162 protein-coding genes and 2 tRNA genes (1 of these 164 only partly in view) are annotated in these 163,027 nt (G+C 62.9%); 109 read left to right on the top strand and 55 right to left on the bottom strand.

Annotated elements, in window-relative coordinates; genetic code table 11:
- Positions 1 to 568, bottom strand: a 568-nt coding sequence (locus ACUY1T_RS02895; RefSeq protein WP_446020209.1) for a hypothetical protein, incomplete at its 3' end; no start/stop codon positions are given.
- A 949-nt stretch (positions 569 to 1,517) separates the two neighbouring features.
- On the opposite strand from ACUY1T_RS02895, the gene ACUY1T_RS02890 reads away from it, so the two are divergent.
- Entirely contained in the window at positions 1,518 to 2,066 is a 549-nt protein-coding gene (locus tag ACUY1T_RS02890) for an RNA polymerase sigma factor (protein ID WP_446020208.1), read from the top strand.
- Between the two features lie 189 nt (positions 2,067 to 2,255).
- On the opposite strand, the gene ACUY1T_RS02885 is transcribed toward ACUY1T_RS02890, so the two are convergent.
- The 5 genes from ACUY1T_RS02885 to ACUY1T_RS02865 form a co-directional block, all read right to left on the bottom strand.
- Positions 2,256 to 3,137 (bottom strand): LysR family transcriptional regulator, encoded by an 882-nt coding sequence (locus ACUY1T_RS02885; RefSeq protein ID WP_446020207.1) that lies wholly within the window; start codon positions 3,135 to 3,137, stop codon positions 2,256 to 2,258.
- A gap of 283 nt (positions 3,138 to 3,420) precedes the next feature.
- Positions 3,421 to 4,713, bottom strand: coding sequence for an NAD(P)-binding domain-containing protein (locus ACUY1T_RS02880; protein ID WP_446020206.1), 1,293 nt, complete (start codon positions 4,711 to 4,713; stop codon positions 3,421 to 3,423).
- On the bottom strand, positions 4,710 to 5,270 hold the full coding sequence (locus ACUY1T_RS02875) for an OsmC family protein (protein ID WP_446020205.1): 561 nt from the start codon (positions 5,268 to 5,270) through the stop codon (positions 4,710 to 4,712). Before ACUY1T_RS02875 ends, ACUY1T_RS02880 begins: the two co-directional genes overlap by 4 nt.
- A gap of 387 nt (positions 5,271 to 5,657) precedes the next feature.
- On the bottom strand, positions 5,658 to 6,209 hold the full coding sequence (locus ACUY1T_RS02870) for a DUF4242 domain-containing protein (protein WP_446020204.1): 552 nt from the start codon (positions 6,207 to 6,209) through the stop codon (positions 5,658 to 5,660).
- Positions 6,206 to 8,464, bottom strand: coding sequence for a hypothetical protein (locus ACUY1T_RS02865; protein ID WP_446020203.1), 2,259 nt, complete (start codon positions 8,462 to 8,464; stop codon positions 6,206 to 6,208). The genes ACUY1T_RS02870 and ACUY1T_RS02865 overlap by 4 nt, the downstream gene beginning before the upstream one ends.
- Before the next feature lie 161 nt (positions 8,465 to 8,625).
- Between ACUY1T_RS02865 and cysK the strand changes: the two genes are divergently transcribed.
- The 4 genes from cysK (at position 8,626) to ACUY1T_RS02845 (ending at position 11,912) form a co-directional block, all read left to right on the top strand.
- Positions 8,626 to 10,182 (top strand): cysteine synthase A, encoded by a 1,557-nt coding sequence (gene cysK, locus ACUY1T_RS02860; RefSeq protein ID WP_446020202.1) that lies wholly within the window; start codon positions 8,626 to 8,628, stop codon positions 10,180 to 10,182.
- A 16-nt stretch (positions 10,183 to 10,198) separates the two neighbouring features.
- Positions 10,199 to 10,795, top strand: coding sequence for a carboxymuconolactone decarboxylase family protein (locus ACUY1T_RS02855; protein ID WP_446020201.1), 597 nt, complete (start codon positions 10,199 to 10,201; stop codon positions 10,793 to 10,795).
- A gap of 40 nt (positions 10,796 to 10,835) precedes the next feature.
- Positions 10,836 to 11,411 (top strand): TetR family transcriptional regulator C-terminal domain-containing protein, encoded by a 576-nt coding sequence (locus ACUY1T_RS02850; RefSeq protein ID WP_446020200.1) that lies wholly within the window; start codon positions 10,836 to 10,838, stop codon positions 11,409 to 11,411.
- Positions 11,412 to 11,534: 123 nt separating this feature from the next.
- Positions 11,535 to 11,912, top strand: coding sequence for a group I truncated hemoglobin (locus ACUY1T_RS02845; RefSeq protein ID WP_446020199.1), 378 nt, complete (start codon positions 11,535 to 11,537; stop codon positions 11,910 to 11,912).
- Positions 11,913 to 11,998: 86 nt separating this feature from the next.
- Here the strand turns inward: ACUY1T_RS02845 and ACUY1T_RS02840 are convergent, their stop codons facing one another.
- On the bottom strand, positions 11,999 to 12,829 hold the full coding sequence (locus ACUY1T_RS02840; RefSeq protein WP_446020198.1) for an MBL fold metallo-hydrolase: 831 nt from the start codon (positions 12,827 to 12,829) through the stop codon (positions 11,999 to 12,001).
- Positions 12,830 to 12,926: 97 nt separating this feature from the next.
- Here ACUY1T_RS02840 and ACUY1T_RS02835 point away from each other — a divergent pair, with 97 nt between their 5' ends.
- Positions 12,927 to 13,529: a TetR/AcrR family transcriptional regulator gene (locus ACUY1T_RS02835; RefSeq protein WP_446020197.1), complete on the top strand. Its 603-nt coding sequence runs from the start codon at positions 12,927 to 12,929 to the stop codon at positions 13,527 to 13,529.
- Between the two features lie 114 nt (positions 13,530 to 13,643).
- Here ACUY1T_RS02835 and ACUY1T_RS02830 read toward each other — a convergent pair whose 3' ends face one another.
- Positions 13,644 to 14,048 carry a VOC family protein gene (locus tag ACUY1T_RS02830; RefSeq protein ID WP_446020196.1) on the bottom strand — a complete coding sequence of 135 codons (405 nt, stop codon included), beginning with the start codon at positions 14,046 to 14,048 and terminating at the stop codon, positions 13,644 to 13,646.
- Between the two features lie 24 nt (positions 14,049 to 14,072).
- A complete protein-coding gene (locus ACUY1T_RS02825) occupies positions 14,073 to 14,288 on the bottom strand; it encodes a hypothetical protein (protein WP_446020195.1) in 216 nt (71 codons plus the stop codon).
- Positions 14,289 to 14,474: 186 nt separating this feature from the next.
- On the opposite strand from ACUY1T_RS02825, the gene corA reads away from it, so the two are divergent.
- From corA to yddG, 3 genes are read left to right on the top strand one after another with little or no spacing between them, the layout of a single operon-like run.
- Complete coding sequence (corA, locus tag ACUY1T_RS02820) at positions 14,475 to 15,560, top strand: magnesium/cobalt transporter CorA (RefSeq protein WP_434227232.1); 1,086 nt, start codon at positions 14,475 to 14,477, stop codon at positions 15,558 to 15,560.
- Position 15,561: 1 nt separating this feature from the next.
- Positions 15,562 to 16,332 (top strand): helix-turn-helix domain-containing protein, encoded by a 771-nt coding sequence (locus ACUY1T_RS02815; protein ID WP_446020194.1) that lies wholly within the window; start codon positions 15,562 to 15,564, stop codon positions 16,330 to 16,332.
- Between the two features lie 41 nt (positions 16,333 to 16,373).
- A complete protein-coding gene (gene yddG, locus ACUY1T_RS02810) occupies positions 16,374 to 17,276 on the top strand; it encodes an aromatic amino acid exporter YddG (RefSeq protein WP_446020193.1) in 903 nt (300 codons plus the stop codon).
- Positions 17,277 to 17,305: 29 nt separating this feature from the next.
- On the opposite strand, the gene ACUY1T_RS02805 is transcribed toward yddG, so the two are convergent.
- The 6 genes from ACUY1T_RS02805 to ACUY1T_RS02780 all read right to left on the bottom strand — a co-directional run bounded on the left by ACUY1T_RS02805 (position 17,306) and on the right by ACUY1T_RS02780 (position 22,398).
- Positions 17,306 to 18,376 carry a patatin-like phospholipase family protein gene (locus ACUY1T_RS02805; RefSeq protein WP_446020192.1) on the bottom strand — a complete coding sequence of 357 codons (1,071 nt, stop codon included), beginning with the start codon at positions 18,374 to 18,376 and terminating at the stop codon, positions 17,306 to 17,308.
- A gap of 109 nt (positions 18,377 to 18,485) precedes the next feature.
- On the bottom strand, positions 18,486 to 19,094 hold the full coding sequence (locus tag ACUY1T_RS02800; protein ID WP_446020191.1) for an NADPH-dependent FMN reductase: 609 nt from the start codon (positions 19,092 to 19,094) through the stop codon (positions 18,486 to 18,488).
- Between the two features lie 48 nt (positions 19,095 to 19,142).
- A complete protein-coding gene (locus ACUY1T_RS02795; protein WP_446020190.1) occupies positions 19,143 to 20,084 on the bottom strand; it encodes a pirin family protein in 942 nt (313 codons plus the stop codon).
- A 96-nt stretch (positions 20,085 to 20,180) separates the two neighbouring features.
- Positions 20,181 to 20,756, bottom strand: a complete 576-nt coding sequence (locus ACUY1T_RS02790; protein ID WP_446020189.1) for an antibiotic biosynthesis monooxygenase — start codon at positions 20,754 to 20,756, stop codon at positions 20,181 to 20,183.
- Positions 20,757 to 20,822: 66 nt separating this feature from the next.
- Positions 20,823 to 21,455 (bottom strand): isochorismate family cysteine hydrolase YcaC, encoded by a 633-nt coding sequence (gene ycaC / locus ACUY1T_RS02785; protein WP_446020188.1) that lies wholly within the window; start codon positions 21,453 to 21,455, stop codon positions 20,823 to 20,825.
- 73 nt (positions 21,456 to 21,528) lie between these two features.
- Positions 21,529 to 22,398, bottom strand: coding sequence for a pirin family protein (locus ACUY1T_RS02780; RefSeq protein ID WP_446020187.1), 870 nt, complete (start codon positions 22,396 to 22,398; stop codon positions 21,529 to 21,531).
- 126 nt (positions 22,399 to 22,524) lie between these two features.
- Between ACUY1T_RS02780 and ACUY1T_RS02775 the strand changes: the two genes are divergently transcribed.
- Positions 22,525 to 23,472: a LysR substrate-binding domain-containing protein gene (locus ACUY1T_RS02775; RefSeq protein ID WP_446020186.1), complete on the top strand. Its 948-nt coding sequence runs from the start codon at positions 22,525 to 22,527 to the stop codon at positions 23,470 to 23,472.
- Between the two features lie 12 nt (positions 23,473 to 23,484).
- Here ACUY1T_RS02775 and ACUY1T_RS02770 read toward each other — a convergent pair whose 3' ends face one another.
- Entirely contained in the window at positions 23,485 to 23,610 is a 126-nt protein-coding gene (locus ACUY1T_RS02770) for a hypothetical protein (protein ID WP_446020185.1), read from the bottom strand.
- The gene (locus tag ACUY1T_RS02765) at positions 23,607 to 24,815 is read right to left on the bottom strand and encodes an MFS transporter (RefSeq protein ID WP_446020184.1); all 1,209 of its coding nucleotides are present in this window, start codon (positions 24,813 to 24,815) and stop codon (positions 23,607 to 23,609) included. The genes ACUY1T_RS02770 and ACUY1T_RS02765 overlap by 4 nt, the downstream gene beginning before the upstream one ends.
- 163 nt (positions 24,816 to 24,978) lie before the next feature.
- Between ACUY1T_RS02765 and ACUY1T_RS02760 the strand changes: the two genes are divergently transcribed.
- The 9 genes from ACUY1T_RS02760 (at position 24,979) to ACUY1T_RS02720 (ending at position 32,218) form a co-directional block, all read left to right on the top strand.
- Positions 24,979 to 25,158 (top strand): hypothetical protein, encoded by a 180-nt coding sequence (locus ACUY1T_RS02760; protein ID WP_446020183.1) that lies wholly within the window; start codon positions 24,979 to 24,981, stop codon positions 25,156 to 25,158.
- A 109-nt stretch (positions 25,159 to 25,267) separates the two neighbouring features.
- Positions 25,268 to 25,558 carry a hypothetical protein gene (locus ACUY1T_RS02755; protein WP_446020182.1) on the top strand — a complete coding sequence of 97 codons (291 nt, stop codon included), beginning with the start codon at positions 25,268 to 25,270 and terminating at the stop codon, positions 25,556 to 25,558.
- 82 nt (positions 25,559 to 25,640) lie between these two features.
- Positions 25,641 to 26,492, top strand: a complete 852-nt coding sequence (locus ACUY1T_RS02750; RefSeq protein ID WP_446020181.1) for a helix-turn-helix domain-containing protein — start codon at positions 25,641 to 25,643, stop codon at positions 26,490 to 26,492.
- 91 nt (positions 26,493 to 26,583) lie between these two features.
- Positions 26,584 to 27,618, top strand: coding sequence for a histone deacetylase family protein (locus ACUY1T_RS02745; RefSeq protein ID WP_446020180.1), 1,035 nt, complete (start codon positions 26,584 to 26,586; stop codon positions 27,616 to 27,618).
- 73 nt (positions 27,619 to 27,691) lie between these two features.
- Positions 27,692 to 28,048: a RidA family protein gene (locus tag ACUY1T_RS02740; protein ID WP_446020179.1), complete on the top strand. Its 357-nt coding sequence runs from the start codon at positions 27,692 to 27,694 to the stop codon at positions 28,046 to 28,048.
- A 1-nt stretch (position 28,049) separates the two neighbouring features.
- A complete protein-coding gene (locus ACUY1T_RS02735) occupies positions 28,050 to 28,991 on the top strand; it encodes an ornithine cyclodeaminase family protein (protein WP_446020178.1) in 942 nt (313 codons plus the stop codon).
- Positions 28,988 to 30,106, top strand: a complete 1,119-nt coding sequence (locus ACUY1T_RS02730) for a class II histone deacetylase (protein WP_446020177.1) — start codon at positions 28,988 to 28,990, stop codon at positions 30,104 to 30,106. Before ACUY1T_RS02735 ends, ACUY1T_RS02730 begins: the two co-directional genes overlap by 4 nt.
- Before the next feature lie 29 nt (positions 30,107 to 30,135).
- Complete coding sequence (locus tag ACUY1T_RS02725) at positions 30,136 to 31,104, top strand: branched-chain amino acid transaminase (protein ID WP_446020176.1); 969 nt, start codon at positions 30,136 to 30,138, stop codon at positions 31,102 to 31,104.
- A 118-nt stretch (positions 31,105 to 31,222) separates the two neighbouring features.
- Positions 31,223 to 32,218, top strand: coding sequence for an Lnb N-terminal periplasmic domain-containing protein (locus tag ACUY1T_RS02720; protein ID WP_446020175.1), 996 nt, complete (start codon positions 31,223 to 31,225; stop codon positions 32,216 to 32,218).
- A 228-nt stretch (positions 32,219 to 32,446) separates the two neighbouring features.
- Here ACUY1T_RS02720 and ACUY1T_RS02715 read toward each other — a convergent pair whose 3' ends face one another.
- Positions 32,447 to 33,181 (bottom strand): RNA methyltransferase, encoded by a 735-nt coding sequence (locus ACUY1T_RS02715; protein ID WP_446020174.1) that lies wholly within the window; start codon positions 33,179 to 33,181, stop codon positions 32,447 to 32,449.
- Between the two features lie 334 nt (positions 33,182 to 33,515).
- Between ACUY1T_RS02715 and ACUY1T_RS02710 the strand changes: the two genes are divergently transcribed.
- The 4 genes from ACUY1T_RS02710 to ACUY1T_RS02695 all read left to right on the top strand — a co-directional run bounded on the left by ACUY1T_RS02710 (position 33,516) and on the right by ACUY1T_RS02695 (position 37,753).
- Positions 33,516 to 34,850, top strand: coding sequence for a tyrosine-type recombinase/integrase (locus ACUY1T_RS02710; RefSeq protein ID WP_446020173.1), 1,335 nt, complete (start codon positions 33,516 to 33,518; stop codon positions 34,848 to 34,850).
- Positions 34,851 to 35,458: 608 nt separating this feature from the next.
- Positions 35,459 to 35,929: a ribonuclease HI gene (gene rnhA / locus ACUY1T_RS02705; RefSeq protein WP_446020172.1), complete on the top strand. Its 471-nt coding sequence runs from the start codon at positions 35,459 to 35,461 to the stop codon at positions 35,927 to 35,929.
- Positions 35,930 to 36,142: 213 nt separating this feature from the next.
- Positions 36,143 to 36,397: a hypothetical protein gene (locus ACUY1T_RS02700; RefSeq protein WP_446020171.1), complete on the top strand. Its 255-nt coding sequence runs from the start codon at positions 36,143 to 36,145 to the stop codon at positions 36,395 to 36,397.
- Between the two features lie 783 nt (positions 36,398 to 37,180).
- Complete coding sequence (locus ACUY1T_RS02695; protein ID WP_446020170.1) at positions 37,181 to 37,753, top strand: recombinase family protein; 573 nt, start codon at positions 37,181 to 37,183, stop codon at positions 37,751 to 37,753.
- Between the two features lie 556 nt (positions 37,754 to 38,309).
- Here the strand turns inward: ACUY1T_RS02695 and ACUY1T_RS02690 are convergent.
- Positions 38,310 to 38,924 (bottom strand): hypothetical protein, encoded by a 615-nt coding sequence (locus tag ACUY1T_RS02690; protein WP_446020169.1) that lies wholly within the window; start codon positions 38,922 to 38,924, stop codon positions 38,310 to 38,312.
- A 144-nt stretch (positions 38,925 to 39,068) separates the two neighbouring features.
- Between ACUY1T_RS02690 and ACUY1T_RS02685 the strand changes: the two genes are divergently transcribed.
- Complete coding sequence (locus ACUY1T_RS02685) at positions 39,069 to 39,353, top strand: recombinase family protein (RefSeq protein WP_446020168.1); 285 nt, start codon at positions 39,069 to 39,071, stop codon at positions 39,351 to 39,353.
- Positions 39,354 to 39,716: 363 nt separating this feature from the next.
- Here the strand turns inward: ACUY1T_RS02685 and ACUY1T_RS02680 are convergent, their stop codons facing one another.
- From ACUY1T_RS02680 to ACUY1T_RS02660, 5 genes are all read right to left on the bottom strand, one after another.
- On the bottom strand, positions 39,717 to 40,880 hold the full coding sequence (locus ACUY1T_RS02680; protein ID WP_446020167.1) for a hypothetical protein: 1,164 nt from the start codon (positions 40,878 to 40,880) through the stop codon (positions 39,717 to 39,719).
- A gap of 7 nt (positions 40,881 to 40,887) precedes the next feature.
- The gene (locus ACUY1T_RS02675) at positions 40,888 to 42,168 is read right to left on the bottom strand and encodes a DNA cytosine methyltransferase (protein ID WP_446020166.1); all 1,281 of its coding nucleotides are present in this window, start codon (positions 42,166 to 42,168) and stop codon (positions 40,888 to 40,890) included.
- 336 nt (positions 42,169 to 42,504) lie between these two features.
- Complete coding sequence (groL, locus tag ACUY1T_RS02670; RefSeq protein WP_263583659.1) at positions 42,505 to 44,148, bottom strand: chaperonin GroEL; 1,644 nt, start codon at positions 44,146 to 44,148, stop codon at positions 42,505 to 42,507.
- A gap of 59 nt (positions 44,149 to 44,207) precedes the next feature.
- A complete protein-coding gene (locus ACUY1T_RS02665) occupies positions 44,208 to 44,501 on the bottom strand; it encodes a co-chaperone GroES (RefSeq protein WP_104204123.1) in 294 nt (97 codons plus the stop codon).
- 221 nt (positions 44,502 to 44,722) lie between these two features.
- A complete protein-coding gene (locus tag ACUY1T_RS02660; protein ID WP_446020165.1) occupies positions 44,723 to 45,241 on the bottom strand; it encodes an FxsA family protein in 519 nt (172 codons plus the stop codon).
- A gap of 252 nt (positions 45,242 to 45,493) precedes the next feature.
- Between ACUY1T_RS02660 and ACUY1T_RS02655 the strand changes: the two genes are divergently transcribed.
- The gene (locus tag ACUY1T_RS02655) at positions 45,494 to 46,255 is read left to right on the top strand and encodes an SDR family oxidoreductase (protein ID WP_446020164.1); all 762 of its coding nucleotides are present in this window, start codon (positions 45,494 to 45,496) and stop codon (positions 46,253 to 46,255) included.
- A gap of 94 nt (positions 46,256 to 46,349) precedes the next feature.
- On the opposite strand, the gene ACUY1T_RS02650 is transcribed toward ACUY1T_RS02655, so the two are convergent.
- The 3 genes from ACUY1T_RS02650 to phhA all read right to left on the bottom strand — a co-directional run bounded on the left by ACUY1T_RS02650 (position 46,350) and on the right by phhA (position 48,098).
- Positions 46,350 to 46,616 carry a ComEA family DNA-binding protein gene (locus ACUY1T_RS02650; RefSeq protein ID WP_446020163.1) on the bottom strand — a complete coding sequence of 89 codons (267 nt, stop codon included), beginning with the start codon at positions 46,614 to 46,616 and terminating at the stop codon, positions 46,350 to 46,352.
- 253 nt (positions 46,617 to 46,869) lie between these two features.
- Positions 46,870 to 47,214 carry a 4a-hydroxytetrahydrobiopterin dehydratase gene (locus ACUY1T_RS02645; protein ID WP_446020162.1) on the bottom strand — a complete coding sequence of 115 codons (345 nt, stop codon included), beginning with the start codon at positions 47,212 to 47,214 and terminating at the stop codon, positions 46,870 to 46,872.
- A gap of 53 nt (positions 47,215 to 47,267) precedes the next feature.
- A complete protein-coding gene (gene phhA / locus ACUY1T_RS02640) occupies positions 47,268 to 48,098 on the bottom strand; it encodes a phenylalanine 4-monooxygenase (protein WP_446020161.1) in 831 nt (276 codons plus the stop codon).
- Positions 48,099 to 48,403: 305 nt separating this feature from the next.
- Here phhA and ACUY1T_RS02635 point away from each other — a divergent pair, with 305 nt between their 5' ends.
- Complete coding sequence (locus ACUY1T_RS02635; RefSeq protein ID WP_446020160.1) at positions 48,404 to 49,966, top strand: sigma-54-dependent transcriptional regulator; 1,563 nt, start codon at positions 48,404 to 48,406, stop codon at positions 49,964 to 49,966.
- Here the strand turns inward: ACUY1T_RS02635 and ACUY1T_RS02630 are convergent.
- Positions 49,939 to 51,945, bottom strand: coding sequence for a RecQ family ATP-dependent DNA helicase (locus tag ACUY1T_RS02630; protein WP_446020159.1), 2,007 nt, complete (start codon positions 51,943 to 51,945; stop codon positions 49,939 to 49,941). The two genes, ACUY1T_RS02635 and ACUY1T_RS02630, sit on opposite strands and share 28 nt — an antisense overlap.
- Positions 51,946 to 52,005: 60 nt before the next feature.
- Here ACUY1T_RS02630 and ACUY1T_RS02625 point away from each other — a divergent pair, with 60 nt between their 5' ends.
- From ACUY1T_RS02625 to ACUY1T_RS02600, 6 genes are all read left to right on the top strand, one after another.
- Positions 52,006 to 52,587 (top strand): endonuclease dU, encoded by a 582-nt coding sequence (locus tag ACUY1T_RS02625; protein WP_446020158.1) that lies wholly within the window; start codon positions 52,006 to 52,008, stop codon positions 52,585 to 52,587.
- Positions 52,588 to 52,683: 96 nt separating this feature from the next.
- Positions 52,684 to 54,096, top strand: coding sequence for a hypothetical protein (locus tag ACUY1T_RS02620; protein WP_446020157.1), 1,413 nt, complete (start codon positions 52,684 to 52,686; stop codon positions 54,094 to 54,096).
- Positions 54,093 to 54,929 (top strand): hypothetical protein, encoded by an 837-nt coding sequence (locus ACUY1T_RS02615; RefSeq protein ID WP_263583669.1) that lies wholly within the window; start codon positions 54,093 to 54,095, stop codon positions 54,927 to 54,929. Before ACUY1T_RS02620 ends, ACUY1T_RS02615 begins: the two co-directional genes overlap by 4 nt.
- Positions 54,926 to 59,842 (top strand): hypothetical protein, encoded by a 4,917-nt coding sequence (locus tag ACUY1T_RS02610; RefSeq protein WP_446020156.1) that lies wholly within the window; start codon positions 54,926 to 54,928, stop codon positions 59,840 to 59,842. The genes ACUY1T_RS02615 and ACUY1T_RS02610 overlap by 4 nt, the downstream gene beginning before the upstream one ends.
- Before the next feature lie 267 nt (positions 59,843 to 60,109).
- Positions 60,110 to 60,952 carry a Wadjet anti-phage system protein JetD domain-containing protein gene (locus tag ACUY1T_RS02605; RefSeq protein WP_446020155.1) on the top strand — a complete coding sequence of 281 codons (843 nt, stop codon included), beginning with the start codon at positions 60,110 to 60,112 and terminating at the stop codon, positions 60,950 to 60,952.
- Between the two features lie 68 nt (positions 60,953 to 61,020).
- Positions 61,021 to 61,566, top strand: coding sequence for a L,D-transpeptidase family protein (locus ACUY1T_RS02600; protein WP_446020154.1), 546 nt, complete (start codon positions 61,021 to 61,023; stop codon positions 61,564 to 61,566).
- A gap of 43 nt (positions 61,567 to 61,609) precedes the next feature.
- Here the strand turns inward: ACUY1T_RS02600 and ACUY1T_RS02595 are convergent, their stop codons facing one another.
- Positions 61,610 to 62,449, bottom strand: coding sequence for a hypothetical protein (locus ACUY1T_RS02595; protein ID WP_446020153.1), 840 nt, complete (start codon positions 62,447 to 62,449; stop codon positions 61,610 to 61,612).
- Between the two features lie 350 nt (positions 62,450 to 62,799).
- Here ACUY1T_RS02595 and ACUY1T_RS02590 point away from each other — a divergent pair, with 350 nt between their 5' ends.
- The 12 genes from ACUY1T_RS02590 to ACUY1T_RS02535 all read left to right on the top strand — a co-directional run bounded on the left by ACUY1T_RS02590 (position 62,800) and on the right by ACUY1T_RS02535 (position 74,267).
- Positions 62,800 to 64,908 (top strand): type VI secretion system Vgr family protein, encoded by a 2,109-nt coding sequence (locus tag ACUY1T_RS02590; RefSeq protein ID WP_446020152.1) that lies wholly within the window; start codon positions 62,800 to 62,802, stop codon positions 64,906 to 64,908.
- A 19-nt stretch (positions 64,909 to 64,927) separates the two neighbouring features.
- Positions 64,928 to 65,188, top strand: a complete 261-nt coding sequence (locus ACUY1T_RS02585) for a PAAR domain-containing protein (RefSeq protein ID WP_446020151.1) — start codon at positions 64,928 to 64,930, stop codon at positions 65,186 to 65,188.
- Positions 65,185 to 66,549 carry a DUF4123 domain-containing protein gene (locus ACUY1T_RS02580; RefSeq protein WP_446020150.1) on the top strand — a complete coding sequence of 455 codons (1,365 nt, stop codon included), beginning with the start codon at positions 65,185 to 65,187 and terminating at the stop codon, positions 66,547 to 66,549. The genes ACUY1T_RS02585 and ACUY1T_RS02580 overlap by 4 nt, the downstream gene beginning before the upstream one ends.
- Before the next feature lies 1 nt (position 66,550).
- Entirely contained in the window at positions 66,551 to 67,177 is a 627-nt protein-coding gene (locus ACUY1T_RS02575) for a hypothetical protein (protein ID WP_446020149.1), read from the top strand.
- Complete coding sequence (locus ACUY1T_RS02570) at positions 67,177 to 67,809, top strand: hypothetical protein (RefSeq protein ID WP_446020148.1); 633 nt, start codon at positions 67,177 to 67,179, stop codon at positions 67,807 to 67,809. Before ACUY1T_RS02575 ends, ACUY1T_RS02570 begins: the two co-directional genes overlap by 1 nt.
- A gap of 11 nt (positions 67,810 to 67,820) precedes the next feature.
- Complete coding sequence (locus ACUY1T_RS02565) at positions 67,821 to 68,444, top strand: hypothetical protein (protein WP_446020147.1); 624 nt, start codon at positions 67,821 to 67,823, stop codon at positions 68,442 to 68,444.
- 11 nt (positions 68,445 to 68,455) lie between these two features.
- The gene (locus ACUY1T_RS02560) at positions 68,456 to 69,892 is read left to right on the top strand and encodes a DUF4123 domain-containing protein (RefSeq protein WP_446020146.1); all 1,437 of its coding nucleotides are present in this window, start codon (positions 68,456 to 68,458) and stop codon (positions 69,890 to 69,892) included.
- A complete protein-coding gene (locus ACUY1T_RS02555) occupies positions 69,885 to 71,255 on the top strand; it encodes a hypothetical protein (RefSeq protein ID WP_446020145.1) in 1,371 nt (456 codons plus the stop codon). Before ACUY1T_RS02560 ends, ACUY1T_RS02555 begins: the two co-directional genes overlap by 8 nt.
- Positions 71,256 to 71,281: 26 nt before the next feature.
- Positions 71,282 to 72,055 carry a hypothetical protein gene (locus tag ACUY1T_RS02550; RefSeq protein ID WP_446020144.1) on the top strand — a complete coding sequence of 258 codons (774 nt, stop codon included), beginning with the start codon at positions 71,282 to 71,284 and terminating at the stop codon, positions 72,053 to 72,055.
- A gap of 199 nt (positions 72,056 to 72,254) precedes the next feature.
- Entirely contained in the window at positions 72,255 to 73,040 is a 786-nt protein-coding gene (locus tag ACUY1T_RS02545) for a hypothetical protein (RefSeq protein WP_446020143.1), read from the top strand.
- Positions 73,041 to 73,055: 15 nt separating this feature from the next.
- Complete coding sequence (locus ACUY1T_RS02540) at positions 73,056 to 73,829, top strand: hypothetical protein (RefSeq protein WP_446020142.1); 774 nt, start codon at positions 73,056 to 73,058, stop codon at positions 73,827 to 73,829.
- Positions 73,830 to 73,961: 132 nt separating this feature from the next.
- Positions 73,962 to 74,267, top strand: coding sequence for an MTH1187 family thiamine-binding protein (locus ACUY1T_RS02535; RefSeq protein ID WP_446020141.1), 306 nt, complete (start codon positions 73,962 to 73,964; stop codon positions 74,265 to 74,267).
- A 21-nt stretch (positions 74,268 to 74,288) separates the two neighbouring features.
- On the opposite strand, the gene ACUY1T_RS02530 is transcribed toward ACUY1T_RS02535, so the two are convergent.
- Positions 74,289 to 75,221 carry a LysR family transcriptional regulator ArgP gene (locus ACUY1T_RS02530; RefSeq protein WP_446020140.1) on the bottom strand — a complete coding sequence of 311 codons (933 nt, stop codon included), beginning with the start codon at positions 75,219 to 75,221 and terminating at the stop codon, positions 74,289 to 74,291.
- Between the two features lie 94 nt (positions 75,222 to 75,315).
- On the opposite strand from ACUY1T_RS02530, the gene ACUY1T_RS02525 reads away from it, so the two are divergent.
- From ACUY1T_RS02525 to ACUY1T_RS02410, 24 genes are all read left to right on the top strand, one after another.
- Positions 75,316 to 75,924 carry a LysE/ArgO family amino acid transporter gene (locus ACUY1T_RS02525; protein WP_446020139.1) on the top strand — a complete coding sequence of 203 codons (609 nt, stop codon included), beginning with the start codon at positions 75,316 to 75,318 and terminating at the stop codon, positions 75,922 to 75,924.
- Positions 75,925 to 76,184: 260 nt separating this feature from the next.
- Positions 76,185 to 77,285 carry a 4-hydroxyphenylpyruvate dioxygenase gene (gene hppD / locus ACUY1T_RS02520; protein WP_446020138.1) on the top strand — a complete coding sequence of 367 codons (1,101 nt, stop codon included), beginning with the start codon at positions 76,185 to 76,187 and terminating at the stop codon, positions 77,283 to 77,285.
- Positions 77,286 to 77,443: 158 nt separating this feature from the next.
- Positions 77,444 to 78,904 (top strand): sodium-dependent transporter, encoded by a 1,461-nt coding sequence (locus tag ACUY1T_RS02515; RefSeq protein WP_446020137.1) that lies wholly within the window; start codon positions 77,444 to 77,446, stop codon positions 78,902 to 78,904.
- Between the two features lie 78 nt (positions 78,905 to 78,982).
- Entirely contained in the window at positions 78,983 to 79,420 is a 438-nt protein-coding gene (locus ACUY1T_RS02510; protein WP_446020136.1) for a septal ring lytic transglycosylase RlpA family protein, read from the top strand.
- 80 nt (positions 79,421 to 79,500) lie between these two features.
- On the top strand, positions 79,501 to 81,192 hold the full coding sequence (locus ACUY1T_RS02505; RefSeq protein WP_446020135.1) for an ATP-binding protein: 1,692 nt from the start codon (positions 79,501 to 79,503) through the stop codon (positions 81,190 to 81,192).
- Between the two features lie 31 nt (positions 81,193 to 81,223).
- Positions 81,224 to 81,970: a response regulator gene (locus ACUY1T_RS02500; protein ID WP_446020227.1), complete on the top strand. Its 747-nt coding sequence runs from the start codon at positions 81,224 to 81,226 to the stop codon at positions 81,968 to 81,970.
- Positions 81,971 to 82,144: 174 nt separating this feature from the next.
- Positions 82,145 to 83,143: a tripartite tricarboxylate transporter substrate binding protein gene (locus ACUY1T_RS02495; RefSeq protein ID WP_446020134.1), complete on the top strand. Its 999-nt coding sequence runs from the start codon at positions 82,145 to 82,147 to the stop codon at positions 83,141 to 83,143.
- 91 nt (positions 83,144 to 83,234) lie between these two features.
- Complete coding sequence (locus ACUY1T_RS02490) at positions 83,235 to 83,738, top strand: tripartite tricarboxylate transporter TctB family protein (RefSeq protein ID WP_446020133.1); 504 nt, start codon at positions 83,235 to 83,237, stop codon at positions 83,736 to 83,738.
- A 17-nt stretch (positions 83,739 to 83,755) separates the two neighbouring features.
- On the top strand, positions 83,756 to 85,264 hold the full coding sequence (locus tag ACUY1T_RS02485; protein WP_446020132.1) for a tripartite tricarboxylate transporter permease: 1,509 nt from the start codon (positions 83,756 to 83,758) through the stop codon (positions 85,262 to 85,264).
- 382 nt (positions 85,265 to 85,646) lie between these two features.
- Entirely contained in the window at positions 85,647 to 86,972 is a 1,326-nt protein-coding gene (urtA, locus tag ACUY1T_RS02480; RefSeq protein WP_446020226.1) for an urea ABC transporter substrate-binding protein, read from the top strand.
- Entirely contained in the window at positions 86,969 to 87,112 is a 144-nt protein-coding gene (locus ACUY1T_RS02475) for a hypothetical protein (protein WP_446020131.1), read from the top strand. The genes urtA and ACUY1T_RS02475 overlap by 4 nt, the downstream gene beginning before the upstream one ends.
- Before the next feature lie 31 nt (positions 87,113 to 87,143).
- On the top strand, positions 87,144 to 88,748 hold the full coding sequence (urtB, locus tag ACUY1T_RS02470) for an urea ABC transporter permease subunit UrtB (RefSeq protein WP_446020130.1): 1,605 nt from the start codon (positions 87,144 to 87,146) through the stop codon (positions 88,746 to 88,748).
- A 3-nt stretch (positions 88,749 to 88,751) separates the two neighbouring features.
- The gene (gene urtC, locus ACUY1T_RS02465; protein WP_446020129.1) at positions 88,752 to 89,894 is read left to right on the top strand and encodes an urea ABC transporter permease subunit UrtC; all 1,143 of its coding nucleotides are present in this window, start codon (positions 88,752 to 88,754) and stop codon (positions 89,892 to 89,894) included.
- Positions 89,891 to 90,730 carry an urea ABC transporter ATP-binding protein UrtD gene (urtD, locus tag ACUY1T_RS02460; protein ID WP_446020128.1) on the top strand — a complete coding sequence of 280 codons (840 nt, stop codon included), beginning with the start codon at positions 89,891 to 89,893 and terminating at the stop codon, positions 90,728 to 90,730. The genes urtC and urtD overlap by 4 nt, the downstream gene beginning before the upstream one ends.
- Positions 90,730 to 91,428, top strand: a complete 699-nt coding sequence (gene urtE, locus ACUY1T_RS02455) for an urea ABC transporter ATP-binding subunit UrtE (protein ID WP_446020127.1) — start codon at positions 90,730 to 90,732, stop codon at positions 91,426 to 91,428. Before urtD ends, urtE begins: the two co-directional genes overlap by 1 nt.
- A 260-nt stretch (positions 91,429 to 91,688) precedes the next feature.
- Positions 91,689 to 92,582 carry an urease accessory protein UreD gene (locus ACUY1T_RS02450; RefSeq protein ID WP_446020126.1) on the top strand — a complete coding sequence of 298 codons (894 nt, stop codon included), beginning with the start codon at positions 91,689 to 91,691 and terminating at the stop codon, positions 92,580 to 92,582.
- A gap of 17 nt (positions 92,583 to 92,599) precedes the next feature.
- Positions 92,600 to 92,902: an urease subunit gamma gene (gene ureA / locus ACUY1T_RS02445; RefSeq protein ID WP_159551673.1), complete on the top strand. Its 303-nt coding sequence runs from the start codon at positions 92,600 to 92,602 to the stop codon at positions 92,900 to 92,902.
- Positions 92,903 to 93,058: 156 nt separating this feature from the next.
- Entirely contained in the window at positions 93,059 to 93,379 is a 321-nt protein-coding gene (locus tag ACUY1T_RS02440; protein ID WP_446020125.1) for an urease subunit beta, read from the top strand.
- Positions 93,376 to 95,085: an urease subunit alpha gene (gene ureC, locus ACUY1T_RS02435; RefSeq protein WP_446020124.1), complete on the top strand. Its 1,710-nt coding sequence runs from the start codon at positions 93,376 to 93,378 to the stop codon at positions 95,083 to 95,085. Before ACUY1T_RS02440 ends, ureC begins: the two co-directional genes overlap by 4 nt.
- Positions 95,086 to 95,308: 223 nt before the next feature.
- On the top strand, positions 95,309 to 95,854 hold the full coding sequence (gene ureE, locus ACUY1T_RS02430; protein WP_446020123.1) for an urease accessory protein UreE: 546 nt from the start codon (positions 95,309 to 95,311) through the stop codon (positions 95,852 to 95,854).
- Positions 95,844 to 96,551, top strand: a complete 708-nt coding sequence (locus ACUY1T_RS02425) for an urease accessory protein UreF (RefSeq protein ID WP_446020225.1) — start codon at positions 95,844 to 95,846, stop codon at positions 96,549 to 96,551. Before ureE ends, ACUY1T_RS02425 begins: the two co-directional genes overlap by 11 nt.
- A 23-nt stretch (positions 96,552 to 96,574) precedes the next feature.
- The gene (gene ureG / locus ACUY1T_RS02420; RefSeq protein WP_263583693.1) at positions 96,575 to 97,213 is read left to right on the top strand and encodes an urease accessory protein UreG; all 639 of its coding nucleotides are present in this window, start codon (positions 96,575 to 96,577) and stop codon (positions 97,211 to 97,213) included.
- Between the two features lie 41 nt (positions 97,214 to 97,254).
- On the top strand, positions 97,255 to 97,857 hold the full coding sequence (locus tag ACUY1T_RS02415) for a HupE/UreJ family protein (RefSeq protein WP_446020122.1): 603 nt from the start codon (positions 97,255 to 97,257) through the stop codon (positions 97,855 to 97,857).
- Positions 97,858 to 97,976: 119 nt separating this feature from the next.
- Positions 97,977 to 98,195, top strand: coding sequence for a lipopolysaccharide assembly protein LapA domain-containing protein (locus tag ACUY1T_RS02410; protein WP_446020121.1), 219 nt, complete (start codon positions 97,977 to 97,979; stop codon positions 98,193 to 98,195).
- Positions 98,196 to 98,197: 2 nt separating this feature from the next.
- Here the strand turns inward: ACUY1T_RS02410 and ACUY1T_RS02405 are convergent, their stop codons facing one another.
- Both ACUY1T_RS02405 and ACUY1T_RS02400 read right to left on the bottom strand, forming a co-directional pair.
- Positions 98,198 to 99,121, bottom strand: coding sequence for a YihY/virulence factor BrkB family protein (locus tag ACUY1T_RS02405; protein WP_446020120.1), 924 nt, complete (start codon positions 99,119 to 99,121; stop codon positions 98,198 to 98,200).
- Positions 99,122 to 99,443: 322 nt separating this feature from the next.
- Complete coding sequence (locus tag ACUY1T_RS02400) at positions 99,444 to 100,523, bottom strand: serine hydrolase domain-containing protein (RefSeq protein ID WP_446020119.1); 1,080 nt, start codon at positions 100,521 to 100,523, stop codon at positions 99,444 to 99,446.
- A gap of 105 nt (positions 100,524 to 100,628) precedes the next feature.
- Between ACUY1T_RS02400 and ACUY1T_RS02395 the strand changes: the two genes are divergently transcribed.
- The 4 genes from ACUY1T_RS02395 to dcd all read left to right on the top strand — a co-directional run bounded on the left by ACUY1T_RS02395 (position 100,629) and on the right by dcd (position 104,263).
- Positions 100,629 to 101,228, top strand: coding sequence for a hypothetical protein (locus ACUY1T_RS02395; RefSeq protein ID WP_446020118.1), 600 nt, complete (start codon positions 100,629 to 100,631; stop codon positions 101,226 to 101,228).
- 141 nt (positions 101,229 to 101,369) lie between these two features.
- Positions 101,370 to 102,473, top strand: coding sequence for a hypothetical protein (locus ACUY1T_RS02390; protein WP_446020117.1), 1,104 nt, complete (start codon positions 101,370 to 101,372; stop codon positions 102,471 to 102,473).
- A gap of 167 nt (positions 102,474 to 102,640) precedes the next feature.
- Entirely contained in the window at positions 102,641 to 103,444 is an 804-nt protein-coding gene (apbC, locus tag ACUY1T_RS02385) for an iron-sulfur cluster carrier protein ApbC (protein ID WP_446020224.1), read from the top strand.
- 252 nt (positions 103,445 to 103,696) lie between these two features.
- The gene (dcd, locus tag ACUY1T_RS02380; protein ID WP_446020116.1) at positions 103,697 to 104,263 is read left to right on the top strand and encodes a dCTP deaminase; all 567 of its coding nucleotides are present in this window, start codon (positions 103,697 to 103,699) and stop codon (positions 104,261 to 104,263) included.
- 276 nt (positions 104,264 to 104,539) lie between these two features.
- On the opposite strand, the gene purN is transcribed toward dcd, so the two are convergent.
- Both purN and purM read right to left on the bottom strand, forming a co-directional pair.
- The gene (gene purN, locus ACUY1T_RS02375) at positions 104,540 to 105,268 is read right to left on the bottom strand and encodes a phosphoribosylglycinamide formyltransferase (RefSeq protein WP_446020115.1); all 729 of its coding nucleotides are present in this window, start codon (positions 105,266 to 105,268) and stop codon (positions 104,540 to 104,542) included.
- Complete coding sequence (gene purM / locus ACUY1T_RS02370; protein WP_446020114.1) at positions 105,265 to 106,341, bottom strand: phosphoribosylformylglycinamidine cyclo-ligase; 1,077 nt, start codon at positions 106,339 to 106,341, stop codon at positions 105,265 to 105,267. Before purM ends, purN begins: the two co-directional genes overlap by 4 nt.
- Positions 106,342 to 106,500: 159 nt before the next feature.
- On the opposite strand from purM, the gene ACUY1T_RS02365 reads away from it, so the two are divergent.
- Both ACUY1T_RS02365 and hda read left to right on the top strand, forming a co-directional pair.
- Positions 106,501 to 107,577 (top strand): AI-2E family transporter, encoded by a 1,077-nt coding sequence (locus tag ACUY1T_RS02365; protein WP_446020113.1) that lies wholly within the window; start codon positions 106,501 to 106,503, stop codon positions 107,575 to 107,577.
- Positions 107,574 to 108,275 carry a DnaA regulatory inactivator Hda gene (gene hda, locus ACUY1T_RS02360; RefSeq protein ID WP_446020112.1) on the top strand — a complete coding sequence of 234 codons (702 nt, stop codon included), beginning with the start codon at positions 107,574 to 107,576 and terminating at the stop codon, positions 108,273 to 108,275. Before ACUY1T_RS02365 ends, hda begins: the two co-directional genes overlap by 4 nt.
- A 7-nt stretch (positions 108,276 to 108,282) precedes the next feature.
- Here the strand turns inward: hda and ACUY1T_RS02355 are convergent, their stop codons facing one another.
- The 3 genes from ACUY1T_RS02355 to ACUY1T_RS02345 all read right to left on the bottom strand — a co-directional run bounded on the left by ACUY1T_RS02355 (position 108,283) and on the right by ACUY1T_RS02345 (position 110,457).
- Positions 108,283 to 108,834 (bottom strand): hypothetical protein, encoded by a 552-nt coding sequence (locus ACUY1T_RS02355; protein WP_446020111.1) that lies wholly within the window; start codon positions 108,832 to 108,834, stop codon positions 108,283 to 108,285.
- Between the two features lie 137 nt (positions 108,835 to 108,971).
- A complete protein-coding gene (locus ACUY1T_RS02350; RefSeq protein WP_446020110.1) occupies positions 108,972 to 109,334 on the bottom strand; it encodes a phasin family protein in 363 nt (120 codons plus the stop codon).
- A 121-nt stretch (positions 109,335 to 109,455) separates the two neighbouring features.
- Positions 109,456 to 110,457: a diguanylate cyclase gene (locus ACUY1T_RS02345; protein WP_446020109.1), complete on the bottom strand. Its 1,002-nt coding sequence runs from the start codon at positions 110,455 to 110,457 to the stop codon at positions 109,456 to 109,458.
- Positions 110,458 to 110,689: 232 nt separating this feature from the next.
- Here ACUY1T_RS02345 and ACUY1T_RS02340 point away from each other — a divergent pair, with 232 nt between their 5' ends.
- Entirely contained in the window at positions 110,690 to 111,469 is a 780-nt protein-coding gene (locus ACUY1T_RS02340; protein WP_446020108.1) for a helix-turn-helix domain-containing protein, read from the top strand.
- Here the strand turns inward: ACUY1T_RS02340 and ACUY1T_RS02335 are convergent.
- Positions 111,457 to 111,948, bottom strand: a complete 492-nt coding sequence (locus ACUY1T_RS02335) for a hypothetical protein (protein WP_446020107.1) — start codon at positions 111,946 to 111,948, stop codon at positions 111,457 to 111,459. The genes ACUY1T_RS02340 and ACUY1T_RS02335 overlap by 13 nt on opposite strands.
- A 290-nt stretch (positions 111,949 to 112,238) precedes the next feature.
- On the opposite strand from ACUY1T_RS02335, the gene ACUY1T_RS02330 reads away from it, so the two are divergent.
- Positions 112,239 to 113,618, top strand: a complete 1,380-nt coding sequence (locus tag ACUY1T_RS02330) for a class II fumarate hydratase (protein WP_446020106.1) — start codon at positions 112,239 to 112,241, stop codon at positions 113,616 to 113,618.
- 9 nt (positions 113,619 to 113,627) lie between these two features.
- Here ACUY1T_RS02330 and ACUY1T_RS02325 read toward each other — a convergent pair whose 3' ends face one another.
- From ACUY1T_RS02325 to ACUY1T_RS02315, 3 genes are all read right to left on the bottom strand, one after another.
- Positions 113,628 to 114,692, bottom strand: coding sequence for an endonuclease/exonuclease/phosphatase family protein (locus ACUY1T_RS02325; RefSeq protein WP_446020223.1), 1,065 nt, complete (start codon positions 114,690 to 114,692; stop codon positions 113,628 to 113,630).
- Between the two features lie 72 nt (positions 114,693 to 114,764).
- The gene (gene glpD, locus ACUY1T_RS02320; RefSeq protein ID WP_446020105.1) at positions 114,765 to 116,267 is read right to left on the bottom strand and encodes a glycerol-3-phosphate dehydrogenase; all 1,503 of its coding nucleotides are present in this window, start codon (positions 116,265 to 116,267) and stop codon (positions 114,765 to 114,767) included.
- A gap of 163 nt (positions 116,268 to 116,430) precedes the next feature.
- Complete coding sequence (locus tag ACUY1T_RS02315) at positions 116,431 to 117,189, bottom strand: DeoR/GlpR family transcriptional regulator (protein WP_446020104.1); 759 nt, start codon at positions 117,187 to 117,189, stop codon at positions 116,431 to 116,433.
- 150 nt (positions 117,190 to 117,339) lie between these two features.
- Here ACUY1T_RS02315 and glpK point away from each other — a divergent pair, with 150 nt between their 5' ends.
- From glpK to ACUY1T_RS02295, 4 genes are all read left to right on the top strand, one after another.
- A complete protein-coding gene (glpK, locus tag ACUY1T_RS02310; protein WP_446020103.1) occupies positions 117,340 to 118,827 on the top strand; it encodes a glycerol kinase GlpK in 1,488 nt (495 codons plus the stop codon).
- 130 nt (positions 118,828 to 118,957) lie between these two features.
- Positions 118,958 to 119,034, top strand: a tRNA-Val gene (locus ACUY1T_RS02305).
- Positions 119,035 to 119,052: 18 nt separating this feature from the next.
- Positions 119,053 to 119,129 (top strand) — tRNA-Val (locus ACUY1T_RS02300).
- A gap of 149 nt (positions 119,130 to 119,278) precedes the next feature.
- Positions 119,279 to 119,578 (top strand): MTH1187 family thiamine-binding protein, encoded by a 300-nt coding sequence (locus tag ACUY1T_RS02295; RefSeq protein ID WP_446020102.1) that lies wholly within the window; start codon positions 119,279 to 119,281, stop codon positions 119,576 to 119,578.
- Between the two features lie 77 nt (positions 119,579 to 119,655).
- Here the strand turns inward: ACUY1T_RS02295 and ACUY1T_RS02290 are convergent, their stop codons facing one another.
- The 3 genes from ACUY1T_RS02290 to ACUY1T_RS02280 are packed head-to-tail and all read right to left on the bottom strand — an operon-like array spanning position 119,656 to position 122,234.
- On the bottom strand, positions 119,656 to 120,483 hold the full coding sequence (locus tag ACUY1T_RS02290) for a MetQ/NlpA family ABC transporter substrate-binding protein (RefSeq protein WP_446020100.1): 828 nt from the start codon (positions 120,481 to 120,483) through the stop codon (positions 119,656 to 119,658).
- 25 nt (positions 120,484 to 120,508) lie between these two features.
- Positions 120,509 to 121,162, bottom strand: a complete 654-nt coding sequence (locus tag ACUY1T_RS02285) for a methionine ABC transporter permease (protein WP_446020098.1) — start codon at positions 121,160 to 121,162, stop codon at positions 120,509 to 120,511.
- Entirely contained in the window at positions 121,143 to 122,234 is a 1,092-nt protein-coding gene (locus ACUY1T_RS02280) for a methionine ABC transporter ATP-binding protein (protein WP_446020097.1), read from the bottom strand. Before ACUY1T_RS02280 ends, ACUY1T_RS02285 begins: the two co-directional genes overlap by 20 nt.
- A gap of 435 nt (positions 122,235 to 122,669) precedes the next feature.
- On the opposite strand from ACUY1T_RS02280, the gene ACUY1T_RS02275 reads away from it, so the two are divergent.
- The 7 genes from ACUY1T_RS02275 to ACUY1T_RS02245 all read left to right on the top strand — a co-directional run bounded on the left by ACUY1T_RS02275 (position 122,670) and on the right by ACUY1T_RS02245 (position 128,651).
- The gene (locus ACUY1T_RS02275) at positions 122,670 to 123,299 is read left to right on the top strand and encodes a riboflavin synthase subunit alpha (protein ID WP_446020095.1); all 630 of its coding nucleotides are present in this window, start codon (positions 122,670 to 122,672) and stop codon (positions 123,297 to 123,299) included.
- Between the two features lie 202 nt (positions 123,300 to 123,501).
- The gene (locus ACUY1T_RS02270; RefSeq protein ID WP_446020094.1) at positions 123,502 to 124,803 is read left to right on the top strand and encodes an NCS2 family permease; all 1,302 of its coding nucleotides are present in this window, start codon (positions 123,502 to 123,504) and stop codon (positions 124,801 to 124,803) included.
- Positions 124,804 to 124,825: 22 nt separating this feature from the next.
- Positions 124,826 to 125,371 carry an adenine phosphoribosyltransferase gene (locus ACUY1T_RS02265; protein ID WP_411796564.1) on the top strand — a complete coding sequence of 182 codons (546 nt, stop codon included), beginning with the start codon at positions 124,826 to 124,828 and terminating at the stop codon, positions 125,369 to 125,371.
- A 7-nt stretch (positions 125,372 to 125,378) separates the two neighbouring features.
- The gene (gene gpt / locus ACUY1T_RS02260) at positions 125,379 to 125,858 is read left to right on the top strand and encodes a xanthine phosphoribosyltransferase (protein WP_167114490.1); all 480 of its coding nucleotides are present in this window, start codon (positions 125,379 to 125,381) and stop codon (positions 125,856 to 125,858) included.
- A gap of 16 nt (positions 125,859 to 125,874) precedes the next feature.
- On the top strand, positions 125,875 to 126,558 hold the full coding sequence (ung, locus tag ACUY1T_RS02255; RefSeq protein ID WP_446020093.1) for a uracil-DNA glycosylase: 684 nt from the start codon (positions 125,875 to 125,877) through the stop codon (positions 126,556 to 126,558).
- A gap of 116 nt (positions 126,559 to 126,674) precedes the next feature.
- Positions 126,675 to 127,304, top strand: a complete 630-nt coding sequence (upp, locus tag ACUY1T_RS02250) for a uracil phosphoribosyltransferase (protein WP_411796561.1) — start codon at positions 126,675 to 126,677, stop codon at positions 127,302 to 127,304.
- Between the two features lie 105 nt (positions 127,305 to 127,409).
- Positions 127,410 to 128,651, top strand: coding sequence for a uracil-xanthine permease family protein (locus tag ACUY1T_RS02245; protein ID WP_446020091.1), 1,242 nt, complete (start codon positions 127,410 to 127,412; stop codon positions 128,649 to 128,651).
- A 152-nt stretch (positions 128,652 to 128,803) separates the two neighbouring features.
- Here the strand turns inward: ACUY1T_RS02245 and ACUY1T_RS02240 are convergent, their stop codons facing one another.
- Positions 128,804 to 129,385 carry a cupin domain-containing protein gene (locus ACUY1T_RS02240; RefSeq protein WP_446020090.1) on the bottom strand — a complete coding sequence of 194 codons (582 nt, stop codon included), beginning with the start codon at positions 129,383 to 129,385 and terminating at the stop codon, positions 128,804 to 128,806.
- A gap of 143 nt (positions 129,386 to 129,528) precedes the next feature.
- On the opposite strand from ACUY1T_RS02240, the gene mobA reads away from it, so the two are divergent.
- From mobA to ACUY1T_RS02210, 6 genes are all read left to right on the top strand, one after another.
- Positions 129,529 to 130,158: a molybdenum cofactor guanylyltransferase MobA gene (gene mobA / locus ACUY1T_RS02235; RefSeq protein ID WP_446020088.1), complete on the top strand. Its 630-nt coding sequence runs from the start codon at positions 129,529 to 129,531 to the stop codon at positions 130,156 to 130,158.
- Complete coding sequence (gene mobB / locus ACUY1T_RS02230) at positions 130,155 to 130,736, top strand: molybdopterin-guanine dinucleotide biosynthesis protein B (RefSeq protein WP_446020087.1); 582 nt, start codon at positions 130,155 to 130,157, stop codon at positions 130,734 to 130,736. Before mobA ends, mobB begins: the two co-directional genes overlap by 4 nt.
- 59 nt (positions 130,737 to 130,795) lie before the next feature.
- Complete coding sequence (gene moaC, locus ACUY1T_RS02225) at positions 130,796 to 131,605, top strand: cyclic pyranopterin monophosphate synthase MoaC (RefSeq protein WP_446020086.1); 810 nt, start codon at positions 130,796 to 130,798, stop codon at positions 131,603 to 131,605.
- 5 nt (positions 131,606 to 131,610) lie between these two features.
- Positions 131,611 to 132,078 carry a molybdopterin synthase catalytic subunit MoaE gene (gene moaE, locus ACUY1T_RS02220; protein ID WP_446020085.1) on the top strand — a complete coding sequence of 156 codons (468 nt, stop codon included), beginning with the start codon at positions 131,611 to 131,613 and terminating at the stop codon, positions 132,076 to 132,078.
- Positions 132,062 to 133,075 carry a GTP 3',8-cyclase MoaA gene (gene moaA / locus ACUY1T_RS02215; RefSeq protein ID WP_446020084.1) on the top strand — a complete coding sequence of 338 codons (1,014 nt, stop codon included), beginning with the start codon at positions 132,062 to 132,064 and terminating at the stop codon, positions 133,073 to 133,075. Before moaE ends, moaA begins: the two co-directional genes overlap by 17 nt.
- A gap of 153 nt (positions 133,076 to 133,228) precedes the next feature.
- Complete coding sequence (locus tag ACUY1T_RS02210) at positions 133,229 to 133,519, top strand: H-NS family histone-like protein (RefSeq protein WP_111412080.1); 291 nt, start codon at positions 133,229 to 133,231, stop codon at positions 133,517 to 133,519.
- 120 nt (positions 133,520 to 133,639) lie between these two features.
- On the opposite strand, the gene ACUY1T_RS02205 is transcribed toward ACUY1T_RS02210, so the two are convergent.
- A complete protein-coding gene (locus ACUY1T_RS02205; protein WP_446020222.1) occupies positions 133,640 to 135,223 on the bottom strand; it encodes a ribonuclease J in 1,584 nt (527 codons plus the stop codon).
- A 244-nt stretch (positions 135,224 to 135,467) separates the two neighbouring features.
- Between ACUY1T_RS02205 and purU the strand changes: the two genes are divergently transcribed.
- Both purU and ACUY1T_RS02195 read left to right on the top strand, forming a co-directional pair.
- Positions 135,468 to 136,322 (top strand): formyltetrahydrofolate deformylase, encoded by an 855-nt coding sequence (gene purU / locus ACUY1T_RS02200; RefSeq protein ID WP_446020083.1) that lies wholly within the window; start codon positions 135,468 to 135,470, stop codon positions 136,320 to 136,322.
- 21 nt (positions 136,323 to 136,343) lie between these two features.
- On the top strand, positions 136,344 to 137,015 hold the full coding sequence (locus ACUY1T_RS02195; RefSeq protein WP_446020082.1) for an energy-coupling factor ABC transporter permease: 672 nt from the start codon (positions 136,344 to 136,346) through the stop codon (positions 137,013 to 137,015).
- A 2-nt stretch (positions 137,016 to 137,017) separates the two neighbouring features.
- Here the strand turns inward: ACUY1T_RS02195 and dinB are convergent, their stop codons facing one another.
- A complete protein-coding gene (gene dinB, locus ACUY1T_RS02190; protein ID WP_446020080.1) occupies positions 137,018 to 138,067 on the bottom strand; it encodes a DNA polymerase IV in 1,050 nt (349 codons plus the stop codon).
- 136 nt (positions 138,068 to 138,203) lie between these two features.
- Positions 138,204 to 138,851, bottom strand: coding sequence for a transcriptional repressor LexA (gene lexA, locus ACUY1T_RS02185; RefSeq protein ID WP_446020079.1), 648 nt, complete (start codon positions 138,849 to 138,851; stop codon positions 138,204 to 138,206).
- Positions 138,852 to 139,049: 198 nt separating this feature from the next.
- Between lexA and ACUY1T_RS02180 the strand changes: the two genes are divergently transcribed.
- The 6 genes from ACUY1T_RS02180 (at position 139,050) to hglS (ending at position 144,800) form a co-directional block, all read left to right on the top strand.
- Positions 139,050 to 139,718, top strand: a complete 669-nt coding sequence (locus ACUY1T_RS02180) for a TetR/AcrR family transcriptional regulator (protein ID WP_446020078.1) — start codon at positions 139,050 to 139,052, stop codon at positions 139,716 to 139,718.
- A gap of 1 nt (position 139,719) precedes the next feature.
- Complete coding sequence (locus ACUY1T_RS02175; RefSeq protein ID WP_446020077.1) at positions 139,720 to 140,238, top strand: L,D-transpeptidase family protein; 519 nt, start codon at positions 139,720 to 139,722, stop codon at positions 140,236 to 140,238.
- Positions 140,239 to 140,333: 95 nt separating this feature from the next.
- Positions 140,334 to 141,347 carry a beta-N-acetylhexosaminidase gene (gene nagZ, locus ACUY1T_RS02170; RefSeq protein ID WP_446020076.1) on the top strand — a complete coding sequence of 338 codons (1,014 nt, stop codon included), beginning with the start codon at positions 140,334 to 140,336 and terminating at the stop codon, positions 141,345 to 141,347.
- Between the two features lie 50 nt (positions 141,348 to 141,397).
- Positions 141,398 to 141,976, top strand: coding sequence for a hypoxanthine-guanine phosphoribosyltransferase (locus tag ACUY1T_RS02165; RefSeq protein ID WP_446020075.1), 579 nt, complete (start codon positions 141,398 to 141,400; stop codon positions 141,974 to 141,976).
- Between the two features lie 188 nt (positions 141,977 to 142,164).
- Positions 142,165 to 143,436, top strand: a complete 1,272-nt coding sequence (locus ACUY1T_RS02160; protein WP_446020074.1) for a 2-aminoadipate transaminase — start codon at positions 142,165 to 142,167, stop codon at positions 143,434 to 143,436.
- 2 nt (positions 143,437 to 143,438) lie between these two features.
- A complete protein-coding gene (gene hglS, locus ACUY1T_RS02155; RefSeq protein ID WP_446020073.1) occupies positions 143,439 to 144,800 on the top strand; it encodes a 2-oxoadipate dioxygenase/decarboxylase HglS in 1,362 nt (453 codons plus the stop codon).
- Between the two features lie 89 nt (positions 144,801 to 144,889).
- Here the strand turns inward: hglS and ACUY1T_RS02150 are convergent, their stop codons facing one another.
- On the bottom strand, positions 144,890 to 146,380 hold the full coding sequence (locus tag ACUY1T_RS02150; protein WP_263583740.1) for a CoA-acylating methylmalonate-semialdehyde dehydrogenase: 1,491 nt from the start codon (positions 146,378 to 146,380) through the stop codon (positions 144,890 to 144,892).
- 36 nt (positions 146,381 to 146,416) lie between these two features.
- Positions 146,417 to 147,757, bottom strand: coding sequence for an aminotransferase class III-fold pyridoxal phosphate-dependent enzyme (locus ACUY1T_RS02145; RefSeq protein ID WP_446020071.1), 1,341 nt, complete (start codon positions 147,755 to 147,757; stop codon positions 146,417 to 146,419).
- A gap of 169 nt (positions 147,758 to 147,926) precedes the next feature.
- Between ACUY1T_RS02145 and ACUY1T_RS02140 the strand changes: the two genes are divergently transcribed.
- Positions 147,927 to 148,847, top strand: a complete 921-nt coding sequence (locus ACUY1T_RS02140; protein WP_446020070.1) for a LysR family transcriptional regulator — start codon at positions 147,927 to 147,929, stop codon at positions 148,845 to 148,847.
- A gap of 93 nt (positions 148,848 to 148,940) precedes the next feature.
- Here ACUY1T_RS02140 and nhaC read toward each other — a convergent pair whose 3' ends face one another.
- Positions 148,941 to 150,464, bottom strand: coding sequence for a Na+/H+ antiporter NhaC (gene nhaC / locus ACUY1T_RS02135; protein ID WP_446020069.1), 1,524 nt, complete (start codon positions 150,462 to 150,464; stop codon positions 148,941 to 148,943).
- Positions 150,465 to 150,746: 282 nt separating this feature from the next.
- On the opposite strand from nhaC, the gene ACUY1T_RS02130 reads away from it, so the two are divergent.
- Complete coding sequence (locus ACUY1T_RS02130) at positions 150,747 to 151,229, top strand: Lrp/AsnC family transcriptional regulator (RefSeq protein WP_446020068.1); 483 nt, start codon at positions 150,747 to 150,749, stop codon at positions 151,227 to 151,229.
- 67 nt (positions 151,230 to 151,296) lie between these two features.
- Here the strand turns inward: ACUY1T_RS02130 and amaA are convergent, their stop codons facing one another.
- Positions 151,297 to 152,577: an L-pipecolate oxidase gene (gene amaA, locus ACUY1T_RS02125; RefSeq protein ID WP_446020067.1), complete on the bottom strand. Its 1,281-nt coding sequence runs from the start codon at positions 152,575 to 152,577 to the stop codon at positions 151,297 to 151,299.
- 75 nt (positions 152,578 to 152,652) lie between these two features.
- Positions 152,653 to 154,146: an L-piperidine-6-carboxylate dehydrogenase gene (amaB, locus tag ACUY1T_RS02120; RefSeq protein WP_446020066.1), complete on the bottom strand. Its 1,494-nt coding sequence runs from the start codon at positions 154,144 to 154,146 to the stop codon at positions 152,653 to 152,655.
- A gap of 121 nt (positions 154,147 to 154,267) precedes the next feature.
- Between amaB and gcvA the strand changes: the two genes are divergently transcribed.
- A complete protein-coding gene (gcvA, locus tag ACUY1T_RS02115; protein ID WP_446020065.1) occupies positions 154,268 to 155,155 on the top strand; it encodes a transcriptional regulator GcvA in 888 nt (295 codons plus the stop codon).
- A gap of 74 nt (positions 155,156 to 155,229) precedes the next feature.
- Here the strand turns inward: gcvA and ACUY1T_RS02110 are convergent, their stop codons facing one another.
- Positions 155,230 to 156,933, bottom strand: a complete 1,704-nt coding sequence (locus ACUY1T_RS02110) for an AMP-binding protein (protein ID WP_446020064.1) — start codon at positions 156,931 to 156,933, stop codon at positions 155,230 to 155,232.
- A 98-nt stretch (positions 156,934 to 157,031) separates the two neighbouring features.
- A complete protein-coding gene (locus tag ACUY1T_RS02105; RefSeq protein WP_446020063.1) occupies positions 157,032 to 157,472 on the bottom strand; it encodes a MerR family transcriptional regulator in 441 nt (146 codons plus the stop codon).
- A gap of 226 nt (positions 157,473 to 157,698) precedes the next feature.
- On the opposite strand from ACUY1T_RS02105, the gene ACUY1T_RS02100 reads away from it, so the two are divergent.
- The 5 genes from ACUY1T_RS02100 to ACUY1T_RS02080 form a co-directional block, all read left to right on the top strand.
- The gene (locus ACUY1T_RS02100) at positions 157,699 to 158,865 is read left to right on the top strand and encodes an acyl-CoA dehydrogenase family protein (protein WP_446020062.1); all 1,167 of its coding nucleotides are present in this window, start codon (positions 157,699 to 157,701) and stop codon (positions 158,863 to 158,865) included.
- 19 nt (positions 158,866 to 158,884) lie between these two features.
- Positions 158,885 to 160,039: an enoyl-CoA hydratase/isomerase family protein gene (locus ACUY1T_RS02095; protein WP_446020061.1), complete on the top strand. Its 1,155-nt coding sequence runs from the start codon at positions 158,885 to 158,887 to the stop codon at positions 160,037 to 160,039.
- Between the two features lie 52 nt (positions 160,040 to 160,091).
- The gene (gene mmsB, locus ACUY1T_RS02090) at positions 160,092 to 160,994 is read left to right on the top strand and encodes a 3-hydroxyisobutyrate dehydrogenase (RefSeq protein WP_446020060.1); all 903 of its coding nucleotides are present in this window, start codon (positions 160,092 to 160,094) and stop codon (positions 160,992 to 160,994) included.
- A 66-nt stretch (positions 160,995 to 161,060) separates the two neighbouring features.
- Positions 161,061 to 162,458, top strand: a complete 1,398-nt coding sequence (locus ACUY1T_RS02085) for an MATE family efflux transporter (protein WP_446020058.1) — start codon at positions 161,061 to 161,063, stop codon at positions 162,456 to 162,458.
- Between the two features lie 99 nt (positions 162,459 to 162,557).
- Positions 162,558 to 163,027, top strand: the beginning of a protein-coding gene (locus ACUY1T_RS02080) for an acyl-CoA dehydrogenase (RefSeq protein WP_446020057.1). Its footprint extends 712 nt past the window's final position; only the first 470 of its 1,182 coding nucleotides appear in the window; its start codon is at positions 162,558 to 162,560; its stop codon lies beyond the right edge, outside the window.

The raw sequence follows: 163,027 nt of genomic DNA, 5'->3' as shown, positions 1-163,027 counted from the left end.
GGCGCGGTGGGGGGAAGGGCGAGGCGCCACGCCGGCGCATGGTCTCGATCGCTTCGGCGGCAGATAGCCCTGCCGCCTCATCGCCCTCGGGGATGGTCTCCAGGGATGGCGACACCGAGGCGGCCTGGCGCGGTGGGGGGAAGGGCGAGGCGCCACGCCGGCGCATGGTCTCGATCGCTTCGGCGGCAGATAGCCCTGCCGCCTCATCGCCCTCGGGGATGGTCTCCAGGGATGGCGGCACCGAGGCGGCCTGGCGCGGTGGGGGGAAGGGCGAGGCGCCACGCCGGCGCATGGTCTCGATCGCTTCGGCGGCAGATAGCCCTGCCGCCTCATCGCCCTCGGGAAGTGGCCTGTGGGGCGGCGGGCGCTGCGACTCCGGAGTACTCGATGAGGAGCCGGTCGACGCAGTGCTTCCAGACGAGTTGCCCTGGGTCGCTTTATGTTGCTTCAGTCCCAACTGGTGCATCAGCCGTGATGCCAGGGGCCGGCTGCGAGTCCTTTCACGGGACGCAGCCCCCTGGTCACGAGAGAAGGTGTCGGCGGGCAGGTTGGCATCGGCGCCGATCAAATGCGGGCCGTTCCCGGGGGATTGTCGCTGGCCAGGGTTTGGATGCGAGGGAGAGGTGGCCTTGTTCCTGCCCAGCATTCCAAACAGGTTTTTCAGGGTGCGGGACTTTTTCTTGTGCTTGCCGACTGCTTGTCCGCCCGCGTCGGTGGCGCGTTGCGTCACCGCATCAGGCAGGGGAAGCTCGCGACCATCGCTCGCCAGACTCTGCACGCGGCCCACTCTCTGATCGGCGTGGCCCTGTTGAATGCTCTGTGCTGTGGTTTGATTCGAGCTTACCTGAACGGTATGAGTTGGCTGGAGGGAACTTCCAGAAATCGTTGTCATGTTAGGCACTCGTGGCGTTCATCTCGTTAAGAGCCGTGTCTTTGGCTCAACATCCTTGTCGTCTCTGGTCCTGGATGCAGAAAGGGGCCTTCTGGCGTTCCAATTGGGCATCGTATTCGAAGATTGAGTGTCTAGTGAGTGTCCCGTCAGGTTTGGTAGTTCCGCCTTGGTTGTGGGGATCCCTTCGGGCGCGGTAGTTCTACCTTGGTCGTGGGTGTCCAGGGTGGCGCATGTTTTTTGGGCTTTCTGGTTGCTGAATAAAGGATTAATGGCTTGTAAGTAAATTCCTACAGGCCATGTATTCATTTATTTAAATGCCTTGTGGGTTTGTGTTTGTATGTGCGGGTTAAAAGAGAGTTTCCAAATTAGAATCAATGTTGTGTGAAGGCTGTTGGGTGATGTTTTTTAGTTATAAATATCTGAATATAAAGGCTTTTTCAGAATTTTTGTTGGAGCGGTTTCTCCGCAAGAGGGTTATATTTGCCAATTGACACTAATTAAACTGTGTTGATATACATCTTCTCGCCCAGGTGGTTGAACGATGCTGCCTGGGTCCTTGCCAAGGCATTTGCCGTTGGTGAAACAGGAAATTAACGCTTGATTTTGCTTGTGTAGGGGAGTAAGTATGCGGAGCATAAGGACGCGATCTGTTGATGCCTCAAGTAAACAGGGGGCCGTTAATGTCGATATGCTGTATCGGACACAGAATGAACGCCTCAAGCGATTTATCCAGAAAAAAATATGGTGCAAGGAGGATGCGGAGGATGTTCTCCAATTGACCTACCTGGAAGCCATGCGGAGTCAGGAAAATTTCAAAGGAGGCTCAAAGCCAGAAACGTGGCTATTCGGCATTGCTGTAAATCTGACCCGTAATTATTTCAAACGACATTATAGCCAGCCCCCATTGGATGAGATGACGGATACCATGTTGTCGGAGTTGCAGGGGGAAGTGGAAAACGATCCCGAGGTGTTGGCCGAACACGAGTTCACTCTTAGCCAAGCTACCGAGGCGATAAGTGCTTTGCCGGAGGATATCCAGTTCATGTTTGCAATGATCGTCGACTCGGAGTGTAGCTATCAGGACGCTGCCGACCGCATGGGAGTGCCTATCGGTACCATCCGTTCGCGCTTGTCGCGCGCGCGCAAGGCGCTCAAGCATCACCTAGAGGTATAGTGTCAGGAAGATAGTGTCAGGCAGACCGTCAGCAGGCTTTGTCCGAAAGGCTGCACCGGTTAGGTAATTTTCGGACAAAGCCTCAGGTGGTTCTATGCATCTACTCATTTACGCTATGTCAACTCCCACGCGAGCCCGGCCCGCCTTCACGCTTACTTTTGCCTTGTCTGGCCATTGCTCGCCGACTTTTTAGGCATGGCCTAGACAGGTCTCGCTGCGAAAGTGATCGACCAGAAATTCGACGAATTGGATGATCTTGCAGGGTGCGTATGTGTGGTGCAGATAGACGACATGTATCCCTATGTCCGGGCGGCGATGCTGCTTGAGAATTTCCACCAGGGAGCCATCCCGTAGGTAAGGTCGGGCGAGAAAGCTGGGCTTGTTTATGATTCCCGCTCCGTTAACGGCAGCTTCACATAAAGCACGACCGTTGTTGCAGGAAAGAGTCCAGTGGCATTTTTGCAGCGGACTGGAAAATTCCCGACCATTGACAACGTATCTGAGAGCCCGGTGTTCTGCCAGTTCCTCCAAGCTTTGAGGTTCCCCATATTGTTGCAGATATTCCCGAGAGGCATAGTAGCCGAGATAGTCCGTAGCCAGCCGACGGGCAACCAAGGTGGAATCCGGTAGTTCGCCGATACGGATGGCAACATCCAGGCCTTCTTCGATAAGGTTGGCATAGTGGTTGTCTAGGCTGATATCCAATTGAATTTTCGGATGCGACTGCTGGAAAGAATTGAATACATCCATCAGATACATGGTGGAGAAGTCGATAGGGGCGCTAATCTTCAGTATACCTTGGGGTTCCTTGCCCTGCTGTTCGATAAAGGCTTCCAGTTCAGTGAGTTCAGCCAGAATGGTCTGGCATTTCTCGTAGTAGAGAAGACCGATGTCTGATGGGCTGACCTTGCGTGTGGTGCGGTTGAGCAAGCGGACCTTGAGGTGCGCTTCCAGGGCAGTGATCTGCTTGCTTATCTGGGCCGAGGAGACGCCAAGGTCCAAGGCAGCATGGGCAAAGCTTCCCAGCTCGACGATTCTGCAAAAATACTGCATTGCGTTCAATGTGTTCATGAAGTAAGGGTTTTGTATGAGGTTGTTTTATTCATTCTACAGTCGAAGAATGAATAGCATTTTCTGCTTGGGGGCAGGTAAGTGAGCTTGTAGTAAGGAAATGGGGTTAAGTTTTATTGGTTGTGGCTGGCTGTAAGAAAATAGTTGCGGGGATGTTAATCAGGGTCGTTTGTCTTGGCAAGGATAAGCTTCATTGCTCGGTGTGTTGAATCTCAGCAGTTTTGACAGGCGAGACCTAGCCAGCCCAGGGTGGCTAGCTGGGTCCCGAGCCTCTACACATTCATCAGGCGAAGGAGTCGTGACGCCGTCCTGCCGTGGCCAGCCAGCCTGAGAGGTGGTGGCTGAGATCGCGGGCGTCATCGTCGGCGCCGTGGATGGCGCCCGACTTGCGCCTGCGCATGAAGGGCAGGCCCATGGCGTAGAGGCCTGGTGCCACCACGCCGCCCTCGTGCCGCAGGCGCCCGCGGGCGTCGAATACCGGCGCGTCCAGCCAGCTGAAGTCGGGTCGGAAGCCGGTGGCCCAGAGCACTGTGCGGATTTCGCCACTGGCGAGATCGAGCCCGAGGCAGGGCCGCTGCGGTACCCGAGTAGGCGGCAGGTGCTCCGGGGCAGGCAGGGCGTCGTGCCAGCCGTGGGCAATGGCCCAGGCATCCAGGTTCTCGAGTAGCCGCACCAGTTTGAGGTCCGCCGCCGTGGCATGCATGGCAAGCGAGCCCGAGAACTGCAGCCGGGTGCCGGCCAGGCCCGCCAGGCGGCCGACCAGGCGTACGCCGCGCTCGCTCAGGGTGTTGAGGTCCAGGTCCTGTGGCTCGTCACTGCCCAGCAACTGGGGGGAGGGTTGGCGCCGGGCGCGGGCCAGGTCCTCCACCTCGTCGAAGCGCTGGTCGAGCATTCCCGCGTGCTCCAGCCACCACTGGATGTCGCGGCCGCGGTAGCGTCGCGGCAGTCGCAGGTGCTGCCCCACGGCAAGCGTCACGGGGCGGCCGCTGCGCTGGATTTCGTCGGCCAGTTGCGCGCCGGTGGCCGAGGCGCCCACCACCAGCACGCCGCCCGGCGGCAACTGCTCCGGGCGACGGTACTTGTGGGGCGTGAGGCTTTCGATCCAGGGCGGCAGGGCTGCGGCCATGGCGGGCACGACGGGAAGCTGGCAGGCGCCGGTGGCGATCACCACCGCCCGGCAGCGCCAGTCGCCCCGATTCGTGACTACCCGGTAGCCGCCGTCCGCCGGCCATACCGTTTTCACCTCGGTGCCGGTATGCAGCGGGGCCGAGAGGCCGCGTGCGTAGCGGTCGAGCAAGGCGACCAGTTCCGTCACGCTCATGAAGCCTTCCGGTTCCGTCCCGCTGTAGGCTTGCCCGGGCAGTCGTGTCTGCCAGTTGGGTGTGAGCAGGCGCAGCGAGTCCCAGCGTTCTTTGCGCCAGGCATTGGCCACCTCGCCGCGCTCCAGGATCACATGTTCGATGCCGCGCCGCGCCAGATGGTGGCTCATGGCGAGCCCGGCGTGTCCCGCGCCGATGACCACGGTGGTCACGGCGCGGGCCGGGCGGTGCAGCGGGCGTTGAAGCCCTGCGGTCATTTCACACCGACCTTCACGTGAGTGGGGTTGGTCAGCAGGTCGTAGACCGCCGAGCGCTTCTGCGACTGGGCCACCAGCGCCTCGATGTCGGAACGGCTGGCGTCGGCATCGATCTCGAACGTCACACGGATGTCGTCGAAGCCGTTGCGGACGTCGGGGTCCATGCCGAGGATGCCCTGGATGTCCATGTCCCCTTCCACCGTGGCCTTGACCGAGCGCAGCTGGATGCCGCGATGCTGGGCCACGGCGGCGACACCGGCGGTGAGGCAGGCGGCCAGGCCGACCAGCACGTATTCCACCGGGGTGGGGCCGTGATCTTCGGCGGCGAAGACCTCGGGGTGGTCTGCCTCGAAGGTGAAGCGTGAGCGGTGCTGCTGCGCTTCGCCGAGGCCATGGAAGTCCTCGACGACGATCCGGCTGTGGGTGCCACGAACCCAGTCGCAGTGAGCGCGCCAGGTGAAGCGGGCGGCCTGGGGGGCCTGGGACAGCGCTTCGCGGGCGCCCAGCAAGGCGGTGACGTTGACGCCGTTGTCGATCTGTTGGGTGGCGGTAGACATCTAGACTCTCCTCGTATTGTTTTGGAAACACAGCACAAATGCCTGCGCGAGCGAATCGCTGCGTTGCGCGGTGCTGGTGCGCCAGCCCGGTCGGAATCCTCACCTATACCCCATAGGCTCCGGTTGACTCGCAGCCTTCGGCTTCTCGCCCCTTTGGGGCCAGCCTACGGCTGTTTGTCTCTTCGCTCGGTTCTGTGCTCCGTGCGCCTTGCGACCCACAGGGATGTGGGAAGTGCGTTGGTTCGTCGGGAACGAACCTAGCCGCTTCATCTCGCTCGGCAATTTGTTCAGCGTTTCCTTTTGTCTCGTCATGGGTTGACCGTCAGCGGTCAACAGCGAGATTCGGCGGGCTAGGTGTGAGCCAGCGTGGGAGAGGGCGTGGTTTTTTCAGAGGGGTTGCGTGGAATCCATCACGGGTGCGATGCGCTGGAAGGCCCAGACGTGGGTGACCGGCATGCCGGCCTGATGCTGGGCCAGACGTACCGATTCGGCATCCGGTGCGTGGTAGAGGCAGAGCATGCGCTGCCGGTCGAGCGAGAAGAGCGTACGCAGGAAGCGCACCTGATGATTGTCCAGGCACGCTGATCCGGCGTCTTCCAGGGCCTGGATCGCCTCGAAGGTCACCGCCGCGGCGAAGCGGCGCTCCACCATGACGTTGGCGGCTATCAGGTCCGTGGCCTTCAGGCCGGGGGCATCGTGCACGCTGCCGCCCCACAGCGAGCTGATGTCGGCGCCGGCATGGCGCAGGCCGATACGTGCCGATTCCACGTCGGGGGCCAGGAAATGGCAGACCAGGCGGCGTCCATCCCGGGCCAGCAGACTCTCCTGCCATTGAATCCGGTGCAGGTCGAAGCACGGTTGGGCCGCCTCGGTCAGCGAGCGCACCAGTTGCGATGCGAGAGGGCGGTCGAAGCCGCGCTCCAGGATGACATCGATCATGCTTCGTCCTCGGCTTCGGGGTGGGCCAGTAGCGCTTGCCAGCGCCGACGGGCCCAGCCGGCGACGGGCCCACTTGCCAGCGCTTCGGCGGCCTGGGCGTGCTGGTGCCAGCCGGCCGTGTCGCCAAGGCGCCGGGCGCATTCGGCCAGCAGGGTGTGGGCCAGCAACCGCTCGCTGGGGCGTTCGAGCACTAGGGCGTGTTCCAGGGCCTCGCCGGCGCGGTGCCTGGCGCTTTCGGCTCGCATGCGGGCGAGATCGAGCCGTGCCGCCTGCAGCAGCAGAACGGCCAGGCGATGACGCGCGTCGGCATGGCGCAACGTGACGAGTGCGACACCGAAGGGGTCGGGGTCGTCCTCCAGGGCGTAGTGGCACAAGGCTTCGGCTGCTGCTGCATAGGGTGCCTCGCTGCCATCGCGCAGACGTTTGCCGAGTTCGCGCAGCTGGGCACAGCGCTCCCGGGCCTGTGCGTAATCGTCCCGCTCGAAGTCCATCAGCAACAGCGTCTCCTGGGCCTGGAACTCGCCCAGCCTGTCACCCATGGCCTTGCACAGGGTGCGGGCTTCCTTGAAGTAGCTCTCCGCTTTATCGAAACGATCCTCGTGCAGGCTGAGCAGGCCCTGGGCCAGCGGAATGGCGGGATGGCCGATATTCTGCTGGATGGCCAGTTCGCGTGCCTGGGCGAGCAGGTCGGCGGCCTGGTGCAGGTCGCGCTCCAGCATGGCCAGGCAGCGGGCGGTTTCGGCCATGGCGATGACCTGCTCGCGGCCTTCGCCGCAGCGGGTCGCGCGTTCCGCCTGCAGTGTCTGCTCATGGGCGTCGCTCCACTGGCCGTGGGCCCAGCGGATATGGCTGGCCAACTGGTAGCCGAGCCGTGCATGGGCCAGGGCACCGTGTTCCAGGGCCTGCTCGGCGAGCGCGACCACCTCGCCGGCGCCGGCCTCCCAATCCGCCAGGGGGGCGGCACTGTAGAGAAGATCGTGAAGTTCGAGGGCCAGGCAGACACGCCGCATGCCGGTCATGTCGTCGGTCAGTGCCAGCCCCCGCTGGGCAAAGCGCTGGGCTTCCTCGTTGGCGAAGATGCGCAGGCAGAAGCGGCCGGCTTCGATCATTGCCCGGGCAGCCAGCTCGAGGTCGCCGCTGGCGTGGGCGTGGTGGGCCAGGCTGTTGGCCTGGCGCATGTCGTTCAGGGGGCCGTCGGTCAGCCATTCGGCAACGCGCCGATGCATGGCCTGGCGGCGGGCCGGGGAAATTGCTTGGTACAGCTCGGTGGCCACCTCGCTGCGTGTGAAGCGCAGCAGCCCCTGGGGGCCGGTGGAGAGCCACTGGTGCCGTTCGGCCATCTCCAGGGCCATGCCGATACGGTTGGTGTCGAGCCCCGAGACCTGGCCCAGGGTGGCAGGGTCGGGATCGGGAGCCAGCAGCGCTGCCCAACGCATCACTTCGAGGTTATCGCCCTCCAAGGCCGAGAGGCCATCGTCGGTAGCAGGACGCGGCGGTATCGTCGTGTCGGTACTTATCGCCTGTGGGCCTTGGGCAAGCTTGGTCTCTCGCCAGGCACGCAGCAACTGGCCGTTGAGCGGCAGGCCCGCCTCGCGGAGGAGTCGCGTACCCAACTGCAACTGTCGTTCGGCTTCGCGTGGCTGGTGCAGGGCCAGCAGCAGGCGCACCAACCAGGCGCGTGCCGCCTCGTCGAAAGGGGCGAGGCGCACCCAGGCATGGGCGTGGGGCAAGGCGCGTTCCGGGGTATCGGCGAGCCGCCCGACCAGCGTCGTCAGCAGGGTCGTCTGGGCACGCATGGCGGCTTCCCGCTCGGCCAGGCACCAGGCGTGGAAGTCGGGAAACCGGTCCAGCTCCAGGCCTTCCAGGAAAGGGCCGCGGTAGCGGCTCGCGGTTTGTGCGAGCACTTCGATGTCGGCCGTCGCCAAGCCGTCGTGGCATAGCGCATGCAGGCCGGCCACGTCGATGTCGATGTCCGTGGTATCCAGGCTCACGCCCAACCGGTCCGCCTTGAGCCGGTTCCTGTCGGAATCGTCCACCAGGCGGCGCAGCTTGGACAGGCTCCAGCGCAGCGAGCCCCGCGGGTCGTCGGGCAGTTCCCACAGCAGGTCGCAAAGGTGTTCGCGGCTCAGGGGGCGGGAGTGTCGGGCCAGGTAGGCGAGCAGCGCACGGGTTTTCCTGGAGGGGGGCAGCGCCAATACCTGCCCGTCCCGAATCACTTCGAGATCGCCGAGCAAGTTGAGGGTCAGCGCGTTCATGTCAGGACCCGATGCAGGGAAACTATTGGAGTATAGTCCGTGCGGCCGCAGCGTCTGACGCTTCCTGACTCTCGGGGCTGGCAAAAAACCACGCTGTCTTCCACGCCCGCTTCCTCGGCACGGGTCAACCCTGTTGGCCTACCCACCCGAGGAGACTCACCATGACCCGCTACGCCAGCATATTGGAAACCATCGGCCGCACGCCGCTGGTGCGGCTTGCCCGGCTCGCACCGCCGGACGTCAACGTGTACGTGAAGGTAGAGGCCTTCAACCCCATGGGCTCGGTCAAGGATCGTATGGCGCTGGCGGTGATCGAGGCTGCCGAACGCAGCGGCGCCTTGCGCCCGGGCCAGACGGTGATCGAGGCCACCAGCGGCAATACCGGTATCGGCCTGGCCATGGTGTGCGCGCGCAAGGGCTACCCGCTGGTGGTGACCATGGCCGAGAGCTTCAGCCTGGAGCGGCGCCGGCTGTTGCGCTTCCTGGGCGCGCGGGTGGTACTCACGCCCGCTTCCGAGAAGGGCAGCGGCATGCTGGCCAAGGCGATCGAACTGGCCGAGACCCATGGCTACTTCCTGTGCCGCCAGTTCGAGAACGAGGCCAATGCCGAGGTGCACAGCCGTACCACGGCACGGGAAATTCTCGACGACATGCAGGGTGAACCGATCCATGCCTGGGTGACCGGCTTCGGCACCGGCGGCACGCTCAAGGGCGTCTCTCGGGTGCTAAAAGCCGCCGATCCGGCGACCCGCGTGGTGGTCGCCGAGCCCGACAATGCCCCGCTGCTGGGCAGCGGCGAGGCGCAGCCACAAGGCAGGAGCCACCCGCGTTTTCGCCCGCACCTGATGCAGGGTTGGAGCCCCGATTTCATCTCGTCGCTGACCCAGCAGACGGTGGCTGCCGGCATGGTGGACGAGGTGGTGCCGGTGGCGGGTGAGGACGCACTGCGCCTGGCCCGCGAGCTGGCCCGCAAGGAGGGTATCTTCGTTGGCACTTCCGCCGGCGCGACCCTGGCCGCGGCCTTGCAGGTGGCCCGGCGGGCGCCGGCCGGCAGCCATGTGGTCTGCATGCTGCCCGACACCGGTGAGCGCTACCAGTCCACGCCGCTTTTCGAGGGCATCGAGGACGAGATGAACGAGGAGGAACTGGCGCTGTCGCGCTCGACGTCCGGTTTTCGCTTCGACACGCCCGCGGTTGCGCCGGCTCCCCAGCCGCCCGCCGCGCCCGTGGCGCAAGATGCCACAGGGCAGGTAGCGACCAGCGATGAGGAAACGTCCAGTGATGAGAAAACGTCCAGTGATGAGAAAGCGCCAAGCGATATGGAGGCCGAACGGCAACTCGACGACTACCTGGCTCAGGCGCCGGTGGTCATGTTCGCCCTGGCCTGGTGCGAGTTCTGCTGGGCCGCACGCAAGCTGTTCGACCGCCTGGGTGTCGACTTCGTGAGCGTGGAGCTCGATGCCCCGGCCTGCCAGGCCGACGACATGGGCATGCGCCTGCGACCGGTGCTGGCGCGGCGCACCGGGGCGCCGACCATTCCGCAGATATTCATCGACGGCGAGCCGCTCGGCGGCTGCGGTGAGCTGTTCGAGGCCTGGGCCGACGGTAGCCTCGGCGAACGCCTGGCAGCGTGCGGCGTCGCTTACGACAGCGAGGCGAGGGTCGACCCCGAACTCCTGTTGCCGACCTGGCTGCACCCACGCTCCACCACGGCCTGATACGGAGGAAACCAACATGAGCTACATCGAAACGATTGACCCGGAACTGGCCGAGGGCGAGGTCAAGGAGATGTACCAGCGCCAAGCGGCCCACTTCGGATTCTTGCCCAACTATGCCCGCGTATTTTGTCATCGCCCGGAGGTCATGAAGTGCTGGGCGGCGCTGATCGCAACGATCCGCCGCCCGATGGAGCCGCGCCGGTACGAGCTGGTGACGCTGGCTGCCGCTCGTGCCTTGGGCAACACCTACTGCTCGCTCGCGCATGCCAAGGTCCTGTCGGGTCTGCTGGGCATGGAAGAGACCCAGGCCATGGTGGCGGGCAAAGTGGGGCCGCTCAGTGAGGCCGAGCGTGCGATGATGACCTTCGCCGCCAAGGTGGCCTGCCGCGCCCAGGAAATCGGCGTCGAGGATATCGAAGCGCTGCGGGCTCACGGCTTCGCCGATGACGAGATCTTCGACATCGTTGCCGTAGTGGCGGGGCGCGCCTTCTTCACCCGTATTCTCGACGGCCTCGGGGCCGAGGCCGACGCCGCCTTCCGCGAGCTCCCGCCCGGGCTGGTGGAACCGCTCAGCGTGGGCAGGCCGATAGCACTTGACGAAGCGCAGCCTTGAGCCAAACTGCTAGTAGACCAGTCGGTCTAAAGGAAGGCAAATGACGCATGTAACGAAGGAGCGGTTGCTCGAGGCAGGACTCGCCATGCTGCTGAAGCAGGGGTATAGCGACCTTGGCATCCAGGCCTTGCTGGAGGCAACGCATACGCCCAAGGGGTCTTTCTATCACCACTTCAGCAGCAAGGAGGATTTTGCTCTTCAGGTCGTCGATCGCTACATGGTGGAGGTGCATTACGGCCTGGACCTGAGCCTGGGCAATACCTCGCTGGCTCCCCTGGAGCGAGTTCGACGGTTCTTCGAACTCTCCTGGGAGAAGTACCGCCAGGAAGGCTACCTCGGTTGCCTGCTTGGTGGCTTGGGCCAGGAACTCTCCGGTATCAGCCCGGTGTTTCGCGACAAGATAGAGAGCTGCTTTGCCGTGATCGCCGAGCATATTGCCGGATGCCTGGAGGAAGCACAGAAACGGGGTGATCTACCGCCTGACAGCGATCCCCGGGAAATGGCGGACCTGCTGGTGGATTGCTGGGAGGGGGCGGCGCTACGCAGCCGCTTGCGTCGCAATCCCGGCCCGCTCGAGCGCATGCTCGACTTCTACTTTTCGGCTGCGGCGCGATAGGTTTCGTTCGAGCCGAGAGGTTTGAGCGAAAAGTGTACCGACTGGTCTATTCATGGGTGGTCACTCCGACTGCCCACAACCAGCGGTGAGGGTTGGCGATCCGGCCAGCCCGGGAGGTACAAGATGACAACTACCAGCCTCTATGAACGCCTTGGCGGTGAGCGGGGCATTGCCTCGCTGGTCGATGATATCGTCGAGGCGCATATGCAGAACCCGAAAATCCAGGCGCGATTCCTGCCCTACCGGGACGACCTGGAGTACCTGGAGACAGTCAAGGGCCACCTGCGGCAGTTTCTTACCTTCGGCGGCGGGGGGCCGGGTGAATACCACGGCAAGAGCATGCTGGAGGCACATCGCGGCATGAACATCAGCGAGGCGGAGTACATGGCCGCCATCGACGACATCCTGGCGGTGCTCGACCGCCACGAGATCGATCCGCAGACGCGCCAGGAGATGCTCGGCATCGCCTATTCGCTCAAGGACGAGATCATGCACGTCTGAAGGCGTCCCTGCGACGGACAGGCCCGGCGTCTCACGGCGTCGGGCCTTTTTCGTCATGTGGAAGTGCCGAGCATGGCTGACTACTTTCATGCCTCCTGCCGGATTTCCATGCCGCTATCCAATAGCGCTGCCACGGCCTCGATCGTCTGTGGGTCAGCCTCGGTGGCAGGGGCCAGGCACCAAGCTTCGTGCACCAGGGCCGTGAGCGTCGAGAGGTTTCCTTCGGCAAGCGGTAGGTGGCCGGAGAGCACCGTGGTCGGCGCCAGGCGCTCCAGGGCATGCAGTGATCGGCCCAAGGCTGCTCGGTCGACCGTGGCCAGCCAGGGGGCGTCGATCGCTGACCAGGTCACCATCCCGGCACGCAGGGTCTGCGCCTCGATTTCCGCTACGTTTTCCGCCGGTTGGGGAAGCAGGGCACCAAAGCTGTCGGCGGCGAACAGGGTGCGCGAGCGGGTATCGAGGAAGCCGAGTGTCTCCGGTGCGTCGTAGTAAGGCGGGCGCAGCGGCACCAGCTCGCGGTCCCCAAGCGTGAGCCGTGCACCTGGCTCCAGCAGCTGTACGCGGCTGACGTCGAGGCCGAGCAGGCCCATCTTGCCCATGCCGAGGAAGCTGGTCACGACCCTTGCCCTGGGGGCGCGTTCCAGGATCCGGGCCAGGTTGCCGATATGGTCGGCATCGGTGTGGCTCAGCCAGATCCAGCGCAGGTCGGTGAGGTCGATTTCCGCCTCGAGAGCTTCGAGGAACGCGTCGCCGAGCGCGGCCAGGCCGGTGTCGACCAGGACCGGCTCTTGGCCCTTGTGCAGGAAGGCGTTGACCGCCAGGCCGCCCATGCCGGGCAACGGCAGGAAGGCGGGTAGCACACACCAGTCGTTTCCGGTCTCCCGGGTGGTCAGCATTACAGGATTATTGTCGGTCATCGTCGGGCTCCGGGGTCTTGATCTATTTTCAGTGAACACCATTGTTCACGCCGCAAGTGAAAACCCAGGGACGGCGCTTGTCAAGAGTTGAGTGAACATGTATGTTCACTTAATGACCGAGACACGACGTTATACCCAACGTAAGCGCGCCGCCGACCGCGAAGAGACCCGCCTGCGTATCGTCGAGGCGACCATGGCGCTGCATGAGGAGATCGGCCCGAGTGCCACCACCATCAGTGCCATCGCCCAACGGGCCGGCGTGCAGCGCCTGACCGTCTATCGTCACTTTCCTGACGAAACTGCGGTCTTCGCGGCCTGTACCCGTCACTGGCTCGAGCTCAACCCGCCGCCGGACCCTGCCGCCTGGGCCTCCCATGAGGCGGGGCAGAGCCAGGCCCGCGCCGCGCTGGTGGCCTTCTATCGCTACTATCGTGATACCCAGCGCATGTGGCGGGCCGCTATTCGCGACGAGCCCAAGGTGCCGGCGCTTCAGGGACCCATGGAGAGTTTCCGCGGCCAGTTGAATGCGCTGGGCGAGACGATAGGTAAGGGCTTCGGGGAGGCGGCGGATTCGCTCCCAACCACCACGCTGCGTCATGCCCTGGCGTTTACCACCTGGGCATCGCTGGAGGCGCAGGGGTTCGGCGACGAGGCCATGGCGGACCTCGTGATGGCGTGGCTGCAGGGAGTGAGGAGCTGACGTGCTGTTCCTTCAAACCTGATAACGCCGGTAGTGCGACGCTCTACAGTTTCTTGTGCACTCTGATGATTTCTGTACATCAAAACGACGGCGCGACAAGGGCGATGCTGACGCTCAGGCGGGCGGCCCCTTGAGTTCGATGGTATTGCCTTCGGGGTCTTCGAGATAGATTGAGGGGCCCGGGCCTTCGGCGCCGTAGCGTTGCTTGAGTTCACCGACCTCGATGCCATGGGTGGCAAGGTATCGGCGAATCGCCCCTTCGTCGAAAGGTTCCACGCGCAGGCAGAAGTGATCGAGATTGCACCCCTCGCTTCCGGGGGCTGCGCCACCACGCTGCCCCAGCGGGCCTTCCACGGGTACCAGGTCGATCAGGCTGTGTCCGGCGCGTAGTTGTATCAGGCCAATCTCTTCCTGATGCTTTTCCACGGTGCAGCCCAACACCTCGCAGTAGAAGGCGAGCATGGCATCGGTGTCGCGGATGCGCAGTACCAGATGATCGATCCCTTGGATGGGCAGCATGGCGTTCCGAGTTCGTTCTGGGGCCTAACCGACACTATGGCCCAAGCGGCTGGCAGGCACCAGAGTACTCGCCGTCACCACCTGCCACGCCCTCGCTCCGGCACCATGTGGCCGAAATAGATCAGCCCGAAGGCCAGCCAGGCCACGGTGAGTATCAGGCGACAGAACGGCATTGCTCGCCAGCAATGCCAGTGAGATCAGCATCAGCGCAACGAACAGCTCGCCTACGGAAAGCGACATGACCGGCTCCTTCCTTGGGCTGTCCGGGTGCCACTCGGGGCAACTCGTCTCAGCGTAGACGAATCCCGCCCTTGTCCCGAGCAGCGCCGAAGCAACGATGGCCATGGCGGGCGCGAGAGGCGGATGCGCAGCATGGCCCGAACATGCCAGTATTGGAGCTGGCCGTTCTTGCCAAGGAAGCCATTCATGACCCGACTGTTCCAGAAGCACTATCACCCGGCCGGCACGGCGCCCGGCACGCTGCGCGACCTGTCGCTCGAACAAGTCGCCCTGCAGGGGCCGGCGACGTTCCTGCTGGCACGACGCGAAGGCGGCCGCTGGGGCGAGATGCACGAGATCGTGTCCGAGGCGATTCCCGAGGTGTCGGAGGAGGGGGTGCTGTGCTGGCTGGACGTGCAGGGCATGCCGACGTCCGAGGAGCTCGAGCTGCTCGGCGAGCGGGTGGGGCTGCATCCGTTGGCCCAGGAGGACATCCTCAACGGCGGCCAGCGGCCCAAGGTCGAGCGCTTCGAGGAATCGCTGGTGGTCACCCTCGGCATCCCCGAAGTGGACGACGAAGGTAACCTGCACCTCTACCAGTTGACCCTGTTCATGGCCGGTAACATCGTCGCCAGCGTCATGGCCGAGACGCTGGATCCGTTCGTCGAGGTGCGGCGCCGGCTCAAGGAGCGTGGTGGGCGCGCCCTGGGGGAGCCGGACGACCTGCTCTATGGTCTGCTCGATGCCGCCGTGGACCACGCCTTCCCGGTGCTGGATGGAGTGGGCGAGCGCATCGAGGAGCTCGAGATGGAGATCCTCAATCAACCCGACAGCTCGACGCTGGAGCGCCTGCACGGGCTGAAGCGCGAACTGATCATGCTGCGCCGCTACCTGTGGCCCACCCGCGAGGTGATCAACCAGTTGCTGCGCGACCATGACGACCTGTTCACGCCCGACACGCGCTTGTGGATGCGAGACGTCTACGACCACACCGTACAGGTGCTGGACCTGGTGGAAAGCTATCGCGACATGACGGCGAGCCTGCTCGACATCTATCTTTCGAGCATGAGCCATCGGCTCAACGAGAGCATGCGTAAGCTCACCATCGTCGCCACCGTGTTCATGCCCCTGACCTTCATTGCCGGCGTGTACGGCATGAATTTCGCCCACCCCACCAGCCCCTTCGCCATGCCCGAGCTAAGCTGGTACTGGGGCTATCCTATGGTATGGGGTTTGATGGTCGCCGTTGCCATCGGCATGGTGGTGTGGTTCAAGCGCAAGCACTGGTTCTAGCATGTCCGACACACTGGAACGTCCGGTCATCGAGGCGCGATGCTATCCCGATCGCGTGCTGAGCGACCGTCATGGCTACCACCAGCTGCTGCTGGGGCTCGATGGTGCGCTGGAGCTCGAGTCGGCAGGCCGGCTCACGCATGTGACCCGCGGCATGTTGGCCCCGGTGGCGAGCGGTGACGTGCACCACTACCTGGCACCGGGCGATAACCGCGTGCTGGTACTCGACCTGCCCGAGGCATGGTGCGAGGCGCTGGCCTTCGAGGGGCTACTGCAAGGCCAGGTTCGGCGTCTGCCCGAAGCGCTGGTGGCCTGCGGCGAAAGGCTGGATGGAACGGACCAGTCCCTGGGGCGCTGGCTTGAACTGGCATTAGCAGCCGGGGGCCGGCGCGCCGTACCGCCGCGGCTGAAGCTGCTCGAGCTGCTGCCCGCCGTACGCGCCGACCTGGCGCATCCATGGCGTGTTGCCGACATGGCAGTGCGCTGCCACCTGGCCGAGGCCGTCTTCGCCCGTCAGTTCCGCGCGTTGACCGGCCTGTCGCCCCACGAGTGGCTGGTACGGCAGAGGTTGGCTCACGCCTGCGAGTTGCTCCGGGTCGGTGGTGCCTCGCTCACCGAGGTGGCCCTGGCCTGCGGCTTTGCCGACAGCGCCCATTTCTCACACAGCTTTCGCCGGCGGCATGGTGTCTCGCCGAGTGAGTGGCGGCGGCTGATGGCCGCGGGCGGCGCCTCGGAAAGAGGTCAGGATTCGACAAGCCGCGTCCCTACGTAAAGCACATGCTGTGACCTCGACAATGCTGACGAGGTCTCATCATGTCCGCTCTGACCCGACGCCAGGCCACGGCCATCGGGGCCACCACCATTCTCAACTGGGCGCTGCTCGCCACCCTGACCCAGCTCTCGGGCCCGGTGCCACCGTTTCTGCTCACCGGCCTGGCATTCGGCATCGCCTTCCTCTGCTTTCTCGCCTGGGCCCTGGGGCGGGGCGAGTCGTTCATCGCGCCGCTGCGTCAGGCTCCTTCGGTCTGGGCGCTGGGCGTTGGTGGGCTGTTCGGCTATCACGCGCTCTACTTCGTCGCCCAGCAGAATGCACCGCCGGCCAACGCGGGACTGATCAGCTACTTGTGGCCGCTGTTGATCGTGCTGTTCGTCGGCCTGTTGCCGGGAGAGCGCCTGCTACCAAGGCATGTGGTCGGTGGGCTGCTGGGCTTCGCCGGGGCGGCACTGCTGATCGGTGGCGACCTGGGCGGCGGAGGCAGTGCGCTGGGGTACGGCGCCGCCTTCGCCTGCGCCCTGGTGTGGAGCGGCTACTCGGTGTTGTCGCGAGCCAAGAAGGCGGTGCCAACCAGCGCCGTGGGCGGCTTCTGCCTGGCCACGGCGCTACTGGCCTTCGCCTGCCATGGGCTGTTCGAAGCGACGCGCTGGCCCCAGGGCCTCCAGTGGCTGGGCGTGATCGGTCTGGGCCTGGGACCGGTGGGCAGCGCCTTCTTCACCTGGGACATCGGCGTCAAGCACGGTGACCTGCACCTGCTTGGGTTACTGGCCTACGCCACGCCGCTGCTCTCCACGGTGGTACTGATCGTGGCCGGCTATGCCGAGGCCACGCCGCTGCTGGCGCTGGCAGCCGGCGTGATCACCCTGGGCATGCTGTTCGGCAGCGGTGCGCTGGCGCCACGCAGGAAGCGGGAGACACCGGCACGTCCCGATGCCGCGTGAGACGGATGCCGTCACAGGTCAGGGTGCGGTCATGTATCGCCCGGCCGATCGGCGGAGCGTGAAACGGGGCGGAAGGTGTCGCTGAACACGGCGTTGAGGTCGAAGGTGGAGCACTGACCGAGGGAATCGAAGTTCCGCTCGAGCCATAGATCGGCCCAGCCACGGCCTTGACGGTACAGGCGCGAGACGAAGTCCCACCGGGCGTTGAGCTTGCTCGAGGCGCTGAGCTTTTCCACTTCCTTTTCGGCGTGGATCAAGTGCAGGCGCATGGAGCGGTAGCGTTCCACCTCGAGGCCTTCGGCATCGATCAATTGCTGTAGCAACTGAATGCTGCGCAGCTCCTTGATCAAGCTGGTATTGAAGGTGATTTCGTTGATGCGGTTGATGATGTCCCGCGCGCTGTCCGGTAGGTGCTGACGCACAAGAGGGTTGACCTGCACTACCACCAGATCCTGGCAATCCATGTCGTCCACCAATGGGAATAGCGCCGGGTTGCCGCTGTAGCCGCCGTCCCAGTAGGCCTCTCCGTCGATTTCCACCGCCGGGAACATGAACGGCAGGCAGGCTGAAGCCATCACCGTATCCACCGTGATCTCAGGTTGGCGAAACACCTTGGCGCGCCCAGTCCTGACGTTGGTGGCGGTGACGTAGATCTTGGCCTTGCGGCAGGCGTTGACCCGCTCGAAGTCGACCAGCTTGCACACCAGGTCCCGTAGCGGATTGATCTTCAGCGGATTGAGCTTGGCCGGGGCGATGAGCTGGGTCAGGCTCTCGAACATCAGGTAGCTGGGTGAGTGGTCGAGGCTGCCGGTGCCGGTCAGCCAGTCCCAGGGCGTCGGCTGGATGGGCGAGAAGCGCGCCGCATCGCTGACCCCGCGCCAGAAGTCGTGAAGTGCCTCGCGCGCTCCCTCGCGGCCGCCGCGGTGCAGGCCGTCGGCCAGTACCACGGCGTTCATCGCACCGGCGCTGGTGCCGCTCACGCCGTCGATTTCCAGGCGCTCATCCTCCAACAACCTGTCGAGTACGCCCCAGGTCAGCGCACCGTGGGAGCCGCCGCCCTGCAGGGCGAGGTCGATGTGCTTGCGTGTTTCCTTGGGCATGCCACCTCCTGTGTCATTCATGCTGCAACGCAGTGTAGACCTCTTGTGGGCGGACCTGATACAGGCGCCTTCGTTATCTGCGTTACAGAGTGCCCTGCCACTTACCCGTTCATGAGCCGCCCGTGGGTTCGTCAGCTTGCAGTTTGGCCAGGGTCGTCACCAGCCGCCGGCAGAGCGCGTCGAGCCGCTGCCGCTGGCTTTCGTCCTCCAGTTCGCCGGTCTCGCTGAAGGCTTGGGCCGCGCGGGGGACAGCCAGTGGGTTGGGCAGTACGGTCACCCCGAGATTGCTCAGAAGTTGGCGAATCAGCGCCAGGCTGCGCATGCCGCCCAGCGCGCCTGGTGAAGCGGAAACCACCGCCGCCACCTGATCGGCGAACAGGGCCAGGCCGCTGCGCTCGCCGTCCGAGCGCGACATCCAGTCCAGCGTGTTCTTCATCAGTGGCGTGATGAAACCGTTGTATTCCGGCGAGGCCAGCATCAGGCCCTGATGCTCGTCCAGCAACTCCTGGAGGCGGCGGGCATTGGCGGGCAGGCCCTCGCGGTTTTCCAGGTCGCCATCGTAGAGCGGCAGGGGATAGTCACGCAGGTCGATGAAGGTCGCCTGGCCGCCGGCATGCTCGACCCGTTCGGCGGCCAGGCGGGCAAGGCGCTTGTTGAAGGATTTCTCTCTGGCGCTGCCGGCGAAGACCAGGATGCGCGGAGGGTTGGAAGTCGTCATGGGCAAAGCGTTCCTCTTGCCGGTTGTCGTCGGTGCTTCTCGGGGTGGTCATTCCTGCCAGGGCAGGGGGGGCGGCTCCAGGCGCTTGCCGTCGAACTGGGGAATGCTGCCGAAGCGTTGGCTGCCGGCTTCCCAGTCGCGCTGGGCCTCGATGATCTCGGCCTTGCTGTGGCCGACGAAGTTCCACCAGATCAGGATTTCCTCGCCCAGCGGTTCGCCGCCGACCAGGATCGCGCGTCCGCCTGGCGGTAGCGCGAGAGCGACCTGGCTGCGCCCACGGCCCAGATAGGCCAGCTCGTTGGTAGCGAAGCGTTCGCCTTCGATGACGAGCTCGCCTTCCAGCGGCAGCAGGCCGTATTCGAAGTCCTCGCGCAGCGGCAGTTCCAGTGAGCCGCCAGAGGACGCCGCCAGGTCCAGGCCCACCAGTGGCGAGAAAGCCAACGTTGGTGCCCGCTGGCCGCCGAACTCGCCGGTCAGCAGGGTCAGCTCGAAGCCCCCTTCGTGCCACTGGGGTAACTGCGGGTAGTGATCGAAGCGTGGCTCGGTCTGACGGTGGGCTTCGGGCAGGGCGATCCATAGCTGGGCGGCATGCAGGTGTGACTCGCCGGGTACCGACTCTTCGGTATGGCTGATCCCGCGACCGGCCGTCATCAGGTTGACCTGGCCGGGGCGGATCACCTGCTCGTTGCCCAGACTGTCGCGATGCAGGACTTCTCCCTCGATCATCCAGGTGAAGGTCTGCAGGCCGATGTGCGGGTGGGGGCCGACGCGCAGGCCTCGCGAGTCGCCCTTGAATACCGCCGGGCCGGCATGATCGAGGAAGCACCAGGCGCCAATCAGGCGTCGCTGGCGCGACGGCAGCACACGGTTGACGGGAATGCCGCCGACGTCGGCCGTGCGCGGTGCGACATGCTGCACTTGGCGCTTGCCATCGACGATGGGGCAGTCCAGGGAGGAGGAGAGATCGGCTTCGTTGACGAGGTTGCTCATTGTCGTTTTTCCAGGCAGAACGAAGTGGGTGGGCGGTCAGGCTTGTTTCAGCATAGGTTCTCGCTTGCCGCACTGCCCGTCGGGGGTGGCCATGCCTCAACGGAACAGCCAGGGCGCCACCAGTTTCACCACCCGCGGCATGACGACGTAGACCACCAGGCCCACGATGGTGGCGGCGATCAGGCCGTGACGGATGCCCCAGGTGTTCAGCGCCGGCAGCAGGCCGAAGAGCGGCAGCCACAGCAGCGGCACGATCATGGTCAGCGGCCAGATCACCGCCGTGGTTACCAGCCACTGTTTCCAGCGCGTCGGCTGCCTGCTGGCGGGCGTAGGCGGGGTGAACCAGTAGTCGATGCCGCTGACGATCTCCACCCGCTCGGCCTGTTGCAGGTCGGCCTGGATGGTCCCCATCAGCTCGCGGCGCTCGGGGGACTCCCGCCAACGCCGGGCGTCGGCGTCGCTGGCGAAGCGCACGGCGATCTCGTAGTCATGATGATCTTCGGGAGGACGCAGGATATGCACTCCCTGATGGCCGGGAAAGCGGCCGGCCGCCTCGATGATCTGGCGCAGCCAGGTTTCGTAGCGATCCCTGGCCTCGGGCCTGACCCGATGGTGGATCTGGATGGTTGCCCCCTCGCAGTGAGCCGAGGGGGCGGGGTCGGAGACGGACATGGGGAGCCTCCATGGCGGTTGGGTGGCCAGCAGGGTAGAGCCCGGCAGAAGCCGGGCCCTGTTACCTCAACGCTTGTGCGCCAGGCTCTGCTGCTCGTAGCTCTGGATCAGGTTGGCGTAGGCGGGCAGGTGGCCGGCCAGCAGGCCGCCGAAGCCCTCGATGTCGTTGCGCCAGTCGCGGTGCAGTTCGCAACCCACCCCGAACCAGGTCATCAGCTGGGCACCGGCCTGCGACATGCGATCCCAGGCCGCCTCACGGGTGGTCTGGTTGAAGGTGCCGGAAGCATCGGTGACCACGAACACCTCGAAACCTTCCTCCAGCGCCGAGAGCACCGGGAAGGCAACGCACACCTCGGTGACCACCCCAGCGATCAGCAGCTGCTTCTTGCCGGTGGCCTTGACCGCTGCCACGAACTCCTCGTTGTCCCAGGCGTTGATCTGCCCGGGGCGGGCGAAGTAGGGGGCGTCGGGAAAGGCTGCCTTGAGTTCGGGCACCATCGGACCGTTAGGGCCGTCCTCGAAGCTGGTGGTGAGGATGGTGGGGATCTCGAAGAACTTGGCGATGTCGGCCAGGGCCAGCACGTTGTTCTTGAAGTCGTCGGGGCTGAAGTCCCGCACCAGCGAGAGCAGGCCGGACTGATGATCGACCATCAGCAGGGCGACATCGTCCTTGTTCAGGCGGTTGTAGGTATGGGGCATCTCGTTTCTCCTTGGCTTTCTCGAGTGAAGCGCCCGGCAGCGAGACCGGGCGCGGTTGGCTGCGGCAGGGCCGCTAGCCCTCCAGACGGCCGAACTTGCCGGCCTGGAATTCGGCAAAGGCCTGGTGAATCTCCGTCTCGCTGTTCATCACGAAGGGGCCGTAGCCCACCACCGGCTCGGCGATCGGCTCTCCGCCAAGCAGCAGCAGCTTGGCGTCGCTGTTGGCCTCTAGACGTATCTCGTCGCCCTGGCGCTGGAAGGCCACCACTGCTTCTTCACGGACGACAGCGTCGCCGTTGACCTGCACGGTCCCTTCGAGCACCACCAGTAGCGTGGTGTGACCCTCGGGAACTCTCAGGGTGGTCTCGGTGCCCGGTTCCAGCCGCAGATCCCAGACCTCGATCGGAGTGAAGGTATGAGCCGGGCCTCGGTGCCCGCGATACTCACCGGCAATCACCCGCAGCTCCCCGGCCCGCTGCGGAAGCGCGACCCGCGGGATATCGGCATCGAGCAGCGTCTGGTAGGCCGCCGGCGCCGACTTGTGCTTGGCCGGCAGGTTGACCCACAGCTGCACCATTTCCAGGGTGCCGCCCTGCTGCGTGAAGTTGCCGGAATGAAACTCCTCGTGGACGATGCCCGCCCCGGCGGTCATCCACTGGACGTCCCCTTCGCCGATACGCCCGCCGCTACCGGTGGAGTCGCGATGCTCCAGCTCGCCCTTGTAGACCAGGGTCACGGTCTCGAAGCCGCGGTGAGGGTGGGCACCGACGCCTCGTGGACGGCTTGCCGGGGCGAAGTCATGGGGGCCGGCATGGTCGAGCAGCAGGAAGGGGCTGAGGTGATCGGCACCCAGACGGTCATAAGAGAACAGGGAGCGGACGGGGAAGCCGTCGCCGACCCAGTGGCCGCGGGGGGCGCCATAGATGCCGTGGATCTTCTTCATGGTCTAGCTCCTGCTTGAACTGGGCTTTAGCCCGATACAGGAAGCTTATGCAGGGAACGAACATGGCAGTAGAGGGTATAATTCACACTCTGCGTTCTATAAACAGGACAATAAGGGCGAAGTGATATGCAGGATCTCAACGATCTCTACTACTTCGTGCAGGTAGTGGATCATGGCGGTTTCGCCCCGGCCGGACGCGCCCTGGGCATTCCCAAGTCGAAGCTGAGCCGGCGCATCGCCAAGCTGGAGGAGCGGTTGGGCACGCGGCTGATTCATCGCTCGACGCGCCATCTGTCGGTTACCGAGCTGGGCCAGGCCTACTACCGCCACTGCGTGGCAATGCTGGTAGAGGCGGAGGCCGCCGAGGAACTGATCCAGCGCAACCTGGCACTACCGCGGGGCACGGTGCGGCTGAGCTGCCCGCCGAGCCTGCTGCACTATCTGATCACCCCGCTGCTGGTGCGCTTCATGGCGCAGTGCCCCGACGTGGAGGTGCAGGTGGAGGCCACCAGCCGCCGGGTGGACGTGATCAGGGAAGGCTTCGACATGGCCATCCGCGTGCGTTTTCCGCCGCTCGAGGACAGCGACCTCTCGATGAAGGTGTTGTCGCGCAGCCCCCAGCGTCTGATGGCCGCGCCAACGCTATTCGCGGATCGACCAAGGCTGCGGGTACCGGGTGATCTGGTGGGATTGCCCAGCCTCGATTTCGACCAGATCGACAGGCAGCACCTTTGGGTACTCGATGGGCCGGATGGCGCGACAGCTCGGATTCGTCACCAGCCACGGCTGGTCACCGACAATGCCGAGACGCTGCATCAGGCTGCGCTTGCGGGCCTGGGTGTGGTCAAGCTGGCGCTGCTGGTGGCAGGACAAGACCTGCAGGCGGGGCGTCTCATCGACGTGCTGCCCGGCTGGGAGCCGCGAGGAGGGATCCTGCATGCCGTCTTTCCGTCGCGTCGCGGCGTACTTCCCGGGGTGCGGGCATTGCTCGACTTCCTGGCCGAGAATATCGCCGAGATCGACTTTACCAGCCAAACCGCCCTGGCCGTGGCGATGAATGAAGAAGGGGCATGATGCTACGCTCGCTCAGCACAGCCGCGTGCCAAGCAGCAGCAGCGAGGCGTCGGCAGTTTGCCAGCCCCACCACACCAGGGCGAGGGCGACACCGAGTGCCAGCAGGGCGGCAAGTTTCACCAATGGGTAATGCATCATGCCTGGGCCTCTCGGGGTACAGGGCGCTTGATCGGTGCCTCGCTGATGAACCAGTGCAGCAGCGCCGCCGCCACCGAAAGCAGGATGGCGAGTTTCCATACCACATCATAGTCGCCGTGAAGGTCGTAGAGCATGCCGCCCAGCCACACGCCGGTGAACGAGCCGACCTGATGGAACAGGAAGACGATGCCGCCGAGCATTGAGAGGTGGCGCACGCCGAACACCGCGGCCACGATACCGTTGGTCAGCGGCACCGTGGAGAGCCACAGCAGGCCGATGGCGATGCCGAACAGGTAGGCGCTGGCCGGGCTCAGCGGCAGGAACACGAAGGCCGCGATCACTGCGCCGCGAGCGAGATAGAGCCAGCTGAGCAGGCGCGGCTTGGAGTAGATGCCCCCCAGCCAGCCGGCGGCGTAGGTGCCGAAGATGTTGAACAGGCCCACCAGGGCCAGGGTAGTGCTGCCGACTTGCACTGCCAGCCCGTTGTCGAACAGGTAGCCGGGCAGGTGCACGCCGATGAACACCACCTGGAAGCCGCACACGAAGAAACCCAGGCACAGCAGCCAGAAGCCGCGATGGCCGGCGGCCTCGTCCAGCGCCCCGCGCAGCGAGAGATCGCTGGCCTGGCGGGCCGAGGGGCGGTCCTTCAGCATGGCGCCGAGCGGTACCATCATGGCCGCCAGGGCGCCCATCGCCAGCAGCGCGGCCGACCAGCCGAGCCAGCCGAGCAGGCCCAGGGTGCCCGGCAGCATGGCGAACTGGCCGAACGAGCCCGCCGCACTCACGATGCCCATGGCCATGCTGCGCTTTTCCGGTGCCACGGCGCGGCCCACGGCGCCGAGGATTACCGAGAAGGTGGTACCCGAGAGCCCCAACCCGATCAACAGCCCGGCCGAGAGCGACATGCCCAGCGCCGATTCGGAAAGCCCCATGAACAGTAGGCCCAAGGCGTAGAGCACGCCGCCGGCCGCGACCACCCGTGCGGCACCGAAGCGGTCGGCCAACGCCCCGGTGAAGGGCTGGGCGAACCCCCAGATGAGGTTCTGCAATGCCAGGGCGAAAGCGAACACTTCGCGTCCCCAGCCCAGCTCGCTGCTCATCGGCTCGAGGAACAGGCCAAAGCCATGGCGCAGCCCCATGGCCAGGGAGATGACCAGGCTGCCGAGCAATATCAGCAGCAGCGTGTGGCGGCGAAGGGCGTCCATGGCGATTATTCCCGTTTGCAGGCTAACGAGCATGCACTATCGCGCTTTATTCCTGGGCTGGCAATGTCGTCGATTGGCGACTTCTTTGTAGCCGCTGCGCCACATGTGTAAAGGCGCTGTGATTCGCTATCATGAACACTGTTCGACAACCTGGAGATACACCATGTCACGGCGCCTGTCGTTTGCGTTTCTCGTCGTCCTGTCCGCCATGCTGGTGGCAGGCTGCAGCTACCAGCCGGCACGTATCAAGTCCGAGCCGTTGATCGTCATCGACGATGGCCGTAGCGGCGGCCACCATGGCAGATTCTGTCCGCCAGGGCAGGCAAAGAAAGGACGCTGCTGAGTTAAGCGCTCCCTAAAGGCGCGCTAGACTGACTAGAGTCGTAGCCATAACGACTGCGAATGGGAACCGGAAGGGGCGTCTGGAGTTCTTGCTCTGCGAGGTACATGCCATGAAAACGTCCCTGCACTTGCTCACCCTGGCCATATTGCCCCTCATGCTGGCCCTGGTCGGCTGCAGCTATTCACCGGCCCGCATTACACCCGAACCCTTGGTGGTGGTCGACGGTTCGCATCGTCACTATCACGGCGACAAGCATCGCCACCGCCACCGCGATCGCTACGTGGAACGCCATTACTATTACGACGATCGCCGCTATTACGATGATCGTCGTTATCGGGACCGTCATCGCCATCGCGGCGGTTTCTGCCCGCCCGGCCTGAGCATGCAGGGTCGCTGCTGAGCGGTGACGATACGGTTTCACGATGCCGCTCGGCAGGGTAGTGTAGGAGCATCCCTGACCGAGCGGACCTCAAGAAACCGTCATGTCTCAACTCGACCTGCGTGCCTGCAACCTGGGGCAGGAACACGTTGCCCATGACCATACGCATCATCAACTGATCCTGGCGACCTGCGGCAGTACCGAACTCGAGGTCGAGGGCGTTGGCGATCGTGTCACTGGCATACGCGGTTGCCTGATCCCTTGTTCCCATCACCACGAATACGAGGGAGATGGGCGCAACCGCACGTTGGTACTCGACATTCCCTTGCCTGCACTGGGAGAAATGCGCGACGGTGAAGGCCTGCAGCGGCTGTTCGAACGTCCCCGCTTCTTCCCCGTGCCGACGCGTCTCAACCGACTTGCCGCTACGCTGATGGTCCAGCTCGAGCAGTTCCCGGCCCTGCACAGCGAGATCGCAGCACTGCTGCTACGCGCGCTCTACCTGCATCTTCACGAGCAATTGCCCGACTACTCGTCTCCCATTCCACCGGCCCAGCGCTCCGCCGAGCGAATCGATATCGAGCGCCTGAATGTCTGGATCGATCGGCATCTCGCCGATGACATTCGGATCGAACGGTTGGCGGCACTGTGCGCCCTCAGCGCCGGGCATTTCCATGCCCTGTTTCGCGAACTGACCGGAGTCACGCCGTTGGTTCACGTTCAGCAGCGCAGGCTGGCTCATGCCCGGGCGCTGGTTTGCCACGGAGACCTCAGCCTGGGGCACATTGCGGCGCTGATCGGTTATCGCGACCAGGGCAGCTTCAGTCGCGCCTATCGGCGCCAGTTCGATACGACTCCCTCCGCCGAGCGGCGTCGCGCCGAGGCAACTGCCGAGCCTGGGGCAAGCCCACCTGAGTTGCGGGCAAGCACCTCTTGCTCCCGCGTTCTAACCTGAGGGTAATGCAACTGCCTTGCCGCGGCCCGTGCGAACCTCGGGAGCGTGGCGTATGTGCGGTAATTCATCGTCGCTTCGCCAAGGACCCGAGATGAAGCTCTTCTACCATTCTGACCAGGAGTACCACGCGCCTGCCAGCTTTCTGGTGCGTGGCCAGCTCACTGCCTCCCCGGAGGGGCCGGTGCGAGCCGAGATGCTGTCCCAGGGGTTGGCCGCGGCGGGCTTTTCGTTGAGCGAGCCGGAGGAGGTCGACACCCCACGCCTGCGTAGCCGACTGGCCAAGATCCACACGCCGCGCTACCTGGACTTCCTCGAGACCATCCATGCCCGCTGGCGCGAGCTGCCCGGGGCATCCGAACTGGTGATGCCCAACATCCACCCGTGCGGCGGCGGCCACCATTATCCGCGCCATCCGGTGGGGCAGGCGGGCTGGCACCTGCACGACATGGCTTGCCCCATCGGCGCCAACAGCTTCCGCGGCATCCTGGCCAGTGCGGCCACGGCCCAGGCGGCGGCCGAGGCGCTGCTCGGCGGCCACGGCACCACCTACGCGATGTGCCGACCGCCGGGCCATCATGCCGGGCCGGACCGGGCCGGGGGCTTCTGCTTCCTCAACAACTCGGCACTGGCGGCCACGGTGCTGCGCGAGCAGTTCTCGCGGGTCGCCATCCTTGACGTCGACCTGCACCACGGTAACGGCACCCAGGACATCTTCTACTACCGGGGCGATGTCTGGACGGGGTCACTGCACGTTGACCCTTCCGACTTCTATCCCTTCTTCTGGGGCGGTGCCAACGAGGAGGGCATGGGCGAGGGGCTCGGCGCCAACGTCAACTTGCCGCTGCCGCTGGGCAGCGACGGTGCCGCCTTCCTCGAAGCGCTGGAAATGCTGATCGAACGCATGCAAGCTTTCCGCCCCGAGGCACTGGTGATCGCCTTGGGGCTGGATGCCCACCGCGACGATCCGCTGGCCGGCATGACGCTCGAGACCGAGGATTTCGCCATGGTTGGCCAGCGCCTGCGCCGGTTGGGCTTGCCCGCCGTGCTGGTGCAGGAGGGGGGCTATCCGACGGAGCATCTCGGCAACAACTTGGCCGCCTTCATGGATGGCTTCACCCATTCCTGAAGCGCGATGCCGAACACCATCACCAAGCAAACTCATCAAGCAAACCACACAGCACCATTATGGAGAGTCAGGCATGACGATTGAGTATCAGGACAGCAACGCCCGCATGAGCCAGGTGGCCATCCACAACGGTACGGTCTACCTGGCCGGCCAGGTACCGAGCGATGCCAGCGCCGACATGCGCGGCCAGACCGAACAGGTGCTGGCGCGCATCGACGAGCTGCTGGCTCAGGCCGGAACTTCCAAGCAGAACCTGATCTCGGCTCAGGTCTGGGTGACCGACATGGCCGAGTTCGGGCAGATGAACGAAGCCTGGGAGGCGTGGGTAGTACCCGGCCGCCCACCGGTACGCGCCGCGCTCGAAGCCAAGCTGGCCAAGCCCGAGTGGAAGGTCGAGATCATGGTGGTCGCGGCCCTGCCGGAGGCCTGAGATGCGCATCGTCACAGCCGAGGAAGTCGCCGGCGCGCTGCCTTGGCCGGCGCTGGTCGAACGCTTGGCACTGACGTTCCGTGAGGGCGTGGAGTCGCCGCCGCGCCATCACCACGCCATGCATCGACCGGATGGTGAGGCCACCATGCTGCTGATGCCGGCCTGGGAGCGGGCCGGCTACATCGGCGTGAAGATGGTCAATGTCTTCCCGCAGAATGCCGATCACGGCCTGCCTGCCATCTCCGGTGTCTACCTGCTCAGCGAGGGCGCCCACGGGCGCCCATTGGCCTGTCTCGACGGCAGTGAGCTGACCCGGCGACGTACCGCGGCCGCCTCCGCCCTGGCAGCCCGTGGGTTGGCCAGGGACGATGCACAGTCGCTGCTCGTGGTGGGTACCGGCAAGCTGGCGCCCATGGTGATCGAGGCTCATGCCGCGGTGCGGCCCATCAAGCGGGTTCGGGTCTGGGGACGCAACCCGGAGAAGGCACGACAGGTGGCCGCCGGGTATGCCGACCGCTTCGATTGTGCGGCGGCCGAGGACCTCGAGGCGGCAGTCCGCGAAGCCGATGTGATCAGCTGCGTGACGCTTTCCACCGAGCCGCTGATTCGCGGCGAGTGGCTTTCTCCGGGCGCTCATCTCGACCTGATTGGGGCGTTTCGCCCCAGCATGCGCGAAACCGACGCCGAGTGTCTGCGCCGTGGCGAGGTGTTCGTCGATACCTACGCCGGCGCCCGGGGCGAGGCGGGCGACATCCTGCAGGCCATCGAGGAAGGGGTATTCGCCTTCGATGACATCGCCGCCGAGCTGGCGGAGCTCCTCAGAGGAGAGAAGGCCGGTCGTTCGTCACCCGAGGCGATCACTGTATTCAAGTCGGTGGGGGCTTCGCTGGAGGATCTGGCGGCCGCCATCGAGGTATGGGAACAGCTGGAGAAGCGTTCATGAAGGAGAGTGGCAGGACCGGGTTCTTCTGGCATGAGCGCTGCTTCTGGCATGATCCCGGTGCCATTGGGGTGTTTTCGGCGCCGGGAGAGTTCCTCCAGCCCCAGCCCGCTTCGGAGAGCCCCGAAAGCAAGCGCCGACTCAAGAACCTGCTCGAGGTCTCGGGGTTGATCGACGAACTCGAGGTGCGCAAGGCGCCACCGGCCAGCCGCGAGGACCTGGCGCGCTTCCATACCGGGCGTTATCTCGACGAGCTGGAGGAGGGCGACATGGCCCGCGGCGGCGATGCCGGCGAGTGCGCGCCCTTCACGCCGGGCAGCCTGGCGGCAGCCAAGCAGTCGGCGGGCCTGGCGATTGCCGCGGTGGAAGCGGTGGCCACCGGCGAGTTGGCCAACGCCTATGCCTTGTGCCGCCCCCCGGGGCACCATGCCGAGGCCGATCGCGGCCGAGGGTTCTGCCTGCTCGGCAACATCCCGGTGGCCGTGATGCGGGCGCGGGCGCTGGGGCAGGCCAGGCGCGTGGCGATACTCGACTGGGACGTGCACCACGGCAACGGCCAGCAGGCGGCGTTCTACGACGATCCCGACGTGCTGACCGTATCGATACACCAAGCCGGCAACTACCCGCTCGATAGCGGCGACTTCGACGAGCTGGGCGAGGGAGCAGGGTACGGCGCCAACCTCAACCTGCCGCTGCCACCTGGCAGCGGTATCGGTGCCTACCGCTATGCCATGCAGGAGCTGGTGCTGCCCGCCATCGGCGGCTTCGCCCCCGACCTGATCGTCGTGGCCTGCGGCTATGACGCCTGCGCCAAGGACCCGCTGGGCAAGATGATGCTCAACAGTGCCGCCTTCGCCGACATGGCCCAGCAGCTCAAGGCCCTGGCCGAGCGTACCAGCAATGGCAAGCTGGTGATGATCCACGAAGGCGGCTACTCCGAAGGCTACGTGCCGCTGTGCGGCCATGCGGTGATCCAGGCGCTGTCGGGCAGCCGCACCGCGGTACCTGATCCGCAGAATGACGAGATTGCCGCCTGGGCCTACCAGTCGCTGCAGCCCCATCAGCGCGCCTTGATCGACAGCTGGTGTGACGCATGGCGGCGCCTTGCACCGTTGTGAATGCACCTTTGTGAACCGACGAGGACGATATGACTCCGCTCTACGATAGAGATGGCTGGATATGGCTGGATGGTGAGTGGCTGCCATGGCGCGAGGCCCAGACCCACTTGCTGACCCATACACTGCACTACGGTATGGGCTGCTTCGAGGGCGTACGGGCCTATGCGGGTGAGCGAGGCGCGCATCTGTTCCGCGTCGCCGAGCATACCCGGCGCCTGCTCGACAGTGCCCATGCCCTGGACATACCGGTTGCCTTCGACGAGGCGGAGCTGATCGAGGCCCAGCGCCAGTGCCTGGTGCGTAACGAGCTGAGCAACGCCTACCTCAAGCCGACCATCTTCTTCGGTGCGGAAGGGCTTGGCCTGCGTGCCAAGGGCCTCAGCGTGCACGTGATGATCGCCGCCTGGGATCTGGGCGACTACATCTCGACCGAGGCCGCTTCATTGGGCCTGCGAGCGCTGACCTCCTCCTGGGCACGGCACCACGTCAACATCAGCCTGTGCCGGGCCAAGACCAACGGCCATTACGTCAACTCCATGCTGGCACTCAATACCGCCGTCAAGGCGGGCTTCGACGAGACCATCATGCTCGATCCCGAGGGCTACGTGGCCGAGGCCTCTGCCGCCAACGTCTTCCTGCTGCGCGATGGCGTATTGCATACTCCAGAGGTCACCTCTTGCCTGCAGGGCATCACCCGCGACAGCGTGATTCAGCTGGCACGCAGCGTGCTCGATGTCGAGGTGCGAGAGCGGCGCATCACCCGGGATGAGTTGTATACCGCAGACGAAGCCTTCATCACCGGCACCGCTGCCGAGATTTTGCCGCTGCGCGAACTCGACGGGCGTCATATCGGCGCACGTGCCGGCGCGCCGAACCCGGGGCAGCCGATCGCCGAGGACTCCGTGACGGCTCAATTGCAACGCCTCTATCGCCGGCTTACGCGCGGGGAGCCGGGCGAGGATTTGACTGCCTTCCACGACTGGCTGACTCCGATCTAAGCCGTTCGTCTGAGCGGGCTTACTGCTTCGAGACGCGCATCGCCATATACGGGCTGCTAATATGGCCGCATCTCGAAGACAGTGGGGCGCAATGACTCAGGCGATCATAGATTTCTTGGTGAGTGGTTTGCTGGCCGTGGTCATGGCATGGGGGGCTGCCGCGCTGTGGTTTCGCCTGCCTGTGTCACGAACCCGACGACGCTTTGCCGTGACCGGCTGGGGCGTGGTGGCCCTGGTGCTGTTGTTGCTGGGCGTGCGCGGACAGTGGTTGGCGAACGTGGTCCAGCTGTTGCTGCTGACGGCGCTGTTCACCTGGTGGTTTCGGCTGCAGCCGACCCATGACCGGCCCTGGTCCGACGACGTGGCCTACCTGGCCACCGGCGAGGTGCAGGGCAACCGGCTGACGCTGCATCACGTGCGCGATTTCGACTGGCGGACCCGCGACGATGCCGCCGTGCACTGGGAACCGCGCAGCTACGATCTGGACCGGCTCGATTCGGTCGACATGATCGTCTCGAGCTGGGGGCGACCGGGAGTCGCCCACGTGATGGTATCGTTCGGCTTCGAGGGCGAGAGTTTCGTGGTCTTCTCGGTGGAGGTGCGGCGTCTCAAGGGCACGCGTTTCTCCGAGATCGGCGGCTTCTTCCGCCAATACGAGCTTGCCATCGTGGCCGCCGACGAGCGTGATGCGGTGGGTCTGCGTACCAAGGTGCGCGGTGAGCGGGTTTCGCTGTTCCGGCTGCGCATGTCGCGCAATGCCATGCGTTCGCTGCTGCTGGCCTATGTCGACGAGGCCAATGCACTGGCCGAGTCGCCGCGCTTCTACAACACCATCACTGCCAACTGCACTACCTTGATCTTCGCCATGGCGCGTGGCATCGGGGCGCGCCTGCCCTTCGACTATCGCCTGCTGGTGACCGACAGGCTGCCGGGCTATGCCTTCAAGGTCGGTGGGCTGTGGCCCGGGCATACCCTGCCTGAGCTGGAAGAGAGCGGGCGAATCGACGAGCAGGCGCGTCGGGTGCATCGCGCTGCCGATTTCTCGCAGCGCATCCGCCAGGGAGTGCCGGGCTGGGAAGCGCTGGCCAGGGCGTCGCAGGCGCCAGCAGAGTAGCGGGCAACAAAGAGCGCCACGGGCGTGAAGCCACGTGGCGCATGTCTCCCTGGGCATGATCCTTCATGCCGACATTCCTGCACCGGCTTCCTGCCCGGTCGCATCCGTGTCGCAGCACGACAGTATCCCTTGTCTTCTCCCCTGAGGGGCATGACCCTTTATCCCATCAACAGGTGACATTGCCGTGACGGCGTGGTGAAAAACGGTCGGATAAAGGCAATTCCAAGATTAGTCGCCCTTCGCTGACTCTTCCAGTGAGCGAAGCAGGCCGCGCAACAACGAGAGTTCCTTGCGGCTGGGTCGTGCCCGGGCGAACAGCGCCTGCAACTGGGCTTCGGTGCGGGCATGGGGCTGGGTCAGAAAGCCGCTGGCCTGCATCACGCGGCCAAGGTGGGCGTGGAAATGATCGAGCTGCTCGCGGGCCGGCTGGCGCTCCTCGACGGGGCGTGGCTGGCGATATAGGCTCTCGGGGCGCTGGCGCCACGCCTTGAACGTCTCGTAGGCCAATACCTGCACCGCCTGGGAGAGATTGAGAATGCCATAGTCCGGGTTGGCCGGAATGCTGACCTGATGGCTGCAGCAGCGGATCTCGTCGTTGGTCAGGCCGAAGCGCTCGCGGCCGAATACCAGCGCCACCGGGTCGTCTGCGGCATTGGTGACCAGCTCGCGGGCCATTGCCTCGGGCTCGTCGAAGTGGGGCAGGGGCAGGCTGCGCAGCCGGGCACTGGCGCCCACCACCTGCACGCAGTCGGACACCGCCTCTTCCAGCGATTCGACCACGCGGGCGCCGTCGATCACATCTTCGGCGCCTGCTGCCAGGCGCGAGGCCTCGCTATCGGGAAAGCAGCGGGGGTTGACCAGCACCAGGTCGGTCAGGCCCATGGTCTTCATGGCCCGCGCCGAGGCGCCGATATTGCCGGGGTGGTAGGTCTGGACGAGGACGATACGTATGTTCGATAGCATCTGGACGTTCTGTGCCGGAAAACGGTGGGTAGTGTACTTTGGGCTACGGGCTACGGGCTACGGGCTACGGGCTACGGGCTACGGGCTACGGGCTACGGGCGGCAGCAGGAAGCGTAAGCCGCAGGGTGCGGAAATCGCAAGGTAAGGTACCCTCCGGCCAAACAAAACCCCTGCCGGTTTCCCGGCAGGGGTTGAGTCAGGCGGGTGCCTGGAGTTGGCCAGGGGGCGTTTACATCATGCCGTTTAAGAGGGTTGTAACCCGATGTAATCCTTGACGTTCAGTAGGTTGCGCATACAATGCTTCCTACATTCCTTCCTACACGACATGCCGCCCATGCCTTCTGCCGACCGTAAGCACCTCAAGCTACGGCACAACACCTGGTACTTCCAGAAACGTGTGCCGAAGGCTCTCAAGGGCCTCTATCCAGATCATGACATGATCGAGGAGTCTTTGGGGACGGGGGATATCAGGGAGGCGCGGGAGAAGCGCGACATCTTGCTAGGCCAGCTGCGCCAGCGAGAGCGGCTGTTGAAGTCGCAGAACCAGCCACGGCAGCGATTCCTACAGTACGTGGAGGATCTCAGAAGAATTGCGGTGGAAGAGCCCTTCATCGGGCCTGATATGGAATGGCATGAAATCCTTGACCCCGAGACAGCCAAAAAAACGAATGACCCCGAATACATCGAAGCCTTCAGGACCGTCATGCAGGGCAAGACGCAGAGTGAGAGGTATGGAGTCACGCTGAATGAGGTGCTGGAGCACTTCATCAGGGCCAGCGAACGTGAGGGGCTGCATACTGAGGGTACCAGGACGAGGTTCAAGAAGACTGTCCAGGGCTTTCTCCAGTACCTCATGACCGATGATGTTCAAGTGAAGGACATTGAGCGGTCCAAGGTGTTTGATTACATCGACCATTGCCGAGAGACCCAGTCCGGCTCCACCGTCCAAGGGACTATCTCTCGACTGAAGAACCTATGGGATTATGCCTATTCGCGAGCCTGGGTGACCGGTCACAATCCCTTCGAGAAGCACAAGATCAACACCACGAAGGGGCGGCAGAAGAAACAGCCGTTCACGGGCAAGGAACTGAAGAAGCTGTTCGAGGTGCTGGAAGGGGAGCCGCGCTCGATGCAACTGCTGGCAAGGATGGGGCTGTACACTGGCGCCAGGATCAGCGAGCTGGTCTCCCTGCGGCGGGATCATCTGAAGGATGATGAAGGTGTGCTGCTGATGGGGATCGCTCAGCAGGAGTCGGGCAAGACCGATGCGGCGACTCGATGGACTCCCGTTCCGGCGAAGTGCAAGGCACTGGTCAAGGAGCTTGCCGAGGAAGCGGCGAAGGCCGAGTCCGAGTTCCTGTTCCATGATCTGGTCAGCATTCGACCGGACGGTCGATACGCCTACGCTGCCACCAAGCGGTTCGGCGAGGTCAAGCGGGAGCATGTCACCGACATGCACGAGAAGGGGTTTCATTCCTTCCGGGTGATGATGGCCACCGCCCTGCAGCAAGCCAACGTGTCCGAGCTGGAGGCCGCGTACCTGCTTGGTCACAGCCGGAAGGGGCTGACCATGAGCTATGGTTACTACAGCAAGGGATATGACCCAAAGCGCCTGTTTGAAGCCCAGAGTCGGGCAGGGAAAGTGATTGACAAGCTGTTCGGGGCCTGACGACAGCCAGCAAGGCATCTCTGTGGAGAAGCAGCCCCGCGTTCTGCACAGGGCCATAAACTACAGCGCGTAACCGACTAGATCGCAGCAAGATGGCCGACGTTCGATTAACCCTCCCTTATGGAGAAAGAGCGACAAAATATGCTCCTTCTCAGCAGAGTCTTTGCGCTTCAGGACAGCCCGCCCTCTCACCCACAATGGGTCACGGCAGCGGTTGGAATCTGACGATGCTGGCTGGGAGGTGATGGCACCCAGTCGAGGCAGGCGACCCACTGACACACAGCCCATGGGGGCAGTGTCGTTAATGGGGTGACGCTGCTGGATGGCGAAGCCTCTTTAAGATGTTCTTGAAGTGCTTCTTCATCTTCCTTTCCTTCCTTGTCCTTTCCTTTCCTAAGCCCTCTCTTGAAGACTCACTGACAGTCTGGCTATGAGTCAGTCTGTAATGTCAGACCTGATTCAGGAAAGGGACCGGAATAGGGATGTGTGTCGGCAATGAAAGCCCACCACCTACGGACCACCATCGACCCCAGCAAGGCCGACTCAAAGAGCCCCAGCAAGAGGGCTTCATCTCACCCCGTACCGCCCTGTAGGCAGGAACCGAACACATGACACGTACCGTACGCATCTATACTGATGGCGCTTGTAGCAACAACGGTCGAGCCAACCCTTCCGGGGGATGGGCTGCGATCCTGGTCAACGAAGACGGGCAGCGCCTGACACTCGCCCACAAGCTGGCCGGTGACACGATCACCAACAACAGAGCCGAGCTGACCGCCGTCATCGAGGGCTTGTCGGCCCTCAAGCGCCCCGCTCAAGTGGAGCTAACTACCGACAGCGAGTATGTGGCCAAGGGGGCCATGGAGTGGCTTGAAGGCTGGAAGCGCCGGGGCTGGCTCTCTGCGAGCAAGGAGCCGGTCAAGAACGCCGACCTTTGGCAACGCCTTGATGCCCTGCTCCAGATTCACGCCGTCACCTTCCATTGGGTCCGTGGCCATAGCGGCCACCCCGAGAACGAACTTGCTGACACGCTCGCCCGCCACGCCTGTGATGGGAAAGCGGTCAGGGAGTACGGGTAACGCTTGGGGGCGACTCGCCTCGCCCTCTTTCTTGTCCGTCTCTCCTCATTGCCTAGCTTCTCCAGACGCGCCCAGAGGCTCGCCGCGACACACACCAAGCACCCCTGGCTATCGCCGGTAGAACCGTCCCGGTCTGGTGCTTGGTTTTTTTCTTGTCGGTTCAGCGTGGTCAGGATATATCAGCGGAATCACAACAACATGGGACGAGCGGGGATGAAGTTGCACAAGGCGCGAGCTTACTGGGGAGTAGGCCTGAAGATCCTGCTATTTGCCGCTATCGGCTACGCAATGGGATTGTTCGCTGTGACCGGCCTGGAGATGCTGATATCAGCCCTCATGGGGCGTGGCGCGGAGCTTCTCTTGGCGGAGCGTGACGGCCGCTTGCTGGCGGCTCTGGTCTTCGTGCCTTACTGGTTGGCGGTCGGGGCAAAAGGAGTGAGGGAAGAGCTGGACGCCCTGCCACGCTGAGGCGGCATTCACGGGGTCACAGCAACGAGAGGGGCCGAAAAATTCACGGCAAATTTTCGAGCTCCTACCCCTAGCAGCGGCACCCGCTGGACTCCCCCATGCCCCGGCCCTCTACTGCTGGGGCTTAGTTTGACGCGACTCCACCCACCGCCCACTGCCCCCAGCGAGACACGTAGAGCCCCGCTCCCGGCTTATCCCTAGTGATCCCTATAGGCTCGCTGGCAGGGGGCTCCTAGACGCTTCTGGGCGGTTCTGGATCAGCTTAGCGGATCGACTCCGCCGCCTGTTCGATGCCATCTACTGGCTCAAGCTTCCCCGCCCTGTCGATGTAGAGCCCTGACCGGTTCTACGCCAGCGAGCCAAGCCCCGGCACCGACACGAAGACATCCCCCAGGAACAGCTCCACTACCACACCACCCACCGCAACACCTACGCCCCAGCGATCAACTGTGACTTTCATTCTGTGCGTCTCTCAAGTAGTACCGGCGAACGTACCGGTAAGAGGATGATAGGCTGGTCAGGACTCTATTATAAACCATTTAATACCAATGTCTTATATCGACATCTGCATATAAATGAGAAGTGATTAGCTGACTTCGGCAAGGCCTTTCAGCGTCAGTCAGGCGACCAGTGTCATGGGGAGTCGAGTGGATCAAAAGGTATGCCCTGTGAGCCAGGCGGGACGATGTCACCACGCTATGGATCAAAGCTGTTGCTTTACTCTGAGCCACCCTGTAGTTTGTGAGCCATGACCTATGAGCCACAAGCAGGGAGAAGCCAGCCATGTCAGCCACCATCGCCTATGTCCGTGTCAGCACTGATGACCAGACCACCAACGCCCAGCGTCACGCCATCGAGAACCGCTACAGGGTGGCCCGCTGGTTTAGCGACGAGGCGACCTCAGGAGCCATTAAGGCCAAGGATAGGGCTGGATTCAGCCAGTTCCTGAACTACGTCAGGGAAGGCGATACTGTGGTGGTCTATGCCATCGACCGTCTGGGAAGGAACACCATCGATGTGCTGGAGACGGTCGAGGCACTCAAGGCCAAGGGAGTGGCGGTACTCTCGATCCGTGAAGGCTTTGACCTCTCCACTCCCATGGGCAAAGCCATGCTGACCATGCTCGCCGCCATGGCTGAGCTAGAGCGGTCGAACATCAAGGAGCGGCAACTGGTAGGGCTTGAGCGAGCCAGGGCAGAAGGGAAGAACCTGGGCAGGGAGAAGGTCATCGATGATGGAGCCGTAGCCCAGTGGCGTCAGGAGAACAGTGCCAGCATCAAGGGAACGGCTGACCATTTTGGAATTTCCGCAGCGTCAGTGAAGCGAGCCTGTCGGACCTTTCGGATCATGAGCTAACGATGGGCAGCGAGTGGGCAGTCAGAGCGTAGCTTTGCTATGCTTTGTGTTACATAAAGACACAACACAGGCTTGCACCCATGCATGGAGAAAACCTCAGAAAACTCCAAGCCCTGAAAGATGGTATGGGGAAAGAAAGGCTGGAAGCGAACTCTGTCCCCAAGAACCTAACTGCAGATGACTTTGAGCTATTGGCTAGCACTCTTCGTCTACCAGGCTTCAAGAAAACAAAAACAACCCCAAGGAACGAGGCGACCCATTCAAGCGCATCGGCTGAAAATGAAGCAAGGCAACCACGTCGTAGTGACTGGATCTCCGCAAAATGCCGGTTCTGCACAGCTACCTTTTCCTATCTCCCCGAGTGGAATCCAAGGCCGATTATGTGCCAGCAGTGCAGAAACGAGAGGAAGAATAAATATCAGACACGGCGAGAAAAGCATTCATCGCTGTCCAACGATTTCTCAAGCACAACAGTATACCAAGGAGGTGCCCCAGGCTTGGGTAAGCGAAGCTAATGATGCTGCATCTACATCGCCTGGGGCATCTTTATTTTTACCTAGCTACTGACACCTGAAGCCATGGCGGTAAGAACAGGGATAAACGGTCCAATTATCCCCATCACGTTGGCTCCGGTAGCTACGAACTGACCAAGCTTTTGTGCCATGGTGGGGCCATCGCTACGAGCTTTCTGCATCTCATCCACCAAAGTGGAAAGCTCAGACAACAGCTCCGCATCATCAAGCTTGGAAGTCAGTTCCGCCCGCAGGTCATCAAATACACCATCAGCCGCCTCGATGGTGATATTTACCGAATGGTCAGTGCTATTTTGGTTGAAACGGGCATGAGCACCGTAAAAATTGTAGGTTATCGAAGAGGGGACCGGCATGGCAGGTTGGCCATTGGCCCGGTGAAGCTTGGCCTCGCGGGTAACTTCTGCTTGGTAATGAGCGGGTATACCATGAAAGGCTTGGTAATAGTTCGGCTCGTTAACTACATAACGCTCCGGGTCACCGAAGGGCATCTCTCGGACCAGAACATCTCCTGGCTCAAGAGGATGTAGTGCTTGAAGATGAATTTTTCCCTTCTGAACTGAAGCCTTAATTGGCCCAAGAGTTTGCCCATCCGGTTTTTCGATGTGGATCATGTCACGGTAGAGCGAATCGAGCCCCATGCTTCCTCCATACATCTAGAATCCTTATTTAACAGTTACACTATAGCACTAGGAGGCTACCTAGCAGCAAGAAGCATCAACGCAGCCGATTGCTCCGAGGGACGAGACCAATGCCAAATCGCACCAGCATGACGCAGAAGGCGGATGCAATGCTTCTTTCCCTCGACAGCTACGGGAAAGATGATCCTGACCATGCTGGCGAGATTCGCCGAACTGGAGCGGTCGAACATCAAGGAGAGCCAACTGGCAGGGCTGGAGCGAGCTAGGGCAGAAGGCATGAACCTCGGACGGAAGAAGGTCATTGATGATGACGCGGTCGCTCAGTGGCGTCAGATCAACAGCGCCAGCATTAAGGCTACGGCTGACCACTTCGGCATCTCTTCGGCCTCAGTGAAGCGGGCCTGTCGCAACCTCAAGAAGGCAAGCTAAGTGGGCTCCCTTGCCTTGGTCGTTTCTTTCTGTTGGGGTCTGTTGGGGTGTTTGTTTTTTCGTTCGATTGAGGACTACTGGCACTCAAAATCTCTTTCCAGACCCACAGCAAGTTTCCATAAGCCGGTTACTGCAAGCATTAATACCTACGCTTACAATTAGATGAAGCGGGCCCTGTTCGGCTTACAGAAACTTTTCCTGTGATGTCGCATTCTACCTAGACAGCGATGAAAGAGGTGAATGCAGACAGTGGGGAGTCATCGAACAGGTCCGAAACATGATCCACCAGTAATAAAGCTTCAATCCGTTTCTGGGATCAGACAATACTATAAACCAAGGGCGACCTTGGGTCGCCCTTTTTGCTCACGAGCGTCGGCGCCTTCCACCAGCAAAAAATCGACTGTCCTGTTGACTTCTATCACCGTTGGTCACATCAGAAAGGATGCTCTCCAAGAAGCCTTCACCTTGCTCCTCTGCTCTCTCTTGGAATGTCAAAACAATAGTTTCAGCCATTAAGTCAATTCGGTAACCCGTTTTCTCGGCGGCGGCCTGGAATGCGCTTTGGTATACACGCAATAACAGCTCCGGACCTTGTGAGCTGCCCGTTAATTCCTCAAAGGATGCTTGACCGACAAGAACAACCACTTCTGGTGCAGCTTTTTTTACACCCGCCATAGAGCGGTGGCCTCGGAGGGTATTGCCAATTAAAGCATGGTAATAAATGCCACCACCATACCTTTCCTGAAGCAACTGAAGCTGCTGCCCTAACCGTTTTCCATCTCCACCTTTAGCAGATCCTGTTTTGCTCTTTATCTGATGAAACCGTATTGGTCGATCCTCACTCCATGGTGGTTGTACAAGATCGGCACCTGGAAAAGGATTTGACTCGTAGTTAAGTATTTCCTGCTCTCTTCCCCGAGGTTCAGGAGCCCTGACATTGCCTCGCATTAGCCCAAGCATGTCTTCGTGAAGGTGCCCCATGAGACCCTCAATCATCATTAAAGCTTTATGACCAACAGTCTGCTCTATTGCCTTCTCAATGCTGCCCCCCGAAAGTAGATACTGAGTAGCAGCTAGTATATAGGGGTCAAGTACATCGCCGGGGTTCCTGCCTACTTCAATATGCCTGGCCTCACGGGGGAACCCCCCAACAACAGATTCTACCTTTTCTTCAGCAGCGGTTACAGCGGCTTCAGGATCCGAAAAAGCTATGGTCAGTTGTATTTGCTGGGCGATGTTAGCTGTATGATAAGCTAGGCTTTGAGCAGGGAGACCCGCTGAAATAAGTAAGTCTTTGGAAAATCCCAGAATGTCTGAAAACGGCAGAGACACCAGCCAATCAATAGGCTTGTCATATAGACTTTGAGGGGGAGTTACATCTAATTTCAGATCATCTAAAGCCTTCTCAAATATATCCCCAGATGACTTGAAGTTCCTCTCTAACAAGTCATCTTGAGCAGATTCCATCTTGGCTAGCAAATCCGGATTAATTTGGTACACCGGATTTGTATGCTCGATATATTTCATAGTTCCCCTATGATGCGAAAAGATCGGTTTGTGCCGCTTTCGCCTTTATGTTCGCCTTCGTTTTTTTATTCCTTGCCCTGGACCTTAAGGCATACTGTGCGTCTTGAAGCATCTCTTTATAATCTCGCTGTTCGCTATGACGCCCATTAAAGTGCGCTAATATTGCATCGCCCACGGCTTTTCCTAATGCAGTGGGTACAGCATTTCCGACTTGGAGATATTGGCTGCTCATTGAGCCTGAGAACTTCCAGTTATCAGGGAACCCTTGCAAGCGGGAGCATTCTTTTACAGAAAGAGGACGTACTTGCTCTGGGTGGCACATGGCGCTTCCTTTGCGGTTCGGTCTCCCGGTAACGGTTGGCGAAGGGCTATCCCAAGGCAACCGACGGAAGAAGCCTGTTTTTCCACCACCCGCCGCATATGAACCACCCAGTGCTTCTTTCTGCAATTCTATAGGTAGGTTACGCCAATTACCGCCAGCAGGTACAAGCTCAAAGAAACGTGCAACTTCTGGGGTATATCGTGAGTGGTCCCCAGGGTTATCCTTAATATCTTGGATGGCTTCTCTAACTGTTCTGAAGGGTAACAGGCCCGACTCCGCATCACCGTGAGAGGGCAGCGGCATTTCAGGAGCACCGCCATTCCTTGCTCCGATCATTATGAATCTCAATCGGTGTTGTGGAGCCCCGTGATCAGCCGCATCTAACACACCAAAACTGACTGAATAACCCAGTTTTTCAACATCTTCTAATATTGCGGTTACAGCGGAGCCGGGCATCTCATCCCACTCTAATTGCTTCGTTCCGCAATCAGTTATAACTTTGCCCTCTTGATATTTCTTGAGACTCCAATGTTTACCAGGGCGATCTTCAATCTTTCTGTGGCGCAGCGCTGCTGTGACCAGATTGGCAACGTTTTCTAAGACAAAATATTCGGGCCTAACTTCCTTTATCAGAGACAAATATTCGTATATGAGGTTGCCCCTAGGATCACCTAGGGCTGCACGTTTACCACCTGAAGAAAAGCTCTGACAGGGAGGTCCGCCGACCATCAAGAATACGTCTGAAGTTTCGCAGCCACGGAGTCCGCGCAACTCCTTCACGCTGATGTGTGACACATCGCCGTTTTCTGGCTGCGTGATCTGAGGCCGGTTTTGGGCTATTACCTTCCTACAAGCCCGATCATTTTCGACAGCGAGCGTCGTCTCTAATCCGGCCCTTTCAAGACCAATATCAAGGCCCATCGCACCTGTAAAAAATGACCACACTTCCAAGAGAAAATACCTCACACTGGATACAACGGGAGCTGCCCGCCAGCACTTACCAAAGCCTTGCATTCTATCACGAGAGAGTAGTAGCGGCAGCATTGCATTCCATGCGGCAGGGAGGGAGGGGCTAGGCTAGTCTCACCAAAGAAAAACCCCCGGTGTCAGGGAGTAGGCTTCCTACATTCCTATCGACCGGGGGTTCGTTTGGCAGAGCAGGAAGCTTGGTAGAAGGGGACTGGTGGCCCTCAGGGCCGTCTCCAGACCTTCCTACATTCTTCCTACATTCCTTCCTACATCGCTGCCTACATTTCTTCGTAAGACATTGATTTTAAAAGGATGCTAGGGGTGGTTGGCAGATTACATCATGCCGCCCATGCCACCCATTCCACCCATGCCGCCCATGTCCGGGCCGCCTTCCTTCTCTTCCGGATCGTCGGCGATCATGCACTCGGTGGTGATCATGAGGCCAGCCACGGAACCGGCGGACTGCAGCGCAGTACGGGTCACCTTGGCCGGATCCAGCACACCCATTTCGAACAGGTCGCCGAACTCGCCGGTCTGGGCGTTGTAGCCGAAGTTTCCTTCGCCTGCCTTCACCTCGTTGCAGATCACGGAAGCTTCCTGACCGGCGTTGGTGACGATCTGGCGCAGCGGAGATTCCATGGCGCGCAGGGCAATGGCGATACCGTGGGTCTGGTCTTCGTTCTCGCCCTTGAGGTCCTTGATCTTGGTAAGTACGCGCACCAGGGCGGTACCGCCACCAGGCACCACGCCTTCCTCGACCGCGGCGCGAGTGGAGTGCAGGGCGTCCTCGACGCGAGCCTTCTTCTCCTTCATCTCCACTTCGGTGGCGGCACCGACGCGGATCACGGCAACACCGCCGGCCAGCTTGGCAACGCGCTCCTGCAGCTTCTCGCGATCGTAGTCGGAGGAGGTTTCCTCGATCTGCGCGCGGATCTGGTTGACGCGGGCTTCGATGTCGCCCTCGTTACCGGCGCCGTCGATGATGGTGGTGTTCTCCTTGGACATGGTGATGCGCTTGGCGCTGCCCAGGTGATCCAGGTTGGCCTGCTCCAGGGTCAGACCCACTTCCTCGGAGATCACGGTGCCGTTGGTCAGGATGGCGATATCCTGCAGCATGGCCTTGCGACGGTCGCCGAAGCCGGGCGCCTTGGCAGCCGCTACCTTGACGATACCGCGCATGTTGTTGACCACCAGGGTGGCCAGCGCTTCGCCTTCGATGTCCTCGGCGATGATTGCCAGCGGCTTGCCGGACTTGGCGACGGCTTCCAGCACCGGCAGCAGTTCGCGGATGTTGGAGATCTTCTTGTCGACCAGCAGCAGGTAGGGGTCTTCCAGCTCGACCGCCATGGTGTCCTGGTTGGTCACGAAGTAGGGCGACAGGTAGCCGCGGTCGAACTGCATGCCCTCGACGACTTCCAGCTCGTCCTCGAAGCCACGGCCTTCGTCGACGGTGATGACGCCTTCCTTGCCGACTTTCTCCATCGCTTCGGCGATGATTTCACCGATGCGCTTGTCGCCGTTGGCGGAGATGGTGCCGACCTGGGCGATGGCCTTGGAATCGGTGCAGGGCACGGCCAGGGCTTCGATTTCCTTGACCGCGGCGATGACGGCCTGGTCGATGCCGCGCTTCAGGTCCATCGGGTTCATGCCGGCGGTCACGCCCTTCATGCCCTCGGTGACGATGGACTGGGCCAGGACGGTAGCGGTGGTGGTGCCGTCACCGGCAACGTCGGAAGTCTTGGAGGCAACTTCCTTGACCATCTGCGCGCCCATGTTCTCGAACTTGTCTTTCAGTTCGATTTCCTTGGCGACGGAGACGCCGTCCTTGGTCACGGTCGGCGCGCCGAAGGACTTCTCCAGCACCACGTTGCGGCCTTTCGGACCCAGGGTGGCCTTGACGGCGTTGGCCAGAACGTCAACACCACGGGCCATGCGCTTGCGGGCGTCATCGGAGAATTTGACTTGTTTCGCTGCCATTTTTCGTTACTTCCTGTCAGTTCGTGAACGTCTTATGGGAACGGAGTAGGCGTGTCGGCTCAGCCTTCGACCACGGCGAGGATATCGGACTCGCTCATGATCAGGACTTCCTCGCCATCGATCTTCTGCTTCTCGACGCCGAAGCCTTCCTTGAAAATCACGGTGTCGCCGACCTTGACGTCCAGCGGGCGAACGTCACCGTTGTCGAGAATCCGGCCGTTACCGACGGCGAGCACTTCGCCACGAGTCGGCTTTTCCTGGGCGTTGCCCGGAAGCACGATGCCGCCAGCGGTCTTTTGCTCTTCTTCAACGCGACGGACGACGACGCGATCGTGCAAGGGACGGATGTTCATTGCTCACGTTCTCCTGATGGTCAGTTGTGCCATGCATGGCATGGCGGTTCATCACTGCCTTCCAGCGACCCGGAAGGTGGAGGCGAGGACGCCTTCCTTGTTAAAGATGCCGAGTGCCACTCGGCACCATAGCCTTGTGCTGACCGAGAAATGGGGCCGGGTAAATCCCTTTCAAGGGCCAGCGGTAAAATTTTTTTGCCTTGGCGATTCCCCAGTGCGAACTAGCGGCGCGGCTCGTTGCGACTGATGAAATCGCCTTCCAGCGGCTGGCTGCTATCTCCGCCCGGTCGCTCTTGATTCGTACTGCGCATGTGTGGATCGCTCTCGGGACGCTGCCAGTCGCCGTTGTGTCTCGTGTCGCCTGGCGAGCTGCGATGGGCCACGCCAAGCAGGCGCAGGTTGATCAGCGCCAGCAGGCGGGCGAGCAGGCGACGTGCGCCGGGCAGGACGCAGATCAGGCCGAGCGCATCGGAAAGGAAGCCAGGGGCGAGCATCAATGCACCACCAAAGATCAGCGCCGCCCCGGCCAATAGCTCGCTGGAGGGTAGCTCCCCTTGTGCCATGCGCTGGCGAGCGCGAGCGAGGGTGGCGGTACCCTGCTGGCGAATCAGGTGGAGCCCGATGAAGCCGGTAGCGAGTACCAGTGCCAGGGTGGGCAAGAGGCCGATGCGGCTGCCCACGGAGAACAGCACGATGAAGTCGAGCAGGGTGAACAGCGTAAAGATGATCAGTAACGGCATGTCGTCTCCGGGGGTGAGGATTTGCTGATCATGGGGGCGGGTAGTGAAAATTCAAGCGCATTGGTTGGCTGACGTGAGTTCATGATATTCTTGTGTTGCATTGCACAAAAAAACCGTCTTGCTCTCAAGTCAAGCGAGCTTTCTGCCGAAATGACAGCATGAAGATACGTTCAGGACGAGACCGCGGGACGGATGGCCTGCTCTTGAGCCGAGCAGGCATCGAACCGGCTCACTACTTACTGGGGACAGCGAATGAAACTGGACAAGACCGTGATTGCCATTACCGGCGGCGCTCGAGGCCTTGGCTTTGCCATGGCGCGTCGCTTGGGTCGCCAGGGCGCCACGCTGGCGCTGCTGGACATGGACGGCGATGCTCTGGACAAGGCCGTATCCGTGCTTCTTGCGGAAGGTATCGAGGCAGGGGCCTTTCGCGTGAACGTGGCGGACGAGGTATCGGTGAAACAGGCCTTCGGCGATGTGGCGGCCACACTGGGGCCTGTCAGCGGCCTGGTCAACAACGCCGGTATCCTGCGTGATGCCCTGCTGGTCAAGGCGAAGGACGGCAAGGTCGAGAAGACCATGTCGCTGGAGCAGTGGCAGTCCGTCATCGACGTCAACCTCACCGGCGTGTTCCTGTGTGGCCGTGAGGCTGCCAGCCAGATGGTCGAGGCCGGTCATGGCGGGGTGATCGTCAACATCTCGAGCATCTCGCGGGCCGGCAACATGGGCCAGAGCAACTACGCGGCTGCCAAGGCTGCCGTGGTGGCGCTGACCACGACCTGGGCCAAGGAGCTGGCGCGCTACGGGATTCGCGTGGGGGCGGTGGCACCGGGCTTCATCGAGACCGACATGACCGCTTCCATGCGCGAGGACATGCTCGACAAGCTGACCGCCGGCGTGCCGCTCAGGCGGCTCGGTGACCCCGATCATATCGCCCAGAGCGTGGCCTTCATCATCGAGAACGACTATTTCACCGGCCGTGTGATCGAGTGCGACGGTGGCCTGCGTTTATAACAGTCAAGAAGAAAGCCCAAGAAAACCCCTACCCAGAACGACAGCGAGGCCGGCATGTGATGCCGGCCTCGCTGCGTTTCACTACTACGCCACTCTAGAAAGCGACCTGGTCGCGGAATCCGTCCACAGTGGCTGATCCGATACCGCTGACCCGGGTCAGGTCGTCGGCACTTTCGAAGTTCCCGTTGGCTTCGCGGTCCTCGATGATTGCTTGGGCACGGCTCGGCCCGATGCCTGGCAGCTCGGCGAGCAATTCCGCATCAGCGGTATTGACGTTGATCGGTGCCACGTCCTGAGCCATGGCCAGCGAGGCAAAGCTCAGTGTCAGCGCCAGAAAGGCAGCTTGAATGACTCCCTTCATCTCTTGTTTTCCTCGTTTGTGGAAGTTTTCTACTTGAATTGCGCGAGACGCGGTTAGGTCTCGCCCTTCAAGCTAAACGAGTCAGGCAGGGAAAAAGAGTGGTATATCGCCATTCGCTATGTAAGAAAAAGCCGATAATGTTTGGGAGAAATTGCCCAATCCCGTTGTGAGATTTCTTACATGAAAGCGGTGGAGCTTGCGCTGAAGCGGCTACGCCCGATGCCCACGGCATCGGGCGAGGTCAGAGAAATCATCAGCCCTCTGCGGCGGCCTTGTCGGTACGGGCGGCGAGAATGAAGTCGTTCTTGTGCAGTCCCTTCATCTCGTGGGACCACCAGGTCACGGTGACCTTGCCCCATTCGGTGAGCAGGGCGGGATGGTGACCCACCTCCTCGGCGATCTCGCCGACCCGATTGGTAAAGGCCAGGGCCTGCTTGAAGTTGCGGAACTTGAACACGCGCTCGAGCTGCTTGATGCCGTCGCGCTCCACCATCTTCCACTCGGGGATGTCGCGCTTGAGCGTCTCGAGTTCGTCGTCGGTGACATGGGGTGCGTCCCAGCTGCACGCTTCGCACTGCTGTTCGGAAAGTTGGGTCATGGTCGCTCCTCGTCGGGGTTTGTTGGTATGGGTGTCGTCGCTTGCGTTCAGGCTTACGCCTTGGCTGCCTTCGGGGCCGGCTCGAAGCGCGGTTCGTGCAGGCCCAGCTCCATGGCCCGGTGCACCATGGCCATGATGTCCTGCTGGGAAAGCTCGTGCAGGGTCGAGAGATCGTCCAGCACATAGTAGAGCGGCTGCAGGATATCGATGCGGTAAGGCGTGCGCAGCGCCTCTACGGGGTCGAACGGCTGATGCACCGGCGTATCCGACAGCGCGTGCAGGGTCTCCTTCGGCGAGGAGATGATGCCGCCGCCGTAGATGCGCCGGCCTTCAGGTGTGTCCACCAGGCCGAACTCCACCGTCATCCAGTACAGGCGGGCCAGGTAGACCCTCTCCTTGGGCTCCGCGGCGAGGCCGAGGCGGCCATAGGTGGCGGTGAACTCGGCGAAAGCCGGGTTGGTGAGCATTGGGCAATGGCCGAAGATCTCGTGGAAGATGTCCGGCTCCTTGAGATAATCGAGCTCCTCCGGCGTGCGAATGAAGGTGGCCACCGGGAAGCGCCGGTTGGCCAGCAGCTCGAAGAAGGTATCGAACGGAATCAGCGCCGGTACGTGGGCGGTCTGCCAGCCGGTACTGGCCTCGAGCACGCGGTCGATATCGGCGAGTTGGGGAATCCGGTCCTCGGGCAGGGCGAGCCGCTCCAGGCCGTGGAGGTACTCCTGGCAGACGCGACCCTCGAGCATGCCGAGCTGGCGCTGCATCAGGGTCTGCCAGGTGGCGTTGTCCTGTTCGGGCCAGTCGATGAAGCCGTTGTCGTCGGGCAGACGCGCACGATAGCCGGTCTTGCTGGTGACATCGCTGAGATGCGGGTTGGATGACGTCATGGGCCACTCCGGTCGGCTGGTCTTGTGTTTGTCTTGCGAACCTTTTGACCCGAGTCTAGAGCCGATGCGCCCTGGGTTTCCCTGCATTGAGGTGGCATTGTGGTACGTAGAAAAGGCGCCAGCGTAAAGAAATCCTGACGACTCGTGTCGTGGTAAGTCCGATATCTCGAAGCTCGGGCTCTCTTCAGGTTTGTACCGCCCTGGGTGTCACGTTATCTTTACAGGCGAGGCACGTCGGCTTGACGTACTTTTCCTGGCTTTGCCTTGGGTGAGCCGATTCCCACCACTTCAGAGGCTCATGCTTCATGAGATTGAGGTTTCACTGCCAGAACCGTATCGGCATCCTGCGTGACATCGTCTCGCATTTCGTCGACTACGGCCTCAACGTCGCACGCGGTGAAGTCGGGGGTGAGCATGGCAACGCCATCTATCTCCATATACCCAATCTGCTCAACGCCCAACTGGCCACGCTCAAGCCGGAGCTCGAGGCGGTGCCCGGCGTGTTCGGCGTGCGCCGGGTCAGTCTGATGCCGAGCGAGCGACGCCACCTGGAGCTCGATGCGCTGCTGTCCTCCCTTTCCGACCCGGTGATGTCCATCGACATGGAGGGGCACATCGTCGCCGCCAACCGTGCCGCCGGCCAACTGCTTGGGGTGCGCATCGACGAGGTGCCGGGGCTTTCGCTCAACCGCTACCTGCCCGATGTGGATCTCCCGGCGCTGATTCGGCGCAACAATGCGCGGGTCAACGGCCTGCGCATCAAGCTGCGCGACGCCACCTTCCTGGCCGACATCGCCCCGCTGCATCGAGAACATCACGACGACGTGGCCTCACTGGCCGGCGCCGTGGTAACCCTGCACAGTGCCGATCGTATCGGCGAGCGTATCTACCAGGTCCAGCGCCAGGAGCTGCGCGGCTTCGATGCGCTGTTCCAGGCGAGCCCCCGGTTGGCCGCTCTGATTCGCGAGGCCCGGCGCATGGCGCCGCTGGATGCGCCGCTGTTGATTCATGGCGAGACCGGTACCGGCAAGGAGTTGCTGGCAAGGGCTTGCCACCTGGCCAGCTCTCGCGGGCAGGCGCCCTTCATGGCGCTCAACTGCGCCGGGCTGCCGGAGTCGATGGCCGAGACGGAGCTGTTCGGCTATGCGCCGGGCGCCTTCGAGGGCGCGCGCCCCGAGGGCAAGCTCGGCCTGCTGGAGCTGACTGCGGGCGGCACCATCTTCCTCGATGAAGTGGGGGAGATGAGCCCTCGCCTGCAGGTCAAGCTGCTGCGCTTCCTGCAGGACGGCGGCTTTCGCCGGGTGGGCAGCGACGAGGAGACCTACCTCGACGTGCGAGTGGTCTGCGCCACCCAGCAGGACCTGCCCAAGCTTTGCGCCGAGGGCCACTTTCGCCACGATCTCTATCACCGCCTCAACGTGCTGTCGCTGGCGGTGCCGCCGCTGCGCGATTGCCTCGACGGCATCGAGGCCATGGCGCTTCACTTCATCGACCGTGCCGCGCGCCAGATCGGTTGCCGCATGCCCGGTCTGTCGCCGGCCGCGCTGGCGCGGCTCTCCACCTACCATTGGCCGGGCAACGTTCGCCAACTGGAGAATGTGCTGTTCCAGGCAGTGTCGCTGTGCGAGGGCGATGCCATCGAGCCGGCCCACCTGCGCCTGCCGGACGTGGGCGCGGCGCCGGGCCTCTCCGGCATCGATCTGGATGGCAGCCTGGCCGGCATCATGAGTGACGTGGAGCGTCGCGTGCTCGCCGCCCTCTATCCGCAGTACCCCTCCAGCCGGCAACTGGCCAAGCGCCTCGGGGTGTCGCACACCACCATCGCCAACAAGCTGCGCAGCTACGGCATCGGTTCCGCCGACTCCTGACCGTTGATCGGCGTGGTACGGGCGGCAAGGTCACGCACCTCCGCGTAGCGATAGGCCTCCAATGCGCCGAAGCCAGGCAGGCGCCTTGCCTTGAGGCGGGTCAGCAGGGGGCCGGTCAGGCCACACAGGAAGCGCGCCAGCAGGTCGGGCGTGACGGGGTGGGCTTCGCCGTTGCCGGTCAGTTGCTGGACCAGCTCGCCCGCCAGCCGCTCGATGGTCTCGCCCTGAAGCGGTTCGAGTGGCTCGGGGTCGGGCAGGCGGGCAACCTGGCCGCGGCAGGCCGAGCAGTGGCCGCAGTGCTGTGGTACCCGGTCATCGCCGAACCATTCGGCCAGCCGTCGGCTCAGGCAGGCCTCGCTCTCGAACAGGGCCAGCATTGCATGAAGGCGCTCGACCTCGGCGCGCTCCTTGTCGCGGAAATAGGCGTACAGCTCCTCGGTCAGGGCGGCGGGATCGAGGTCGTCGCGCAGCACATCGAAGACCTCGGTCATCTGCTTGCTCTCGAGCACCATCCAGCCCTGGGCGACGAAGTAGTCCAGGGCGGTGAGCACACGGGCACGCTCGACGTTGAGGCCGCGTTCGCCGCCCAGGCCCTCGAGTTCCGCGAAGTCGAGGTTGAACCAGGTCCGCGCGCGCTGCGAGGCGTCGAGGATCGCCTGGACGAAGGCGCCACGTTCGCCCTCGAAGCGGGCGACCAGAACCTCGGGCTCCTCGTGCAGGCGGAAGCGGTACTCGGCGAAGTAGCTGTAGCGCGGCGCGATGATGCCGCGCAGTTCGAGCTGCACCAGCAGCGTCTTGAGCGGCAGCGGGCGGATGTTGCTGTGCTGGGAGAGCGAGTTGAGCACCAGCTCCCATTGGCGCGTGGTGCCGCCTCGGGCAGCTTCGATCAGTTCGTCGATCACGCGGCGAATGCCATCGGGCTCCGGGGTGTCGCCGTAGACGAAGTTCTCCAGCACGTTGACGTGATCGCGCCCGGCCAGCATCAGGCAGTCGGAGGTCTGGCCGTCGCGGCCGGCGCGGCCGATCTCCTGGCTGTAGTTCTCGACCGACTTGGGCAGGTCGAAGTGGACCACGTTGCGGATGTCGGACTTGTCGATGCCCATGCCGAAGGCGATGGTAGCCACGATGCAGGGCGTATGGCCGGCCATGAAGTCGCGCTGGATGCGCTCGCGCGTCTCGCCGTCGAGCCCGGCGTGGTAGGCGATGGCACCCATGCCCGCCTTGCTCAGGTAGGCCGCCAGGCGCTCGGCGGTCTGCTGCAGGGTGACATAGACGATGGTGGGCTCGGGCGGCTCTCCGCCGAGCTTGGGTCGCAGCCAATCCACCAGCCGGCGTGGACGCATCTCGGCCGGTACCGGCGACACCTCCAGGTTGAGATTAGGGCGATAGAAGCCGGTGGCGGTCACGTCGCCTTCGGCGATGTCGAAACGCTCGCGCATGTCGGCGATCACCCGCGGCGTGGCCGTGGCGGTCAGCAGCAGCACCTGGGGAATGCCGAACTCGCGGCGATACTGGGGCAGCTTGAGGTAATCCGGCCGGAAGTTGTGGCCCCACTCCGAGATGCAGTGGGCCTCGTCGACCACCAGCAGCGAGATCGGTACGCGGCGGATGAAGGCGCGGAAGCGCTCGTTCTTGAGCCTCTCCACCGAGATCATCAGGATACGGATCGCGCCGCGCTTGACGCCTTCCATGACCGCGGCCGCTTCCTCGCGGCTCTGGCTCGAGTCGATGCTGGCGGCGGCGATGCCGTGGCGCGCAAGGAAGGCGAGCTGATCCTGCATCAGTGCCAGCAGGGGAGAGATGACCAGGGTGAGATGGGGCAGGTGCAGGGCGGGCAGCTGGTAGCACAGCGACTTGCCCGAGCCGGTGGGGAAGATCGCCGCCGCCGAGCGGCCCGCCGTGATCGCTTCGATGACCGGGCGCTGCCCGAGGCGGAAGTCGTCATAGCCGAAGACCCGCTGTAACGTCTGATCGATCATGTAGGCACTCCCTGCACTGTTGTTCTAAACGCTGAATTCTATCGACTTGAGGCGGAGGCCATGGCAACCACCAGGCGTGAGCGCACATTCTCGCATATCGTCGGCTTCGACGATTGTCCGTTCCCGCGCGGGCACCGCGGCGACGTGGCCATCGTCGGCGCGGTGTTCTCCGGGCTGCGCCTGGAAGGCGTGCTCTCCGGCAAGGTACGCCGGGATGGCGTCAACAGCACCCGCGAGTTGATTCGCCTCGTCGGCAGCTCGCGTTTCGCCGCGCATCTTCAGCTCATCATGTTGCAGGGCGTGGCACTTGCCGGTTTCAACGTGGTGGACGCAGCGCGCCTGCACGCCGAGCTGGGCCTGCCGGTGCTGGTAGTGGCGCGCCGTGCACCGCGCCGGGGGGCCATGCGCCGGGCATTGCTCGAACGGATTCCCGGCGGTGCGCGCAAGTGGTCACTGGTAGAGAGGCTGGGGGAGATGGAGCCGCTCGAAGGTGTCTACGTGCAGCGCGTGGGGCTGAGCGCGGAGGAGGCGGCAGCCGCGATACGCGCCACCACACCCCACGGCAGCGTGCCCGAGCCGCTGCGCGTGGCGCACCTGATTGCCGGCGGGGTGGCCACGGGGGAGAGCAGCGGACGCGTGTAGCCTCTGCGTGTAAGAAACCAATGCCTTGGTGCCATGACCCGAGAGGCCGAGCTTGGCATAATGCCCCCTCTATTCTTCGCCCGCAGGGAAGACCTCATGACCGCCTGGAGCAAGTTGCTGATCGCCACGACGCGGCTGATCGACCTGCACGATAGCGCCCATGAACCCGGCTCGCCCTTCGTGCAGGTCAGCCAGGAGCAGCGTCGCGGCCTGCGCGACGGCTACTGGCTCGACCTTGGCTGCCTACTGCTCGACTACCTGCTCGACGAGGACTTCGCCACCAACAGCGCCTTCGTCTCGCAGACCCGCTGCCTTAATCACCTGCGCGAAATTTATCCGCAGTTGCCGCATGACGACCTGAGCTTCGTCATCAACCTGCTGGCCACGCCTAGCGAGATTCACTTTCGGCAGTCGTCCCCGGCCGCGCGCCAGGCGACCCCGAGCGCGGATGCGAGCGTGATGGGGGAGAGTCGCGCCCGGCGCAGCACCAAGCGTACGGCGCTGGTCGAGAAGCAGGGCCAGACTGGCCAGGTGCGGCTCACGCCGAGCGGCCGCCAGGCGGTGACGTTGGCCAGCCAGGTCGAAGACCTGCTCTATTCCGAGTACGACGCCGCCAAGGTGCTGGCCGCGCTGGCGCGGGGCGATTTTGCCCGCATTCCCGACATCACCAACCAGATCCTGCTGGCGATTCGGGCCCTGACCCAGGAGCTGCGCCGGGTGCGCGAGAACCCCACCCGCGAGGGCAAGCTGGCTGCGCTGCTCGACAACGAGCGGCACTATCACAACGCGCTGACCAACATCCAGCAGACGCTGCTCGATGCCCGCGCCCAGCTCGCCACCCCGCGGCTGATGGAGCGCTTCGAGAACTGGCGCGAAGCGCAGGAGGAGGAGTGGGACCTGCGCGTGCTCTCCAGCGCCCTCGGCCGGGTACTCAACGCCATCGAGAACCTTTCGCGGCGGCTCTCGGAGCTGCTTGCCGACATCGCCGAGGGGCGCATCCAGGCCATGGGCGTGGTCGATTTCCAGGACATGGCGCGCCAACTGCTCGAAGCGCCGCCCGCGGCTGCGCTTCGCGATGCCGTGGTGGCGCGCATGATGCCACTGCACGTACAGGCCACTTTTCCGCGCCTGGCACCCCTGGTGCCGCTGCTCGAGAGCCGCCGCGCCGAAGCCAGTGCCTCGGCGCTGGTGTTCGACGAAGCCGGAGACGCCGCCCCCGAGGATCCGCTGCTGGCGCGTTTCCTCGAGGCGCGCGGCCCGGCGCTGCGGAAGCGCATCCAGCAGGCGCCGCTGTCGTTGCCCGAGGCATTGGCCGAGGGCTGGCACCGCTTCGAGGAGGGCGACTGCCTGGCCCAGTTGCTCAACACCTTCGTCGACACCGAGCTGCTCGACCCGGGGCTGACGGTGGGTATCGAGGCCACGCCGTTCGAGCTCCGGCTCGACGATGGCCGTCGCATCGAAGGGGTCGTGACCCCGTCCCTCGGCTTTTTTAAGGAAGAACTTGTATGAACATGACCGAGATGGGCGAGGTGGTCGCCTACCTGCTGCGCTATCGCAGCGCCGAACGCACCCCGGGCGGCGGGCGCAAGCGCCGTGCTGCCCGCGAAGGCCAGCTCTCCGAGCGTGACGTCTGCGCCTTGATCGACGACGCCAGCGAGGCCGAGCGCGAGGCGCTGCGCGACTTCCTGGGCGGACAAGGGCTGAGGCTCAAGGCCTTCGAGGCAGGCGACTATCCGGGTATCGCGCCGGGCTCGCGCTACTACGCGCTGCTGCCCGACCCGGAGCTGGAGCAGCCGCCGCTCTACACCCGTGAGCCGGTGTTCGAGGCGCTCAAGTTGCGTCAGGAGAGCCGTGCCGAGCTAGCCCAGTGGTACCTGCAGCTGTGGCTGCTGATGCACACGCTGCTCTATACACGCTACAACCGCGCGCTCTCAGACGTCAGTCGCTATCAGGAGGCCACCTTCGCCGGGGCCGAGCTGGTCGAGCTGATGCGTGATCAGCTCGAGTCATTGCGTGCGCTGGGCGAGGAGGCGCCGGAGGCCAGCCGGGCACTGCTCGAAGAGCGCGGCGAGGACATCAGCCGCCGGGTGCGCGCCTTCATCGACCTGCAGGTGCGTGCCGGCCTGCTCGAAGGTTTGCGCGAGGCCGATTCCGCAACGGCCAGCGAAGAGGGCGGCGGCGAGGTCTGGCAGCAGACCCTGCTCGGGGCGCTGGAGAGTGAGCAGATCGGCATCCACCAGCTCGCCCACCTGCATGCGCTGGCCCAGGGCCGCGTGGCGAGCCGGCATGCCGAAGAGAAAGATGAAGCGCCCATCGACGAGCGCGAGGAGACCCAGGCATGAGCGTGATCCACCGTATCGAGGTTGCCAACCTGCTCAACAAGCACGGTGACGTCGCCTCGCCCTGGGACGCCAAGATGCGCCACGTACTGCTCGACCTGCGTGGCCAGTCCAGCGCCATCAGCATGGAAAACGGCTTCGGCAAGACCACGCTGGCCGAGGCGTTGATCGGCCTGCTGTCGCGCGACCGCACGCTGCTCTCGCGCACCCGTCGCAAGTGCTCGCCCTCGTCGGTGGGCGGCGAAGGGCGTAGCTGGAGCCACCTGCGCGTGGAGTTCCGTTCGCGCAGCGGGCTCGAGCGCCAGGACGACATGCTGGCGGTGGCCGGAGAGGAAGTGGCCGGCGAAACCTTCGTGTTCGGCTTCTATGGCTACAGCGACGGCAGCGGGCTCTCCTTCTACCACTACAGCGGACGTCTCGAGGACGTGCCGGTGCATCACCTCACCCTCGACGGCAAGCTGGCGCTGTATGCCAACCGCGACGTCAAGGCCGTCATGGCCGAGCGCGGGGTGCGCCTGACCCACAACCGCGAGGAGTGGCTCGAGGCGGTGGGCGCCCACGTGTCACGCCGTGAGCTGGCCCAGCTCGCGGCCTTCCAGAAGGAGGGCGGCGCCGACAAGAGCCAGATCTTCAACGCCATCAAGCCTCGCGCCGGCGAGAAGGCCGACCAGGCCTTCTTCTTCGAGGTGCTGGCGCCCGAGATCCTCTCCGGCGCTACCCGCGGCGAGACCGACGAGAGCGAGGAACTGATCGAGGAGGTCATCCTCAACTCCGGCACCAACATCACCGAGTTGCGCCATCGCCTGGAGGAGGCCGAGAGCGACCAGCGCCGCGCCAGTGACAAGGTGGTGCGGCTGGCCGAGCTGCGCGAGCAGGGCGAGACCCTGCGCGATGCGCGTTCTCGCCTGGAGGAACTCGACCAGGGGCTGGCAGCCAGCGAAGCACTGCTGGGTGGCCAGGCGCTGCTGGGCCTGCCCGGGCTGCCCCGCGCCGCTTCTGAGGGGGACGCCGAGGATGACGCCGAAGAGCGCGGGGCCGCCCCGTTGGATGGCTTTGCCTGGATCGCCGGCGATACGTCGCGCCCCCGGGTCTCCACCTCATTACTGGCCACCCTCTCCGGCCTCTCCGAGCGGGCGGTGCGCCAGGCGCTCTCCGAGCGCGGCGCCCGGGTCGACGTGCATCGGCGCCTGATCCACCTGCCCGAGGCGGCATGGCCGCTCAACCGCGATGTGGGTCACGTCAGCTTCAAGGCCGCCCGCGAGTGGCTAGCCGAAAGCCACGCCCTGGCCGACGATGCGGCTCGCGACCGGGCACTTTCCGCCCTGGACGAGGGGGCCGACGCCTTCGAGGCGGCCGACGGCAACCGCTTCCGCGAGGAGGTGATCGGCGACGGCGTCTATCTCGAGGAACTGACCCGCGACCTGACGGCCCTCGACGAGCGCCGCGACGATATGGAGCAGGAGCGCGAGCGGCTCGAATCCCAGCAGCGCGACTTCGTCGACAACCAGAGTTTCTACACCCAGGCCCTCTCCGAGGGGCTGTTCAGTGAAGCCGAGCTGGAAACCCCGGAGGCCAGCGCCGAGGCGGCCAAGGCCGAGGCCGCCGACGCTCGCCGCGCCCTCAACGCGCACCTGGGCCGCGTCGGCGAGCTCAAGCAGGTCGCCGCCTGGCACGATGCTTTCCGCCGTGAGTGCCCCGGCACGGCACCGGCCGAGCGGCTGGAGGAGAAACTCGATCGTGAGGCCGAGCTGGCCGAGGCGCTCGATGAGCTGACGCTTCGTCGCGACGAGGTGGCCACCGCCTTCGAGACCGCGCGCGCAGAGCGTGAGCGACTCAACGGCGAGCGCGAACGTCTGACCGGCGAACAGGGCCTGCTGGCCCGTGGCCAGGCGCCATGGCGCGCCTTCGTCGAGGGTTGGCCGGGCGAGGAAGTCGGCGGCTTCTGGTCGCGGCGCAAGACGGCGCTGGCCGAGCTGGAGACGAACTCGCGCGAGGCCGAACAGCGCCGCCAGGATGCCGAGCGCATCCTGGCACGGCTGGCACCGCTGGCCGAAGCGGCACGCCGCTATGGCGAGCTGCACGGCGACGACGAACCGGTGCATCTGCGCGCACGACTGCGCGAGCGCGAACGCGAACTGGCCGACGAGCGCCAGCGGCTGACGGAGGAAGAGAGCCGCCTGCGCACGCTGCACCGGGCGCGGCTCGACTTCGCCGAGCGCAGCGAGCTGGCGCCCGAGAAGTGGCTCACCGATGCCCGGCGCCGCTACCCGCGGCTGTTGCGGGAAGCGGAGACGCTGGAAGCCGATATCGCCGCCCGCGAACGCTACCTGGAGAGCCTCTCCGGCGACCCGCTGGAGCGGCGCGTGGTGGAGGCCGAGGCCCATCGCCACCTGGACGATACCGGCATCGCCTGGCAGCCGCTGCATGCGGTACTCAACGTCGAGACGCATACCCCCGAGCAGCGCCGCGAATGGCTGGTGCAGGCCGCCGGTGTGCTGTTCGCGCCGGTGGTGGCCGGGCGCGAGGCGGCTGAGTCCGCCGCCGCCGCGCTGATAGAGGCAGGCCTGGCGGTACCGGTGTTCGAGGCTGAGGCGCTTGCCGGCTTGCTGGCCCGGGGCGAGCCGCCGCTGGGCGCCGTGGCCGGGGTGGAAACCCTGGCGGTGAAAGCCGCGCTGGACCCGAGCTATCTCGAGGCGCTGCGCGAGGCCACCGAGAAGCGGCTGGCCGCCGACCGCGAGCGGCAGAAGGCGCTGGCCATCGAGTGCGAGCGGCTCGATCCCCATGGTGAGACATTCGCCTTGGCGCTGCGTGCCCGCGAAGCCGACGAAGCGGAGGTCGAGGTGGCGCTGGAGGCAGTGGCTGAGCAACTAGTGGCGCTGGCCGAACGTGAGGCCGAGCTGGCCCCGCGGCTGAGCGACACCGCGCTGGCCTGTATCGACGACTATCAGCGCTACCTGCAGGAGGGCGGCGAGATCGCCCAGCAGGAAGCCGCCGAGGCGCGGCTCGAGGCCGAGACGGCACTGGCCGAGCTTACGCCCCAGCGCGAGCGGGCCGCCCGCGAGCTGGAGGCGCACGGGCCGACCTGGCTTGCCGCCGAGCAGTTCAGCGACGCCGGCGGTGTCGAGCGGCTCCAGGCGTTGGAGACGCGCCTCGCCGAACTCGAGCGTCACCTGGCCGAGGCCGCGGCCAGGCTGGCCAGCGCGGAGGAAGAGAAAGAGGCGCTTGCACGGAAAGTCGTCGAGACCGAGGCCCAACTGCGCGGCATCTTCAGCGACGGTGAGCGCGATCGGCTGCGTGCCCTGGCGCGCTTCGAGGCCGATGGAGGCGTCGACTTCATGGCCAGCGCAGGTGAGGTGCAGGCCGAACTGGAAGCGTCGCAGTCGCGGGCGACCCGGCGCGCCGACTTCGATTTCACGCGTATTCGCGCCTATCTGGAAGTGCGCGACGCCGGCGGAGGCAGCCAGAAGCTCGAGCGCGAGATCGCCCGGGTCAAGCGTGAACTGGGTGAGCTGCGCGACAAGCGCAAGACGCTTTCGGCAGAGCGGGATGTGCTGGAGGCGCGCCTGGCCGAGCAGCGCCGCGCGCTGGCCTGCGTCGACCAACTGGCCGTGGAGTGGCTGCGGGTACTGCGCGAGCTGCCCGAGGGCTGGCCGCGACGCCTGGCGGCGCTGGTCGATCTCGATGAGGCCAGCTGCTGGCCCGGCGACACGGCTGAGCTCGAGGTGCGCAATGAAGCGCTTGACGCCTGGCGTGCCATGGTCGGTGGGAGGAACGAACAGGGTGAGCTCGACATCGAAGCTCTGGAAACCTGCCAGCAGACCCTGGTCGATGCCTTGGGCGAGCTCAACCTGGGCGAGCGGGCGCGCAACCGCGAGCGTCAGGCGCGCCAGGTCGAGGCCGGCGAGCGCAAGCTGGCCGAGGCACTCGCCGAGGCGGCGCACAGTCGGCTGTTCAGCGACACCGAGCGTGCTCGATTGGCAGGCCTGACGCACGCCAGCGCCGAGGCCCTGGACGACCTCTCGCGGCTGCACGACCAGCTCGCCGGCCAGCTCGACGAGCATCGCGTGCGGGTCGAGCGGCTGCATGCCTCCCGCGAGCAGATCGAGGGCACCCTGGTGGAGCGTCTCAGTTCGATCATCTCGGACGCCGCCGGCAATCTCGACATCCTCAAGCGCGTGGCCAAGAGCAGCGGCGAAGGCGGCGCCTTCTTCGAGGTCAAGGCCTCGCTGATCGGCCCCGACCAGTTGCGCGACCTGATCGCCACGCTGCTGGCCGACATCGACGAGCACCAGGCGGCCATGCGCCGCCGCGCCGAGCGTGACGGCGGCATGATCGACGGCGAGGCGCGCAGGCGCGACGACGACCTGCTGCGCCAGATTCGCCGGCGCATCTATCGCGGCCTGTTCCACGATGTGGCGATCCGCCTCAAGCACGACGCCATTCGCCCGCATGGGCGGCTGTTCTCGCTCAACGAGGAGATGTCGGAAGGGCAGCGCGAGGCGGTGTCGCTGATGTGGCTGGTCAAGCTCTCGGAGTTTGCCATCGAACGCGAGCTGCGCGAACTGCCGGGGCATCATCGTCGCCGTGCACGCACCAGCCGCGAGAGCGTGATCCTGCTCGACGGCCTGTTCTCCAAGCTCTCGCATCGCCGCCTGATCCAGGACTCACTGGAGTCGCTGCGCAACACCCGTGGGCGCTTCCAGATGATCGGCCTGATCCACAACCCCAACTACGAGAACGACCCCGATATCTTCCCCACCTACCTGGTGGGCAGCGTGATCGGCGGCGCCCAGGGGCAGGGCGGCCACGTGATGGTGCGCGACGGGCGCATCGCTGCGCCGGAATCGCTCGGCCGCAGCGCCGGCGAGGCCAGCCTGTTCGGCATTCACGTCAGCGAGCCGGTGACCCAGGAGTAAGCGATGCGCGATGCCACTCTGATGCTCAACGAGGCGGCCAGGAAAGTCCTGGCCCAGCTAGAGAGAGAGTGGCAGCGAGTCTATGCGAATGGTAGTAAGGGGAAAGGCTGGCAAGCCGAACCCCTTGTCAGATCCCTCAAGCGGAAGGGAATCTGCGAGACGGAGCATCAGGCTTGGGAGGTTCTTGAAAAACTGCTGGATGCAGGTGCTATCTCACTGAGACAGGGCGGAAGAATTTCCCCGCATCAACGATGGAACGCCACGATATTGCTCGCTGAGGCTCGTATAGAGCAGCTCAAGGCCGATCTGCCTGATGTCGATAATCGGCTTGGCTTGAGCGCTGCGCAGGAACAGGCCTGGAGGCGAGCATTAGAATCTCAGCTGCGTGAATGGAGCATCGAGGACCAACTGGCACTGGCCGAGGGCCTCAGGCGGTTGGCCAACGATCTGCCGGGGGTCTACCAACTGAGCCCTTACGTGGCCAGTGCGCGCTATCTGCTGGGAAGCAGCAAGCTGCTTGAGGCGCTGCCCACCGAGCTGGTGCGCGCGTTCGATATCGAGCCGACCCGCTTCCAACCCGCCGAGACCTGGCTGCTGGCCAGCGTGCCCGAACAGCCCGAGGGGCTCTTGCTGATCGAGAACGCGCAGAGTTTCAGTCAGGCCTGCCGTGTGGGGTGTGACAAGCGCCTGGCCTTGATCTGCACGTTCGGCTATGGCCTCTCGCTGGCCAACGCCTTGGAAAGTGGAGACCGGGTGCGCCTGGTCGGCCAGGGTGCAGCCGGCGTCCCCCTGCCGGACCTACTGGCTCTACCCAGCTCCACCTACTGGGGTGATCTCGACCCCGAAGGGCTGCGCATCTACAAGAGGTTGAACCACTTCCTGCCCGCGCTAGCACTTTCCGCCCTGTTCGGTCCCATGCTCGCTGCCTTCGAGTCAGGCACAGGTCATCCTCTCGATGCACTAAGCGGCAAGGCAGGGCAGCGAGCTGCCGGCAATTGGCAGCGCGGGCTCGACCAGGAGTGGCTGGCCGATGACCAGGTTCAGAAGTTGGCAGGTAGAGCGCTCGATCCGTCTGTTCAGAGTGGGTTCATGGAGCGCATTTTACAGTGAACGGATGGCGTTCCTTGTGCCGTCTGGCAACATGGTGAGCCGGGTTCTGCTTAATATAGGGAAATATAATGCTGCGCACCTTGCTGTATGTCGGCGGCCTACTCGCCGTCCTATTCTTTGGCTTCAGCCTGTATGGCAAGGCAGCGCCGCGGTTTTTCCCGCCAACCGTGCCTGAGATGGCACCACCCAGCCAGCGTGCGGACGCTGTCCAGGTCATCAAGTCTGAGCGTGTCATGCGGTTGCTGCGAGAAGGCGAGGTCATAGCGGAATACCGCATTGCGCTTGGCGGTAGCCCGGAAGGACACAAGCAGCAAGAGGGCGATCAACGCACGCCAGAAGGCGAATACATCATCGACTGGCGCAACCCACGCTCGATTGGACACCTCTCACTGCATGTCTCCTATCCCAATGAAGATGACCGAGCGGTAGCGCGTGAGCTTGGTGTCGATCCCGGAGGCAACATCATGATCCACGGCATACTGAACGGCTGGGGCTGGCTTGGAAGACTGCATCGATCTTGGGATTGGACGGATGGCTGCATAGCCGTTACCAATCAGGAAATGCGTGAAATTTGGTCTCTTGTTCCCAATGGTACTCCGATAACCATCAAGTAAAGTGCCCAGCTGGGGGCAACTGCAAGCGCACTTGGTTCGACTTCTAACTCTCGCCTGGCGACGGGTGCTTGACCAATTCCGGTGGCACCCAGACGGAGATGAGGAAGCCCTCAGCCGGATCGAAATGGGCAGGGTCAAGCAGGGCGTTGCCGTGCTCATGCATGAACCATTCGGTGACAGCAGGTGAATAAAGCTGGTCGATTCGTGTGGTGATCTTTTTCCGTGCTTTGGTGAGCATTGCTTCTAACGACTGCTTTCCCTGATAAGCCGTAGTCAGCTTACGTCGCGCTGGGTAGCCGGCATCGGAAACATAGACGGCATAACTATCGGACTCAGGCCCGTAGCGACGGACCCGCACTTTTAGCTTTGGAGGGCGGAGGGCGTCGAAGCGCGCATTGATCTCGGCGAGTTTTGCCTTGATTTCCTCGTCGGATAAAGGAGGGGCATGCGGTAGCACATCGGGAACTTCATCAAGTAACTCGGGGTGGAGCTGCCGCGACACGGTGTCGGCGTAATCATGAAAGGTCAGGAACTTGGCTGGCAATTCGGACAGCCATTTCTCACGAAGGGCCAGGGCTTCCACCTTGGCTCCCTCTTCGCCGTACTTCCGAACCGAGAAACGGCGACGCTTCAAGCGTCCTTGGGTGCACAAGTAGACATGCCACTCACCGGCGGCGCCGGTATCCGTGCGGTACACTCCCGAAATGCCGCTCTTGTTGTTCTTGCGTAGTCGGGTGGCCTTCTCCCGGTTGATGGTCGGGGGGAATGCGGCAGTGATTGCATCCCGATAGGCACGCGCCATGGCTTCGGCGGCATCAGCTGAGCCATACACTTGATCCTTGAACAATCGATTGATGCGATGTGTGTGGCGCCGGATGTCCACGCACCACCCTCCTAGACGGTGTCCCTTGGGTTCTTCGCGCCTCAAGGCGTAGTCGGAAGCACTGACGGCCTTGGCCCGTTCCGCTGGAAGGAAAGCCGCGGCAGGGAGAGTGAGTAAAGAGGATGGGTCGTTCATGATGTTCATTGAACCAATTTCACTCTATGGGGGCAACACAGAAGTATATTTAAGATAAGTGGGGTTGGATGGGAAGGTTCTGATGGAGTGTGAGATATGGCTTACAAATAGTCGGGGAGTTGGCTTACGCATGCCGCGTTGAGTTGCCGATTGGGCTTCGCTATCGTTGAGACCTCTTTTTCAAGAACAATACTCTGCCGCAGGGAGGCTGACGTATGGCGGACGCCACGGGGTTGCAGTTCACCCTTCATTTGTTGGGGGGCGATGAGCTGGACTTGGCCGTCACCTCCTTCAAGCACCACGAACACCTCTCGAGGCCCTTTTGCCTGGAGGTCAAGTTCGCCAGCCGGCACGGCGACCTGTCGCCTCTCGACTGGCTGGATCGCAATGCCAGCCTGCGTATCTATCAGGACGGTCAGGAATTGCGCCGTATCAACGGTATCGTGGCGGCTTTCCACCGTGGCGACCGGGGCCATCGGCGCACCTACTACGAAGCCACGATTCGTCCTGCGTTATGGCGGTTGTTCCTGCAGCAAAACTGTCGCATTTTCCAGCATGTCACGCCCCAGCAGATCATTCAGACGCTGTGTGAGGAGAGTGGTATACAGGAAGTTGCCTTCGCGCTGACTCGCGACTGGCAGGAGCGAGAGTTTTGCGTGCAATATCGCGAGGATTCGCTGAGCTTCATCGAACGCCTGGCAGCTGAAGAAGGCGCGGTGTACTTTCACGAGATGGAAGGAGACATCCACCGGGTAGTCTTCTGTGACGATCCTCAGTTGCTCGCCCAGCTGGGAGAGCGCACCTATCATGCGCGTTCAGGAGGAAATGCCCCCCAGCGCCATCTCCGCAAGCTGATCCAGGCCTCTCAAATCAAACCATCGAGTGCAACCCTGGAAGACCTGACCTTCAAGCAGCCTGGCTATGAACAGATCCATCGCTACGATGACCCGAAGCTGTCCGCCCATGGCCAGCGGGATGGCTACGAATATTACGATTATCCCGGGCGCTTCAAGCGGGATGCATCAGGCGTCCCCTATACCCGTATCCGCCTGGAACACCTGCGCAACGAAGCCTACTTGGCCAAGGCGGAAAGCGATCTTCCCGAGCTATGCCCAGGGACACGCTTCAAGCTCGATGCCCACGATATCAACGAGTTCAACTGCGATTGGCAAGTCGTTGGTGTCGTGCACACGGGCACCCAGCCTCAAGCCGTGGCCGAGGAGTCGGTGGGCATCACCAATGCCGACCGCTCCGGTATGGCTGATGCTACCCATTACGAGAACGACCTGATCCTGATTCCCGGCGACCGGGCCTGGCGGCCTGCTCCCAACCCCAAACCGCGTGTCGAAGGGCCGCAGATTGCCACGGTAGTGGGTCCCAAGTCGGAAGAAATCTACACAGACGAGTATGGACGAGTGAAGCTGCGCTTCCATTGGGATCGTGACGGCACACCGGATGAGCAAGCCAGTGCCTGGGTCCGCGTTTCTCAAGGCTGGGCGGGTGGTAGCTATGGGATGCTGGCGCTACCCCGCATAGGGCACTCCGTCGTCGTCGATTGGCTGGAGGCCGACCCCGACCAGCCGCTGATTACCGGTCGCGTCTACGATGCGCAGAATCTCACGCCCTATCCGTTGCCGCAGCACAAGACCCGCACCACGATCCGTACTCAGACCCACAAGGGCGTTGGCTTCAATGAACTTAGGTTTGAAGACGAAAAAGAGCGTGAAGAGATCTACCTGCATGCTCAGCGGGACCACAATACTGTTATCCAGAACGACGAAACGCACAGCATCGGCAATAACCGTAGCAAATCGGTGGGCGTGGACCAGTCCGAAAACATCGGCCAGGACAAGAGTTCCCGTGTAGGTCGCGATCACACGGAAAGCATCGCTCAAGACGTCAAGAAAGATGTTGGGCGGGACGTCTACTACAGCGTTGGCCAGAGCCAGAAAGAGCGCTATGGCAAAGATGTGCTCCAAAAGATTGGCAACACCCTGAAGCAGGACATTCACGCCGATCATTTGGTGAACGTCGGCCGCAACGTCAATGAAAGGGTGCAGGGACAATACGTATTGGAAGTCACCGACTCCATTACCAACAACACGCGCCACCACAAGCTCATGGCCTTCGAGCGCTTCGAAATACGCGGCCCAGGCGGCAAGATCACCCTGGATGCCTCCGGTATTACCCTCGAAGCGCCCAACGTGCGCATCAAGGGTAATCTCACCACCGGAGGCTCCGGTTCTTCCAGCGTGCCGACGCTCTCGGGAGCGGCCAATGAAGCGCTGCCGCTTTGCGAAGAGTGCGAAAAGCTGAAGACATAGGCTGATTAGGAGAGCCAGGATGGCACAGCCCATTGCGCGTCTCGGTGACAAGGTGGTCTGCCCTCAGCACGGCCAGGGAGAAATCGTACAGGGCGGGCAGAGCCGGGTCGATGGCCGACCGGTCGCCCGGCTGGGCGACCCATGCTCCTGTGGCGGGACCATCGTTCAAGGCTCGTCCCAGGCCACTGATAACGGCCGCGCCATCGCTTATCTTGGCTGCAAGATCAGCTGCGGTGGCAGCATCGTCAGCGGCTCGCCCACGGCCAAGGTAATGCCATGAGCGAGCATGGCCCCTGCGAGTTTGGCCCCTGGATAGGGCGCTGCTACTTCCGCGAGTGGCTGGGGCGGCCAAAGGACGATCCTTTCGTCGAATCTCGCTTCAAGGATTACGCCTGCTTTGCCGCCGTGTGGACGGACTCTCAGGCCGGTTTCCTCGATACCGTCACACGCCACCTCGAAGCCCAAGGTTACGCTTTCACCTGGGCTGAAGACATTCTGCCGATCATCGCGTGGATGACACGGCACGGCTATCACGCGGAAGTCGAGTCGCTGTCGCCGCGCGTGAATGCCGAGCATCGCATCGAACTGGGTGCCATGACCCGTACTGGCGAAGATGGCCGACCGTTGCCCACGGTCGAACCGCTGGTCATTACTCGTCATGAGATACCCACTCTGCCGGATCAGTCGGACGTGCCGTTCTGGGAGAGAGCGTGGATCGCCCCGGAACTCCAAGAGCTATTGTTCGGCCAGCCCGATGGTCTGGAGGCGCCCCTCAACACCTACTTCCTGGTCGACGCGGCGCTGCGCAAGAACATCGTCGGTACCTTCGACCTGGAAGCCGTCGACGTCCCGGTCAAGTGTCTGTTCGAAGGCGAAGGCAGCGAGGCGCAAAAGGCTTCCGCCCCCTACCTGATTGACTTGACGTTGCCGGACGCCGCCGATGGCGATGCGGACCTCGTACCTCGTTTCCACAAGGACCTATTCGCACGCCACTGGGCGCAGGAGACCGGCATCGTGATTCGCACCACGGCCTCTTTCAATGCGACCTGGCGGCATTGCCAAGCGCACCTGAAGGTGCCGGTGGAAGGGGAGACGCGCCAACTCTTCCTGCGCTACTGGCATCCCGAAACCCTGGACACGCTACTGCCGGTGCTGGAGCGAGGCGATGCCTATCAGCTACTCCGGGATACTCATCTGATCTACCCTCGTGAGAGTGAGGTCATTCATGCCCATCTCAATCCGGAGCTGGAGCTCGAGGCTTTCGTCGAGAAGCAGCCTTTTACCTTGAAGGCGGCCTATTTAGAGGCCTTCCAACGCCTCATAGAAAGGCGGTTCATTGCGGGGGTCGAGAAAAAGCTGCTCAGCGCGTTGCCACACACCGACCAAGAGGTGCGCCAACGTGTTAGTGATACCGTACCAAGCATGCTGCGCTACATTCGCGAGCGCTCCGGTGGGGCACCTGTCGCCTTTGGGGGATGCTTCGAACTCTCTCTTCTTGTGCTACTTCTCGGTCCGGCGGCGCAGGAGTTATTGGCAGCGCCGCTCCTCAATGAGCGACTCGTACCTGTAGAGCAGCGGATCGCCCTTGCTCGTGAGTGGTACTTGGAAACGCTGATCTATCATATGGAAAAGGGGGCATGATATGGCTGCACCGGTAGCAGCAGCACCAGCAGCAGGTGTTTATATTGCGGGAGCGGCCTTGCTGGCTGGTGCCGCCTATTTAATGACTCCGGCGGGGCAGCGCACCACGGCTTCCTTGGGGGAGGCTGTGGCCGACGGTGCCGGTAATGCTATTGATAGTATCGTGAATTTGTTTTCAGGCAATGATGCAGAAGAGCAAAGCGAGTCAGTGCCTGTTGCTGGTACGACTACCACGACAAGACCATGTGATGGCCCTCATCGTGGGAGGCTGCAAGTACAGGGCTATGCGCCACGTATCGACCCTCATCCATTGGAGCTATCCTGGCCATGGAATCGGGATTGCATTCCACCACTGAGGCCGGAAGGGTTGAGTGCGCTGTCAGCTAATCTACTTCCTCAAACTGCGGCAATCTCCTATGAATCTGCTGGTTACCGTGGGCCGGCCTTTTCAAGGATGAGTCAGTATATAGAATCTTCTCCACCTATTGGGTTTACGCCCATGCAGAGCGGTGGTTGGTCGATAGATGCGCGTGGACAGGCTGTCAGAAACTTCAAGAGAGGAGTTTCTCGAAATGCGCCGCGCATTGACATGGAGGTGCATGCCGGCCGAGCCTTTGGAGATTATTAATGAACATTGATCGCTACAAAACCATTCCCGGATTTCCGTTTGACAATTATTTTGATAATTCGGATCAGTATATTCATGCTCAGTCGTATTGGCTGAGTGTTTTAAGAAGTGCCAAAGGATTTGACGATAGAGAGTGGGTGTCTAAGCTGTCTCAAGTGGATGTTCGTGATGAAATGTATGTTGGGCGTGTGTGCTATATTATCGCCCTGGAAAAAAGAAAGGAGTTGATGCTTAACACGGCTAGTATTTTGGGAGAGGCCAACATGCTCTTCAGAGAAAATCAGGGGATTTCTGATGAAGAGTACGCTGCGCAGAAAAAAATGTTTGGTCAAGAGTTTGAGTTGGACCGGGAATTTTTGAATGGCATCACCTATAAGGAGGCTTTTCTTCAAGCTCAGGAGGATGCAAGGAAGTCACCCTTAACGACGTGGGTGGAGAAGGCGACTCACTGGCAATCTGATATGACATATTCTGAACGAGGATATGAAGTAGAGGTTGAGCGCCTTGTCTTAACCTCAGAAATTTCCGAGCGCGCGGAACCGCTTGCTATCCAGGCTTTAGAGTTGTTTTTGCAGAATGGTCCTGCTATGGAGCGCGTAAATAGTGTGTTTTCTCCGGACCCGCAAGCTTAGGGTGTTTTATAATGGAAAATATAATAAAGCAATTGAAGGCTGGTGGAGGTTCGTTTGATAAATATTTTATTGATACGGGGTGTTACGTATCTGCTCAAAAGTACTGGCTGCTTCTTCTGAGATCGCTTCCTCACTACAGCGAAGGCGAATGGGTTCCTGTGATGCGCCCTGTTGATGTGAAGGATGATCAGATTTCTGGGCTTGTCTTTTGGATAAGGAATGCGGCGGATAAGAAAGAGATCATTCTTCATACGGGCAGCTTCGAAGGATTTGTTCATCAGTATATGGTCGATAATGGCGGGTATACAGACGAGGAAGTGGAGCAGTTTTCCAAAGACTTTGATTATCATCCAAGCGAAGCAGAAAAACGTGGCCTAACGTGGGATGAGGCAGAAAAAGATGCTCGGTTAATGTATGAAGAATTCCTTGCTTGGGTCGAAAATGCGATTTACTTTCACCATGATCCTAGCTATCCAGATGGGGGAGTTGAAGTGTCGATCGAACGTCTGATCTTGACCTCGGAAATCTCTGAACGTACGGAACCGCTTGCCATCCAGGCCTTGGAGCTATTCCTCCGGGAGGGGCCGGCAATGGATCGGGTAAACCGAGTCTTTGCTCCTGATCCTCAGGCTTGAATATATTACTGATGGAACATGCGATCTGGGGCCATGAGGCGACCCCACGAGGTGGCGCCACAAGCGAGTATGGCCCCTGGATGGGGCGCTGCTTCTTTCGTCGGTGGTTGAAGAAAGCCTCTGGGGGCGATCCCTTTACTGAACCCAGCTTTAAGGATTATTCCTGCTATGCCGCCGTGTGGACCAATTCACGGGCGGGCTTCCTCGACGTGGTGACGCGCTATCTCGAGGCGCAGGACTATGTCCTTACCTGGGACGAGGACGTATTGCCGGTCGTGCAGTGGATGACCCAGTATGGCTACCATGCCGACGCGCTGACGCTACCACCCCGAGTCGGCCCTGAGCATCTCCTGGAGATGGGAGATTTCACACGTACCGATGAATACGGCATGCCCATCCAGGAAACCTGGCTGGGCATTGAAGACATTGCCGAGGTGGAGCCCTTGGATGCCCAGTTTGGCGTCCACCCCATGAGGCATGTACCAGACACGCTTCGTGAGCCACTGTTCGGCCAGCCGGTACCGGCCGATGCGGAAGTCGAGCTGGCGGGTGGCGATACCACCAGGGTGTCGCCAGTCAGAACGTTCGCTCTTCTCGACGCGGCAAAGGGACAGTGGTTGCAGGAGCGTATCGAGGAGTCCGGGCTCCCATTCCGCTGCCTATTCACGGGTAAGGCCGAGGAGGAACTCAAGGCGGTGGCGCCTTATCTCGTCGAACTGGCCGAAGAGCACGATTTTACCCGCCAGCTCTTCACCCGTTCGGGCTTTCCCTCTGACCTGTGGGACAGTGAGCCTGGCATTTTCATCCGCTCACGCGGCACGCTGGAAGCGCTGTGGAAGCATTGCCGCAAGTTTACTCGGGTGCGTGACGCCCAAGGCAGATGGTTTCATTTCCGCTTCTGGGAGAGCCGCTACGCCGTGGCCTACTACCAAGCCATCGTGCATGACCGCGAACGCGTCCAGCATTGGTTCCTGTGTGGCGGTGTGGCTCCACTCTCCATCCTGGCGGTTTGTACGCGGCGCAGGTGCGCCTGGGTGTTCGCTCCCAGCGAAGAACTCCCGGCCCAGCGGCCACGAGCCCCTTTCCTGTACGCCGAGCAGGAGCGAGAGGCATTCGTCCAGGTCAGAAAACAAGACTTCGCCTGGAAGCTGGATAAATACCTGGGCGAACGATTTTCGGACTTCTCCGCCAAGCACGATGAAGAGCGGCAGGGAATCGCTATCTCCTTGATCGACGAAGCGCAGCGCTTCGGTATGGAGGTCGAGCGTGCCGTCGCCGATTTTGCCTTGGCCAGTGTGATGCTGGGTCGACCACTTGCCGATGAACCGGCCCTGAAGCACCTGCTGGGCGCTAACATGAACGCACTGAACAAAGGCCAGTTGCTGCTGCGTTCCGTGCAGGAATTGAACAACGAAGGACGAAAAACGATAAGGAGCCATGATGGCTGAGTTTTCGACGACTCAGAGAGTCTGCGACCCCGTGTTGCCCTGCCAGCGCGGCAATCTCTTCCTCAACGCGCTGCCGCTCGAAGCGGACAGCCCGGTGTTGATGTGCACGGTCAACGGCAACGATACCGGTCCTTTGCCGAATGGGCTGATGTACCGTCTGCCCAATAGTCTGGAGGGCACTGCCAACTCGCTCACACTCTCGACTGGCAGCAGGGACTTTACGCTGTTCGAAAACCTCGATGGTTTCCTGCGTACCCGGCCTGAGGATGTTGGCGTCTACATAGGACCCATGGAGCCCATGGACGCGGCGTCGCCGCCCCCGCCAGGCCCATCCCGAACCGAGCGGGCGTTGTATCTGCTGCGAACCTACGACATGCCTAGGGCGCTGACTCATCGCCAGGAGATCGAGACGCTCCAGCAGCGAGTGGACTTGGGCATCGCTGACAACGACACTCATGCGGCGCTGGATACCCTGCTGCGCCAAGTCGAAGATACTGCCCGGGAGCTGGGCTATGTCGATCCTCCCATCGGGCAAGAGGATCTCTACGTTTTTGCCTTACCAAACAATTTCGCGATTCGCTTCACCGAGGGGGAGTACGACCTGGATGCTCTCCCCGAGCAACACCTGCAAAAATTCGTCATTGCCATCGCCCATGGCTTGCAGCTCATCGACGAGGCATCGGGACTTCAAGCGCTCAGGGATGGAACGGATGGTGCGGTCGACTTTACCCTGACAGGTACCAATCTGGCGCCGCTAGCCCTGGAACTGACCGATATGTTGCGGCGGGGGGAGAATCGCGCCTTCATACGAGAGGTGGCCAGGCTTGGCGGAAACGGGCGTATCGGTAAGGTATGGCGCAACGCCCAGGGCACGATGATGCTCTCTTTCCGGGGATACGCTGGTTTGCGTCAGTTCCTGACAGCCACGGCATATGGGGTGGCGAACCCGCGGGTCGCGGTTATCAGTACCGCCGTACAGAACTCGCAGGGCTGGGCGGGTACGCTGCGCTCCGTCGGTGGGCGCATTCCAGTGATCTCTTATATCATTATTGGCACCATTGATGTCGTCGAATGGTTGGCCGCTCCGGCAACCGAGCGCGAGTTGGCCGACTTGGTTGGTACGCTGATCGTCGATATTGCTAAGGTAGCTGCTGCGACTATAGCAGCAACAGTAACTGCGGCAGCGCTGGTACTCTTTGGGGCACCACTTTTTTTAATAGTCTCTGCAGGCATCGGTGCTGGTCTGGTTGTAGGAATGGCATTAGACGGTCTTGATGGTCTATTTGGTTTTACGAGCAAGGTTCAGGAACTTGCAAGGGAAACTGAGGCTGGTCTCGAAGAGTTTTTAAGATACCGTGAATAGCGATTAATGAATTGTCGGGAAGTGAGATGACTGCTTTTGATGGTGCTTATATTTACTTGGATAATGACTTTTCCAATAAGGGGAAGGCAGGGTTTTCTGGTGCATTGAATGTGTGCTGGATAGCGCTGGTCATGTGCATTTTGGCTCCTCTCTTTGTAATTGTATGGCAAGGTTTTTCCAGTGACTATCTTCTCAGCCTTCGGATTCCGTGGTGGGTTTTTTATGTTGAGGTGATTCTATGTATTAGCTGCGTAGTGTTTATGAGAATACATTTCTTCCGGACGCGGCATCCTATGACTTACCACTGGGGGCAAATGTTGTTTTGTTCATTCAGAATATACTACATGGGCGCATTGTTATGGTTATCCTTGACTGGCATCTCTGTGTGGGTTTATTTTCTTGTTATTGCACTATGGGGAGGGGCAGAGCTAAAGAATTATTACGAAGTCCGGCGTGTCAGTGATGAAGAGATCATCTGCGCCTTCCGTAAGCGTTTCAAAAAGCATCCAAATGGGTACTGGCTGTATGATCCCTTGGTCAATATTAAGAATGTGCATAGGCGTAATCGTAAAGTCGGAGAAAAGTGGAGAGGTCGGATTGAGGCATTGGGGGCCGGGGTTCTTGTCATCATTGGACCTGCGTTAATTATCCGAAGTCAACTTTATCGAGATAACTTCGAGCCTAGATACATGATTGTGGCGGGGGTGCTCCTGATCAGTGCCATTGCAGCACATCGTATGACGACGGAATTTGATATTGTTCGACGGGCAATGAAGCTGAAGCGGAAAGGAAGTTTCTGACGAGAGTTTTTTATGGGGCTGGCTAGATGAATTTATAGATGCCGCATAACGTTCGCCCTATGTAGAGTTTTTGAGTTGCTCAGGCACGTTGTTGTTTGCTAGTCAAGATGCTATGGGTCTGGGTTAGGGTTCGAAATTTTTTCTTGGGGTGTCGTGGGGTGGGTGAACTAAGGTGTTAGCTATCAGGAATATAGGAGGCGTGATAAAGACTGATGATGGTACAGTCATCTATTTGGATAACGCTTTTGAATCGAATGGGAAGTCCGGGTTGTCTGGTGCTTTAAATGTCAGCTGGATTACTATGGCATTGTTTTTAATGGTTCCTATTCAAATTCTTATATGGAGTGGGAAGTTGGCGAGTGTTGCGTTTTTAAATGTAGAAATTCAGTTATGGTCGTTAATGACGATGGTGGCTATTTGTGTTGCATGTGTGATTTTTTTTCGTGTTTGCTTTTTTAGATTGAGGCACCCTATGGCATACCATTGGGTTCAAATTTCTGGTTTGTCATTTAGAATGTTTTATGTTAGCTCGTTGATGTGGTTATTGCTAAGCAATGTTTCTTGGTTGGCTTATTTTTGTGTAGTGTTGCTTTGGGTTTTTTCTGAAGTTAATAATGCCTATGAGGTGAGGCGCGTCAGTGATGAAGAGATAAACAAGGCGTTTCGTAAGCGCTTCAGATTTCATTCTGAGGGAGATGTTCTTTACAATCCACTGGTTAGCGTAAAGGAGCTTTGTAACACCGGACGTAAATCTTGGGTCAAATGGAGAGATCGCTTCGAAACCTTCGGGGCGGTGGTTCTAGTGATAATTGGTCCTGCTCTTTTTGTTCGCAGTCAATTATATCGTGATAATTTTGAGCCGAGATTTTTAATCATAGCATGTGTCGCGCTGGTCTTGGCTCTGGCTGTACGAAGTATGACGACAGAAGTTGCTATCGCACGCCGGGCACTGAAGCTGAAGCAACAAGAAAGGTTGACTAGCTAAAGGAATATAGGTGGCGTGATAAAGACTAACGATGGCACAACCATCTATTTGGATAACGATTTTGAGGTAAACGGAAGGCCTGGTGTTTCATGGGTGATTAACGTTTGCTGGATGTTCTTGGCTGTTTTTGTGATGGGGCCGCTCCAGATGCTTGTTGTAGAAAGGTTCTCTGGATTGTTCTTGTTTGGCGTAGGGGTCGGGTGGTGGTCGTTTCTTATGATGGTTATTGTTTGTTTAGGTTGTGTGGTGCTCTTGCGTATTGGCTTGTTTAGAGTCCGCCATCCTATGGCCTATCATTGGCTTCAAATATTGGGTGGTTCATTTAGGATTTTCTATGTTAGTGCGTTTCTATGGGTGTCTCTTAGTAGCATGGGGTGGTGGGCTTATCTGGTTGTTATTATGCTGTGGATATTCTCGGAGTTAACGAATTGCTATGAAATTCGGCGTGTTAGCGACGATGAGATTTCCAAGGCATTCCGGAAGCGCTTCAAAATTCATCCGGTGGGTTTCCTGTTATATAACCCTATTGCCAATGTCAAGGATTTGCATAGCTGGGGTCGTGCACCTTGGGTCAAGTGGCGTGATAGATTTGAAACCTTTGGTGCTGCAATCGGAGTAATCATCGGTCCGGCGCTATTCATTCGCAGCCAGCTATACCGGGACAACTTCGAACCAAGATTCATGATCATGACTGGTGTCGCACTAGCTATGGCTATGGCTTTGCGTCATATGACAACAGAAGTTGCCATCGCTCGCCGGGCGCTGAAGTTGAAGCAACAAGAAGGGTGAGTGGGTATATCCTGAATTGACCTGGCGAGCTGGCCACAGGAAGTTACCCAGCTGCGCCCCTGTTGATCAGCGTGTCCTGCGTTACCATGGGGTGTCGCTTTGTCGGATATTGTCGAAGGGAGGATAACCATCATGCACGTTATCATCGATCTCTGCGTCGTCCCGCTTGGGGTGGGCGTGTCGGTCTCGCCGCAGATCGCCGCCTGCCAGCGGGTGATCGAGGCTTCGGGCCTAACCCACCACATGCATGCCTACGGCACCAATATCGAGGGGCCGTGGGACGAGGTGATGGCGGTGGTCAAGCGCTGCCACGAGGTGGTGCACGAGATGGGCGCACCGCGCATCACCACCACCATCAAGCTGGGTACGCGCACTGACCGCGAGCAGTCCATGGCCGACAAGGTGTCGAGCGTCGAGAACAAACTGCGCAACTCTTGAGCCGTCATCACGCAACATCGTTCAGGTCGGCAGCGGCGCCAGCCAGGCGTCGCCCAGGCGCAGCAGGTGGTCGGTAAGGGCGTCGAGTATCTTGCCGCCCTGGCGCCAGTGGTGCCAGTAGAGCGGTACGTCGATCACATGGCCCGGCGACAGGTCGATCAGTCGGCCGTCGGCAAGGTAGGGGCCGGGATCGATCTCCTGCAGTCGCCCTTCGCTGAGTTCGCGCTCGGCCTGGCGCTCCGGCACCATGCCGTAGCCGAGTCCTGCCAGGGCCAGGCCGACGAAGCCTTCCGACGAAGGGCACAGGTGGTGGGGGAAGGGGGGCTCCACGCCATACATGGCCAGGAAGCGATGCTGCAACCGGTCGTCGGGGCCGAACACGATGGCCGGTGCCTGGCGCAACGCTTCCGGCGTCACGCCTTCGGCGAAATAGCGAGCCATGAAGGCGGGGCTGGCAAGGGCGCGATAGCGCATGCTGCCCAGGCCGTGGCTGCGCGCCCCTTGTACCGGCGTCGGTGAATCGCAGATGCAACCGGCCACGTCACCGTCGCGCATGCGCTTCAGCGCCACCTCCTGATCCTCCACCACCAGTTCGAACAGTACGGGGTACTGCTCGCAGAAGCGGCCGATGGCCTCCGGCCACCAGGTCGCCAGGCTGTCGGCATTGATCGCCAGGCGCAGGCGCTGCTCGCTGCCGCCTAGTGCGGGCACCTCGCCGAGCAGGTCGCTCTCCAGCAGGCGTACCTGCTGGGCGTGGTTGAGCAGGCGCCGGCCCAGTGTCGTGGGGGCGAGACGAGGGCTGCGTACCAGCACCGGTTGACCCAGGCGCGCCTCAAGCAGCTTGATGCGCTGCGATACCGCCGACTGCGTGAGGCCCAGATGGCGGGCGCCACGTTCGAAGCCGCCCTGGTCGACCACCGCCACCAGCGCTTCGAGCAGCTTGTAATCGAGCATCAGTATTTCTTATCCCCCAGTCGGTTTATTCATTTCATTAATTAATTGCTTGAGCTTAGCCTTGGCGACAGCGTCTCGCCAAGGAGAAAGTCACATGTGGTTGTCATGGCTCAATGGGTTACTGATTTGCGCCGGTCTGATCGTTGCCATCGGTGCTCAGAACGCCTTCGTACTGCAGCAGAGCCTGCGCCGTCAGCATGCCTGGCTGGTGGCCGGGATCTGCGCACTGTGCGATTGGTTGCTGGTGGGCATCGGCGTGCTTGGCCTGGGTGTGCTGATTGCCCAGCAGGAAGAGCTGATGGAGGCGGCACGCTGGGCTGGGGCCGCCTTCCTGGCCTGGCAGGCGTGGCTGGCGTTCCGGCGGGCCTTCGCCGGGCAGGCGTTGGCCGCAGGAGGCGGTAGGGTACAGTCGTGGCAGGCTGCCCTGGCCGCGACGCTGGCCGTGACCCTGCTCAATCCCCAGGTCTACCTTGAAACCGTGGTGCTGCTGGGTGCCATTGGCGCGGTGCAGCCGAGCCCGCTGGGCTTCTTCATCGGTGCGGCCATGGCTTCGTTCGGCTGGTTCTTCGGCCTGGCGGCCGCGGCCGGCTGGCTGGCCCCGCGGCTGGCCAACCCGCGGGTGTGGCGGGCTATCGATTTGGCGATCGGCCTCATCCTGGCTTGGGTGGCGTGGAGGTTGGCGAGTGGCGCCATGATGCCTTAAGGAATCGATGTCGGTTGTAAACCTACCTTTACGGCGTGTCACGCTGACGAACCACTGGGAAGTCCGACTCCAAGCGATCTGCGCAGCTGTAAGGTTTTCCTTACGAAAAGGGCAGAGGCAGGTGCCTCGTGTCCTTACTCGAGGCCACAAAGGAGCGTTCCGGCGGGCGAGAGAGGGCACTAGTCTGGAGGCACGCAATTGGCTCCGCGAGTTCGGAAGCCAAGCTTTCATAACAAGGCCAATGAGCCCCTGGAGGAACCATGAACGCACCTGCCAAGACCGTATCACCGATCAGCCAAGAGAATCCCATCGGTACCAACGGCTTTGAGTTCGTCGAGTACAGCGCACCTACCGCCGAAGGCATCGAGGAGTTGCGCGCGCTGTTCAACCGCATGGGGTTCACCGAAACCCGCAAGCACCGCTCCAAGCAGGTCTTCCTGTTCCAGCAGGAGAACGTCAATTTCGTGCTCAACGCCGAGCCGAACAGCCATGCCGCCGAGTTCGCCCGTGTACACGGCCCCAGCGCCTGTGCCATGGCGTGGAAGGTAGCCGACGCCAAGCAGGCCTTCGACTACGCCGTGGCCCACGGCGCCGAGCCGATGGAGAGCCCGGTTGGCCCCGGTGAGGTGGGCATTCCCGCCGTACGCGGCATCGGCGGCTCGCTGCTCTACTTCGTCGACAACAAGGTCGACAACGAAGGGCGCACCATCTACGACATCGACTTCGAGGCGATTCCTGGCCGCGCACGCAACGACAACAGCGTGGGGCTGAAGGTGCTCGATCATCTGACCCACAACGTCGACCGGGGTCAGATGGATGTCTGGGCCGATTTCTATACCGAGATTGCCAACTTCCGCGAGAATCGCTACTTCGACATCAAGGGCAAGAAGACCGGCCTGCACTCCCGGGCCATGACCGGGCCCTGCGGCAAGATGCACATTCCCATCAACGAGTCGGCCGACGATACCTCGCAGATCGCCGAATTCCTGCGCGAGTACAACGGCGAGGGCATCCAGCACCTGGCGATGGCAACAGACGACATCTACGCCACGGTACGTGCGTTGCGCAGCAACGGTGTCACTTTCCTCTCCACACCGGACACCTACTACGAGAAGGTCGATTCACGCGTCCCAAACCATCAGGAGAAAGTCGAGGATCTGCGTGAACTCAGCCTGCTGATCGATGGTGGCGAAGGCGAGGGTGTGCTGCTGCAGATCTTCACCGAGACCGTGATCGGCCCGATCTTTTTCGAGATCATCCAGCGCAAGGGCAACGACGGCTTCGGCGAGGGCAACTTCAAGGCCCTGTTCGAGTCGATCGAGGAGGATCAGATCCGTCGAGGGGTACTCAAGGCGGATTGATTGCCGGCGGCCTCATCCTCAAGGGTGAGGCCGTTTTTTCTATGGCAGGATCAAACCCTGCTCAAGTGAACTAGTACAAGAAATTGTCGTTGCATTGTCGGTATTGTGCCGGGCATATTGCTGCGTCAGTTCATAACAACGACTTTCCTGGTGACGTAATGACGACCGAGCAACAACCTCGCGCTCAGTGGCTAGGCCGCTGGGGCTTCGTGCTGGCGGCGACGGGTTCCGCCGTCGGCCTGGGCAATATCTGGAAGTTTCCCTACATGACCGGCGAGCACGGCGGCGGCGCCTTCGTGCTGGTCTACCTGGCTTGTATCCTGGCAGTGGGCGTGCCGGTGATGATGACCGAAATCGCCTTCGGGCGGCGCGGTCGCGGCAGCCCCATCGACGCGGTGCGCCGGGTGGTGACCGAGTCCGGGCGCTCCTCGGCTTGGTCGCTGCTCGGCTGGATGGCGATGCTGGCAGGTTTCATGATCCTGTCGTTCTATGTGGTGGTGGCCGGCTGGTCGTTCTCCTACCTGTGGAAGATGCTGAGCGGCGGGCTGGCGGGCACCGGCGTCGACGACATGGTGGCCATCTTCGTCGCCAATAACGAGAACCCGCTCAACCTGGGCTTCTGGAGCACCCTGGTGACGCTGGCAACCATGCTGATCGTAGGGAAGGGCGTGCAGGCAGGCATCGAGAAGAGTGTGAGCTGGATGATGCCGGGCATGGTCGTCATGCTGCTGATCCTGATCGGCTACGGCGTGTTCTCTGGCGGCTTCGGCGAGGCATGGCGCTTCCTGTTCTCGTTCAAGACCGGCAGCCTGTCGAGCGAGGGCATGCTGGCTGCGCTGGGGCATGCGTTCTTCACCCTGTCGCTGGCCTCGGGCGCTATCCTGACATACGGCAGCTACCTGCCGGCGCGGGCCTCCATCGTTCGTACCACCTTCACCGTAGCGGTGGCCGATACCCTGGTGGCGTTGATGGCCGGCCTGGCGATCTTCCCCATCATCTTCGCCAATGGCATGAGCCCCGAGGGCGGGCCCGGGCTGCTGTTCATGAGTCTGCCGCTGGCCTTCCAGGCGATGCCGCTGGGCACCTTGTTCGGCATCCTGTTCTTCGTCATGCTCTCGATGGCGGCGTTGACCTCGTCGATCTCCATGGTCGAAGCCACCGTCTCCTGGCTGGTGGACAACAAGGGCATCAGCCGCCGCACCGCGGCCTGGGGCACCGGCATCGTACTGTGGCTGGTGAGTACCCTGGCGATGCTGTCGTTCAACCTGGGCGCCGATTGGACGTTGGCCGGTCGTCACTTCTTCGACTGGCTCGACTACCTCACCTCGCGCTGGATGATGCCGCTGGGCGGCCTGGGCATGGCCTTGCTGGCCGGCTTCGTATTGAAGAGCGAGAGCTTTCGCGAGGAGCTGGGTCTGGCGCCGCACTGGCATGCGCTGTGGCTGTTCATGGTGCGCTACGTGAGTCCGCTGGGCATCCTGGTGATCTTCGTCGATGCGCTGGGTATCGCGCGCGTGGAGTTCGGCGCGCACTGGCCCTGGCTGCTCGGCGTGTTGGCATTGGTCACGCTGGTTGGGGAGTGGGCGAGCCCCAGGCTGCGGCGTACGCTGGCTGGCTGAGCGATCGGCTTGCCCAGGCTGGGGCAAGCCGTTAATGTCGGGTCGGGTCCGCTTGGGACGTTTCATCGAGACGACAGGATGATCTCACACAAGGTTTACGATGCCGGCCCGGTTGCGCCTCGTGTGCTGCGAGGCGCATTGACGCTTCTGGTATTGCTCTTGATTGCCGGCTGCGCCGGACGCGACGGGGGCCGCGGCGGCGAGCGGGTATCGGCCCCTTCGGGCTGGAACGGCGAGCAGGGGCAGGCCTCCTTCTATGCCGATCGCTATCATGGCCGCCGTACCGCCAGTGGCGAAGCGCATGACCGCAATGCGCTTACGGCGGCTCATCGCAGCCTGCCATTCGGAACCCGGGTGCGTGTCACCCGGCTGGACAACGGCCGCGAGACGGTGGTGCGCGTCAACGATCGTGGCCCCTTCATTCGCGGCCGTGTCATCGATCTCTCGCGGCGTGCCGCCGAAGAGCTCGACATGGTCGGGCAGGGCGTGGTGAACGTGCGGCTAACGCCTGAATGAGGCAGCTGGCCGTGCCTCATGCGTGTCTACGACTGCCAGCCATGCGACAATGAGGCATCGCCAGCGCCGAGCGTAAGCCCATGTCTTCCCCCCGCAGCGAATCCATTGCCGAGCTTCAGCGCCTGCGCCGCGGTCGTTCGCGGCGCGGTTGGCTCACGCGCAGCTTCCGCCTGCAGGTGATGCTGCTGGTCGGCCTGCTGCTGGCCGGCATGTTGTTGGCCCAGGGCGCCTACCTCAATCATCGCAAGGCCGAGATCATCAGCCATCAGATGGGGGAGCGGGCGCTGGCCGTGGCACTCAGCGTGGCCAGCATCCCGGAACTGATTGCGGCCTTCGACGACCCCGACCCCAGCGCCACGATCCAGCCCATTGCCGAGCGCATTCGCCGCGAGACGGGGGCGCGCTACGTGGTGGTCGGCAATACCGAGAGCCTGCGCTATTCCCACCCGCTGCCGGAACGGCTGGGCAAGCCGATGGTCGGCGGCGATAACGAGCGGGCGCTGCTGCATGGCGAATCCTACGTTTCCGAGGCCACTGGCTCGCTGGGCGAGGCGGTGCGCGGCAAGACCCCGGTATTCGACGCCGAGGGCAACGTCATCGGCATCGTCTCGGTGGGCTTCATGCTCGACCGGGTGGCGCTGGACGTGATCGAGCACACCAGCCTGGGCTGGTGGCTGGTGGCGCTGATGATCGTGCTCGGCTTCGCCGGGGCCTATTTGCTCTCGCGCCATCTGAAGAAGGTGATCCTCGGCCTCGAGCCCTACGAGATCGCGCGTCTGGCGATGGAGAAGGAGGCCATCCTGCAGTCGATCCACGAGGGTATTCTGGCGGTGAATCGCGAGGGGCTGATCACGCTGGTCAACCAGCAGGCGCGACGCTTCCTTGGCCTGCCGCCGGCCGAGGAGGTGCTGGGGCGGCCGATCCAGGAAGTCGTGCCCAACTCGCGCCTGTTCGAAGTGCTCGAGCGTGGTGAACGCCAGTTCGATCAGGAAATGTGGCTCGGCGACCATCCCATCGTCGTCAATCGTGTGCCTATTCTCGATGCCGGCACGATAGAGGGTGCGGTTGCAACGTTTCGCAGCCGTCGGGAAATCGTCGATCTGTCCAACGCCCTGAGTGCCGCCAGCCGCGACGTGGACATGCTGCGCGCCCAGGCCCACGAGTACTCCAACAAGCTCTATACCATCTCGGGAATGCTCCAGCTCGACAGGATCGAGGATGCCTTGGCCTTGATCCACCAGGAGAGCGAGCGCCAGCAGGCGCAGATGACGTTCCTGATGAAGCACGTGGTCGACCCCGTGGTCAGTGGCACGCTACTCGGCAAGCTGACCCGGGCGCGAGAACTCAACGTGAATCTCGAGATCGACGAGCAGAGTTCTCTCTCTTCGCCGCTGACCCTGGCCGGCCAGGAGGTCGTGATGACGGTGCTCGGCAACCTGATCGACAATGCCTGCCATGCGGTGCGAGAACGGGGGGAAAAAGGGCAGGTTCGCCTGTTCTTCACCGATCTTGGCGAGCAGCTGTTGATCGAGGTGGAGGACAATGGTCCTGGTGTGCCGCCGGAGAATGTCGGGGCGATCTTCGATGAGGGCTTCTCGACCAAGCCCGGCAAGCATCGCGGTATCGGCCTGGCGCTGGTCAGTCGGCTGTGCCGTGAGCACGGTGGAGCCATCACCCTCGAGGAGAGTGAACTGGGCGGCGCCTGCTTCACGGTGGTGCTCGACCGCTCGCTGTGCCGCGAGAGTCAGTCGGTCGAAAGCGGTGAAACATAACGACAATACCAATACGCCATGAGGGAAAGTGATGTACGAACCAGGCCAGATGCCTGACGAGTACGGCATCCTGATCGTCGAGGACGACTTTCGGATTGCCGAGATCCACCGCGCCTTCATCGAGCAAAGCCAGGGGTTTCGGGTGGTGGGCATGGCCCGCAACGGCGCCGAGGCGCGCGAGCTGATGGTGCGCCATGCCAACGACGTCCATATGGTGCTGCTTGACGCCTATCTGCCGGATGTCGAGGGCCTCGAGCTGCTGTGGGCGCTGCGCCGCGATCACGTCCACGTCGATATCGTCATGATCACGGCGGCGCGCGAGGTGGATACCATTTCCGAGGCGCTGCGCGGCGGTATCTTCGATTACCTGATCAAGCCCGTCGAGGCCGCCCGAATGGCTCAGATGCTGGCGCGTTTCCGGCGAGAACGCGTAGCGCTGGCAGCGCGCAGCGAACTCAACCAGGAGGAACTCGACCGGGTACTGGCCCGGCTGCGACCGGAAGCTGGGGCGAGTAGCGGTGCGCGCAGCCTGCCCAAGGGCATCGATCGTTTGACGCTGCGTGCGGTGGTGGCGGCATTGGACAGCGCCGGAAAGCCCTTGGCGGCCATGGAGGTCGCTCGTGCCATGGGGGCCAGTCGCTCGACCGCGCGGCGTTACCTGGAGTTCCTGGTCTCGGTGCAGGTCGTGGGCGCCGAGCTGGGCTATGGTGACGTCGGGCGGCCCGAACGGCGCTACCGGCTGGCGGGAGACGCGTCGCCCTGGTGCGAAGAGGGGTGAGAGAGGAGGGCTGAGAGTTGCAAAACGGCCGTGAGCACAATGGACAAAATGCTCACAAAGAACACTTTGTCGTTTATGTTCAGAAACTTGTCTATGTTGTGAAGACTCCTCTAACGTTCGAGGTGTACGCCCTCGGGCGGTGACACAATAATTATCCGACAACCGGAGAACGCCATGACTGCCAAGTTTCCCGTCAAGCACCTGACCCTGCTGGCCCTGCCGTTGGCTGCTGCCAGCCTGGCCACCCTGGCTCAGGCCCAGGACTGGACGCCCACCCGTTCCATCGAGTTCATTGCCCCGGCCAACCCGGGCGGCGGCTGGGACACCCTGGTGCGCACGACCTCCCGCGTCATCCAGGAGGAAGGGCTGGCTGACCAGAACTTCGCCGCCATCAACGTGCCGGGCGGCGGCGGTGCCGTGGCTTGGGCGCAGATCGCTCGCGACAGCGGCAACCCGCACAAGCTGTTCGCGACCAGCCCGCCGATCATCCTGGTGCCGCTGGCGGGTACTTCGCGTCACGACCACACCGACTTCACGCCGATCGCGCGCCTGATCACCGATTATTCCATCGTGCTGGTACGCGACGACTCCCCCTACAGCGATCTCAACGAACTCTTCGCCGCCATCGAGGAGAGGCCCAATCTCAGCATCGGCGGCGGCAGTGCGCCCGGCTCCATGGATCACATCTCCATCGCCGGCTTGGCGTCGGCAGCCGGGCTGAATGCGTCGGAAGTCAACTACGTGCCGTTCTCCGGCGGCGGCGAGGCAATGACCAGCCTGATGGGCGGCCATGTCGAGGCAGTGATCACCGGTGCCGGTGAAGCCTCCGGCCAGCTCGGCGAAGGCAGCCAGGTCCGCGCCCTGGGTGTTTCCGCCCCCGAGCGCATGGGCGGTGTCCTGGCCGAGGTACCCACCTACCAGGAGCAGGGTATCGACTACACCTTCGACATCTGGCGTGGCGTGATGGGTGCACCGGACATGCCCGCCGAGGCCGTGGCCTACTACGAGGAGCTGTTCGCCCAGATGCTCGAGACGGATGGCTGGCAGCAGGCTCGCGATCAGCTTGGTTGGCTCGACGCCTATCAGGACAGCGAGGAGTTCGGTGATTTCCTCGATGCACAGAAGGTGCAGTTCAGCGAAGTGCTGGGCGACCTCGGCCTGCTCGGCCAGTAAGCGCACGCAAGAGCGTCGGCAAGGGGCCTGCAACGGGACCCTTGCCGGTTCATCATGCATTACCTGAGCCGTTCGGCTCGAGGTTTACCCCATGACACGACTCAATACCAACCAGTGGCTGGCTCTGATCCTGGCCGTATTCGCTGTCGTCTACCTGTGGATGGCGTGGCAGATCCCTTCGTTCCCGCTGCCGCGCCCGGTGGACTCCGATCTCTTTCCCAAGGTGCTGGGTTTCACTCTGTTGGGACTGGCCGCCTTGCTGTTCTTCGAGCGCCCGGCTGCAGCAGTCAGCGATGACGAAGTGGCCGATGCCGCGGCGGAATCGGCACAGGTGAGCGATGGCCAGCCTCTGCTGCTGCGCCCTTGGTCACGCGTCGTCGTGACGTCGCTGGCCATCGTCGCCTATGCCTTCCTGCTGGTGCCTCTTGGCTTCGTACTGGCCTCCACCGGGCTTGGCTTCGGCCTGAGCTGGTATTACGGCTATAAGCGTCATGTCGTCAACCTGGCGGTTGCGCTGGGCGTGGTGCTGACCTTGTACCTGACCTTAACCCGTGCCATGGGCGTCTATCTGCCCACCGGCCTGCTGCCAATCTGACTGGCCCGGAGACCGCCATGGAGTCCTTGAACAATCTGATGTACGGCTTCGGCATCGCGCTGGAGCCGATGAACATTGCCTACGTCTTTTTTGGCGTGTTCGCCGGTACCATCATCGGCATGCTGCCCGGTCTCGGGCCGATCAGCGCCCTGGCGCTGATGATCCCGATTACCTTCGCCATGGATCCCTCTTCCGGCCTGATTCTGATGGCCGGGGTCTACTATGGCGCCATCTTCGGTGGCTCCACCTCGTCGATCCTGCTCAATGCACCCGGCGTGGCAGGCACCGTAGCCACCTCGTTCGATGGCTATCCGATGGCCAAGCAGGGCATGGCGGGCAAGGCGCTCGCCATTGCTGCCTACGCTTCCTTCATCGGTGGCACCATCTCCATCGTGTTCCTGATGATGGTGGCCCCGCTGCTGGGCAAGGTGGCGGTGAGCTTCGGCCCGGCCGAATACTTCTCGCTGATGGTGCTGGGCCTGACGGCCGTGGTGTCGCTTTCCGACAAGTCGCTGGTCAAGGGCCTGGTTGCCGCCGTGCTCGGGGTGATGATATCGATCATGGGTATCGACCTGCAGACCGGCACCGAGCGCTACACCTTCGGCTCTGCCCACCTGCTCGACGGTATCGACTTCCTGGTGGTGGCATTGGGCATCTTCGCCCTGGCCGAGGTGTTCTACATCCTGCTGCGCGGCGGTGGCGGCAAGGAACCGCCGCGCCGTGCCATCGGCTCGCTCAAGCTCACCCGGCAGGAGGTGCGCGAGATCGCTCCGCCCATCGCGCGTAGCTCGCTGCTGGGTTTCTTCACCGGTGTATTGCCGGGGGCCGGTGCAACCATCGGTTCGTTCCTCGGCTACAGCATGGAGAAGCGCCTGGCGAAGGACGGCGATACCTTCGGCAAGGGCAACATCAAGGGTGTGGCCGCCCCGGAAGCGGCCAACAATGCCGCCTGTACCGGCTCCTTCGTACCGTTGTTGACGCTTGGCGTGCCGGGCTCAGGCACCACCGCGGTGCTGCTTGGGGCGCTGCTGATCATGGGCGTGTCACCTGGGCCGATGATGCTCGAACAGCGCCCGGACGTGTTCTGGGGCGTGATCGCCAGCATGTACATCGGCAACATCTTCCTGCTGGTCCTCAACCTGCCGCTGATTCCGCTGATCGCCAAGATCCTCGACATGCCAAGGCCGATGCTGCTGTCGCTGATCCTGATCTTCTGCATGGTGGGGGTCTACGGCATGAGCTTCAGCGTCTTCGACCTGATGTTGCTGTTGGGTTTCGGCCTGCTGGGGCTTGGCATGCGGCTGTTCGGCTTCCCCACGGCGCCGCTGATCCTGGCGCTGATCCTGGGGGCGATCATGGAGGAGTCGATGCGGCGTGCCTTGCAGATCTCCGGCGGTGACTGGATGATCTTCGTCGACAAGCCGATTTCCATGTGGCTGCTGATCATTGCAGCGCTGTCGTTGCTGTTGCCGTTTGCCAAGCGCGGGCTGACCAAGCGTCGTAGGTTGACCAAGCTGAGCGGCTGAGCCTCTCCTTCATCCATCGGTTTGCAGGGGCGTCGAGCGATCGACGCCCCTGCTCGCGTTTGTAGGCATGGTAGGACGCACCGGCATGGTGCGACCTGGTGGCGCAGGCGGTCTTTTCCGGCGCAAGCTGCGCTTTTTATTTGCACGGCAGCAGTGCACCAGGATGCATGTTGCTGCTGGTAAATTTACCGTAATCGATTGTATGTAAAGAGTTCTTCGGATTTCGCCGCATGATGGCGCAAGCTTTGCAGCGTCAGGGAGCCTAGTGCTGCGCGGCCAAGTCGGTCGTGCATGACCTTCACAACAAGTCCCTCCCGCAGGAGGGCGCAAGGAGGTTCGAGTGAACGCTTCCCGTCGCATCATGCCTTTTCCGCTTCGTCCCATGTCTTCTCCGCTTCGCTCCGGGGCCGCCGCGCTGATCTCGGCGGTCGCCCTCGGTGCGGCCAGCCAGGCGCTGGCCCAGGAAGACCCCATCAAGGTCGGTATCCTGCATTCTCTCTCCGGCACCATGGCGATCAGCGAATCCACCCTCAAGGACACCGTGGAGATGCTCATCGAGCAGCAGAACGAGCAGGGCGGCCTGCTTGGGCGTCAGCTCGAGGCGGTAGTGGTGGATCCGGCCTCCAACTGGCCGCTGTTCGCCGAACGTGCCCGTGAGCTGCTCGAGCAGCATGAGGTGGACGTGGTCTTCGGCAACTGGACCTCGGTGTCGCGCAAGGCGGTGCTGCCGGTATTCGAAGAGCTCAACGGCCTGCTGTTCTACCCGGTGCAGTACGAGGGTGAGGAGTCCTCCGAGAACGTCTTCTATACCGGTGCCGCGCCCAACCAGCAAGCAATCCCGGCGGTGGAATACCTGATCAACGAGGTGGGCGTGGAGCGCTTCGCGCTGCTCGGCACCGACTATGTCTACCCACGTACCACCAACCGCATCCTCGAAGCCTTCCTCAAGGAAGAGCACGGCCTCGCCGACGACGACATCCTGATCAACTACACGCCGTTCGGTCACTCCGACTGGCAGAACATCGTCGCCGAGGTGCGCCGCTTCGGCAGTGAAGGCAAGAAGACGGCAGTGGTCTCGACCATCAACGGCGACGCCAACGTGCCGTTCTATCGTGAACTGGCCAACCAGGGCATCGATGCCGCCGACATCCCGGTCATCGCCTTCTCGGTGGGTGAGCAGGAACTCTCCGGTATCGACACCGGCCCGCTGGTCGGCCACCTGGCGGCGTGGAACTACTTCATGAGCGTCGACACCGACGCCAACTACGACTTCATCGATGCCTGGATCGACTATACCGGCGACGAGGAGTCGGTGACCAACGACCCCATGGAAGCCCATTACATTGGCTTCAACATGTGGGCCGAGGCGGTGCGCAAGGCCGGTACCACCGAGGTCGATGCGGTCAAGGACGCCATCATCGGCGTGACCGTGCCCAACCTGAGCGGTGGTTATGCGGCGATGATGCCCAACCACCACATCACCAAGCCGGTGCTGATCGGCGAGGTACAGGACAACGGCCAGTTCGACATCGTGTGGCAGACGCCTTCCACCGTGGCCGGCGATGCGTGGTCCGACTACCTGCCGGGCTCGCGTGACCTGATCGCTGACTGGCGCAAGCCCATGGGGTGCGGCAACTTCAACGTGGCCAACGGCCGCTGCGGTGGCAGTACCGCCGCGGAAGAGGCCGAAGCGGCACTGGCCGAGTGAGACCCATCCCCCGCTGCCATGAGGCGGCGGGGGAGCACGCCTTCTCTACCGATACCGAGGAACGCTCCGATGAGATATCCCCCCATGCCCGGGCCAGCGGCGGCCAGGGCGAGGGCCGGCAGCGCTGCCCCCAATGGTGACCGTGCGTCCACGACGATAGGCGCGTGGTTGATGGTTCTCTTTCTTGCCCTTACGCTCGCGCTCGGCCTCACGCTGGCCACTCCCGCTTCAGCCCAGGATGCAGGGACATCCAACGACGATAGCGCGGCAATGGCGCTGCTCGAAGCCTTGGACGTATCGTCCTTTCCCGCCAAGGGCGAGGCCATCGAGGCGATCGTGCGCAGCGACGACCCTCGCGCCCGCGACTGGCTCCAGGCGTTGCTCGACGGGCGCCTGCAGCGCACCGATGATGGCCGCTTCGTGGTAGTGCTCGATAATTCAGGCCGCCAATGGCCGGTCGAGAACGCCCTGACCGGCGAGGCGCTGGGCGAGATGTCGCGCCGCGAGCTGGGCCGCATCGGCATCAACAATGCCCTGCGCAACCAGCTGCGCAGTGCCATCGCCGTGGTCGATCTGTATGCCGCCGACGTCGGGCTGCGGCGGGCCTCCGCCGAGCGGCTGCTGGGTGAAGTCGATGCCGACCTGGCCGGACCGCTGGCCGAGGTGATCGAGGAAGAGCAGGATGCGAGGGTGCGCGAGCGCCTGGTCCAGGCTCTTGCCATTCATCGGCTCGAGCAGGGTGAGGTCGAAGCGGTCGAGGAATTGCGCGGCAGCCTGCACCCCCGGGTGCGGGTCGCTCTCAATCGGGTACTCAACAGCGACGATCCCGTGCTGGGCGATGCGGCCAGAGACGCCTTGAACGGCATCGAGCAGATGCTGAAAGTCAACCGCGCGGTCGAGACGCTCTATTTCGGCCTGTCGCTGGGCTCGGTGCTGGTGCTGGCGGCTATCGGCCTGGCCATCACCTTCGGTGTGATGGGGGTGATCAACATGGCTCACGGCGAGCTGATCATGCTCGGCGCCTACACCACCTGGGCCATGCAGCAACTGTTGCCCGGCCAGCCGGGGCTGGCACTGATCCTGGCGATACCCGCCGGTTTCCTCGTCGCGGCATTGGCGGGTATCGCCATCGAGCGTGGTGTCATCCAGTTCCTCAAGGGGCGTCCGCTGGAGACCCTGCTGGCCACCTTCGGCATCAGCCTGATCCTTCAGCAGCTGGTACGCACCATGATCTCGCCACTCAACCGCACCGTAATCACGCCGGAGTGGATGAGCGGCTCGATTGCCATCAACGATGCGCTCTCTCTCACGCTCAACCGTATGGTGGTACTTGGCTTCGCCCTGGTGGTGTTCGCCGCGCTGATGCTGGTCATGCGCCGCACCCGACTCGGCCTCGAGGTGCGCGCGGTAACGCAGAATCGCGCCATGGCGCGCTCCATGGGCATCCGCGCCACGCGGGTCGACATCCTGACCTTCGCCCTGGGCTCCGGGGTGGCGGGACTGGCCGGCGTGGCGCTTTCCCAGCTTACCAACGTAGGCCCCAACCTGGGCCAGAACTACATCATCGACTCCTTCATGGTGGTGGTGTTCGGCGGGGTAGGGAACCTGTGGGGCACTTTGGTGGCGGGGCTTTCGCTGGGCGTGATCAACCAGGTGCTGGAGCCCTGGGCCGGTGCCGTGATGGCCAAGATCATCGTGCTGGTATTCATCATCCTGTTCATTCAGAAGCGCCCCCGCGGACTCTTCCCGCAGAAGGGCCGGGCGGCGGAGGGCTGATACATGGATTCTTCTCGATTCTGGCTGCTGCGGCCGTTCGGTGAGCGCTCGACGCTGATCTTCCTCGGCGTGCTGCTGGCCGCCATGGCGCTGGTGACGCTGCTGCACGTGGCGGTGCCGCCTGGGCATCCGCTCCATGTCAGTGCTTATACCGTTAACTTATTCGGCAAGTACCTGAGCTACGCCTTGCTGGCGGTGGCAGTAGATCTGGTGTGGGGCTATCTCGGTATTCTCAGCCTCGGTCATGGTGCCTTCTTTGCCCTGGGCGGTTACGCCATGGGCATGTACCTGATGCGCCAGATCGGCGACCGCGGCGTCTATGGCCACCCGGTGCTGCCCGACTTCATGGTCTTCCTCAACTGGGACAGCCTGCCGTGGTACTGGCTGGGCTTCGACATGGCCGGGTTCGCCTTTCTGATGGTGCTACTGGTGCCGGGAGCGTTGGCCTTGGCATTCGGCTTCCTGGCGTTCCGTTCACGGGTCACCGGGGTGTATCTCTCGATCATCACCCAGGCGCTCACCTTTGCCCTGATGCTGGCCTTCTTCCGCAACGAGATGGGCTTTGGCGGCAACAACGGCCTGACCGACTTCCGCGAGATACTCGGCTTCAACTTGCGCAGCAGCGACACCCGGCTGGGGCTGTTCCTGGCCACCGGCGTGGCGCTGGCGCTGGGCTACGTGCTGTGCCGGGCCATCGTCTCGAGCAAGCTGGGCCGGGTCTGTGTGGCGACCCGCGACGCCGAGGCACGCACGCGCTTCCTCGGCTACCGGGTCGAGCGCTTCCAGTTGTTCGTGTTCGTGGTCTCGGCCATGCTGGCGGGCCTGGCCGGGGCGCTCTACGTGCCCCAGGTGGGCATCATCAACCCGAGCGAGTTCTCGCCGCTGTTCTCCATCGAGATCGTGCTGTGGGTGGCGCTGGGCGGCCGTGCGACGCTCTACGGGGCGGTGATCGGGGCAATCCTCGTCAACTATGCCAAGACAGTGTTCACCGGGGCGATGCCGGACGCCTGGCTGTTTGCCCTGGGCGGGCTGTTCGTCCTGGTAACGGTCTTCCTTCCCAAGGGTGTGGCGGGGCTCCTGGCGTTGCGGCTTCGCCGCCGCCGTGACCGTGGCGCCTCATTTTCCGGCAAGGAGGCATCGGCATGAGCATTCTGGGTTCATTGGCCAATCGTGACCGGGTCTTCGATTTCCTGGTGCCGGCCGAATCGCCCGTCGACGTACGCCATGGGCCGATCCTCTATCTCGAAGACGTCACGGTCAGCTTCGACGGCTTCAAGGCGATCAACGACCTGAACCTGACCATCGACGACGGCGAGCTGCGCTGCATCATCGGCCCCAACGGCGCCGGCAAGACCACCATGATGGACATCATCACCGGCAAGACCCGGCCCGACAGCGGCAAGGTATGGTTCGGCAGTCGTCATGATTTGCTGATCATGAACGAGCCGGAGATCGCCAGCCTGGGCATTGGGCGCAAGTTCCAGAAGCCTACGGTGTTCGAAGCATTGAACGTATTCGAGAACCTGGAGCTGGCGATGGCTGCCGACAAGCGCATCCTGCCTACGCTCACAGCGCGCATGAGTGGTGAGATCCGCGACCGAATCGATGAGGTGCTGGACACCATCGGCCTGGCCGAGCTGAACGCACGGCCGGCGGGCATCCTCTCCCACGGCCAGAAGCAGTGGCTGGAAATCGGCATGCTGCTGATGCAGCGGCCGCGTCTGCTGCTGGTGGACGAGCCGGTGGCGGGCATGACCGAGCAGGAGATGGAGCGCACTGCCGAGCTGCTCACCGGGCTTGCCGGCAAGCAGTCGGTGGTGGTGGTGGAGCACGACATGGGCTTCGTGCGCTCCATCGCGCGCAAGGTGACGGTGCTGCACCAGGGTAGCGTGCTGGCCGAGGGCAGCATGGACCAGGTTTCGAGCGACCCGCGAGTAGTCGAGGTTTACCTGGGCGCCGAAGCCGAGGAGGAGGTGATCTGATGCTCTCGATCGACAAGCTCAACCAGTTCTATGGCGAGAGCCACACCCTGTGGGACCTCGACCTCGGCGTGCCGGCGGGGCAGTGCACCTGCGTGATGGGGCGCAACGGCGTGGGCAAGACCACCTTGATGAAGGCCATCATGGGCGAGGTCGCAGTGACTTCTGGCAGCATTCGCTATGCTGACGACGTGGAATTGACCCGCCAGCGGGTCGAGGATCGCTCGCGCCTGGGTATCGGATACGTGCCCCAAGGGCGCCAGATCTTTCCGCTTCTCACGGTGGAGGAGAACCTGCGGACCGGGCTGGCGGCGCGCGGTGACGGTCGACGCACCATTCCGGCGCGCATCTATGAACTCTTTCCCGTACTCGAGGAGATGAAGCATCGCCGCGGCGGCGATCTCTCCGGTGGCCAACAGCAACAGTTGGCGATTGGCCGGGCGCTGGTAATCGAGCCTCGGCTGCTGATCCTCGACGAACCGGGGGAGGGCATCCAGCCCAATATCGTCACCCTGATCGGTGAGGTGATCCGCAAGCTGATCGCCGAGGATGGGCTGACCGTGCTGCTGGTGGAGCAGAAGCTACCCTTCGCGCGCAAGTACGCCGACCGTTTCGCCATCATGGATCGCGGCCGGCCGGTGGCCCAGGGGGGGATAGGGGAGCTGTCCGATGCGCTGATCAAGGAGCACCTGACGGTATAGCCGTTTTTCCAAGGTGGGGAATTTTGCCCTGCACCGTTCTGGAGGAACCTTAGGCGCTCATGCGCGGAAACTGTGCGCCGCGCTGGCTTTCGTGCGCCAATCTGGTGCGAAGATGACCCTTGCAGGGGTGGCTGTATACAAAATAACTCAATGAATTGTATTTGTTTTTTCTGCATTTCACCGTTCTGGTACAGCGGTTGCCATGAATAGGGCAGAGCCTCGACGAAGAGGCATAACCCTGTTGCAGAAGGTCGATGCCAATGACGGCTCGTTTCGACGCCAAGACACTGCCGCTGCCCTGTGCCTCCGGTCACCGCTTCGATGCCGGACGCCGCTGGGCGGCGTCGCTGGAACTCGGCTTCGACCGGCGCGAGGGCGCCACTCGCCTGGTGCGGGCTCGTCACCAGGGCCCGCTGCGGGTGCAGCGGCCTTTCTATCCGGAGGGACACGAGGGTGCCTGCCACGTTTACCTGCTTCATCCCCCTGGTGGCCTCGTCAGCGGCGATGCGCTGAGCATCTCGGCTCGGGTCGGGACCGGCGCCCATGCCTTACTGACCACACCGGCTGCCAACAAGCTCTATCGCGCCGACAGTCATGGCGTTGCCTGGTCCCAGCGGACTGAGCTGTCGGTGTCGCCGGGCGGCCTGCTCGAGTGGCTGCCTCAGGAGACCATCGCCTTCGATGGCTCGCGTGGCGAACAGACGACGCAAATCGATCTCGCTGGCGATGCCCGTTGCCTGGGCTGGGAAGTACTCGCCCTGGGACGCCCGGCAAGCCGCCTGCCTTACGTGTCGGGCCGCATCGACCAGCGCTTCCAGCTGTTCCGCGACGGTAAGCCACTATGGCTGGAACGCCAGCCGCTCGATCCCGGCCACCCGCGCTTCATGGGGCGCTGGGCGCAGGGGGGCGCCAGCGTGCAGGCCACGCTGTGGGCCGTGGGGCTGGCCGACGAGGCTGGCGCCATCGAAATGCTGCGCGACGCCATGGCGGCGAGCCCGCGCTGGGCCGTGACCGTCCGCCACGGCGTGCTGCTGCTGCGCTATCTGGGGCATGAACGTAATGAAGCCTGGGATATCTGCCGCCAGGCCTGGGCGTGTCTCCGGCCGCTGTTGGCGAATTTGCCTGCCCACCCTCCCCGTATCTGGTTTACCTGACTGACCAGGAGACTTGCATGGAACTGACACCAAGAGACAAGGACAAGCTGCTGCTGTTTTCGGCCGCGCAACTCGCCGAGCGACGTCGGGCTCGCGGCCTCAAGCTCAACTATCCGGAAGCGGTAGCGCTTATCAGCTTCGAGATCATGGAGGGTGCCCGTGATGGCCGCAGCGTGGCCGAGTTGATGAGCTATGGGCGCGAGATCCTGGGGCGTGACGATGTAATGGAGGGGGTGGCCGAGATGGTGCACGAAGTGCAAGTGGAAGCGACCTTCCCGGATGGCACCAAGTTAGTCACCGTCCACACACCCATCGTCTAAAACTGGCTGCACTCGGCCATGCTGTGTTGGCTTCACGACAAAAAATGCTCATTTACTAAAGTAAACTCCGCTTTTTTGTCGCTCGCCGCCTTGCCTGGCCTTCGTTCGCTCAGTTTTAGCTGTTCAATGGCAGCCATAACGTAGAGGGAAGGTCCAATGATTCCCGGTGAGTACCAGTTGAAGGACGGCGAGATCGAGCTCTGCGCCGGACGCGAGCGGATCAGCGTTGAGGTCGCCAATACCGGCGACAGACCGATCCAGGTCGGCTCCCACTATCACTTTGCCGAGACCAACCCGGCGCTCGTCTTCGACCGCACCAAGGCGCGCGGCTTTCGGCTGGACGTGGCGGCGGGCACGGCGATTCGTTTCGAGCCGGGCCAGACGCGGGAAGTCACGCTGATCCCTTTTGTCGGCACGCGCCATATCTACGGCTTTCGCGGCGAGGTCATGGGATCGCTGGATGGAGGTGAGGCATGAGCACCAGCATCAGCCGGCAGGCCTATGCCGATATGTACGGCCCCACGGTGGGCGACCGGGTGCGTCTGGGAGACACCGAACTGTGGATCGAGGTGGAACGCGACGCCACCCACTACGGCGACGAGGTGAAGTTCGGTGGTGGCAAGGTGATCCGCGACGGCATGGGCCAGAGCCAGCGCCTCGACGACACGGTGATGGATACCGTGATCACCAACGCCCTGATCCTCGACTGGTGGGGCATCGTCAAGGCGGACGTCGGTATCCAGGCCGGGCGGATCAAGGCCATCGGCAAGGCCGGCAACCCCGACACCCAGCCCGACGTCGACATCGTCATCGGCCCCGGCACCGAAATCATTGCCGGAGAGGGCAAGATCCTCACCGCAGGCGGTATCGACGCGCACATCCACTTCATCTGCCCCCAGCAGGTGGAGGAGGCGCTGATGAGCGGCATCACCACCATGCTCGGCGGTGGCACGGGGCCGGCCACCGGCACCAACGCCACCACCTGCACGCCGGGCGCCTGGCACATCGGCAGGATGCTTCAGGCGGTGGACGAGCTGCCGATGAATATCGGCTTGCTGGGAAAGGGTAATGCCAGCCTGCCCGAAGCCTTGGAGGCGCAGATCGAAGCCGGCGCCATCGGTCTCAAGCTGCACGAGGACTGGGGCACCACGCCGGCCTCCATCGACACCTGCTTGAGCGTGGCCGAAAAGTACGACGTGCAGATCGCCATCCATACCGATACCCTCAACGAGTCGGGCTTCGTCGAGGATACGCTGGCCGCCTTCAAGGAGCGGGGCATCCACACCTACCACACCGAGGGCGCCGGGGGCGGTCACGCGCCGGACATCCTCACCGCCTGTTCCAAGCCCTACGTGTTGCCGTCGTCGACCAACCCCACGCGGCCCTACACGGTCAACACCATCGACGAGCACCTCGACATGCTGATGGTGTGCCACCACCTCGACCCCAACATTCCCGAGGACGTGGCCTTCGCCGACTCGCGCATTCGCCGCGAGACCATCGCCGCCGAGGACATCCTGCAGGACCTGGGCGTGATCTCGATGATCGCCTCGGACTCCCAGGCCATGGGGCGGGTCGGCGAGGTGGTGTGCCGCACCTGGCAGACCGCCCACAAGATGAAGGTGCAGCGCGGTCTGCTGCCGGAGGACGAGGTGCTAGGCGCCGACAACTTCCGCGTACGGCGCTACATCGCCAAGTACACCATCAACCCGGCGATCACCCATGGCATCGCCCATGAAGTGGGCTCCATCGAGGTGGGCAAGCTCGCCGACCTGGTGCTGTGGAAACCGGCCTTCTTTGGTGTCAAGCCGGCGCTGATCCTCAAGGCGGGCATGATCGCGGCTGCACCCATGGGCGACCCCAATGCCTCGATCCCCACGCCGCAGCCGGTGCACTACCGCTACATGTTCGGCGCTTTCGGCCGGGCGGCGAGCCAGACGCGGCTGACCTTCGTCAGCCAGGCGGCGCTGGACGCCGGCATCAAGGAAACCCTGGGCCTGCAGAGCCAATTGGCGGCTTGCCGCGATGTCAGGGGCGTAAGGAAGGGCGATATGAAGCTCAACGACGCTTGCCCCGAGCTCAGCGTCGATCCGCAGACCTACGAGGTGCGCTGCGATGGCGAGCTGCTGACCTGCGAGCCGGCCACCGAGCTGCCCTTGGCGCAGCGTTACCACCTGTTTTGAACCATGACTACATCGCCAAGCCAGCTTGTCATCGCGAAACCTTGCGTGACCGCTGACCCCTCGGGCGAAGCGACGCGGTCGATCTTCATGGATGAAGATCGAGGAAAGCCGGCACAGGGATGTGCCGTCTTTCCGACCGCAGGAGTCCGCACGAGGGGGCAGGGTTTCGGTCACGTGGCGTTGAGCGAGGGCAAGGCTGGCGGCCAGCGAAGAGGCAATAGCAATGCTGAAACTGATCGAACGCCTGGGGCCCATCGAGGCAAGCCAGGCCACCGATACCCTGACGCTGCCCTATGAGCTGCGTATACGCGGCAGGCTGAAGGCAATGAGCGACGCCGGCCGTGAGCTGGGCCTGTTCCTCGAACGCGGCCCGGTGCTGCGCGACGGCGAGGGCCTGCGCGCCGAGAGCGGCGAGATCGTGCGGATCCGGGCGGCCGTCGAGCCGGTGGTCACAGCGCGCGTAGCCGCCGGCTTGCCGCTCGCCAGGCTCGCCTATCACCTGGGCAACCGCCACGTGCAGCTGGCGCTCGGGGAGGATGAGCGGGGAGGTTACGTACGCTTCCCGCCGGATCATGTGCTGGAAGAGCTGGCCGAACTGTTGGGGGCGATCCTTGAGCGGCACGAGGCTCCCTTCGACCCCGAGCCCGGCGCGTACAATCAGCTCGGCCATGCCCATGCTCACTCCCACGGTCATCACCATGATCCCGAGCATTCGCATGAGCATGAACACAGCCACCTCCATGGACATGGCCACAGCCATGCCCATTGAACCGGCCGGGCAGGGCGGCGACATGGCGCTGCTCGGCCTGCTGCAACTGGTCAGCCCGGCGCTGCCGATCGGCGCCTTCGCCTTCTCCCAGGGGCTCGAGAGCGCCTTCGAGCTGGGCTGGGTGCGCGATGAGGAGGGCCTCGGCGAATGGTTGGAAGGAGTCCTCGACGATGGACTGACACGCTGCGAATTGCCCGCCCTGGCTCGCCTGCAGCAAGCCTGGGCAGCAGGAGATGGCGAGGCGATAGCCCAATGGGACCAGTGGCTTGCCGCCAATCGCGAGACGGCGGAGTTGGCGGCAGAAGATTCCCGCCTGGGTGCGTCGCTTTCGCGTCTGCTGGGCAGCCTTGGACTGTTGCCCTCTGATTTATCGAGTGAGTCGCCCGTACTGCCGGTCGGGGCAGGCTATGTGACCGTATTCGCCTGGGCCGCCCAGGTCCGCAGTGTCACACCGCGCCAGGCCATGCTCGGCTTCGCTTGGGCCTGGCTCGAGAACCAACTGGCGGTGGCCTGCAAGGCGTTGCCGCTGGGTCATACCGCCGCCCAGCGCCTGGTCGAGCGGCTGCGGCCGGCGCTGGTTGCCGCGGTGGACGCGGCGCTTGCACTCGATGACGACGAACTCGGCCCGGCACTACCCGGCCTGGCCTTGGCCAGTGCGCTGCACGAAACCCAGTATTCACGGCTATTTCGCAGTTAGTGCTCAATAACCAGGAGAACGACATGACACATTGCCTACGTATCGGCGTCGGCGGCCCGGTGGGCTCCGGCAAGACGGCCCTGCTCAAGCAACTCTGCCTGGCGCTGCGCGACCACTACGACATCGCCGTGGTCACCAACGATATCTATACCCGCGAGGACGCCGACTTCCTGCTGCGTCACGAGGCGCTGCCGGCCGACCGTATCCTCGGCGTGGAAACCGGGGGCTGCCCGCACACGGCGATCCGCGAGGACGCCTCGATGAACCTGGCCGCCATCGACGAGCTCCAGGCACGTCATCCTAACCTCGAGCTGGTACTGGTGGAGTCGGGTGGCGACAACCTCTCGGCGACCTTCAGCCCCGAACTCTCGGACCTGACGCTCTACGTGATCGACGTCTCCGCCGGCGACAAGATCCCGCGCAAGGGCGGGCCGGGGATCACCAAGTCGGACCTGCTGATCATCAACAAGATCGATATCGCCGAGCAGGTACACGCCTCGCTGGAGGTGATGGAGCGTGACTCGAAGAAGATGCGCGGCGAGCGCCCGTTCGTCTTCACCAACCTCTACGACGGCGTCGGCCTGGAGACCATCATCCAGTTCATTCTCGACCGCGGCATGCTGCCGGAGCGTCGGCTCCAGGCCCGGCCGGCCAACGCCTGACCACTCGTGTCTTCGCTAGTCATCGGAAAGGAGATCGTCCCATGATCCATCGCTACGCTTCTACCTCGCGCTTGGCACTGGCCGCTGCGCCGGTCCTTCTGCTCATCGCCGGCCTGGCCTTCGCCCACCCTGGGCATGAACACGCCCACGACAGCGGCTTCGCTGCCGGCCTGGCTCATCCGCTGCTGGGTGTCGACCACCTGCTGGCCATGCTGGCGGTGGGGCTGTGGAGCCTGCGCCAGAGTCGCGCCTTCAGCCTTGCCGCACCGCTGCTTGCCGCAGGCGGCATGCTGCTGGGGGCGGGGCTGGCTTGGGCCGGTTTTGCGCTTCCAGGGGTGGAGTTCGGTATCGCCATGTCGGTGCTGCTGGCCGGTGTGCTGATTGCCGCCTTGGCCAAGGTACCCGCCGCCATCGGTGCCGGCGTGGTGGTGCTGTTCATGCTCTTCCACGGCCATGCCCACGGCAGCGAGATGCCGCGTGGCGCCTCCATGCTGGCCTACCTGGCAGGCTTCACCCTGGCGACGCTTGCCATCACCTACGCAGGCCGTGCGGTGGGTGCATTCCTCATGGCGCGTGAGAACCGCATCCTGCGGGCTCTGGGCGTGGCGATCGCCGCTGCCGGTGCGCTGTTCGCTTTTGGTTGAGTCGGGCCAGTGGCCTGGAGACACGCCCGGCTCCGGCCGGGTGTGTCGTATGAGCAATAATTGACAGGAAACGCGCCGCCGCCCAGCTTGAAGGGAGCCGATTCGGGAAAGGAGGGCTCATGGATACGCTGCTGCTGGCAATAAAGATCCTCATCACGCTGCTGGTCGCGATTCTTTTCGTGCAGAACATCGTTCTGGTCGAGGTACGCTTCCTGGCTTGGGGCGCGCGGGTGCCGTTGGCCCTGCTGCTGCTGGTGATCTACGTACTGGGCATGGTCAGTGGCAAGGCTCTATTCCACTTGCTGGCTCGCCTGCGCACTCGTCGTTCGCGCTCTTGAGGTCAATCTACATGGGTCACCGCTGTGCGCCGTGGATCGACGTACCATGGCAGGCCGCGACGGGCATTGTGCTCGAGTTCGGCGATCACCTGGGCGCCTAGCAACACGATCATGGCCCCCACTTCGAGCGTGAGCAGTACCACGATCAGGGTGGCGAGCGAACCGTAGACCACGTTGACCAGCGAGACGTTGAGGAAATAGAACATTAGCAGGAAGCGCACGCCCTCCCACAGCAATGCCGCGACGAAGCCACCTATCAAGGCTCTCTTCAGTGCGATCCTGACGACCGGCAGCACTTTGTAGATGGCGCTGAAGAGCAGGAAGACGCCAATGAAGCTGAACAGGTTCATCAGCGGGCCGGAGAGGCCTGCGAGGGGCATGTCGCGCCCAAGCGCCACTTGCCACAGGGTGCCGATGGCTTCGGCCAGGGTCACCATCAGGGTGAGAGCAGCCAGGCCGGCACCCAGCACCAGCATGAATAGATAGGGAAGCAGCACCGAGACCCAGATCCTGCGCTTGGGATGGGCTTCCGGAGTATGAAAGATGATCGCCAAGGCATCTTCCAGCATGCGAAAAACGAAGGAGCTGAAGATCAGCAGCATCAGAATGCCGAACAATCCGATCACGTCGCGCGATTCCAGCAGGGCGCGTACTGCCTCCATCAGGCCATCGGCATGGGCGGGAGCCAGGTGAATCAGCTGTACGCTGAGCACGTCGAGCAGCACGTTCTCATCCACGATTCGCGTCAGCAGTACGGCAAGCAAGGCAAAAAGCGGAACGATGGAGAGCAGGATGTTGTAGCCGACCCCACCGGCCAGCAGGATGCCGCGATTGCGCAGGAAGGCAGCCAGAACTCGCCACAGGAAGGCGCCAGTCCGTGGAATCAGGACGAACATGACGCGCTGCGACCTGCGGTCTCGAGGCATGGTGAGCATCGCTCCTTGTGCCGAATTTGGGGATCCTGCTGATCAAGGTATTCGTGCTGGCCGGCGGCTACAAGCCTGTCGCTTCGCTGGATGCTTCGCGCAGGTCCGCTACACTGGGGCTGACGGAGGCGTGGTAGCCGCCGTGCCGACCATCCTGAACCGGGCAGCAAGGAGAGCTGTATGCGCAATATCATCTATATCATCGGCTTGATCGTGGTGGTGCTGTTTATCCTGTCCATGCTGGGGCTGCGCTAGGACCGGGTGAACGATCCCGAGGTCATGGCCGGCATCATCTCGCCGGTCGTGATCCATCGACAGGCCGTCATGCTCCTGCGAGTAACCCTTCCACCAGGCTGTGCAGCTGCTCCTGATTGAAACGGCTGCCGTCCGAGCTTGGCGTCGGATCGGCCGTGATGGCGATGGTCAGGCTGCGCGATGGGACCACGTATAGCCCCTGTCCGCCGAAACCCCGCCCGTAGTAGACACGCTCGTTCGCCAGCGTGGTGACGAACCAGCCGTAGCCGTAGCCATCGCCCGTCCAGCGCGAGGTTCCGTATGGCTGCCAGGACGCCTCGACCCACCCTTCGGGCAGTACTCGGTCGCCATTGACGACGCCGTCATGGCGATAGAGTTCACCGATCTGTATCAGTGCCCTGGGCGAGAGTGCCATGTCGTTACCACCGAAGTAGATACCCTGCGGGTCCTGTGGCCAGGGCGGGATGACGATATCGAGTGGCTCGCCGAGCAGGCGTCGGGCCAGTGCCAGGGTGCTTTCGCCGCTTGCCTCGGTGAGGGCGGCCGACAGCAGGTGGGAACTGCCGGTGGAATAGAGCATCCCGCCACCAGGGCGGGCAACGAATGGGCGGCTCAGCGCATCGGCCACCCAGTCGTCGCTGGCCACCCAGGCGCCATAGTTGTTGCCGGAGGTGCGTTCGAGCCCCGCCTGCAGCGTCAGCAGATGATCCACCGTGATTTCGTCGATACGCGGATCGGCCTGCTCAGGAACCCGTGGCCCGAGCAGCGCTACGATCGGTTGATCGACGCCTTCGATCAGGTTGGCCTCGATGGCTGCGCCGACCAGGGCTGCCAGCACGGTCTTGGACAGTGACTTGATGTTGACCGGTTGATCGGTGGCGGGTCCACCCCGCCGGTGTTCCAGAACGATTTCGCCCCGTTCGGCAACGACGATGGCATGCAGCCGGGAGATATCTTCCGCCTCGTTGGCCAGTTGTGCCAGAGCCTGCTCGCTTACGCTAGCCGGCGCGCCTTGCTGCGCCAGGGCTCGGTGCGATGGCGAGCCAATCAGGAGCATGCACAGCAGGGCCGGCAGCAGAAGTGGGAGCCAGAGTGAAAGCCAGAGATGGTTAAGGTGGCGTGCAAGGACAGCTAGGATATTCGACATGCCTGTCCTCTCTTGCAATCCCGTTCTCCTATTCGAGAACCGCATGTTGTTGGAGGTTCCGAATGGGGCAGGCTCATCCAAACTCAACGCATCGGGAGGCAGAGCATGGAACACCAACGCTACCTGCTACGCTGGCTGGGGGCGGGATTGTGCGCACTGTTGCTGACCGGTTGCGTTGGCCGTGTCATACCGCCCGAGCCTCATTCGCTCACGGAGCCTGTCGATATCTACCTGCTCGACCATGGCCGCCATGCCAGCCTGGTGCTGCCGCGCGAGGAAGGTGGGGTGGTGCGCTACAGCTATGGCGAGTGGCGCTGGTACGTCGAGGGGCGACGTCATCTACCGGCCGGAGCCGCGGCGATGCTGTGGCCTACCGCTGCCGGGTTGGGGCGAGGCGTGTACCCGGAGATAGATTCGCCCGGCCAGTTCCATCGGCTGGCTCCGGAAGGGTTGACTGATATCTACCCGCTTCAAGCTGAGGCGGTGCGCGTTATCGCGTTGCGGCGACGGCTCGATAGGCATTTCGAGCGTGCCGATGGCGAGCCGGTGCCGAGTGATGAGTTCGGGCTGGAGTTCGTCCCCCATCCACGTGGATATTCCGCCGCCCACCAGTCGAACCTGGTCGTTGCGCGCTGGCTGCGTGCACTGGATGTCGAGGTCGAAGGCTCATCCTGGCTATCCAATTGGCGAGTCACCATGCCTTGAGCCTGGGCGGCTCTGCCTTTCGTCATACTGTGCGGGGCCGAGCACACGGAGGTGCTTCCTTTCACCCGCGGGTATGGCTATGTATGCTGAGGAAGGAGCGGTAAGAGAATACTGAAAAGGACCACCAGGAGGGTCTAGCCCATGTCGGAGATACCCGAGAGTCCCCTATACAAGGATAGGCGCGTCATGGCCCTGGTGGCCGTTGCCGTGCTCGCCATCATCTGGGCGATCTTTGCGCATAACAGTGCCAGCGATCACCGTGAACGCAGTGAAGCCCTCGAAGAGCAACTGACGGCACTCGAGGGCGAGCATCAGGACCTGGTCGCGGAACTCAATGAGCGCAGTCAGGCCGGAGAGAATATCGAGGCGCAGCAAGCACGTCTGGCCGAACTCGAGGAAGAGCGTCAGTCGGTAGAGGCTGCCATGGCCGAGGAGCAGCAGGCCGTTCGCGGCGAAATCGAGCGGCTCGAGGCCGAAGCAGCTGAGAGGGAGTCTCGTCTTGCAGAGCTGCAGGAAGAGCAGGCGACTCTGGAGAGCGAGCTGGAGGCCCGCCGCGGCGAGCAGGCCGAGATGGAAGAGGCCGTCACGTCGCTGCGCGACGATTACCAGGCCGTGGATCAGGCCCGTGACGACGCTGCAGCGGCACGCCAAGATGCGGAGAACGCGCGCCAGGAGGCGGAAGCTGCTCGTCAGGCGGCCGAAGATGAGCGCCAGCAGGCGGAAGAGGCACGTCAGCAGGCCGAAACCGAGCTCGAACAGATTGCCAATGAACTAAGCCAGAGGCGCGAAGAGGCCGCGAGTGCCGAACAACGACTTGCGACTCTCAACGAGGCGATAGAGGAGCGCCAGCAGAGTCTCGAAGCGCTGGAAAATGACATAGAAGCGCTGGAAGGCTGGCGTAGCGAGGTCGAAGACGAGGTCGGCGAGATCCGCGACGAACGTGATGCTGCCACGGCCGAAATCGAGTCGACTCGCCAGGAGCGCGACGAGCTGACCCAGGAGATCGAGTCGGGCCGCAGCGAACTCGAGGAAGTCGAAGCCCAGGTAGAGCGTCGGCAGCAGCAACTCCAGCAGATCGAGGCACAGCTGGCACAGTGGCGCGATGCACTGGCCGAACTCGAACTGCGCTCCGAATCAGCCGATCAGGGGCAGCAACGGCAAGATCAGCAACAGCAGGACCGGCAGCAAAACCGGCAGCAGCAAGGCCAGCAGGAGGAGGAAGCTGCCGATGCCGAACGTAACTGATGGGGCAACGTAAAAGGCGATGCGGCGGGCCACGGCTCGCCGCAGGCCGTTTCAGATACCTGTTCGTGTCGTGAGAGTCATGCCGGACGCCTGCATCGGCGCGTTATACTGTCGAGACAGACGATAGACACTCGCTGCATACGTCATCATATAAGGAGTCAGTCGTGATCGAAGGGGTCAAGCATATCGTGGCCGTGGCATCCGGCAAGGGTGGGGTGGGCAAGTCCACCGTCACCGTCAACCTGGCGTTGGCCATGGTGGCCGAAGGCTATCGGGTAGGCATTCTCGACGCCGACATACATGGCCCCAGCCAGGCCCAGATGCTTGGCGTGCCCGAAGGCGTGCGGCCCCAGCAGGCTGGTGAGAACAAGTTCAGGCCGCTGGAAATGCATGGCCTGCAGGCCATGTCCATGGCTTTCATGGTCGACACCCGGGAGCCCATGGTGTGGCGCGGGCCGATGGTGGCGGGTGCCTTCCAGCAACTGTTGACCCAGACGGCCTGGAAGGATCTCGACGTGCTGTTCATCGACATGCCCCCTGGTACCGGAGACATTCAACTGACCCTGGCGCAGAAGGTGCCGGTGGACGGGGCGGTGATCGTCACCACGCCGCAGGACATTGCGCTATTGGACGCCCGCAAGGGAATCGAGATGTTCCGCAAGGTCAACGTACCGGTGCTGGGCGTGGTGGAGAACATGAGCCTGCACGTGTGCTCCAACTGCGGCCATGCCGAGCCGATCTTCGGTGAGGGCGGCGGCGAGCGCATTGCCGGCGAGTACGATACGCGCGTGCTGGGCCGGCTGCCGTTGGCACTGTCGATCCGCGAGCAGGTGGACGGGGGGCGGCCGACGGTGGTCGCCGAACCGGAGGGCGAGGTGACCGGAATCTTCCGCGACATGGCGCGACAGGTCGCCGAGGCACTTAAGGGCAAGTCGGCGGACGAAGGGCCCAGCATCTCGTTCAGCGACTGAATCGGTTGGACCTGGCCCGTTTGCGACAGGGCCGTGACGAGTGCACCTAGGGCCGCTATGATAGCGGCCCTAGGCTATATCCGAAAACTGGCTGCGCTCGGTCATACGGCGTTAAAAATCGGCTTAAAATGCTCATTTACTAAAGTAAACTCCGCTCTTGCGCCGATTTTTGCCTGGTCTGACCTTCGCTCGCCGACTTTTCGGCCATAGCCTCCTTCTTCTTTCTTCGGCACAACTCTTTCAGGACGTCCCATGAGCATCAAGCCCGACAGTTGGATCCGCCGCATGGCCGAGCGGGAAGGCATGATCGAACCCTTCGAAGCCGACCAGGTGCGTTACGTGAACGATCAGCGGGTGATCTCCTTCGGTACGTCCAGCTACGGCTACGACGTACGCTGTGCCGACGAGTTCAAGGTGTTCACCAACATTCACTCCGCCGTGGTCGACCCCAAGGCCTTCGACGAGAAGAGCTTCGTCGACATCAAGGGTGACGTCTGCGTCATTCCACCCAACTCCTTCGCCCTGGCGCGCACGGTGGAATACTTCCGCATTCCGCGCAGCGTGCTGACCATCTGTCTGGGCAAGTCGACCTACGCTCGCTGCGGCATCATCGTCAACGTGACGCCGCTGGAGCCCGAATGGGAAGGGCACGTGACCCTGGAGTTCTCCAACACCACCAACCTGCCGGCCAAGATCTACGCCAACGAGGGTGTGGCGCAGATGTTGTTCCTGGAGTCGGACGAAGTGTGTGAGATTTCCTACAAGGATCGCGGTGGCAAGTATATGGGGCAGAGAGGGGTCACCTTGCCCCGCACCTGAGAGAAAGCGCCGATTTATTGCTGCGCTCGACGACCCACATGGATGTGGGAAGTGCGTTGGTTCGTCGGGAACGAACCTAGCCATCCTGACCGCCGGCGGAGCCGAGGCGTCAGACCGTCAAAATCCTCATGTAGCAGGCTACACTCCGGTTGACTCGCAGCCTTCGGCTTCTCGCCCCTTCGGGGCCAGCCTACGGCTGTTTGTCGCTTCGCTCGGTATTGCGCTCCGGCGGCGATCAGCCTGTCATCGCTCGCGACATAAATCGCCAGCTTTCTACTATTCCTCGTCGAGTTCTTCGGCGGCATCGGCGTGGGAGAGGCGTAGGCCCTGGGGCGGCAGCGTCGTGCCGTCGAGAATGGCGGCGTCGCCTTCGAGACGCAGACGCCCTTCCAGGAACCACTTCACGGCGATGGGGTAGATCAGGTGCTCGCGGGCGTGCACCTTCTCCTTGAGGCTGGCCTCGGTCTCGCCCTCGCTCACTTCTACCACGGCCTGGATCGCCACCGGGCCACCGTCGAGCTCCTCGGTGACGAAGTGCACGCTGCAGCCGTGCTCGGCCACGCCGTCCGCCAGCGCCTTGGCGTGGGTATTCAGGCCGCGATAGGCGGGCAGTAGGGAGGGGTGGATGTTGAGCATGCGACCGTGAAAGCGCTGCACGAATCGCGTGGTCAAGATACGCATGAACCCCGCCAGCACCACCAGGTCGGGCTCGTGGCGCTCGATCACCTTGATCAGGGCGCCGTCGTAGGCGTCGCGGCTGTCATACTCTCCATGGGGCAACACCACTGCGTCGATGCCGGCGTCGCGGGCGCGCTGCAGGCCGTAGGCATCCGCCACGTTTGAGATTACCGCGACGATCTCGCCACCCAGCCGGTCGTGGGTCTGCTCGTCGATCAGCGCCTGCAGATTGCTGCCGTTGCCGGAGATCAGCACCACCACCCGACGCGCGCCGGTGGGCTCGGGCGTCAGGTCGTTGAGAGTGTCGCTGGGATAGCTCTCGCTCATGCCTCGAGGTTCTCCAGTTGAACCGCTTCCTCGCCCTCGCCACGAGCGACGATCTCGCCGATGCGATAAACCGTCTCGCCCTGGGCTTGCAGATGCGCACGGGCCTGGTCGGCCTGGGCGGTGGGGACGACGATGACCATGCCGATGCCGCAGTTGAGCACCCGGTACATCTCCTGTTCCGCCACATTACCCTGCTTCTGGAGCCAGTCGAACAGTGCGGGGCGCGTCCAGCTCTTGACGTCGATACGCGCGGCGAGCGTTTCCGGCAGCACTCGCGGCACGTTCTCCAGCAGTCCGCCTCCGGTGATGTGCGAGAGGGCATGGACGGCCACCCCGCTCTCCTTGATCAGCGAGAGCAGCGGCTTGACGTAGATGCGCGTGGGGGCGAGCAGGGCGTCGCCAAGCGGCTGGCCGTCGATCGCGGTGTCCAGCGATGCACCGCTGACCTCGAGAATCTTGCGGATCAGCGAGTACCCGTTGGAGTGAGCACCCGTGGAAGCGATACCCAGCAGAACGTCGCCTTCGCCGACCTTGCTACCGTCGAGAATCTCGGATTTCTCCACCACACCGACGCAGAAGCCCGCCAGGTCGTAGTCGCTGCCCTCATACATGCCGGGCATCTCGGCGGTCTCGCCGCCAACCAGCGCGCAGCCGGCCCGCTCGCAGCCTTCGCCAATACCGGCCACCACGTCGGCGGCGATGTCCACATCCAGCTTGCCCGTGGCATAGTAGTCGAGGAAGAACAGCGGTTCGGCGCCGGCTACCACCAGGTCGTTGACGCACATGGCGACCAAGTCGATACCGATGGTGTCATGACGGCCCAGGTCCATGGCCAGGCGCAGCTTGGTGCCCACACCGTCGGTGCCCGAAACCAGGACCGGTTCGCGATAGCCGGTGGGCAGTTGGCACAGGGCGCCGAAGCCGCCCAGCCCGCCCATCACCTCGGGGCGCATGGTGCGCTTCGCGACGCCCTTGATGCGGTCGACCAGGGCATTGCCGGCATCGATGTCGACACCGGCATCCTTGTAGCTCAGCGATGCCTTGGCGTTGTCGGGAGAGGTGGAATCGGTCATGGCCTGTCCTGTACAGAAGAAACGCGGTTAGTGGTCCGTTGGCTGGCGCCAGGCGGGTATGACGCCTGATAGCCGAAGCAGTGGGCAAGATCGGGCCGGAATTGTAGCATCACGACGCACGGCTCGCATCGCCGTGAACGTCTAACGCAGGGAGGTGTGATGCGCAGAGAGTGGTGGGTACTTGTTGCTGCGGTGGCCGTGGTATGGCTGCTGTTCCAGTTGGAAACGATGTTGATGCCGTTCATCGCCGGCATGATCCTGGCGTACCTGAGCGATCCCTTGGCCAACCGGCTCCAGCGCCTGGGGCTCTCGCGTACGCTGGCGGTATGCGGGGTCTTCCTCATACTCCTGCTCGTTCTGGTAGTGGCGCTACTCGTGCTGATCCCGCTGGCAGTGCAGCAGGTGCGCCAGTTCGGCCAGATGATCCCGGGCATCTTCGAATGGGTCGAGACGGCACTGGCGCCACAGATTCACAGCTGGACGGGCCTGGACGTGGCGGCAGAACTGGATGACGTGCAGCAGACGCTGGCCCAGCATTGGCAGGATGCCGGTGGCTATCTGGCCCCGTTCCTGGGACAGATCGGGCGCTCCGGCGCGGCGTTCCTGGCCTGGGTGACCTATTTCGCACTGATCCCGGTGGTCACCTTTTACCTGCTGCTCGATTGGAATCGGCTGCTGGACAATCTGCGTAGCATGCTGCCGCGCCACTGGGAGCCCGATGCGGTGCGGCTGAGTGAGCGCTGCGACGAGGTCCTCTCCGCCTTCCTGCGCGGCCAACTGCTGGTCATGCTGACGCTGGGGGCCATCTATGCCACCGGCCTGACCGTCATGGGGGTGCGCTTCGGCCTGCTGATCGGCATGCTGGCGGGGCTTGCCAGCATCGTGCCGTTCCTGGGGTTCATCGTCGGCATCAGCGTGGCGCTGGTCGTGGCCTTCTTCCAGTTCGGTAGCTGGCTGGCGTTGCTGGGCGTGGTGATCGTATTCGTCATTGGCCAGATCATCGAAAGCGTGCTGCTGCAGCCCAAGTTGCTGGGGGATCGCATCGGCCTGCATCCGGTAGCGGTCATCTTCGCCGTGCTGGCCGGGGGCAACCTGTTCGGCTTCACCGGTGTGCTGCTGGCGCTGCCGGCCGCTGCGGTGATCATGGTACTCTTGCGTGAGCTCAACGAACGTTACAAGCGAAGCAGTCTTTACGACGCCGACCAGCGCGAACGTCGCGACGAGGATGCACCATGAGCCGAGCGCCTGCGCAGCTGCCATTGGGAGTGGGGCTGCGTGACGATGCCACCTTCGACAGTTTCCTGCCGGCGGCCAATGCCAGCCTGGTGGATCGCCTCTCGCGTCAGCTCGATGCCGAGGGTGAGCCGTTCCTCTATGTGTGGGGAGCTCCCGGCAGTGGCCGTAGCCACTTGTTACAGGCAGCCTGTCACGCGGCCTCGGATCGTGACCTACGTGCACTTTACTTGCCCCTGCAGGACTTGGGCCACTTTCCCCCGCTGATGCTGGAGGAGGCCGAGCGCCTCGACCTGGTGGCCATAGACGATGTGGACAGCGTCATCGGTCGGCGGCGCTGGGAGGAGGGGCTCTTCCATGCCTTCAATCGCCTGCGCGATGCTGGCAAGCGGTTGGTCGTCTCTGCCGCCGTGGCGCCGCGGCAGTTGCCGGTAAAGCTGCCGGACCTGGCGTCACGCTTGAGCTGGGGCGTGACCTTTCATCTGCAACGACTCGACGATGGCGAGCGGCTGCAGGCCTTGCAGCTTCGTGCTCGGGTGCGTGGGATGCAGCTTCCCGACGAAGTGGCGCGTTATATCCTGCATCGTGGCCCGCGGCGCCTCGACGAGTTGTTCGAGGAACTCGCCGTGCTCGACCGCGCTTCGTTATCCGCCCAGCGCAAGCTGACCATTCCCTTCGTCAAGCAGGCGCTAGGCTGGTAGCGGCGGTTCAGCGGCTCAGGTTGACCTCAAGGCGCTGGCCGTTGCGCAGTGAAACCTGACGCAGGATCACTTGACGCTGTCCACGCGAATTGACCACGCTGCCCGAGACGTAGAATTCCCCGGCCGGAAGACCTTGCAGGGTAAAGTTGCCATTGCCGTCGGTGCGTGTCGTATGGGTGTACTCGCGTGCACGTGGGTCGGCAGGCTCGACGGCCTGGCCGGCCAGGGCGTGCTCCGCGGCCTCGGCCGAGTAGGTCGTGACCGGGGCTACGGAGATCGTCTCACCGGTGCCGGGAGTGCCATTGAGACTGAGCCTGCCGGAAATGGCCGCCGTGCCACTCTTCTGCAGTGAGGCATACTCGGCGGCTGGAAAGGCGACCTGTCGGACGATTCGCCCCGGCGTGGGGGCAGGGCGCTGCGAATCGGGATCCTCGACTTCAGGGCGCTCCGGGTCGCCGATGTCGATGACTTCGATGCGCTCAGGCGGAGGGCCCGGCTCCATCATCTGGCAGCCGGCGAGAAACAGGCCCAGCAGGGCCAGGGGAATCCAGGCTTTCATTCAGTTGTATCCTCAATGCCATGCCCATGCGTGAGCATAAACGATGGGGATGGCAGACGACAGGTCCAAAACCCAAGCGAAAGGCCCGCCGAACCGGGTTCGACGGGCCTCTGGGAGCCATGGGCCTTGCAGCAGCGTTACGACTTGGTGGAAGTGGTCTGCTGCGCCTGCTTCAGGCTGCTCTCTGCGAGCTTCTGGCTTTGCTGCATGAAGTCCTGGTTCAGGGAGACGACCTTCTCGGCATCGCCCTTGAGCCGCTCGGTCATGTCCTTGGCAAATTGCTGCTGACCTTCGATATAGCTGCGCAGGCCATCGGCATCGCGCACGTCGAGCAGTTCGCGGGCCTGGGCCAGGCCGGTGTCAGCGTACGCCTTGGCGGTATCCAACTGGGCGGTGAGGAGCTTTTCGGTGTAATCGATGCTCAGGGCGGCATAGGCACGGGCCGGGCCGAGAAGCATGGCTTCGAACGGCTTGGTGTCGAAGCTGAATGTCTTCATCATTTCCTGTGAACCTCCGGGTCGCGATAGATAACGAACGGGAAACCCGTCCTGCTGCATCGCAACATAGCAAAGATGTTTTTGCACTGCAATATGCGTTTCGGTAAGTCCCTGTTGCTTTCTGTCAGACGGCGTATTCGATGCGATTGCGTCCATTGCGCTTGGCTTGCAGCAATAGGTCATCGGCCCGATGGATCAGATCGACGACAAAGTGGTCGGTGGGTTCCAGGCCGGCGATTCCAATGCTTATCGTGAAGGGCGATGTCTGCGTCAGGGTTCGTCGTAGACGCTCGGCGATCTCTCTTGCCCCGTCGGTCGTGGTTTCCGGCATCAGTATGAGGAACTCGTCGCCGCCATAGCGACCGACCAGATCGCACTCCCTCACCGTGGCCAGTATCGTACGGGAGACGCGACGTAGGGCTTCGTCGCCCGCAAGGTGGCCCTCGGTGTCGTTGATCTCCTTGAAATGATCGATATCGAGCATCATCAGGCAAAGCGGCTGCTGGTAGCGTGCGGCGCGGCGAAGTTCCAGTTCGGCCAATTCCAACATGTAACGACGGTTGTAGATATCGGTCAGGTGGTCATGGGTCGCCAGGTGGGTCAGGTACTCGTTGGTGGCGACGAGCTCAGCCGTGCGCTCATGTACCCGCCGTTCGAGCTCCTTGCTGTCGCGGTAAGCCCCGGCCGGCTCCCCGGGCAGCACTGACACGTCGCGGGAGACACCGAACAGGTGGGTGACGAAACCTTCCTGATTGGTGATGGGAACCAGCAGTGTTTGCCAGTGGCCTTGCTGATAGATCCCGTTACGGTCGATGTATCCGCCTTTCTCTTCATAACGAATGGGACTGGCGCACTCGACGCAACGGCTGAGGTTGGCGATCACCCCATGGCACATGGGGGGCGGGAGCAATTGCTCGATGCGTTTGCCAATGAAGGCGGTTTCATCGCCGAGCATGGCTCGGCGCGTCGGATTCATGGCTTCGATCACGAACTCGGCGGGGCCTTCGACGCGGACGATGAACATGTGCTCGGGACAATATTCCCAGAGGCTGCGTACCAGCAGCATGCCAGCATTGGCATTGAGCCGGTTGAGAATGTCAGACGTCATCCAGGATGTCTTATGCATGGCTAGGTTCCCTTGAGTGGCGCTCCTCTTGTTTCCAGAGGTAACGCTCTGCCTGCGGCACTGCAGCATTAACACTAGGTGGCGGTAATTTTTCGTGCAGCATGATTTTCGTCATTACATAGATGGGTGGGGGGTCACATTGGGCTAATCGGAGCATGAGGCAACTCAAACTACAGCGCTGTGCAGCGCTCCTATACTGACTGGTGTGTCTCATGGAGAGGAGAGCCGCACTATGCCGAGCCAGGGCAGGAACGGACATGGTGCAACGGAGGCCACCGGCTGCCTTTCGTGCTATCTGAATGCGCTGTGCGTACCACAAGGCCTGTCGCGTGATGAGACAGCGCTGCTCGATGAAATCGTTTTCTCCCCCATCCGGCTGGAGAAGCGGGAAGTGCTCTGTTTCCAGGAGGCGCCGTTCGATAGTGTCTATGCCGTGCGCACCGGCTGTTTGAAACAGGAGACGGCTCTCGAAGAAGCCGAGAGTCTCCTGACCGCTCTGTGGCTTCCTGGGGACATCATTGGCTGCGATGCCATCGGCTTGGGGCGTTACCCTGGCACCGTCAGCGCGCTCGAGACCGCAACGCTGTGCAAGCTTCCTTTCGACCGGTTCGAGGCACTGGCGCAGAAGATGCCAAGGCTGCGCCAGCACCTTCAGCGCAACATCAGCCGCACCATGCACGAAGAACGGCTGAGCTTGCATCAACTGCTGGCTCGCACGGCCGAGGCTCGCCTGGCGTACTTCCTGCTGTCCGTATCGTCTTGCTTTCAACGCCGTGGGTATTCGCCAAGGCACTTTCGCTTACCCTTGTCGCGCAACGACATTGGCAGTTACCTGGGGCTCGCCCAGGAAACCGTCGGCAGGACCCTTGCGTCCTACCAGACCCAGCGTCTGCTTCGCGTGCATGGACGTGAGTACTATCTTCTCGACTTCGCCCGACTCGAGCGGTTGGCCTCTTCTACCGGCAGGCGGCAGAAGAGGCCTCGAGGCAGGTCGGTCGATCAGGTTCGCTGAATCATCACGGACGCTCGATTCTGTTCCCAGTGCTCGAGCAGGACTTGGCACTCGCCTTCCTTCTCCCTGACGAAGTTCAATAATGGCTGATGCAGTTCCGGGGTGGCATTGGTATTCAACAGCCATTCAAAGAAGTTCTTCGATTCCACCGCCGCGCGCACGGCCTGTTCGATGACCTGATCTCCCATGATGTCGTCGATGACGAAGAAATGCCGCTGGTCCAGAGTAAAGGTCGGTTTATACATCGGCATTTCACTGACGCAGGCTTCGAGTTCCAGCCACCTGGCCGCCTGGCGAAGCATGTCGAGGCGCTTCTCGCTCTGCAGGCCCAGGGTGGCCATCAAGCGGCTCGTCTGGAGGGCTTGCGGCAGAAAGCTGAGCGTGAGCCGGCGGTAGCGCTGGAGTTCGCTGGCTTCATGCGCACTGGCGAGGGTGAGTTGCTCGTGTGGCAGAAGCAGCAGGGTAGTGGTCATGTCCATGAGGTGTTTCGTCCGCTTTGTTCTACTTGGATGGGGCCGTTATCGGTATTGCCTGGAGTGGGTAGGCAAAGTGATCTTAGGAAAGGGGGCTTTTGCGCTGCAACGACAGTTATCATGTTCCGCTTCGATAATGCCGACATGAGTAGGAAGGTTGAGAACTGTCCAAAATTGCTTCAGGTGCATGTTGGGGCAGTGCGGCATACACATGCCTTGCATGCAGCAAGGCTTGGCACCATGGTGAAGGAAGGATCGAGGATCGAGGATCGAGGATCGAGGAGCGAGGGAGTGACATGAGCGAACATCGTATCGAACGCGACAGCATGGGCGAGCTCAAGGTGCCGAGTTCGGCGCTCTATGGCGCTCAGACCCAGCGGGCGGTGGAGAACTTCCCGGTCTCGGGCCAGCCAATGCCGGTAGCGTTCATCCACGCCATTGCCCGCATCAAGCTGGCTGCGGCGAGGGTGAATCGGGAGCTGGGGCTGCTCGACGACGAACGGGCCGAAGCCATCATCACGGCGGCGCAGGCGATCGTCGATGGTCAGCATGACGAACAGTTTCCCGTGGATGTGTTCCAGACCGGCTCGGGTACCTCTAGCAACATGAACGTCAACGAGGTCATCGCGCATCTCGCCAGCCGCGATGGGCTGAAGGTCGGACCCAATGACCACGTCAACATGGGGCAGTCGAGCAACGACGTGATCCCCACCGCCATTCATCTCTCGGCGGCACTGGAAGTGACCGCACGACTGCGCCCCGCGCTGGTGCAACTACGCGCTACCATCGACGAGCGTGCTCTCGAGCTGGACAGGGTGGTGAAGACAGGGCGTACCCACCTGATGGATGCCATGCCGCTGCGTCTGGGCCAGGAGCTGGGCGCCTGGTCGAGCCAGGTGGGCCAGGCGATCGAGCGCATCGACAGCGCCATGCTGCGCATCACACGGCTGGCACAGGGCGGTACGGCCGTAGGGACGGGAATCAATGCACACCCGGAGTTCGCCGAGCGCATGGCGCGTGAGCTGAGTGAGCAGACGGGCCTCTCCCTGAGCCCCAACGACAGCTTCTTTGCCAGCCTGGGTTCCCAGGATGCCGCGGTGGAACTCTCGGGGCAGCTCAAGGGGCTGGCCTGCGTGATCATGAAGATTGCCAATGACCTGCGCTGGATGAATTCCGGCCCCTTGGCCGGCCTGGGCGAGATCGAGCTGGAGGCGCTGCAGCCCGGCAGCTCGATCATGCCGGGCAAGGTCAACCCAGTGATCCCGGAGTCGGCGGCCCAGGCTGCCGCACAGGTGATCGGTCTGGATGCGGCGGTAACGGTGGCGGGGCAGAGCGGTAACTTCCAGCTCAATGTGATGCTGCCCTTGATCGCCAATAACCTGCTGATCTCGATCGGGTTGATGACCAATACGGCGCGGCTGCTCGGCGAGCGCGCCATCGCGACCTTCCGCGTACGGGAGGAGAACCTTGCCGAGCCGCTGGCGCGCAACCCCATCCTGGTCACGGCATTGAACGGTGTGATCGGCTACGACGCTGCTGCGGCCATTGCCAAGCAGGCCTACCAGGCAGGGCGGCCGATCATCGAGGTGGCCGAGGAGCAGACCGACCTGGGGCGGGATGAGCTCGAGCGCCTGCTCGATCCAGCCAAGCTGACCTATGGTGGCATACCTGAATGAGGGGCGTGCTCACGTTTTCTGCTCGCGAGCGCGGGCTTCGCTGATGGTCCGGCTCGCCCAGGCGCGTTCGGCACCGTCGGCCTCGGGTGTGTCGTGTTCGGTGCTTCGGGACGGGCGAAAACAGAGCGAGGCCAGGATCGGGAAGTGATCCGAACCGAAGCCCGGCAGTACCCTCAATGCCTTCAGGGTGAAGTGCTCACTTGTGAATACGTGGTCGAGGGGCCAGCGCAGAAGAGGGTAGCGTGCATGGAAGGTACTGTACCTCCCGCGTCCCTGGCGGGGATCGAGCATGCCGCTGATGCGGCAGAACAGGCGAGTGGTGCGCGACCAGGCTACATCATTCAAGTCGCCGGCAACGATGGTGGGGCCTGGGTGGCGATGGATCTCACTGCCGACAAGGAGCAGCTCGGCATCGCGCCACAGGGACTCCTCGCTCTCGTTGGGTGCCGGTGGTCGGGGATGCAGGGCGTGCAGTGTCAGCCTTTCGCCGCTGCCGAGTGTCACTTCGGTATGGATCGAGGGAACGTCATCCTGGATCAGCCATTCGACACGGGTGTTATCCAACGGCAGCCGTGAATAGAGATGCATGCCGTAGAGGTTGTCCAGCGGGATCTTGACGGCATGAGGCCACTTCGCAGCGAGCGCTTCGTCGAGCCGATCCTGCCACCAAGCGTCGGATTCGAGGGTAAGGATGAGGTCGGGATCCTGTCGCCGAACGATCTCGATGAGTCGGCTAGCCTGCCGATTGGGAGTCAGCACGTTGGCGATCAACAGCGTGATGCAGCGCTCCGTCTGGCCGGGTTCCGCAGCCTGGACCTGGACCGGCCACAGGCGAGTCCAGGGCAGAATGAAGCGGGCCTGAAGTGCCACTACGCCCAGGCTCGCTCCAAGCAGTACCCATCGCCACGGTGGATCCAGTGGCAGCGAAAGCAGGGCCGTTAGCAGGGCCAGTGAGGCGAGCTGCAGACGTGGGAACTCACAGGCTCGTATCCACCACCAGCGCAACGGCAACTTGGCGATCAGGGTGGCAACGAGCAGCAGCACGACCGCACTGCCCAGCGCGAGTGAGTAGATGGCCATAGCGTCTCCTGAGGGCTCGCCCGGATGCGGACAATTCCTTCCTCAGGAGCCTACGCCATGGCAGCCTCAAGCCGCCAGTGCTTGGCGGTGAGCTTCGACGTGTGCCGTTAAGCGTTCTATCTGGCGCGGTGTCAGGCGCAGGCCAAGCTTGGTTCGCCGCCACAGGATGTCCTCGACGCTGAGCGCCCACTCATGATCGACCAGGTAGTCGGCCTCGGCAGCGGTGAGACCGGCGCCGAACTCTTCGCCCAGGTCGTCCGCGTTCCTTGCGCCCTCGAGGAAGCGCAGGCACAGGCTACCGTAGCTGCGGGCGAAGCGCCGCGCACACGCCTCGTCGAGCCAGGGATACTCGTGAAGCAGGTGCGCCATGAAGTGCTCCTGGCTGTCGATGTCGCCTCCCGGCAGGGCGGCTGCGGCGGTCCAGCTCGGCCCCATGCCGGGCAGACTGGGCGCCAGCAGCTTCAGTGCGGCTTCGGCCAGCTTGCGGTAAGTGGTGATCTTGCCGCCGAACACCGAGAGCAGCGGGGCACCGGTATCGTCCAGGGCCAGGGTGTAATCGCGGGTCATGGCCGAGGGGTCGGCCGACTCGTCGTCGCACAGCGGGCGTACGCCGGAGAAGCTCGTGATGACGTCGTGACGATCGAGCTGGCGGCGGAAGTGCTCATTGACCACGCCGAGCAGGTAATCGGTTTCCTCTTCGCTGATGGTGACTTGGGTTGGATCGCCCTGGTAGCGCCGATCGGTGGTGCCGACCAGGCTGAAGTCGTCCTCATAGGGCAAGACGAAAACGATGCGACGATCGCTGTTCTGCAGGATGTAGGCGCGGCCGTCGGCGTTGAGGCGTGGCACGACGATGTGGCTGCCCTGGATCATGCGGATGGCGTAGCGCGAAGGCCGCGCCGCCTGTTCGCGCACCACTTGCTCGACCCAGGGTCCCGCGGCATTGACCAGGGTGCGCGCATGGCGCTCGAAGCGCTCGCCGCTGCGTACGTCCTCCAGTTCGATACGCCAGGTCCCATTCTCCTCTCGTGCCTTCGTACAGCGCGTGCGCACCAGGATTTCCGCACCGCCTTCACGGGCTTGCAGCGCATTGAGTACCACGAGCCGGGCATCGTCGACCCAGCAATCCGAATATTCGAAACCACGCATGATCGAGGGTTTCAGCGGGGAGTCGCCATCGAAGCGAATGCCGCGTGAGCCGGGCAGCTTCTTGCGCTTGCCCAGGTGGTCGTAGAGGAACAGCCCGGCACGGATCATCCAGGCGGGGCGCAGGTGGGAGCGGTGCGGCAGGATGAAACGCAACGGCCAGATGATGTGCGGCGCCTTGTGCAGCAGGACCTCGCGCTCGCGCAGGGCTTCTCCGACGAGGCGGAACTCACGATGTTCGAGATAGCGCAGACCACCATGGATCAGCTTGCTGCTGGCCGATGATGTGGCGCCGGCCAGGTCGCCCTGTTCGCACAGGCCTACCGCCAAGCCACGGCCGGCGGCATCGTTGGCGATACCGGTACCGTTGATGCCGCCGCCGATGATGAACATGTCGAGTAGCTTGCGAGACGTCTGCGCCATGGGAGAGTGGGCTCCGAGCTTTCGGCCCGCGGGAGCGGAACCGATCAAACCAGTAATGTTTGAAAACGAACATAGAACAATCGAAACCGAACATCAAGAGTCTAAAGACAACAATGCCGACGCCTGGGGCGTCGGCAGTGTGGCCCAGCCTGGTGTAGGCGAGTCAGGCGATATGCAGGGCGACGTCGTTGACCTGCATGAGATGAACGATGCGCTCGGGAGGCTGGCGGTCAGTGAACAGGGCGTCGAGCTGTGCGATGTTGCCCTGGCGTACGACGGGGTTGCGGTGGAACTTCGAGTGGTCGGCGGTCAGGTAGACCTGGCGGGAATTATGGATGATGGCCTGGGCAACGCGTGCTTCCTGGTAGTCGAACTCCAGCAGCGAGCCGTCCTCGTCGATGCCGCTGATGCCGATGATGCCGAAATCGACCTTGAACTGATTGATGAAATCGATCGTCGCCTCGCCGATGATGCCGCCATCCCGTGAGCGAACCTGGCCGCCAGCGATGATGACGTTGAAGTCTTCCTTGTGCTGGAGAATGGCTGCCACATTGAGGTTGTTGGTGATCACCTCCAGTCCCTGATGATCGAGCAGGGCTTCCGCTACCACCTCGTTGCTGGTGCCGATGTTGATGAACAGCGAGGCGTGGTCGGGGATGTGCCTGGCGACCAGGGTGGCGATACGCCGCTTGGCTTCGAGGTTGAGGTTCTTGCGCGTGCTGTAGGCGGTATTGACGGTGCTGGACTCGAGGCCCGCGCCGCCATGCACGCGGCGTATCATGCCTTCTTCCGCCAGAGCGTTGAGGTCGCGACGGATGGTCTGGGGGGTGACGGAGAAGTGCTCGGTCAACTGCTCGATGCTGGCATAGCCCTGGCGGCGTACCAGATCAACGATGGCATCTTGTCGTTGTTGCTGGTTCATGTCGGCTCCCTTTCGATCACGCGAGTGTAAGCGATTCGGCACGCTATCGGCAGGCGATCAGGGTTTTGTGCTACGAAAGTCGTAAAGCATTGCGAACATACTCGCGTACTCTTGGTGATCATAAACGAACATACAACGACGGGACGTAACATGGCCGACTATCTTCTCGCCATCGACCAGGGCACTACCAGCTCACGCGCCATTATCTTCGACCGTGGTGGTCATGTGGTCCGCGTTGCACAGCGGGAATTCCCCCAGCATTTTCCCCGTGATGGCTGGGTCGAACACGATCCGCAGGATATCTGGGATACGGTATTGATGACATGCCGGGAGGCGGTGAAGGAGTCGGGTGTCGCGCTGGACGCCATCGCCGGTATCGGCATTACCAACCAGCGCGAGACCACTCTGCTGTGGGATCGGGCAACGGGCCGTCCGCTCTACAACGCGATCGTCTGGCAGGACCGGCGCACCGCCGATTATTGCCAGCAGCTGCGAGATCAGGACCGTGGCGCCCTCGTCCAGTCGCGTACCGGTCTTCTGATCGACCCCTACTTCTCGGCGACCAAGCTGGCCTGGCTGCTGGACAATGTGGATGGGGCTCGGGAGCGTGCCGAACGTGGCGAGCTCGCCTTCGGTACCGTGGATAGCTACCTGCTGTGGCAACTGACCGGTGGCCGGGTCCATGCCACCGATGCCACCAACGCCTCGCGTACGATGCTGTTCAATATCCATACCCAACAGTGGGACGAGGAGCTGCTGACGCTTTTCGGCATTCCCCATGGCCTGCTGCCGGAGGTGCGCGACAGCAGCGACGATTTCGGCACCGCTGAGTCCCAGTGGCTGGGGGTCGAGCTGCCCATCGGCGGTGTGGTCGGCGACCAGCAGGCTGCGCTGGTGGGGCAGGCCTGCTTCGAGCCGGGCATGGGCAAGAGCACCTACGGCACCGGCTGCTTCATGGTCGTCAATACCGGTGACAGGCCGGCGATGTCGCGTAATCGCCTGCTGACTACCGTGGCCTATCGGCTGGGCGGCAAGACCACCTACGCCTTGGAGGGGAGCATTTTCGTGGCCGGGGCTGCGGTGCAGTGGCTGCGCGATGGTCTCAAGCTCTTCAGAGAGGCGGCCGAGACCGAGGCCCTGGCCCAGCAGACCCGTGATGGCCACAGCGTCTACCTGGTACCTGCCTTCACCGGCTTGGGAGCGCCGCATTGGGACCCCAAGGCAAGGGGGGCGATCTTTGGCCTGACCCGGGATACCGGTATCGCCGAGATCGTTGCCGCCGGGCTGCAGGCGGTCTGCTATCAGACCCGCGACCTGCAGAACTGCATGAGCGACGACATGGGGGTGAGGCCAGGAACGCTGCGTGTCGATGGCGGCATGGCAGCCAACTCGTGGCTGGTGCAGTTCCTGGCCGATATGCTGGGCGTGCAGGTCGATCGGCCCACGGTGCTCGAGACGACGGCGCTGGGGGCTGCCTATCTGGCGGGGCTGCGCTTCGGCTGGTACCGTGATCTGGAGGAGATAGGCGAACTGTGGCGTTGCGAGAAAACCTTCACGCCCAGCATGCCCGAAGCCGAGCGCGAGCGGCTTTACCGGGGCTGGCTCGAAGCCGTGGAGCGTGTAAAAAGCAGCGCTTGAAGCTTGCAAAAGGCAGCGATATCGGTAAGATATGCATCCGTTGCCACAGCGCAAATTGGGCGGCAACAGGCTGTCATTGCACCCGGGTATTCGATACGGGCGTTGCAGGACAGCCGCAAAAGCTGGAAGCAGGACCATAGCTCAGTTGGTTAGAGCGCCACGTTGACATCGTGGAGGTCGGCGGTTCAAATCCGCCTGGTCCTACCAGCTTTCCCTACGATTTTCAGGACCATAGCTCAGTTGGTTAGAGCGCCACGTTGACATCGTGGAGGTCAGCGGTTCAAATCCGCTTGGTCCTACCAGCATCCTGGAACGCCCCGTGGCTCAGTGCCACGGGGCGTTTTGCATTACGGCATTCGTCGGCGCGAGGTCAGGAAGATGGTTTGACAATGTCCGTGGCGCCACTAGCTTTCGGGTAGGGATACCCGTTGGTCGATCAGGAGGATTGAGTATGCGTGTGGTTGCCGATGTCAACGTGACCCCGATCGGGGCCGGAGCCTCGCTGTCGTCCCATATCGCCGCCTGCGAGGAGGTGATCGAGGAGGCCGGGCTCAAGTATCGCCTGCATGCCCATGGTACCAACCTGGAAGGGTCGTGGGAGGACGTGATGCGGGTCGTGCAGCGCTGTCATGATGTGCTGCACGAGCGTGGTGCGCCGCGGGTGGACAGTACGATCCGTATCGCCACCGCCAGCGACAAGGACCAAAGTCTCGAAGGGCGGATCGAAAAGGTCGAACGCAAGCTCGGCTGAACGCTGCCGAATGACCAAGCGAACGGGCCGGCGCCAAGCGCCGGCCCGTTGCCGTCAGGAAGGTCGCGCAGGCGCGATTACTCCCAGCCGGGCACTGCACCGCCGTCGAACAGCTCCAGTGCCTTGGCGGCGACTTCTTCGCTCTGGTAGGCCGAGACCAGCTGCTGGATCTCTTCGCGCTCCTCGTCACCGGCGCGTACGGCGATCAGGTTGACGTAAGGCGACTCTGGGCCTTCCTTGATCAGGGCGTCGTCCAGGCGCAGCCCGGCCGGCTGGGCGAAAGTGTTGTTGATGAAGGCCAGGTCGACGTCCTGCAGGACGCGCGGCAGCTGAGCCGCCTCGATCTCACGGAAGCGGAAGTCGTGCGGGTTCTCGACCACGTTGACCGGCGTGGCCTCGAGGTTTTCATGATCGTCCAGTTCGATCAGGCCGGCGTTGTGCATCAGGATCATCGCGCGGCCGCCGTTGGTGGGGTCGTTGGGCAGGGCGATGATGGCGCGTTCCGGCAACTCCTCGATGCTGTCGTGCTTCTCGGAATAGGCGCCGATGGGATAGACGAAGGTGTGTCCGGCAACCGCGAGATCGTAGCCGCGATCGTCGATCATGCTCTGCAGGTAGGGTTCGTGCTGGAAGGCGTTGGCGTCGAGGCTGCCGTCGGCCAGTGCCGCATTGGGCGAGACGTAGTCGGTGAACTCGATGATCTCGACCTCGAGGTCGTAGCGATCCTTGGCGATCTGTACCGCCACTTCCATGACTTCCGACTCCGGGCCGGACATGGTGCCGACCTTGATCGAGCGGGTCTCGGCGGCACCATCGTCATTGCCGCAACCGGCAATCAGGCTGGCAGTGGTGAGAGTGCCGACCAGGGTGGCGGCGCCGAGCAGGCGGGTCAGGGTTGCTTGCATTGTGTCGTTCTCCTTGGGTGTGGCGTCACTTGCGATCCGATTTGCGTACCAGATAATCCCCGAGGCTCTGGAAGCCCTGCACCATGACCACCAGAATGGCCACGGTGATCAGCATGACGGTGGGGTTGAAGCGGTTGTAACCGTAGCGAATGCCCAGGTCGCCCAGGCCGCCGCCGCCCACGGCGCCGGCCATGGCCGAGTAGCTTACCAGGGTGACCACGGTGATGGTCAGGCCGGTGATGATGCCGCCCCGGGCCTCCGGCAGCAGCACTTTGGTAATGACCTGATGGGGGGTGGCGCCCATGGCTTGGGCGGCTTCCACCAGCCCCGGCGGTATCTCGTTGAGCGCGCCTTCCACCAGTCGTGCGACAAAAGGGATGGCGGCGATGGTCAGCGGCACGATGGCTGCGTTGGTGCCGATGGAGGTGCCGACGACCATGCGCGTGAAGGGGATGATGGCCACCATCAGAATGATGAAGGGAATCGAGCGGCCGACGTTGGTCACCATGCCCAGCATCTGGTTGAGTGCCGGGCGCGCGAGTATCTGGCGCGGGCGCGTGACGTAGAGCATCACGCCCAGCGGTACGCCGAGCAAGGTCGAGATCACGCCCGAGACGGCGACCATGTAGAGCGTGTCCAGGGTCGCCTGGAGTATCAGATCAATCATCGCGCTGGACATGGCCAAGCACCTCCACGTGAAGATCATGGGTTTCGAGGTAGTCGATGGCGCGGCGGGTCTGCTCCGGCGAGCCGAGCAGTTCGGCGATCATCAGTCCTAGGGTGCGCTCCTGGATCGATTCCACCTTGGCCTGCAGGATGCTCACGTCGACGCCGCACTCACGCGCCAGCCGCGAGATCAGCGGGGTCGAGACCGCGTCGCCAGAGAAGGCCAGGCGCACCACCGGGTGGGTATGTTCGCCCGGTTCGCCCTCGAGTCTTTCCACCAAGGCCTTGGGCGGCTCGAGCTGGAGGAAGTCGTTGAGGAACTCGCGGCCGAGACGGGTGCGAGGGGAGGTGAAGAAGTCGCCGACCTCGGCTTCCTCGACCAGTTCGCCATCGGAGATCAGGCTGACCCGGTGGCAGATCGATTTGACCACCTCCATTTCGTGGGTGATCAGCAGGATGGTCAGGCCGAGTTTCTGGTTGATCTCGCGCAGCAGGGTGAGGATCGAGCCGGTGGTCTGCGGGTCGAGTGCCGAGGTCGCCTCGTCGCATAGCAGCACGCGGGGCTCACTGGCCAGCGCCCGGGCAATGGCCACGCGCTGTTTCTGGCCGCCCGAGAGCTGGGCCGGGTACTGGCGCGCCTTGTCGGAAAGCCCGGTCAGGTCGAGCAGCGGCAGCACGCGTTCGCGAATGGCGCTGCGCTTCATGCCCATCAGTTCGAGGGGCAGGGCGATATTGTCGAAGACGTTGCGCGTCGTCAGCAGATTGAAGTGCTGGAAGATCATGCCGATGCGGTGCCGCGCCTGGTTGAGCGCAGTGGCGGAGAGGTCGGTCATTTCCTGGCCATCGACGACGACGCTGCCGCTCGTCGGGCGTTCGAGCAGGTTGACGCAGCGAATCAGGGTCGACTTGCCGGCGCCGGACAGGCCGATGACGCCGTGAATGCTGCCCTGGGGGACATGCAGGTCGACGTTCCTGAGCGCTTCGACCGTCCGGGACGAGGTGTCGCGTTTGCGGGCAGTGAACGGCAGCCGGCTTTTGGGGCCGGTGAGATGATAGGTCTTGGAAACGTTGCGTAGCGTGATCATCTGGCTTCCTGAGAGGCCGTCCCGGTGAAGCGGGCGCAGCGATAGCCAGTGGGTTAGCCGGAACGAAAAAAAGGCCACCCTGACGGGTGGCCATCAACGCTGGACACACCCTTTTAGCTGCACTTCATGTCATTGGGAAATGGAGCGTTCCACCTCCCATCGGCATGGGCGCCCGCAATCCGGGTACAAATCGGCGCCTAAAATGTGAGGGCAAATACTAGGAGCAAAGAAGAATGTTGTCAATACGCTGGTGTATGTTTGTGCTTTAAGTGTCAGGTGATAGCAAAATGCTCTGATGAAGGCTCTTTTGGCATGACTTCGCTCTGCCAGGCCTTCCGTCGCAGGCAACCGTGCCGATGGACGGTGCGTTGCCAAATTCCTTACACTGCGAACCCAAGCTTTTTCTCAACCCTGCCGGGCTGCCCAGGAGGCGTCATGTTCACAGGCATCGTTCAGGGGACGGCCGAGATCGTCGCCATCAAGGAAGCGGAGGCATTCCGTACCCATGTGGTGAGCCTGCCCGAATACCTTCGTGAAGGGCTCGAGCTGGGGGCCTCGGTGGCCCATAACGGCGTTTGCCTGACCGTTACCGCCGTTGAAGGCGAGCGGGTCAGCTTCGACCTGATGCGCGAAACGCTGCGCGTGACCAATCTCGGTGCGCTGCGCGAAGGAGATCGCGTCAATATCGAGCGGGCGGCGCGTTTCGGCGACGAGATCGGCGGACATGCCATGTCCGGGCACGTCATGGCCATGGCGGAACTGGTCGAGCTGGACCAGGCACCCAACAACCGCCGGCTCTGGTTCGAGGTGCCCCATGCGCTGGGGCGCTTCCTGTTCGACAAGGGCTATGTCGGTGTCGACGGCATCAGCTTGACGATAGGGGAGGTACGGCATGCCACCGCCGCCCACGGCCCGCGCTTCTGCGTCGACCTGATCCCGGAGACGCTGGAACGTACCATCCTGGTCGATCGCGTGCCGGGCGACCGGGTCAATATCGAGATCGATCCCCAGACCCAGGCCATCGTCGAGACGGTCGAGCGCGTCCTGGCATCACGAGGCGGCTGAGTGGCGGTTCAAATGACCGTTTCGTCAAGTCTGCGTTGGTAGCCGCGCTGGCGCATGGCGCAGAGTTTGCTTATACAGAGCGAACCGTGCCGTGGCATGGCGTTCAGGGGCGGCCTCGCATCGTCGGTGGCCTTTGGGTACCATGTGCGGCTTTTCTCGCTCCCTGGCCGAACACCAGCCCTAGTGCGCAGGAATGCCAAAAATGAAGAACCTCCTCGAAAGACACTTCAAGCTGACAGAGCACAATACCAGCGTGAAGACCGAGGTCATTGCCGGGATCACCACCTTCCTGACCATGGCCTACATCATTTTCGTCAACCCCAGCATTCTTTCCGAAGCGGGCATGGATTACGGTGCGGTGTTCGTCGCCACCTGCCTTGCCGCGGCCGTGGGGTGTCTGATCATGGGCCTGTGGGCCAACTACCCCATTGCCCAGGCCCCTGGCATGGGGCTCAACGCCTTCTTCACCTATGGTGTCGTGCTCGGCATGGGCTACACCTGGGAAGCAGCACTGGGTGCAGTGTTCCTGTCCGGTTTCTGCTTCTTCCTGCTCAGTGTGTTCAAGATCCGGGAGTGGATCATCAACTCCATTCCGCTCTCCCTGCGCCTGGGCATCGCTGCGGGTATCGGCCTGTTCCTGGCGATGATCGCGTTGAAGAATGCCGGCATCGTGGTAGCCAATCCGGCCACCTACGTGGCACTGGGCGATCTCTCCGAGCCTGCCGCCATCTATGCACTGCTGGGCTTCTTCGCCATCACCGCCATGGCCTATTTGCGCATCACCGGAGCGGTGATGATCGGCATCCTCGGCGTGACCGTGTTGGCCATGATCCTGGGGCACAACCAGTATGGCGGGCTGATGTCGATGCCGCCTTCGATCGCGCCGACCTTCATGGCGCTGGACCTGTGGGGTGCGCTGGACATCGCCATGCTCAGCGTCATCTTCGCCTTCCTGTTCGTCGATCTGTTCGATACCTCCGGGACGCTGGTGGGCGTGGCACACAAGGGTGGCCTGCTCGACAAGGACGGCAAGTTGCCGCGCCTGGGACGCGCCATGATGGCCGACAGCGGTGCCTCCATGGCGGGTGCCGTGCTGGGTACCTCGACCACCACCAGCTATATCGAGTCCACCGCCGGTATCGCTTCGGGCGGGCGCACCGGACTGACCGCCGTGGTAGTGGCCGCGCTGTTCCTGATCAGCCTGTTCTTCGCGCCGCTGGCGGGCTCGATCCCGGCCTATGCCACCGCCGGCGCGCTGCTCTACGTCGCGGTGCTGATGGCCGGCAGCCTGGCCCACGCCAACTGGGACGACCCTACCGACGCCGCTCCCGTGCTGATCGCCGCGCTGGCCATGCCGCTGACCTTCTCCATCGCCGAGGGCATCGCGCTGGGCTTCATCAGCTACGCTGCTATCAAGACCCTCTCCGGCCGGTTCCGCGACCTCAACCCGGCCGTGGTCGTACTGGCGATCCTGTTCGTATTGAAGTTCCTGTTCCTAGACTGACATTTCCTCACCGAGAGCTGCGATGAGCATTTACGGCGACTACATCAAGTCCGTGATCCGAACCGTCCCCGACTGGCCGCAGCAGGGGGTCAACTTTCGCGACATCACCCCGCTGCTGCAGAACAGCTCGGCCTTTCGCAAGCTGATCGACAGCTTCGTGCATCGCTACCAGGACATGGAGCTGGATGCGATCGCCGCCATCGACGCGCGCGGCTTCATCATCGGTGCGCCGGTGGCCTACGAGCTGGGCTGCAGCTTCGTGCCGGTGCGCAAGAAGGGCAAGCTGCCGTTTCGCACCATCAGCGAGACCTATACGCTGGAGTATGGCCAGGCCGAGGTGGAGCTGCATTCCGATGCCTTCCGCCAGGGTGACAGGATCTTGATCATGGACGATCTGATCGCCACCGGTGGCACCATGCTGGCCGCCGCCAAGCTCATCACCCGCTCTGGAGGGCAGGTGGTGGAGACCGCTACCATCATCGACCTGCCGGAGATCGGCGGGTCGGCAAAGATTCGCGAGGCCGGCTTCGGCGTCTTTGCGGTCTGCTCCTTCAATGAGGATGAGTGATATCACCATGAGCAACGCCCGCTATCATCAGCACTTCACCGTTTCCTGGGATCAGCTTCATCGCGACGTGCGCGAGCTCTGTCATCGCCTGGTCGAGCGCGACTTCAAGGGCATCGTGGCGATCACCCGGGGCGGCCTGATTCCGGCGGCTCTGTTTGCCCGCGAGCTCAACGTGCGCTTGATCGATACGGTCTGTATCAGCAGCTACGACCACATGGACCAGGGCGGGCTGGATGTCATGAAGGGCGTGGACCACGATGGGGACGGTTGGCTGCTGGTCGACGACCTGGTCGATACCGGCAAGACGGCGCGCAAGGTGCGCGAGATGCTGCCCAAGGCGCACTTCGTCACTGTCTATGCCAAGCCGGAAGGGCGCCCGCTGGTCGACCAGTACCTGACCGAGGTGGCCCAGGACTGCTGGATCCAGTTTCCCTGGGACATGGGGGTGGCCTACGTGGAGCCCCTGGTCGACCAGGTCAAGCGATAAACGAGTCGAGTACGCCATGAATCGTCCATTGCCGGAGAGCTGGCAGCGCTGGCTGGGAGGGGAGTTCGAAGCCTCCTACATGCAGTCGTTGCGGGACTTCCTGGCCGCCGAGAAGGCGGCCAGGAAAGTCATCTATCCGCACTCCTCGAACTGGTTCCGGGCCTTCGAACTGACGCCGCTGGAACGGGTCAAGGTCGTCATCCTGGGGCAGGACCCCTACCACGGCCCCAACCAGGCCCATGGACTGTGCTTCTCGGTGCAGCCGGGGGTGGCAACGCCGCCGTCGCTGATCAACATCTACAAGGAGCTGGCCGCCGACGTCGGCTTCCGGCCGGTCGATCATGGCAATCTGGAGTACTGGGCGCGCCAGGGCGTGCTGCTGCTCAATACCTCGCTCACGGTCGAGCAGGGCAATGCCGGCTCGCACCGCGGCAAGGGCTGGGAGTCGTTCACGGATCGTGCCATCGAGGTCATCAATGCCCAGGCCGAACCCTGCGTGTTCCTGCTGTGGGGCAGCCATGCCCGGCAGAAGAAAGTGCTGATCGATACGTCGCGACACCTGGTGCTGGAATCGCCGCATCCGTCGCCGCTTTCGGCGCACCGGGGTTTCTTCGGTAATCGTCATTTTTCTCGGGCCAACGCCTTCCTCGAGGCGAATGGACGTGAGCCGATCGACTGGCAACTGCCCGCCACACCCTGAGGCGTTGAGCCTGCGTGGCGGACATGCCTTAACCTGCTCGCGGGTTGCAGGTAAAATGCGCGCGACTCGTCCATGAGACGAAGGTCGCCAATTCCATTCACGCCAAGAGGTCCGTCATGAGCGTCCATGCGATCCAACACCCGTTGGTCCAGCACAAGCTGGGTCTGATGCGCGAAGCCGGCATCAGCACCAAGAGCTTTCGTGAGCTGGCCGGTGAGCTGGCCAAGCTGCTCACCTACGAGGCGACCCAGGATCTGGAGCTGGAAGAACAGGACATCGACGGCTGGAGCGGCAAGCCGATTCCGGTGAAGCTGCTCAAGGGCAAGAAGGTGACCATCGTACCGATCCTGCGCGCCGGGCTCGGCATGCTCGACGGTGTTACCGACCTGATCCCGAGCGCACGGATCAGCGTGGTGGGGCTCTATCGTGACGAGGAGACGCTACAGCCGGTGCCCTATTTCGCCAAGTTCGCAGGTGACCTCGACGAGCGCATGGCCATCGTCATCGATCCCATGCTGGCGACCGGCGGCACCATGGTGGCGACGCTCGACATGCTGCGCGAACGCGGCTGCCAGCAGATGAAGGTGATCGTGCTGGTGGCGGCACCCGAAGGCATCAAGCGGGTGCAGGATGCCTACCCCGACATCGAGATCTATACCGCTGCCGTCGACGACCACCTCGATGAGCACGGCTACATCGTCCCCGGTCTGGGCGATGCGGGGGACAAGATCTTCGGCACGAGATAAGCCACACGATACGGATAAGACGCCCCTGAGATCGCGATCCAGGGGCGTTTTTCTGGGCAGGATGCCTTCATTCGAACTAACGACACAAAAGAAGGATAGCTTCCCATGAACGAACACGTGGCGGCTGCACAGGCGCCGACCGAATCTCTGCCCAGGGTGCTCCTGACCGGCGCGCAGATGCTCTTCGTCGCCTTCGGCGCCTTGGTGCTGGTGCCGCTGCTGACCGGGCTCGACCCCAGCGTGGCGCTGTTCACCGCCGGGGTCGGCACCCTGGTGTTCCATGGCGTGACTCGGGTTACCGTGCCGGTCTTCCTGGCCTCGTCGTTTGCCTTCATCGCGCCGATCCAGGGGTCGGTGGCGAACTTCGGTGTGCCCGCCACCATGGGCGGCCTGATGGCGGCCGGGCTGGTCTACGTTGCCATCTCCCAGGCGGTACGCATGAAGGGCACGGGCTGGCTGCACCGCCTGCTGCCGCCGGTGGTGGTGGGGCCGGTGATCATGGTGATCGGCCTGGCGCTGGCCCCGGTGGCGGTCAGCATGGCCACCGGCGAGACCAGCGACCATATCGGCTATGGCCCGGCGATCTTGCTCTCCATGACCAGCCTGCTGGTCACCCTGGTGCTGGCCGTGTTCGGCCGTGGCCTGCTGCGGCTGGTGCCGATCATGGGCGGCATCCTGGTGGGCTATGCCATGGCGTTGCTGATGGGCCTGGTGGACTTCTCGCCGGTGCACGAAGCGGCCTGGCTGGCGATACCTTCGTTCACCGCGCCGAGTTTCCACTGGGCGGCGATCCTGTTCATGATTCCGGTGGCCATCGCGCCGGCCGTCGAGCATATCGGCGACATGATCGCCATCGGCTCGGTGACGCGCAAGAACTACCTGGAGAAGCCGGGGCTGCACCGCACGCTGCTGGGCGATGGTCTGGCGACTTCCACGGCGGCGTTGTTCGGTGGCCCGCCCAATACCACCTACTCGGAAGTGACCGGGGCGGTGACGCTGACTCGGGCGTTCAACCCGAAGATCATGGTGGTGGCGGCCTGCTTCGCCATCGGCCTGGCCTTCGTCGCCAAGCTCGGTGCGCTGCTGCAGACCATTCCCGGGCCGGTGATGGGCGGCATCATGACCTTGCTGTTCGGCTCGATTGCCGTGGTGGGGATGAATACCCTGGTACGCGCCGGCCACTCCCTGACCGCGCCGCGTAACCTGGTCGTGGTATCGCTGATCCTGGTGTTCGGTATCGGCGGCATGCAGTTCGGCGGCGGTCAGTTCACCCTGCAGGGCGTGAGCCTGGCAGCCCTGGTGGGCATCGTCCTCAACTGGGTGCTGCCCCGCGCCGAGGAGGAGTAACGTACAGCCTTGAGCTTTGTTTGAAAAGTCGGCGAGCGAAGGCCAGACAAGGCAAAAATCAGTGAAAAGACGGAGTTTGCGCGGTGTAAATGAGTACTTTGAACTGATTTTTAACGCAGTATGGCCAAGCGCAGCCAGTTTTCGGACAAAGCTCAGGCGTGGTGCATCTCCCTGCCGCCTTCCGAAAAGGTCGGCGGGGAGTTGGCGCTGACGATCACGCACTCCTCGTCGCCCACGTTGCGGAAGCGGTGGGGCAGGCGTGAATCGAAGTAGTAGGCGTCGCCCGTGCGCAGTAGCCGCGCCTCGCCGGCCACGGTGAGCTCGATCTCGCCGGCCACCACGACGCCACCCTCCTCGCCGTCATGCTCGAGCATTTCATCGCCAGTGTCGGCTCCGGGAGGGTAGCGCTCATGGATGATCGACATGCTGCGATCGGGGCGGCGTGCCGCCACCAGGCGCCACGACAGGTGGCCATCGCCTATCTCGGTGAGCTCATCGGCAGGATAGAAGGCGCGCGGCGGAGAGGGCTCGTCGCCAGCGAAGAAGGCACTGATCGATACCGGCAAGGCATCGAGAATCTTTTTCAATGAGCTGACCGAAGGGCTGACGCTGTTCTGCTCGATCAATGAGATGGTGCTGTTGGTGACACCGGCTCGCTTGGCCAGTTCGCGTTGGGACAGCTTGCGTGCCTTGCGCAACTCGCGCAGACGGGTCCCCACATCAAATCCTTCCATTGTCAGGTCCAGGGTTCGTTCGATTTGTTTGACACATGATACCCGCTAGCGCCGTGATGCATAAGATGATCCGGATCATGGCATGCAGACGATTGACTTGCTGGCCATGGCACCGGCGGGTTGGCTAAGGCATCATGGTAGATATGTCCGATCGACCCGCTATCAGCGTTCTGAACCCACTGACCGATATTACTGGCTTGATCCTGGCCGGCGGGCAGGGTCGCCGCATGGGCGGACGCGATAAGGGGCTGGAGTTGCTGAGTGGGGTTGCGCTGGCCGGTCATGTCCGGGCGCGTCTGGCAGGCAGGGTGGCCGAGGTATTGGTCAGTGCCAATCGCCACCTCGATCACTACCGGGGCCTGGCCGACCGTGTCGTAACCGACACCGAAGGCGGCTTCCAAGGTCCGTTGATGGGTATCTACAGTGGGCTGCGTGCTGCTACCACACCTTGGGTGCTGGTCGTGCCCTGTGATATGCCTGCCCTGCCGCAGGATCTGGTGGACAGGATGGTGGCAGGTGTCGGCAACTACCGCATCGCCGTGGCTCACGACGGGGAGCGCCTGCATCCGGTCGTGGTGCTGCTGGAGCGCGCGTTGGCGGATGATCTGCTTGCTGCCCTCGCGGCGGGAGAGCGCAAGGTAGGCCGTTGGTTCGACCGCCACGCCTGGACCACCGTGGACTTCAGCGATTGCCCCGAAGCCTTCGGCAATCTCAACACCGAAGAGGACAAGCAGCGCCTGGAGGCGCGCCTGAACGAGGAGAGTCGACCTTGACGTCACGACCGGAGCATCCCCCTCTGCAGCTCGACGATGCGCTGCCGCTGCTCGGCATTGCCGCCTGGAGCGGAACCGGCAAGACCACGCTGCTCGAGAGCCTGTTGCCACGCCTGGCAGCACGTGGGTTGCGTACGGCGGTGATCAAGCATGCCCATCACGATTTCGACGTCGATCAGCCAGGCAAGGACAGCCATCGCCTACGCCAGGCGGGCGCTGCGCCGATGCTGGTTGCCTCCCGGGCCAGGTGGGCCATGATGATGGAAACGCCTGACCAGGAGGAGGCCAACCTGGCGCAGCTGATCGAGGCGATGCGGCCCCAGCGCCCCGACCTGATACTGGTGGAAGGCTTCAAGGCCTGGCCCTTGCCGAAGCTCGAGCTGTACCGCGAGGCGCTCGGCAAGACGCTGCGCGTGGCCGAGGACCCCTGGGTCAAGGCGGTGGCCAGCCAACCGCCGGTCAGTGTGCCGGCCGGTGTCGATTGGCTCGATCTGGACGATCTGGATGCCATTGCCGAGTGGGTCGCCGCCTGGCCGTCGCGCTGGCCTGCAGAGCGGGCGCCGCGTAGCTGGATCTGACCCCTTCTTTGTCCTGTTTCGCACAAGCATACGATCAACCGATTCCGAGGTTGCCTCACATGAATTTGACCCATCTCAACCAGCGCGGTGAGGCCCATATGGTCGATGTCGCCGACAAGGCCGAGAGTCGCCGTGAGGCGACCGCTTCCGGCCATATCCAGATGAAACCCGAGACCCTGGCCCTGCTCAGCGAAGGTGGGTTGCCCAAGGGTGACGTACTGGCCACCGCGCGCATCGCCGGTATTCAGGCCGCTAAACGCACTCATGAGCTGATCCCGCTGTGCCACGCGCTGCCGCTGTCGAAGGTGGCCATCGACTTTCATCTGGACGAAGAGAATTTCCGCGTCGAAGTGATCGCCACTTGCCGCCTAAACGGTCGCACTGGCGTGGAGATGGAGGCATTGACGGCGGTCTCCGTCGCCTGCCTCACGCTCTACGACATGTGCAAGGCAGTGGACAAGGACATGGAGATTGGCGCCATCCATCTCGACGCCAAGCGTGGTGGGAAATCGGGTGATTATCAGCGTCAGCCAAGCGTGGCGGCGGCCCCGATCGTCACCGGGGAGGGCACCTCGGGCCAGGTCTCGGTGGGCAGTCGCTGCGACATCGATTCGCCCTGCGTCAGGGTCAAGTTCCTGGCCGAGTTACGTGAACGGCTCGGCATCAGCGAGCTCACCCTGCCGCTCGACAGCCTGCCAAGCGCGGATGTCGGAGGGTTGAAGAGTGCACTGTTGAAGCGTGATGCGCGCTTTGCGCGACTGAGCGAGGGACGGGTGCTGTGTGCCGTGAATCAAGTCATGGCGCTGGATCCGACGCCGATCACCAATGACGATGAAGTGGCGTTCTTTCCACCGGTAACGGGAGGCTGAGCGGTATGATCCGGGTTCAGCAGGTGCCCTTCGATGCAGGCAGCGAACAGCGTCAGCTGCTGGAAGGGCGTTCGGACGTCGGGGCAGTGGTCAGCTTCACCGGGCTGGTGCGCGACTTCAACGAGCGCCCCGACGTGAACGCACTGACGCTCGAACACTACCCTGGCATGACGGAAGCCGCTCTGGGCGAGATCGTTGCGGAAGCAGAGGCGCGCTGGCCGCTCCAGGGGGTGCGCGTCATTCACCGGGTTGGACGTCTCTCCCCGGGAGATCCTATCGTGTTGGTGGTGGTTGCCAGCGCTCACCGCCGCGCGGCGTTCGAGGCATGCGACTTCATCATGGACTACCTCAAGACTCGTGCGCCTTTCTGGAAAAAGGAGCATAGCATTACCGGGGACTACTGGGTTGCCGAACGCGAATCGGACCACCGGGATGCCAGCCGCTGGGAGAGCGATGATGACAAAATCCCCTGAGACCTTACCGTCCGAATTGATCGATGGCTTCGGCAGAAGGGTTCGCTATGTGCGGATCTCCGTCACCGATCGCTGCGATTTTCGCTGTGTCTACTGCATGAGCGAAGAAATGACCTTCCTGCCCCGTGCACAGATCCTGACGCTCGAAGAGTTGGGTATGGTGGCTCGGGCGTTCATCGAGATGGGGGTGGAGAAGATCCGCTTGACCGGCGGGGAGCCTCTCGTACGACGCGGTATCGACCAGTTGATCGAGCAGACCAGTGCGCTGCCCGGGCTGCGCGATCTGGCCATGACCACCAACGGGGCAGGGCTGGTCAAGCACGCCAGGCGCCTGCGCGAGGCTGGCTTGGATCGGCTCAATATCAGTCTGGATACGCTCGATCCTCAGCGCTTCCGTCAGTTGACCCGCACCGGTAATCTCGAGCAGGTCCTGAATGGGCTGCGTGCGGCGCGGGAAGTTGGCTTCGAGCGCATCAAGCTCAATGCCGTCATCCTCAAGGGACGCAATGACGACGAGGTGCTCGACCTGGTCGAGTTCGCCAGGTCAGAGGGCGTCGATCTGAGTTTCATCGAGGAGATGCCGCTGGGAGATGTGTCCGACCACTCCCGTGCCGAGACCTTCTGCTCGAGCGATGACGTGAAGGCTTTCATCGAGCAGCGCCACGAGCTGATTCCCACCGCCGAATCGACGCTTGGACCTTCGCGCTACTACCGTATGGCCGATAGCGACAGTCGCATTGGTTTCATTTCTCCCCATAGCCATAACTTCTGTGCCAGCTGCAACCGGGTGCGTGTCACTGCGGAAGGGCGGTTATTGCTTTGTCTGGGGAATGAGCACTCGGTCGATTTGCGTGCCGTGTTGCGTCAGTACCCGGGCGATCTCGATGCCTTGAAACGCGCTATTGTCGCAGCCCTGCCCCTCAAGCCCGAGCGCCACCATTTTACCACCGATGGTGATGTCCAGATCGTCCGCTTCATGAACATGACCGGCGGCTGAGCGTCAGCAGGAAGCTCGTTTTTCCTCGCTTTCTTTCCTGGTATTCGGCCTTGCGTTGGAAAGCTCTTTTCTTGCCAATTCGGCAAATCGGCATATACTTTCGACGAGTGAGCCTTGAGGCTGACTCGTCGTTTTCTTGCATGGAGGAGGCCAATGTCCAGCGAAACCCTGGAGCGTATCGCCCGTAACAAGAACGTGGCTCGGGCCGCGGCTCGCCAGTTGAGCATGGAGCAGCTGCACAAGCTCTCCGATGTGATCGGCGAGGTCATCGAGCAGAAAAATGAAGAGGAGAAGCTCCGCAAACAGGAAGAAGCGGACAAGGAAAAGAAACTGGCTGAGATCCGTGAGGCCATGAGTGATGCCGGTCTCTCCGTGGAAGATCTCGTGGGGGAACAGCCGCGCCGCCGGCGTGGTCGTCCGCCCAAGAATGCCAGCGGTTCGTGAACCGGCAGGGCACGAATCGTCTGCTTGTGCAACTCGGGTCGGGGGTGGTGCACGAGGTACCACCTCCGGCCTGCTGACAACATCTTTCCTTGCGTTTGGCCGTCCATGGCCTGAACGTGTTCAGCGGTAGGCCGGCGCTTCCACGGCTATCAGCTGGAGGTGAACGTCCGGTAATTGGCGCAAGTGCTGTCCCAGCCAGGAGGTAATGAGAGGCTGCAGGGCGGTGCGAAGTTCGGCCAAGGTTTCCGCTTCGACTTCTTCCAGGCGCTCGTCGAGCCACTCGGTAAAACTGTCTTCATCCATGGCGCTGACGCGGTGGGCATCCATCAGCAGGCGGCCGATACGTGTCCAGCCTGTCCGGGTCGGGGCGATCGACAGGGCGAGATGCAGGATGCCATGGCGCGACGATCCCCGCTCCGCCGTCAGCCCCGGCAAGGGAGTGACGGCATTCTGACTGACGATGCAGGGACGCTGCGGATGGCGCGATTCCAGGCTCAGGCCATCGCCATCGAGCCGAATCAGATCGCCATTGACCGGCGCCAGCGGCGCCTGTATCCCCATCGATTCCGCCAGCTCCTGGTGTGCCTGCTGGTGTCGGCGTTCGCCATGCACCGGCAGCAAATGGCGCGGTCTTATCCAGCCATAGAAGGTGCGAAGTTCGTCCTGGGCGGGGTGGCCCGACGCGTGAAGCTCGGGGTGATTGAATTCGTCCCACACCGCCACATCGAGATGGCTCAAGGCGTGCTTGAGGCGCTCGATCTGGCGTTCATTGCCCGGAATCGCCTTGGCCGAGAAGAGGATGGTATCGCCCGCCATCAGCTCGAAACTGTGGTGCCGGCCGTTGGCCAGCCGACTGAGGGCGGCGCGAGGCTCGCCCTGGCTGCCGGTGGCAATGACCAGGACTTCCGCTGGTGGAAGGTAGCCGAGATCACTGACCGGTACCAGCGCTGGCATGTCGTCCAGGTAGCCAAGGCCTTGGGCCACCGCCACCATGCGCTCCATGGCCCGGCCCATCAGGCTGACCCGGCGGCCACAGCGCTCGGCGGCCCGGGCCACGGCCAGTACCCGGGCCAGGTTGCTGGCGAAGCAGGTCACCACGACGCGCCCCGCACACTGGGCGAGGCGGTGTTCGAGCGCCCTTGCCACTTCGCCTTCACTGCGTGAATGGCCCGGCATGGGAGCGTTGGTGGAGTCGCCGACCACCAAGTCCACTGGTGCCAAGGCGCGAAAGAGGGAGCCCTTTACCGGAGGTCCGATCAAGGGCTCCGGATCGAGCTTCCAGTCACCGGTATGCAGCACCCGATAATCGCCAGCGACGATCAGCAGGGCGCAGCTTTCCGGAATCGAGTGGGTCACCGGAAGGTAGCGCAGGGTGAAGGGACCGCTCTCCAGCGCTTCGCCGGGTTCGATCACCTGGATGGCGTCGATGCTCAGGCCGCGCTCGTGAAACTTGGCCCGCAGCAGGCCTGCTGCCAACGGCGTGGCGTATATGGGGCATTGCCATTTCGGCCATAGCCAGGCGGCCGCGCCGATATGGTCTTCGTGCCCGTGGGTGATGACCAGGGCCGTGGGACGAATGCCGAGTGCCTCGGGCGTTTCCAGGCTGGGTACCTGTAGCGGCGTGTCCGGCAGGTCCTGACGGATCATCATGCCGCAATCGACGGCAATCCACTCGTTCTCAAGCCCGTAGAGCCCCAGGTTCATGCCGATCTCGCCGCAGCCCCCCAGTGGCAGGAAGTGAAGCGGAGAACGGCGGCGGGGGCGAATAGTGGCGTGAGTCGAATGCATCGGCAAATCATGACCAGACAATGGAAACTTCACTATACGGGAACGTCGCGACCCACCACAATGCGAGGCTGGCGGCGAGTTGGGCGTTGGACATGTCCCGGGTCTGACGAGTTCGCTACAATGCGTGCTCCCTGAATACCGTCCGCACCAGGTTGGGTCCATGTCTCACTATTATCGTCTCGTCGTTTCCTGCCCCGATCGCCGCGGTATCGTGGCCCGCGTTTCCGGTTTCATCGCTGGCCACGGCGGTTCCATCACGGAAGCCAGCCAGCACTCCGACCTGGAAGGCGGGCGCTTCTTCATGCGCTACGAGATACTCGCCGACTCCATCGGCATGACCGCTGCCGAGCTGAAGGAGGCCTTCGAGCCCGTCGCCCGCGAATTCGACATGGACTGGGCGCTGCGCGATACCCGCCGTCGGCCACGGGTAGTGGTCATGGTCTCGCGCGAGTCGCACTGCCTGGTTGACCTGCTGTATCGCTGGACGGCCGGTGAGCTGGAGGGCGATATCGTCGGGGTGATCTCGAACCACGACGACATGCGCAGCATGGTCGAGTGGCACGGCTTGCCGTATTACCACGTGCCGGTTGCCGCCGACGACAAGAGCGCGGCCTTCGACGAGATGGAGCGACATGTCGAGTCTCTGGAGGCCGATACCGTGGTGCTGGCGCGCTACATGCAGATCCTGCCACCGCGGCTTTGCCAACGCTATGCCGGCAGGGTGATCAACATCCACCACAGCTTCTTGCCTTCGTTTGCCGGTGCGCGGCCCTACCACCAGGCCCACTCGCGTGGAGTCAAGCTGATCGGCGCCACCTGTCACTACGTGACCGAGGAACTGGATGCCGGGCCAATCATCGAACAGGACATACACCGCGTGAGCCACTGTCATACGCCGCAGGACCTGGTTCGCTTCGGGCGCGACGTGGAGAAGGCGGTACTGGCACGCGGCTTGCGCTGGCACCTGGAGGACCGGGTGCTGATTCATGGCAACAAGACCGTTGTCTTTGCCTGACCCGGCTGGCGGGAGCGTGGCATGACGTTTTCGGAGCCGATTCTTGCCGCGTGGCTGTTGATCGCCTGCGGACTGATCTCGCTGACGGTGGTGACTCTGGCGCTGATCCAGCGCCCCTGGCAGGCCCTGCTGGCCGATCGCGGGCTTCAGCACCGCTGGCTGGCGGCGAGTGTGGCGGTCGTGCTGTTGTGGCAGCTCAGGGCTCAGTCGGTCGACTGGCTGACGCTACATCTGATGCTGACGGCCTTGATGACACTGATCTTCAAGGCGCCGCTGGCGCTTACGACCAATCTGCTGGCCAACCTCTCGCTGGTCGTGCTGGGCAAGGCCGGCTGGCCCCTGCTGGGTGTCAACGTGCTGATCACCGGGGTGATACCGATTGCAATCACAGTGTCGATATGGCGCATCGTGGATCGCTACCTGCCCGACAATCTGATGATCTTCCTCTTCCTGTGCGGTTTCTTCGGCGCGGCGCTGGCTACCCTGGGTACCGGGCTGGCGGGCTTGGGACTGGTGATGCTCGGTGCCATCGATCCCGAGGCGGTCCATCTGGCCAAGGAGTACGCACTGTTCCTGCCGTTGTTGATGCCCTCGGAAGCCTTTCTCACCGGCATGCTGCTCAGCGTGCTGATGGTCTACCACCCCCACTGGGTCGCAACGTTCAACGACCATCGCTACATCGATACGAAGTGAGCCTATAGCGGCAGGCTGAGCTGTCGCCGCGCGTCGTCCGACACCAGCCGTACCCCGACCCCCAGCAGGCGTACCGGACGCTGGCGCCTGGCCCAGGCCTGTTCCATCAGTGAGGCGAAGGTATCGAGAGTGGGCAGGCCGCCACGGGAGTCGAGGGTGGTGAGGGAGAAGTCATCGAAGCGCACCTTGACGAAGATACCTGCGATGGGTGGGTGGCCATGGCGGGCAAGGCGCGCTTCGAGGCGTTCGCACAGCGGGGCCAGTTGGGCATGACAGTGCACCATGTCAGGCAGGTCGGCGGCGAAGGTGGTTTCCACGCTCACCGATTTACGTTCGCGCTCGACGCGCACCGGCCTGTCGTCGATGCCCCGTGCCAGCTCGAACAGGCGTCGCCCGAACTTGCCGAACTCCTGCAGCAAGCGCTCCAGGGGAATGCGCTGCAGGTCGTCGCAGGTGGCGATCTCCAGGGCCTGAAGGCGCTTGGCCGTGGCCGGTCCAACGCCATGCAGCTTGGTTACCGGGAGTTCGCGCAGGAAGTCGTCCACCTGCGAGGGGGCGATGACGGTGAGGCCGTCCGGCTTCTCCCAGTCGCTGGCGATCTTGGCCAGGAATTTCGATGGGGCAGCACCCACCGAGACGGTGATACCCACGCGCCTGAGGCTCTCCTCCTTCAGCCAGCGTGCCATCCAGGTGGCGCTGCCCGAGAAGCGGGTCACGTCGGTGACGTCGAGAAAGGCCTCGTCCAGCGACAGCGGCTCCACCAGTGGCGTCAACTCGTGAAAGATCGCCAGCAGCTGCCGCGAAGCCTCGCGATAACGATCGAAGTCGCCGGGGAGGAGGGTGAGATGTGGGCACAGGCGCAGCGCTCGCGCTGTCGGCATGGCGGAATGGATGCCGTAGGCGCGGGCAGGATAGTTGCAGGTAGCGATGACCCCACGCCCCTCGGCGCTGCCGCCGATCGCCAGCGGCACCTCACGGAGAGAGGGGTTGTCGCGCATCTCCACCGCGGCGTAGAAGCAATCGCAATCGGCATGCAGGATCTTGCGGCTCATGGTGAATTATCAGCCTGGCGGAGCTGAGCGAGCGAAGGCCAGACAAGGCAAAAATTGGCGAAAAAGCGGAGTTTGCCGTTGCAAATGAGCATTTTGAGCCAATTTTTAACGCCGTATGGCCAAGCGCAGCCAGCTCTTACCCTAGAGCTTGGCCGCTGCCGCCGCGTATTACTCCCACCCCGATTCCCTCTATCTCGAGTTCCTGGTGTCGCAGATCCACCTCGATGGGGGCGAAATCGGTGTTCTCGGCCTTCAGCACCACACGGTGCCCCTGGCGGTGGAAGCGCTTGACCGTGACCTCGTCCTCCAGGCGCGCCACCACGATTTGGCCGTCGCGTACGCGATCGGTACGATGCACGGCCAGCAGGTCACCCTCTAGGATGCCGACATCCTTCATGGACAGGCCGCGAACCTTTAGCAGGTAGTCGGCACGCGGGGTGAAGAAGTCCGGCGGCAGGGGGCAGTAGCGATCGATGTGCTCGGCGGCAAGGACGGGGCTGCCGGCGGCCACTTCGCCGATGATGGGCAGCCCCTCGCCGCTCGGTTCATTGATGACGCTATCGGCTTCCTGGGTCGGAAGGCGGATACCGCGCGAGGTGCCGCGAATCACCCGTATCACACCCTTGCGCTCCAGCGCGCGCAGATGCTCTTCGGCGGCATTGGGCGAACGGAAACCCAGTGCGCGGGCAATTTCTGCACGGGTCGGGGGGTAGCCGAGTTCGTTCATGGTCTTGACGATGAAGTCATAAACGTTCTGCTGGCGCGAGGTGAGGGGGCGTGTCATGGCGAACTCCATTGGCGTGACTGCCGTATTGGTCAAGTATACAGCATGGAAGCCCATACAGTAAAAGGCGGTGTGTGGCACCGGCACTCGTTCGTAGGATGTTTAAAACGATCTTGGACTCCTATACGTTGAGGGATAAGGCGTAATCACGTAGACTTTTGTAATGTTTAAAACAGTTGTTTCCAGTGGGGGCTGATCATGGCTCAGACCGATACCGTTACGCGCATCCTCGATACCGCCGAGGTGCTATTCGCCGAGCGCGGCTTCGCCGAGACCTCGCTACGCACCATTACCAGCAAGGCACGCGTCAATCTCGCCGCGGTCAACTATCACTTCGGCTCGAAGAAGGCGCTGATCCAGGCGGTCTTCTCGCGCTATCTCGACCCGTTTACCGTGCGCTTCCACCATGCCCTCGACGAACTCGAGGTACGTCACGCTGGCGGCGTCATTCCGCTGGAAGAACTGCTGGAAACCATGGCGCGCACCGTGCTCGAGGTGCCTGCCGAGAAGCACAGCCTCAAGGTCTTCATGAAACTGCTGGGGCTGGCCTACAGCCAGGCCCAGGGACACCTGCGCCGCCATATCCAGGAAGAGTACGGCAGCGTCTTCACCCGCTTTACCGACCTGGTACGGCGCGCCACCCCCGAGCTACCCGATGCCGAGCGGTTCTGGCGTCTGCATTTCGTTCTCGGTACGGTGATCTTTACGCTCTCCGGCCTCGACGCGCTGCGTGACATTGCCGAGAAGGACTACCACGAGCACGTCTCGGTGCGTGACTTGATACGACGCCTGCGCCCCGTGGTGGTGGCCGCCATGAACGCTCCACTGCCTCCACCTCCCGCCGTGCAGCCGGCCAAGGCGAGCTGACATGCGCACACCTCGGCTGGAAGCATTGCCGCCCCGGGATGGGCGCTGGTTCGAGGTCGATATCGGTCGCCAATGCCTCGTCCAGTGGCAGGGCGAGTGCGCGATGGCGGAGTGGCCGGTATCGACGGCGCTGGCAGGAACGGGGCAGCGCGAGGGCAGTGGATGCACGCCGCTGGGCTGGCACTACGTACGGGCGGCGATCGGAGCCGGTCAGCCGGCTGGCGCGGTGTTTCGCGGCCGACGCCCCACCGGCGAGGTGTACAGTACGGAGCTGGCCGCCGCTCATCCCGGGCGCGACTGGATATTGACCCGCATCCTGTGGCTGTGCGGGCTCGAGCGCGATGTCAATCGAGGCGGCGACGTCGACTCCCAGAGGCGCTATATCTATCTACACGGCACACCGCCGGATCAGCCGATGGGTGAGCCCCGTTCGCATGGCTGTATTCGCATGCGTGACGAGGCGCTGCTGGAAGTCTTCGCGCTGGCACTGCCGGGTACTCCCGTCTGGCTGCATGAATGACGAGATAGAGTGAATGCAGTGTGTCACGGGTGGCTGTTGCCGTACGCGGCTTTAGTCTAGAATCAGCTCCCTTTCATGCCCCAAGGACACCGATCATGACCCAGACCCTTGGCCCGGTGATGCTCGATCTGGAAGGCACCGCATTACGTAAGGACGAGCGCGCGCTGCTCGAGCGTCCCGAGGTAGGGGGCGTCATCCTGTTCGGCCGCAACGTCGAGCATGCACGGCAGGTGCGGGAGCTTTGCGACGGCATTCGGCGCGTTCGCCCGGAGTTGCTGCTGGCCATCGACCAGGAGGGCGGCCGTGTCCAGCGGCTGCGTGAAGGTGTGACGCGCCTGCCCGCCATGGGGCGGATCGGCCGGGACTATGCGGTGGCGCCGGAAGTGACCCTGAGGCTATGCCTGGATGCCGGCTGGCTCCTGGGCATGGAGATGGCGGCCTGCGGGCTCGACCTCAGCTTTGCCCCGGTGCTCGATGTCGATACCGGCATCTCCAGCGTGATTGGCGATCGCAGTTTTTCCTCCGACCCTCGGGCCGTGGCGGCCATGGCCGGCGCGTTCATCAGCGGCCTGCACGAAGCCGGCATGGCGGCGGTGGGCAAGCACTTCCCCGGCCACGGCAGCGTGGCGGCAGATTCCCACCTGGAGCTGCCGGTCGACGATCGCCCGCTCGAAGCGCTCCGCCAACACGACCTGATACCCTTTGCCGAACTCGCCTCCCGGCTCGATGGCGTCATGCCGGCCCACGTCATCTACTCCGCCTTCGATTCGCGTCCGGCGGGTTTCTCCGGCAGCTGGCTGGGCTTGCTGCGCGAGTCGCTTGGCTTCAAGGGCACCATCTTCTCCGACGATCTCGGCATGGCAGGCGCCGGCTTCGCCGGTACGCCGGGCGAGCGAGCCCTGGCGGCGCTGGATGCCGGTTGCGACATGGTGCTGGTGTGTAACGATCGCGCCGCCGCGCTCGAGGCGCTTGAAGCCTGCCAGGGGCGAACCACACGCCTGACGGCGCGCTTGCGCTACGGCCGGGCACGTCCCGACATCGAGGCGATCGAGGCCCTGGGGCGCTGGCGGCGTGTGCATGCACGCCTCGAGGCCATGGCCTCGTACTGAGCCGACCGACCCCTTACCCATTCGTTTACCTGCACTGATACGAGTCCTTCATGCCCAAGCTCGAAGTCGATTTTCACGAATCCCTGGCCACCATGCGCGACGTCATGGAGAACGCCGACTGCCTGATCAGCCATGAGGAAGTCGAGCGCGCGCTGGACCGTATGGCCGAGCAGATCTCCGCCGACCTGGGCGACAAGCTACCGGTGTTCTACTGCGTGATGAACGGCGGCCTGATCACCACCGGCCACCTGTTGACCCGTCTGGGCTTCCCACTGGAGGTCGATTACCTCCACGCCACCCGCTACCGCGGCGGCCTGCGCGGAGGGGAGCTGTTCTGGCGGGTCTCGCCCGAAATACCCATGGCCGGTCGCCACGTGGTGATCGTCGACGACATCCTCGACGAAGGCGCGACCCTGGCTGCGATACTTGCCTACTGCCGCGAGGCGGGGGCGGCCAGCATCTCCACCGCGGTGCTGGTGGACAAGCGACACGACCGCAAAGCGGTACCGGGGCTCAAGGCCGACTACTGCAGCCTCGAAGTGGTCGACCGCTACGTGTTCGGCTTCGGCATGGACTACAAGGGCTACTGGCGCAACGCGCCGGGCATCTTCGCTCCCAAAGGGCTTTGATTCATACATTCAGGAATGGGCGGTTTCTATCGTACCTCCATCTACCTGAAAATCCGCCCGAGTACGTTAAGGGCGCCTTTCGGCATGACTTTTGGGAATGCATAGGCGTCTTTTTTTCGTTTGTGGAACGGGCCAGCCGTCTGCTCTCATTGAGGTCACTTAACCTTTGACGAGTGCAGGCATTCGACATGGACTTTCCTCATATCAGCCAGGCCCTGGGTGTCGTGCACCCCATTTGCATCGAGCGGGGGCGCAATGCCGAGGTATGGGATGAGCACGGCAATCGTTACATCGACTTCGCTGGCGGCATCGGCGTACTCAACCTGGGCCATTCGCATCCCGTCATCGTCGAGGCGGTAAAGGCGCAGATCGATACGTTGATGCATTCGGCGTTCAATGCCGTGCCGCACCGCGGCTATCTGGAGGTTGCCGAAGCCTTGGCTACCTTCGTACCCGTTTCCTATCCGCTTTCCTGCATGTTGACCAACAGCGGGGCCGAAGCCACCGAAAACGCCTTGAAGGTGGCGCGTGCAGCTACCGGGCGCCAGGCGGTCATCGCCTTCGACGACGGCTTCCATGGGCGCACGCTGGCGGCGTTGAATCTCAACGGCAAGGTCAAACCCTACAAGAACCGGCTGGGCGCCTTGCCGGGCCCGGTTCATCACATCCCTTTTCCCAGTGGTGACAGCGATGTCGATGCCGACCAGGCCATGGCCGCCCTGGAGCGCCTCTTCGAGGTCGCAACGCCTGCCGATGAAGTGGCGTGCATCATCGTCGAACCGGTCCAGGGCGAGGGTGGTTTCCGCGTGCTGTGTGCCGACTTCGCCAAGCGGCTGCGTGACGTGTGCGATCGTCACGGCATCGTGCTGATCTTCGACGAGATCCAGTCGGGGTTCGGGCGAACCGGCTCGCGCTTCGCTTTCTCCCGCCTGGGGGTCGAGCCCGATCTGCTGCTGATGGGCAAGAGCATGGCCGCGGGGCTACCCCTGGCAGCGGTAGCGGGCAGGGCGGAACTCATGGATGCCGTTCCCAAGGGCGGTTTGGGCGGCACCTATTCGGGCAATGCCGTAGCCTGTGCCGCGGCGCGGGTAGTGATGGCGCTGATGAGCGAGGAAGCCTTGGCCACCTGGGGGGAACGTCAGGAGAGACTGATCGTCGAGGCTCATCGGCGCTGGCAGGCAAGCGGGCGCTTGCCGATGGTGGGGAAGCTCACCGGGATAGGAGCCATGCGCGGGATCGTCTTCGAGGATACGACCCGGGCCAGCGGTGGCGAGCATCTGGCCACGCTGCTGACGGCGGCGCGTGAGGCCGGTGTGTTGCTGATGCCGAGCGGCCGTCGGCGTAACGTGCTGCGCCTGTTGGCGCCACTCACCGCCGAGCCCGAAATCATGACGGAAGGGCTCGCATGCATCGAGCATGCCCTGGAGTCACTCATTCAATTCGATATCAAGGAGGCATGAAGGTGCCCGCGTCCCGTTTTCTCACTTCCGATGACATTCGCGAGCGTTTCGCCCGGGCCATGTCGGCCATGTACCAGGCCGAGGTGCCTCAGTACGGGACCCTGCTCGAACTGGTCGAGCGCGTGAATCGGGAAACACTGGAGACCGACCCCGCCCTGGCCGAGCGATTGGCCGCTCACGGCGAGCTGGAACGCCTCGGTGCCGAGCGCCATGGTGCCATCCGCGTGGGCACGGCACGGGAGCTGGCCGTGCTGCGCCGCCTGTTCGCGGTCATGGGCATGCATCCGGTGGGCTATTACGATCTTTCCGCAGCCGGTGTGCCGGTGCACGCCACGGCTTTCCGTCCGATCGACGATGCGGCACTGGCCCGTAACCCGTTTCGTATCTTCACCTCGCTGCTGCGCCTCGAGCTGATCGAGAGCCAGGCACTGCGTGAGCGCGCCGCCGCCATTCTGGCCCGGCGCGACATCTTCACCGACGGCTGCCGTGAGTCGATCGAACTGCACGAAGCACAGGGCGGGCTCGACGAGGAGCAGGCCGAGCGCTTCATCGCCGAGGCCCTGGAGACCTTCCGCTGGCATCGCGATGCCACGGTGGATCTGGAGACCTACGAAGCATTGCACGCCGAGCATCGCCTGATCGCCGACGTGGTCTGCTTTCGCGGGCCGCATATCAACCACCTGACGCCGCGCACGCTGGATATCGACGAGGTACAACAGCGCATGCCCGATGCCGGCATGAATCCCAAGGCGGTCATCGAAGGGCCGCCCCGTCGCGCCTGCCCGATTCTGCTGCGCCAGACCAGCTTCAAGGCCCTGGAGGAGGGGATGTGTTTTGCCGGCGAGCGGCAGGGCACGCATACCGCTCGCTTCGGTGAGGTCGAGCAGCGTGGCATGGCGCTGACCGCCAGGGGGCGTGAGCTTTACGACAGCCTGCTTGGCGAAGCACGGCACCGCACTGTCGACCTCGACAACGCGGCGCATCAGCGCGTACTCGAAGAGATCTTCGCCGACTTCCCCGATGACGAGAAGGTCCTGCGGCGCGAGGGCCTGGCGTTCTTCCACTACCGCCTCACCGAAGCCGGTGAGGCTGCCGGGCGCGTGGAGAGCGGCAACCTGGAGGAGCTGATCGAGCGTGGCCTGGTCTTGGCTCGGCCGCTGACCTATGAGGACTTCCTGCCGGTGAGTGCGGCCGGAATCTTCCAGTCGAACCTGGGCGGTGAGCACGGTGGCACCTATGCCGGTAGTGCCAATCGCGAAGCCTTCGAGCAGGCTCTCGGGGCACCGGTCGCCGACGAGCTGGCGCTGTATGCCGAGCGTGAGCGGGTTTCTCGCGAAACGGTATTGAAGGCACTGGTCGGTTGAATGGCCGCCGCTCCGAGGGAAGGAGCGAAAATGAATGAAAAAGCCGAACCAGGAGACCTGGTTCGGCTTCGTCATGCTACCGCCTGGCGTCAGGAGGGGAAGGAGAACTGCGCGCCCTCGCGGACCCCGGCCGACGGCCAGCGCTGGGTGATGGTCTTGCGCTTGGTGTAGAAGCGCACGGCATCCGGGCCATAGGCGGCCAGGTCGCCGAACAGCGAGCGCTTCCAGCCACCGAAGCTGTGGTAGGAGACCGGTACCGGCAGCGGTACGTTGATGCCGACCATGCCGACCTGAATGTTGTCGCTGAAGTAGCGGGCGGCCTCGCCGTCGCGGGTATAGATGCAGGTGCCGTTGCCGTACTCGTGATCGTCGATCAGCTTCATGGCTTCCTCCATGGAGCCTGCACGAACCACCAGCAGCACCGGGCCGAAGATCTCCTCCTGATAGCAGGTCATCTCGGGGGTCACGCGGTCGATCAGGGTGCCGCCGACATAGAAGCCGTTTTCAAAGCCCGGCACCTGCACGCCGCGGCCGTCGACCACGATCTCGGCACCCTGTGTCTCGGCGCTGTCGATGTAGCCGCAGACCTTCTCCTGGTGAGCCTTGGTGATCACCGGGCCGAAATCGTTGCCAGCGTCGGCGAAGGGGCCGACCTTGAGGCTCTGCATCTGCTCCTGCATCTTGGCGATCAGGGCGTCGGCAGCGGCGTCGCCCACGGCGACGGCCACGGACAGCGCCATGCAGCGTTCGCCCGATGAGCCGAAGGCGGCCCCAGTCAGGGAGTTGACCACGTTGTCCATGTCGGCATCGGGCATCACGATGGCGTGATTCTTGGCGCCGCCGAGGGCCTGGCAGCGCTTGCCGTTGGCGCTGGCGCGGCCGTAGATGTATTCGGCGATCGGCGTGGAGCCGACGAAGCTGACGGCCTGCACGCGCGGGTCGTCGAGCAGGGCGTCGACGGCTTCCTTGTCGCCGTTGACGACGTTCAGCACGCCGGCGGGCAGGCCCGCCTCCAGCGCCAGCTCGGCGATGAACAGCGTCGAACTCGGGTCGCGCTCGGAGGGCTTGAGCACGAAGGTGTTACCGCAGGCGATGGCCATCGGGTACATCCACAGCGGAACCATGGCCGGGAAGTTGAAGGGCGTGATACCGGCGACCACGCCCAGCGGCTGGAACTCGCTCCAGGAGTCGATGCCCGGGCCGACGTTCTTGCTGTGCTCGCCCTTGAGCAGCTCCGGCACGCCGCAGGCATACTCCACGTTTTCGATGCCGCGCTGCAGTTCGCCTTGGGCGTCGTGGACGATCTTGCCGTGCTCCTGGCCGATCAGGCGGCAGATTTCGTCGGCATGCTCTTCCAGCAACTGCTTGAAGCGGAACATGACGCGCGCGCGCTTGGCCGGCGGCGTGTTGCGCCAGGCCGGGTAGGCGGCCTGGGCGGCGGCGATGGCTTCCTCGACGGTGGCCTTGCTGGCCAGGCTGACCTGGCCGGCGACCTCGCCGGTGGAGGGATTGAAGATGTCCTGGGTGCGCCCTTCGCTGTTGATGCGTGCGCCGTTGATCAGGTGGCCGAGCGTAGTCATTGCATTACCTCTAGATGAAACGAGTGTCTGTTGTATTCAGTCGAGTTCGCCGAGGGTCTCACCCAGTACATTCACGAGCCGGTCGATCTCGTCGCGCTCGACGATGAAGGGCAGGCCGAGCTGGATGGTATCGCCGCCGTAGCGCACGTAGAAGCCCTTCTCCCAGCACTTCATGGCGATCTCGAAGGGGCGCCGGGCCGGCTCGCCGGGGTAGCTCTCGATCTGCAAGGCGCCGGCGAGCCCGTAGTTGCGAATGTCGCTGATATAGCGAGTGCCCTTGAGGCCGTGCAGCGAGGCTTCGAACACTGGGCTCATCTCACGCACGCGATCGATCAGGCGGTCGTTCTCGAGCACGTCCAGGGCCGCCAGCGCCGCGGCACAGGCCACCGGGTGGCCCGAATAGGTGTAGCCGTGGGGTAGCTCGAGCATGTAGTCGGGGCCGCCCTGATCCATGAAGGTCTGGTAGATCTCGCCCTGCACGATTACCGCGCCCATCGGAACTGCGCCGTTGGTCAGCTGCTTGGCCACGTTCATGATGTCCGGCACCACGCCGAACTCCTCGGCGCCGGTCATGGCGCCCATGCGGCCGAAGCCGGTGATGACCTCGTCGAAGATCAGCAGGATGTCATGCGCATCGCAGATCTCGCGCAGCCGCTGCAGGTAGCCCTTGGGCGGCGGGATCACGCCGGCCGACCCGGCCAGGGGCTCGACGATCACCGCGGCGATGTTGGAAGCATCGTGCAGGGCGATCAGCTCCAGCAGCTCCTCGGCCTTTTCGGCGCCGCGCTCGGGCATGCCTTTGGTGAAGGCATTCTCGGCAAGCAGGGTGTGGGGCAGGTGGTCGGCATCGACGCCCTGGCCGAACAGTACGCGGTTGGCACCGATGCCACCCAGGCTGATTCCGCCGAAGTTGACGCCGTGATAGCCCTTGGCTCGGCCGATCAGTTTGGTCTTGGTTGGCTTGCCTTTCTTGCGCCAGTAGGCGCGGGCGATCTTCAGCGAGGTGTCGGCGCTCTCCGAGCCGGAGCCGGTGAAGAACACGTAGTCGAGCCCCTGCGGGGTCAGCCCGCGAATGCGGTGGGCCAGCTCGAAGGCCTTGGGGTGGCCATACTGGAAGGCCGGGGCGTAATCCAGCTGCTGCAGCTGCCGGGCCACGGCCTCGGTGATCTCGGGCCGGCCATGGCCGGCGCCGCAGGTCCACAGGCCGGAAAGGGCGTCGAAGACGCGGCGACCGTCGGCATCGGTGAAGTAGCTACCCTCGGCGCCCACGATGATCCGCGGGTCACGCTTGAATTGACGGTTGCCGGTATAGGGCATCCAGTAGGCGTCCAACTGCTCCTGGCTCAGGCCAGCGCGCAGAGTCTCTCGAACTGTCATGGCAGCACCCTCTATTGGCATTGCTGTTATTGATTCTATGCAAGCAGGCTAGTCCGGGTCGGTGCTAAGTTAAATCCAGATGTTTTTAATTTCATGCAAGCCATTGCTTAACTTTCTTCCCCGGCGGCGATACTCTCGAAGCCGAACGTCATGAAGGAAGGGAAACGCCATGTCACGCCGCAAGGAGGCCCTGTCGGCCCAGCCCAGCGATGCCGATCTGCGCCTGCTGAAGATCTACCGCAAGGTGGTCGAATGCGGCGGCTTTTCCGCCGCCGAAGTGGAGCTGAACATCAGTCGGGCCGCCATCAGCATGGCGATGAACGATCTCGAGACGCGGCTCGGCCTGCGGCTATGTCAGCGTGGGCGTAGTGGCTTCTCGCTGACCGACGAGGGCGCGGAGGTCTATGAAGCCACCATGCAGCTGCTGGCCGCGGTGGAGGGGTTTCGCACCCGGGTCAATGGCTTGCATGCCTGGCTCAAGGGCGAACTCAACATCGGCATCACCGACAACCTGGTGACCATGCCCCAGATGCACATCACCAATGCCCTCAGTGCGCTCAAGGAGCGCGGCCCGGACGTGCGCATCAACATCCGCATGATTCCACCCAGCGACATCGAGCTGGCCGTACTGGACGGCCGCCTGCATACCGGGGTGATCCCGGCGCTCAAGACCTTGCCGGGGCTTGATTATCTCTCGCTGTATGCGGAGACCTCGCAGCTCTACTGCGCCTCCGAGCATCCCCTGTTCGATAGCGAAGCAGTGACCGAGCGGCAACTGGCGAACTGCGACGCCGTGGTGCCCGCTTATGCCCAGACGGCGGAGGTCAAGGCATTGCATGAGCCGCTCAGGGCCGCTGCCTCGGCGACGGACCGGGAGGGCATCGCCTTTCTCATTCTCTCCAATCGCTATATCGGCTACCTGCCGACCCACTATGCCGAGCGCTGGGTGGGCAGTGGCAGGATGCGCGCCCTGAACCCAGAGCGCTGGCACTACCTCACCCACTACAGCGCCATCACTCGCAAGGGAGCGCCGCCCAACCTGGTGCTGGAAACCTACCTCGAGGAACTCCGCCACATGGTCGGTGAGTGAAGGTGGCAGAGTGTGATGGCAATCGACGTGAAACCCAGCAGGCATGGCCTGCTGGGTTTTTGGCATGGCCCCGGTCGACGCCGGGGCGCTGACTCAACTTGCCCGTGGCGCTGGGGCGGTGCTTGCGGAAGCCTCGCCAGCGGCGCCCAGGTCGGTCGCGATGGCCTCGCCCTGTTCCTGCCAGAGCTGGCGCTCTTCCTCGGTGGCCCGCGGTGAGAACAGGCCGGCCTGCGCATAGATCAGGCCGATTACCGGCGACAGCCAGCAGGCGAAGGCCAGCGGGATGTAGAGCAGGTTCTCGACGTTGCCATCGGCGATACCGAGGGCCAGGGCGCTGATCACGAAGGCACCGCCGGCGTTCCAGGGAATCAGGGGCGAGATGAGCGTGCCGCCTTCCTCGATGGCGCGCGACAGGTTCAGAGTCGAATAGCCCATGCCACGGTAGGTGGGGGCATACATGCGGCCGGGCAGGGCGATCGAAAGGTAGGGGTCGCCGGCGACCAGGTTGGTGGAAACCGAGGTCAGTACGGCCGATGTCTGCAGTCCGGCGAAGCTACGCACCTTGGTCATGATGGCGCGGATGATCGCCTCCAGGCAGCCGGTCTTCTCCAGCGCACCGCCAAAGCCCAGCGCGATGAGCACCAGCGAGATGGTCCACATCATCGACTGGATGCCGCCGCGGTTGAGCAGGCTGTCCATGGCCGCGATGCCGGTATCGATCGAGTAACCGCTGTTGGCATAGGTCAGCACGTCATGCACGCCGACCCCTTGCACGAGCATGGCGGTGATCGCACCGGCCAGGGCTCCGGCGAACAGTGACGGGATGGGCGGCATGCGCTTGACCGCCAGCACGATGACCAGCACCGCCGGCAGCAGCAGCCAGGCGGAGATGGTGAAGTTCGCCTGCAGTGCCGAGGTGATGGCGTCGATCCGCTCGAAGGAGGCGGAGTTGTCGTCGATCAGGGCGAAGCCGGCACCGAGATAGATGGCGAAGGCAATCAGCATGGCCGGGACCGTCGTCGGCATCATGTTCTTGATATGCGAGAAGATATCGGTGCCGGTGACCGCCGGGGCGAGGTTGGTGGTATCCGACAGCGGCGAGACCTTGTCGCCGAAGAAGGCGCCCGAGACCACCGCGCCGGCGGTCCAGTACATCGGAATGTCGAAGCCGGCGCCGATGCCCATCAGGGCCAGGCCGACCGTGCCGACGGTGCCCCAGGAAGTACCCAGTGCCAGCGAGACGATCGAGCACAACAGCATGGCTGCGGCCAGGAAGATGGTCGGCGAAAGGATCGTCAGGCCGTAGTAGATCAGGGTCGGCACGGTGCCGCTGGCGATCCATACGCCGATGATCATGCCGACGCAGATCAGCACGGAGACGGAGGGCAGCGACACGTGGATGACGTGGAAGATGCCTTCTTCGATCTGTTTCCAGCGAAAGCCGAGCTTGACGCCTACCAGCGCCGTGATGGCCAGGCCGATGGCCAGGGGGATATGGGGCGTGAAATCGCCGAAGTAGAACAGCTGCACTGCCAGTACCAGCAGTGTCAGAACGACGGGAGTCAGAGCCAGCGCCAAACTTGGCTGCTGGTACTGGATGGGCGTTGAACTTTTCATATTAACTTTACCTTGGGACAAATGTGCGTTGTTCTTGGTTTGCTTATTAATCGATAAGCACTACGCAGATTCCCAACCCTCATCGCCATGGGCAGGCGGCTGGGCCGATCACTGGGTTCGCTCCTGAAGTCGTCTTGGGCTCACCTCCTCGGTTCGTTGTCGTCTTGTTATCTCGAGTACCGTCCATCAGGGCTAATTGTTGGCCATTTTCGATAGGAATTGGCTCCAAATAACGCTAAATTGTTTTACCTTTGTCCTTAAAAACAAATATGAGTAGGTAATATGGCTACTAAGCTGGACCGCATAGACCGTCGGATCCTGAACCAGCTGCAGGAGAACGGGCGTCTTTCCATCGTGGAGCTTGCCAGCCGGGTCAATCTGACCAAGACGCCGTGTGCACAGCGGGTTCGCCGGCTCGAGCAGGCCGGCATCATCCGCGGCTACCGTGCCGACCTCGATCCTGAGCAGTTGGGGGCGGGCCACGTGCTGGTGGTGCTGGTGACGATGGAAAAGACCAGCGAAGACGCCCTGGACCGTTTCAACGAAGCCGTGCGCCTCATCCCCGAAGTGCAGGGCTGCTACATGGTGGCAGGGAATTTCGACTACTTGCTCAAAGTGAGAACCCACGACATCACTCATTACCGCGCCGTACTCGTGCAGCAGATTGGCCGGTTGCCGAATGTTCATCAGACGCACTCCTTCGTGGTGATGGAACTCGTCAAGGATGAAGTCACGGTGCCGGTTCCCATCGACGTCTTTCCTTGAGCGGTAGAAGTGCGAGCACCGGCTGGCTCGGTCTCTTTCCGGTGTCTCGCCAGAGGCAGTGTCCCACTTAGATCAGTACCCGCAGGCACTGCCCGGTGTGGTAGAGCGTAAAACCTCCTTCGTAACTGGAACTGCGCAGCGATCTGGCGCGTATCGGCTTGGGGGAGCGGATCGGCAGAGGCAGGGCGTCGTCATCCCCGGTGATCAGGTACTGGGCAAAGCCCTTGCCCACCACGGTGCCGGTGGTGATGCCGCGACCGTTGTACCCCGAGACTCCCAAGACGCCAGGGGCGAGTTCGAAAAGGCGCAGCGTATGGTCGGGCGTGAAACCGATTCGCCCGCTCCAGCTACACTCCCACTCGACGTTTCCCAACTGGGGGAAATAGTGGCGCTGGATGCGATTGGCCCAGCAGCGCAGGAAGGCGGCGGGCTTGCCGTCTCCCTTGCCCAGGCTGCCGAGGATCAAGCGGCCCTCGGCGTCGCGGCGCATGCTGCTCAGTACCATGCGGGTGTCCCAGGCGCCCTGGCGCTCGGGCAGGATGTCGCCGGCTAGTTCCTCGGGTAGCGGCCGGGAGGCGACCTGGAAAAAATAGCCGGGAAAGAAGTGGTGGCGGATATCGTTCCAGCGATCCTCGGTGTAGGCGTTGGTCGCAAGTACCAGGCGGCGGGCCTTGACGCTGCCATGGGTGCTGGTGACCCACCAATCTTCACCTGCTCGGCTGACCCCGGTGGCGGCGCTGTATGTGTAGAGGCGTGCGCCGGCTGCCTTGGCGGCACGCGCCAGGCCGCGGGTATAGGCGGTGGGATTCAGCGTGCCGGCTCGGTAGTCGAGGAGGGCACGGCGGATGCGCTGGGTGCCTACGAGCCGCTGGCAGTCATCTGCCTCGAGCAGTTCCACCGGGGCGCCGCGTCGCTGAAGCTGTTCCGCGCGGCGTGCCAGCTCCTGACCGCCTTTGCCATTGTGGGCCAGATGCAACGTGCCGGTGCGGGTCGCCTGGCATTCGATTCCATGCCGCTCGATCAGCGAGAAGACGACCGCTGGCGCGCCGCCGAGGATCGTGTTGGCACGCTCGCCGACCTCCTCGCCAAGCACCTCGAGGATGTCATCCGGCGGGATCCACAAGCCCGCGTTGACCAGCCCGACGTTGCGCCCCGAAGCGCCACTGGGCACGTCGCCCGACTCGATCAGGGTCACGCTGACGCCGGCCTCGGCCAGGTGCAGGGCGGTGCTGAGCCCGGTGATGCCACCACCGATCACCAGCACATCGGTAGTGTGATCGCCCTGCAGCTTGCTCAGGCCGAGGGACGGCTCCGGTGAGGTATCGTGCCAGAGACAGCGTTCCTTCATGGTGCCTCCCGTACTTGGAGCGGTTGGGAAGGCCTCGGCGAGCCGCTGCGCCGAGGCCGGGTGACGCTGCATCGGTCAATCGAACTTGATGCCCTGGGCGAGGGGGAGCTCCCGGGAGTAGTTCACGGTGTTGGTCTGGCGACGCATGTAGCTCTTCCACACGTCGGAGCCCGATTCGCGGCCGCCGCCGGTTTCCTTCTCGCCACCGAAGGCGCCGCCAATCTCCGCCCCGCTGGGGCCGATGTTGACGTTGGCGATACCGCAATCGCTGCCCACCGCGGAGACGAAGGTCTCGGCTTCACGCACGTCGGTGGTGAAGATGCAGGAAGAGAGTCCCTGGGGCACGTCATTGTTCAGCGCGATGGCCTCACCGAGTTCTTCGTAGCCGATGACGTAGAGAATCGGCGCGAAGGTTTCGTGCCGCACCAAGTCACTCTGGCCGTCGACTTCGACGATGGCCGGCGCTACGTAGTAACCCTCAGGGTACTGCTCGGCGAGCTGGCGCTGACCGCCGAATACCGTGGCACCCTGTTCGCGGGCCTGGGTCAGCACCTGCTGCATGGTGTCGAAGGCCTGGCGGTCGATCAGCGGACCGATCAGATTGCCCTCCAACGGGTCGCCAATGCTGATGCCGGCATAGGCCTGCTTGAGGCGGGCCACGACATCCTCCTTGATGGAGCGATGCACGACCAGGCGGCGCAGGGTGGTACAGCGCTGGCCGGCGGTACCCACCGCCGAGAAGAGAATGGCGCGCACGGCCATGTCCAGATCGGCGCTGGGCGTCAGGATCATGGCGTTGTTGCCGCCCAGTTCGAGAATGCTGCGGCCGAAGCGAGAGGCGACGCGTGGACCTACCTCGCGGCCCATGCGGGTGCTGCCGGTGGCGCTGATCAGGGGCACCCGAGGATCGTCGGTCAGCTGTTCGCCGGCGGCACGCTCGCCGGTGATCACCTGGCTGAGGTGCTGCGGCGCATCGTCGCCGAACTCGGCCATGGCGCGCTCGAGCAGCGCCTGGCAGGCAAGGGCCGTGAGCGGCGTCTTTTCGGAGGGTTTCCACAGCAGACTGTCGCCGCATACCAGCGCCAGCGCCGCATTCCAGGCCCAGGGTGCGACCGGAAAGTTGAAGGCGGTGATCAGCCCCACCGGGCCGAGTGGGTGCCAGCTCTCGCGCATGTGGTGGCCGGGTCGCTCGGAGGCGATGGTGAGACCGTAGAGCTGGCGCGACTGACCCACGGCCAGGTCGCAGATATCGATCATCTCCTGCACCTCGCCGAGCCCCTCCTGGAGGATCTTGCCGCACTCCCAGGTCACCAGGGCGCCAAGGTCCTCCTTGTGACGGCGCAGCTGTTCGCCGAACAGGCGCACCAGTTCGCCGCGGCGCGGGGCGGGCACCTGACGCCAGGCCTCGAAGGCCTGCTGGGCGTTGGCGATGGCCGTGTCGACTTCATCGGGGGTAGCGATGCGCACGCGACCGATTTCGCTGCCATCGATGGGAGTGGAGACCACGATCTCACCGTGCTGGTACTGTTCGGGCGCCACGCCGAGACGTTGCATCAGGGATTCGATCATTCTTTCTCCTATCGTTATCATCAATGAATGTCATGGCACCAAGTATTGCTAGCGTCGGCAAGCGGCAACAAGCGATGATTACGACATATATCATTCCTTAATTTCATGCTGTGTAGGCTACATGAGTCGACGACACCTCCCTTCACTGGCCGGGCTGCAATGTTTCGAAGCAGCGGCCCGTCATTTGAGCTTCACCCGTGCGGCGGACGAGCTGAGTCTGACCCAGAGCGCCGTGAGCAAGCAGGTCGCCCAGTTGGAATCGATCCTGAAGCACCCGCTGTTCCGGCGGATCCGCCGACGCCTGCATCTCACACCCGAAGGGGCGATCTACCTGAGCGAGGCGCGCAAGATCCTCGCCCAGGTGGAGATGTCGACGCGCTACATGCAGTCCTATGGCGGTGAGGCCGACGTGCTCAATGTCGCGACCCTACCCACCTTCGGGGCGCGCTGGCTGATACCGCGGCTCAACGGCTTCCGCTTTCGGCATCCGAACATCAACCTCAACATCAGCAATCGCGTCGAGCCGTTCGACATGCAGCAGGAACGGGTAGAGGTGGCGTTCTTCTTCGGCCATGGGGCCTGGCCCAAGGCTGAGTGCATCAAGCTGCTCGACGAGGAAATCGTGCCGGTCTGCTCGCCGCAGGCGCTGGAGGGGATGAGCGTGGGCGAGCCCTTGGCCCTGACCAAGCTGGTGCTGTTGCAGAGCGCCACCCGGCCGGAAGCCTGGCACGACTGGTTCGATGCCCAGGACCAGTACACCGAGCACAGCTACCATGGGCCGCGCTTCGATACCTTTTATATGGCGCTGCGGGCGGCACAGGCCGGTTGCGGCGTGGCATTGGTGCCGCGCTTCCTCGCCCAGGAGGAGATCGACGAGGGCAAGCTGGTGGTTCCCTGGTCCTTCAGCCTGAAGAGCCGGGATGCCTACTATATGGCCTATCCCGAGCACATGGCCGATCTCTACAAGGTGCGGGCCTTCATCGACTGGATCGGAGAGCGCATTGCTTGAAGCCGTAAACGGGAAGCGCCCCTGGCGGAGCAGGGGCGCGGTGACGGTCAGGCAGGTGTGGAGTCGCTACGTGTTCAGGCCAGGCCCAGCTCGTGGGTGGCTTCCTCGCGCATCTTGAACTTCTGGATCTTGCCGGTGACGGTCATCGGGAACTCGTCGACGAATTTCACGTAGCGCGGAATCTTGTAGTGAGCGATCTTGCCCTTGCAGAATTCCTTGAGTTCGTCGGCGTTGAGCTGCTGCCCGTCCGCCAGCTTGACCCAGGCCATGACTTCCTCGCCGTACTTCTCGTCGGGCACGCCGATCACCTGCACGTCGGAAATGGCCGGATGGGTGTAGAGGAAATCCTCGATCTCTCGCGGATAGATGTTCTCGCCGCCGCGGATGATCATGTCCTTGATGCGGCCGACGATGGCCACATAGCCTTCCTCGTCCATGGTGGCGAGATCGCCGGTATGCATCCAGCCGGCGTCGTCGATGGACTTGGCGGTGGCCTCCTCGTTGTTCCAGTAGCCGAGCATCACACTGTAGCCGCGGGTGCACAGCTCGCCCGTTTCGCCGCGTGGCACCACGGCGCCGGTTTCGGGGTTGACCAGCTTGACCTCCAGGTGAGGGTGGATGGTGCCCACCGTGGTCACCCGCTTCTCCAGCGGGGCGTCGATCTGGGTCTGGAAACTCACCGGGCTGGTCTCGGTCATGCCGTAGCAGATGGTAACGTCCTCCATGTGCATCTTTTCGATGACCTTGCGCATCACCTCGATGGGGCAGATCGAGCCCGCCATGATGCCGGTGCGCAGGGTGGAGAGGTCGTACTGGGCGAAGTTGGGGTGCTCCAGCTCGGCGATGAACATGGTCGGTACGCCGTAAAGCGCCGTGGCTTTTTCATCGGAAACGGCCTTGAGCGTGGCTTCCGGCTCGAAGCCGTCGCCGGGGTAGATCATGGTGGCGCCGTGGGTCATGCAGCCCAGGTTGCCCATCACCATGCCGAAGCAGTGGTAGAGCGGCACCGGGATCACCAGGCGATCCTTTTCGGTAAAGCCCATGGTGCGGGCGACGAAGAAGCCGTTGTTGAGAATATTGTGGTGGGAGAGGGTTGCCCCCTTGGGTGCCCCGGTAGTGCCCGAGGTGTACTGGATGTTGATCGGCTCGTCGAACTGCAACGTGGCCTGGATCTCGGCCAACTGCTCCTCCGAGACTTCGTCGGCGTGGGCCAGCATGCTCTGCCAACTGTACATGCCGCTCAGCGCAAGGCCGGCGTCGAGGCACACCACGCGCTTGAGTTCGGGAAGCTTGGCGGCAGAAAAATTGTCAGGTGCGTCGTCGCGCAGCTCGGGCGCCAGCTCGGCGAGGGTGGCTACGTAGTCGGAGGTCTTGAATCGGCCCTGCAGGATCAGCGTCGAGGTGCCGGACTGCTTGAGGGCGTACTCCAGCTCGTGAGTACGGTAGCTGGGGTTGATGTTGACCAGGATGGCGCCGATCTTGGCGGTGGCGAACTGGGTGATGGCCCACTCGGCGCAGTTGGGCGACCAGATGCCCACCCGATCCCCCTTCTGCACGCCCAGAGCGAGCATGGCACGGGCCGCTTGGTTGACCGCCTGCTGCAGCTCCTTCCAGGTGTAGCGCAGGCCCTGGTGCAGGCTCAGCAGGGCTTCGCCGTCGGCAAAGCGCGCCACCGTATCGTCGAAGCAATCGCCAATGGTTTGCCCCTTCAGCGGCGTGTCGCTGATGCCGCTGACGTAACTGTTCGGGGCGCGTGTTTGAAGTGCTTGGCGTGTCATCGTGTTACCCGTCTTGTTGTGGCAGTTTGCGGTGGACGATTGCCAGTGGAATGCCCACCACTTCGTGCGGTGTGGCAAGGGGCACGGCGCCGTTTCGGTCAGTGCTGGTCGAGACGCTCGAGCACTTCCCGCGCGCGCATCTCCACGTCATCGAGTTCGCGCTGCATCAGGCGAATGTCCTCCAGCTGGCGTTCCATGTTGCTGCGCTTGTCGGCGAGGATTTCCAACAGGCGCTTGAGCTGGCGCGCGTTGCCGTCGGGCATGGCGTCGTACATCTCGATGACCTCGCGGATCTCGGCGAGCGAGAAGCCCAGGCGCTTGCCGCGCAGGGTCAGCTTGAGGCGGACACGATCCTTCTCATGGTAGATACGTGTCTGGCCACGACGCTCCGGCGCCAGCAACCCTTCCTGCTCATAGAAACGGATGGTGCGCGGCGTCACCTCGAACATCCGGGCCAACTCGCCTATGGAATAGGTACGCCGATGCCGCGGCAGGCTGCCGTTGACCGGGGGAGAGGCTTCCGCTTTGGATGTGCTCATTACATTCGTTTCCTGTGAGTTGGACGGGGCCGTCATGCGGTGTCCCTCCACATAACCGCAACACTAGACGACGTTGACGTTAACGTAAAGTGGTTGTCGACCAAGGGATGTATGCGATAAAACCTAGCAAGTGCTAGGTTGGTTGGCGTTGAGTCCCGGCTTCGATGGCCATGCCAGCCAGCTCCTGCTGGACGAATGGTCCGCCCAACACGTAGAGGACACCGCAATGGATTTCTCCCTAACCGATGACCAGAAGGCGCTCGTTCAGGCCGCCGCGGATTTTTCGCGGGTGGAATTGGCCGACCACGCTGCCGAATGGGATGCCGCTTCTCACTTTCCCGTCGATGTCATCCGCCGGGCCGGTGAGGCGGGCTTTCTCGGCATCTACATTCCCGAAGAGCGTGGCGGCCTGGGGCTGTCGCGCCTGGATGCCTCGCTGATCTTCGAGCAGCTTTCCCAAGGCTGCATCTCGACGACGGCCTATCTTACCATCCACAACATGGTGGCCTGGATGGTGGCCAGTTGGGGTAACGAGGCACTACGCGAGACCTGGGTCGAGCGGCTGATCAGCGGTGAGTGCCTGGGTTGCTACTGCCTGACCGAGCCCGGTTCCGGGTCCGACGCGGCCAGCCTGCGCACCAAGGCCGTGCGCGAGGGTGACGAGTATGTCATCAGCGGCTCCAAGATGTTCATTTCCGGCGCTGGCGCCAATGACGTACTGGTGGTCATGGCGCGTACCGGAGCACCCGACAGCGGTGCCGGTGGGGTGTCGGCGATCCTGGTGCCGGCGGATGCCGCGGGCATCGAGTACGGCAAGAACGAGGAAAAGATGGGCTGGAAGAGCCAGCCCACGCGGCTGGTCAGCTTCGATGGGGTGCGCGTGCCGGTCGGCAACCGCCTGGGCGAGGAGGGCGAAGGCTTCAAGCTGGCCATGAAGGGGCTCGATGGTGGCCGCCTGAACATCGCCAGCTGTTCGTTGGGGGCGGCCCAGCACGCCCTGACCCTGTCGCGCAACTATCTGCAGGAGCGCAAGCAGTTCGGCCGCGAGCTGGCGCATTTCCAGGCATTGCAGTTCAAGCTGGCCGACATGGCCACCGAACTCACCGCGGCGCGGCTGATGGTGCGCCATGCCGCCTGGCGGCTCGACCAGGGCGACCCGGAAGCCACCGCCTACTGTGCCATGGCCAAGCGCTTTGCCACCGACATGGGCTTCAACGTCTGCAACGAGGCGCTGCAGCTGCATGGCGGATATGGTTACTTGAGGGAGTTTCCCCTGGAGCGCATGGTGCGCGATACCCGCGTGCACCAGATTCTCGAGGGTACCAACGAGATCATGCGCGTGATCGTGGCCCGCCGCCTGCTGGCGGACGGCGTGATCGAAGCGCTGCAATAAGCATGAGGAGACTACTGGCATGACGGATCTTGCGGTCATCTTCGACGAGTTGCCGACCCGTGGTGGGGGGAGAATTGGTGTCGCCACCCTCAACTCGCCGAAGTCGCTCAATGCGCTGACGCTGGACATGGCGCGACAGTTGGATGCCAAGCTCGAGGCCTGGGCAGTGGATCGCAGTATCGTCGCGGTGTGGCTGGAGGGGGCGGGTGAGAAGGCCTTCTGCGCCGGTGGCGACGTGGTGGCGCTGTACCGCTCGATGACCGAAGAGGGCGACAATCGCGGTGCCGGCCGCGACAGCCTCTTCGCCGAAACCTACTTCACCACGGAATATCGCCTCGACTACCGCATCCACACCTACCCCAAGCCGGTCCTGGTGTGGGGTGACGGCATCGTCATGGGCGGCGGCCTGGGCCTGATGGCGGGTGCCTCGCGGCGCTTGGCAACGGAAACCACGCTGATCGCCATGCCCGAGATCACCATCGGCCTCTACCCGGACATCGGCGCCAGCTGGTTCCTCAATCGCATGCCGCCAGGGGTGGGGGCCTATCTGGGCATCACCGGCGCCCAGCTCAACGCCCGCGATGCGCTGGACCTGGGGCTGGCCGACCACTTCATACCGCGCGAGCGCCGCGGTGCGCTGCTCGAAGCCCTCGGCGAAGCCGACTACGGCTCGCGTAGCCCGCGCGATCTCCAGGCCGGCGTGCAGCGTGTCCTCGACGAACTCGAAGACCGCTCGCAGGCACCAGCTGCCCAGGTCTGGCCGCTGCTCGATCATATTCAAGCCCTCAGCGGTCAGATCGATGCCCCCGCAGCAGTGAAGCGTATACTGCAAGACGATACCGACCATGCGTGGCTTGCCGCCAACCGCAAGAGGCTCGAGGCCGGCAGTCCGCTGAGTGCCCATCTGGTCTGGCGCATGCTCGAGCGGCACCGCAATACTGGACTGGCCGATGCCTTTCGCGATGAACTCAACCTCTCGGTGCAGTGCTGCCGCCAGGGCGATATCGCCGAAGGCGTGCGTGCGCTGCTTATCGACAAGGACAAGAATCCCAAGTGGCTGCACGAGAGCGTGGCGAGCGTACCCGAGGCGGACCTGCAGGCGCTGTTGGTGCCCCTTTGGAGCGAGGAGGAGCACCCGTTGCGGGACCTCGGCAGTGGCAAGCGAATTCACTGAACGCGTTACTCCAATCACTCACCTTCGATAACGACAATCAGGAGCAGCTCACATGAAAATCGCCTTCATCGGCCTTGGCAACATGGGCGCCCCGATGGCCCACAATCTGGTCAAGGCCGGCCATGAGGTCAGCGTCTTCGACCTGGTCGATGCCGCCATGAAGCGGCTCGAGGAAGCCGGAGCCCACGCTTGCGCCAGCGCCCAGAGCGCGGCTGGCGGGGCCGAGGTTGTCATCTCCATGCTGCCGGCCGGCCAGCACGTGCGTCGCCTCTATCTCGGCCGCGAGGATTCGCCGGGGCTGTTCGATGCCTTGGAAGGCAAGCCGCTGGTCATCGACGCCTCCACCATCTCGCCGGAGGATGCCCGCGTCGTGGGCGCCGCTGCCACCGAGCGCGGCCTGACATACCTCGATGCGCCGGTCTCCGGCGGCGTGGGCGGAGCCCAGGCCGGTACCCTGACCTTCATCGTCGGCGGCAGCCAGGCCGGCTTCGAGCAGGCCAGGCCAGTGCTCGAGGGCATGGGCAAGAATATTTTCCACGCCGGGGAGATCGGCGCCGGCCAGGTGGCCAAGATCTGCAACAACATGCTGCTCGGCATCCTCATGAGCGGTACCGCCGAGGCGTTGGCACTGGGCGTCAAGAACGGCCTCGACCCGGCCGTGCTCTCCGAGATCATGAAGCAGAGCAGCGGCGGCAACTGGGCGCTCAACGTCTACAACCCTTGGCCTGGCGTGATGGAGGGTTCTGCCGCCTCCCGCGACTACCAGGGCGGGTTCCTGACCGACCTGATGGCCAAGGACCTGGGGCTGGCCTGGGAGCTGGCGCTGGGCTGCAAGGCCACGGTGCCGATGGGCTCACAGGCACGCAACCTGTTCGCCTTGCATTCGGCACAGGGCAACGGCGGGCTGGATTTTTCCAGTATTCAGAAGCTCTATCGGGCCGGCGAGAAGAGCTGAACCCGCTTTTGGCAGGTTGGCGTGAAACGGGCACAATCGGGTGCCCGTTTCTCGTTTCGAGGTCCCATGTCAACGTCCCCTTCCTCGGCTGAAGGCAGTTCGCGACGCCCCATGCGCCGTGAACTGCTCGAAGGCCCCATCGCCCTGACCCTGTTGCGCAAGTGCCTGCCCGTGGTGGGCGGCATGATCGCCATGATGAGCTTCAACCTGGTGGATACCTGGTTCATCGCCAGGCTGGGGCCGGCACCGCTGGCGGCGGTGTCGTTCACCTTCCCGGTGGTGTTCGCGGTGATCAGCCTAGCCATTGGCCTGGGCATCGGCACCTCGGCGGTGGTGGCCCGGCGCCTGGGCCAGGGCGATATCGAGACCGTGCGGCGGCGTGCCACCGATGCCGCGCTGTTGGCGCTGGCGGTTGGCGTGCTGCTGAGCGTGCTTGGCCTGGCCACGCTCGAGCCGCTATTCCGGCTGCTCGGGGCCGATGCAGAGCTGATGCCGCACATCCATGACTACATGGGCATCTGGTACCTGGGCGCGGCGGTGGTGATCGTGCCGCGCGTACTCAACAGCGTGCTGCGCGCCCAGGGCAATACGCTCATCCCCGGGTTGATGATGGCACTGGCCGCGCTGCTCAATGGGCTGCTCGATTGGCTGCTGATCTTCGGTGCAGGGCCATTCCCGGCGCTAGGCGTGCAGGGCGCGGCCCTGGCCACGGTACTGAGCTGGGCGGCCATGACCGCGGCGCTGTTCTGGCAGCGCGAGCTGCGCGACTGCCTCGACCTGCGCCGACTTACGCCGGGTGGCCTGATCGCCTCTTGGCGCGAGCTGTCGCGGATTGCCGTGCCGGCAGCGATCACCAGCGTATTCACACCCCTGGCCTTGGCGCTGGTGACACGCATCGTCGCCGGTCATGGCCATCATGCGGTGGCAGGCTATGGTGTCGGCACGCGTATCGAGGCCATTGCCCAGATCGGTGTGCTGGCGCTGTCGATGACGCTGCCGCCGCTGGTCAGCCAGAACGTCGGGGCAGGGCAACACGAGCGCGTGCGGCGGGCCATCTTTGGCTGCTTCGTCTTCGTTCTGCTGTGGCAGCTAGGCGTCTGGCTAATGTTGCAGCTTCTCGCACCCTGGCTCGTCGCCGGCTACACCGCGGGCGGTGAGATGGGTGAGGTGCTGCGTCACTTCCTGTGGTGGGTGCCGCTGGGGCTTGGCGCTCAGGGCGTGGTAATTCTGGCCGTGTCTTCGTTCAATGCCCTGCACGAACCCTCCCGGGCCATGCGACTCTCGGTGATCCGGCTGTTCCTGCTCACGGTGCCGCTGGCCTGGCTGGGTGGCATTGTCGGGGGCCCCCGGGGCATCTTCATTGGCCTGTTCCTGGCCAACGTGCTGGTAGGGCTGGTGGCGTGGCGCACCCTGCGCCGACGGCTCGATGCCATGCGGGCCGTTGAGGCAGAGCTCAAAGGGTGAATCGAGCGATTCCCTTGAGAAAAAACATGACGAAGGGTTGGCAGAGGAGCTTCTTTGGTCTACATTCTATAAAAATGTAGATATTATTTAGGAGCTACCATGAGCCAGATCACCCCCGTCACCTGGGAAGACCCGTTCCGCCTGATCGACCAGCTCGACGAAGACGAGCGCATGGTCCTCCAGACTGCCCACGACTACTGCCAAGACAAGCTGATGCCGCGCGTGCTCGAGGCCAACCGCCACGAGCGCTTCGACCGCGAGATCATGAACGAGATGGGCGAATTGGGCCTGCTCGGCGCCACCATCGACGGCTACGGCTGCGCCGGCATGAACTACGTCAGCTACGGCTTGATTGCCCGCGAAGTGGAGCGCGTCGACTCCGGCTACCGCAGCGCCATGAGCGTGCAGTCGAGCCTGGTGATGTACCCCATCCACGCCTTCGGCAGTGAAGCCCAGCGCGAGAAGTACCTGCCCAAGCTGGCCACCGGCGAGTGGGTGGGGGCCTTCGGGCTCACCGAGCCGGACCACGGCTCCGACCCGGGCAACATGTCCACGCGCGCCGTGCGTAC

It is taken from the genome of Billgrantia sp. Q4P2 (assembly GCF_052806135.1).
Note: the sequence above shows the minus strand (reverse complement) of the source record. Positions and strands in the feature narration are given on the sequence as shown.

Excerpts from the sequence above, each read along its gene's own strand:
- ACUY1T_RS02890 (WP_446020208.1), top strand. The coding sequence starts at position 1,518 with ATGCGGAGCATAAGGACGCGATCTGTTGATGCCTCAAGTAAACAGGGG.
- ACUY1T_RS02885 (WP_446020207.1), bottom strand. The coding sequence starts at position 3,137 with ATGAACACATTGAACGCAATGCAGTATTTTTGCAGAATCGTCGAGCTG.
- ACUY1T_RS02880 (WP_446020206.1), bottom strand. The coding sequence starts at position 4,713 with ATGACCGCAGGGCTTCAACGCCCGCTGCACCGCCCGGCCCGCGCCGTG.
- ACUY1T_RS02875 (WP_446020205.1), bottom strand. The coding sequence starts at position 5,270 with ATGTCTACCGCCACCCAACAGATCGACAACGGCGTCAACGTCACCGCC.
- ACUY1T_RS02870 (WP_446020204.1), bottom strand. The coding sequence starts at position 6,209 with ATGATCGATGTCATCCTGGAGCGCGGCTTCGACCGCCCTCTCGCATCG.
- ACUY1T_RS02865 (WP_446020203.1), bottom strand. The coding sequence starts at position 8,464 with ATGAACGCGCTGACCCTCAACTTGCTCGGCGATCTCGAAGTGATTCGG.
- cysK (WP_446020202.1), top strand. The coding sequence starts at position 8,626 with ATGACCCGCTACGCCAGCATATTGGAAACCATCGGCCGCACGCCGCTG.
- ACUY1T_RS02855 (WP_446020201.1), top strand. The coding sequence starts at position 10,199 with ATGAGCTACATCGAAACGATTGACCCGGAACTGGCCGAGGGCGAGGTC.
- ACUY1T_RS02850 (WP_446020200.1), top strand. The coding sequence starts at position 10,836 with ATGACGCATGTAACGAAGGAGCGGTTGCTCGAGGCAGGACTCGCCATG.
- ACUY1T_RS02845 (WP_446020199.1), top strand. The coding sequence starts at position 11,535 with ATGACAACTACCAGCCTCTATGAACGCCTTGGCGGTGAGCGGGGCATT.
- ACUY1T_RS02840 (WP_446020198.1), bottom strand. The coding sequence starts at position 12,829 with ATGACCGACAATAATCCTGTAATGCTGACCACCCGGGAGACCGGAAAC.
- ACUY1T_RS02835 (WP_446020197.1), top strand. The coding sequence starts at position 12,927 with ATGTATGTTCACTTAATGACCGAGACACGACGTTATACCCAACGTAAG.
- ACUY1T_RS02830 (WP_446020196.1), bottom strand. The coding sequence starts at position 14,048 with ATGCTGCCCATCCAAGGGATCGATCATCTGGTACTGCGCATCCGCGAC.
- ACUY1T_RS02825 (WP_446020195.1), bottom strand. The coding sequence starts at position 14,288 with ATGTCGCTTTCCGTAGGCGAGCTGTTCGTTGCGCTGATGCTGATCTCA.
- corA (WP_434227232.1), top strand. The coding sequence starts at position 14,475 with ATGACCCGACTGTTCCAGAAGCACTATCACCCGGCCGGCACGGCGCCC.
- ACUY1T_RS02815 (WP_446020194.1), top strand. The coding sequence starts at position 15,562 with ATGTCCGACACACTGGAACGTCCGGTCATCGAGGCGCGATGCTATCCC.
- yddG (WP_446020193.1), top strand. The coding sequence starts at position 16,374 with ATGTCCGCTCTGACCCGACGCCAGGCCACGGCCATCGGGGCCACCACC.
- ACUY1T_RS02805 (WP_446020192.1), bottom strand. The coding sequence starts at position 18,376 with ATGCCCAAGGAAACACGCAAGCACATCGACCTCGCCCTGCAGGGCGGC.
- ACUY1T_RS02800 (WP_446020191.1), bottom strand. The coding sequence starts at position 19,094 with ATGACGACTTCCAACCCTCCGCGCATCCTGGTCTTCGCCGGCAGCGCC.
- ACUY1T_RS02795 (WP_446020190.1), bottom strand. The coding sequence starts at position 20,084 with ATGAGCAACCTCGTCAACGAAGCCGATCTCTCCTCCTCCCTGGACTGC.
- ACUY1T_RS02790 (WP_446020189.1), bottom strand. The coding sequence starts at position 20,756 with ATGTCCGTCTCCGACCCCGCCCCCTCGGCTCACTGCGAGGGGGCAACC.
- ycaC (WP_446020188.1), bottom strand. The coding sequence starts at position 21,455 with ATGCCCCATACCTACAACCGCCTGAACAAGGACGATGTCGCCCTGCTG.
- ACUY1T_RS02780 (WP_446020187.1), bottom strand. The coding sequence starts at position 22,398 with ATGAAGAAGATCCACGGCATCTATGGCGCCCCCCGCGGCCACTGGGTC.
- ACUY1T_RS02775 (WP_446020186.1), top strand. The coding sequence starts at position 22,525 with ATGCAGGATCTCAACGATCTCTACTACTTCGTGCAGGTAGTGGATCAT.
- ACUY1T_RS02770 (WP_446020185.1), bottom strand. The coding sequence starts at position 23,610 with ATGATGCATTACCCATTGGTGAAACTTGCCGCCCTGCTGGCACTCGGT.
- ACUY1T_RS02765 (WP_446020184.1), bottom strand. The coding sequence starts at position 24,815 with ATGGACGCCCTTCGCCGCCACACGCTGCTGCTGATATTGCTCGGCAGC.
- ACUY1T_RS02760 (WP_446020183.1), top strand. The coding sequence starts at position 24,979 with ATGTCACGGCGCCTGTCGTTTGCGTTTCTCGTCGTCCTGTCCGCCATG.
- ACUY1T_RS02755 (WP_446020182.1), top strand. The coding sequence starts at position 25,268 with ATGAAAACGTCCCTGCACTTGCTCACCCTGGCCATATTGCCCCTCATG.
- ACUY1T_RS02750 (WP_446020181.1), top strand. The coding sequence starts at position 25,641 with ATGTCTCAACTCGACCTGCGTGCCTGCAACCTGGGGCAGGAACACGTT.
- ACUY1T_RS02745 (WP_446020180.1), top strand. The coding sequence starts at position 26,584 with ATGAAGCTCTTCTACCATTCTGACCAGGAGTACCACGCGCCTGCCAGC.
- ACUY1T_RS02740 (WP_446020179.1), top strand. The coding sequence starts at position 27,692 with ATGACGATTGAGTATCAGGACAGCAACGCCCGCATGAGCCAGGTGGCC.
- ACUY1T_RS02735 (WP_446020178.1), top strand. The coding sequence starts at position 28,050 with ATGCGCATCGTCACAGCCGAGGAAGTCGCCGGCGCGCTGCCTTGGCCG.
- ACUY1T_RS02730 (WP_446020177.1), top strand. The coding sequence starts at position 28,988 with ATGAAGGAGAGTGGCAGGACCGGGTTCTTCTGGCATGAGCGCTGCTTC.
- ACUY1T_RS02725 (WP_446020176.1), top strand. The coding sequence starts at position 30,136 with ATGACTCCGCTCTACGATAGAGATGGCTGGATATGGCTGGATGGTGAG.
- ACUY1T_RS02715 (WP_446020174.1), bottom strand. The coding sequence starts at position 33,181 with ATGCTATCGAACATACGTATCGTCCTCGTCCAGACCTACCACCCCGGC.
- ACUY1T_RS02710 (WP_446020173.1), top strand. The coding sequence starts at position 33,516 with ATGCCTTCTGCCGACCGTAAGCACCTCAAGCTACGGCACAACACCTGG.
- rnhA (WP_446020172.1), top strand. The coding sequence starts at position 35,459 with ATGACACGTACCGTACGCATCTATACTGATGGCGCTTGTAGCAACAAC.
- ACUY1T_RS02700 (WP_446020171.1), top strand. The coding sequence starts at position 36,143 with ATGAAGTTGCACAAGGCGCGAGCTTACTGGGGAGTAGGCCTGAAGATC.
- ACUY1T_RS02695 (WP_446020170.1), top strand. The coding sequence starts at position 37,181 with ATGTCAGCCACCATCGCCTATGTCCGTGTCAGCACTGATGACCAGACC.
- ACUY1T_RS02690 (WP_446020169.1), bottom strand. The coding sequence starts at position 38,924 with ATGGGGCTCGATTCGCTCTACCGTGACATGATCCACATCGAAAAACCG.
- ACUY1T_RS02685 (WP_446020168.1), top strand. The coding sequence starts at position 39,069 with ATGCAATGCTTCTTTCCCTCGACAGCTACGGGAAAGATGATCCTGACC.
- ACUY1T_RS02680 (WP_446020167.1), bottom strand. The coding sequence starts at position 40,880 with ATGAAATATATCGAGCATACAAATCCGGTGTACCAAATTAATCCGGAT.
- groL (WP_263583659.1), bottom strand. The coding sequence starts at position 44,148 with ATGGCAGCGAAACAAGTCAAATTCTCCGATGACGCCCGCAAGCGCATG.
- ACUY1T_RS02665 (WP_104204123.1), bottom strand. The coding sequence starts at position 44,501 with ATGAACATCCGTCCCTTGCACGATCGCGTCGTCGTCCGTCGCGTTGAA.
- ACUY1T_RS02660 (WP_446020165.1), bottom strand. The coding sequence starts at position 45,241 with ATGCCGTTACTGATCATCTTTACGCTGTTCACCCTGCTCGACTTCATC.
- ACUY1T_RS02655 (WP_446020164.1), top strand. The coding sequence starts at position 45,494 with ATGAAACTGGACAAGACCGTGATTGCCATTACCGGCGGCGCTCGAGGC.
- ACUY1T_RS02650 (WP_446020163.1), bottom strand. The coding sequence starts at position 46,616 with ATGAAGGGAGTCATTCAAGCTGCCTTTCTGGCGCTGACACTGAGCTTT.
- ACUY1T_RS02645 (WP_446020162.1), bottom strand. The coding sequence starts at position 47,214 with ATGACCCAACTTTCCGAACAGCAGTGCGAAGCGTGCAGCTGGGACGCA.
- phhA (WP_446020161.1), bottom strand. The coding sequence starts at position 48,098 with ATGACGTCATCCAACCCGCATCTCAGCGATGTCACCAGCAAGACCGGC.
- ACUY1T_RS02635 (WP_446020160.1), top strand. The coding sequence starts at position 48,404 with ATGAGATTGAGGTTTCACTGCCAGAACCGTATCGGCATCCTGCGTGAC.
- ACUY1T_RS02630 (WP_446020159.1), bottom strand. The coding sequence starts at position 51,945 with ATGATCGATCAGACGTTACAGCGGGTCTTCGGCTATGACGACTTCCGC.
- ACUY1T_RS02625 (WP_446020158.1), top strand. The coding sequence starts at position 52,006 with ATGGCAACCACCAGGCGTGAGCGCACATTCTCGCATATCGTCGGCTTC.
- ACUY1T_RS02620 (WP_446020157.1), top strand. The coding sequence starts at position 52,684 with ATGACCGCCTGGAGCAAGTTGCTGATCGCCACGACGCGGCTGATCGAC.
- ACUY1T_RS02615 (WP_263583669.1), top strand. The coding sequence starts at position 54,093 with ATGAACATGACCGAGATGGGCGAGGTGGTCGCCTACCTGCTGCGCTAT.
- ACUY1T_RS02610 (WP_446020156.1), top strand. The coding sequence starts at position 54,926 with ATGAGCGTGATCCACCGTATCGAGGTTGCCAACCTGCTCAACAAGCAC.
- ACUY1T_RS02600 (WP_446020154.1), top strand. The coding sequence starts at position 61,021 with ATGCTGCGCACCTTGCTGTATGTCGGCGGCCTACTCGCCGTCCTATTC.
- ACUY1T_RS02590 (WP_446020152.1), top strand. The coding sequence starts at position 62,800 with ATGGCGGACGCCACGGGGTTGCAGTTCACCCTTCATTTGTTGGGGGGC.
- ACUY1T_RS02585 (WP_446020151.1), top strand. The coding sequence starts at position 64,928 with ATGGCACAGCCCATTGCGCGTCTCGGTGACAAGGTGGTCTGCCCTCAG.
- ACUY1T_RS02580 (WP_446020150.1), top strand. The coding sequence starts at position 65,185 with ATGAGCGAGCATGGCCCCTGCGAGTTTGGCCCCTGGATAGGGCGCTGC.
- ACUY1T_RS02575 (WP_446020149.1), top strand. The coding sequence starts at position 66,551 with ATGGCTGCACCGGTAGCAGCAGCACCAGCAGCAGGTGTTTATATTGCG.
- ACUY1T_RS02570 (WP_446020148.1), top strand. The coding sequence starts at position 67,177 with ATGAACATTGATCGCTACAAAACCATTCCCGGATTTCCGTTTGACAAT.
- ACUY1T_RS02565 (WP_446020147.1), top strand. The coding sequence starts at position 67,821 with ATGGAAAATATAATAAAGCAATTGAAGGCTGGTGGAGGTTCGTTTGAT.
- ACUY1T_RS02560 (WP_446020146.1), top strand. The coding sequence starts at position 68,456 with ATGGAACATGCGATCTGGGGCCATGAGGCGACCCCACGAGGTGGCGCC.
- ACUY1T_RS02555 (WP_446020145.1), top strand. The coding sequence starts at position 69,885 with ATGGCTGAGTTTTCGACGACTCAGAGAGTCTGCGACCCCGTGTTGCCC.
- ACUY1T_RS02550 (WP_446020144.1), top strand. The coding sequence starts at position 71,282 with ATGACTGCTTTTGATGGTGCTTATATTTACTTGGATAATGACTTTTCC.
- ACUY1T_RS02535 (WP_446020141.1), top strand. The coding sequence starts at position 73,962 with ATGCACGTTATCATCGATCTCTGCGTCGTCCCGCTTGGGGTGGGCGTG.
- ACUY1T_RS02530 (WP_446020140.1), bottom strand. The coding sequence starts at position 75,221 with ATGCTCGATTACAAGCTGCTCGAAGCGCTGGTGGCGGTGGTCGACCAG.
- ACUY1T_RS02525 (WP_446020139.1), top strand. The coding sequence starts at position 75,316 with ATGTGGTTGTCATGGCTCAATGGGTTACTGATTTGCGCCGGTCTGATC.
- hppD (WP_446020138.1), top strand. The coding sequence starts at position 76,185 with ATGAACGCACCTGCCAAGACCGTATCACCGATCAGCCAAGAGAATCCC.
- ACUY1T_RS02515 (WP_446020137.1), top strand. The coding sequence starts at position 77,444 with ATGACGACCGAGCAACAACCTCGCGCTCAGTGGCTAGGCCGCTGGGGC.
- ACUY1T_RS02510 (WP_446020136.1), top strand. The coding sequence starts at position 78,983 with ATGATCTCACACAAGGTTTACGATGCCGGCCCGGTTGCGCCTCGTGTG.
- ACUY1T_RS02505 (WP_446020135.1), top strand. The coding sequence starts at position 79,501 with ATGTCTTCCCCCCGCAGCGAATCCATTGCCGAGCTTCAGCGCCTGCGC.
- ACUY1T_RS02500 (WP_446020227.1), top strand. The coding sequence starts at position 81,224 with ATGTACGAACCAGGCCAGATGCCTGACGAGTACGGCATCCTGATCGTC.
- ACUY1T_RS02495 (WP_446020134.1), top strand. The coding sequence starts at position 82,145 with ATGACTGCCAAGTTTCCCGTCAAGCACCTGACCCTGCTGGCCCTGCCG.
- ACUY1T_RS02490 (WP_446020133.1), top strand. The coding sequence starts at position 83,235 with ATGACACGACTCAATACCAACCAGTGGCTGGCTCTGATCCTGGCCGTA.
- ACUY1T_RS02485 (WP_446020132.1), top strand. The coding sequence starts at position 83,756 with ATGGAGTCCTTGAACAATCTGATGTACGGCTTCGGCATCGCGCTGGAG.
- urtA (WP_446020226.1), top strand. The coding sequence starts at position 85,647 with ATGTCTTCTCCGCTTCGCTCCGGGGCCGCCGCGCTGATCTCGGCGGTC.
- urtB (WP_446020130.1), top strand. The coding sequence starts at position 87,144 with ATGGTTCTCTTTCTTGCCCTTACGCTCGCGCTCGGCCTCACGCTGGCC.
- urtC (WP_446020129.1), top strand. The coding sequence starts at position 88,752 with ATGGATTCTTCTCGATTCTGGCTGCTGCGGCCGTTCGGTGAGCGCTCG.
- urtD (WP_446020128.1), top strand. The coding sequence starts at position 89,891 with ATGAGCATTCTGGGTTCATTGGCCAATCGTGACCGGGTCTTCGATTTC.
- urtE (WP_446020127.1), top strand. The coding sequence starts at position 90,730 with ATGCTCTCGATCGACAAGCTCAACCAGTTCTATGGCGAGAGCCACACC.
- ACUY1T_RS02450 (WP_446020126.1), top strand. The coding sequence starts at position 91,689 with ATGACGGCTCGTTTCGACGCCAAGACACTGCCGCTGCCCTGTGCCTCC.
- ureA (WP_159551673.1), top strand. The coding sequence starts at position 92,600 with ATGGAACTGACACCAAGAGACAAGGACAAGCTGCTGCTGTTTTCGGCC.
- ACUY1T_RS02440 (WP_446020125.1), top strand. The coding sequence starts at position 93,059 with ATGATTCCCGGTGAGTACCAGTTGAAGGACGGCGAGATCGAGCTCTGC.
- ureC (WP_446020124.1), top strand. The coding sequence starts at position 93,376 with ATGAGCACCAGCATCAGCCGGCAGGCCTATGCCGATATGTACGGCCCC.
- ureE (WP_446020123.1), top strand. The coding sequence starts at position 95,309 with ATGCTGAAACTGATCGAACGCCTGGGGCCCATCGAGGCAAGCCAGGCC.
- ACUY1T_RS02425 (WP_446020225.1), top strand. The coding sequence starts at position 95,844 with ATGCCCATTGAACCGGCCGGGCAGGGCGGCGACATGGCGCTGCTCGGC.
- ureG (WP_263583693.1), top strand. The coding sequence starts at position 96,575 with ATGACACATTGCCTACGTATCGGCGTCGGCGGCCCGGTGGGCTCCGGC.
- ACUY1T_RS02415 (WP_446020122.1), top strand. The coding sequence starts at position 97,255 with ATGATCCATCGCTACGCTTCTACCTCGCGCTTGGCACTGGCCGCTGCG.
- ACUY1T_RS02410 (WP_446020121.1), top strand. The coding sequence starts at position 97,977 with ATGGATACGCTGCTGCTGGCAATAAAGATCCTCATCACGCTGCTGGTC.
- ACUY1T_RS02405 (WP_446020120.1), bottom strand. The coding sequence starts at position 99,121 with ATGCCTCGAGACCGCAGGTCGCAGCGCGTCATGTTCGTCCTGATTCCA.
- ACUY1T_RS02400 (WP_446020119.1), bottom strand. The coding sequence starts at position 100,523 with ATGTCGAATATCCTAGCTGTCCTTGCACGCCACCTTAACCATCTCTGG.
- ACUY1T_RS02395 (WP_446020118.1), top strand. The coding sequence starts at position 100,629 with ATGGAACACCAACGCTACCTGCTACGCTGGCTGGGGGCGGGATTGTGC.
- ACUY1T_RS02390 (WP_446020117.1), top strand. The coding sequence starts at position 101,370 with ATGTCGGAGATACCCGAGAGTCCCCTATACAAGGATAGGCGCGTCATG.
- dcd (WP_446020116.1), top strand. The coding sequence starts at position 103,697 with ATGAGCATCAAGCCCGACAGTTGGATCCGCCGCATGGCCGAGCGGGAA.
- purN (WP_446020115.1), bottom strand. The coding sequence starts at position 105,268 with ATGAGCGAGAGCTATCCCAGCGACACTCTCAACGACCTGACGCCCGAG.
- purM (WP_446020114.1), bottom strand. The coding sequence starts at position 106,341 with ATGACCGATTCCACCTCTCCCGACAACGCCAAGGCATCGCTGAGCTAC.
- ACUY1T_RS02365 (WP_446020113.1), top strand. The coding sequence starts at position 106,501 with ATGCGCAGAGAGTGGTGGGTACTTGTTGCTGCGGTGGCCGTGGTATGG.
- hda (WP_446020112.1), top strand. The coding sequence starts at position 107,574 with ATGAGCCGAGCGCCTGCGCAGCTGCCATTGGGAGTGGGGCTGCGTGAC.
- ACUY1T_RS02355 (WP_446020111.1), bottom strand. The coding sequence starts at position 108,834 with ATGAAAGCCTGGATTCCCCTGGCCCTGCTGGGCCTGTTTCTCGCCGGC.
- ACUY1T_RS02350 (WP_446020110.1), bottom strand. The coding sequence starts at position 109,334 with ATGATGAAGACATTCAGCTTCGACACCAAGCCGTTCGAAGCCATGCTT.
- ACUY1T_RS02345 (WP_446020109.1), bottom strand. The coding sequence starts at position 110,457 with ATGCATAAGACATCCTGGATGACGTCTGACATTCTCAACCGGCTCAAT.
- ACUY1T_RS02340 (WP_446020108.1), top strand. The coding sequence starts at position 110,690 with ATGCCGAGCCAGGGCAGGAACGGACATGGTGCAACGGAGGCCACCGGC.
- ACUY1T_RS02335 (WP_446020107.1), bottom strand. The coding sequence starts at position 111,948 with ATGGACATGACCACTACCCTGCTGCTTCTGCCACACGAGCAACTCACC.
- ACUY1T_RS02330 (WP_446020106.1), top strand. The coding sequence starts at position 112,239 with ATGAGCGAACATCGTATCGAACGCGACAGCATGGGCGAGCTCAAGGTG.
- glpD (WP_446020105.1), bottom strand. The coding sequence starts at position 116,267 with ATGGCGCAGACGTCTCGCAAGCTACTCGACATGTTCATCATCGGCGGC.
- ACUY1T_RS02315 (WP_446020104.1), bottom strand. The coding sequence starts at position 117,189 with ATGAACCAGCAACAACGACAAGATGCCATCGTTGATCTGGTACGCCGC.
- glpK (WP_446020103.1), top strand. The coding sequence starts at position 117,340 with ATGGCCGACTATCTTCTCGCCATCGACCAGGGCACTACCAGCTCACGC.
- ACUY1T_RS02295 (WP_446020102.1), top strand. The coding sequence starts at position 119,279 with ATGCGTGTGGTTGCCGATGTCAACGTGACCCCGATCGGGGCCGGAGCC.
- ACUY1T_RS02290 (WP_446020100.1), bottom strand. The coding sequence starts at position 120,483 with ATGCAAGCAACCCTGACCCGCCTGCTCGGCGCCGCCACCCTGGTCGGC.
- ACUY1T_RS02285 (WP_446020098.1), bottom strand. The coding sequence starts at position 121,162 with ATGTCCAGCGCGATGATTGATCTGATACTCCAGGCGACCCTGGACACG.
- ACUY1T_RS02280 (WP_446020097.1), bottom strand. The coding sequence starts at position 122,234 with ATGATCACGCTACGCAACGTTTCCAAGACCTATCATCTCACCGGCCCC.
- ACUY1T_RS02275 (WP_446020095.1), top strand. The coding sequence starts at position 122,670 with ATGTTCACAGGCATCGTTCAGGGGACGGCCGAGATCGTCGCCATCAAG.
- ACUY1T_RS02270 (WP_446020094.1), top strand. The coding sequence starts at position 123,502 with ATGAAGAACCTCCTCGAAAGACACTTCAAGCTGACAGAGCACAATACC.
- ACUY1T_RS02265 (WP_411796564.1), top strand. The coding sequence starts at position 124,826 with ATGAGCATTTACGGCGACTACATCAAGTCCGTGATCCGAACCGTCCCC.
- gpt (WP_167114490.1), top strand. The coding sequence starts at position 125,379 with ATGAGCAACGCCCGCTATCATCAGCACTTCACCGTTTCCTGGGATCAG.
- ung (WP_446020093.1), top strand. The coding sequence starts at position 125,875 with ATGAATCGTCCATTGCCGGAGAGCTGGCAGCGCTGGCTGGGAGGGGAG.
- upp (WP_411796561.1), top strand. The coding sequence starts at position 126,675 with ATGAGCGTCCATGCGATCCAACACCCGTTGGTCCAGCACAAGCTGGGT.
- ACUY1T_RS02245 (WP_446020091.1), top strand. The coding sequence starts at position 127,410 with ATGAACGAACACGTGGCGGCTGCACAGGCGCCGACCGAATCTCTGCCC.
- ACUY1T_RS02240 (WP_446020090.1), bottom strand. The coding sequence starts at position 129,385 with ATGGAAGGATTTGATGTGGGGACCCGTCTGCGCGAGTTGCGCAAGGCA.
- mobA (WP_446020088.1), top strand. The coding sequence starts at position 129,529 with ATGTCCGATCGACCCGCTATCAGCGTTCTGAACCCACTGACCGATATT.
- moaC (WP_446020086.1), top strand. The coding sequence starts at position 130,796 with ATGAATTTGACCCATCTCAACCAGCGCGGTGAGGCCCATATGGTCGAT.
- moaE (WP_446020085.1), top strand. The coding sequence starts at position 131,611 with ATGATCCGGGTTCAGCAGGTGCCCTTCGATGCAGGCAGCGAACAGCGT.
- moaA (WP_446020084.1), top strand. The coding sequence starts at position 132,062 with ATGACAAAATCCCCTGAGACCTTACCGTCCGAATTGATCGATGGCTTC.
- ACUY1T_RS02210 (WP_111412080.1), top strand. The coding sequence starts at position 133,229 with ATGTCCAGCGAAACCCTGGAGCGTATCGCCCGTAACAAGAACGTGGCT.
- ACUY1T_RS02205 (WP_446020222.1), bottom strand. The coding sequence starts at position 135,223 with ATGAACCTGGGGCTCTACGGGCTTGAGAACGAGTGGATTGCCGTCGAT.
- purU (WP_446020083.1), top strand. The coding sequence starts at position 135,468 with ATGTCTCACTATTATCGTCTCGTCGTTTCCTGCCCCGATCGCCGCGGT.
- ACUY1T_RS02195 (WP_446020082.1), top strand. The coding sequence starts at position 136,344 with ATGACGTTTTCGGAGCCGATTCTTGCCGCGTGGCTGTTGATCGCCTGC.
- dinB (WP_446020080.1), bottom strand. The coding sequence starts at position 138,067 with ATGAGCCGCAAGATCCTGCATGCCGATTGCGATTGCTTCTACGCCGCG.
- lexA (WP_446020079.1), bottom strand. The coding sequence starts at position 138,851 with ATGACACGCCCCCTCACCTCGCGCCAGCAGAACGTTTATGACTTCATC.
- ACUY1T_RS02180 (WP_446020078.1), top strand. The coding sequence starts at position 139,050 with ATGGCTCAGACCGATACCGTTACGCGCATCCTCGATACCGCCGAGGTG.
- ACUY1T_RS02175 (WP_446020077.1), top strand. The coding sequence starts at position 139,720 with ATGCGCACACCTCGGCTGGAAGCATTGCCGCCCCGGGATGGGCGCTGG.
- nagZ (WP_446020076.1), top strand. The coding sequence starts at position 140,334 with ATGACCCAGACCCTTGGCCCGGTGATGCTCGATCTGGAAGGCACCGCA.
- ACUY1T_RS02165 (WP_446020075.1), top strand. The coding sequence starts at position 141,398 with ATGCCCAAGCTCGAAGTCGATTTTCACGAATCCCTGGCCACCATGCGC.
- ACUY1T_RS02160 (WP_446020074.1), top strand. The coding sequence starts at position 142,165 with ATGGACTTTCCTCATATCAGCCAGGCCCTGGGTGTCGTGCACCCCATT.
- ACUY1T_RS02150 (WP_263583740.1), bottom strand. The coding sequence starts at position 146,380 with ATGACTACGCTCGGCCACCTGATCAACGGCGCACGCATCAACAGCGAA.
- ACUY1T_RS02145 (WP_446020071.1), bottom strand. The coding sequence starts at position 147,757 with ATGACAGTTCGAGAGACTCTGCGCGCTGGCCTGAGCCAGGAGCAGTTG.
- ACUY1T_RS02140 (WP_446020070.1), top strand. The coding sequence starts at position 147,927 with ATGTCACGCCGCAAGGAGGCCCTGTCGGCCCAGCCCAGCGATGCCGAT.
- nhaC (WP_446020069.1), bottom strand. The coding sequence starts at position 150,464 with ATGAAAAGTTCAACGCCCATCCAGTACCAGCAGCCAAGTTTGGCGCTG.
- ACUY1T_RS02130 (WP_446020068.1), top strand. The coding sequence starts at position 150,747 with ATGGCTACTAAGCTGGACCGCATAGACCGTCGGATCCTGAACCAGCTG.
- amaA (WP_446020067.1), bottom strand. The coding sequence starts at position 152,577 with ATGAAGGAACGCTGTCTCTGGCACGATACCTCACCGGAGCCGTCCCTC.
- amaB (WP_446020066.1), bottom strand. The coding sequence starts at position 154,146 with ATGATCGAATCCCTGATGCAACGTCTCGGCGTGGCGCCCGAACAGTAC.
- gcvA (WP_446020065.1), top strand. The coding sequence starts at position 154,268 with ATGAGTCGACGACACCTCCCTTCACTGGCCGGGCTGCAATGTTTCGAA.
- ACUY1T_RS02110 (WP_446020064.1), bottom strand. The coding sequence starts at position 156,933 with ATGACACGCCAAGCACTTCAAACACGCGCCCCGAACAGTTACGTCAGC.
- ACUY1T_RS02105 (WP_446020063.1), bottom strand. The coding sequence starts at position 157,472 with ATGAGCACATCCAAAGCGGAAGCCTCTCCCCCGGTCAACGGCAGCCTG.
- ACUY1T_RS02100 (WP_446020062.1), top strand. The coding sequence starts at position 157,699 with ATGGATTTCTCCCTAACCGATGACCAGAAGGCGCTCGTTCAGGCCGCC.
- ACUY1T_RS02095 (WP_446020061.1), top strand. The coding sequence starts at position 158,885 with ATGACGGATCTTGCGGTCATCTTCGACGAGTTGCCGACCCGTGGTGGG.
- mmsB (WP_446020060.1), top strand. The coding sequence starts at position 160,092 with ATGAAAATCGCCTTCATCGGCCTTGGCAACATGGGCGCCCCGATGGCC.
- ACUY1T_RS02085 (WP_446020058.1), top strand. The coding sequence starts at position 161,061 with ATGTCAACGTCCCCTTCCTCGGCTGAAGGCAGTTCGCGACGCCCCATG.